The sequence below is a fragment of the Pseudomonas sp. MONT-RG-20F-20-E-7-02 genome (assembly GCF_022662395.1).
GTDB lineage: Bacteria > Pseudomonadota > Gammaproteobacteria > Pseudomonadales > Pseudomonadaceae > Aquipseudomonas.
Genome location: NZ_JAKNQN010000003.1, coordinates 282,016 through 506,125 on the forward strand (window position 1 = coordinate 282,016; position 224,110 = coordinate 506,125).

Consider the following 224,110-nt stretch of genomic DNA (forward strand, 5'->3'; position numbering starts at 1 on the left):
GGCTGATGATGTTGCTGTTGGCGTTGTTGCTCGGTGGGTTGGGCGCCAGCACCCAACACCCGCTGGCTTCCTCAATGATCACCGACGCTTATGAGGACGGCGGCGGAGTCAAGCAGGCCTTGTCCCAGTACAACTTCTGCGGCGATATCGGCAAAACCCTGATTCCAGGGTTGGTCGGCTTGCTACTCACCGTCATCAGCTGGCGCGCCAGTGCGACGTTGCTGGGGCTGCTTGGCTTGGTGGCAGCGGGGTTGTTGTGGTGGTTGGTGCCTGCGCCGGTTGCCGAATCCGGGGTCACAAAAAAAGCCAGGGCGCGCAGTGGGACGGGGTCAGTTACAGGGTTACGCGCCCTGATCCTCACCGGCACCCTCGACAGCGCTGTGCGCATGGGCTTTCTGACCTTTCTGCCATTTTTGCTGCAAGCCAAAGGCGCAGGAACAGCCGGCATCGGCCTGGCGCTGACGATGCTGTTCATTGGCGGCGCGTTCGGCAAATTGCTCTGCGGCTACCTCGGTGCCCGCATCGGCATGATGAAAACCGTCTGGCTGACGGAAACCAGCACGGCGCTGCTGATCGTCGCCGCCGTGTACCTGCCGTTGAGTGGCTTGATGGTGATGTTGCCGCTGCTGGGCTTGGCGCTGAACGGCACGTCTTCGGTGCTGTACGGCGCAGTGCCCGACTTGGCAGGCGCAGGCAAGCGCGAACAAGCCTTCGCGGTGTTCTACACCGGCACGATTGGCGGCGGCGCGCTGGCACCGGTGGTGTTTGGCGGCGTGGGGGATGCGCTGGGTGTGCCGGTGGCGGTAATGGTGCTGGCGGGGATGTTGTTGGTGACGTTGCCGTTGGCGTGGGTGGTGCGGCGGGGGACGAATGAGTCGAGTTGACCCTGGCAATTACATGATGCGCAATCTATCCATTCGATTGTGCAGGACACGCACGACCTTTATTCCATACGTGCTGATCTGAAAATAAATTGTGTGCCTCTCAATGATTTGGTGGCGGTAGCCTGGGCTGATGTCGTCGCAGGCTGGGGCAGCTTTTGGCTGTTGCGTCAGTTGCTCGAACGCCTTCGTCATGATGTCTATGTAACGGTCGGCCTGTTCGACTCCCCACGTCTGAGCGCTGTAAAACCAGATGCCTTCAAGGTCTCGCTCTGCTGCGGGTGTAAGTCGGTATTCAGCCATGGGTTTTTAACATTCTTCTCTTGAACTCATCGGGGTTGAATGGGCGAGGTTCGCCGCTGGACTCGCCTTCCCTCAACGCAGCTCGGATGGATTCAATTTCAGCGCTACGTTCTTGTTCACGCCTGATCAAATCACGGATGTATTCGCTGTCGTTGGTGTAATGGCCTGCTTCAATCTGCGCCTTGATCCAGCCGTCTTGCTGGTCGGTAACGGTGATGGTTTTACGTACGGTTCCCATTGGGAAATCTTCCTGCCATTAATTGATAGCGTAAAATCTATCATACTATTGGTGCAAAATCGTACGCTTGGGATGATTGGTCGTGTCAGCAGGCCGATATCAAAATGCTCTTTCTTAAAGCATCGTTACGATTAAGTTCGGGAGAATGACGCGAATGAAGAATTGATTTCAAACGATCTTTATGGGGTTTTATTACTTGGAATTGCCGGTGTCTCTTTGCGGCCCCTTCAGAACGATGTGCTCAACGTAAACGGAACACGCAACGCACCAATCGGCCCTTCCCGAACACCGCACATTTCATCGTGCACACAGTGCTGCACCAGCACGCACGGAAACGGCGGAACCCGTTGCAACAGGTTGCGCAAATGCGTGGTGGAGCCTATGCGCATTGGCTCGCCAACATCGTCCAAAAGCGTCATCTCGGCATGATCCAGCCTGACACGCGCGATGTAGAAGCCACCCTCCAGCGACAGCAACTCCAGCTCGCGTACCTCGCCGTTAACGGCCAATTCGGTCAGCATTTTCAAGTTCATGATTCAGCCTCACTGTGAGCCATTCATTGGCGCCGGAAGAACAACGTGACCTGGCCAAATTCGACGCCGAACTTGGTCATGCTGGAACGGTTGATCAAGGTGTCGTCGTCCATCAAGTACATCCAGTCATCAAAGCTGACCTCGTAGACCGAGCCGTCCACGGGTAGGTTGAGTCGATAGCGCCAACGCAGTGCGTTGCCTGCCACCTCTCCGATCGCCTCGCCGACCACATCGCCCGCCCGACCGCGCCAGCGTCCCGGGCCATCCGGTGTCAGCGTCCATACTCGCTGTTGGCGCGTGCCATCGCTGTAGAGGAAGCGCTCGTCGAGAATCAAGGCGTTGCCCTCGCGTCGGCTGGCGATATTGACCTCAAAGCGCTTGGCCACTTCCCCCGAGCGCTTCTGGAAAATCCCCCAGGCCTTGACGGGCTTGCTGAAGAAGCGCTCCAGGTCCAGTTGCGGCTTCTGGTCGGCGTAATGATCGACGCCTACGTTGCCGCAACTGCTCACACTCAACACCAGCAACAATGAAACCAATAGACGTGTCATGGCCAGATTCCGTGAACGTGATGGTGCGCGGCGAAGCGCCAACGCTTGTCACTGATACTTGTACATTAATATTGATTTGTACAGGTTTGCGCGAGACGAATGGCGAATTCTTCAAATCGCGCCCATAAAAAAACCGGCCACCAAGGGCCGGTTTTTTTATGCATCCTGCGCCAGAACTTTCCTGACGCAAGCGCTGAATCTGAGTGGAGCGGGTAGAGGGAATCGAACCCTCGTCGGAAGCTTGGGAAGCTACTGTTCTACCATTAAACTATACCCGCTCAGAGCGGCTGACTTTGTACCAGATGTTCGTCGAGATTTGAAGTTTTTCTTCGAAAAATGTGCGAGTTGCATCCACCAGGCGCCTGCGGGAGCTGGCTTGCCTGCGATAGCATCGCCGGGCCGTGACTGACCGACCACGGCACCTGCATCGCGGGCAAGCCCGGCTCCCACATGAGTGGTTAGTTCAGATTGCAAAGGCATGCTGACTCTGGCCCTGGTGATAACGCAACCGACTCACCTGCCGCTGGGGTTGCAAAAAGCCCACCACTGCATCACGGCTGTCGCGGCAGGCCGCCTTGTGCTCCATGTCCAGAAAGTGCCCGGTGGCCTGGACAGTGCTGAAGCTGCTGTTCGCCACGTGCTGGCCAAACAGCTTGGCATCCTCGGCGCTGGTGTATTCGTCCCATTCGCCATTTAAAAACAGCACTGGAATATTGATCTGCCGGGCGGCCTTGAGGTAGCACAAGCGGTCGCTGTTAAGCACATGGCTGATGTGAAAGTGCATCTGCCCATATTCGTGTTCGGCCAGGCTGCTCACGTGTTTGTAGTTGAAACGTTTGAACAGCGACGGCAGGTGCTTGCCGATGGTGCTGTTGACCAGGTGGCCGACGCGGTCGCGGTCGAGGTTGCCGAGGTAGTCGACGCCGCGCTCAAGGTAGTCGCGCATCGGTGCGTTGATCACCGGCGAGAACGAGCTGATCACCGCCTTTTCCACGCGGCGGGGCCGATGGGCCAGGGCAACCAGCGTGGCGGCACCGCCCCAGGAAAACGACAGCACGTGTTCGGCGGCGAAGTGGTCGATAAGCTCCAGCAGAATCTGGCCTTCGACTTCTTTCGTCAGCATCTGCTCATGGCGGTTATGGATTTTGGAGCGGCCAGCGTAGGGCTGGTCGTACAAAACCACGTTGAATTGCGGGTACAGGCTTTTCACGGTTTGGGCGAAAGAGGCCGTGGTGGCCATGGAGCCGTTGACCAGGATGATGGTCTTTTCAGCAGCATCCGCGCGATAGAACTCCGTGTAAACCCGATACTGACCCTGTATATCCAACACAGCGATTTCTGGCCTCATGTCGTAAGACTCCTGGCAAGCGGGTAGGGCGCGCAGATCACTCTGCACGAGCTTTATGACAGGTAGGCATACGCCTGGAAGATGAGCGCCCATGCCGGTCCGATGACGGTTGGCCGACGGCTGTTGTTATGGCGGGCTGTTTGCCTGAGAGGCCCGTGGATCAAGCGCGGGCGCGGCAAGGTGTTTCTTGGAGGTTATAGGCGACTCGCCAGTCATAATTTGGCTGACGTCTTGATTCAAGCAGTAGAGGTGCTACCTCGCAAGGCGCCGAACTGGTTTTTTGCCATCACCGGCCGAACGGTCGTCAGACTTGCGCGATTTCGTCGTCGGTCAACGCCCGATATTCGCCCGGCGCCAGCCAATCATCCAGTACCAAAGCCCCCATGCGCTCGCGGTGCAAGCCGATCACCTTGTTATCGAAATGCCCGAACATGCGCTTCACCTGGTGGTAACGGCCTTCGACGATGCTCAGCCGCGCCGTCTTCGGGCCCAACAGTTCCAGCTCGGCGGGTTGGGTGGTGAGGTCTTCGAACGCGAAATACACACCGGCTGCAAACGTCACCGCGTACTCCGGGGTGATGGCCTGCTCGGTTTCCACGCGGTAAACCTTGGGCAGCTTGGTTTGCGGCTGGGTCAGGCGTCGCGACCATTGGCCGTCGTTGGTGATCAGCATCAGCCCGGTGGTATTGAAATCCAGACGACCGGCGATATGCAGCTCGCCCTTGTCCGGTTCATCCAGCAAGTCGAGCACCGTCGGGTGCTGCGGGTCGGTGGTGGCGCTCACACAGCCTTGAGGTTTGTGCAGCATGAAATAGCGCGCCGGTTTGCCGACTTGCAGCACCTCATCGTCCACACACACGCGGCTGAACTCGCGCACTTCATGGTGCGGATCGCTGACGGCCACGCCATCGACCGTCACGCGTCGCTCAACCAGCAGCAGGCGTACTTGCTGACGGTTGAAACGCGGCAGGTTGCTGAGGAAACGATCAACGCGCATTACTTAGGCGTAGCCCCACGCAATTGCGCCTCCACCTGGGCACACCGTGGGCACAGGCAAGCGGTGTTGCGCAGTTCATCCGGCAGGGCTGCAAGCACCGCCGGGTCGATGGTGACGCTGTAGCACCAGCAGGCTTGATCGGCGGTGCGCGGATCGGCCAGGGTGCAGTCGTTGCGGGCACCGCAGGCGGGGCAGAGGGTTGGTGTGGTCATGTCGGTTCGTGCTGTATCGCGCAGTTCCCCGCACGATACAGCGCCGCCGCGCTATTGCAAGCTGCGCAGGTAGCCGCGCCAGCCGCCGAAGTGGCTGATGTCCACGGCGCCCGCCAGGCCGTAGGGTTCGCAGATGAAGCCGGTTTCCCAGCGCCCGTCCGCCAGTTGCACCTTGCCAAGCCCCAATGGCGCGGGGATGCCGGTGAGGAATGAGCCGAGTTCGCCGCTCGGCAGCTCCCACACTTCCACCTCGATGGCCACGCCGCCTTCGCTGACGCGCAGCATGCCAGGCCGATAGGGCGGCCCTCCGGCCAGGGCGAACAGTTGATAGTCCGACGAACTATGGGTGCACTCGAGCAAGCACGCCCCACGGCGCAGCAATTGCCCGTTAAGCGCCAGCCCTTGCAGGTGCGCGCCGCACACCACCAACCGCGTGCGGTCATGGCTGGCAGGGCATGGCGGCGCGCTGAGCGAAGCATCCTGCAGGCGCTGCAACGCGTCGGCCACGCCCAGCAGGTATTGATCGGTAAACGCCCGGCCAAACAACGTCACACCCCATGGCAACCCGTTTTCCATGAAACCGCTGGGCACGGCGACGGCGGCGTAGTCCAGCAGGTTCATGAAGTTGGTGTAGTAGCCCAGTTCGGCATTGCGCAGCACCGGTTCGGCACGCAGTTCTTCAAGCGTCACTGGGCGACCGATGGTTGGTGTCAGCACGCAATCGAGCCCGTCCAGCAAGCGGTCGCAGTGCGCTTTTAACGTTTGCAGACGGTATTGCGCGCGGAAGGTATCAACGCCGCTCACCGCAGGCGCCTTGGCCAGCACGGCACGAATCACCGGCAGCACCGCCTCGGGCTCACGTGCCATCAGTTCACCGGCGACGCTGTAGCGCTCGGCCACCCACGGCCCTTCATAGAGCAGGCGCGCGGCTTCGAGGAAGGGCGACAGGTCCAGCGTGACGGGTTCGCCGCCCAGCGCAATCAGGCGCTCGATGGCCTGCTGGAACAGCTGTGGGCCTTGCTCGCAGCCAAAGAACTCCAGGTCCTGAGTGCGTGGCACACCAAAGCGAAACGGCCGCGGCGCACCAAACGCCGAGGCGTCATTCCACGCCGGGTTCTGGCGGCTGTAGGCGTCCAGCGGGTCGAGCGTGGCGGTCAACGCCAGCAATTGGCTGGCCTCGCGCGCGGTGCGGGTAAAGGTGGTGACGCAATCCAGCGTGCGGCACGCCGGCACCACACCCGCCGTGGAGATCAGCCCTTTGCTCGCCTTGAGCCCCACCAGGTTATTCAGCGCGGCGGGCACACGCCCGGAACCGGCGGTGTCGGTGCCCAGGGCGAAACTCGCGACGCCCAGGGCGACGGCCAGCGACGACCCGGCACTGGAGCCGCCCGACGGGTACTCGGGCAGCACGCTGTTAGGGCAAGCGCCATACGGCGAACGGCTGCCATTGAGCCCGGTGGCGAACTGATCGAGGTTGGTCTTGCCCAACGGCACCGCGCCCAAGGCGATCAACTGCTCGACAATCGTCGCGCTGCGCGGCGGCACATAGGCAAACGCCGGGCACGCCGCCGTGGTGGGAATGCCCGCCAGGTCGATGTTGTCCTTGATCGCAAACGGCACGCCGAACAGCGGCAGTTCAGACGGCTCACGGGCGTCAAGTGCGGCCAGGTACGGCTCCAGTTCCGCCACGCTGAGCAGGTGAATAAACAGGTGATAATCGGGGTTCAACTGCGCGGCTTTTTCGCGCAGCTGCAGCAGTAATTCGCGCGGCGTGGTGTCGCCGCTGAGGTAGGCATTGCGCAGGTTGTCCAGTTGCAGATTCATGGCTTGTCCGCCTGTGTAAAAAGAAAAGTCAGTCACGTTCCAGCACCACCACCCGTTGCCCGGCGCCAATGCCGCTGCCGGGTTGCACCGGGATCTCGCGCACGGTGCCGGCGAAGGGCGCCACTACCGGAATTTCCATCTTCATGGACTCAAGAATCACCAGCACATCGCCCGCCGCAACCCGGTCCCCGGTCGTCACCTGAACCTGCCAGAGGTTGCCGGCGATCGGGCTGTCGACGCTGACCTCGTTGGCCAGCAGCGGCGTGGCTTCCCCCTGCGGCGCGGCCAGTTCTTCACTGTCGTAATGCGCCTGGCCACTGGCGATCCAGCGCTCGCGCTCGGCATTGAACGCGTGCTGTTGATGCTCACGAAACGCGCCGATGCTCGACGCTTCCCGCGCCAGAAACGCCTGGTAATCGGCCAGGTTCAATTGGCTGTGTTCGATGCTCAACGCGAAGCGTCCCAACGGGAAATCACGGCGGATCTGCACCAGTTCATCCGCACTCACCGGATAGAAGCGAATCTGGTCAAAGAACCGCAGCAACCACGGCTTGCCGTCAAACGCCGCGACTTCGCGATAGCGGTTCCACATCTGCAACGTGCGCCCCACAAACTGATAACCGCCCGGGCCTTCCATGCCGTAGACACACAGGTAGGCGCCGCCGATGCCCACCGAGTTTTCAGCGGTCCAGGTGCGCGCCGGGTTGTATTTGGTGGTGACCAGGCGGTGACGCGGGTCCAGCGGCGTGGCCACCGGCGCGCCGAGGTAGACGTCGCCCAGGCCCATCACCAGGTAGCTGGCGTCGAACACGGTGTGGCGCACTTCATCGAGGTTGGCCAGGTCGTTGATACGCCGGATGAACTCCAGGTTGCTCGGGCACCACGGCGCGTCCTTGCGCACGGTGGTCATGTATTTGTCGATCGCCAACTGGCACGCCGGGTCGTCCCACGACAACGGCAAGTGCACGACGCGCGAGGGCACTTGCAGGTTTTGCGTGGCGCACACGGCGGCCCACTCCTTGGTGATCAGCGGCAGCAAATCGGCCAGGGGCAGTTGTTCGGGCAGGTAGTGGATTTGCAGCGAGCGGATGCCGGGGGTCAGGTCGATCACGCCCTGCAAGGCACGGGTTTGCAGGGCTTGCATTAGCGCGTGGGCACGAAAGCGCAGCACCAGGTCGAGTTCGGGGGCGCCGATTTCCAATAGCAAATGGGTGTCGCCGGCGAGGCGCGCGACGAGGCGGATGTCGTCTTGCCCAATGTCCAACACCACCGGCGACTCAATCTTGTGTGGGCCTCGGTCAGTGTGGGAGCCGGGCTTGCCCGCGATGGCATCCATGCGGTCTGCCTGCAGTACCGAGTTGTCTGCATCGCCGGCAAACCAGCTCCCACATTGATCCCATTGCAAGGCGAGGTCGCGGGCGGTTTTGAGGTCCACGGGCTGGAAACGAATCTTGTCACCTGCCTTGAGTTGCCCGAGCTGCCACAAGTCCGCCTCAATCACCGTCACCGGGCACACAAACCCACCCAGGCTCGGCCCGTCCGGCCCCAGGATCACCGGCATGTCCCCGGTAAAATCCACTGCCCCAATTGCATAGGGATTGTCATGAATGTTCGACGGATGCAGCCCCGCTTCGCCGCCGTCCGTGCGTGCCCACGCTGGTTTGGGGCCGATCAGCCGCACGCCGGTGCGGCTGGAGTTGAAATGCACTTCCCACTGGGTGGCGAAGAAGGTGTCGATGTACTCCGGCAGGAAATATTCCGGCGCGCCGTGCGGGCCGTAAATGACCCGCAGCGTGCGCACGTCCGTCAGCGGTTCGGCGATCAACTGCTGCCCGGCGCTGGCGTCTGCCAATGGCAAAACATGCAACACATCACCCGCGCGTAAAGCCCGCCCGCCGTGCCCGCCAAACTGGCCGAGGGTGAAGGTGCTTTTGCTGCCCAGGTAGTCCGGCACTTGCAGCCCGCCACGCAGGCACAGGTAACTGCGCGCACCCGAACCTGCGAGTGTGCCAAGGCTCAATACCGCGCCCGGTTCTATCAGCAGCGCGGTGTTCATTGGCACCGCTTGGTCATTCAATAACAGCGGGATTTCTGCCCCGGTAACGGCGATCACCGCTGCACAATTGAAGCGCAACAATGGCCCGTTCATGGTGATTTCCAGCGCCGCCGCGCCGTCGCTGTTGCCCAGCAGGCGATTGCCCAGGCGCAGCGCGCGGCTGTCCATCGGCCCTGAGGGCGGCACGCCGACGGCCCAGTAGCCGAGGCGCCCAGGATAATCCTGCACACTGGTTTGCGTGCCGGCACTGAGCACTTCAAAGGTGTTTGCGCGGTAGACCAGGTCTTCCAGGCAGCGCGTCCATGGGCGGCCGCTGGCGAAGGGCGGGGCGAGCAGGATCTGGCGCAGGTAATCGCGGTTGGTTTCCACGCCGTAGAGCTGGCTGTCGCTCAATGCCTGATGCAAACCCAGGCGCGCCTGTTCGCGGGTCGGCGCCCAACGGATGAGCTTGGCGATCATCGGGTCGAAGTACGGCGCAATCTCGCAGCCGGCTTCGACCCACGTGTCGATGCGCAGCCCATCGGCAATCGGGAAGTCCACGCGGGTCAACAGGCCTGGGCTCGGTTGGAAATCCTTGCCCGGGTCTTCCGCATACAGCCGCGCCTGAATCGCATGGCCGTGGGGGTTCAATTCCAGGGTGTGCAACGGCGGCATTTCACCCGCCGCCAGCAGCACCATCCAGCGCACCAGGTCGACGCCCCAGACTTGCTCGGTCACGCCGTGTTCCACCTGCAGCCGCGTGTTCACTTCGAGGAAGTAGAAGCGGCCGTCGGCGCTGTCAAAGATGAATTCCACGGTGCCGGCGCTGCGGTAATTCACCGCCTTGGCCAGGGTGATGGCGGCCGCGCACAAGGCCTCGGCCATGCCGTCGGGCAGGTTCGGCGCGGGGGTTTCCTCGAGGACTTTCTGGTTACGCCGCTGCACGGAACAGTCGCGCACACCGAGGGCGACGACTTCACCCGCGCCGTCGCCGAACACCTGCACTTCGAGGTGGCGAGCGTGCTCGATGTACTTCTCGATAAACACACCGGCGTCGCTGAAATTGTTCTGCCCCAGGCGTTTGACCGCCTCGAACGACTCGCTCAATTCGGCCGCGCTGCGGCACACGCGCATGCCGATGCCGCCACCGCCGGCAGTGCTTTTGAGCATCACCGGGTAGCCCAGCGTGTCGGCGGCCAACAGCGCAGTGTCGAGGCTGTCGAGCAGTTCGGTGCCTTCCAGTAATGGAATGTGGTGGTGCTTGGCCAAGGCGCGCGCGGTGTGTTTGAGGCCGAACACCCGCAGCTGTTCGGGCGTGGGCCCGACGAAGGCGATACCGGCGCTTTCACAGGCTTGCGCGAAGGCGGCGTTTTCCGAGAGAAAGCCATAGCCGGGGTGTATGGCCGTGGCGCCACAGGCCTTGGCGGTGGCGAGGATCTTTTCCACCGCCAGGTAGGTGCCGGCTGCCGCGCCTTCACCGAGGCTGTAGGCTTCGTCGGCTTGCTGGATATGCAGGCTGGCCGCGTCGGCTTCGGCGTACACGGCGACGCCCTTGACGTGCAGCTCACGCAACGTGCGCAGGATGCGGCAGGCGATGGCGCCACGGTTGGCGATCAACAGTTTTTCGAACATGGCAAAACCCTGCGGGCCGTCCCGCAAAAGGATAAACACTGCGGTCGTCCGGAGTGCATGCGGTCAGTGTGGGAGCCGGGCTTGCCCGCGATGGCGGTGAGTCAGTTAACCCACTTTTAGCTGCTAGGCCGCAATCGCAGGCAAGCCAGCTCCCACAATTGATCTCTATTGTTTGTGCAGGCACTGCCCGGCTCGGGCTTGGCACAGGGCGAACAACCACTTACGCAACCGTTTCATTTTCAGTTCCATACCAGTAACTCCGCAGGGGTCGGGTTGTAGGCGTTGCACGGGTTGTTCAGTTGCGGGCAGTTGGAAATCAGCACGATCACGTCCATCTCGGCGCGTAAATCGACGTATTTGCCAGGGGCGGAAATGCCGTCTTCAAAGGTCAGCCCGCCATCGGCGGTGACCGGCACGTTCATGAAGAAATTGATGTTCGGCCCGATGTCGCCTTTGCCCAGGCGCCCATCGTGGGCGCAGGCGCGCAGGTAGTTGTCGCGGCAGCTGTGCATGTAGCGTTTTTCCAGGGCGTAGCGCACGGTGTTGCTCTCTTGGGCGCAGGCGCCGCCGAGGGTGTCGTGGCGCCCGCAGGTGTCTTCCACGATGGTCAGCATCGGTTGGCCGAGGTTGGAATACAGCACGCTGCCGGTGCTCAGGTACACGCGGTTTTGCCGACGCAAGGTGCGCTGCACGTCGTAGCGTTCCTTGGGGTTTTGGCGGCTGTAGAACAAGGTGTCGACGGCCTGGTTGCCCTCCAGGTCGAGGATGCGCAGGGTCTGGCCGGCCTTGACCTCCATCAGCCACGGCTCGCCCGCGGGAATGGTCGCGCGGTACACCGCGGCGTCGGGTTGTTTCAGTGCGATAGACATGGCAGCTCCTCAGGCGAACAGGCGGTCGGTGTTGATAAAGCCGCGCTCGTTTTCCGGGCGCGACGTGCGGCAGTGTTCGGCGACGCTGGGGTCGGCGTTCATCCAGCTCAGTTTCAGCGGTTGCGGGGCGTAGTTCGGGTTGGGGTCCATCGGGTGTTGCAGGGCGGTGAGCACCACCAACGTGTCCATCGGCGCGTAGAGTTCGATGTAGTCACCGGCCTTGGAATTGCCTGGTTCAAAGTGCAAACCACCGTCGCCATCAACGCTGACCCGGCTGAACAGGTTGAGGGGCATCAGCAGGTCGGAGAGCCCCAGGCCCCACTTGCCGAGTTCCACCAGCAGGTTGTCGGTGCCGTTGCGGAAAAAGCCGTTGCGCAGTTCCTGATAGCGCCCCTGGCCGTACTTCTCGGCCACCTCGGCGGCACACAACACGCCGCCGATGCTGTCGCTCCAGCCGCAGGTGTCGGCGGTGATGGCGGCCAGCACGCGGCCCATGTCCGAGTACAGGCAATGGCCGCGGGTGAGCTTGGCGGTGTGTTGGCATTTGAGGCTGTCGGGCAGGTTCAGGCGCTCGGTTTTTTCATTGGCATTGAGCAAGGTCAGGCTGACATTGGCGCCGCCGCGAATGTCGGTGAGGCGCAGCAGTTGGCCGCGCTTGAGCACGAAGGAACGGTGGCCGCCGCCGGGCAGCATTTCTTCGGCGAATGGCGGGAACAGTTGAGTCGAATCGTTCATTGGGCAGTGGCTCCAAGTTCGGCGGCGAGCGCTTTGCGGCGCGCGCTGTTCAAAGGGATGTCGTAGGTGATACGGGCGCCATAGGCGCCGGGGGCGTGGGGATCGACGCGGACTTTGTCGAAGACCAGCAAGCGCGTGCCGAGGCTGAAACCTTCGCTGAGGTCGTGGGTGACCATGAACACCGTCAGCCGGGTTTCGCGCCATAGCTCGAGCAACAGCTGGTGCATGTCTTTGCGAATGCCCGGGTCGAGGGCGCCGAAGGGTTCGTCCAGCAGCAATACGCGCGGTTTCATGATCAGCGCCTGGGCGATGGCCAGGCGTTGTTGCATGCCGCCCGAAAGCTGCGCCGGGTATTTGTCCAGGGCGTGGCCGAGGCCGACCTTGAGCAGCAACGCCGCCGCCTGTTCCCGGGCCTGCTGTTTGGCCTTGCCGAACAGCCGGCCGAGCAAGGGCGCGCGTGGCAACTCCAGCCCCAGGGCGACGTTGTCGAGCACGGTCAAATGCGGGAACACTGAGTAGCGCTGGAACACCACGCCACGGCTGGCATCCGGCTCGGCGGCGAGCGCTTGGCCGTCCAGCAGGATTTGGCCTTTGCTCGCGGTTTCCTGGCCCAGCAGCAGGCGCAGGAAGGTGGATTTACCGCAACCGGAGGTGCCGACCAGCGTGCAAAACTCGCCCTCGTCGACGCGCAGGTTAAGGCCTTCCAACACCACTTGGTCGCCGTAGCGCTGCCACACATTGTTGACGCTGATAAAGCTCATGCGCGCGCTCCTTCGTACCAGGGGAACGCACGGCGGGTGAGGGATTTCAGGCCCCAATCCATCAGCCAGGCGAGCAGGGTGATCCACACCACGTAGGGCAAGATCACATCCATCGCCAGGTAGCGGCGCACCAGGAAAATCCGGTAGCCCAAGCCGTCGGTGGAGGCGATTGCTTCGGCGGCGATCAGGAACAACCACGCCGAGCCGAGCATCAGCCGCAGCGAGATCAGCAGGCGTGGCAGCAATTGCGGCAGCACCACACGCAGCATCAGCGTCCAGGTGGAGGCGCCGAGGGTCTGTGCCTTGACCAGCAGCTCGACGGGAATTTCCCGCGCGCGCTGCTCCAGATCGCGGGCCAGGGCCGGGGTTATGCCGATGACGATGAGCATCACCTTGGACAATTCTCCCAGCCCGAACACGATGAACAGAATCGGCAGGACCGCCAGCGGCGGCACCATCGACAGCACGGTCAGCAGCGGCGACAGCGGCGCGCCAAACAGCGGCAGCGTGCCGGCGGCAATCCCCAGGCACAGGCCGGCGAGGGCGCTGATGCTTAAGCCCATGGCCAGGCGGCGCAGGCTGGAAGCGCTGTCTTGCCAGAGCACGTATTCGCCGGTGCGGGTGTCGGCGCTGAACGCCAGGCGCTTTATGGCGTCGCCCATTTGCATGGCGCTGGGCAGCAGCTTGTCGTTGGGGTTTTCCGCCAGGCGCTCCGCCGAGCCTACAAAGTAGGCGAACAGCAGCAACGCGAACGGCAGGATCACCAATAACAGGCGGCTGGAGCGTTCCGGGTGACGGTTGATCAGGCGCATGGCCGGGTCCTCTTACAGCGTGCCGTCGGCGGCCATCTGCACGTAGCGGGGGTCGAAGTGCAGCTTGAGGTTGGCGGTGTCGCCGCTGGTCACGCCATTGGCGAAGCTCATGCCGACGGCGCTGGTGTCCTTGGCGCCTTCGCCGAGCAGGCCGTGTTCAAACGAGAACTCGGCGACTTTGCGCATGGTCGCCGGCAACTGCGCACTGGTGGCGAAGGCCAGGGCTTCCTTGGGCGTGGCGAACAGCTTGGTGGTGTCCAGTTGCGCCTGGAAACCCTTGAGGTCGGTGCCGGAAGCCTTGGCCATGTGTTCCAGGGCGTCGGTGCTGGCGGCGTTTTTTGCGTTCATCAGCGCCACCACTTCAAACCAGGCGCCGGTGAGGGCTTTGCCCAGCGCCGGGTTGTCTTTGAGGACCTGGGTGTTGACCACCATCATGTCCATGATTTCGCCGGGCACTTTGCTCGAGTCGAAGACTTGCGTGACGCCAGGCTTGGCCTTGATCTCCGAGAGCATCGGGTTCCAGGTGGTGACGGCCTGCACTTGATTGGTGTTGAAGGCGGCGGCGATATCGGCGTCGGAGGTGTTGACCACTTTCAGGTCTTTTTCAGTCAGGTCGGCGGACTCCAGCGCGCGGGCCAGCAGGTAGTGGGAGACGGAGAGCTCCACCAGGTTGACGTTCATGCCCTTGAGGTCGGCCACGGTCTTGCCGGTGCCCTTGATCACCACACCGTCGTTGCCGTTGGAAAAGTCGCTGACCACCAGCGCGGTGCTGTCCACGCCACCGGCGGCCGGGATGGTCAGGGCGTCCATGTTGGTCATGGTGCAGCCGTCGAACTGGCCGGCGGTGTATTGGTTGATCGATTCGACATAGTCATTGAGCTGTACCATGTCGATCTTGATGCCGTACTTCTTCGCCCATTTGTCGAGGATGCCTTGGCTGCCGGCATACTCCCACGGCATCCAGCCGGCGTAGATGGTCCAGCACACACTGAAGTGGTCTTTGACGGCGGCGGCTTGGGTCTGGACGCTCAACACGGCGGCGAAGGCGGCGGCGAGCAAGGCGGGTAAACGCGGTAGTTGCATGGGGTTTCTCCAGTTGATCGTGGGCGGGCAGGGAGCAACGCGGCACCGTGAACGGTGGCTTGTCTCCCGGGCTTTTATCCCGCCGTGTAACCTCAACTGGAGGTCGCCAACTCTCGGACCAGCCACTCGCGTCAAGCGAGCCGGAACCCTAGTCAGCCATTGCAAATTGTGGTGCCGCGAACCTGTGATGAATCCTGCACGGGTTAGGCAAAGCGAGAGTCGTGCCAAGTGCGCACAGGCCCGGTTTTCAGCCGGGCAGGCGGGTGGTGAGGGCGGATATCGAGGGGCGAGTGCGCCAAGCGGGTGCGCTGGCGCACTGCGATGAGGCGGTTACAGCTTGAACTTGCTGACCAGCACGTTGAACGAGGTCGCCAGGCGTGACAGGTCCTGGCTTGAGGCATTGGTCTGGTGGGCGCCGGCGGCGGTCTGGGTCGACAGGTCCTGGATGTTGAGCAGGTTTCTGTCCACTTCGCGGGCAACCTGAGCTTGTTCTTCGGACGCGGAGGCGATCACCAGGTTGCGCTCGTTGATCTTCGTCACGCTGGCGGTGATGCGCTGCAACGCTTGCCCGGCGTTTTGCGCCAAGGCCTGTGTGTCGTTAGCCCAACTCAAGCTTTTGTTCATGGCGGCAACGGCGTCATCGGCGCCGACTTGAACATCACCAATCATTTTTTCAATGTCGACTGTGGAGGTTTGGGTACGATGGGCCAAGGCCCGGACCTCGTCGGCGACCACAGCGAAACCTCGACCTTGCTCGCCCGCGCGGGCAGCTTCGATAGCCGCATTGAGTGCCAACAGGTTGGTCTGGTCGGCGATGCTGCGGATGACATCAATCACCTTGCCGATTTCGCGCACCTGGTTGGCGAGGTCCGCGACCGATTGCGTCGAATCGTTGATCTCGACCACCATCGACTCCATGCCCGACACGGCTTGCTCCACTTGCTGGCGGCCTTCCTCGGCTTCGGTGGTGGCCTGACGGGACGCTTCGGAGGTCGACACGGCGTTGCTCGCCACTTCGTCGACGGCCGTGGTCATCTGGTTCACGGCGGTGGCGGCCTGCTGGATTTCGTCATTCTGGCGGGTCAGACCACGGGTGCTTTCATCGGTCACCGCGCTCAGCTCTTCGGCGGCTGACGCGAGCTGGTCAGCGGCGTTGGCGATTTCCATCAGGGTGCTTTTCAAGCTGCCTTGCATATCCGCCAGAGCCATCAGCAATTGCCCGGCTTCGTCGGTGCGTTCCGTGACGATGGCGTGGGTCAGATCACCATCGGCGATGCGCTGGGCGCTCTGGACTGCTTGGGCGATAGGGCGGGTGATCAAGCGAGTGATCAACAGGCCAATGATGATCGCAATGATGAAGGCCAGCACAATGCCGCTGATCATCCAGGTCAATGCGCTGTCACGCAGTTCCTCGGCTCCGGCTGCGCCTTCCTTGATCTGGCGGTTATTGGATTCGATTATCACGCGGATCAGCTCGCGGGCCTGACGGAACAGTTCATTGTTGCTGGTGTTGAGCTGGGTGCGGGCCTGTTCTGTTTGGCCGCTGTCGAGCATCGCGATGATGCGTTCGGAGTTGCTGACGTAGCTTGGCCAGAGCAGGTCGAGCTTGTCGCCTGCAGCGCGTTCGTCATCCTCCAGAGGTGTTGTGCGGTAGGTGGCGTAAGCCGTTTGGCTGCGCTTGAGTTCGTTGGTGATGTCCTGACGCACGCGGTCACGGTCTTGCTGGCTGACGTCGCCCTTGCTGGCGTCCAGCAGTCGGTACAGGCCACGGTTGTGGGCGACCAAGCCATTGAGCGTGGCTGATGTGGTGCTCACGGAGACCAGGTTATTGGAGAAGGTCAGCTCCAAGGCGTTAGCCAGCCTGACGACACCTTTGATCCCCAATAAGCCAACGCCGAGGGTGACAAATGCACACAGGACGAACGAGAGGAGCAGTTTGGTAGAGATTTTCATGACGTGGATCCGACGAAGGTAAGTGGGGGCTCGTGCTAGAGCCTCCATGCTCACGATCGATATCACAATGACATCATCGCAATTGCAGAAGTTTCAGGGCAACTGAAATTACTTAATCGATTAAGCCAGTGTTTCGGCGGCGTTCAATGCCTGCGTGGTTGACACGGGCGCACCTGCCGTCGGTACAGGTGTATCAAGCTGTTACAAATACGCACCAGATTCGGTTTTTGATGTCAGATATTTCGTCATTCAATGAAAGATGAATGCCGCCCTTCAGCGTCGCTGAAGGTGCTCTCCAGCGGTCCAGGAGGCCGCCATGTATCGACGATTGCTTCTTAGCGCTTTGCTCGGCCTGACGCTCTCAGCCTGTGTGCCCTATTACGACGGAGGCGGCGCCACTTACTATCGCTCCGAGGTCTACACCGCTCCCGCGCCGGCCTATTACTACGGCGGCCCGGCTTATTATCAGTACGGGCGCAGCTACTATGCGCCGCCACCGCGTTACTACCCGGCGCCGCGGTATTACCGGCCAGCGCCCGGTTATTACCCACGGCCCGGTTACCGGCCCTATCCGAACCAGGGCTGGGGCGGCAACCGTTGGGGCAATGGTGGCGGTGGGCATAACCAGGGCGGCAACCGGGGCGGTGGCCATGGTGGCGGGCACCGTTAGACGTCGGACAAATCCGCCAGCGGATGACGGCCTTCCCAGGCTTTGTGGAAGTGCGCCTCTACCACAGCGTCCGGAATCGCATTGATGTCCGGCCAGTGCCAATGCGGCGTCTGGTCCTTGTCAATCAACCGCGCGCGCACGCCTTCGGCAAATTCCGGGTGACGGCAGCAGTTCAGGCTCAAGGTGTATTCCATCTGGAACACCTGGGCCAGGGACAGGTGCCGCGCTCGCTGGATCTGCTCCCACACCAGGTGCGCGGTGAGCGGGCAACCTTCGCTGAGGGTCTTGCCGGCGCGATTGAAGAGCGGGTCGGCGTGGTCGCGCAAGGGGCTCAAGGCCCGCCAGGCGCAACGCACATCGCCCACATCCAACCATTCATCGATCTGCGCACGGCGCGGTAGCCATTGCGCCTCGGGTTGCTGGCCGACGGCTTCCTGGGCCAGCGCCTTGAGCAGGCTGTTGAGCTGCATCGCGGTTTGTTCCTGCCAGTTCAGTTGCAGCAGGCCTTCAATCAGTTCGTCCTGTTGGTCATCGCGCAAGAAACGGTCGGCCAGGCCAAGGTCCAGGGCATCGCGGCCGTTGATATGCGCGCCGGTGAGGCCGAGGAACAACCCCAGCTTGCCCGGCAGACGCGATAGGAACCAACTGGCGCCCACATCCGGGTACAAGCCGATGCTGATCTCGGGCATGGCCAAGCGGCTGCTGGGTGTGACGATGCGCACCGCTGCGCTTTGCAGCAGGCCCATGCCACCGCCCAGCACGTAGCCGTGGCCCCAGCAGATCAGCGGTTTGGGATAGGTGTGCAGGCGATAGTCGAGGCGGTATTCAGCGGCAAAGAACTGCGCGGCCAGTGCGGGCACCTCGCCGGGGAGTTCACGGCAGGCCTGGGCCAGGCTGCGCACTTCGCCGCCGGCGCAAAAGGCTTTTGCGCCGTTGCCGCGCAGCAGCACGCAAGCGATGTTCGGGTCTTTGGCCCAGCTATCCAGGCGTTCGCTCAAGGCCAGGATCATCGGCAAGGACAGTGCGTTGAGGGACTTTTCAGCGTCCAGGCTGGCGATGCCAAGGCGGGCACCGTCGCTGCCGGTCAGCTCTTCGAAGTGCAGGTTCATCGTGACCTCAATCGAGAAAGTGAACGATCAGTATGATCGCTGCGTGGGAAAGTGCCGGTTGTGTGTCAGATCAATTGACAAGCGGGGTCGGCTTTCCTAGGGTTCGCCCATTCTTTTTTTACACGACGAACACACCATGACCGAAGGCGACCGTATCAAACTCGAACCCAGCTGGAAACACGCCCTGCGGGATGAGTTCGACAAGCCCTACATGGCTGAGCTGCGCGAGTTCCTGCGCCAGGAACACGCCGCCGGCAAAGAGATTTACCCGCCTGGCCCGCTGATTTTCAATGCACTCAACTCAACGCCGTTGGACAAGGTCAAGGTGGTGATCCTTGGCCAAGACCCGTACCACGGCCCGGGCCAGGCCCACGGTTTGTGCTTCTCGGTGCAACCGGGCGTGCCGACGCCACCCTCCTTGGTGAATATTTACAAAGAGCTCAAGCGCGACTTGAACATCGACATCCCCAACCACGGTTGCCTGCAAAGCTGGGCCGACCAGGGCGTGCTGATGCTCAACACCACCATGACCGTGGAACGCGCGAATGCCAACGCGCACGCGGGCAAGGGCTGGCAGTTCTTTACTGATCGGATCATCGAAGTGGTCAGCGAGCATCAGCCGCACTTGGTGTTTTTGCTGTGGGGTGCCCATGCGCAAGGCAAGCAAAAGCTGGTGGATGCGACCAAGCACCTGGTGCTGACGTCGGTGCACCCCTCGCCACTGTCGGCGTATCGCGGGTTCCTGGGCTGCGGGCATTTCAGCCGCACCAACAAGTTTCTTGAGCAGAATGGCGAGACGCCGATTGAGTGGCGGTTGCCGCCACTCTAAAGGTTAACCGCGACCCAATGCGGGAGCTGGCTTGCCTGCGATGACGATCTGTCAGCCGATATATTTATTGACTGAAGCACCGCTATCGCAGGCAAGCCAGCTCCCACATTGAAGTTTTGTGAAGGCTTAGATTTTTTCCGGCTGACGGTTCCAATGCCGGAACAACGGCTCCGCCAGAAACAGCACAAACAACAAGCGCATCACCTGCATCGCCGTCACCAACGGCACCGACAGTTGCAGGGTTTCGGCCGTCAGGCTCATTTCAGCAATACCGCCCGGCATCATGCCCAGGGTGAGTGAGCGCAAGTCCAGGTGTGTCAATGCACTCAAGCCCACCGCCGCCAACGTCGCCAGCGCCATGGTCAACGCCGTGCCTAGCAGCGTACGCGCCATGAACGACGGTGCCCGGCGAAAGAACTGACGGTTGAAGTGGCAGCCCAAACCGCTGCCGATCAGCCATTGGCCGATCTGACTGCCACCATCGGGCAGGCCGATGTGCAAATCCCACACAACACTGGCGGTCGCACTGACCAACAGCGGGCCGAACAGCCACGGGTTGGGCTGACGCAAACGCTGCCAGCCCCAGGCCACCAGCGCCCCAAGCGGAAACAGCAGCGCCAGCCACGCCAAGCTCACCGGTGCCGGATGAAACTGCGGCGCGCCGCCTTCCAGCACATACTTGAAGATCGCCGGCACACACAACACCACCACCAGCACACGCAGACTCTGCCCGGCCGCTACACGGCTGAGCACCGCGCCATTGCGCGCGCCGAGGTTGACCATCTCACCGGAACCGCCCGGCATGCTCGAGAAGAATGCGGTGGCGCGGTCTTCCCCACTGCGGCGCATCAACCACACGCCGACAATGCTCGACAGGCTGGTGACCAGCGCGCCGAAAAAGATCAGGCCAAAGTGGCTCATCACCTGCTCGATCACCACCGGGGTGAAGTGCAACCCGATGCCGATGCCCACCACCCATTGGCCGCATTTGCGCCCGCCGGGAATCTCGGCCAACTGCCACGGTGTGAGGCAACGCACCAGAATGATCGCCAGCAATGAGCCGACCATGTACGGCAAAGGCCAGCCGACTAGGCTGGCCAGGTAACCGCCGGCCAGGCCGACCAGCGGTGTTGCCCACCATTGTTTAAAGGTGACCTCAGACATCGGCCAGGGCACGACGCTGCAGGGCACGTTTGCGGTAGATGCGGATCAGCGGGAAAGCCAGCATCAGCGCGGTCAGTACCCAAACCCCAAAGGTGATCGGGCTGGACCAGAGAATCTGCAGGTCACCGTTGGAAATCGACAGCGCGCGGCGCAGGTTCTGTTCCATCAGGCCACCGAGGATAAAGCCCAGCAGCACGGGCGACAGCGGGAAGTCCAGCTTGCGCAGGATGTAGCCGAAGATGCCGATGCCGACCATCAGGAACAGGTCGAAGGTGGTGGCGTGAACCGCGTACACACCAATCGCGGTGATGATCGCGATCACCGGCACCAGCGCCCAGTTCGGCACGGCGAGGATGCGCGTGAAGATGCGGATCATCGGGATGTTGAGGATCACCAGCATGATGTTGGCGATAAACAACGAGGCGATCAGGCCCCAGACGATGTCCGGTTGCTGTTGGAACAGCAACGGGCCAGGCGTGATGTTGTACAGCGACAGGGCGCCGATCATCACCGCTGTGGTGCCCGAACCGGGTACGCCGAGGGTCAGCATCGGCACCAGGGCGCCGCAGGCGGAAGCGCCGATGGCGGTTTCCGGCGCGGCCAGGCCACGCATGTCGCCCTGGCCGAATTTACCGCTGGCACCGGCCAGGCGTTTTTCGGTCATGTAGGCAACCGCCGAAGCGAGTGTGGCGCCGGCACCCGGCAACACGCCCATGATGAAACCCAACAGGCCGCAGCGGATGTTGACCACGAAAACTGCGGACGCTTCCTTCAGGTTGAACATCATGCGTCCGGTAGCTTTTACCGCTTCCTGGCCACGGTGGGTTTTTTCCAGCAGCAGCAGGATTTCGCTGATGGAGAACAGGCCCAACACCAAGACGACAAACTGAATGCCGTCGGTGAGGTGGATGTTGTCGCCGGTAAAGCGGTACACGCCGCTGTTGGCATCGATACCGACGGCTGAGAGGAACAGGCCGATCAGCGCTGCGACAAAAGTCTTCAGCGGTTTATCACCCGCCATGCCGCCCAGGCAGACAATGGCGAACACCATCAGGACGAAATATTCCGCCGGGCCGAAGGCAATCGCCCACTTGGCCAACAGCGGCGCAAACAGCACCATGCCGCAGGTGGCGATAAACGCACCGATGAACGAGCTCCACGCCGACAACGACAGCGCCACACCGGCCAAGCCTTTGCGGGCCATCGGGTAGCCGTCGAGGGTGGTCATTACGGTGGAGGCTTCACCGGGGATGTTCAACAGGATCGAGCTGATACGCCCGCCGTATTCGCAGCCCAGGTACACGGCGGCGAGCAGGATCAAGGCCGACTCGGGCGGCAGGCCCAGGGCGAACGCGATAGGGATCAACAGCGCCACGCCGTTGATCGGGCCCAGGCCCGGCAACAGGCCGACCACGGTGCCGATCAGGGTGCCGCACAGGGCGGTCACCAGGTTGTAAGGGGTCAGTGCAACGCCGAAGCCCTGGCCCAAGTAGCTGAAAGTATCCATATCAGTTCTCCAGAACTTCAAGCAGGCCGAGGGGCAGCGGTACATCCATGGCTTTATCGAACAGCAGGTAAAGACCAATGGCCATTAGCGTGACGATCACCACGCTCGGTAACCAGCGGCCGCCATACAGGCGCGCCATCGGGATGCCGATCAGCATGCTGCTGAGGATGAAACCCAGGGGCTCGAAGGTGCCGGCAAACACGATCAGCAGCGCGACGCAGACGCCGATCTTGATCAGCGTGTCGCGGTCCAGCGCCGGTTCTTCTTCGGTGTGTTTGGTCGGCTGTGGGCGAAACAGCATGTAGATCAGGCCCAGGCTCATCAGCCCGAGCATCAGCAGCGGGTAGGCGCGTGGCCCGACCGGCTCGTAGGAAAATGCCGCCTGATACGGCCAGGCCATCAGTGCGAGGCCGGCGCAGACCAGCAGCATCACGGAGGCGAAAATGCGTTGTAAGAGCATGTGAAACTCCTGGGCCGCGCCGCCCGTCGAGGAGGGCGCGGCCGAGCAAAAGAGGGGCGATTACTGGATCAGGCCGAACTCTTTGGCCAGCACTTTGTAGTCAGCCACCTGTTTCTTCACGTAGGTGTCCAGCTCCGGGCCGGTCAGGGCGAACGGGAACAGCTCGCGCTGGTCACGCAGCTTGGCGAACTCGTCGGAGGCCAGCAGTTTGTCGAACGCGTCTTTCCACCACGCGTAGTCGGCATCGCTGACTTTTGGCCCGAGGTAGAAGCCGCGAACCACTGGCCAGACAATGTCGTAGCCTTGCTCTTTGGCGGTCGGAATGTTCTTCATTTCCGGCTCGTCCAGGCGCTCTTCAGCAAAGACGGCGAGCAGACGCATGTCACCGCTGAGGATGTGCGGCATGGAGTCGGAGATGTCGGTACTGCCGACCTGGATATGGCCGCCGAGCAGGGCCGTGGCGATTTCACCGCCGCCTTCGAGGGCGACATAACGCAGCTCGCGCGGGTTGATGCCGGCGGCCTTGGCGATCAGCGCGGTTTGCATCCAGTCCTGGCTGCCGACAGTACCGCCGGAACCGATCACGACGCTGCCCGGATCTTTCTTCAGGGCTTTAACCAGATCGTCGAGGTTTTTGTAGGGCGAATCGCTTTTCACCGCGATGGCGCCGTAGCTGGTGCCGACGGCGGCGAGCCAGCGCACGGCGTTTTCATCGAAGCGGCCAAACTTGCCTTGGGCCAGGTTCAACAGCGAACCACTGGACCACGCCACCAGCGTGCCAGCGTCTGCCGGGCGTTGAGCCACCACTGCGTTGTACGCCACCGCGCCCACGCCACCGGGCATGTAGGTCACGCGCATCGGCTTGCTCAGCAGCTTCTCGTTGACCAGCGCGCTTTGCGCCAGTTTGCAGGTCAGGTCGAAACCACCGCCAGGCGAGGCCGGGGCGATGCATTCCGGGCGCTTGGGTTCGTCGGCGGCCAGCAGTTGGCCGGCGAACAGCATGCAGCCGGCCGCGAGGGCCAATTTACGCAGTGAATAGGTCATCTTTAACTCCGTCTTTGTTGTTATGAGTTGTGGCTACCCGGCACGTGTTACCAAAGTGCGATGCTGTAACTGACCAGCACGCGCACTTCATCCGCATCACGAGCCGAATAGTTGGACCGGTACGTGGCATTACGCAGGCGCAGGGCGACATCCTTGAACGTGCCGCTTTGCACGATGTAGCGGATCTCGCTGTTGCGTTCCCACTCCTTGCCGGTCTCGCCGTTCCTGAGCTTGATGTTGTCACCCGACAGGTAACGGCTCATGAAGCTCAGGCCGGGAATCCCCAGCTTGGCGAAGTCGTAGTCGTAGCGCGCCTGCCAGGAGCGCTCTTGCGCGCCGGCAAAGTCGTTGATCTGCACGAAGTTGACCAGGTACGGATCGCTGCCATCCACATAGGGAAAGGCGCTGTCGCCGGACATGTGCTGGTAACCGGCGCTGAGCTTATGGCCGTTGAGGGCATAGCTGAAGAGGCCGTTGAGGGATTTGTTGTCGATCTTGCCGCCATGGGCTGCGCCTGCGTCATCACTGATAGCCAGGCGCAGGTCGGTGCCGAAGGTGCCGGGGCCCATCGGGCGCGAGGCCACAAGGCCGAGGAAGTGCTGGCGGTAGACGTCGTCGAGCTGGGCGAAGTGGTAGCTGCCGGTGACCTTGTCGGCGAACTTGTAGTCCACGCCGCCAAAATTGAAGTGCTTGCCGGTGGCGCCGCTGACGAAGCGGCTGTTGCGGTTGTTAAGGGTAATGTCTTCGTAGTTGGTGTCGTCGCGGTCTTTGGCTTTATCCAGGCGGCCACCGGTGAACACCAGGTTCTTGAATTCTTTGGAAGTCAGCAGGCCGCCGTTGAAGGTCTGCGGCAGGATACGCCCGTCGTTGGGCTTGAGAATCGGCAGCTCGGGGATCAGTGACCCGACTTTCAGCTCAGTGGCGGAGATCTTCACTTTGCCGGTCAGGCCCAGCTTGGAGTACTCATTGGCAGCGCGGCCGTCGTCGTGGGTCGGCAAAAGGCCGGTGCCGGTGCGGTCGGGGCTGGAGTCGAGCTTGACCCCGAGCATGCCCAGCGCATCCACGCCAAAGCCGACGGTACCGTCGGTGTAGCCCGATTGCAGGTTGAGCATGAACCCCTGGGCCCATTCGTCGCGCTTGGATTGCTGGGCGCTGGTGCCGTCGCGAAAGTCGCGGTTGAAGTACATGTTGCGGGTTTCAAGGGTGGCGCTGCTGTCTTCGAAGAAGGCTGCCTGGCTCAGCGGCGAAAAGCCGGCAAGGGCAGTGGCACTGGCAAGGGCGGTCTGGGCAAGGCGAGAAAAACGAACAGGCGGGCAAGCCTGGGGCTGTGTCGACAGCATCGTTGTGTACTCCGTTATTGTTCTTATTTTGGCGAAAACGCTTCGAGGCGTTTTTCTGGCGCTACGGATCAGGTAGCTCGGTGGGCATTACCCACCGTCGCTGGATGCTAAAGGGCGAAGCTTTCACTAACCTTTCAGTTGCCTTTCAATGTTTTCGGGCTTCACAGGGCAGTGGGCGCCTGTAAACTGCCCGCCAAAGCGTGGCGTCGACCATGCCCGAATGAGGTGAAAATCCATGCGTGTCCTCCTGGTTGAAGACCATTTGCAACTCGCCGAAAGTGTCGCCCAGGCGCTCAAGAGCACGGGTTTGACCGTTGACGTTCTGCACGATGGCGTGGCCGCGGACCTGGCCTTGAACAGCGAGGAATATGCGGTGGTGATCCTCGATGTCGGGCTGCCACGCATGGATGGTTTCGAGGTATTGGCGCGTCTGCGGGCGCGTGGGAAAAATTTGCCTGTGTTGATGCTCACCGCGCGCAGTGATGTGAAGGACCGCGTGCATGGCCTGAACCTGGGAGCCGACGACTACCTGGCCAAGCCATTCGAGTTGACCGAGTTGGAAGCGCGGGTCAAGGCGTTGCTGCGCCGCAGTGTGTTGGGCGGCGAACGCCAGCAGGCGTGCGGTGTGCTGGTCTATGACCTGGATACTCGGCGGTTCACGGTAGGCGGCGAACTGCTGACGCTGACCTCTCGCGAGCAAGCGGTGCTTGAAGCGCTGATCGCCCGTCCTGGCCGCGTGATGAGCAAAGAGCAGTTAGCCTCTCAAGTATTTGGCCTGGATGAAGAGGCCAGCCCCGATGCGATTGAAATCTACGTGCACCGCCTGCGTAAGAAACTCGACGGCCAGCCTATCGCCATTGTGACCTTCCGCGGCCTCGGCTACCTGCTGGAAGCCCGCGATGCATAAGCCCAGCAGCCTGCGCTGGCGCCTGCTGTGGAACCTGGCGCTGTTGCTGGTGGTGTTGATGCTCGCCAGTGGCATGAGCGCCTACTGGAATGGCCGCGAAGCCGCCGACACTGCCTATGACCGCACGTTGCTGGCGTCGGCGCGCACCATCGCGGCCGGCTTGACCCAGGTGGACGGCACCTTGAGTGCCAATGTGCCTTACGTGGCGTTGGACACCTTTGCCTACGACAGCGCCGGGCGTATTTATTATCAGGTCAATGACATCGATCAAAAGCTGATATCCGGCTACGAAAACCTTCCTGGCCCGCCGCCCGGCACGCCCCGCACCGATGATTACCCGGCATTGGCAAGGTTCTACAACGCGACTTACCAGGGCCAGCATGTGCGCGTGGTCAGCCTGCTCAAGGCGGTCTCCGAACCGAACATGAATGGCATGGCGGAAATTCGCGTCGCCGAAACCGATGAAGCCCGCGAAAGCATGGCCCGTAGCCTGCTGGCCGACACGTTGTTGCGCCTTGGGATGTTGGCGGTCGGTGCATTGTTGCTGGTGTGGTTTGCTGTGAGCGCTGCGCTGCGCCCATTGGAGCGCCTGCGCACGGCGGTGGAAGAGCGCCAGCCCGACGATTTGCGGCCATTGCCGCTGGTAGAAGTGCAGCATGAGTTCGGCCCGCTGGTGCGTTCCCTCAATCACTTTACCGAGCGCCTGCGTGGCCAGTTCGAGCGCCAGGCGCAGTTTATTGCTGACGCCGCCCACGAACTGCGCACCCCGCTGGCGGCGCTCAAGGCGCGCCTGGAGTTGGGCTTGCGCAGTGACGCTCCGGACACATGGCGCAGCACGCTGGAAACCGCCGCCCAGGGCACCGACCGCCTGACTCACCTGGCCAATCAATTGCTCTCGCTGGCACGCATCGAAAACGGCGCGCGGGCGATTGCCGAAGGCGGCGCGCAATTGCTTGACCTCAGCCAGTTGGCCCGCGAGTTGGGCATGGCCATGGCGCCGCTGGCCCATGCGCGTGGTGTGGCGCTGGCGTTGGAGGCGGATGAGCCGGTGTGGTTGCGCGGCGAGCCGACGTTGTTGAACGAGTTGCTGAGTAACTTGGTGGATAACGCACTGGCCCATACACCAGCGGGTGGCAATGTGATTTTACGGGTTATGGCGCCGGCCATCCTGGAAGTGGAAGACGATGGCCCGGGCATCCCGCTGGATGAGCGGGACCGAGTGTTTGAGCGTTTTTACCGCCGTAGCCAGCAGGGCATGGGCTCAGGCCTGGGGCTGGCAATTGTCGGTGAGATCTGCCGCGCGCATCTGGCGCAGATCAGCCTGCATGATGGTGATTTGGCGGGGTTGAAGGTGCGGGTGAGTTTTATCGCTGGGTGATCAGTCAAACATCGAGCGCGCTTCATCCAGTTCGGCACGCAGGGCATCGCTGTAAGGGTCGACCCGTAATTTCTTGATCGCCGGCAGGCTGGAAACCGGCACATTCGCCAGCGGGTGGTCAGTACCACGATGGCAATACAGTACGGCTACCTGCACCAGGTCGATGTAGTCCAGGCTCGGAGAGTCGCGCTGCAGGTCCAGGTATTGCCCTGGCAGTTTCGCCAGCATTTCCGGGAAGTCCCAGCCACCCAGCAGTTTGTCTCCCAGCAACGGGTGGATGCTGTCGATCACATGATTGAGGCTGACCGGGTCGGAGAGCAGCTCGTAGTGGTCTTCGGCGTAAGTGAGAATCGGCAGCACGCCAATTTGATGCACCAGACCGCCGAGGGCCGCCTGGTCCGGCTTGAGCTGGCTGTGGCTGCGGCACAAGGCATAACTCACGCCTGCCACTTCCAGGCTGCGGCGCCACACTTCGCGCATTTTCAGTTCGACGACTTCGGAGCGGGCGTGGAAGATTTGTTCCATCACCAGCCCGATCGCCAGGTTGCTGCTGTAGTTGGTGCCCAGCCGAGTGATGGCGGTGTGCAGGTCGGTGACTTCCTGGGTCGCGCGCAGCAGTGGGCTGTTGACCACTTTGATCAGGCGTGCCGACAGGGCGGTATCGCGACCGATCATTTTGCTCAAGTGGCTGATGCTGATATCCGGGTCTTCAGCGGCCTGACGAATGTTCAGGGCCACTTCCGGTAATGTCGGCAGAACCAGGTCATCGTTGTCGATGGCCGTCACTAAAGCCTGTTGGACTTTTTCCGCCAGCTTGTTCATTCATGCTCTCTAGGGTGTTGCAAAAAGGTACGGCAATTAACGCTGGATCTCTTTATCGCGATCCAGTGGGTAAGGCAGGTCGAGCAGGTGCAAGCCGGGACCTTCCAGGGTGCCCAAGTGCACATCGCCACTGTCGGCAGCTTCGGCTTGCAGCACGGCGAGAAGTTCAACGGTTTGGTCGGTTTTTGCTGCGATGACGACTTCGCCGATCGCGCTGTTATGGCTGGGGGAAAACAGCGGCGTGCCTGGCTCGGGCAATTCGGTTGCATCAAGGCTGAGGCGATACAGGCGACGCTTGAGCTTGCCGAGGTATTGCATGCGCGCGACGATTTCCTGGCCGGTGTAGCAGCCTTTCTTGAAGCTGACACCGCCGACGGCTTGCAGGTTGAGCATCTGCGGGATGAACAGTTCGCGGGTTTGCGGCATGACCTGGCCGATGCCGGCGCGAATCTGACCCAATAGCCAGTCATTTAAGTCAGCTTGTTGCAGCTGTGCGGCCAATTGAGTGCGCACAGCATCGGCTTGCTCGGCAGGTACCCAGAGTTCGGCGCGGCCGGGGGAGACGCGAATGACGATCAACGCCTCGGTGCGCGCTACGCTGTCGGTCTCGGCGGGGAGTTCAAGGCCCAGCGCCGACAGCGCCTGATCGGCATTGGCCAGGCCGAAACGCGCCCAGGCGGCGCTTTCGTCGGTGAGCTTGGACTTGGAGAACACTGCGTATTTTTTCAGGTCGGCAAGTTGCGGCTCGAGCAGCTCGGTGGCCATGGCCAGGAGCACGCCATCACCTTGCAGCAGGATGCGAAAACTTGACTGCATACGGCCTTTTTGCGTGCAACGCGCGCCTAGGCTTGCCTGGGTGTCGCTCAGGTAATTGAGGTTGCAGGTCAGTTGCCCTTGCAGGAATTTGGCAGCGTCGGAGCCGCGGACGGCGAGAACGCCTTCGTGGGTCAAGGGGCAGAAAAAAGCAGAGTCGGCCATGGGTCATCGCAGGTCAAAAAGTCATGAGTGCATCATAGAGGGGCGCCCGGCAAATGGATAGTTTCCGTATGGGGCGACCAAAGCCGACTGGTCCGGTGCCATCGGGCCTGTATACTTGCGCACTATTTGAGGAGCGCTCCATGGTCGAAGAAGTAGAAATCAATCGCCTCTACTGGCACAGCCGTCGCGGCATGCTGGAGTTGGATGTGTTGTTGGTGCCTTTCACCAGAGAAGTGTACAAGACGCTCAATGAGGTCGATCGCAAACTCTATGAGCGGCTGCTGACGTGCGAAGATCAGGACATGTTCGGCTGGTTCATGGAGCGCGCCGAATCTGAGGATCCGGAGCTGCAACGCATGGTTCGCAAGATTCTGGACCGTGTCCAGCCCAAGTAATCGCTTCGAATGCCGCTGGCAGGCCTCACGGCTGTTGCTGGCGGCGTATCTGCTTGCCCAGCTGTTCGCGCTGGGTGCCTTGCTCGTTATCGATTTGCCGCTCGCACGCCTTGGCATTCTGTTGTGCCTGGCTCATGCCGCCTGGGTATTACCCCGGCATATTCTGTTGACCCACCGTTCGTCGATTTGTGGCCTGCGCCGCGATGAAGACGGCTGGCATCTGTTGAGCAAAGAGCGTGGTTGGCACAGCGTGCAACTGCGCCCCGACAGCCTGGCATTACCGTTGGTCGTGGTGCTGCGCTACCGTGTGGCCGGAGAGTGGTGGACGCGTTCGATCTGTGTGCCAAGTGATTCGCAGGCCGCCGATGTGCATCGGCGCCTGCGGGTACGCTTGAAGTTCAGCCGCCGTAGGTGGTTGGCACCAGAATAGTGTCGCGGGCCTCGGGCAGCATCTGCGGGTAGTCGAGAGTGTAATGCAGGCCGCGGCTTTCCTTGCGTTCCATGGCTGAGCGGATCATCAGCTCCGCGACTTGGGCCAGGTTGCGCAATTCGATGAGGTCGCGGCTGACTTTATAGTTGCTGTAGAACTCGTCGATCTCATCCAGCAGCAAGCGCACGCGGTGTTGAGCGCGTTGCAGGCGCTTGTTGGTGCGCACAATCCCCACGTAGTCCCACATGAAGCGGCGCAGCTCGTCCCAGTTGTGGGCGATGATCACGTCTTCGTCCGAATCGGTCACTTGGCTGGCGTCCCAGCGCGGCAGGGCGGCCGGGACCGGGATGCGTGGCAGTTGTTCAAGGATATCGGCGGCCGCTGAGCGGGCGTAGACGAAACATTCGAGCAGTGAGTTGCTGGCCATGCGGTTGGCGCCATGCAGGCCGGTGAAGCTGGTTTCGCCGATCGCATACAGGCCGGGCACGTCGGTGCGGCCGTGTTGGTCGACCATCACGCCGCCGCAGGTGTAATGCGCGGCCGGCACCACCGGGATCGGGCCTTTGGTGATATCGATGTTGAACGTCAGGCATCGCTCGTAGACGGTGGGGAAGTGCGTCTTGATGAACGCTTCGGGCTTGTGGCTGATGTCCAGGTAGACGCAATCGATGCCCAGGCGCTTCATTTCGTGGTCGATGGCACGGGCGACGATATCCCGTGGGGCCAGTTCGGCGCGTGGGTCGAAGCGTTGCATGAAGCGCTCGCCATTCGGCAGTTTGAGGTGTGCGCCTTCACCGCGCAGGGCTTCGGTGATCAGGAAGCTCTTGGCCTGCGGGTGATACAGGCAGGTGGGGTGGAACTGGTTGAATTCCAGGTTCGCCACCCGGCAACCCGAGCGCCAAGCCATGGCAATGCCGTCGCCGCACGCGCCGTCAGGGTTGCTGGTATAGAGGTAGACTTTGGCTGCGCCGCCTGAGGCGAGAATGGTGAAGCGTGCGCCGTAGGTGTCGACTTCGCCGCTGGCGCGGTTCAGCACGTAGGCGCCGAGGCAGCGCTCGCCGTCCAGGCCCAGGCGTTTTTCGGTGATCAGGTCGACGGCTACCCGTTGCTCCAGCAATTCGATGTTGGGGCGTTGGCGGGCCTGCTCGAGCAGGGTTCTGAAGATAGCGGCGCCGGTGGCATCGGCCGCGTGGATGATGCGGCGATGGCTGTGGCCTCCTTCACGCGTCAGGTGGAACTCGAATCCGCCGTCGTCGCTGCCGGCATGTTCGTCGCGGGTGAACGGCACACCCTGGTCGATCAGCCATTGGATGGCTTCGCGACTATGCTCGACGGTGAAGCGCACGGCGTCTTCATTGCACAGGCCACCGCCAGCGTTGAGCGTATCTTCGACGTGGGACTGCACCGTGTCGGTGTCGTCCAGTACCGCAGCGACGCCGCCTTGGGCCCAGAACGTCGAGCCGTTCGCCAGGTCGCCTTTGCTCAGGACGGCAATGCGCAAGTGGCTGGGAAGGGTCAGTGCCAGGCTCAAGCCGGCGGCGCCACTACCGATCACCAGGACATCGTGTTGAAACTGTTGGCTCATTTGAAGGATTCCGCAAAAAGCGATCCGAAGGGTTGGCGCAAACAGGACGCCTGGATCGGCGAATCAAAGGGTCACACGGGCCACTAGTATATAGAGGGGGGGAGCGGCACAATAGCCGGGCATTCGTGGCAATGTGAGATTACGGTGCACGGCTTGGGTAAAATCGGCTGGTTATTGGGATGGGAACTTTTTGCATAAGCCCTGACTCAATAGCAGGTTGCCCGAAAGCTGGGAAAACGTTGAGTTTATTGGCCCGTCGGGTGCATTGGACGCGTCAGAAAACCGGCGACAAGATTATTCGCGCAGCCGGCAATGCCCGTGCTGCGTTTTTCGTGTGTGCCAAATCAGTGCGCGCCGGAAACTTGCTTGGAGGGGGAGAACTTTTGCGAAAAGTCCTAGTCTATGTTTGCAAGCCTGATCGTTTAGTTATGCAAGCCTCCTCCAAGTACAACGAGGAGTGTTCATGCTAACCCAGGAAGAGGATCAGCAGCTGGTCGAGCGCGTTCAACGCGGCGATAAGCGAGCATTTGATCTGCTAGTGCTGAAATACCAGCACAAAATTCTCGGGTTGATCGTGCGTTTTGTGCACGACACCCATGAAGCGCAGGACGTTGCACAGGAAGCCTTTATCAAGGCATACCGTGCACTGGGCAATTTTCGCGGTGACAGTGCGTTTTACACGTGGCTGTACCGCATCGCCATCAACACGGCGAAGAACTATCTGGTGTCTCGCGGGCGCCGCCCACCGGATAGCGATGTAAGTTCAGAAGATGCGGAATTTTACGATGGTGATCACGGCCTCAAAGATCTCGAGTCGCCGGAGCGTGCATTGCTGCGCGACGAGATCGAAGGCACCGTTCATCGCACAATTCAGCAACTGCCAGAAGATTTGCGTACGGCGTTAACTTTACGTGAATTCGATGGTCTGAGTTACGAAGACATTGCGAGCGTCATGCAGTGTCCGGTGGGGACTGTAAGGTCACGGATTTTCCGGGCCCGGGAAGCCATCGATAAAGCCTTGCAACCGTTGTTGCAGGAAAACTAAAGACAGCGGCGACAGCCAAGAGAGGAACCGCCATGAGTCGTGATGCCCTGCAGGAATCGCTGTCCGCAGTGATGGATAACGAAGCGGATGAACTGGAACTTCGTCGAGTGCTTAACGCATTTGATGATGCCGAAACCCGTGATACCTGGTCTCGTTACCAAGTCGCTCGGGCGGTGATGCACAAGGATCTTCTAATCCCTCGTCTGGATATTGCTGCGGCCGTTTCTGCTGCGCTGGCTGATGAAGCCGTTCCGGCAAAAGCTGCTCGCGGTCCATGGCGTAGCCTGGGTCGTTTGGCAGTAGCTGCCTCGGTGACCGTTGCTGTGTTGGCCGGTGTTCGCCTGTATAACCAGGACGAAATCGCCGGTGCCGAACTGGCCCAACAGACTCAGCAACCGGTAATGGCCGGTCCGCAAGTCAAAGGCCCAGCTGTACTGGCCGGCTACAAGGAAAGCTCTGACACTACCGGCCCTATGGCTAATGGTGTACTTCAAGGGCAATCCGGCTGGCAGGATCAGCGTCTTCCAGGCTACCTGCGCCAACACGCACAGGAATCGGCTTTGAAAGGCACTGAAAGCGCGCTGCCATACGCTCGTGCAGCAAGTCTGGAAAACCGCTAAACCGTTAAGGAGCCCTATGCGCGCCATACCGCTCCTTACGCTTTTGCTCAGTGGTTGTTTTGCACTATCCGCCCATGCCGACGAAGCCCAAGACTGGCTGACTCGACTTGGGCGTGCAGAGCAGCAGCAAAGCTTTCAAGGTACGTTCGTCTACGAACGCAACGGCAGTTTTTCTACCCATGACATCTGGCATCGTGTCCAGGACGGTCAAGTCCGAGAGCGGCTTTTGCAGCTCGATGGCTCGGCGCAAGAGGTTGTGCGCGTAAATGGCCGGACGCAATGCGTCAGTGGCACTTTGGTCGCTGGCCTGGGTAATTCCCCTGATGCGCCGTCGCGCGCACTTGATCCGCAAAAACTAACTCAATTCTACGAACTGGCCGTCATTGGCAAATCGCGCGTGGCCGGTCGTAATGCGGTGATTGTGTCGATCACGCCGCGCGATCAATATCGATATGGCTTTGAGTTGCACGTAGATCGTGAAACCGCGCTGCCGCTGAAATCTTTGTTACTCAACGACCAAGGCCAGTTGCTGGAGCGTTTTCAGTTCACTCGACTGACCACTTCGCCAGCGCCCTCCGATCGCGACTTGCAGCCCAGCAGCGAATGCACGCCTGTCGCCGTTTCGCAGAGTAAAGCGCCAGAAGTGCCCGCCACCCATGCTTGGCACCTGGATTGGTTGCCTCCTGGTTTCCAACTCACCAGTAGCATTGCGCGTAAAGATACCCAGACCAAGTCCACCGTCGACAGCTTGATGTATGACGATGGCCTTGCACGTTTCTCGGTGTTCCTTGAGTCAACCGACGGCGCGAGCGTAAGTGAAACCCGCACACAGCTGGGCCCAACCGTCGCCGTTTCGCGCCGTTTGAACACCGTCGATGGCGAAGTTATGGTGACGGTGGTCGGCGAAATTCCCATCGGCACCGCCGAGCGCATTGCGCTCTCCGTACGCGGCGAAAAGACAGCCGCCAAGCCGTGAGTTGTTAATCCTATGTTCATCCTGACCTTTCAATCTGCGCTTATCCGGGTCGGGTGCTGAGAGTATGAAATCTCTGGATCATTATTTTCACTTGCAAAAAATCCCCATGTTTTTTATAGGTCAGGGCTTGTCGGCTCTGGCCTTGTTTTGTTCGCGGAACAAAGATGTCGGTCGCAGTTTTCGGCGTTTCTTGAACCCTGTCGCTCAACCCTGCTCGTCGTAACGGGAGCTGTATGTCGATACCACGTTTGAAGTCTTACCTATCCATAGTCGCCACGGTATTGGTGCTGGGTCAGGCCGTGTCCGCGCAAGCGGCCGAGCTGCCTGACTTCACCCAACTGGTGGAGCAGGCCTCGCCTGCCGTGGTGAACATCAGTACCACGCAGAAACTGCCGGATCGCAAAGTCTCGAACCAGCAGATGCCGGACCTGGAAGGCTTGCCGCCGATGTTGCGCGAGTTCTTCGAGCGTGGCATGCCGCAACAGCGTTCCCCGCGTGGTGGCGGTGGGCAGCGTGAAGCGCAGTCCCTGGGCTCGGGCTTCATCATTTCCCCCGATGGCTACATCCTCACCAACAACCACGTCATTGCCGACGCTGACGAAATCCTCGTGCGCCTGGCTGACCGCAGTGAACTGAAAGCCAAGCTCGTCGGCACCGACCCGCGTTCCGATGTGGCCTTGCTGAAAATCGAAGGCAAAGATCTGCCGGTTTTGAAGCTGGGCAAATCCCAGGACCTGAAAGCCGGACAGTGGGTAGTCGCGATCGGTTCACCGTTCGGTTTCGACCATACCGTCACCCAAGGCATCGTCAGCGCCATCGGCCGCAGCCTGCCAAACGAAAACTACGTACCGTTCATCCAGACCGACGTGCCGATTAACCCGGGTAACTCCGGTGGTCCGTTGTTCAACCTGGCGGGCGAAGTGGTCGGTATCAACTCGCAGATCTATACCCGTTCCGGTGGCTTCATGGGCGTGTCCTTCGCCATCCCGATCGACGTGGCCATGGACGTTTCCAACCAGCTGAAAAGCGGTGGCAAGGTCAGCCGTGGCTGGTTGGGTGTAGTGATCCAGGAAGTGAACAAGGACCTGGCTGAGTCCTTCGGCCTCGATAAACCGGCCGGTGCCCTGGTCGCGCAGATCCAGGACGACGGTCCGGCTGCCAAAGGTGGCCTGCAAGTAGGTGACGTGATCCTGAGCATGAATGGCCAGCCGATCATCATGTCGGCGGACCTTCCACACCTGGTAGGCGCACTCAAGGCAGGCAGCAAAGCCAAGCTGGAAGTGATTCGTGAAGGCAAGCGCCAGACCGTTGAGCTGACCGTGGGTGCGATCCCGGAAGAAGGCGCCACCCTGGATGCCCTGGGTAACGCCAAGCCGGGCGCCGAGCGCAGCAGCAACCGCCTGGGCATCGCTGTGGCCGAGCTGACTGATGAGCAGAAGAAGAGCTTCGACCTTAAAAGCGGCGTAGTAATCAAGGAAGTGCAGGACGGTCCTGCCTCTTTGATTGGCCTGCAGCCAGGTGACGTGATCACCCACCTGAACAATCAGGCCATCGACACCACCAAGCAGTTCACCGACATCGCCAAGGCGCTGCCGAAGAACCGTTCGGTATCGATGCGCGTGTTGCGTCAAGGGCGTGCGAGCTTCATCACCTTCAAGCTGGCCGAGTAATCTGCTGGAACAATAAAAAGCCCCGCGAAAGCGGGGCTTTTTTGTGGGCGATGGGTTTAGCTCATCATCCCTTTTACCAGCCGTTCCTGTTCGATCAACTCACGTTGGCGCGCGTCGATACGTGAGGACAGTGGGAAGTTGTTGCCCGCACGGCGCTTGGCAAAATCCAGTTGCTGAATGGCCTGCTGGAAGTCGCCCACCAATGCAAAGTACTCGGCGCGCGCTTGATGCAAGCCGATGATATTGCCGGACAGCCCGCGCGTTTCGGCGACCTGATACCAGACGTCGGGGTCATCAGGGCGGGATTTGAGCAGCGCATCCAGGGCCTTTTCCGCATCGGCGGTGCGGTTCTGCTTGAGCAGCAAGTCCACCCGCACCTGATTCAGCGGATAGTTGCCGGGGTACTGGGTGAGCATTCGGTCGGTACGTTGCTGGGCATCCGGCAAGCGGTTGCTGGTGATGTCCAGTTCGATCTGCGCCAGGTTGTAAGTGATGTCGTTGGGCGCTTTGGCCAGCAGCGGCGCAAGGCTTTCCCGCGCTTCCTTGAGTTGCGTGCCTTTGATCTGGGCGATGGCCAAGCCGTAGCGCGCCACATCGTTTTTCGGGTTCTCGTCCAGCTGCGCCTGGAAACGTTTGGCGGCGAGGCCCGGTGTGTCTTCGTATTGCAACTGTACCCGCGCGCGAATCAGTTGATAACGCAGGCTGTCTTCCTTGCCACCCGGTTTGGCTTGCTCGGCGCGGTTACGCGTATCGGCGATCCGTGATTCGGTAACCGGGTGAGTCAGTAAAAATTCCGGTGGCTTGGCGTCGAAACGGTATTGGCGCATCAGGCGCTCGAACATGGTCGGCATGGAGCGCGGGTCGTACCCGGCCTTTTCCAGGTTGAGGATGCCGATACGGTCAGCCTCCTGTTCGTTCTGGCGGGAGAAGCGACGTTGTTCCTGGATCGCTGCTGCCTGGCTGCCGGCAATTGCGGCGATACCGGCATCACCCGCACCCGCCGCCGCCGCGATAATGCCGCCGAGCAAAGCGGCCATCATCGGGATTTGCATGCGCGACTGCGCTTCCACGCCCCGGGCAAAGTGGCGCTGGGACAAGTGCGCCAATTCGTGGGCGAGCACCGAGGCGTATTCGCCTTCGGTCTGGGCATTGAGAAACAGGCCGCCGTTGACCCCGACAATCCCGCCAGGGGCGGCAAAGGCGTTGAGCTGCGGGCTGTTGATCAGGATGAACTCCAGGCGCCGGTCATTGACCTGGCTGGTTTCCACCAGTTTGTACACGCTGGTTTCGACGTAATCCTTAAGCTGCGGGTCATTGAGCTGCGAGACCTGGCCGCGCAGGTACGCCAGCCACGCGCGGCCGAGTTGGTATTCCTGTTGTGGCGAGACAATGGCAGAACTGGCGTCGCCGAGTGACGGCAGGTCGTCAGCAAAGGCCGGAGAGGCCAGCAGGCAAGCCAGCGTCAGCAGGGTAGGGCGCAAAAAAGTCATGCACAAAGCCTTTCGACAAAGAGCTTACTGTAGCCGGACACTGAGCTTCGGACCAGATATTCTAAGCACCCGAAACGCTTGCCCGGAGTAAAACCATGACCGACGCTGTAGCCTTTGATGCCGAACTCGACGCCAGCGGCCTCAATTGCCCATTGCCGCTGCTCAAGGCCAAGCTGGAGCTCAACCGGTTGGCCAGCGGTTCCGTGCTCAAGGTGATCGCCACGGACGCAGGCTCGCAGCGCGATTTCCGCACATTCGCCAAGTTGGCCGGGCATACCCTGTTACACGAAGAAGACGCTGCCGGTGTGTACCGTTACTGGTTGCGCAAGGCCTGAACCGTTTGCCCCCACCACTTGAGGTTGATTGATGTTCAAAGTGTTACGAGACTGGATTCAGCGCTACTTCTCCGACGAAGAAGCTGTGGTGCTGGCCGTCCTGCTGTTCCTGGCATTTACCGCCGTGCTCACCTTGGGCGGCATGTTGGCACCCGTGTTGGCGGGGATGGTGTTGGCGTACCTGATGCAGGGCCTGGTCACCACGCTGGAGCGGTTGCGTTTGCCGGGCGCAGTGGCGGTGGGGCTGGTGTTTGCCCTGTTCATGGGCCTGTTGGTGGTGTTCATCGTGGTGGTGTTGCCGTTGTTGTGGCATCAGCTGATCACCCTGTTTAACGAGCTGCCGGGCATGCTCGCCAAGTGGCAATCGCTGTTGCTGTTGCTGCCGGAACGCTATCCGCACCTGGTTTCGGACGAGCAGGTATTGCAGGCCATCGAAGTGGCGCGCGGTGAGATCGGAAAGTTCGGGCAATGGGCGCTGACTTTTTCCCTGTCCAGTTTGCCACTGTTGGTCAATATCATGATCTACCTGGTACTGGTGCCGATCCTGGTGTTCTTCTTCCTCAAAGACCGCGCAATGATTGGCCGCTGGGTCAGCGGTTACCTGCCACGCGAGCGGGCACTGATCACCCGTGTGGCTGAGGAAATGAACCGGCAGATCGCTAATTACATCCGTGGCAAGGTCATTGAGATTGTTATCTGCGGGGGCGTTACCTACATCGCGTTTGTCGCGCTCGGTCTGAACTACGCAGCGCTGCTGGCGTTGCTGGTGGGTGTGTCGGTGGTGGTGCCGTATGTCGGTGCGGTAGTGGTGACGGTGCCGGTGATGTTGATCGCGTTGTTCCAGTGGGGCTGGAGTGATCAGTTCATCTATCTGATGGCGGTGTACGGCATTATCCAGACCCTGGACGGCAACGTGCTGGTGCCGCTGCTGTTCTCGGAGGCGGTCAATCTGCACCCGGTAGCGATCATCTGTGCGGTGTTGTTGTTTGGTGGGCTATGGGGGTTTTGGGGTGTGTTCTTTGCCATCCCCCTGGCGACGCTGTTCAAGGCGGTGCTGGATGCGTGGCCGCGACAAGAACCCGTGGTGGCGCCTTTGTTGTAACACTTGGGGCGAGCCCACCAGGCTCGCCCCCAATTTGATTCAAGCCTTGTTCAACGCCTGCGCCGCTGCCAACACGGCATCCACATGGCCCGGCACTTTCACACCACGCCATTCCTGGCGCAGCACACCCTTTTTGTCGATCAAAAAGGTGCTGCGATCCACACCCAGGTATTCCTTGCCATACAGCTTCTTCAGCTTGATCACATCAAACAGCTGGCAAACGGCTTCGTCCTTGTCGCTGATCAGCTCGAAGGGGAATTCCTGCTTGGCCTTGAAGTTTTCGTGGGACTTCACGCTGTCGCGGGACACGCCAAACACTTCGGTATCGGCGGCCTTGAACGCTGCGTATTGGTCACGAAAACCCTGGCCTTCGGTGGTGCAGCCCGGGGTGCTGTCCTTGGGGTAGAAGTAGATCACCACTTGCTTGTCCTTGAGGGCAGCGAGGCTGAAGGTCTGGCCGCTGGTGGCCTGGGCTTCGAAATCGGCTACGGGTTTGTCGAGGGCTACCGGCATGAGTGCTTCCTTCTTACATTGGGTTCTGTGGGCGCCATGGCTCGATCAGTGCGTCGAGGTTCAGGGCATCGGCGAAATCCAGGAACTGGTCACGCAGCCAACTGATCTGTACGCCGGCCGGCAAGGTCACGGTGAACGTGGCGTTGAGCATGGTGCCGCCGGTTTGTGGCGCCTGGTAGGTGTCGCAGGTCAGGTTTTCCAGCTCGACGTTGTGGTCGATAAAGAACTGGCACAGCTCATTGACGATGTCCGAGCGGTAGGCCGAGCTGACATACGCCACATACGGCAGCGCCTGTGGGCGGTTCTCCAGCGCGGCGCTGCGCACCACGTTGACGGTGAAATCGTGCTTCTTGGCCAGGCCGGGCAGGCCAGTCTCCAGGCGCGCCAAGGCGTCCCAGGTGCCGGAAATCTGCAGCACCAGCGCGCTGCATTCGCCGTGGCGAGTGAGGCGGGAGGTCACAACGGCGCAGCGGTTTTCATGGCTGGCGCGGCACAGGACGTTAGTCAGCTCCATGGGGTTGGCGCCGAGGGCACTGATAACAAGGAATTGTTCGCGAACTGTGGGGGTGGACATGCAGCCTTCCTAAAACGATGAGCGGTCGATACGGTGAGGGCTGTATCGATCAAAGGATGAAGGGTAGCGAAAACCGTCGCCAAGGGATAGGAGGTGGCGTTTTCATTGCGTGATCGGTCTGATTTCAGCGTGCTTCAAGGCACGCTTTGGCCCAATGATGGCATTGCCCGTCGTTTAGTTGGCTCAGAACGCATCCTCAGGCGGTACTTCGCTTGTACAAGCATCTTGGCGCCAGTACCATTACGGCTCTCTTTTTCCGGCAGGAGCGGTTGCATGATTGCGGGCAGTATGGTGGCACTGGTCACACCCATGGATGCACAAGGTCATCTCGACTGGGATAGCCTGGGCAAACTGGTGGACTTCCACCTGCAAGAGGGCACCAACGCCATTGTGGCGGTCGGCACCACGGGTGAGTCGGCCACACTTGATGTGGAAGAACACATCCAGGTGATCGAATTCGTCGTCAAGCGCGTCGCAGGCCGTATTGCCGTGATCGCCGGTACGGGCGCCAACTCGACGCGTGAAGCGATCGAGCTGACCAAAAACGCCAAGAAAGCCGGCGCCGATGCCTGCCTGCTGGTGACCCCGTACTACAACAAGCCGACCCAGGAAGGCCTGTTCCAGCACTTTCGCACCATTGCCGAAGCCGTCGATATCCCGCAGATCCTCTACAACGTGCCCGGCCGTACTGCCTGCGACATGAAGGCCGAGACCGTGATCCGCCTGTCCACCGTGCCGAACATCATCGGCATCAAGGAAGCCACTGGCGACCTGCAGCGCGCCAGGGACATCCTGGCCGGCGTGAGCAGTGACTTCCTGGTGTATTCCGGTGACGACGCAACGGCGGTCGAGCTGATCCTGCTGGGTGGCAAAGGCAACATCTCCGTGACCGCCAACGTCGCCCCGCGCGCCATGAGCGAGCTGTGCGCCGCCGCCATCGCCGGCGATGCGGTGACTGCCCGCGCGATCCACGAGAAGCTGATGCCGCTCAACAAAACACTGTTTATCGAATCCAACCCTATTCCCGTGAAATGGGCGCTGTTTGAGATGGGCCTGATGCCGGACGGTATCCGTCTGCCGCTCACCCGGCTCAGCGAAGCCTGTCACGAACCGCTGCGACAGGCCCTGCGCCAGTCCGGCGTCCTGGTTTAATTGAGGAAGCACTACGCATGAAGCGATTGGCCGGACTTTCCGCACTTGCCTTGATTATCTCCAGCACCAGTGGCTGCGGTTGGATTTGGGGCCCGGATGGTTACTTCCGTGACCGCGGCAGCGATTACCTGGAAGCACAAGCAACCAAACCGATGCAACTGCCGCCGGACGTCAATGTCGCCAAGCGCCTTGACCCGTTGCTGCCTATCCCGCGCAACGTCGCCGACGACACCACCAAGGGTGAGTACGTGGTGCCGCGTCCGCAGCCGATCTCGGCAGTGGCGGACGCCAGCGACTACAGCCTGCAGAAGAGCGGCGACAACCGCTGGATCATCGCCCAGCGTCCACCTGCCGAAGTCTGGCCAGTGGCGCTGCAGTTCTTCCAGGACAACGGTTTCCGCATCGACCAGCAACGCCCGCAGACCGGTGAGTTCACCACTGCATGGCAGCGCGGTAGCGAATTGTCCGCCAACATGGCTCAGCGTCTGCAGGCCGGTGGTGTAGCCGCCGATAACGAAGCTCGTGTGCGTGTGCGCATCGAGCCAGGCGTGCAGCGCAACACCAGTGAAGTCTATGTGGTCAGCGCCGAGCGTCCTGCCGGCAGCACCGCCAACGTCGACTTCACCCCGCGTTCGGTCAACATGGGCGTAGACGCCGCGTTGGTCGACGAGATGCTGGCCAGCATGAGCCGGATCTCCGAGAAGGGCGGTTCGGTTTCCCTGCTCGCCGCGCGTGATTACGACACGCCTAACCGCGTCAGCCTCACCGAAGACGGCAGCGGCAACGTCGTGCTGAACCTGGGTGAAGACCTCGACCGCGCCTGGGCCAGTGTTGGCCGCGCGTTGGAGAAGGGCCCTTGGCGAGTTGAAGACATCAACCGCAGCCTGGGCCTGTACTACATCAACGTGGCTGAAAAGGCTGAGAAAAAAGACGACGAGCCAGGTTTCTTCGGCAAATTGTTCGGCAGCAAGCCGACCAAGGAAGAGATCGAAACCCGTGCCGAGCGTTACCAGGTTCGTTTGAGCAAGGTTGGCGAAAGCGTACAAGTCACCGTCGAGAAAAACATCAACACCGTTGCGCCAGCTGAAACAGCGCGCAAAGTGTTGGGCGTGATTCAGGACAACCTGGGCTGATCCGATGCGTTTTGCCGTTCTCGGCAGCGGTAGCCAAGGGAACGGCACGCTGGTCGCCCACGACGACACGTACGTGCTGGTGGATTGTGGTTTCTCCTTAAAAGAAACCGAGCGGCGCCTGCTGCGCCTGGGGGTTCACCCCACGCAGCTGAGCGCGATTCTAGTGACCCACGAACATGCCGACCACGTGCATGGCGTGGGTTTGCTGTCTCGGCGCTACAATCTTCCGGTGTACCTGAGTCGCGGCACATTGCGCGGGATGCGCAAACCCATAGAACCCGCAGGTTTCCTGGCCGGTGGCGAACAGCTGCAGATTGGTGCGTTGAGCATCGATGTGATTGCCGTGGCGCACGATGCCCAGGAGCCTACGCAGTACGTTTTCAGTGACGGTGAGCGGCGTTTCGGCGTGCTCACCGACCTGGGTTCCTACTGCTCCAGGGTGCTGGACGGTTACCGCGACCTCGATGCATTGATGATCGAGTCCAACCACTGTCGAGACCTGCTGGCGCGTGGTCATTACCCGTACTTTCTCAAGCAGCGGGTAGGCGGCGAGCTCGGACATTTGAACAACCACCAGGCGGCGTACCTGGTGTATGAGTTGGGCTGGCAAGACTTGCAACACTTGGTCCTGGCCCACCTGAGCAGCAAGAACAACCTGCCGCAGCTGGCCCGGCAATGTTTTGTCGATACCCTCGGGTGCGACCCGGACTGGCTGCAACTGGCCGATCAAGATTCAGGGCTAGATTGGCGACACATCGCCTAGCCCACCCTTTAGCAAGCGGAGCCCATCATGGAAAAACGTGAAGAACTCTACCGCGGCAAAGCCAAGTCGGTATACAAGACCGACGACGCCAACCGCCTGATCCTGCTGTTTCGCAACGACACGTCGGCGTTCGACGGCAAGCGCATCGAACAACTTGATCGCAAAGGCATGGTGAACAACAAGTTCAACGCCTTCATCATGCAGAAACTCGAAGCGGCCGGCATCCCGACCCAATTCGACAAACTGCTGGGCGACAACGAGTGCCTGGTCAAGAAGCTCGAAATGATCCCGGTTGAGTGCGTCGTGCGTAACTACGCCGCCGGCAGCCTGGTCAAGCGCCTGGGCGTGGAAGAGGGCCTCAAGCTCAACCCTTACACGTTTGAACTGTTCCTGAAGGACGACGCCAAGGGCGACCCGTTCATCAACGAATCCCACGTCGTGGCATTCGGCTGGGGCACCGCTGAGCAACTGGCACGCATGAAGGAGTTGTCCCTCAAGGTCAACGACGTGCTGACCAAGCTGTTCGACGACGCCGGCCTGCTGCTGGTCGACTTCAAGCTGGAATTCGGCGTGTTCCACGACGGCTCCATCGTCCTGGGCGACGAATTCAGCCCGGACGGCTGCCGCCTGTGGGACAAAGACACCAAGAAGAAGATGGACAAAGACCGCTTCCGCCAGGGCCTCGGTGACGTCATCGAAGCCTACGAAGAAGTCGCCAATCGTCTCGGCGTACCGCTTTAATCGACGCAAGCATCTGATAGCACGGAAAAAAATCGCGTTTGGGGTTTGCTTCCGCGAAACACACTGTTATGATGCGCGCCGTTGGAGAGATGCCAGAGTGGCCGAATGGGACGGATTCGAAATCCGTTGTACCTTCACCGGTACCTAGGGTTCGAATCCCTATCTCTCCGCCATTATTTTCATTAAAGCCCTGTTAATTCAGGGCTTTTTTGTTTGTGTAGTTTGTAGACCATTCTAATGAACGCCGTGGCTTGGATTGGCGATTGCCACCAAAGCACTGTGGATCTGCGGATCCAGCCATATTTTTGTGGGCTGTGCGATCCCGATGGTAGCGTCTGACATCATCCGTTCTTGCCTTGAGCATCCACATTCTAGTCGAGCTCTTGAGTGGAGCGGCTCTGCTTTGAGGGATCGAAACGTGGCAAAAGTCAAAAATGAGCGCAATACCGAAAACCTTGTCCGGGATGCTCTACGTGAGCTCGACTACTACGATGCTGATAACTCGATAAGCGTCGAGGAGCAGAAAAGTGTAATCGAAGCGGTTAGAAAGCGTCTGCGCACAGGGAGTAAGTCAGCCGGAGGTGGTATCGGCTATCCAGAATTTTTGATAAGCAATTCTGATACGCCCGATTTTCTTATCGTCTTTGAATGCAAAGCGGCTGTCGGAGATCATCTGAGCCCGTCAGTGCAAAAATTGCTTAGTGGGGCGATCCTTGACGAATCAGATGAGGAACGGGTAAAGAGGGTTAAGCGCTACGCTGTGGATGGGGCGCTCCACTACGCCAACGAGCTTGCCAAGGATTTCAACGTCATCGCAGTGGCAGTTAGCGGTGAGACGAAAAAGGGCGCCCTAGTCTCCGTGTACCTGCACCCCAAAGGGGGGAAAGGCCCTCGACCTTTGCTGGGCAAGACTGATGAGCAACCTATTAGGTCAATACTCCCTTGGAAAGATTTTATCGATCACGCGATTTTTGATCCGGCTGTTCGACAAGCGCGGATTGAAGACTTGATGGCATTTGCACGCGAGCTGCATGTTTTCATGCGTGATCATGCGAAGCTGACGGAAAGTGAAAAGCCATTGCTTGTAAGCGGGACATTGATAGCACTTAGTAACAAGGCATTCGCCGCGTCTTATGGACTTCACTCGGTAAAGGAACTTCCAGATAAGTGGATAAATACGATCCGGGATGAGATACATCATGCCCAGATTCCCCAAGCGAAGCAGGACAACATGGCTCAGCCTTATGCTTCTATCGCTATCCATCCCGAGCTTGGAAAAAAGACCAAGGACTACCCCAAAGGGGTGCTGCACGAGTTGATACAAAGAATCCACGAGAAGGCTGCGCCTCTTCTCACGGCGGAAGAAGGCACTGACATCCTTGGGCAGTTTTACGGCGAATTTTTGAAGTATACCGGTGGTGACAAAAAAGCTCTGGGCATAGTTTTAACTCCGCGGCATATAACAGAGCTTTTTTCTCTGCTCGCAAATGTTAACAAAAAATCAACTGTGCTGGATATCTGCGCTGGTACCGGTGGCTTTCTTATATCTGCTATGAGTCAGATGATGAGAGGTGCGAATACTGAGGCAGAGAGACTTCGGATCAAACAGCATGGCCTAGTAGGTGTCGAGCAGCAACCAAATATGTTCGCGCTTGCTGCAAGCAATATGATTCTGAGAGGTGATGGCAAGGCGAATTTGTATCAAGGAAGCTGTTTTGATGAGGCGATAGCACCAGCGATTAAGGTGCATCAGGCCAATGTCGGTATGCTAAATCCACCTTTTGCCCAAGGAACTGCGGATCTGCATGAGCTCCGCTTCATTCAGCAGATGTTGGATAGCCTTGCCCCGGGAGGGAAAGGCATAGCTATTGTTCCGATGTCATGTGCGATCTCACCGAACCCGTTGAGAAAAGAGCTTATGGATGCCCACACGCTAGATGCAGTCATGTCGATGCCTACTGAGCTTTTTTATCCGGTCGGTGTCGTTTGCTGCATTATGGTTTGGACTGCTCATGAACCGCATGCGGACTCTAATCGTGCGACATGGTTCGGTTACTGGAAAGAGGATGGTTTCAGTAAAACCAAAAATAAAGGACGTGTTGATCTTGACGGAACCTGGGAATCCACGCGTGACAAGTGGGTCAAGATGTTCCGGAATCGGACAGTCCACGCGGGAGAAAGCGTATTACAAGAGGTCGATGATAAAGCAGAGTGGTGTGCTGAGGCATACATGGAAACTGACTATTCCGCGCTCAGTCGATCTGATTACGAATTGGCTTTGCAGAAATATTTAATGTTTCAGCTAGTGAATGAGGCTGTTGCAAAGGCGCAGATAGGAAAAACGGCTGCTGACGAGGAAGACGGTCAATGATAATTAAACATCAGCTTGTTCCCGTTTCTTCAATTTTTGAGGTGCGTTATGGCCTGAATATGGAGTTGAACGCCCTTGTGCTAGACGCGTCAGGAGTAAATTTTGTCTCGCGGACTGCTCGAAATAATGGAGTCTCTGCACGGGTTAGGCGCCAGCCTGGGGTTGAGCCGCTCCCCGCTGGACTTCTCACTGTTGCGGGTGGTGGTAGCGTGCTTGAGACGTTTGTCCAGCCTGAATCTTTTTACAGTGGCCGAGATCTGTATTATCTGGTCCCTCCTGAAGACATGAGTTTAGAAGAGAAGCTGTATTACTGCGTCGTAATCAGATCGAATCGGTACCGTTTTAACTATGGTCGGCAGGCGAACCGTACACTTCGTGAAATAATGGTTCCGGCCCGTAGTACTGTGCCACAGTGGGTTCATAGTTCGTTCGTCGAAGTAGTAGACGGCTGGCGTGAGAAGCTGTTGTCGTTAAAATAACGTTGACCGACGTTCCCCGCCGTTTAAACCTTTTTTGATAAGAGGTAGTCACGCTGGATCATTTATTCAATACGGCTCATACAGTTCTGTAGGAGCTGTGGCGAGGAGCTTTGCAGTAATTAGGCTGTGCGTCGGCCTTCATGCCAGCGGCGTGCTTCACGCCTCAGTTGAGATGATATGAAGGTCTGACGTCCAGGAGGCAGGTCATAGTTCTCTTCCAGCAACTGGTTCAGTGCTACGTACAGACCATTTTTTGCCAGAATAGAAGCACCACCCGAGCACGGATGGTTTCTGATCACGTTCGATGCTCGCTCCGGGTGTGTCGAACCTCAGATTGGCGTCAGCTTCGCCCTTGATAGCCTGAAGCTTAGTTCGCAGCGCAGTTTTTCCACGGCCTGCAAAACCTACTGGACCGATCATTACACCATTCAGGTGCCAGCGTATCCGACTGGTTTTATCGGACAGCGCCTCCGTAGCTTTTTCGACACCGTGCATAAACTCAGCACTTGGATGTACCGTCTTGCGAATCAGACAAGTCAGGTTGTCTCTAACGTATTCAAGCGCGGCGGCATCGCCACTGTCGAGTCGGTCACCACAGTGATTTCCTGAACCAGCCTATAACCGTTGCTACGCAGCTTGATTTTGTAGCAGTCGGGCAGGTAATGCAGGCGATTAGCTCAATGCCCGCGCATCGAAATCAAGGCTATAGCTCATCTATAGAAACCTTTACCAGTTGAGGAGATGCCAATCGTTCCCGAACGGTGGCCATCAACGCTTCATCTTCCTCGGTCATCAGAACGGGCTTGAACGGTAGTTGGCCACGATCCGCCACGTATTGCAGGGCCTGGCGCATCAGTTCTGAAGGCGTAACGCCGAGCTTTTCCAATTCGAGATAGGCGCGCGCTTTTAGGTCGTCATCGATACGGATGCTTATAGATGCCATGGAATAGACTCTCATGTAATGACATTTGTCATTACGTTGGATCAAGTGAGGACTATTGGCAAGCCTGGCGGGACGTATGGCGTTCGTATACTCCCTTGTCACCGCATGACAATTTCCATTTGTCATATCGTGATTACCGTCGCACAGGCTGTGCAGCTCCCGCACGGGCTTGCACTGGCGGAGGCAGGACGCTAACCTTCCGCCGTCGCCCTCATGGCGACCGGTTTTGACAGACCGATTTACAGGTGTACGACCTCCATACGATTACAGGCTTCTTGCGCTGTGACGTTGTTTTATGGCGGCTGTGCGTGGGGCATCTTCGGGTGCGCCGGGTCCTGTATACCGGTCTGTCAACCCGCGCATAGCTGCCACCTGTTCCTGTTTGACAGCAGGATGTGACAGCTCCCATTGCATACAGGAGCTACACAATGAACATGACCAACCTCGATTCAGATTCCGAGTTTCATCCGCGCAAAATCTTCCACGTAGGCGCCGACGTCGGCACCGAAGAAGCCCTGGCCAACGCCTCCGAAATCCTCTCATCCGCACTTCAAACCGCCTACCAATGCGCCGAAGATCCGGACAGCACGCAGTCACCCGTAATCATGGGGCTGGCGCAGTTGATCGAGAATGCACAGGTGCTGGTGGACGCGGTGCTGGAGCGTAATTTCCCGGCGGATAAACCAGTCAAGTAATCACCTGCATCTGAAACTGAAAAAGCCTGCTGAACTTAATGCTCAGCAGGCTTTTTAGTCGATAAGGTGTCAGAGAAAATGACGGTTTGTGTAATCGCGCAGAGGTTGCAGGTCATGCAAAACCGTACGCTCCGCATGGCTTAAGTGGCCAAAGCGTTCAGAACATGCACCGGGTCGTTATGAATGGCCTTCAATAATGCCTTTGCTGGCCCTGTTGGATCGCGACGGCCCTGTTCCCAATTGCGTAGTGTGCCGAGTTGAACGTCAATCAAGGCTGCGAATTTGGCCTGGGTCAACCCTGTTGCTTTACGGATTTCTTTAACCTGCATCGCATCAACATGGAATTCGCGGGAAGGTTCACGTTCCCCGCGCAGGACTTCGTTCATCTCTTGAACGCTTTCCATCAGCTCATCAAAAAACTTGCTCATAGCTATCTCCAGTGCTCGATCGCAGCTTTCAACGATTTACGCTCGTCAGCGGTAAGGTCTTGCTGTTCATTTTTGGGGTAGATCATCAACAAAACAATCTGTGAAGCCGAGACGAAGTGGTAGTAGATCACTCGTGCTCCGCCACGCTTGCCATGGCCTCTGGCGGCAATCCGTATCTTACGAACGCCGCCTGTACCTTCGATGACATCACCGGCTGAAGGGTTCACGATCAGCGTGCTCTGAAACGCGAGATAAGCATCGTCGTCGATAAGCTCTTTGACGCGACGGGTGAAGCCCGAAGTCTCGATGAAAATCATAGCTAATGTACGCCAGTGGCTTAGTAGTCGGCAATGCTAAATCTGCGCAGGCCAACCTGCATCCGATGAGTTGTAACTACTTTTTTTCAAGCCTGGGTTCATTGATGTACCCGCTCGAGGTTCTCGGCCGAAGACGCCCACGGCCGCTTCAAACGAGTAAAATTTCCACATAGAAAAAGCCCCGTAGCTGAACGAGCTACGGGGCTTTTTCGTTTCTGTAGTTTTGGATTCAGCCAGCCTGCACCACCAAGCTATTACTCACATTCCTCCCCAACACCAGCACCGTCACAAACCCAGCCCCCACCAGCGCCGTAGCCAAACTCAACAACACCGCGCTACCCATCTGATCGACAATCCGCCCGCCAAAGAACGAGCCCAGGGCAATAATCACCTGAAACAACGCGACAAACAGCGGCATGCCGCGCTCCACATCCTTGGGCGCGACGACAAACATCCAGATACTCGCGCAGGCCGGGAAGGCGCCGAAGGCGAAGCCCCAGAGTGCGATCAGCATCACGGCGCCGGTCATTTCGGTGGCGAAGTAGGGGAACAGGGCGGTGCTGGTGCCGATCATCAGCGCGACCAACAGCAGGGTGTGGCGCACGCTGCGGTTGGCGGCGAAACCGGCGAAGACATTGCCCATCACCCCGGCCACACCATAAAGCAACAGCAGTGAGCCAATCGTCGGGCCGTCGAAGCCGGAGCTGTTTTTGAAAAACGGTGCGACATAGGTGTACGCCGCAAAGTGCGCCAGGCCGATCAGCAACACGGCGATCAAGCCGACCCGCGCTTGTGGGTTGATGAACAACGCCGGCAGGTCACGGATCTGAATGGCCTTTTCCGGTGTGAGCCGCGGCAGCAGGAACACCTGCGCCAGCAACACCGGCACGCCCACCAGCGCGGTGACCAGGAAGGTCATGCGCCAGCCCATCAGGCCACTGAGCCAGGTGCCTACGGGCACGCCGAGCACGGTGGCCAGGGTCACGCCCATCATGATGATCGAGGTGGCCTTCGCTACGCCCACGCCCTTGGGGGCCAGGCGCCCGCTGAGCGCAATGGCTGTCGCCCAGAAGCCGCCGATGCTGATGCCCAGCAGGACACGGCCGAACAGCAGCAGGCTGAAGTCGCTGGCGTAGGCCACCACCGAGTTGGCGATGATCATGATCAGCGTCAAGCCGATCAGCAGGTAGCGGCGGTCCATCGCCCCAATGCTCACAGACAGCAGTGGGGCGGCGAGGGCGGCCATGATGCCGGGCAGTGTGACCATCAGGCCGGCATGCCCGGCGCTGATGCCGAGGTCGCTGGCGACGTCGTTGAGTACGCCCACTGGCAGAAACTCGCTGGTCACCAGGGCGAAGGCACCCACCGCGACTGAGAGAATCGCCAGCCACTGCTGTTTGACGCTCTGTTGATTATGTTCAGGGCGGCCACTGGGGGCCTGGCTGACGCTTGGCATGGTGTTGGGTTCCATAGGGGAATGTCGCTTGAAATCAAGCGAGGCGAGGGCAGGGAAAGTGGAGGCGATTATATGAACCGGTTCTGGCAATCACACAGGCGACCGTTTCGATAATAACCATCAGTGCAATCGATTCGACGCCCCTATGGGATAATTTCGTCTTTCGTACATCCTTTCCGTACGTTACCTACAGGCAGCGTGTTGCGGCTCTCGCGCTGGCTGCCTATCTTGGTTTCGAGGAATTTTCAGGTAGGAAATCCCACACCGCAAAGGACATGCATCATGAGCAAAAACACGAAAAAAACTTCCGGCACCATGGCTACGTTGGCCGCTGAAACCCTGAATGATCCAAATGCCTGCGCGATCGCCAAAAGCCTTGCCGCCTCAGCGTTGGCACAGAGCAGAACGGATAAGCAGACCAGCGCCGAGATGGAGGAAAAGGCCGGCAAAGCGCTTCAAAGCGATAAATACAGTGAGCAGACCAAATCCCTGGCCGCTTCGGTGCTCTCCCAAGCCAATAAAGAACGCGCAAACTGAGCGCCTGACTCGGCGATGACATAGAACGGCCCCGTAGCTGAACCCGCTACGGGGCTTTTGCGTTTGCCGATTTGCAAAAAAATTAATGTCTCACCGAATAACTTCCCCCGCTGCGGTGTTCACCCCACAGACCACCCAGGGAACGCCCATGAACACACCTTCCGATCGCTATGACCGCCTGACCCGCACCTTCCACTGGCTGACCGCTGCCGTGGTGATCTTCATGTTTGCCAGTGCACATATCTGGGAAAACCTCGAAAAGGGCACACCGCTGCGCAAGGGCCTGCAATCGGTGCATATTTCGCTCGGTATCGCGATGGCGCTGTTGATCATCCTGCGCATTGTGTGGCGTGTGTTTGGCGGCAATCGCCTGAAGGCCGACAGTCACCCGGCGCTTAACCTGCTGGCGAAAATGGCGCATGGTTGCCTGTACCTGTTGCTGGTGTCGCAAATCGTATTGGGGTTCCTGTTTCGCTGGGCTCAAGGTGAACCCTTCAATTTCGGACTGTTCCCCATTCCCGCGCCCTTTGTGATTGACCACGAATGGCGCGGCACCTTGGGTGGCCTGCATAACAATGTGGCCTGGGCGATCGTTCTCCTGGCGGGCCTGCATGCTGGCGCTGCGCTCTGGCATCACTATGTGCTGCGCGACGGCACGTTGCGCCGCATGCTGGCGGGTTCACGCAATGCGTTTCAAAAATGATGTTTCCTCCCTGACGTTACGGAGCATGACAACCATGAAGAATCGCCACGAACACCCCATGACTTACCGCGCCGCGCTGTTCTTCGGTGCATGCCTGGCCGCCGCTTTGCTCGCAGGCCAAGCCCACGCCTCCGGGGATGAATCGGCACCGCCCAAGCCAAACTGCCCCAAAGGCCAGGTCTGGGACACCAAGACCGGCAAATGCGTGCTGCAAACCAGCAAAGCCACCTCCGATGCCGACCGCACCGAATACGCCTACCGCCTGGCAAAAGATGGGCGCTACGACGAGGCGCTGGCCCTGCTCGACACCCTGCAAAACCCGAACACCGCCAAGGCCCTCAACTACCGTGGTTACGCCACGCGCAAACTGGGGCGTACGGACGAAGGCATCGGTTACTACCTGCAGTCAGTCGCGCTCGACCCCAATTACGCCCAAGTTCGCGAGTACCTGGGTGAGGCCTACGTGATCAAGGGCCGCGTCGACCTGGCGCAAGAGCAACTGGTGAAAATCAAAGCCTTGTGCAGCACCACCTGCGAAGAATACGAAGACCTGGCCGAAGCCATCGCCGCTGCGCCCCAGGCGTGAAACCGATGAGTGAACCAGCAGGGGGCGGCTATCACCACAGAGGCTGAGTTTCGGCGCGAGTTGGGCCTGTTATTGCCGCGTTTATGGCGATATGGGTGGGTGTTGTCGCGGCACAAGCATGTGGCTGAAGATCTGGTGCAGGCCACCTGTGTACGCGCACTGGAGCGTGCCGGGCAATTCACAGCCGGCACGCGGTTGGATCGCTGGCTGCTGTCGATCATGCATTCCATCTGGCTCAACGAACTGCGCTCGCAACGGGTGCGCCAGGGGCAAGGGTTTGTCGATGCGGAGCAGGCGTTGTCATTCGATGGCGAGCGCCAGGCGCAGGATCAGGTATTGGTTGCGCAAGTGATCAAGCGGGTTAACGGGTTGCCCGAAGCGCAGCGGGAAACGGTGTTTCTGGCGTATGTCGAAGGGCTTTCCTACAAGGAAATTGCCGAGGTACTGCATATCCCGGTGGGGACCGTGATGAGCCGGTTGGCGGCCGCTCGCGTGAAACTTGCAGAGACCGCGCCTGCAAAAGCCCAGCCGGAAAAATCCAGTGGAGAACGGCGATGATTCAGACTAACGCACCGTCCGATGAGCTATTGGTGGCTTATCTGGATGGCGAACTGGATGCTGAACAGCGTCAGCTTATTGCCGATCAGCTAAAGGCAAACCCCTCTGTGGCCGCGCGCCTGGATGAATTGCAGTGCGCTGATTTGCCTTTCAAGGCCGCATTTGACGCGATGTTGGACGAAGCACCCACCGAACGCTTGAACGCGATGCTCAAAGCCTTGCCACCTGCGCACGCGCCAGCCATGAGTCGACGGCGTTTCCTGGCTGTGGCGGCGAGTTTTGCTGTGGCGGGTGTGGTCGCCGACCGCCTGTATATGAGCTGGCCACGAGCAGAGTCCGGCCAAGGTTGGCGTGCCTCGGTGGCTGAGTACATGGCGCTGTACACGCCTGAAACTCTGGAAAACCTTAATGCTGATCCAGTCTCTCATGCCGCCCAACTCAGCTCAGTGGGCGCGCAATTGGGCCTGCCGTTATCCCCTGACGCCGTGAACTTGCCCGGTGCCGAGTTCCGGCGCGCGCAAATTCTCGACTATGACGGCGTCTTGATTGGCCAACTGACTTACCTGGACCCGCGCCACGGCCCCTTGGCGCTGTGCATCACCGCCAGCAAAAGGGGCACGCAGCCCGCCGCTACCGAGCAGCGCCGAGGCATGAACGTGGTCTATTGGGCCAACCCGTCCCATGGTTTCATGCTGATTGGTCGAAACTCTTTCGAGGCATTGCAGGTCATGGCCAGCAGTGTCGAGCGCAGGCTGCCCGCCTGATCTTAGTAGGTTGTTACCGCTTGCAACGCTCGCTCATGCCCATTTCGCGCGCCACCTCGACCATCTCCGGGCGACCGCTGGCGAGAATGCGCTTGAGGGTGCTTTTGACCTGGTGGCTGATCGTGGCCGGCGCAGTCGCTTCGGCCAATGCCGCGATCAGTGCCGGGCTCAGCATTTCCAGCAGCTCGGGGTTGTGACTGGAAAAGGGCCGTTCTAAATCGGCAGCGTCGAACACCAGCGCGTTACGCTGGGCGCCGAACCGTACGGCACAGCCGAAAAAGTCCGCCAGCACAGTATTGCCGCTTTGTGGACGGGCCAATTCAACACTGCGCGGCATGATATGCACCCCGGAGCCGCGGCGTCCCAACTCAGTAAACGTCGCAAATGCCGCGTCGATCAATAACGTTGGCGGGTGCTGCTGGAGCCGTGCCGATGGAGGGACGTTCACCGCACACTTTATAGTTGTAAAAGTGCGCAGCGAAATTTTCCCAATGGTTGATCTGTTGGAACACTGGGGAGATTTTGACCGCGGGCATTCAATCCTACTTGGAGATTGGATGACTGATCAAACCGCGCCTCATAGCACGGGTTCACAGGACTCTATGGGTTGCCTCGATACACGTTCAAGGGCTTCGCTGAAAGAGCCGTCTGGTAGCTACGTAAGACGAATCTCTAAGTGCATCAGCACGTGCTTTTACTCTGCCAACCGCCCGGACAACCGCTCGATAAACACCGTTTCCGCCCGACTCATCTTCTGCTCCCGATTCCACAGCAGATGGATATCCACATCGGCAATCCCTTCATCCGGCGGTAGCCGCCACAGCAGCCCATTCTTCACATCCTCGGCCACCACGTGAATCGGCAGGCAGCCCAAACCGTAGCCGGCAATCACCAGCCGGCGTACTTCCTCCAGGCTCGATGACGACGCCACGATCCGTCCGCTGAAGCCTTGCTGGTCACGAAAGATCGTCAGCGGCGACAGCATCCCGCCAATCTGGTCGCTGGTAAAACTGACGAAATTTTCCGACTGCAAATCGCCCTCGGCCAGGCCGCTGCGGCCGAACAGCGCGTGGTGTTTTCCACAAAAAAAAGCATAACGCTGGCGCAGGAACAGGTGCTGTTCCAGGCGCGGTTGCGGCCGGCGATTCAGGCTCAGGCCCAGGGTTGCGGTTTTTTCCAGCAGGGCGGCGACGATGTCGGAGCTGCGCATCACCTCAACCTCCAGATCCACCCGCGGGTGCTCGCGGTGGAAGTCGGCGAGGAAGTCGTCGAAGGTGTCCGAGTTGATGCGGCTGATCATCAGCAGGCGCACTTTGCCGAGCACTTCATCGCCGGGTTTTTGCAGGGCGTTGCTCATCTGCGACACCTGCCCGTACATCTCGCCGGCGATGGCGAAGATCTGTTCGCCGGCTTCAGTCAGCACGAAGCGCGGGCCACGGCGGGCGATGAGTTGGCAGCCGAGCTGTTCTTCCAGGCGCTTGAGCGCCTGGCTGATCGCCGGTTGGGTCAGGTGCAGCCGAGCGGCGGCGCGGCTGATGCTCAGTTCCTGGCCGATAACACGGAAAGTCCGCAGCAGATTCCAGTCCAATCGGTCGTTGAGCAGTGGGTGAACATCGCGGCGGAATTCGGGCATGGCGCAGCTCGATAATAAGCAGGATTTATAATCGGAATAATAAATAGAAAATTGACTAATCATAGCCCCAGGACGATAAATCACCCTTAACAAGCGCCATCAGAGCGCATGCGTTTGACTTTCTCCTGCCAAAAAAATAACCAAAGGAGCCCGCCCCATGAAGCCTTCCGCTTCGCCGCAGCCGCGCCGTGCTGCGGCCGCCGCTTTTATCGGCACCATGATCGAGTGGTACGACTTTTACATCTACGCCACCGCCGCCGCGCTGGTGTTCGGCCAACTGTTTTTCCCTTCCGACGACAAGCTGTTCAGCACCATGGCCGCGTTCGGCACCTTCGCCGTGGGCTTTTTCGCGCGACCGTTGGGCGGCATCGTGTTCGGGCATATCGGTGACCGCATCGGCCGCAAGAAATCCCTGGTGATCACCTTGGTGATGATGGGCGTGGTCACCGTGTGCATCGGCCTGTTGCCCACTTACGCGCAGATCGGCGTTGCGGCGCCGGTGCTGTTGGTCTTGCTGCGTGTGGTGCAAGGCATTGCCGTTGGCGGCGAGTGGGGCGGGGCGGTGTTGATGGCCGGCGAGCATGCGCCGAAGGGCCGTCGCAACTTCTTTGCGTCGTTCGCGCAATTGGGCAGCCCGGCCGGTTTGATCCTCTCGCTGCTGGCGTTCAGCGCGGTCACGCGGTTGCCGGAAGAGGACCTGCTCAGTTGGGGCTGGCGCCTGCCGTTCCTGGCCAGCGCTTTGTTGTTGATCGTCGGCTTGGCGATTCGCCTGGGCGTCAATGAATCACCTGAGTTCCTCGAAGACAAAGCCATCGCCGAGAAGGCACGGGCGATCAAGAAAGACCAGGCGCCGGTGATCGAAGTGCTGAGAACCGCCTGGCGCCCACTGTTGTTGTGCATCGGCGCCAACACGCTGGGCATTGCTGGCGTGTATTTCACCAACACCTTCATGATTGCCTACAGCACTCAGCAACTGGGCCTGCCGCGCTCGCTGATTCTGGAATGCCTGTTCTTCGTCGCCATCATTCAATTCTGCGTGCAGCCACTGGCTGCCTGGGTCGCCGAAAAAGTCGGGGCCACGCGTTTTCTGTGCGCCATGACCGTACTGGCGATGGTCTCGCCTTATCCGATGTTCGTGCTGGTCAGCAGCGGCCAGGCGCCGTTGATTGTCCTCGGTATCGCGCTGGCGGTGGTGTGCATGGCCTCGTTTTATGCGGTGATCGCCGGGTTTGTCAGCGGCCTGTTTGAAACCCGCGTGCGCTACACCGCGATCTCCCTGGCCTACCAGGTGTGCGGTGCGCTGGCCGGTGGCCTGACGCCGTTGATCGGCACCTGGCTGGCCCACGAATACCAGGGCCAATGGTGGCCGATGGCAGTGTTTTACAGCCTGATCGCGGCGACCTCGCTGGTGTGCGTAATGGCGTTGTCACGCCGCCACGCCACGGCCCACCGCCTTGAAATGGCCCATAGCGTTTGATGGAGACTGCGTAATGTTGAAAATTAATGGCCAACGCCTGTGGGCCAGCCTGATGGCCATGGCGGAGATCGGCGCCACATCCCGTGGCGGCAGTTGCCGCCTGGCCTTGAGTGCCGAAGACAAGGCAGGTCGCGAACTGTTCAGCCATTGGTGCAAGGCTGCCGGGCTGACCCTGAGCGTGGATGCCATCGGCAACCTGTTTGCCCGGCGTGCCGGCACCGATAGCGACGCCGCGCCCGTCATGATGGGCAGCCACCTCGACACCCAGCCGGAAGGCGGGCGCTTTGATGGTGTCTACGGTGTATTGGCCGGCCTAGAAGTGATCCGCAGCCTCGACGACCAAGGCATTCAAACCCGTAAACCGTTGGAAATTGCCGTGTGGACCAACGAGGAGGGCGCGCGTTTCACCCCGGCCATGCTCGGCTCGGCGGTGTTCACCGCCAGCCTGGCGCTGGACAAGGCGCTCGCGACTGTCGATGTCGACGGTATCAGTGTGGCCGAGGCGTTGCGCACCACGGGCTATAACGGCGAACGCCCGTTGGGTGGCACGGTGGATGCGTATTTCGAAGCCCATATCGAGCAAGGCCCGATTCTGGAAGACAACGCCAACAGCATCGGCGTGGTCACCGGCGGCCAGGCGATTCGCTGGCTCGACGTGCAGGTCGAAGGCATGGCTGCACATGCCGGCACCACACCGATGCCACTGCGCAAAGATGCCCTGTATGGCGCGGCAAAAATGATCCAGGCGCTGGAAAACCTCGCCACCGATTTCGCCCCCGAAGGCCTGACCACCGTCGGTGAGCTGAGCATCACCAAGTCGTCGCGCAACACCATTCCGGGGTTGCTGGCGTTCACCGTCGACCTGCGTCATCACCGCGACGCCGACATCGAAGCCATGGAGCAACAAGTGCGCGCGCGGCTGCAGGCCATCGCTGAAAACCGCGGCCTGACGGTCAGCATCAGCCCGCATTGGGTCAGCCCGGCTACGCCGTTCGATGCCGAGTGTGTCGCTTGCGTGCAGGCCTCGGTGGATGCCTTGGGTTACAGCCAGCAACGCATTGTCAGCGGTGCCGGTCACGATGCCATCCACCTGGCGCGGTACTGCCCGACCGCGATGATTTTCATCCCGTGTGTAGGTGGCCTCAGCCATAACGAAGCCGAAGACGTATTGCCCGAGGATGTGCGCCAAGGCACCGATGTCTTGCTTAACGCTGTGCTCAATCGCGCCGGTCAAGCCGACTAACAACTCATCGTTACAGCCTGCCCGGATTCAGTGTGGGAGCTGGCTTGCCTGCGATGGCGGTCCTTCAGACAGACCGCTATCGCAGGCAAGCCAGCTCCCACAGGTTCGGTGTTTACCCAGGAGTCATTCATGCGTACGTTTTTCCACCCAGAACAACTGTTGCATCACCCGCGCAGCTACTACTCCCGCGGCCAGATGCGCACGCCGCAGGAAGTCCCCGAGCGCGCGCGCAACTTGCTCTTAGCCGCGCAGACCTTGGGCTTCGAGATTCAGCAACCTGCTGACTACGGCCTCGAGCCATTGCTTGCAGTACATGGCGCGCCCTACCTGGCGTTTCTTGAGGAAGCGCACCAACGCTGGAAGGAAATCCCCGAAGACTGGGGCGACGAAGTCATGTCGAACATCTTCGTGCGCGAGCCCAATGCCCTGCGCGGCATCCTCGCCCAGGCTGCACGCTACCTGGCGGATGGCAGTTGCCCAGTGGGCGAACTGACCTGGCGTTCAGCCTATTGGTCGGCGCAAAGTGCCGTGGCCGCCGCCCAAGACATCCTCGCTGGCGCGCCTGCCGCCTACGCGCTGTGCCGCCCGCCGGGCCATCACGCCCGTCACGAGGCGGCAGGCGGTTTTTGCTACCTCAACAATGCGGCGGTGGCGGCGCAGGTATTGCGCGAAGGTTTCCAGCGTGTCGCCGTTCTCGACACCGACATGCACCACGGCCAGGGCATCCAGGAGATTTTCTACGCCCGTGACGACGTGCTGTATGTGTCGATCCATGGTGACCCGACCAACTTCTACCCCGGCGTGGCAGGCTTTGCCGACGAACGCGGCGTGGCTGCCGGTGAAGGCTTTAACCTCAACCTGCCGATGGCCCACGGCGCCAGCGAAGCGGTGTTCTTCGAAAAACTCGAGCTGGCCTTGTCGGCGGTGAAGGACTTTTCGGCGGATGTGCTGGTGTTGTCCTTGGGGTTCGACATCTACGAGCTCGACCCGCAAAGCAAAGTGGCGGTGACGCGCGAAGGGTTCGCGCGCTTGGGCGAATGCATCCGGCAATTGGGATTGCCCTGTGTGATCGTGCAGGAGGGCGGGTATCACCTGGAGACACTGGACAGCAATGCGCAGGCGTTTTTTGACGGTCCCAAGGCGTGGGCACGATAGGCGGGTGCCAACCTCAGCTGTTCGGCCCTTCTGCGTGCCGGGTCAATGCTTCACGTCGTCGCTGGCAATTGCCAGCGACTTACCCACCAGTTTCAGCACTCGGTCACGGCCACCTTCTGCCAGTAAGTAAGTACCGTCTCCCGTGCGCACAATCGACTGCGGCGCCTTCAAGAACGACAAGATCGTTTGTTGCTGCCCGTGTTTATCAATCAACAGCAACCGCGCCCGATGCGTCGAGTCTTCATTGACCCACAACCCACGTTCATCACACATCAAGAATGTGGGCTTGTTCAGGCCCGACAGCACCACCGGATCGCTGCCGTCATCCGTCAGCTCACGCACCACACCCTTTTTCTTTTCCGTGTAGAGCATTCGTCCATCGGTGCAGCGTGTGATGGACTCGCCTTCGTGCAGTTGGTCACGCAGTACCGTGAGTGACTGGTCGCTCCAGCGATAGCGCAGCAGGCGTCCAGCATGGCTGCGGTCTTCGATGGCATAGAGGTAGTCGCCTTCATCCCACAGGCCTTGCACGTTTTCGCCTTTGAACAATTCGGTGACCACGCCGTCCTTGAGAAAGCTGACGGGGGCGTTGCCGGTTTCCTGGCTGAACACCCAGCCGCCCCGCGTGGCCAACATCCCGTCGGGTTTGGACAGGTTGCCGAGCACGACGTCGCGCGTTCCATCCAGCCGGATGTGCACGATGCTGCCCAGCCCGTCCTTGAGTTCCTCGGTGACCATCAACGAGCCGTCAGCCATGGGCATCAACGATGCGGCCTTGGCCACATCGGTATGCAAAACCTGATAACTCCACGAATCGGCGGCGCGCACCGGGTAAAAACTTTGCCAGGCAAAAAAGCCCAGGGTGGCGGTGCACAGCAGGCCGAGCGCCCACGATGCGAGGCGCAGGGGCCGATAGTGCTTATTGGGTTGAGTCATTGTTCGGTGCCGGTGGCGGATTGCAAGGCCGGTCACGGTACCAAGCCTGGCACCGCACGGCATCCTGCAATTTAGCCGGGGTGGCCTGCGTGTCCCCCTTACTGGGTGCCTGGCAGGCCGTCCAGCCCGCGGCGGATCTTCTCCAGCAACTCGTCGATATGGAACGGTTTGGAGATCAGGTCCATGCCTTCCCCCAGGAAGCTTTGGCGATTCGCCGCATTTTCCGCATACCCGGTCATGAACAGAATCGGCAGCGTGGGGCGCAGGCCTCGGGCGACATCGGCCAATTCCCGCCCGGTCATGTACGGCAGGCCCACGTCGGTAAGCATCAGGTCGATGCTGGTGTCCTGGCGCAGGGTGGCGATCGCCTCATCACCGTCGGCCGCCACGCTGCAGCGGTAACCGGCGTCGACCAGCACCTCGGCGACGAAGCTGCGCACCGAGGGCATGTCCTCGACGATCAGCACGTGTTCGCCGCTGCTGAGCCCCGGCGCTGCCACGGGCTTGGTGGTGATGCTCGCCGGGCCCGAGGCAGCGGGCAGCATGATGGTGACCTCGGTGCCCTGGCGGGTGACGCTGCGGATCTGTGCGTCGCCGCCGGACTGGCGCGCAAAGCCGTAGATGGTCGACAGCCCCAGCCCGGTGCCCTGGCCCAGCGGCTTGGTGGTGAAGAAAGGGTCGAACACCTTGTCGATCACACTGTGTTCGATGCCCACGCCGTTATCGCGCACGCAGAGCGCGATGTAGGCGCCGTTTTCCAGTTTAAGGTTGCCGTTGGAGTAAGCCGGGTAGGTGGTCACCCAGATATCGCCGCCCTTGGGCAGCGCATCGCGGGCATTGATGACCAGGTTCAGCACTGCGCTTTCCAGTTGGATCGGATCAACCAGCGCCACGGCCGGGTGGGTCGTCAGCTCGAGTTTGAGCGCAATGTGTTCACCGATCGTGCGCACCAGCAGCTCTTCCAGTGAGCGGATGTGCGCGTTGATATCCACCGGGCGCGTGTCCAGAGGCTGCTGGCGGGCAAACGCGAGCAGGCGGTTGGTCAGGCCGGCGGCGCTCAGGGCCGAGCTCAACGCGGCGTCGGCATAAGCCTTGACCTTCTCGGTTTGCTGAGTGTCGAGGCGTTTTTTGATCAGCTCAAGGCTGGTGATGATCCCGGTCAGCAGGTTGTTGAAGTCGTGGGCGATGCCGCCGGTGAGTTTGCCCAGCGCGTCCATCTTCTGTGCCTGCAGCAACTGCGCCTCGGTGTGCGCCAGCTGCGTGGTGGCGTTGGTCAGCTCGGCCAACTGATGGCGCTCGCGATGGCGATGCTCGGTGACGTCTTCGACAAACACCAGGCTCAGTTCGGCCCGGCGATAAGGCGAGATTTGCCACTCGGTTTCGCGCACCTGGCCGTCCACTTGCATTTGCAAGTTGCCTTTCCAGCGCTCTCCCGCGGCGAGACGCAGGCACAACTCCTGGATGACGGCATGCTGATCGCTGGCAAAGCATTCGAGCAAGGCGTCAGGGTTCAGGTTGTCCTGGATCAGTTGGGCGAACGCGTGGTTGCATTCATGCACCTTCAACTGCGGGTCCATGACGGCTATCGGCGCGCTGATGTTGAAGAAGATTTCGCGAAAGCGCGCCTCGCTCTCGCGCAGGGCGTATTCGGTATCACGCACGCGCAGCAAGGTGCGCAGGGTCGCCAGTAGCACGTCCGGGTCCACCGGGTGGATCAGGTAGGCATCGGCGCCGGCGTCCAGGCCGGTGATGATGTCGCCCGTCTCGATGGACGCAGCCGAGACATGCACCACCGGTAGCAGGGCGGTCGCCGGGTCGGCGCGCAGCGCGCGCACGATGTCGAAGCCACTCATGTCCGGCAGATTGACGTCGAGGATCAGCCCGTCGATCTTTTTACTCGCGATCAGGTCCAGGCCCTCTTGGCCGGTGCCGGCTTCGAGCACGCGGTAGTGATGGCTTTCCAGGCGCCGGCGCAGGGCATAGCGAGTGGCGGCGTTGTCGTCGACGATCAGCAGTTGGATGTCACGACTCATCGACAGGCCCGCCCGCGATAGACAGAGGAATGATCACAAAGAACATCGACCCAACACCTGGGGCGCTTTGCACCCCGACCCGGCCCCCGAGCAGCTCGGCAAAGCGCTTGCACAGCGAGAGCCCCAGGCCGGTGCCGCGCAGGCGCTTTTGCAGCGGTGAGTCGATCTGGGAAAAGTCTTCGAACAGGTTGTTGTGCAGCTCGGCAGGAATGCCCAGGCCAGTGTCCTGCACCGCAAAGCGGATCTCGTGCGCGCTTTCCATGCGTGCCGACACGCGCACCTCACCTTGCAAGGTGAACTTCAAGGCATTGGAGATAAAGTTACGCAGGATCTGCGCCAGCTTCTTGTCATCGGTGTAGAGCTTGGGCAAGCCCGAGGGCTCTTCAAAGATGAGGTCCACCGACGATGCGTCGACGATCGGGCGGAACATCCCGCGCAATGCCGAGAACAGGTCGAACATGTCAAACCAGGCAGGCGAGATGGTAATGCGCCCGGCCTCGATCTTGGCCAGGTCCAGCAGGTCGTCGACCATCTCCCGCAGCTCGCGCGCCGAGCTGCGGATAAAGCCTACCTGGGTCTGCTGCTCGGGGCTCAAAGGGCCGTCGAGTTCATCGGCAAGCAAGCTGGTGATGCTCAGGATCGAGCCCAGGGGCGTGCGGAATTCATGACTCATGTACGACAGGAAGCGGCTTTTCAGGTCTGATGCCTGACGCAACTGATCGGCCTGCATATCCAGTTCCGCATACAGTGCCAGCACACCCTGGTTGGTCTCATCCAACTCGGTACGCAAGGCGTCGGCTTCCTGGTGCAGGCGTTGCACTTGCTCAGTGAGCGAAGCAATGGTGTCAGCCATCAATGGCCTCCAGGGCAATCACGAAGACGGTAACGTCATCCCGGCCGCGACAGAAATCACGGTGAAGGATGGCGGCGATCAGGGCGGGGTGGCGGTGGCAAAGCCCGGGATAGTCCGCAAGGTTCCAGCGTGACTGCAGCCCGTCGCTGTAAAGGATCAGCAGTTGGCCGCTGACCTGAGCGTAGTCGAAGGGTTGTGCCTTGCGAAACTGCACGCCGACGATGCCCGGGTGGGAAGCCAGCCCGCGCGACTTGCCGAAGGCAATCAGGCTGGCGCCGATATTGCCCACGCCGGTGAAACGCAGCCGGTCAGCCACGGCGTCGTATTGCGCCACGGCCACTGCGCCGCCCCGGGTGCCGTTCATGCCGATATGCATGTCGTTGAGCAGCGTGGCCGAGTCCTGGAAGGGGTCTTGGGCAAACATCTCTTCACCCGCGCGCGCCGCGCGTTCGGCTTCGCTGCCATGGCCCAGGCCGTCGGCAACCATCACGCTGAACCGGCCCGCTTCGATTGCCAGGTGCCAGGCGTCGCCACATGCCGGATCGTTGTGCAAGGAATGCTGGCTGACGCCATAGCGGATATCCCGCGCGTTCGAGGTGCGTGGGTAGAGCCGCGCCAACATCGCCGTGCCCCGCTGATCGGCATGCACATCAAAGACCTGGGCCACGCGCGCGATGGCGCCCATGCCGATGCCTTGCGTACCGCCCGTGGAGAACCCATCCACCAGGCAGCTTTCCAGGTCGAAGCCCTGGCCACGGTCGACGGCGATCATTTCGACGCCCTGGTTGCCCGTGGCGCGCAGGTGCAGCTCGCCATGGGCGGCATGCTTGAGGATGTTGCTGGCAAGTTCGGTCGCCACCAGGGCAACGCGCCCGGCGTCGGTTTCATCAAAACCCAGCAGCTCGGCAAGCTGCTGGGCACTGCGCCGGGCATAGCCGATTTGGCTGACATCTTCGATCAAAAGCACTTGGGTCAAGGCGCTGGGAATATTCAGGTCCATCGGGTGATCGTCACGCGTGTGCCCTTGCCGGGTGCGGTGTCCAGTTCAAACTCGTCCACCAGGCGCCTGGCGCCGGTCAGGCCCAGGCCCAGGCCGCTGCCGGAGGTCCAGCCGTCGGTCAGGGCCAGCTTGAGGTCAGGGATGCCGGGGCCTTCATCGCGAAAGGTCAGGCGCAGGCCGGGGCGATGGTCTTTTTCGACAACGCTCCAATCCATGTACCCGCCGCCGCCGTAGACCACGGTGTTGCGCGCCAGCTCACTGACGGCCGTGACCAGCTTGGTCAGGTCGATCAGGCGCATGCCGCAGTCCTGGGCCAGCCTGCGTACTAATTGTCTGGCCAGCACAACGTCCTGTTCGATCAGCACGGGATGCGTGCCGCTGCTGGCTTGGCTCATAAGTGTTCTACCCGATCACGCAGCAGTTTCATGCCGCGCTCGACGTTCAATGCGGTCGCCACGCCGGGCAGGGTCATGCCCAGTTCCACCAGGGTAATGGCCACCGCCGGTTGCATGCCCACCAGCACGGTCTGCGCGTCCATGATGCGCGACAGGCCGGAAATGGTGCCGATCATGCGCCCGATAAACGAATCCACCATGTCCAGCGCCGAAATATCGATCAGCACGCCGCGCGCCGACGTGCGGCTGATGCGTTCGGAAAGGTCGTCCTGCAGCGTCATGGCCAACTGGTCGTGCATGTCGACCTGAATGGTCACGAGCAAAAACTCGCCCATCTGCAAAATAGGGATGCGTTCCATGCTTAGACAGCCTTGCTGATGGTGACGCCCAGGCGTTTGAGCGCCAGCGCCAGGGCATCCGCCAGGTTGGCTTTGGTCACCACGCCTTGCAGGTCCAGACCCAGGTGCACGATGGTCTGGGCAATTTGTGGGCGCACGCCGCTGATGATGCAGTCGGCACCCATCAGGCGGATGGCGGTGACCGTTTTCAGCAAGTGCTGGGCCACCAGAGTGTCGACGGTCGGCACGCCGGTGATGTCGATAATGGCGATTTCCGAGCCGGTGTCGACGATGCGTTGCAGCAGCGACTCCATGACCACCTGGGTGCGTTGCGAGTCCAGGGTGCCAATCATCGGCAGGGCCAGCACGCCGTCCCACAGCTTCACCACGGGGGTGGACAACTCCAGCAATTCTTCCTGCTGGCGTTTGATGACCGACTCACGGGACTTCTGGAAGGTGCGGATGGTGTGCATGCCCAGCGAATCCAGCAGTTCGGAAACTTCCCAGAGTTGCTCGGCCAGTTGCGCCGGTTGTTCGGCGTACTCACGTTGCAGCAAGGTGAACACTGGGCCTTTAAGGGCGAAAATGAAGCTGGCGGTTTGTTGCGAGTCCTGGCCGATCAAGGCGCGGCTGTGCGACAGCTTTTCCAGGAAGACCCGGGTTTCGGCCCAGTTTTCATGGCTTATTTGCTGTGAGCCGCCTTGCAGGAGCGCGTCGATCAGCAGATTAAGAAAGTCGCCAGCTTGCTGTTTGACGTCATCCCCCTTGACGTTTCGTGTGGCTCCCGAAGCCTCGAGGCTCGTAATCCATTCGGTCAGCAGGGCAGGGCGTTGGGCTTGCAGCGCCTGGATTGTATGAGCTTGAAGAGTTGCCACGAGAGTCTCCTTGAACGGCTTTGGTTGTTCGCGTGCAATTTATACTAAGTTGGGTTGTTTTAAATTGTTTCGTGGATTTTTCGTGTTAACGCGCTTATATCACTGGCTTCATCGTTGTAGCCGGGCTATCAATTCAAACCCGTGCAGGCACACATGGCGCACCCTCACCACCCGTACGATAATGCCCCCCAAATCGACCACACTGGCCTCTTCCCGTGATCATCAAATTCGACCTCAACGACCTCCAAGCCTTCCGCGCCTTGGTAGACAAGGGCAGTTTTCGCGGCGCCGCCGAGGCCATCCGTATCTCGCAACCGGCCCTGAGCCGGCGTATCGAAAAGCTCGAGTCGGCGCTGGATGTGAAGCTGTTCGAGCGCACCACGCGCCGCGTCAGCCTGACCATGGTCGGGCGGGCGTTTCTGCCACAGGTGGAGCGCATGCTCGACGACCTCGACGTCGCCTTGATGGGCATCAGTAACGTCGCGTCCACGCGCATGGGCAACGTCACGATTGCCTGCGTGCCGTCCACCGCTTACTACTTCATGCCCCACGTAATCTCCGAGTTTCACAAGCTGTACCCGAAGATTCGCCTGCGGGTGCTGGACGCCAGCGCCGGTGAGGTGTGCAACGCAGTGGAAAGTGGCGAGGCGGATTTCGGCGTGAGTTTCAGCGGCAGCCTGGCCGATGAGGTGGAGTTCGAATTGCTGTTGCAGGAGCGCTACGTGCTGGCCTGTCGCCGCGACCATCCGTTGGCCGAGCGTGAGAGCGTGACCTGGGCCGAGGCCTATGAGCACGACTACATCACCGTGGACAAAACCTCGGGCAACCGTTTTTTGCTGGACCAGGCGTTGCGCGGCGTGCGGGTAAAAAAACCAAGTATCTGCGAGACCCACCACGTGACCACCATGATCGGGCTGGTGGAGGCGGGGTTGGGCGTGGCGATGGTGCCGTCGATTGCGATGCCGGCGTGCACGCACCCGATTCTGGTGAGTGTGCCGCTGGTGGAGCCGCAGGTGATGCGCAATGTGGGCTTGATCAAGCGCCGCGGGCGGACGTTGCCGCCGGCGGCGCTGGAGTTGGAGCGGTTGGTGCGGGAGATGCCGTTTCGGTCAGTGTGACACCGAGTCCAAGCCGGTGGATTGCACCACCGGTTGCGCCTCTGGCGAGGCCAGGAACTGCAACAGCGCCTTGGCCTGGGCCGGGTGTTCGGCGTTGACCGGAATGCCCGCCGCAAAGCGAGTGACCGATTGCACGTCTTCCGGGATCTTGCCGACGTAAGTCACCCCCGGCACCGGCAACAATTCCGCCACCTGCTGCAGGCCCACTTCGTAGTGACCCTTGGCGACCTGTTCGGCGACCGGGATGCGTTCGATCATCGTGCCCTTGGCCGGCATGCCGAGCTTCTTGAACAGCTCTTTCTCGACATACACGCCGCTGGCACTGTCCGAATACGCCACGGACTTGGCCTGGCTCAGCACCGCCTTCAACTCGGCATCGGTGCCGATGGCCGGTTTGGCTGCGCCTTCTTTCACCACCAGGCCGATCCGTGAATCCGCCAGTTCTACCCGCGAGGCCTTGTCGACCTTGCCCTGTTTGATCAAGTCATCCAGGGCGTAGCCGACCATGATCACCACGTCGGCGTGTTCGCCACGGGCGAGGCGGTTGGGAATGGCTTCCGGCGCCTTGCCCATCGACGGGCCGAGGATGGTCTCGAGGGTGTCGCCGCTCTGCTTGGCGTACTGTGGGCCAAGCAATTTATAAGCGGCGGTGAAGCCTCCGGAAGTCATCACTTTGAGCTCTTCGGCCTGGGCCGTCAGCGCCAGGGCGCCGAGGGCCAGGGCCGTCAGGGTTTTGTACAGGTGCTTCATCACACAGCCCCCTGCATTACCTGCCCACGGGTGTTGGCGCGACGGTACAGCGCCAGTGTCGAGCACAGCGCACACAGCGCGGCAAACATCATCCAGTAGGCCGGCGAGGCCTTGTCTTCGGTGATGTGAATGAACCACGTGGAGATCGCCGGGGTGAAACCGCCGAAGATCGCGGTCGCCAGGCTATACGCCAGCGAGAAGCCTGCCACACGTACTTCCACCGGCATGATTTCGGTCAGCGCCGGGATCATCGCGCCGTTGTACATGCCGTAGAGGAAGGAGAACCACAGCAGGGTTTCCAGCATATGGCCGAAGCTCGGCGCGTTGACCACGAACGACAGCGCCGGGTAGGCGGTGATCACGGTCAGGGCGGTCATCACCACCAGCACCGGTTTGCGGCCAAAACGGTCGCTCAGGGTGCCGCCGATCGGCAGCCAGATAAAGTTCGACACGGCCACCAGCAACGTCACCAGCAAGGCGTCCGAGGTGCTCAGTTGCAGCACGGTTTTGCCGAAGGTCGGTGCGTACACGGTAATCAGGTAGAACGCGGTGGTGGTCATGGCCACCATCAACATGCCGCCGATCACCACGGTCCAGTTTTTCACCAGGGTCGCCAGCACTTCGCGCATGGTTGGGCGATGCTTGCGGTTGGCGAACTCTTCGGTTTCCTGCAGGTTACGTCGCAGTACGAAGATGAACGGGATGATGATGCAACCAATGGCGAACGGAATGCGCCAGCCCCAATCGGCAACCACGGCCGGTTGCATCCACACGTTCAAGCCATAACCCAGCGCGGCGGCAACCACGATGGAGATCTGTTGGCTGCCCGACTGCCAGCTGGTGTAGAAGCCTTTGCGGCCCGGTGTGGCCATTTCGGACAGGTAAACCGACACACCGCCCAGTTCCGCACCGGCCGAGAAGCCTTGCAGCAAGCGGCCCAGCAGTACGAGCAGAGGTGCCCACAGGCCGATGGTCTGGTAACCCGGCACCAGCACGATCAGCAGCGTGCCGCTGGCCATGATCGACAGGGTCACGATCAACCCTTTGCGGCGACCGACGTCATCGATGTAGGCACCCAAAATGATCGCGCCCAGCGGTCGCATCAGGAAGCCTGCACCGAACACGGCGAAGGTCATCATTAATGACGCAAACTCATTAGCGGCGGGGAAGAACGCGGCGGCAATATAGGTGGCGTAGAAGCCGAACAGAAAGAAGTCGAACTGTTCGAGGAAGTTGCCCGAAGTAACGCGGAATACCGCACCAATTTTCGAGCGGGCAGAATCGGGCCGGGAAGGGCTAGTCATGGTTTTGTGTCTCCAGCGTTCTTTTTAAAGTGCTTGTTTCGCTTAAGACCGCGGATAGTGGCTGACACATTTAGAAATGATAAGTGAGTAATTTGGATGTATTGATGCGTCGTGGCTATCAATCGCCAGGCGCGGCCAAAATCCCGACCCTGTTCTATGCTTGAAGGTGTGACCAATTCTTACGGATGGGAGGTGGCAATGGCTGAAGAACACAAGCACTCGGATGAGCGCGATCGCGAGCTGGCTCGGCGGCGAGAAGAGGAAAAGCCGCAGACCTGGAAACATCCGGACGACGGCACGGAGCTTTCCGAGCGAGATCAGGAGCGACCGCTCAAACCCTGATTACCAAGGCTTACTCGGTTCAAATGTGGGAGCGGGCTTGCTCGCGAAAGCGGTGTGTCAGCTAACAAATGTTTCGACTGAAACTCCGCATTCGCGAGCAAGCCCGCTCCCACATTAACTCTGTGTTCAGCCCACTATCGGCGTGCACAACTCCACCAATGTCCCATCCGGGCAACGCACATAAGACACCACTTGCCCCCACGGCTTGGTACTTGGCGGCGCCAGCTCTGTCGCGCCCAGTGCGAGCGCCTTGGCATGGGCAACAAGCACATCCTCTGTGACGAACCCCACCTCCATGCCCAGCGGTTTCCTGGAGGCATGCGCCTGCACGTGCCCACCGTCGAAATTCAGCTCGCCCAGCTCATGCGCGGCAAACGAGAGGGTGGTGTCGCCGGTTTCCAACTCGCCGTAGGTGCCGGATTCATGCAGGAAACGGCGACTGAAGCCAAAGGCTTTTTCGAAGAAGGCCAGGGAGGCGGCCACGTCCGGTACATAGATGATGGTGTAGGCGAATTTCATGATTAAGCAGTCCTTGCTGAAAAAGTAAGTGGTTTAAAAACAGCTCATGAAAGCAGCACGGAAATGGGAAAACCCTGCGCCAGTATCCAATAAGCCAAGGCCGCAGCCAGGCACAAGCCGATAAACACCCGCGTCAGTGTCCTGACGGTGGCATTGGCGATGAACCGGACAACCCAGAGACACAACCCGGCCACCACGATGGCCAAGGCGATAATGACCAGCACGATGGTGTTCCTGCGACCTTAAAGAGCTGATTTATAGTCCCAAAGCCGAGCGATGAACAGTGTTCACATAGACGCAGCCCCCTGGGCTTTCTAAACTGCGGCTTGTCTTGGGGAAAGGGGCAGGCGCCGATGAATCGCAATGAATTACGCAAGGCCGACATCAACCTGATGGTGGTCTTCGAAGCACTGATGCTCGAGCGCAACGTGACGCGGGTGGCGGAGAAGCTGTTTCTCGGCCAACCGACGATCAGTTCTGCCCTCAACCGTTTGCGTACCTTGTTCAATGACCCACTGTTTATTCGCGTTGGGCACCGCATGGAGCCGACTGCACGGGCCGAGGAGATCATCCAGCACCTGTCGCCGGCCTTGGATTCCCTGTCGTCGGCCCTGAGCCTGACCCACGATTTCGACCCGACCCAAAGCACCATGACCTTCCGCATCGGTTTGTCCGATGACGTCGAGTTCGGCCTGCTGCCGCCCTTGCTGCGTGCCCTGCGCCAGGAAGCGCCGCTGGTGGTGTTTGTGGTGCAGCACGTGGATTACTGGCGCATCCCCGACCTGCTGGCGTCCGGCGATATCACCGTTGGCATCACCCAGACCCGCGGCCTGCCGGCGAATGCCAAGCGCAAACTATTGCGGCATATCCTCCCCTGCCTGTTACGTGCCGACGCCTCGGACAAACCGCTGACCCTCGACGAATATTGCGCACGCCCCCATGTGCTGGTGTCCCACACCGCCAACGTGTCCGGGTTTGCCGATGAATGGCTGGCCGAGATTGGCCGCAAGCGTCATGTGGTGCTGTCGGTGCCGCAATACAGTGCGCTGCCGGCCTTGCTCGCCGGCACCGACATGATCGCCAGCCTGCCGGACTACACCGCCCAGGCCATGGCGGCTGGCGGCAACCTGTTCTGCGAGCCGTTTCCGTTTGAAACGCCGACTCTTGACCTGTCCATGGTCTGGCTCAGCCACGTCGACACCGACCCTGCGGAACGCTGGATGCGTTCGCGGCTGGAGGCGTTCATGAGCGAACGCGACAGGCTGCCGGTGCTGGCGGCAAAGTCTTGAGATAACCGTTCAAACCGAACCGCCTGAACGAAGTTTCACCTTCAAAGCGCTCTGATTCAGTGCGGCTGCGTGCTATACGTATGTCTCTTTTCCTACAACAACTCGGAGCCTTTCATGCCGCATCTGCACCTGGAATACACCGCCAACCTGAAAGACCTGGCCGTCGAGAAAACCCTGTTGCGGCTCAACAATGTGCTGATGGCATCCGGGCAGTTCGGTTCCGAGTTCGATATCAAAAGCCGCGCCGTGAAGGTCGAGAGTTTCCAGGTCGGCACGTCCCTGAACCCACGCGGCTTCATCGCCGTGAAGCTGTCGCTGCTCAGCGGGCGCTCACCGCAGGTCAAGCAGCAGTTGTCGGAAAGCCTGTTGGCGGCGTTGCAGGACATGGGCGAATGGCCGGCGGATATACAGGTTCAGCTCAGCGTCCTGCTGGTCGACATGGATCGCGAGTCCTACAGTAAAGTCGCCATCGGCTGAGGGTTACAACAACCCTTGATCCGCGCACACTTTCACCACCTGCTCACGAAACCAGGTATTGGCGCTGTCCTGGCCGCTGGTTTCGTTCCACTGCATGTCCAGGGTAAACCCCGGTAAACCGTTGGGCGCTTCGCAATGGCCGAACACGCTGGCGGGCGCCAGCAGCTTCTGCACGCGGCGGGGCAGGGTGACGATAAAGTCGGTGCCGGTGATCATCTTCAAGGCTGCGCTGTAACTGTTGGCCCGGGCGACCACCTGGCGCTTGTGGGCCTGACGCGCCAGCCAGCCGTCGATCATATTGGTGTCCGAGGACCACGGCGTCGGAAAAACGTGGCGCCGTTCGACGAAGGATTGCAGGCTGAACGCCGACTCCCGCGGCGCCGCGCGTTTATCGAACACACAGACCAAATCGTCTTCCAGCAGCATCTGGGTCTTGAAGTCTTTATGGGCGCGGTGAAAGTGCGGGCCGAAGCAAATCACCAGGTCGAGACGGCCTTCGCGCAGGTCGTCGGCCGGGATCTCGGTTTCCAGCTTCTGCACATTGACGTTCACCGGCAGGTCGGCGCGGTCGAAGTTCTTCAGCAGGCGCGGCAGTATCAGCTGTTCGAAGTATTCGGGCGCGCAGACCGTGAAGGTCACCGCCTTCTGTGTCGGGTCGAAGGCCTGGCCACCGGCGTGGCACAGGTTGATGCTGTCGAGGATCTTCTGCACATGCCCGTACATGGTGGTCGCCTTGTACGTAGGCCGCATGCCCGCCCGCGTGTTGATAAACAGTTCATCCTCGAAACTGGTGCGCAGTTTCTTCAGGCTGTAACTCACCGTGGACTGGCTGACGAACAGCGTTTCAGACACCTCGGTAACGCTGCTCTGGTCGTAGACGGCGATAAACACCATCAAGTCCTGCATATCGAGCTTTCTGAGCAAATTACTGTTTAGCATCCGTTCCATCCGGTAAGCCTTGGCACTGAGGCAGCGCGCGACAAGGGCAAAAGCTTAACGGAACGGTCGTGCCAATAGAAAGCGCTGTAGGGCGTTTCTATGTTTTGCGTGGGACAAATAATGTTGGCAACACGACGTCAGTGGATATGTCGTGCGTAATGCTTTGGATTAAAGCGCGTGACGATCAGCAGCATCACCACGATCACGGCGGTCAGCGACCACCAGGCCCATTCGAAGCTGCCGAGTTGGTCGCGAATCATCCCGGCAATAAGTGGCGACAGGCCAGCAATCAGGTAGCCGATGCCTTGCACAAACGCGGTCAGGCCACCGGCGCGGCGCGGGTTGTCGAGGTGGTCGAGGGACAGGATCAGGCTCATCGGAAACAGGCCGCCGATGCCCAGGCCCAACAGGCAAGGCCACAACAGGCTCAGGTGTTGCGGGCTAAGAATCAGGCCGCAGAAACCCAGGATGATCAACACCAGCAGCACCGCGACCACGCCGCGTTTATCCTGGCGGCGGTTGGCGATAGCGGGCGTGATCAGGCCGGACACCACTTCCATGGCGGTCAAGAACCCCAGCAGCAGACCGGCGTTCTGCTCGCTCCAGCCTTGCTCCACGTAATACGGCGCCAGCCACGCGAGTACGCAGGTGTAGGACGCTGTACCGAGGCCGAAGAAGATCGCCAGTAACCAGGCGCGACGATTACCGAAAAATGATTCCTGCGGGCCGGAACCGGCCTGGGGCAGCGGCGGCATTGCCGAGCGCTGGGCGTACCAGAACACCAATGCCAATAACGCGAGTGCCGCCCAGATCGCCAGGCCGATGCGCCAGCTGCCGGTCTGCACCTGCACGAACGGCGCGAACGACGCCGCCAACGCTGCACCGCCCATGATGGCGGTGACGTACAGGCCCATGAACAGCGAAACGTTGTCGCTGAAGCGGGTCTTGATCAATGCCGGCATCAACGCCTGGATCATCGCGATACCGACGCCGGCAGCGATGGCGCTGACGATCAACTCCAGCGCCGAATCCACAAACAACCGCGACAGCGTGGCCACGCCAATCACCAGCAGCGACAGCACAATGCTGCGGTGCTCGCCAACGCGTTTGCCCAGGCCCATGCCAAAGAACATCGCCAGGCCCATCGCCATGACCGGCAACATGGTCAGCAAGGCCGCGCTGCTGAAACTCAACGGTACATCGCCGCGAATCGACGACAACAGCGGGCCGACGGCTGCCATCGATGGGCGCAGGTTAAGGGCGACCAGTACCACGCTGATCATCAGCCAAACGGCGGTGGTGGGTTTTGTGCGGACGTTTTCCATGGGTGGGCCTTGAAGAGACAAGGGCGAATCAGGCCACGCAGGGGCGAGCGGGGCAAATCAGAAAGTCGTTGGCACTATCTAAAAATCAGGGACTAAAGCAAGACGCGCAAAACTGTGGGAGCTGGCTTGCCTGCGATGGCGGTGTATCAGGCACTGAATCAGGGGCTGACCCGCCGCTATCGCAGGCAAGCCAGCTCCCACAAGGATCTGCGTTGCTAGACGGCGCGGATCACATGCTTGATCTCCTGAAACGCCGCCAGCCCCCACGGCCCCAGCTCGCGGCCGATGCTGCTTTGTTTGTAACCGCCCCACGCCGTTTGCGGGAAGATCACTTGCGGCGCGTTGATCCACACCAGCCCGGCCTGCAAGGCGTTGGCCACGCGTTCGGCGGTTTCGGCGTGGGCACTCACCACACTGGCGACCAGGCCGAAATCGCTGTCATTGGCCAAGTCGATGGCCTGCGCTTCAGTGGTAAAGCGTCTTACACACAGCACCGGGCCGAAGATCTCTTCGTTCCACAATGCACTGTCCAGCGGCACATCGGTAAACACCGTCGGGCGAAGGAAATAGCCCTTCGCCAGGTCCGCCGGTCGATCACCGCCGCACAGCAGGCGCGCGCCATCCTCGAGGCCACGCTGGATATGCCCGAGCACCCGCTGATACTGCGCACGGTTGATCAGCGCGCCCATTTCCACATCCTCGGTAAACGGGTCAGCCACGCGAATCCCTTCAGCCCGCGCCTGCAAACGCTGCAGGAATTCGTCCGTCAAGCTGTCCGCCACCAGCACACGGCTGGTGGCCGAGCAGATCTGCCCGGCGTTGAAAAAACCACCGCCACACGCCAGTTCAACCGCCAGGTCGAGGTCGGCGTCCGCCAATACCAGCAGCGAGGATTTGCCGCCCAGTTCCAGGCTCACGCCCTTGACCGTTTCCGCCGCGCGCTGCATCACCTGTACGCCAACGGCGTTACTGCCGGTGAAGGAAATCTTCGCCACGCGACGGTCGGCTGCCAGCGGTGCGCCGACGGCCAGGCCGGTGCCGCAGACCAGGTTGAACACACCCGCCGGGAACCCGGCTTCAGCAATAATTTGCGCCAATTGCAGCTCCGCCAATGGCGTGACTTCCGATGGCTTGAGCACCACGCAGCAGCCGGCGGCCAGGGCCGGGGCGAGTTTCCAGGCGGTGGTCACCATCGGGAAGTTCCAGGGTACGATCAAGCCGACCACGCCGCACGGTTCACGGCGCAGACGTGCACTGAAATCCTCGCTGGGCAACGCCACCGGGCGGTCCTGCGCGGCGTCCATGGCGTCGCAGAGGCCGGCGTAGTAGTCGAAGGTGGCGACCACGTCGTCCACATCGATGCCGGCTTCAAACAGCGGCTTGCCGTTGTTGCTCGACTGCAACTGCATCAGTTGTTCACGTTGTTCACGCACACCTTGGGCAACCTTGCGCAGCAGGGCGCCACGATCACGGCCGGTGCTTTTCGACCAGTCGTTGAAGGCCGCGCTGGCGGCCTCGACGGCCTGGGCCACGGCGCTCGCATCACCCACGCTGACGTGGGCCAAGGTGGCCTCGGTCGCCGGGTTGATCACTTCAAGAACCCCATGGCCTGCGCGCCACTCGCCACCGATAAACACACCGTTCAGTACCGCGCTCATACCGCTACCTCCTGCATCCAAAGTGCCTGGTCGATTTCAATCAGCGTCGGCCCCTGGCGATCAGCCGCAGCGCGCAATGCCGTGCGCAGGTGCGCAATCCCCTGGATGCGTTCGGCGGCGCAGCCCAAGGCCTTGGCGACACCGATAAAGTCCGGGGTGTAAATGTCCACACCGACCGGCTCGATAGCGCGGTTGAGCATGTATTTCTTGATCTCTTCGTAGCCCTTGTTATTCCACAGCAGCACGATAACCGGCACGTGTGCCTCGACCGCGCTGGCCAGTTCCGGCAGGCTGAATTGCAGGCCGCCATCGCCGATCAGGCACACCACCGGCTGGCCGTCGCCACGTCCCAACCACGCGCCAATCGCAGCGGGCAGGGCATAGCCCAAGGTGCCGTAGCCGGTGGAGGAGTTGAACCAGCGACGCGGGTGGTCGAGGTTCAGGGTCAGGTTGCCGCTGTACACCGGCTGGGTGGAATCGCCCACCAGCACGGCGTCGGGCAATTCCTCCAGCACTGTGTTGAGAAACAGGGTTTGCGCGCGGGTTGCGGCGTCCCAGCCTGGCGTCAATTCGGCCCACAAGCGGGCGACGCGTTGAGCGCCCCAGTGTGGATCGCGCGTGGGCAAGGTCTGGGTGTTCAGCTCGGCCAGCAAGGCCTCGGCTGCAATCTGCGCATCCGCCACCAGCGCGACCTGCGGCGGGTAGTTGCGCACGGTCTGGTCGGGGTCGATGTCGATGCGCAACAACGCGCCGGGAATCTCGAAACCACCGGCGAAGGTCACGTCGTAGTCGGTTTCCGCCAGTTCGGTGCCGATGGCCAGCACCACATCGGCTTCGGCAACCAGGGCGCGGGTGGCGACCAGCGTCTGGGTCGAGCCGATCAGCAACGGGTGCGTGGACGCCAACATGCCCTTGGCGTTGATGGTCAGGGCCACCGGCGCGCCGAGGGTTTCGGCCAGGCGTGTCAGTTCGGGGGCCGCCTCGATGGCGCCGCCACCGGCGAGGATCAGCGGGCGTTTCGCCGCCGCCAGCAGCCGGCTCATTTGCTTGACCGCCGACGGCGCAGCACCGGCACGCGCGACGCTGACCGGCTCGCTGCCGAGCAGGGCGTCGGCGTTTTCGACCAACACATCCAGTGGAATCTCGATATGCACCGGGCGCGGCCGCCCGGCCTGGAACAGCGCAAACGCGCGCGCCAGCACGCCCGGTAATTCCGCTGCCGACATCAAGGTATGCGAGAACGCCGCCACGCCTGCAATCATCGCGCCCTGGTTCGGCAGCTCATGCAACTTGCCGCGCCCGCCGCCCAATTGGCTGCGCGACTGCACGCTGGAAATCACCAGCATCGGGATCGAGTCGGCATACGCCTGGCCCATGGCGGTGGTGATGTTGGTCATGCCGGGGCCGGTGATGATGAAACACACGCCGGGTTTACCGCTGGTGCGCGCGTAGCCGTCGGCCATGAACCCGGCGCCTTGCTCGTGGCGCGGGGTGACGTGGCGGATATTCGAACGCGCCAGGCCACGGTACAGCTCCACGGTGTGCACGCCGGGAATGCCGAACACCTGGTCCACGCCGTAGCTTTCCAGGAGGTTGACCAATACTTCGCCGCAGGTCGCCATACATGTCGCTCTTGTTATTGATTCGAGGCGCTATTGGAGCGGCTGGCCCGTAGCGGCAACAATCGATAAAAAGTCATACTAGCCATGTCTTCACGTCATGGCTGTGCCCCAATGAAACGCCTGCCACCGCTGCCCGCGCTGCACACCTTTTGGGTCACGGCCCAGTGCTGCAACTTCACCCGCGCCGCCGAGCAACTGCACATCACCCAAGGCGCGGTGAGCCGGCAGATTGCCGGGCTGGAAAGCCATTTGGGCTACGCCTTGTTCCAGCGCCAGGCGCGGGGCTTGAGCCTGACCGAAAAGGGCCGCGAATGGTCGCTGCGTGCGCAGCAAGTCTTTGGCCTGATCGCTGACGCGGTGGAACAGATCGGCAGTCGCCGCGAAACCCTGCAACTCAAGGCCTCCACCTGCGTGATGCGCTGGCTGCTGCCGCGTTTGCTGCAATGGCAAAAGGAGCGCCCGGACGTGCCGGTGGAACTCACCACCACCGTCGCCTACACCGTGGATTTTCGCCGCGAGCAATTCGATGCGGCGGTGATCTATGCGCCCATCGCCGAGCAGTCGGCGCAGGCGCGGCATTTATTCGATGAACAACTCACGCCGGTCTGTGCGCCGGGGCTTCTTGCAGGTGTGCACACACCGGCGGACCTGCAGCAACAGGTGCTGCTGCACCCCACGCGGGATGAACGCGACTGGGCGTTGTGGCTAAAGGCGGCGAATACGCGGTTGAGCAACCTGGCCCAGGGGCATCATTTCGAGACGCTGGATTTGGCCATGACGGTGGCGTCCCAAGGCTCCGGGGTGGCGATTGGCGACAGTGCATTGATTGGCGAGGATGTGAAGGCGGGGCGGTTGGCGACGCCGTTTGAACTGCGGGTGCCGACGGGGATGGGGTATTACCTGGTGTATCCGCCGGGGACAGAGCCGTCTGCCGGATTAGTCGCCTTGATGGAGTGGTTGGTAAGCCAGGCACAACAGTCTTCACACTGAAGACTCAAATGTGGGAGCTGGCTCCCACATAAGCCAGCCCCCACAGGGATCAGTAGCCGACGGTGAAACGCTGGCGCGAGTGCTTCGGCGACTCAACCTCGTCAATCAACGCAATCGCGTAATCAGCAAAGCTGATCCAGCTGCGCCCTTCAGCGCTCACCAGCAAGTCATCCTGGCCGACGCGGAATTTACCGGTGCGTTCAGTCTCAACGAACTCCGCCGACGGCGACAAAAAGGTCCAATCCAGTTCCTTTTCCTGACGCAGCGTTTCCAGAAAATCAGCCCCGGCGCTGGCTTCGGCCTTGTACTCGGCCGGGAAGCCCGGGCTGTCGATCACACGCCCGCCACCCGGCAACAACAACGAACCCGCGCCGCCGACCACCAACAGGCGCTTCACACCGGCTTTTTTCACCGGGCCGATCACGGCACTGGCCGGCAGCGTGGCGAAGTGCGCCGCACTGATCACCACATCGTTGCCGCTGACAGCCTGTTGCAACGCGTTGGCATCCAGGGCGTCGACTTGCTTGACGGTGACGCCCGGGCGCGCCGCCAGTTTGTCGGTATTACGTGCGATGGCGGTGACGCTGTGCCCACGACGCAGCGCTTCTTCCAGCAGTTGGCTGCCGGCACGGCCGGTGGCACCAATGATTGCGATCTTGCTCATGACGTTCTCCAGTACGTTAAGGTTTAAAACCATTCACCACTTCATTTCGCCCTTGGCCACTTTGGCGCCCAACTCCAGGCTGCTCTCGTCGGCAAGGTTCGGGTAACGCTTCTTCATGGCGGCGATCAGTGCCGTCGAGTCTTTGGCTTTGGCGGTCTCGGTATCGAAGGCTTTGATGTAGTCGGCGGTGAAGGCCACGGACTGCACCGTCGGTGTGCCCAGGTAATGGCCCGGAATCACGGTATGGGGTTTCAGCGCTTCAATGCGTTTAAGCGTCGTCAGCCAGTCGGCGTGCGACTTGGCGGTTTGCGTGTCGGCCATCCAGACGTGGGTGTTTTCAAAGACCACCACACCACCGACGACCGCTTTGATCGAGGGGATCCACACAAAGGTGCGGTCCGGCTGTGCGCCGTCCAGGCCGATCACTTCCAGCGTCTTGCCTTCCAGGGTCAGGGTATGGCCTGGCAGCACCTGCGGGACGATGGTTTTGCTCGGTGCGTCGGCGCCCAGTTTCGGGCCCCAGAACGCGAGTTTCTGCTCGGCGGTCGCCTTGATGTGGTCGACCACCGGCTGCGACGCCAGTACCTTCGCGTCTGGGAACGCCTTCGTCAGCACCTCAAGGCCGAAGTAGTAATCCGGGTCGCCGTCGCTGACGTAGATAGTGGTCAGGTGTTTGCCGCTGGCGCGAATTTTTGTCACCAGTTGCTCAGCCTGAGCATTGCCGAATTGCGCGTTTACCAGGATGACGTCGTGCTCGCCGCTGACCAGCACCGAGCTGACGGGCATCATCGCCGACTCACCGGGGTTGTAGGCGTCGAGCTTCAGGTCGGCGGCAGCCGCATGGGCGGCGAATGCCAGGGCGGCCGTTGCGGTGGCCAATCGTTTGAGCATCGAGATCATGTGCAGCTCCAGCAGGCGATAAGTGATGCACAGAGCTTAGTTGCACCAAACGTCACAAAAAATGCCATGCTTGAACATAGTTTGTTTCTAAAAGCGTGCAAATCATGGATCGTCTTCAAGCAATGCGGGTGTTTGTCACGGTAGTCGACCTGGGCAGCCAGTCAGCCGCCGCTGATCAGCTGGACCTGTCGCGGCCGGTGGTGTCGCGTTATCTGGCGGAGCTTGAGGATTGGGTCGGCGCTCGCCTGATGCACCGCACCACGCGCAAGCTCAGCCTCACCGCGGCCGGTGTCGAAATGCTGCCGCGCTGTCGGCAAATGCTCGAGTTGTGCAACGACATGCAGTCGGCCGTCAGTGAGCCGGACGAAGCGCCGCGCGGCCAGTTGCGGCTGAGTGTCAGCAGCTCATTCGGCCAGGCGCAGCTGGCGGATGCCGTGGCCGAGTTCGTCAAGCGCTACCCGCTGGTCAGTATCGATATGCAGATGCTCGACCGTACGGTGAACCTGGTGGATGAGCGTATCGACCTGGCGATCCGCACCAGTTTTGAGCTGGACCCCAACCTGATCGCGCGCAAGCTCACGCTGTGCCGCTCGGTGATTTGCGCCTCGCCGGCGTACCTGCTGGAGCATGCGCAGCCGCAGCAGGTGCACGACCTGGTGGAGCACAACTGCCTCACGCATTCCTACTTCGGCAAAAGTCTGTGGCACTTCACCGAACACGGCGAGCCGGTGTCGGTGGCGGTACAGGGGAATATCAGCGCTAACGAGGCGACCACGCTGTTACGGGTGACGCTGGCCGGGGCGGGCGTGTCGCGACTGCCCAGTTATCAGGCGGGGGATTACATTCGCCGCGGCGAACTGATCCGTTTACTGCCCGAGGCCGAACCGCAACAGATGAATGTCTACGCGGTGTACGCCTCGCGCAAACACATGCCGTTGGCGCTGCGCAGCCTATTGGATTTTCTGGTGCTGCGCTTCCCTGAAGAACCGGTCTGGGACATCGGGCTCTGAACCCGACATAAAGATGTTGAATGGCGCCCCATAATGGCAACTCGCCCTGACTGACCTATGCTTTAAACAGCACCGAGTCGATGTGTTCAGAGGTGTGCCATGACCTTAAAAATTAGAAAGTACCTGATGATTTTCATCCTGTCCGCCGTAGCGACCGCGCTGTACGGCACGGCCGCCTACCGGGTTGAACAGACTCGCATGCAGCCGACCTTTGCGGTCAGCTGCCATCAGGACCTGTGCGTGCCACGCACCGGCAGTTTCAGCGCGCTCAGATGATCGTTATCGCGCTCTGCTGATCGTTCCCACGCTCCGCGTGGGAATGCCGCCCCGGACGCTCCGCGTCCCCTAATCAGCCTTCAGCTGCTCGCGAAACGCCTTGGGCGAAAACCCGACCCGCCGACGAAACAGCCGGGAGAAGTTGGTCGGGTCGGAAAACCCCAACACCTCCGACATCTCATTGATGGTCATGCTGGTGTAGGTCAGCAGGCGCTTGGCTTCCAGCAACTGGCGGTCATGCATGATCTGCAACGCAGGCTGCCCGCCCAATTCCCGACACGTCCCGTTCAGGTGTGAGACCGAGATGCCCAATTTGTGGGCCAAATCCTCAATCTTTGGGTGTTCGCGGTAATGCTGTTCAACCAACTGGGTAAAGCGGCGGAAATATTCACGCCCGCGCGGTGCGCGCGGGTGGCGACGCTGGATCGCCTGGCGGCTGATCCACACGAGCAGCACGCTGACCAGCGCGTGCATCATCATGTCGCGCGCCGGCTGCTCATCGGCGTATTCGTCCTGCAGGCGTGCGAACAGGCCGTTGAGGTAATCGCTGTCCTTGCCGGCCGGGTAATTACCCAGCACTTGCAGGCCATCTACCGTGGTGCCCAACTGAGCGTGCAAATGGCTGACCAGCGGCGCCGACAGCGTCACGATGAAACCTTCTACATCCTCGGCAAACCGAAACCCATGCACACACAAAGGCGGCAGCACCTGCAAGGTCGCCTCGTTAAGCGTGGTGCGCTGGCCTTCGATTTCCAGCTGCGCCTGGCCTTTGTGGACATACAACAACTGGCACAGATCCGCGTGCCGGTGGGGCTGGATTTCCCACTGGTATTCTCGGCTGCGCCGGGAAATGGTTTCGCAGTGCAACAAATCGGGCGTTGGCCATTGCTGGCTTTCCCCGTAAAGCTTGAAGACCGGAATCGCGGTACTGGCAGTTTTGGTCATGGTTTCAATCCGATACTCAGGATAGTGGTGCGGTAATCGCCCCGATTGGCAAAAAGTACAGGCTTTGTCTCAGTTTTCACCTTCTTATGATGCTCACTCAAGTGAAAAATGATCAGTAACAAGATGAATGACAACTCTTTCACCTGATCCGTTCGGGTGACGCTTGCGAGCCATAAAAATAATGAAAACGCTGAAAACCCAAGTCGCCATTATTGGCGCCGGTCCGTCCGGATTGCTGCTCGGCCAACTGCTGCACAACGCCGGTATCCAGACCCTGATTCTAGAGCGCCAGAGCGCCGATTACGTGCAAGGCCGCATCCGTGCCGGGGTGCTGGAACAAGGCATGGTCGACCTGCTGCGCGAGGCGGGTGTGAGCCGGCGCATGGACGCCGAAGGCCTGGTGCATGACGGGTTTGAACTGGCGCTGAACGGCCAGCTCAGCCACATCGACCTCAAGGCACTGACCGGCGGCCAGACGGTGATGATCTACGGCCAGACCGAAGTCACCCGCGACTTGATGCAGGCGCGCGAAGCGGCTGGCGCCATCACCTTGTATGAAGCGCACGACGTGCAGCCCCATGACCTCAAAAGTGATCGACCCTGGCTGACGTTCGAGCATCAGGGCGAGGCCTTTCGCCTGGAGTGCGACTACGTCGCCGGTTGTGATGGTTTCCATGGCGTGGCGCGCCAATCGATCCCGGCTGATTCGTTAAAGGTTTTCGAGCGCGTCTATCCGTTTGGCTGGCTGGGCATTCTGGCCGACACACCGCCGGTGCATGCCGAATTGGTCTACGCCAAGCACCCGCGCGGCTTCGCCCTGTGCAGCATGCGTTCGCCGACCCGCAGCCGCTATTACCTGCAAGTGCCGGTTGATGAGCCGCTGGATGAATGGTCGGATGAGCGTTTCTGGGACGAGCTGAAAACCCGTCTGCCCGGCCACCTGGCAGAGCAGCTGGTCACCGGCCCGTCCATCGAGAAAAGCATCGCGCCGCTGCGCAGCTTTGTGGTGGAACCCATGCAGTACGGGCGCCTGTTCCTGCTCGGGGATGCTGCGCATATCGTGCCGCCCACCGGCGCCAAGGGCTTGAACCTGGCAGCCAGCGACGTGAGCACGCTGTTTCGCATCCTGCTCAAGGTGTACCGCGAGGGGCGTGTGGACTTGCTGCAAAAGTACTCGGCGATTTGCCTGCGCCGCGTGTGGAAGGCCGAGCGGTTTTCCTGGTGGATGACCTCGATGCTGCACCAGTTTCCCGAGGCGGATGGCTTCAGCCAGCGCATTGCCGAGAGCGAACTGGCGTACTTCATCAGTTCGGAGGCGGGGCGCAAAACCATCGCAGAAAATTACGTCGGGCTTCCTTACGAAGCTATCGAGTAGCCTGCTATCGTATCGAGCATTCCCGCGGGCCTTTCCTTTCCTGCGGGCCTTGCTCGAAGGTTCTGCCGTGACCAACCTGAATCAGCCTACCCAACCCGTTCCCGCCGTGCGCAGTGTGCTGGTCGCCTTGATGCTGGCGATCTTCCTCGGTGCCCTCGACCAGACCATCGTCGCCGTGTCGATGCCGGCCATCTCCGCGCAGTTCCATGACGTCAACCTGCTGGCCTGGGTGATCTCCGGCTACATGGTGGCGATGACGGTGGCGGTGCCGATCTACGGCAAGCTCGGCGACCTGTACGGGCGCCGGCCGATGATGCTGATCGGCATGGGCGTGTTTACCTTGGCGTCGATGTTCTGCGGGATGGCGCAGAGCATGGAGCAGTTGGTGCTGGCGCGGATTCTCCAGGGCATTGGCGCCGGCGGGATGATCTCGGTGAGCCAGGCGATCATTGGCGACATCATCCCGCCCCGTGAACGTGGGCGCTATCAGGGCTATTTCAGCAGCATGTACGCGGTGGCCAGCGTGGCCGGGCCGGTGCTCGGCGGCTACATGACCGAGTACTTGTCGTGGCGTTGGGTGTTTTTGATCAACCTGCCGCTGGGCGCCGGCGCCTGGTACGTGGCGCATCGCACCCTGGTCGGGCTGCCGGTGCCGCAGCGCAAGCCGATCATTGATTATCTCGGCACGGTGCTGATGATCATCGGCCTGACCGCCTTGCTGCTGGGCATCACTGAAATCGGCCAGGGCCATCATTGGCGTGATCAGCAAGTGCTGGGGCTACTGGCGTGTGCGCTGGTGGCGTTGACGGTGTTTGTCTGGCATGAGCGCCGCGCGCGTGAGCCGCTGCTGCCGATGCACCTGTTTGCCAACCGCGGTGCGGTGTTGTGCTGGTGCACGATTTTTTTCACCAGCTTCCAGGCGATTTCCCTGACGGTGTTAATGCCGCTGCGGTATCAGACGGTGACCGGCTCCGGGGCTGACAGTGCCGCGCTGCACTTGCTGCCGCTGGCGTTTGGCCTGCCGGTGGGGGCGTATTGTGCCGGGCGTCTGACCTCGGTGACGGGGCGTTATAAACCGATGATTCTGACCGGGGCGTTGCTCAGCCCGTTTGCGATTCTGGGCATGGCCTACAGCGCGCCCCAAGCGGTCGGGATGACCGCGGTGTTCATGTTGCTGTGCGGGATTGCGGCGGGGATGCAGTTTCCGACGTCGCTGGTGGGGACGCAGAATTCGGTGGAACAGCGGGATATCGGCGTGGCGACCAGCACCACCAACCTGTTCCGCTCCCTCGGCGGCGCGGTGGGCGTGGCGTGCATGTCGGCGTTGCTGCTGGCGTTGTTGCAGGATTCGAGCTTTGCGCACTTGGCCAGCGGCGCGCTGGTGGCCGAGGGCAGTTCCGGCAACGTGCTGCTCGACGGCCTCAACGCCGCCCCCGGCCCGGCGCAGGATGCGTTACGCGGGGAATTGGCGGTGACGTTCCGGCATTTGCTGATGGTCAGTGCGGCGGTGTCGCTGCTGGGGCTGGCGGCAGCAATAGCAATGCCAAACCGCGTGCTGCGCGGGCGCGAAGACAAGGCCAAGTAACCGTGTGGGAGCTGGCTTGCCTGCGATAGCGGTATATCAGTGCCGGCTGTGCAAACTGACCCACCGCTTTCGCAGGCAAGCCAGCTCCCACAGGTGATTGCATTCCAATTCTGATCCGGGGGGTTAGTACCCAGGGGCTGCGCGGGCGCGAAGACAAGGCCAAGTAACTGACCCGATGATGATCAAACTGTGGGAGCTGGCTTGCCTGCGATAGCGGTATATCAGTGCCAGCTGTGCAAACTGACCCACCGCTTTCGCAGGCAAGCCAGCTCCCACAGTTGATTGCATTCCAATCTGGTTCAGGGGCTGTAATACCCGACCGCCACCATGAAATGCCCGATCTTGCGCAAGTAGGCGTGCTTGTTCTCGACCTTGTCGGTTACCGGGTTTTTCCAGCGGTACTTGTATTCACCCTGATCCTGCTCGGCCATCAGCTTGAGGATCGGCTCGCCTACCGGCCTGCCGTCCGGGTCTTTGATCTTGCGAAAGTCAGTATTCACCAGGCGCAAGTTGGTGCCATGGGCCACATACCGCCCGGTATTCAGGTCCACCACAAACACATACAAGTCATCCTGCAGAAACCCGCCCTGCAACGCGTTGATCGCCTTGAGCGTGCCAGCTTCATCCTTGACCAGCGCTTTCACCGCCTTGTCGCGCAATCCGCGAGCCTGTTCTGGCGTGGCGCGTGGCAGGTAATAGCCGACTGCCAGAATCCGCTCGCCGACCCGCTGGTAAAACACATGCTTGCGCTCAACCTTGCCGTCGTTCCAGTTCTGCCAGCGATATTCCGCCTGCTGGATGCCTTGGCCCTCGGGCACTGCCAGCGCTTGTTTGAACGAGGCTTGCAGGTCCGGCCCCAGCTGTTCGGACACATCGCGGCCGATCAACGCGGCGGAGGGGCCGCCACTGGCCAGCAACACGCCCTGGGTATCGACCACAAACACATAACGGTCGTGGTCGATAAATTCACCCTGGCGACTGAACGCGGCAAAGGCCTTGTCGCCGTTGGCCTGGTAGTAGGCCAGCGCCTTTTCCAGCAGCGTCTTGGCAGCCTGGGCGTCCTCATCCTGAGTGGCCGCGTGCACCTGGCTGAAACACAGCAACAGCAGCCACGTGAGTCGGAGCAGTCCTTTCATTACCCGTCCCTCATTGTTATTGATGTGAGCACAGCGTAGACGCCTGCGGCTCAGGGCGCCGCCAGCCATTGATTGACGATACCGTCGTACACGCCGGTGGCGACGCTCAAGTGCAACCACTGGTCGACATAGCTTTTCCAGGCCACGTCATCGCGGGGCAGCAGGAAGGCCTTTTCGCTGTACTGCATTTGCCGTTCCGGGTTGACCGCGCACAGCCCTGGCTTGAGCTTCTGCTGGTAGCGCGCCTCGCTGGCGTCAGTAATCATCACGTCGGCCTTGCCCGCCAGCAGCTCATCGAAGATGGTCACGTTATCGTGTAAACGAATCTGCGCCTGGCCCAAGTGGGCGCGGGCGAACACTTCGTTGGTGCCGCCCGCCGGCTCGATCACGCGCACCTGCGGCTGGTTGATCTGCTCGACGGTCTGGTAGCGCTGCACATCGGCGCAGCGCACCAGCGGGATCTTGCCGTCCACGCCCAAGGCCTGGCTGAAGAAGGCTTTTTTCTGCCGCTCCAGCGACACCGAAATACCGCCCACGGCGATGTCGCAACGTTGGGCGAGGAAGTCCGGCATCAGGGTTTTCCAGGTGGTCGGCACCCAGGTGATTTTCGCGTTCAGGCTCTTGGCCAGCGACTCGGCCATGGCAATGTCGATGCCTTCATAGCTGCCGTCGGCGCGCAGCGAGGTGTAGGGCTTGTAGTCGCCGGTGGTGCACACGGTGAGCGTGCCGCGCTGCAGCACCGCGTCGAGGCGCGATTCGGCCACGGCGTGGGTGGCCAGGCCTGCCAACAGGCAGAAGGTGAGGGGAGCTTTCATGCAGTCGAATCCTTTGGGGGCATGATCGGGGGCGGTCATTATTTCCAGCGGGGCGGCCCGGTAGCAAGGCCTATGCAATGTTTAGCCAACGTGCAACCAAACTCCATCAACCCTGAATTTAACCCCCCTATGCAGGCGTGTGACGCTGCCGGGCATCTACCTCACTGTGAATCCCCCATGGACGGTTCCCCCGACACTCACCCCGCGATACCGCCTGGCACCCTGGTGCCAAGCTGTCCGTCGACTGTCGAGGCACTGCCCTCCGAGCTGGCCTTCTGGGCCCTGTTCCACTGCCGCCACGCACGCCCACCAGATACCTCTTTTCTACGTTGATTTGCCCCATGGATGACGCGCACCTGTGCGCATCTGCCCGGCGGCGCCTGTGCGCCTGCCTGACGCAAACGTATGAGAATTGTCATGAGTGTTTTTGCCAGCCTGCACGAAGCCCAATCCTTTCTTGAGCAGCACCCGGACATCGAGATGTTCGAGCTGTTTATCCTCGACAACAACGGCGTGCCGCGTGGCAAGTTGTTGCACCGCGATGAACTGCTGGCGGTGTACGAAAGTGGCCGGCCATTGCCCAGCACCATCCTCGGACTGACCATTAATGGCGATGACGTGGAAAACTCCGGGCTGGTCTGGGAAGTCGGCGATATCGACTGCCGCGCCTACCCGGTCAGCGGCAGTTTGCAGCGCATGCCGTGGCGGCTGATCCCGACTGCGGCGGTGCAAGTCAGCATGCACCCCACTGAAGGCCTGCCCGCCACCGTGGCCGACCCTCGGCACCTGCTGGCCAAGGTGATCGACGGGCTGAAAGCTGACGGTTACTACCCGGTGATGGCGGCGGAGCTGGAGTTTTACCTGCTCGACCAGAAATCCGACAGCAACGGCCGACCGCAACCGGCGCGGGATGTGGACGGCAATCGCCCGCGCTCGACCCAGGTCTATGGCTTGCGCGAGTTGGAGCAGATCGAGCCGTTCCTGGCGGACCTCTACAGCGCCTGCAAACTGCAAGGTATTCCGGCGCGCACGGCGATTTCCGAATACGCCCCGGGCCAGGTGGAAATCACCCTGGAACATCGCGCTGACGCGCTGCAAGCGATGGACGAAGCCGTGCGTTACAAACGCCTGGTCAAGGGCGTGGCGCACAAACACGGAATGACCGCGTGTTTCATGGCCAAGCCGTTCGATGACCTGGCGGGCACCGGCATGCACATGCACGTCAGCCTCGCCGATGCCCACGGCAATAACCTGTTCGCCAGCGAGGCCGCCGATGGCACGCCTTTATTGCGCCACGCGGTGGGCGGCATGCTCAGCACCTTGCTGGATTCGTTACTGCTGTTTTGTCCCAATGCCAACTCCTACCGCCGCTTCCAGACCAACAGTTATGCACCGCTGGCGGCCACTTGGGGCGTCGACAACCGTACTGTCAGCCTGCGCGTACCCGGCGGGCCGGCCAACTCCCGGCACATCGAGCACCGTATCTGCGGCGCCGACGCCAACCCTTACCTGGCCGCTGCGGCGATCCTCGCCGGCATTCATCGTGGTATCCGCGAACAACTCGACCCCGGCGCCCCGGTGGAAGGCAATGGCTACGCGCAAGCCAAGGAATTGCTGCCCACCGACTGGCTCACCACCTTGCGTGCCCTGGAAGGTTCCAGCTGGGCGCGGGATGCGTTCGGCAGTGAGTTCCTGGGTGTGTACCTGGCGGTGAAGCGTGCCGAATATCGCCAGTTCATGGGCGAGGTGGGCGAGCAGGACTGGCGCTGGTATCTGCACCAGGCGTAATCCACTGTGGGAGCCAGTGATGGGTTGCCTGACCCGCCGCCATCGTAGCCTCGCTACAGCTCGACAACTCCCACACTGGATCTTGAGTGTTTGGTGGCCGTGGCGGTTTCGACCTTTTTTTCACGTTGCAGTGGTTAAGCTGCGGTTCAAGGTCGTTCACTACCGTTCTACACACATGAGCCCGTGATGTCGTCACAACCACCTTCCTCTATCGAGATTGAATTCACCGAGCGCTGCGACCGTGAGCACGCCAGGGTCTGTGGCGACACGCGCCCGCCACGGCTGCGCCAGCGCATGGCGGCGTGGCGCGATGAGCGGTTGGTGCGCCAGGCGTTGAAAGTCGCCGGCGAACCGGGGCTGATCCTCGACCTGGCCTGTGGCTCGGGTCGGTTCTGGCCAGTGTTGGCCGAACACATCAACCGCGTGATCCTGGCCTCGGACAACTCCCAGGCCATGCTCGACCATGCGCGCACTCATCATCCGGCGGCGTTGCTCAAACGGGTCAAAACGTTCCAGGGCTCGGCATTTTCCATCGGCCTGTCGGCGAATGCGGTGGATTGCATTTTCTGCCTGGAACTGTTTCGCCATGTACCGAGCAGCGAAGGGCGTTTGGCGCTGCTGAGTGAGTTTCATCGGGTCAGTCGCGACACGGTGATCGTCTCTGTTAATGCGCAGACGGCTGTCGAGGATGAATTTCGTCAAGCCGGATTCAAAGTCTTGTACCAGCAAGAGTTCCTGCCGGGCTCCAAGCGTTGGCGGGTTTACGTTCTGCGTAAGAGAGGCTAATTGCCGCCTGTCGGACTATTCTTTGTCTCTTGTCGGAGTTTTCATGATGGTGTGTGCACTGCGGATGCTCGCAAGGGTCTTTCGCGATATATACTGCGCGCCATTCTTCAAGGGAGAGCCGTGTGGCCATCGATATTCACTGGATCTGCGACAACGATAGCCTCGGCAAGCATTGCGCCGAATGGCAGCAGTTGCCATTCGTCGCCCTCGACACCGAATTCATGCGGGTCGACACCTTTTATCCCATTGCCGGGCTGATCCAGATCGGCGATGGCGTGCGCGCTTACCTGATCGACCCCCTGACCATCGACAACTGGCAACCCTTGGCCGCCTTGCTGGAGAACCCGGCGGTGATCAAGGTGGTGCACGCCTGCAGTGAAGACCTGGAAGTCTTGCTGCGCCTGACCGGCAGCCTGCCGGTGCCGTTGTTCGACACCCAATTGGCGGCGGCTTACCTGAACCTCGGTTTCTCCATGGGCTACTCGCGCCTGGTGCAAGCCGTACTCGATATCGAGCTGCCCAAGGGTGAAACCCGTTCGGACTGGCTGCAGCGGCCATTGTCCGAGACGCAAGTGAGCTACGCCGCCGAAGACGCGGTGCACCTGGCCGAGGTCTACATTCGCCTGCGCCCGCAACTGTCTGACGACAAATACGCCTGGGTACTGGAAGACGGCGCCGAACTGGTGGCCAACCTGCGCCGCGAAGTCGACCCGTACGAGGTGTACCGCGACGCCAAGCTGGCGTGGAAACTGTCCCGCGCCCAGCTCGCCGTGCTGCGTGAACTGTGCGCCTGGCGCGAGCAGCAAGCCCGCGCCCGTGACCTGCCGCGCAACCGCATTATCCGCGAGCACTCATTGTGGCCCCTGGCCAAATCCCAGCCGGATAACCTCGCTGCGCTGGGCAAAATTGAAGACATGCACCCGCGCACCGTGCGCCAGGACGGCCAGTTCCTGCTGGACCTGATCAAACGTGCCGGCAGTGTGCCGATGGACCAATGGCCGCCGGCCGTGGCTGAACCGCTGCCGGTGGACGCCGCCACGCTGATCAAGCACCTGCGCGCGCTGGGCCAGGCCGAAGCCGAACGCCTGGACATGGCGCCGGAACTGATGCTGCGCAAGAAAACCCTCGAAGCCCTGGTTAAAAGTGGCTACCCCGATGGGCCTTATACATTGCCAGACTCGCTGCGTGGCTGGCGCCGCGAGTTGATGGGCCAGGCGCTGCTCGACAGCCTGGCCACTGCCGGAGAACAGCCTTGAAACGTATTTGCTCCATCTATCGCAGTTTGAAAAAAGACGGGATGTACCTCTACGTGCTCAAAAGCGATGCGCTGGAGCGTGTGCCGGAGCCGTTGATGCAAGCCTTCGGCAAGGCCCATCTGGCCTTCGAAATGATCCTGACGCCGGAGCGCAAGCTGTCCCGCGAGGACATCAGCGTGGTCCTGGAAAACCTCGACAAGCAGGGCTACCACCTGCAAATGCCGCCGGCCGAAGACGAGTACATCGAGCACTTGCCCGAAGAGCTGCTGCGCCGCAACGACCCGATGTGATCAGTCAGTGCCCGGATGCGGGCACATTCTTCAATGCAAACGTATTCGTTGGCGGTGGCCGTAAGGATGCGGGCGGCCGTCTGCAGTGTTTTTGAAAGGTTTGAACCATGCGTGTTCTGATTGCTGAACAGGATTACCCGCTCTACGCCCAATTGCTCAGTGAGGCGGCGCCCGACGTCGAGGTGCTGACCAGCGGCGACTCCGCCGAACTCTCGCGCCTGGCCGCCGATTGCCCGGTATGGCTGGGCCAGCCGGACCTGTTGGCGACCTTGTTGCGCCAGGGTCACCAACCGCAATGGCTGCAATCGACCTGGGCCGGTATCACGCCGCTGCTGGCCGACGGTTTGCCCCGCGACTACCGCCTGACCCGCGCGGTCGGCATCTTTGGCCAGGTCATGGCCGAGTTTGTGCTTACCTACATGTTGGGCCATGAGCGTGAAGTGCTTGCGCGGCTGGTCAGCCAGGTCGAGCGCAAGTGGGACAACCGCATGGGCCAGAGCCTGGCCGGGCGCAAGGCGCTGATCGTCGGCACCGGCGATATCGGCCAGCGTGTGGCTGACTTCCTGCTGCCGTTTGGCGTCAAGTTGTATGGCATCGCCAGCTCCGCACGCGAGCAGGCACCGTTTATCGAAGTGGCCGGGCTGGATCAATTGGGCCGCCTGGTGGGCGAGGTGGATTATGTGATCAACCTGCTGCCCAATACGCCCAATACCCATGACCTGTACAACGCGGCGCTGTTCAAGCAATTCAAGCCGACCGGGTTGTTCATCAACGTCGGGCGCGGCGTGGCCGTGGTCGATGCTGACCTGGTTGAGGCGCTGAAGGAAGGGCATCTGGCCGGCGCGGTGATCGACGTGTGCCGCCAGGAACCGCTGCCGCAACGGCATCCGTTCTGGACCGCCTGGGGCTTGCTGTTGACCGGGCACAGCTCGGCCCCGACGTCGCCGGGGATGATGGTGGACTTGTTTGTACAGAACCTGCGGGCGTATGACGCCAAGCAAGCGTTGCGCGGGGAAGTCAGCTTCGAGCGCGGTTATTAATGTGGGAGCGGGCTTGCCCGCGATGACGGTGTGTCAGCCAGCAATGCAGCGATTGACCCACCGCTATCGCGGGCAAGCCCGCTCCCACAGGAATATCAGTATGGCTTACAGGCTGAAATCGCCTTCGGACACCAGCTCGCTCAGCGGTTTACGCGGGCTTGGCGCTTCACGCTCCTGCAAATATTCAGGCAGGCTCGACTTGTCACCCAGCTTGCCCACGGCCACAGCCGCGTGCAGTGCATAGCCTGCGGGGATCTTCAGCTCTTTGCGGGTCAGTTCCTGATCGAAACCGGCCATGCCGTGGGTGTGCCAGCCGCTGAGGCTGGCTTGCAGCGCCAGGTGGCCCCAGGCTGAACCGGTGTCGAAGGTGTGCCACAGCGCCGGGGTTTCTTCGCTGGCGCCGGGGGCGGTGAAGTCGGTTTTCGAAGCGATGATCACCAGGGCCGACGCATGCTGCGCCCAATTGCGGTTGAATTCATTCAGCAGGCCCAGGAAACGTTCCCAGTTCGGCGTGTCACGGCGCGCGTAGAGAAACCGCCAAGGCTGTGAGTTGTAGGCCGACGGTGCCCAGCGTGCCGCTTCGAAGAAGCTCAGCAGCGTGTCCTGCGGGATGCTCTCGCCGGTGAAGGCGCGGGGCGACCAGCGTTCGGTGAACTGGGAGTGGATCGGGTAATCGGCAACGCGTGTCATGGGCAATTCCTGAGGTTCAATTCGGCGTTCAAAGCTACTGCGCGCCCACTAGACTGACAAGTGTTGTTACACCGCCAGTCGTAAGCGCTTGGCCCCAAGGGCCTTGGGCACTAGACTGGCGGCCTTTTCACCTACCGATACTGATGTAGAGCCATGGCCGCCAAAGTCGAACCTTTCTGGATACGCAAAACCCTTGAACACCTCGACCAGGAGGAATGGGAGTCGTTGTGCGACGGCTGTGGCCTGTGCTGCCTGCAAAAGCTTGAGGATGAGGAAGACAACAGCGTCTATTACACGCGTATCGCCTGCAAACTCCTCGATCTGAAAACCTGCCAGTGCACCGACTACCCCAACCGCCGCGCCTCGGTGCCTGACTGCATCCAGCTCACGCCGGGCCAGGCCGACCAGTTCAAGTGGCTGCCGCCGACCTGCGGCTATCGCCTGGTCAGCGAGCGCAAGGACTTGCCGCTGTGGCATCACTTGGTCTGCGGCGACCGCGACGCCGTGCACCATGAACGCATTTCCCAGTCCGGGCGCATGCTCGCCGAAGGCAGCGTGCCCGAAGACGACTGGGAGGATTACCTGATCTTCCGCGCGGGCTGAAAAAAGGAGTGTGTATGACGGTGGCAACCAAGCTGGCGGCATCGTTCGTGCTGTTGGCGCTGAGCCTGCCCGCGTGGTGCGCAAAGAAAGTCGACCTCGACTATCACGTCAAACTGCTGCCCCAGAGCGATCAAGCCGAGGTGCGTGTGAGCCTGTCCCAAGGCTCGGCGGTGCGTAGCCTGAACTTCGACCTGGGCCGCGACGGTGACTACAGCGACTTCAAGGCTGACGGCCAGTGGAAGGTCAGCGGCACCCGTGGCCTGTGGCAGCCGTCTGCCGACAAGGCCAGCCTGACCTACCGTGTACGCCTCAGCCATGCGCGTAAAGCGGGTGTCTATGAGGCGCGGATGACCCCGAGCTGGGCGCTGTTTCGCGGCGAAGACCTGGTGCCGGCTGCCCGGCTCGACCAGCAGGACGGCGTCGAACTGGTCTCGCGCCTGATGTTCGAGTTGCCCAGCGGCTGGAAAAGCATCGAAACCGCCTGGCCGCGTATCGGCAAGAACAAATTTCGCATCGACAACGTTTCCCGGCTGTTCGACCGGCCCACCGGCTGGATGCTCGCCGGCACCCTTGGCAGCCGCCGCGTGCGCCTGGGCGAAACCGAAGTCACCGTGGCCTCGCCCAAAGGCCAGGCCATGCGCCGTATGGATGTGCTGACGCTGCTGACGTTCGTCTGGCCGCAGGTCGAGGCGGCGTTCCCGCGTCACCCGGCCAAGCTGCTGGTGGTGGGCGCCAGTGACCCGCTGCGCCGTGGCGTATTCGCGGCGCGCGACTCGATCTACCTCAACAGCCGCACGCCGTTGGTCAGCGAGAACGGCAGCAGCCCGTTGATTCGCGAAGTGGTGCAGGCGATTGGGCGCTTCAACGATCACGACACCAGTGATTGGATCAGCGAAGGCCTTGGCGAGTATTACGCCATCGAACTGCTGCGTCGCGCGGGGGGCATCACCGATGAGCGCTATGCCGCGATTCAGGCGCGCTTGAGCAAAGAGGGCAAGGACGTGACCACGCTGCGTGGCGATCACGTCAACGGTGCGACGGTCGCGCGGGCGGTGGTGGTGTTGCAGGAACTGGACCGCGAGATTCGCGTGAAGACCCATAACAAGCGTTCGCTGGATGACCTCGCGCAGGCGGTGATGCGCGCGAACAGCATTACCACGGTGGAGTTTGTGCAGCTGGCCGAAAGTGTGATCGGCGAGTCGTCGGTGGTGCTGGATAGCAAACTATTGCGCTGAGCTTAGGCCATACACAAAGCAAAAATGTGGGAGCGGGCTTGTGTGGGATTTGGCTTGTGTGGGACCTGGCTTGCCTGCGATAGCATCACCGCAGTGGATCAGATACACCTAAGTGCCTGCATCGCAGGCAAGCCAGCTCCCACAAAGGCCAGCTCCCACATTTAGATCTCCAATGGGTTGGAGAGTAAGGTCAGCCTGTGGTTTTGGTGGCCTTCTCCGCCGCCACTTCAGCCTTGGTCTTCAAGTTCTTCAACTCTTCGCCTGCGCGCTCGATTTTGGTACGTACGCTGTTCATTTCCTGGCGGCCCTGTTCCAGCTTGTCTTTGAGCGAGCTGTGCCCGGTCACGCCGCGCACCAGCGCCACACCGCCAATCGCCACCTGGATCAAGCCGAAGATGCCGCCACGGCGCAGGCCTTTGCCGACCATCATCACGCCACCGGCCACCGAGCCGATGCGTTCCCAGCCGTGCACGTTCTGGGTGGGCTGGGTTTCAAACGGGGTGTGTTCAATGATAGGTCGCAGGATTTTGCTGTCGCTCATGATCTGTCTCCAACAAGGGCAAGTGTAAGTAGCTGACTGTTTGCGGTCGCCGGATGTTCCCGAAAAATCAATACTTGGGGCCCGAACGGGTGTTGTTGCCCTTGGCCAGGCGGTCGTAGAGCACCACATTGACGGTGGCGGCGAGGTTCATGCAGCCGGTGGTCGGGATGTACACCACGTCTTCACACCAGTCGCGGATCTCTTTGTCCAGCGAGCCGTCTTCGGGGCCGAAGATGTACAGCGCGCGGTCCGGGTGAGTGTATTCGGGCAGCGGGCGGGCGCCCTCGACCAGTTCCACTGCGACCGGGATGCAGCCCAGCGGCAGGATCTTTTTCAGGTCGTCGATGCCGATCAGCGGAATGTCGTGGTGGACTTTCTTGGTGTCGGTAATGAAGTCCCGGGCGCGCTCGTAGCGCACGCCGGTGTAGAACACCGAGGCCACGCCGTAGCAGCCGGCGGCACGCATCACCGAACCAACGTTTTCGGGGGATTTGGGGTTATACAGACCGATGCAGCTGTAGCGTTTATTGCCCACGGGGAAGGGTGCCTTGGAGAAAAACCGCGATTATACGGCCTTGGAGGCATGTGTTGCTTAGGCGATCGCTATCGCGGGCAAGCCCGGCTCCCACACTTGGAATGCATTCCCCTGTGGGAGCTGGCTTGCCGGCGATGAGGCCCGCACAGACAAAGAAGGGCTTCAGTCGTCCTTCTTCATCAACCCCGCCAACGCCGCAAACGGGTTGTGCGTGGCCTTGGCAATCGTCGGGCTGCTGGTGGAGCCTTCGCCGAAATACTGCTGGTCGGTATAGCGCGAGTGTTCGTTGTCGTGGCAGTACAGGCAGAGCAACTCCCAGTTGGAGCCGTCCTGGGGGTTGTCATCATGGTTGTGGTTGCGATGGTGTACGGTCAGCTCGCTCAAGCGTTTGCCGGCAAATTCACGGGCGCAGCGGCCACACACGTGCGGGTACATCTTCAAGGCTTTGTCGCGGTAGCCCATTTCCCGGTCGCGCTGGGCATCGGCGAGGATGCGGTCCAGCTTGGCGGTGTGGGAGGGCGGGTTGGTCGAGCTCATCATGGCTCCTGGCTATTTGGGGGTTCACGGATAGGGTTGATTCTAGCCGCTTGCGGGCGAAATGACTGCTGGCTTTTTCAGCTACGGTACAGGCTGACGGTGGCATTCGTTTGTAGTATCGGCTCACTCCATTCACAAGGATCTGAAACCCATGCGTTTATACACCTGGACCGTAGCGCTGCTCTTCAGCGTCCTGGCGGCTCACGCTCAAGCGTTCTCCACCCCCAAACCCGGCCAGGTCATCGAGGTTGCCCTCGAACAACTGCACCCGACCCAGGCCGTGGTGGGCTTCGACCAGATTTATTACAGCCTGGGGCTGTTCGCCGACAAACCCGCCAAGGTCTTCGACGAGTACTGCGAAACCAACGGCCAGGGCGACGCCGACAAGGTGCCCAAAGACGCCGACCTGCTCCGCCCTGCCAGCTTCAGTTGCAAAAGCCCGGTGGGCACCCACCCCGACGAGATGAAAACCGTGGTGGTCGGCCCCGGCGGCCAGTTGTACCTGACCGACGGTCACCACAGCTTCACCACCTTGTGGGAAGTGCCCGGCGGCGGCCCACAGTTGAAAATGTGGGTCAAAGTGACCGATGACTTCAGCAATAGCCCGGACATGGCCACCTTCTGGCAGCGCATGGAGACCGCGCGCAAGGTCTGGCTCAAGGACAATCACGGCAAAACCCTGGCACCGCAGCAACTGCCGGCGCACCTGGGCTTCAAGAACCTGCAGGACGACACCTTCCGCAGCCTGGTGTATTTCACTCGCAAAGCTGCCTACGGCAAGCCGGACGATGGCGCCGTTGCGCCGGAGTTTCTGGAGTTCTACTGGGGTAACTGGCTGCGCTCGCAGATTGACCTGAGCGCCTTCAACCTGAACAAGAAGGGCGGCTACAAGGACGCTATCCAAGCCGTTGCCCAGCGCATGGTCAGCCTGGCGCCGGGCTCGCAGGTGGGTGACAGCGGTTTCACCGCCCATCAGTTGGGCGGCATGAGCCAGTTGGATCAAGCTGAGCTGAAGAAGACGTTTGAGAAAAAAGTGCCGTATGTGATTGATTACCGCAAATCCCGGGATTAACACCGATCAAAAATGTGGGAGCTGGCTTGCCTGCGATAGCGGTATTTCAGTCAACACGTGTGGCGACTGATGCGGCGCAATCGCAGGCAAGCCAGCTCCCACACGGGATTTGTGGTGTCGGCGGGGCTCAGCCCTTGAGCTTCTCGGCAATCCAAATGGTGTGCCGAGTGCCTTTATTGCCATGGGCAAACACCTGCACTTCCTCAGCCTTGAAACCGGCTTTGCGCAGTTTGTCGCTGAACAGCTTGTCGGCACTCGCCGACCATACCGCCAACACGCCCTTGGGCCGCAGGGCCTTGGCGCAGGCGGCCAGGCCACCGGCGGAGTAGAGCCAGCTGTTGGCTTTTTGCGTCAGGCCTTCGGGGCCGTTGTCCACGTCGAGCATGATCGCGTCAAAGCCCTGAGGCTCTGCCTGCAGCACTTTCGCCACGTCTTCCAGGCGAATCACCGTGCGCGGGTCCAGCAGCGGGCGACCGGACTTTTCGCCCAGTGGCCCACGGTTCCACTCCACCACGCCAGGCACCAATTCGGCGACCACCACTTCGGCGGTCTTGCCCAAATGCTTGAGCGCCGAGGCCAGCGTGAAGCCCATGCCCAACCCGCCAATCAGCACCCGCGAACCCGGGCGGCCGGCGACTTTGCGGCAGGGAATTTCCGCCAGCGCGTCTTCGGAACCGTGCATGCGCGTGTTCATCAACTGGCCGCCGTCACCGCCCTGGATCTTGATGACAAAATCCTCGCCGTATTCGAACAGGCACAAGGCACCGCCGTTATCGGGGATCGGAGTAGTGTCGAGCAGAACGAAACGTTTCATGGAAATCTCATTGGGAAGGGCATTCTTGCGCGGTTGGGAGTAGCCTTACGACATTCCGGTCAGGCCATGGAGCCATCGATGAAGTGCAGTATTCTAACGGTCATTGTGCTTGGCGCGTTCACATTGGGTGCGGCTCAGGCTCAGGAGTTGCAAACCGTGCCGGTCGCCCCCGCGCCAACCCCCGGTGCGCCGGGCACGCCGACGCCCACGCCGTACCCGCAAGTCACCCCGCCCGTCGCGCCTAAAGCCACGGCGAACGGCTCACCGGCGCTGGTGCCGATTGTGTTGCCGACGCCGCCGAAGGATCAAGGCGTGCCCGGCCTGCTGCAAAACGACAGCAAACCGAAAACCCCCGGCGGTTAAAACTGTTGCGACAGCAATTGCCCGTCGGCCATGCGCAGGCGCTTGGACAAGGCAATCGCGATAGCGCGGATGATCTTGGCGGCAACCCTGGGCGCTTCGTTGAGCATTTTTTCCAGGGAATCCTTGCCCAGGTTCAACAGCACACAATCACTGGCGGCGATGCAGCTGGCCGAACGCCGCTCGCCATCGAGCACCGCCATTTCGCCGAAGGCCCGGCCACTGCGCAGGGTGGCGATGGTCAGGCGCTGGCCGTCGTGGTTGGTTTTCTGCACCGCCACCTGGCCGCTGTGGATGATGCACATGAAGGTGCCGGCATCGCCCTCGAGGAAAATCACCTCATCGCGGGCAATGCTGCTGATATTGAAGAAACCGGCGGCGACGTGAAAGTCTTCCGGCAACAAGGGATCGAACAGGCCGCAGTCCATGAGCATGTCGCGGATTTCATTGTTCATTAACGTCGGTAATGGCATGGCTGCAATCTTGGTCCATCAATCAAGTAGGCGGTCTGTGTGTTCAGACAGGACCGCCGTCCTAAGTTCCTTAAATCAGCCCCAGCGCCTTGAACACAAATGCATATTCGAGCGCTACGTCACGTAATCCCTGGTAACGACCGCTCATCCCGCCATGGCCGGCGCCCAATTCGGTCTTGAGCAGCAGCAGGTTGTCGTCCGTCTTGGTGTCACGCAGCTTGGCCACCCACTTGGCCGCTTCCCAGTACTGCACGCGGCTGTCGTTATAGCCAGCGATGACCAGCGTGGCCGGGTAGGCCTGGGCGCTGACATTCTCGTATGGCGCGTAGGCCTTGATGCGTTCGTACACCTGGGGCTCTTCAGGGTTACCCCACTCGTCATACTCGGTGATGGTCAGCGGCAGCTCGGGGTCGAGCATGGTGTTGAGCACGTCGACGAACGGCACTTCGGCAATCGCGGCCTGAAACAGGTCCGGGCGCTGGTTGAGCACCGCACCGATCAACAAGCCACCGGCACTGCCACCGCTGATCGCCAGCTGCCTGGAGGTGGTCAGGCCTGCGGCGATCAAGTGCTCGGCGCAGGCGATAAAGTCGCTGAAGGTGTTCTGTTTGTGTTCCTGCTTGCCGTTGCGATACCAGGCTTCACCCAGTTCACCGCCGCCGCGTACATGCGCGATGGCAAACGCCACGCCGCGATCCAGCAGGCTCAAGCGTGCATGCGAGAACCACGGATCGAGGCTATGGCCGTAGGCGCCATAACCGTAGAGGTACAGCGGCGTCGGCTTGCCGAGCTGGTCGCGTTTGACCACCAGGCTGATCGGCACCTGGGTGCCATCGGCGGAGGTGGCCCACAGGCGTTGGCTGACGTAGTCGTCCGCGTTGAACACGCCCAGTACCGGGGTTTCCTTGAGCACCACTTGCGCGCCGCTGGCCAAGTCCAGCTGGCGCACCTGGGCCGGGCGATTGAGGGCTTCGTAGCGCAGGCGAATCTTGTCGCTGGAAAATTCCAGGCTGTTCTGTACGTAAAGGCTATAGGCGGCGTCTGGCAGTTCCACGCGATAGGCTTGTACGTCCTGCGGGTGCACTTCGATCACCGGCAGGCCGCCGATGCGCAGGCTCAAGGTCATCGCGCTGGCGTTGAGGCTCACGCCATCGAGCATCACCTCGTCGCTGTGCGGGATCAGGTTGTGCCATTGATCTTCGGTGGGCACGCTGCCGGTGTCGGCGGCGACGAACAGCGCGTAGTTGATGCCGTCGCGGTTACTGCGGATAAACCAGGTCCACTCGCCGTCAAGCTGGCCGTGGTCCACGTCGTATTCGTGGTTTTCGACCCGTGGCGCCAGGCAGGCGAAGTCGAGGTGTGGCTGGTCGGCGTCGAGTGCCCAGATTTCGCTGGTGGTCTTGCTGCCCAGGGCCAGCAGCAACTGGCGCTCGGAGCTGGAGCGGTAGCAATGCAGGAAGAAACGTCCGTCAGGCTCGTGGAACACTTCCTGCGCCGCCGTGCCATCCAGGCGGTAGCGATAGAGCTTGTGCGGGCGATGGGTGTCGTCCAGCTCAGTGAAGAACAGGGTCAGGCTGTCATTCGCCCAGGTCATGCTGCCGTCGCAGTCCTCGAACTCCAGCTCGCTGACTTTGCCGGTGGCCAATTCCTTCACGAACAGGGTGTAAATCTCTTCACCGCTGGTGTCCAGGCTGTAGGCCAGGCGCTGGTGGTCGGGGCTGATGCTGAACGCGCCCAAGGAGAAAAAGCCACCATTGGCCAGTACGTTGGGGTCGAGCAGCAGTTCTTCGCTGCTGTCGTCCACCGCGTTGCTGTCATCCGCCGGGCGGCGGCAGCGGTAGTGGCGGGCGTATTCGTCACCGGCGGTGGTGCGTGTGTAATACAGGTACGGCCCCCACGGCGAGGGCAGGGACAAGTCGGTTTCGAGAATGCGGCCCTTGATCTCTTCGAACAGGGTTTCACGCAGCGCCTGCTGGTCGGCGAGTTGCGCTTCCTGAAAGGCGTTTTCGGCTTTGAGGTAATCGAGGACTTCAGGCGTGTCACGCTGTTGCAGCCAGGCGTACGGGTCCTGGCCTTCGGCCTTGCGGGCAATCGGGGCGGCAGTGATGTGGGTCGATGAAGGCATGGATCACTCTCTGTCTGGCGGATGGTGGCAGGCATTGCAGCCGAGACACGCAAAAGCCGTTATCATAGCCGCCTGTTTGCCTACCTTGCCATGGACACCATGACCGAGAACGACTATCTGACCGCTTGGGGCCTTTACGCCTTCGCCGCTTTGGGCTGCCTGTTGGTGTGGTGGCGCATGACCCGCTGGATCTGGCGCTGGCTGCGCGAGCCGCTGCAGTTGCTGATGGCGGTGCTGCTGTTCAGCCCGACCATCGTCGACCCGGTCAAGACCCAGTTTGCGCCGGCCGTGGCGATCACAGCGTTGGATCTGGTGCTGCATGTCGGCAATAACGCCTGGCGCGCCATCTCCGATCTGTTCATGTACACGATGATCGCCTTTGGCGTGTACATCGTGTTTGTGTTGATCCGCTGGCCCATCGAGCGCGCCGCCACTGCCCGCCGTGAGCGCAAGGCCGCTGCCGATGCAGCCTTGGCCGCCGAGCCGGTGGACGAAGACGACGAGCCATTCCGTCGCCCGGCGCCCACCAGCGGTATGCGGGTCGAACCGCGCCTTTAACGTTGTCCGCCCTGCAGCGAGAGCCCTGGCATGTGTGAATTATTGGGCATGAGTGCCAACGTCCCCACCGATATCGTGTTCAGCTTTACCGGGCTGATGCAGCGGGGCGGGCGTACCGGCCCTCACCGCGACGGTTGGGGCATTGCCTTCTATGAGGGCCGTGGCCTGCGTCTGTTCCAGGACCCGGCCGCCAGCTGCGAATCGGAAGTCGCGCTGCTGGTGCAGCGTTATCCGATCAAAAGTGAAGTGGTGATTGGCCATATCCGCCAGGCCAATGTGGGCAAGGTCAGCCTGGCCAACACCCACCCGTTCGTGCGCGAACTGTGGGGCCGCAACTGGTGTTTCGCGCACAACGGCCAACTGGCGGACTTCAACCCGCGCGCCACGTTCTACCGGCCGGTGGGCGATACCGACAGCGAAGCGGCGTTCTGCGACCTGCTCAACCGGGTGCGCGAAGCCTTCCCGGAGCCGGTGGACATTGAGCAAGTGCTACCGGACCTGATCGCCGCCTGCGCCGAATACCGCAGCAAAGGCGTGTTCAACTGCTTGCTCAGCGACGGCGACTGGCTGTTTTGCTACTGCTCGACCAAACTCGCGCAGATTACCCGGCGCGCACCGTTTGGCCCGGCGCGCTTGAAAGATGTCGACGTGATCGTCGATTTTCAGGCTGAAACCACGCCAAATGATGTGGTCACGGTGATCGCCACCGAGCCGCTGACCGACAACGAAAACTGGACCCGCTACGAACCGGGCCAATGGAGCCTGTGGCGACGCGGTGAATGCGTCAGCCAGGGCATTACCGAGTAAGGATATCGACCATGCTGCTCAGTTATCTGCGGTTGGTGCTGTTTGCGATTGGCTTGTTGGTCGGTGTGCAAGTGCCGGGGTTTATCAACGACTACGCCAAGCGCGTCGAAGCCCACCTGATCGAGGCCCAGACCGGCCTCAGCGGGTTTGAAACCACCGCGCGGCAGTTCTTCAATGGTGACTTGAAGGCGCTGGTGGCGCATTACCGCGCCAGTGATGACCCGGTGTTCCAGAGCGACGCCAACAGCCTGGGCAGCATGCTTGATCGCCAGGTCGCGTTGGACAAGCAGTTCCAGGCCATGCAAGGCCCGTGGTACATCCGCGCGTTGCAAGTGGCGGTGGCCGCCGACCCGGCGATTCGCCTGGAAACCTGGAATGGCTACAGCTACCAGATTCTGCTGACGCCTGAGGCCATGGGCTGGGGCCTGGGCGGGGCGATGCTGTTGTCGTTCGGCATCGAATGCCTGTTCCGCTTGATCGACTGGGTGGTGTTGGGCGGCAAGCGCCTGCGCCAGAGCCGGCCGATTGAAGAGCGAGACCTCAAAGGCCTTTGATGATGATCGTTCCCACGCTCCGCGTGGGAATGCCTCTTGTGACGCTCCGCGTCACGTTTTGGGACGCGGAGCGTCCTGGCCCGCGTTCCCACGCAGAGCGTGGGAACGATCAATCCGGTTTCGTCAGTAGCATGTGTTCTTCGCCGACCTCTTCGGCATACCTTGCCACCACCTTCTGGCACAGCCCGACAATCTCCTCCACCAACTCCACGCCCACACGCCACGACACCACCACCTGCAAGTTCGGCAGTTTCTGCGCCATCGGCAACATCACCAATTCCCCGCGCGCCAATTCTTCCATCACCAGCACCGGCGGCAGGGCGCCTATGCCGAAGCCATCGCGCAGCAAGCGCGTAATCGCCGACACCGAATTCACACAGTTCATGCGCGGCGCGGCCACGCCGTTAGCCTGCATCAGGCTCAGCACGTCCTGGTGCGGGTGGGAGTTTTTCGAATAGGTGATGATGCGCTCACGGGCCACTTCGGCGAGGGAGGCGTAGTCGCGGTTGTAGATCGAATGGCTGGCGACGATCCAGGCCATCGGGTGGCTGGCCAGTTCCAGGCTGCGCACGGTTTCGAGGCGCAGCAGGTCGGTTTGCAGGATCAGGTCGAGGAAGCCTTTTTGCAGTTGATCGCTCAAGTTCAGCGCGGTATCGGCGACCAACTCGATTTCTACCAGCGGGAAGTGGTCCATCAATTCGGCGACCAGCGGGCTGAGCCAGGTGTGAATCACGGTGTCCATCGCCCCGATGCGAATCCGCCCGACCTTGCTGCTGGTGGTCTCCAGGGACTGCTTCAAACCCTGCATGGTCACCATCATCTGCTCGGCGTAATCGAGCACCTTCAAGCCTTCCGGGGTCAGGCTCACCCCACGTGAGTCGCGCAGAAACAGCTTCACACCCAACTCGCTTTCCAGCACCGCAATGCGGCTGGAAATCGAGGCCTGGGTGGTGAACAGCTTCTCGGCGGTCAGGCGAAAGCTCTTGAGCTTGGCCACCCAGACGAAGGTTTCGAGGAACTTCAAATTCATGGGATCAACTTTTCTTATGCATGGATCGGTTTTTATTAGTTGGACGCCGCACCGGGCAAACGCCAAAAATCGAGGCATTCCACGATAAGCGTCGTTGGGGTGTCAGGACAAGTTGCCAGTTCTGTGCGAAAAATCCCACACTACAAAAAATACAACGCCTGGAGGTACACCGACCGTGAGCCGTCTTCTATTGAATTGCGACATTGGCGAAAGTTTTGGCAATTGGACCATGGGTCTGGACGCCGAGGTTATGCCATTCATTGATTGCGCCAACGTCGCCTGCGGCTTTCATGCCGGTGACCCGAGCATCATGCGCAAGACCGTCACCCTGGCCCTCAAGCACGGCGTGCAAGTGGGCGCACACCCGGCGTACCAGGACCTGCAAGGGTTCGGCCGCCGCTCCATGGCCTACACACCGCAGGAAATCCAGGACCTGTTGCACTACCAGATCGGCGCCCTCGACGGCATCTGCCGCGCCCAAGGCGCGCGGGTCAGCTACGTCAAACCCCATGGCGCGATGTACAACGACATGATGGCCAACCCCACGCAATTGCGCGCGGTGATCCAGGCCGTCGCCGCTTATGGCGACCTGCCGCTGATGCTGCTGGCTACCCGCGACAACAGCGCGGCCCAGGCCTTGGGCGATGAATACGGGGTGACGCTGTGGTTCGAGGCCTTCGCCGACCGTGCCTACGACCACAAAGGGCATTTGGTGTCGCGCCAGTTGCCGGGTGCCGTGCACCATGACTCCGAAACCATCGTGCAACAGGCCCTGACTATTTCCCGTGGTGAAGCCCTGACCGCCAGCGACGGCAGCGCCTTGGTGTTGCAGGCCAACACCCTGTGTGTGCATGGCGACAACGCCAGTTCGATTGCCGCTGTGCAGCGTATCCGCGAGGCGTTGAAGCCAGCATGAAGCCACGCATTGAAGTGGTAGCGATCGACTGCCTGATGGTGCGTCTGTTTGATCTGATTGCCGAAGCCAACATGCCGTGGATGCTCGCCGCCACTCAACGCCTGCGCGAAGGCTTTGGCCCGGCACTGGTGGATTTGGTGCCGTCCTACACCACGCTGATGGTGCACTACGACCTCACCGCGTTGAGCCCGGCCCAGGCCAGGGAGTTGATCGGCCAGGCGCTGGCCGACCTGCAGCCTCAGGCCCAGGGCAGCGGCCAGTGTCACGTGTTGCCGGTGTGGTACGACCTGAGTGTCGGCCCGGAGCTGACGCTGCTCAGCCAGCGCAGCGGCCTGTCGGTAGGCGAAGTGATCCGCCGCCACAGCGCCCACGAATACCAAGTGTTCGCCCTGGGTTTCGCCCCTGGTTTTGCCTTTATGGGGCTGGTGGACGAAATCCTCGCCACGCCACGCCTGAATACCCCGCGCAAACGCGTGGCGGCCGGCAGCGTCGGCATCGCCGAACGGCAAACCGCCGCGTACCCGGTGGTCTCGCCGGGCGGTTGGAACCTGATCGGTCGCACCCCGGCCAAACTGTTCGACCGTGAACGCGACGGCTACAGCCTGATGCAGCCCGGCGATACGGTGCGTTTCGAAGCCGTTGATCACGCTGAATTTATTCACCTGGGTGGCGATGACACGCCGTTGGAGGCGCACGCATGAGCCGCTTGTTGATCGAGGCCAGCACGCCGCTGTGCCTGTTGCAGGATGCCGGTCGCTTTGGCGTGCGGCACCTGGGCGTGACTCAGGGCGGCGCGCTGGATTGGGTGTCGATGTCGTGGGCCAACTGGCTGTTGGACAATGCGCTGGACGCGCCGGTGGTGGAAATCACCTTGGGCGGGTTCACCCTACAGGCTGAAGATTATTGCTTGCTGGCGCTGGCCGGTGCGGATCTGGGCGCGTATATCGATGAACGCGCGATCAGCCCGGGGCGCAGTTTCATCCTGCAAAAGGGCCAGCGGCTGCGCTTTACCCAGCCGTTCAGTGGCGCGCGGGCTTACCTGGCGGCGCCTGGCGGCTTTGATGCGCCGGCGGTGCTGGGCAGTTGTGCCACGGTGGTGCGTGAAGCGTTGGGTGGGCTGGACGGTTTCGGTAAAGCCTTGGTCGAAGGCGGGCGGTTGATGTATTCCGGAAAGGGCGGTGCGATGAAGGTGCTGAGCGCGCCCAACTTGCCTGCCAAGGCTCCCTTGGACGTGATTGTCGGTGCACAGATCGGCCAGTTCAGCGGGCAGAGTTTGTTCGATGCCTTCAACACCGAATGGGCGCTGGACAGCCGCGCCGACCGCATGGGCATGCGCCTGCTGGGCACGCCGTTGCAGTATCAGGGACCGTCGTTGATCTCTGAAGGTATTCCATTGGGAGCGATCCAGGTGCCGCCGGATGGGCAGCCGATTGTGTTGCTCAATGATCGGCAGACCATCGGCGGTTACCCGCGCTTGGGCGCGTTGACGCCCTTGGCGCTGGCGCGGCTGGCGCAGTGTTTGCCGGGAGAGAAGGTCAGGTTGGCGCCGGTGGTGCAGGAAACGGCGCATCGGCAACATATCGACTTTTTGCAGCGGTTCTGATCGTTCCCACGCTCTGCGTGGGAATGCCTCTTGTGACGCTCTGCGTCAAGCTTTGGGACGCAGAGCGTCCTGGGCTGCGTTCCCACGCGGAGCGTGGGAACGATCTATTTACTTGGAGAGAAAGCGCATCCCTTCTTCCAGGCCCCGCAGCGTCAGCGGGTACATCTGGTCTTCCACCAACTCGCGCACGATCCCCGTCGACGCCGTATAGCCCCAGGTGTCCTTCGGGTACGGGTTTATCCAGATCAGCTTCTTGTACTTGGCCATGAAGCGTTGCATCCACACATACCCAGGTTCTTCATTCCAGTGCTCGACGCTGCCGCCGGCCTGGGTGATTTCATACGGCGCCATTGACGCATCGCCGATAAAGATCACTTTGTAGTCGGCGCCGTACTTGTGCAGTAAATCCTGGGTGGAGGTGCGTTCCGAGGTGCGGCGTTGGTTGTTCTTCCACACCGACTCGTACACGAAGTTGTGGAAGTAGAAATACTCCAGGTGCTTGAACTCAGTCTTGCACGCAGAAAACAGCTCTTCGCAGATCTTCACATGGGCGTCCATCGAGCCGCCAATGTCGAACAGCAGCAACAGCTTGATGGTGTTGCGCCGCTCCGGACGCATCTGGATATTCAGCAGCCCGGCATCCCGTGCCGTGTGGTCGATGGTGCCGTCGATGTCCAGCTCTTCCGCCGCACCCTGGCGCGCGAACTTGCGCAGGCGGCGCAGGGCGATCTTGATGTTGCGCGTGCCCAACTCGACCTGATCGTCAAGGTTCTTGTACTCGCGCTGGTCCCACACCTTCACGGCCTTGCCCTGGCGCTTGCCGGCATCGCCCACGCGAATACCTTCCGGGTTATAGCCACCCGAGCCGAACGGGCTGGTGCCGCCGGTGCCGATCCACTTGTTGCCGCCGGCATGGCGTTCTTTTTGTTCTTCCAGACGTTTCTTGAATTCTTCGATGAGCTTGTCCAGGCCGCCGAGGGACTGGATCTGCGCGCGCTCTTCATCGCTCAGCGAACGTTCGAATTCCTTGCGCAGCCACTCTTCGGGGATCAGCGCCTGCAGGTGATCGTCGAGTTTTTCCAGGCCGTTGAAATAGGCACCGAACGCACGGTCGAACTTGTCGAAATGCCGTTCATCCTTGACCAGGATCGCGCGGGCCAAGTAGTAAAACTCGTCCATGTCGGCGAAGACCATGCGCTGTTTCAAGGCGTTGATCAGGTCCAGCAGTTCACGCACCGACACCGGCACCTTGGCGGCGCGCATCTCGTTGAACAGGTTGAGCAACATTATCGATTACCGCGACGGCTCATGAATGCCAGGCGTTCCAGCAACTGAACGTCTTGTTCATTCTTCACCAGAGCGCCGGCCAGCGGCGGGATGGCCTTGGTGGGGTCGCGTTCGCGCAGCACGGCTTCGCCGATGTTGTCGGCCATCAGCAGCTTGAGCCAGTCGACCAGCTCGGACGTGGAGGGCTTTTTCTTCAGGCCCGGCACTTTGCGCACATCGAAGAACACATCCAGCGCTTCGCTGACCAAGTCTTTCTTGATGTCGGGGTAATGCACATCGACGATCTTTTGCAGGGTCGTGCGGTCGGGGAAGGCGATGTAGTGGAAGAAGCAGCGGCGCAGGAACGCGTCCGGCAGCTCTTTTTCGTTGTTGGAGGTAATGATGATGATCGGGCGCTTCTTGGCCTTGATGGTCTCGTCGATTTCGTAGACGTAGAACTCCATCTTGTCGAGTTCTTGCAGCAAGTCGTTGGGGAACTCGATGTCGGCCTTGTCGATTTCATCGATCAGCAGAATCACCCGCTCCTCGGACTCGAAAGCCTCCCAGAGCTTGCCCTTCTTCAGGTAATTGCGCACGTCGTGGACCTTGTCCACGCCCAGCTGCGAGTCGCGCAGGCGGCTGACGGCGTCGTACTCGTAGAGGCCCTGGTGCGCCTTGGTGGTGGACTTGATATGCCAGGTGATCAACTTGGCGCCGAAGGATTCGGCCAGTTGCTCGGCGAGCATGGTCTTGCCGGTGCCGGGCTCGCCCTTGACCAGCAGCGGCCGCTCCAGGGTGATGGCGGCGTTGACGGCCAGTTTCAGGTCATCGGTAGCCACATAGGCCTGGGTGCCTTCGAACTTCATCGGTCATTCCTCGAATTCATCAATGCCAGGACTATACCGCGCAGCCCCGGCGACTGTGAACGCAGACGGGTTATTCAGTCTCTGAATGGCCGGTCACGCGTGACCGCTAGCGGTTTTTTTCCAACGCATACGCCCGCGCATCGGCTTTATCCCTGAGCTTGCTGCCGCCCCACAGGGCGAGTGCTGCTAAAACCAGTGTGCCCAAGCTTATGAGGATCATCTGGCGGGCCATCGGCCCGCCTTCAATGGCGGATATGATCAATCGCATACAGCCCGAAAAGGCCCAAAGATAACCAAGAATTGTCAGTATCCAGCCGCAGATGCGCATTTTAGTGTCCTTACTAGTCGTTGGAGTTTACTCGGCGCTACGATAAACGAGGGCTCAGTGTTTCACCATAGTTGCCCTCGGGCGTGTGACTTAGTCAGCACTTGGCTTGGGCTGCTCATACCGCGCATTGAACGCCTGGATAAACCCATTACGCAAAATCGACAAAAACGCAGAGAACGCGCTGACATTTTGCTGATGCACGCTGCCACTGAGTTCGACGCGGGTGGCAAACTGGTTTTTGTTCTGGTTTTTCAACACCGTCTCGCTGGCGCCGACCACGGCCTCCCAAATCGAGCGGAAAATGTTTTTGTCTTTGTTCTCAACGTCTTGCTTCCAATCAAAGACTTCCACGTCGCGCAACAGCGGCTTGATGTAGCCGCTCAACTGGCCTTTTTCGGCCTGGGCTTCGATCACTACGGCGCCAGTGCCGGCCTTGAAGTCGAATTTGCCGTAGGCGGAGGCGAAGTCGTTCAGGCGCTTGAGTTGAATATCCTTGGCGCGAAAGCGGAATTCGAAATCTTCAAAGTTGCTCAGCGGGTCGAACGCCGCTGTGGCTTCCAGCGGCGCCTGGCCGAGTAACTGCGCCTTGCCTTCAAAGGTGGCGTCGCGTTTGCCTTTGATGTCCACCACGTTAGTCAGGTTATAGAAGCTGGCGTTGACCTGGGTGGCGTAGATATTCACCGGTGGCTTGGAATTGAAGTTGTGGAAGGCGATCTTGCCGTCCTGAATTCGCACTTCGTTGAGGGTGATCGGCAGCAATTTGCTCAGTTGTTCACGCCAGTCGGTGCCCTTACCGGTCTGGGATGCCTGCTGGTTGCCGCCGTCGACGAAATTCAGCTCCGGCTGAAAGAATTGTGCCTCGGCAACCACCGCATGGTCGTACCACAGCGAATGCCAGCTCACCGACAGGTCGATCACCGGCGCCTTGACGAACGGCACAGGCACCTTGCCGTCGACCTTGACGATCTGCAGGCCGTTGATCTTATAGGCGCCACGCCACAGGGCCACGTCCACATCGGTGATTTGGCCACGGTAGTCGCCCATGTCGGCGAGCTTGTCGTTCAGGTAGTTGCGCACCAGGTAGGGCAGGGCGAGGTCCAGGGCGATCAGTACTACCACCAGTACGGCGACGATCCATAGCAGCCCACTGTAGCGACGTTTCATGTGCAGGTTCTCCAACGGTATAGGCGATGGACCGCGCGCGCAGGCGCAACGTTCCTCTGACTGGACGCCCAAAGGCCTGAGGCATACCCTTGGGGCCTTGTTGAAATTGCCTTAAGGACCCGTCATGAGCCGTATCTTTGCAGACAACGCGCACTCCATCGGCAACACGCCCCTGGTGCAGATCAACCGCATCGCACCGCGTGGCGTGACCATTCTGGCCAAGATCGAGGGGCGAAACCCAGGCTATTCGGTGAAGTGCCGCATTGGCGCGAACATGATCTGGGACGCTGAAAGCAGCGGCAAACTCAAGCCGGGCATGACCATTGTAGAACCGACCTCCGGCAACACCGGCATCGGCCTTGCTTTTGTAGCCGCCGCCCGTGGCTACAAGCTGCTGCTGACCATGCCGGCGTCGATGAGCATCGAACGGCGTAAAGTGCTCAAGGCTCTGGGCGCCGAGCTGGTGCTGACCGAGCCGGCCAAGGGCATGCCAGGCGCCATCGCCAAAGCTGCTGAGATCGTTGCCAGCGACTCGGCCACCTACTTTATGCCAGGCCAGTTCGAAAACCCGGCCAACCCGGCGATTCACGAAAAAACCACCGGCCCGGAAATCTGGAACGACACCGATGGCGCCGTGGACGTGCTGGTCGCAGGCGTGGGCACCGGCGGCACCATTACCGGCGTGTCGCGCTATATCAAGAACATTGCCGGCAAGCCGATTCTGTCGGTGGCGGTGGAGCCGATGGTGTCGCCGGTGATCACCCAGGCACTGGCGGGTGAAGAGATCAAGCCGAGCCCGCACAAAATCCAGGGAATTGGCGCCGGGTTTGTGCCGAAAAACCTCGATTTGTCGATGGTTGACCGCGTGGAACTGGTGACCGATGAAGAATCCAAGGCCATGGCCCTGCGCTTGATGCAGGAAGAAGGCATTTTGTGCGGTATTTCCTGCGGTGCGGCCATGGCCGTGGCCGTGCGCCTGGCCGAGAAGCCGGAAATGCAGGGCAAGACCATCGTGGTGATCCTGCCGGACTCCGGCGAGCGCTACCTGTCGAGTATGCTGTTCAGTGATTTGTTTACCGAGCAGGAAAACCAGGCTTGATTGTTCGCCGCAGGGTTTGATGCAGGTCAGCCGGTCGGCCTGGGCCTTCTGCATAATGGCCCAAGTGTTTATCATGGCCGGCTGTTACGTCTGGTTTCCCGTTGATGGGAGGCTGTTGGCCAGGCGCTTATTTCCAGGAGTTGCTGCATGACCTTTTCTTTGGCCGCCAAACTGTCGGTGTTGCTGCTGTTTATCGGCAGCACGCTGTATGTGCACCTGCGTGGCAAGGCCCGTTTGCCGATGCTGCGCCAGTTCGTCAACCATTCGGCGCTGTTCGCCCCGTATAACGCCCTGATGTACCTGTTTTCGGCTGTGCCGTCCAAGCCCTATCTGGACCGCAGCAAGTTCCCGGAACTGGATGTGCTCAAGGACAACTGGGAAGTGATCCGCGAAGAGGCCATGCACCTGTTCGACGAGGGTTACATCCGCGCCGCCGAAAAGAACAACGACGCCGGTTTCGGTTCGTTCTTCAAAAAAGGCTGGAAGCGTTTCTACCTCAAGTGGTACGACAAACCGCTGCCGTCGGCCGAGGCGCTGTGCCCGAAAACCGTGGCGCTGGTCAGCAGCATTCCGAACGTCAAGGGCGCGATGTTCGCGCTGTTGCCGGGTGGCAGCCACCTCAACCCGCACCGTGACCCGTTTGCCGGTTCCCTGCGCTATCACCTGGGCCTGTCCACGCCGAATTCCGACGACTGCCGCATCTTCGTCGACGGCCAGGTCTACGCCTGGCGCGACGGTGAAGACGTGATGTTCGACGAAACCTACGTGCACTGGGTGAAGAACGAAACCGACCAGACCCGCGTGATCCTGTTCTGTGACATTGAACGCCCGTTGAGCAACCGCATCATGACCCGCGTCAACCGCTGGGTCAGCAAGCAACTGGGCCGCGCGACGGCGCCGCAGAACCTGGATGACGAGCGCGTAGGCGGGATCAACCAGGCGTATGCCTGGAGCAAAACCTTCAGCGACAAGTTCAGCGGTGTGGTCAAGCAATGGAAGCGCAAGCATCCCAAGGCCTACCGCATTGCGCGGCCGGTGCTGGCGGTTGTCGTGCTGGTGTTGTTGTGGAAGTGGTTGTTCGCCTAAACCGTACCGCATGAAAAAGGCGCTGCATCGAAAGATGCAGCGCCTTTTTCATGCCTGGAATGTGATCAAAAACTGTGGGAGCAGGCAAGCCAGCTCCCACATTTGATCTCCAGTGTTGCTTAGGACGCGATCAACTGGCGCAGTACATAGTGCAAGATGCCGCCCGCCTTGAAGTATTCCACTTCATTGAGCGTATCAATCCGGCACAGCACCTCGATCTTCTCGCTGCTGCCATCCTCGCGCGTGATCACCAGCGTCAGGTTCATCCGCGGTTCGATCTCGGCATTGGTCAGCCCAAGGATGTCGATTTTCTCTTTGCCGGTGAGTTTGAGCGCCTTGCGGTTCTGATCCAGCTTGAACTGCAGCGGCAGCACGCCCATGCCCACCAGGTTGGAACGGTGAATCCGCTCGAAGCTCTCGGCGATCACCGCCTTGACCCCCAGCAGGTTAGTGCCCTTGGCCGCCCAGTCGCGGCTTGAGCCGGTGCCGTATTCCTGGCCCGCGATCACCACCAGCGGCGTGCCCGACGCCTGGTATTTCATGGCCGCGTCGTAAATCGGCATTTTCTCGCCGGTGGGAATGTACAGCGTGTTGCCGCCTTCTTCGCCGCCGAGCATTTCATTGCGGATACGGATATTGGCGAAGGTGCCGCGCATCATCACTTCATGGTTGCCTCGGCGTGAGCCGTAGGAGTTGAAGTCACGCGGTTCCACGCCCTGCTCGCGCAGGTAGCGGCCAGCAGGGCTGTCGGCCTTGATGTTGCCGGCCGGGGAGATGTGGTCGGTGGTCACCGAGTCGCCCAGCAAGGCCAGCACGTTGGCGCCCTGGACGTCTTTGATCACCGGCAATGGCCCGGCAATGTCGTCGAAGAACGGTGGGTGCTGAATGTAGGTGGAATCCTTCTGCCACACATAAGTCGCCGCCTGGGGCACTTCAATCGCTTGCCACTGCTCGTCACCGGCAAACACCTCGGCGTATTCCTTGTGGAACATGCCGGTGCTCACCTGCGCCACGGCGTCGGCGATTTCCTGGCTGCTTGGCCAGATGTCTTTCAGGTACACCGGCTTGCCGTCTTTGCCTTCGCCCAGCGGCTCGCTGCTGATATCGATGCGCACGGTGCCGGCCAACGCATAGGCGACCACCAGTGGTGGTGAGGCCAGCCAGTTGGTTTTCACCAGCGGGTGCACGCGGCCTTCAAAGTTGCGGTTGCCGGACAGTACCGAGGCCACCGCGAGGTCGGCTTTCTGGATGGCTTTTTCGATGGGCTCCGGCAGTGGGCCGGAGTTGCCGATGCAGGTAGTGCAGCCGTAACCCACCAAGTCGAAGCCGAGCTTGTCCAGGTATTGGGTCAGGCCCGCCGCTTTGTAGTAGTCCGTAACCACTTTGGAGCCGGGCGCCAGCGAGGTTTTTACCCAAGGTTTGCTGGTCAGGCCCTTTTCCACGGCTTTTTTCGCCACCAGACCTGCGGCCATCATCACGCTGGGGTTCGAGGTGTTGGTGCACGAGGTAATGGCGGCGATCACCACCGCGCCGTTTTTCAGGCGATAGGTGTGGCCGTCGTATTCATAATCGGTTTCGCCGACCAGGTCGGCATTGCCCACGGCTACACCGCCGCCGCCTTCGCTTTCCAGGCGGCCTTCTTCTTTGTTGGTCGGTTTGAATTGCAGGTCGAGGAAGTCGCTGAAGGCTTGGCCGACGTTTGGCAGCGAAACACGGTCCTGCGGGCGTTTCGGCCCGGCGAGGCTGGCTTCGACACTGCCCATGTCCAGGGCCAGGGTGTCGGTGAACACCGGTTCCTGGCCGGCATTACGCCACAAACCCTGCGCCTTGGTGTAGGCCTCCACCAGCTTGACGGTTTCTGCCGGGCGACCGGACAGGCGCAGGTAGTCCAGCGTCACCTCATCCACCGGGAAGAATCCGCAGGTGGCGCCGTATTCCGGGGCCATGTTGGCGATGGTGGCACGGTCGGCCAAAGGCAAGTCGGCCAGGCCGTCGCCGTAGAACTCGACGAATTTGCCCACCACGCCTTTCTTACGCAGCATCTGCGTGACGGTCAGCACCAGGTCGGTGGCGGTAATACCTTCTTTCAATTTGCCGGTGAGCTTGAAGCCGATCACTTCCGGGATCAGCATCGACACCGGCTGGCCGAGCATCGCCGCTTCCGCTTCGATCCCGCCCACGCCCCAGCCGAGTACGCCGAGGCCGTTGATCATGGTGGTGTGCGAGTCAGTGCCGACCAAGGTGTCGGGGAAGGCGTAGGTGCGGCCGTCTTCGTCCTTGGTCCACACGGTGCGGCCGAGGTATTCGAGGTTGACCTGGTGGCAGATGCCGGTGCCCGGTGGCACTACGCTGAAGTTGTCGAAGGCACTTTGGCCCCAACGCAGGAAGGCGTAGCGCTCGCCGTTGCGCTGCATTTCGATGTCGACGTTCTGCTCAAAGGCGCTGGTGGTGCCGAACTTGTCGACCATCACCGAGTGGTCGATCACCAAGTCCACGGGGGAGAGTGGGTTGATGCGTTGCGGGTCACCACCGGCCTTGGCCACGGCGGCGCGCATGGCGGCCAGGTCGACCACAGCGGGTACGCCGGTAAAGTCTTGCATCAGCACGCGGGCCGGGCGGTATTGAATCTCGCGGTCGGACTGGCGTTCTTTCAGCCAGGCGGCGATGGCCTTGAGGTCGGTGCCGGTGACGGTCTTGTTGTCTTCCCAGCGCAGCAGGTTTTCCAGCAGCACCTTGAGGGACATCGGCAGCTTGTCCAGGTCACCGAGGCTCTTGGCGGCTTCGGGCAAGCTGAAGTAATGGTAGGTTTTGGCGTCGATTTGCAGGGTTTTAAGGGTTCTCAGGCTATCAAGGGATGACATTACATGACTCCTTATGGTCCGCACGGCTACGGACCTGACGGGACGAACAGAGCTTTCAACTTAGCCCTGTTTTCATTAGCAGGCTAATAACTGGACTCTATCGTTAAGTCCAAGGTTCCGAACTCGGCTATCATGCGCGCGTTTTCATGACAGGTATTGCGCTACAGCAAGCCAGTTGCCAGGAGATTCAATGAACACCCTTTTTATGCACTGCCGCCCGGGTTTTGAAGGTGAAGTCTGTTCCGAGATCGCGGAACACGCCGCGCGCCTGAACGTTTCCGGCTATGCCAAGACCAAGACCGGCAGCGCCTGCGCCGAATTTGTCTGCACCGAAGAAGACGGCGCCCAGCGCCTGATGCACGGCCAGCGCTTTGCCGAGCTGATCTTCCCGCGGCAATGGGCGCGCGGTGTGTTTATCGACCTGCCGGAAACCGACCGTATCAGCGTGATCCTTGCGCACCTGCAAGGCTTCCCGGTGTGCGGCAGCCTGTGGCTGGAAATGGTCGACACCAACGACGGCAAGGAGCTGTCGAACTTTTGCAAGAAATTCGAAGTGCACCTGCGCAAAGCCTTGTTGAACGCCGGCAAGCTGGTCGACGACCCAACCAAGCCGCGCCTGCTGCTGACCTTCAAGAGCGGCCGCGAGGTGTTCATGGGCCTGGCCGAGTCGAACAACTCGGCGATGTGGCCGATGGGCATCCCGCGCCTCAAGTTCCCGCGTGAAGCGCCCAGCCGTTCGACCTTGAAGCTGGAAGAGGCCTGGCACCACTTTATCCCCCGCGACCAGTGGGACGAGCGCCTGCACAGCGACATGACCGGCGTCGATCTCGGCGCAGCGCCGGGCGGCTGGACCTGGCAGCTGGTCAACCGTGGCATGCTGGTGACCGCCATCGACAACGGCCCGATGGCTGAAAGCCTGATGGACACCGGCCTGGTGCAGCACTTGATGGCCGATGGTTTCACCTTCGTGCCCAAGCAGCCGGTGGACTGGATGGTCTGCGACATCGTGGAGAAACCCGCGCGCAACGCGGCGCTGCTGGAAACCTGGATCGGCGAAGGTTATTGCCGTGAAGCGGTGGTGAACCTGAAGTTGCCGATGAAACAGCGTTACGCCGAAGTGAAGCGTTTGCTGGAGCGCATCGAAGACGGCTTCAAGGCGCGCGGTATTCGTGTTGAGATCGGCTGCAAGCAGCTGTATCACGACCGTGAGGAAGTGACCTGCCATTTGCGCCGGTTGGTGGATGTGAAGAAATCGAAATCACGCTGAGCCCAACTGTGGGAGCTGGCTTGCCTGCGATAGCGGTATAACAGTCGAAATCCATAGTGAATGTGCCCCGGTCATCGCGGGCAAGTCGAATCGTCGAACCGCCGCTCCCACATTAGAGCGGGCCAGTTTTAGGAGTGACTATGAGCAATGATCTAGCCGTCGATGGGACGCTCGACGCCACCGGCCTCAACTGCCCCGAGCCCGTGATGATGCTGCACCAGCACATCCGTGACCTGCCGCCCGGCGGCTTGCTCAAGGTGATCGCGACCGATCCGTCGACCCGTCGCGATATTCCCAAGTTCTGCGTGTTCCTCGACCACGAACTGGTGGATCAGCAGGAGCAGGCCGGTACGTACCTGTACTGGATTCGCAAGAACGCCGGTTAAGCCAGCCGAATCCGCCGGCGCGCGCTGCGTGTCAGGCGGATCACCAGCATCGCGGCGGCGCAGCTCAGGCCCACGATCAGCCCCTGCCACAGGCCGCTCGGCCCGCTGGCTGCGCCCAGCCAGTCGGTCAGCCCCAAGGCGTAACCCACCGGCAAGCCCACGCCCCAGTAAGCAAACAAGGTCAGCACCATGGTCACCCGCGTGTCCTGGTAGCCACGCAATGCGCCGGCGGCCGTGACCTGGATCGCGTCGGAAAACTGGAACAGCGCCGCAAACACAATCAGCATCGACGCCACGTGGATCACTGACGGGTCAGGGGTATAGATCGTGGCAATCTGTTCGCGAAACAGCAGCATCAGGCTGCAGGACAAGCAGGCGTACGTCAGTGCCGTGCCCATGCCGACCCCGGCGGCAAAGCGTGCTTCCCGCGGTTCGCCACGGCCCAGGGCCTGGCCGACACGTACGGTGACGGCCATGCTCAGCGAGTAAGGGATCATGAACACCAGCGAGCTGAAGTTCAGCGCAATCTGGTGCCCGGCCACCACGTTGGCGCCCAGGCTGCCGATCAGCAGCGCGATCACCGCAAAAATGCTCGATTCGGCAAACACCGCGATGCCAATCGGCAGGCCGATGCCCAGTACGCGCTTGATCACCGACCATTTTGGCCAGTCGAATCGCTTGAACAACTCGCTGCTCTGGTAGGCCGGTGCCCAGCGGGTCCAGGCGGCCAGGCCGAGCATCATCACCCACATCACAATGGCCGTGGCCCAGCCACAGCCCACACCGCCCATGGCCGGCACGCCGAAATGGCCATAAATGAACACGTAGTTCAGCGGGATATTCAGTGCCAGGCCGCACAGGCCCATGACCATGCTCGGCCGCGTACGGCCCAGGCCATCGCTGAAGCAGCGCAGCACGTAATACAGGGCGATGGCCGGCATGCCCGAGGCGATGCCGTGCAGGTAGGCCATGCACGGCTTGATCAGCTCGGGGTCGACCTTCATCACATGCAGGATCGGCTCGGCGCTGACCAGCATCAGCAGCGCGGTGAGCCCCACCACCACGGCCAGCCACAGGGATTGACGCACCAGCGGGCCGATCTCGGTGTGGTTGCCGGCGCCGAAACGCTGGGCGACTTTAGGCGTGGTGGCCAGCAAGGTGCCGGTCATCAGCAGGTACACCGGAATCCAGATCGAGTTGCCCAGCGCCACCGCCGCCAGGTCTCGCGGGCTCACACGCCCGGCCATCACCGCATCGACAAAGCCCATGGCCGTGGTCGCCAGTTGGCCGATCATGATCGGCAGGGCCAGGGTCAGCAGGCTGCGCACCTCACGGCTGACGCGGGCGGGGCGGGAGAGGGCGGTGGTGGCGGTGTTCACGTGCGGGTGTCCATTTAAAAAGCATCACAAAGGACGGCGCAGTCTACGCGCTGACGCAACGGTCAGGAAAAAACCTGTGTTAGCGTTTTGTAAGCGCTCTTGCGGCAGCCACTTGGCTCCTGTGTGTACAGGCTTATGTGGGAGCTGGCTTGCCTGCGATGCAGACGCCTCGGTCTATCAGTTGTACCGAGGTGATGCTATTGCGGGCAAGCCCGACTCCCACATAAGCCCGCTCCCCAATAAGCACCGCCCACCTGGCATCTGCGGTGTTACACCAGTCGCATCCCTGTACACTGCTGGTCCGCGAAAGGAGCCTGCCATGCTGATTGTTGCCGACGAAAATATCCCGCTGCTCGATGCATTCTTCGAAGGGTTTGGCGAGATTCGCCGGGTGCCCGGCCGTTCCATCGATCGCGCTACGGTCGAGCAGGCCGATGTGCTGCTGGTGCGCTCGGTGACCAACGTCAACCGCGCCTTGCTGGAAGGCACACAGGTACGTTTTGTCGGCACCTGCACCATCGGCACCGATCACCTGGATCTCGACTACTTCAAGCAGGCCGGGATCAGCTGGTCCAGCGCACCCGGCTGCAATGCGCGCGGCGTGGTCGACTATGTGCTGGGCAGCCTGCAGACCCTGGCCGAAATCGAAGGTAACGACCTCAATCAGCGCACCTACGGCGTCGTCGGTGCCGGTGAAGTCGGTGGGCGGCTGGTCAAGGTGCTCAAGGGCCTGGGCTGGAACGTGCTGGTCTGCGACCCGCCACGCCAGATCGCCGAAGACGGTGACTACGTCAGCCTTGAGCAGATCATCCAGCAATGCGATGTGATCAGCCTGCACACGCCGCTGACCAAGTCCGGCAATGGCTCCACCTGGCACCTGTTTGACCGTGAGCGCCTCAATCGCCTCAAGCCCGGCACCTGGCTGATCAACGCCAGCCGGGGGCCGGTGGTGGATAACGCCGCCCTGCGCGAGGTGCTGCTGGAACGCGAGGACCTGCAGGCGGTGTTGGACGTGTGGGAAGGCGAGCCCGAAGTGGACGTCGACCTGGCCGACCTGTGCGTGCTGGCGACCCCGCATATCGCCGGTTACAGCCTCGACGGCAAACAACGCGGCACCGCGCAGATTTACCAGGCGTTCTGCGCCCACCTGGGCCAGGAACCCGGCATCCATTTAAGTGACCTGCTGCCGCAACCGTGGTTGGCCGAGGTGCACTTGAACGCGTCCACCGACCCGGCCTGGGCGCTGGCGACCCTGTGTCGCAGCGTGTACGACCCGCGCCGCGATGACGCGGATTTCCGCCGCAGCCTGGTAGGCACCGTGCAAGAGCAGCGCAAGGCATTCGACCTGCTGCGCAAGCACTATCCGGAGCGCCGTGAGATTGATGGCTTGAAGGTGCGCATCAATGGCGAGTCGGCGGTGTTGTCGAATATTGTCTCGGCATTGGGCGCGGTCAGCCTTTAAACCGGCATAAAAAAACCGGCCATCAAGGCCGGTTTTGAACGAGCTTAGGCGCTTCAGCCTTGCTTGGCAGGCTTGACCAGTCGCTGTTCCAGTTCGCTGCACGCTTGCTGGATCATCTCTTCGGTAATCTGCACTTCGCGGCCCTTTGCATCGAAGTACGAGCAAGGCAACTGCTGCGGCTGGCGAATTACTTCAATCTTGGCTTCGCTGCTATGTTGCAAGGTCATGGCCTGTCTCCTCATCAGGTTGTGTACCTACTATTCTTTCTACTCTAAGCCGCCCGCGTGACCGAGCTATTACAACTCCTTACAAAGTCACCGGTTCGAACACCCAGTCCACCAGAAACCGATACAAATTTCCAGCCGGGGGTTAGACCGATAGCCTCTAGGGGTCAGCATCGGCGGGCATAATTAACCTGACTCATTGTTATTTACCCAAGTTCCCCCAATGTTGGGTGTAGATATCTATCTTCCCCCACCTATCTTCCCCTGCGCAGGTGATGCCCTCCATGTTCTCAGTCCGACAACGCCGTGCGATTCGCCTGGCCAGCCGCTTCATCGCGCCCTACCGGTGGCAGGCGCTGGGCGCCCTGTTGGCGTTGATCGTCACGGCGGGCATCACCTTGTCCATGGGGCAGGGCATTCGCCTGTTGGTCGATCAGGGTTTCATGACCCAGTCGCCGCACCTGCTCAACCAGTCCATCGGCCTGTTCATGATTCTGGTGCTGGGCCTGGCGGTGGGTACATTTGCGCGGTTTTACCTGGTGTCGTGGATCGGCGAACGGGTAGTGGCGGACATCCGCCGGCAAGTGTTCAACCACCTGATCTACCTGCACCCCGGCTTTTACGAAAACAACCGCAGCTCGGAAATCCAGTCACGCCTGACCACCGACACCACCTTGCTGCAATCGGTGATCGGCTCGTCGCTGTCGCTGTTCCTGCGCAACGCCTTGATGGTCATCGGCGGCATCGTGTTGCTGTTTGTCACCAACCCCAAACTCACCAGCATCGTGGTGATTGCGCTGCCGCTGGTGCTGGCGCCGATCCTGATCTTCGGGCGTCGCGTACGCAGCCTGTCGCGCCTGAGCCAGGACCGTATCGCCGACGTCGGCAGTTACGTGTCCGAGACCCTCGGCCAGATCAAGACCGTACAGGCCTACAACCATCAGGTGCAGGACGAACAGCGTTTCGCTGTCACCGTGGAAGAAGCCTTTGCCACCGCGCGCAAACGGATCGTGCAGCGCGCCTGGCTGATTACCCTGGTGATCATGCTGGTGCTCGGCGCTGTCGGCGTGATGCTGTGGGTTGGTGGGATGGACGTGATCGGCGGGCGCATTTCCGGTGGTGAGCTGGCTGCGTTCGTGTTTTACAGCTTGATCGTCGGCAGCGCCGTCGGCACCTTGAGCGAAGTGCTCGGCGAACTGCAGCGTGCCGCCGGCGCCGCCGAACGGATTGGCGAGTTGCTGCAGTCGAGCAACGAAATCCAGGCGCCCGCTGCCGGCACCGTGCAGTTGCCGGCGCGGGTCAGTGGTCGCATGGAACTGCAAGACCTGCGCTTTTCCTACCCTTCGCGGCCGGACAGCTACGCCATCGACGGCCTGAGCCTGACCATCAATCCCGGCGAAACCCTGGCATTGGTCGGCCCGTCCGGCGCAGGTAAATCGACAATCTTTGACCTGCTGCTGCGTTTCTACGACCCCCAGCAAGGCCGCATCCTGTTGGAAGGCCACGCGCTGACCGATCTCGACCCCATGGACCTGCGCCGCCACTTCGCTCTGGTGTCCCAAAGCCCGGCGCTGTTTTTTGGCAGTGTTGAAGAGAACATCCGCTACGGCAACCCGTCCGCCACGCGCGAACAGGTAGAAGCCGCCGCGCGTATCGCCCACGCCCACGACTTCATCCTGCAAATGCCCGACGGCTACCAAACCCACCTGGGAGACGGCGGCATGGGCCTTTCCGGTGGCCAGCGCCAACGCCTGGCCATCGCCCGCGCGTTGCTGGTGGACGCGCCGATCCTGCTGCTGGACGAAGCCACCAGCGCCCTCGATGCCCAGAGCGAACACTTGATCCAGCAGGCGTTGCCGCAGTTGATGCTGGGCCGTACCACGCTAGTGATTGCGCACAGGTTGGCGACGGTCAAGAACGCCGACCGCATTGCGGTGATGGACCAAGGCAAGCTGGTGGCGGTGGGCACGCACCAGCAGTTGATTGCGAGCAACCCGCTGTATGCGCGGTTGGCGGCGTTGCAGTTCAGTGATGGAGTGGACATTGAATGAAGCTGCGGTATGCCTGCTCCTTAAGGCATTATGTGATCTTTCGTTATTGATCTGGATGAGGACATGAGCCGTTATCAACCCCCGTTGACGCTGACTACAAAAATGCTGGCTTTGGTCGCTGACATTAGTGAGCAGATCGGTCAGCTTTCAGTCGGTGGCGATAATCGGCAAACGCCCCAGCTAAGGCGCGGCAATCGTATCCGTACAATCCAGGCTTCGCTGGCTATTGAGAGCAATACCCTAAGCGTCGAGCAAGTGACCGCCGTTCTAGAGGGTAAGCGAGTGTTAGGTTTGCCTCGGGAAATCCAGGAAGTGCGTAATGCATTTACGGCTTACGAGGCGATGCCGCAATGGGCGCCGGGTGATCGGGCGGACTTGGTGAAAGCACACGACCTCCTGATGTTCGGTTTGATTGATGATGCAGGACGGTTTCGCCAGGCGGGCGTCGGAATTTATCGTGGTGAGCAGTTGGTCCATATGGCTCCTCCTGCAAGTCGCGTGACGCATCTGGTGGATGACTTGCTGCAATGGCTTTCGGCTTCTGATTGGCACCCGCTGATCGCCAGCTGTGTATTTCATTACGAATTTGAATTTATCCACCCCTTCGCAGACGGCAATGGGCGGATGGGGCGCCTTTGGCAAACCTTGATCCTTAGCCAATGGCGCCCTGTGTTGGCTTATCTACCGGTAGAAGCGGTGATACGCGAACAACAGGATGCCTATTACGCGGCGCTGTCGGCTGCTGACAAGCAGGCGGAGGCGACGCCCTTCGTCGAGTTCATGTTGCAAGCCTTGAGTCTGGCCTTGGCTGAGGCTGTGCAAAGCGAGCGCCCGAGCGCCCCATAAAAAATGCCCGCATCTCTCAATGCGGGCATTTTCATCTCTGCTTCAAACCTTACTGATCATCAAAATACCGCTCATGCCAATCCACCAGCGGCTGCGGTGAATTGAGCTTCTGCCCGTAGATCACCGAATAAGACAGCACGTTCTGCACGTACTGACGGGTTTCGTCGAACGGGATGCTTTCTACCCACACGTCGAAACTCAGGTGGTCGGCACCGCGCAGCCACTGGCGTACGCGGCCGGGGCCGGCGTTGTAGGCGGCCGAGGCGAGTACGCGGTTGCCGTTGAACTGGCTGTGCACCTGGCTCAGGTAGGCGGCGCCGAGCTGGATGTTTTTGTCCGGGTCCAGCACCTGGGCCGGGGAGGCCAGTGGGATGCTGAATTTGCGCGCGGTTTCCCTGGCGGTGCCGGGCATTAATTGCATCAGGCCACTGGCGCCAACGCCGGAGCGGGCGTCGTCCATGAACGCGCTTTCCTGGCGAGTAATAGCGAATACCCAGCTCGAATGCAGGCCACGAACCTTGGCTTCGCGCACCAGGGTGTCGCGGTGCGCCATCGGGAAGCGGATATCCAAGTCATCCCAATACTGCGCCTGGCTGATAGTGCGGATCGCCGGGAAGTACCACTTCATGTCATAGGCCAGTTTGGCCTGGGCGACCATTTCATCGCGGTTGAAGTGGCGGCTGACGTGATACCACTCGCGCCGGCCATCGACGATCTGGCCACGGGCATAGAACTCCAGCGCACGGCGTACACCGGGGGTGTTGCGGACCTTGTTGACCAGCGCCTGGCTCATCACCAGCGGTTTGTTTTTCAACTGATACGGCGCTTTGGAGCGATCCGCCGCCAGGAAGCCGTAGAAATCACGTTCCTGGGCGAGGTTTTTGTACAGCACCAGCGGTTGCGGGTTCTTCGGCTCAGCCAGTTCCAGGCTGCGCGCCTGCCAGTAACGCCAGCGGTTGGTGGTCGCCAGGTCTTGTGGGAGTTTGCGGGTCAACTGGTAGGCATCTTCCCAGCGCGCCAGGCGCAACAGCAGGCGCAGGCGCCATTCTGAAACGGTGTTGTCACGCAGCTCAGGATCGTATTGGGTCATTACGTCCAATGCGCGCGGGTCATAGCGGCGAGCCAGGGTCAGGCCGATTTCACGGGCGATCGACACTTTTTCGTCACGGGAGAAGTGCATGCTGCTGGCGTAACCGTCGAGCAGCGCCATGGCCTTGTCCGGGTCCTGGCGTGCCAGGCGGCGCAGGCCCAGGCCTACGGCGTCGGACATGGCCTCGTTGGCCGGCAGGAAGCGCGACGGGTCGCTGAGCATGTCGGGCTTTTGCGCCACGTCAACCATCAGGCGACCTTGGGCGCCGAGGGTTGGCAGGGTTTTTACCAGGCTGTTGGCCAGCGCGTAGTTGCGCGCTTCGGCGGCGAGTTTGGCGCGATCCCAGATTTTCTGTTCGGTGAGTTGGCCATCGGCGGCCCACTGGCCGAAGGTGGCGTCACACGCGGCAGGCTGGGATTTGCCGGTCAGCCAGAGTTTTTCGGTGGTCTTGTAGCCTTCGGCTTTGAGGTTGTGGGTGAGCTGGTACTGGCCATGCAGGCAGTCCAGTTCGACGAAATTGAGTTTGGCATCGTAGTACTTTTCAAACGTCTGCCAGTCGCCACGGTCGGCCAGCCAGCGCAGCCAACGCAGTTTCATCCAGTTGGCCTGGGGCAGGTCGCCGTTTTTGGCGAGGAACTGTTCGATTTCCTCGTTGCTTGCGGTTTTCAGGCGCGCGGTCAGTTCGTCATAGGCCAGGTAGGGCGTCAGCGGGTAGTCGGCCAAGGCCTGGCTGTATTGCATGTACGGGCCGCTGTCGCCTTTGGCGAGGGCGCGTTTGGCTTCATCGTAATATTGACGTTGGGTGGTGAGGTCCACGGCCTGGGCGGATTGAACGGCGGTGGCGGAAAGAAGCAGGCAAGATAAAAAGTTGAAAAGGCGACTGCGCATGAGACGTCCGTGCAGAGAAATCACGACTAGCACCGGCTCTGCCGACACTGATTGCCCCTAGCTTAGCCTTTTGCCAGCGACTGGTGAAAGGTTTGCCGGCCGGTTGGTCCAAGTCTGTTGGAAATCTCCTTCAGAACGTGTCCATGGCGAAAATGCCGACCGCATCCCACCCTCAAGTCAGGTAGAATGCGCGCCCAGTTTTTGGAGAAGCGTATGACCCTGCTCAAATTCAGCGATGTGTCCCTTGCTTTCGGCGCTATGCCGTTGTTGGACAAGGTGTCCTGGCAGATCGCCCGTGGTGAGCGGGTGTGCATCATCGGCCGCAACGGCACCGGCAAGTCCAGCATGATGAAGCTGGTCAAGGGCGACCAGAAGCCCGATGACGGCTCTGTTTGGCGCGCCCCGGGCCTGAAGATCGGCGAATTGCCGCAAGAATTGCCGGTGGCCGACGGACGGACAGTGTTCGACGTGGTCGCCGAAGGCCTCGACGGCGTTGGTGAGTTGCTCGCGCAATACCATCACCTGGCGCAGAACTGCGTCACCGAGGAAGACCTGGACAAGCTGATGCACGTCCAGCAAGACCTCGAAGCCCGTGATGGCTGGCGCTTGCAGCAACTGGTCGACAGCACCCTGAGCCGCCTGCAACTGCCGGCCGACAAGACCCTCGCCGAGTTGTCCGGCGGCTGGCGTCGCCGCGTGCTGCTGGCCCAGGCGCTGGTGTCCGAGCCGGACCTGCTGCTGCTCGACGAACCAACCAACCACCTGGACATCGGCGCAATCGCCTGGCTTGAAGAAGCCCTCAAGGATTTCCAGGGCGCCGTGCTGTTCATCACGCACGACCGTTCCTTCCTGCAGAACCTGGCCACGCGCATCCTTGAACTGGACCGTGGCGGCCTGATCGACTGGAACGGCGACTACGCCAGCTTCCTGGTGCACAAAGAGGCCACGCTGGCCGCTGAAGAAACCGCCAACGCGCTGTTCGACAAAAAGCTGGCCCAGGAAGAAGTCTGGATCCGTCAGGGCATCAAGGCCCGTCGCACCCGTAACGAAGGTCGTGTACGCGCGCTGAAAGCCCTGCGGGTTGAGCGCAGCGAACGTCGCGAGCGCACCGGCAAGGCCAATATCCAGTTGGATACCGCCGATAAGTCGGGCAAGCAGGTGATGGTGCTGAAGAACGTCAGCTTCCATCACCCGGATGGCCCGTTCCTGATCAAGGACTTCTCGATGGTCCTGCAGCGCGGCGACCGTATCGGCCTGCTGGGCGCCAACGGCACCGGCAAGACCACCTTGCTCAAGCTGATGCTCAATGGCCTGCAACCGACCAGCGGCACTGTGGAAGAGGGCACGCGCATCGACGTGGCGTACTTCGACCAGTTGCGCCACCAGTTGGACCTGGAAAAAACCGTGATCGACAACGTCGCCGAAGGTCGCGACTTTATCGACATCGACGGCCAGAGCCGCCACGTGCTGAGCTACCTGGGCGACTTCCTGTTCAGCCCGCAGCGTGCGCGGACGCCGGTCAAAGCCTTGTCTGGTGGTGAGCGTGCGCGCCTGCTGCTGGCCAAGCTGTTCAGCAAACCAGCCAACCTGCTGGTACTCGACGAACCGACCAACGACCTCGACGTGGAAACCCTCGAGCTGCTGGAAGAGGTCTTGCTGACCTTCAACGGCACCGTGCTGATGGTCAGCCACGACCGGGCATTCCTCGACAACGTGGTCACCAGCACCCTGGTCTTCGAAGGCGAAGGCAAAGTGCGTGAATACGTCGGTGGTTATCAGGACTGGCTGCGCCAGGGCGGCTCGCCGCGCCTGCTGGGCGTGACCGAGAGCAAGTCCGGCAAGGCCGACCTGACCTCGGCAGTGGTGGCGCCGGTTGCCGCTGCGGCGGCACCGGTCCAGGACGCTGCGCCGTCTGCGAAGAAGAAGCTCAGCTACAAACTGCAGCGTGAACTGGAAGCCTTGCCGGGTGATATCGACGCCAAGGAACAGCAGATCGCGGCAGTAGAAGCAGAAATGGCTGACGCGGGTTTCTACCTGCGTCCGGCGGCGGAAACCGCCAAGGTCATCGCTTCCCTGGAAACGTTGAACCAGGAGCTGGAAGTGTTGGTTGAGCGTTGGGCTGAGCTGGATGCCTGAGTGATTCAAGCGCATTAAAAAACCCGGTGTTCATTTGATGAATACCGGGTTTTTTATATGAAATGCGATTCAAAATGTGGGATGGCCCATGTGGGAGCCGGGCTTGCCCGCGATGCGGGCACCGCGGTGTGTCTGTTGGCCTGCGGTGATGCTATCGCAGGCAAGCCAGCTCCCACATAAGCCAGCTCGCACAGTTGATATTCGTCAGTCTTACTTGTTGGTGTCTTTGACCAGCTTCACCGCCAGCACATCACACGGTGCGCCGTGCAGCACATCATTGGCGGTAGAACCCAGCAGCAGCGCGAGGCCGTGTCGGCCATGGCTGCCAACCACGATCAGGTCGCAAGCCTTTTCCTTGGCAAGATGGTGGATTTCCTGGCGCGGTTGGCCGTACGTGAGGTGGCAGTCGTCTTTTTGCAGATGCGGGTACTTGAGGATCAAGCGATCCAGGCGCTCTTTGGCCTGGTCAAATTGTTGTTGCTGCAACTGGGAAAGGTCCATGGGCACGTCGCCACCAAAGGCCATCGCCATAGGCTCGACGATATGCACGAGTGACAGCTTGGCGCCGTTGGCGATTGCTGAAGCCTGCGCGCGCTTGATCACTGGGTCGCACTCTTCGGTCAGATCGACAGCGACCAGGATATGTTTGTAGGAATGTTCGTTGGGCATGGCGCGTTCCTCCAGGGGACTGCAATAGGTTCAGTATGGCTGGTTTCAAGCGGATGGGGTTGCGTCAGCTCAAACCCGCTCATCTAGAAAATCGGGAGTACACATATGACGGTCTGGATAGTGGTGTCAATCCTTCTGGTGGTTCTGAGCCCTCTGGCCTGGCTGCGCCCGTCGCGCCATCAGAGCGGGCGCATGGCCCTGCGGATGGAGGCGCGCCGCATCGGCCTGGCCATGCAACTGGCGCCGCAGGAGTGGCCGCACTGGCTCAAGCAGGAGCCGCCAAGCCCGTGCGCGCAGTATTGTCGGCCGCGACGCGGGAGTGCGCCGGCCCTCTGGTGTTACTGGCAGTCGGAACCGGGGGTTTGGCTCAATCAGTGGCGTGAAGTGTGCGTCGATGAAAAGTTGTTGCCGCATTTTGCGACGCTGCCGGACAACGTCTACAAGGTCGAGGCCGACAAGCAAATGATCGCCCTGTACTGGGGCGAGAAGGGCGAGGCGAGCGTCTTGCAAGCCATCGATAAATTACTCAAAGCCCTGGCCTGACGCCGGGTGGTAAAAGCCAGGCAATAAAAAGCCCGATATCATCATCGGGCTGGAGTTGGCCAGGCAGGCCGGTAATTCTGTGATTCACGCGTCGGATGTTCATCCAGGCGCATCTAGCTTGTCGCTAGCCTAGCGGCATATCCCGTTCTGTACAGTCTTTTCCCACAAAATTTCCATTATTGATTTCGTGAATAGTTGAATATTGACGAATCACGGGCAATGGGTGGGGGTTCTGAAATGACTGGAAAGTCGCGTTTTCCCTAGCCTTTCGAGCGATTGACAATTGCCCGGAATTGGATGAAGGTGGCGTACCCAAATCAAACGGGCGTATGAATTGAGCGTTTGTCTGTCAGACCGCTCATACAGAACCCCGACTAGCGCATTGGCGGGTGTGCCTGGCGGATTGGCGTGAACATTGAGCAAATCATCAATGTCCAACCAGAGGCCAGCGTCCAGTGTGTACTGTTCAGCTTCCATATCGTGGAGATCAGTTGATGATTTACGAAGGTAAAGCCATCACGGTTAAGGCTCTTGAAAGTGGCATCGTCGAATTGAAATTCGACCTCAAGGGTGAGTCCGTCAACAAGTTCAACCGTCTAACCCTGAACGAACTGCGTCAGGCCGTAGACACCATCAAAGCAGATGCATCGGTCAAGGGCGTGATCGTCTCCAGCGGCAAGGACGTGTTTATCGTCGGCGCTGACATCACCGAATTCGTCGACAACTTCAAGCTGCCCGATGCCGAGCTGGTGGCTGGCAACCTCGAAGCCAACAAGATCTTCAGCGATTTCGAAGACCTCAACGTGCCGACCGTTGCCGCGATCAATGGCATCGCGTTGGGCGGCGGCCTGGAAATGTGCCTGGCCGCAGACTTCCGTGTGATGTCTGCCACCGCCAAAATCGGCTTGCCTGAAGTCAAACTGGGCATCTACCCAGGCTTCGGCGGCACCGTGCGCCTGCCGCGCATCATCGGGGCCGACAACGCCATCGAGTGGATTGCCGCCGGCAAGGAAAACAAAGCCGAAGACGCGCTGAAAGTCGGCGCCGTCGATGCTGTGGTTGCCCCGGACAAACTCGCCGAAGCCGCACTGAACCTGATCAAGGGCGCCATCAGCGGCGAATTTGACTACAAGGCCAAGCGTCAGCCGAAGCTGGAAAAACTCAAGCTCAACGCCATCGAACAAATGATGTCGTTCGAAACAGCCAAAGGTTTCGTGGCTGGCCAAGCCGGCCCGAACTACCCGGCGCCGGTTGAAGCGATCAAGACTATCCAGAAGGCCGCGAACTTCGGTCGCGACAAAGCCCTGGAAGTGGAAGCTGCAGGCTTCGTCAAACTGGCGAAAACCTCGGCAGCACAGAGCCTGATCGGTCTGTTCCTGAACGATCAGGAACTGAAGAAAAAGGCCAAGGCCTACGACGAAATCGCCAAAGACGTGAAACAGGCTGCCGTACTCGGTGCCGGTATCATGGGCGGCGGTATCGCCTATCAGTCGGCGTCCAAAGGCACGCCTATCCTGATGAAGGACATCAACGAGCACGGCATCGAGCAAGGCTTGGCGGAAGCCGCCAAGCTGCTGGTGAGTCGCGTTGATAAAGGCCGCATGACCGCTGCTAAAATGGCTGAAGTGCTTAACGGCATTCGTCCTACGCTGTCCTACGGCGATTTCGGCCACGTCGACCTGGTGGTCGAAGCGGTTGTCGAGAACCCGAAGGTCAAGCAAGCCGTACTGGCTGAAGTGGAAGCACAGGTTAAAGAAGACACCATCCTGGCCTCGAACACCTCGACCATTTCCATCAGCTTGCTGGCCAAAGCCCTCAAGCGTCCGGAAAACTTCGTCGGCATGCACTTCTTCAACCCGGTGCACATGATGCCGCTGGTGGAAGTCATCCGTGGCGAGAAGTCCAGCGAGCTGGCCGTTGCCACTACCGTTGCCTACGCCAAGAAAATGGGCAAGAACCCGATCGTCGTTAACGACTGCCCGGGCTTCCTGGTCAACCGCGTGCTGTTCCCGTACTTCGGCGGTTTCGCCAAGTTGGTCAGCGCCGGTGTGGATTTTGTGCGTATCGACAAAGTCATGGAAAAATTCGGCTGGCCAATGGGCCCGGCGTACCTGATGGATGTGGTCGGCATCGACACCGGCCACCACGGTCGCGACGTGATGGCTGAAGGCTTCCCGGACCGCATGAAAGACGACCGCCGTTCGGCGATCGACGCGCTGTACGAGGCCAAGCGCCTGGGCCAGAAGAATGGCAAAGGCTTTTACGCCTACGAGGCCGACAAGAAGGGCAAGCAGAAGAAAGTGGCCGACCCGTCGGTTCACGAAGTACTCGCGCCGGTCATCTATGAACAGCGTGAGGTGTCCGACGAGGACATCATCAACTGGATGATGATCGCCCTGTGCCTGGAAACCGTACGTTGCCTGGAAGACGGCATCGTTGAAACCGCCGCCGAAGCCGATATGGGCCTGGTGTACGGTATTGGTTTCCCTCCATTCCGTGGTGGTGCGCTGCGTTACATCGACTCGATCGGTGTGGCCGAGTTCGTTGCCCTGGCTGACAAATACGCTGATCTGGGCCCGCTGTACCACCCGACCGCGAAGCTGCGTGAGATGGCCAAGAATGGCCAGAGCTTCTTCGGTTAAGCGCCCCTGACACTTGAGCGAGAATATTTATGAGCTTGAATCCAAGAGACGTGGTGATTGTCGACTTCGGTCGCACACCAATGGGCCGCTCCAAGGGCGGCATGCACCGCAACACCCGTGCCGAAGACATGTCCGCGCACCTGATCAGCAAGCTGCTGGAGCGCAACGTCAAGGTCGACCCGAACGAAGTCGAAGACGTGATCTGGGGCTGCGTCAACCAGACCCTGGAGCAGGGCTGGAACATCGCGCGCATGGCGTCGTTGATGACCCAGATCCCGCACACGGCCGCCGGCCAGACCGTCAGCCGCTTGTGTGGCTCGTCGATGAGCGCGCTGCACACCGCTGCGCAAGCGATCATGACCGGTAACGGTGATGTGTTCGTAGTCGGCGGCGTGGAGCACATGGGCCACGTCAGCATGATGCACGGCGTAGATCCTAACCCGCACATGTCGCTGTACGCGGCAAAAGCCTCGGGCATGATGGGCCTGACCGCAGAAATGCTCGGCAAAATGCACGGCATTACCCGCGAAGCCCAGGACGCGTTCGGCCTGCGCTCCCACCAGTTGGCCCACAAGGCGACCGTGGAAGGCAAGTTCAAGGATGAGATCATCCCGATGAATGGCTACGACGAGAACGGTTTCCTGAAACTGTTCGACTACGACGAAACCATTCGTCCGGACACCACCCTGGAAAGCCTGGCGGCCCTCAAGCCTGCTTTCAATCCAAAGGGCGGCACCGTGACAGCCGGTACTTCGTCGCAAATCACCGACGGTGCCTCGTGCATGATCGTGATGTCGGCGCAGCGTGCCCAGGACCTGGGCATCCAGCCACTGGCCGTGATCCGTTCGATGGCCGTGGCGGGTGTGGACCCGGCAATCATGGGCTATGGTCCAGTACCGGCCACACAAAAAGCCTTGAAGCGCGCGGGCCTGACCATCTCCGATATCGACTTCTTCGAGCTCAACGAAGCTTTCGCCGCACAGGCCCTGCCAGTGCTGAAAGATTTGAAAGTACTCGACAAGATGAACGAGAAGGTTAACCTGCACGGCGGTGCGATTGCCCTGGGCCACCCATTTGGTTGCTCCGGTGCACGTATCTCCGGCACTTTGCTTAACGTGATGAAGCAAAATGGCGGCAACCTTGGGGTTGCAACCATGTGCATTGGCCTCGGCCAAGGCATTTCCACCGTCTTCGAACGCGTCTAAGCGTTGAGTTGACGGAAGCCGGGGCCCAGTGCCCCGGTTTTTGTTTTTTGGAATTTTTAATATTTTTTTTTAACAAATTTTGTAAGAGGGCCAGAGCATGAAAGTCGAACCAGGGCTCTACCAACATTATAAGGGGCCGCAGTACCGCGTTTTTAACGTGGCACGGCACTCTGAAACGGAAGAAGAAGTGGTGTTTTACCAAGCACTGTATGGCGATTACGGCTTTTGGGTGCGCCCTTTGAGCATGTTCCTGGAGACCGTCGAAGTTGACGGCGAGCAGGTCCCGCGCTTTGCTTTGATCCAGGTCGAACCCAGTCTTTTTTCAGGGCAATAACGGCGGGCCGCGCAGAATGCTGCGCTTGACCTCACCTTGTTGCCACTATATATAGCGTTGCCGCGACAGGCGCCAACTGCCTTTCACTTCTCGAATTCAGGAATTTTCCGATCCATGGGCAAATCGCTGGTCATTGTGGAATCCCCGGCTAAGGCCAAGACCATCAACAAGTACTTGGGTAACGAGTACGTGGTGAAGTCGAGTATCGGCCATATCCGAGACCTGCCCACCAGCGGTTCGGCTAGCGCCAGCAAGGAGCCTGCCGCCAAGCGCGGCAAGGCGGCTGCGGGCGAAGGTCCGGTGCTCACCCCTAAAGAGAAAGCGCGCAAGCAGCTGGTCTCGCGTATGGGTGTGGACCCGGAACATGGCTGGAAGGCCAAGTACGAAATCCTTCCCGGCAAGGAAAAGGTCATTGAAGAGCTGCGTCGGCTCGCCAAAGATGCTGACACCATCTATCTCGCGACGGACTTGGACCGCGAAGGGGAAGCCATTGCCTGGCACCTGCGGGAAGCCATCGGCGGCGATGACAGCCGCTACAAGCGCGTGGTGTTCAACGAAATCACCAAGAAAGCCATCCAGGAAGCCTTCTCCAAGCCGGGCGAACTGGACATCGACCGTGTAAACGCCCAGCAGGCCCGTCGTTTCCTCGACCGCGTCGTGGGTTACATGGTTTCGCCACTGCTGTGGGCGAAGATCGCCCGTGGCCTGTCCGCCGGCCGTGTGCAATCGGTTGCGGTAAAACTGGTGGTCGAGCGTGAGCGCGAGATTCGTGCGTTCAACCCCGAAGAGTACTGGGAAGTCCACGCTGACCTCGGTACTGCCAAAGGCGCCAACGTGCGCTTTGAAGTGGCCCGCGAAAAAGGCGAGGCCTTCAAGCCGCTGAACGAAGCCCAGGCCATGGCCGCGCTGGAAAAGCTCAAGGCTTCCAGCTACAGCATCGTCAAGCGCGAAGACAAACCGACCAGCAGCAAGCCGTCGGCACCGTTCATCACCTCCACCCTGCAGCAGGCCGCGAGTAACCGCCTGGGCTTCGGGGTGAAGAAAACCATGATGATGGCCCAGCGTCTGTACGAAGCCGGCTACATCACTTATATGCGTACCGACTCCACCAACCTGTCGCAAGACGCGGTGGCGATGGCGCGGACTTATATTGAAAGCGAATTCGGCAAGAAGTACCTGCCGGAGAAGCCGAACGTCTACAGCAGCAAAGAAGGCGCGCAGGAGGCTCACGAAGCGATTCGTCCTTCCGACGCCAACACCGAGCCAAGCAAGCTGAGCGGCATGGAACGCGACGCTGAGCGCCTCTACGAGCTGATCTGGCGCCAATTCCTGGCCTGCCAGATGCTGCCGGCGCAATACCTGTCTACCACCGTCAGTGTGGGCGCTGGCGACTTCGAGCTGCGTGCCAAGGGCCGTATCCTCAAGTTCGACGGCTACACCCGCGTGATGCCGCAAATCGCCAAGCCTGGCGATGACGATGTGCTGCCGGACATGGCCCAGGGCGACACGCTGAAACTGATCAAGCTCGACCCGTCCCAGCACTTCACCAAGCCTCCGGCGCGTTATTCGGAAGCGAGCCTGGTCAAAGAGATGGAAAAACGCGGTATCGGTCGTCCTTCGACCTACGCGGCGATCATTTCCACCATCCAGGACCGCGGCTACGTTGCGCTGCACAACCGTCGTTTCTACTCGGAAAAGATGGGCGACATCGTCACCGAGCGTCTGTCCGAGAGCTTCTCCAACCTGATGGACTACGGCTTCACCGCCGGCATGGAAGAGAACCTCGATGACGTAGCCCAGGGCGAGCGCGACTGGAAAAACGTGCTGGATGAGTTCTACGGCGACTTCAAAAAGAAACTCGAGGTGGCCGAAAGCCCTGAGAGCGGCATGCGTGCCAACCAGCCGGTGATGACTGACATCCCGTGCCTGACCTGCGGCCGCCCGATGCAGATCCGTACTGCATCCACCGGCGTGTTCCTGGGTTGCTCGGGCTACAGCCTGCCGCCGAAAGAGCGCTGCAAGGCCACCGTCAACCTGGTGCCGGGCGACGAAATCGCTGCTGACGACGAGGGTGAATCCGAGTCGCTGGTACTGCGTGGCAAGCACCGTTGCCCGATCTGCAGCACGGCGATGGACGCTTACCTGCTCGACGAGAAGCACAAGTTGCACATCTGCGGTAACAACCCGGATTGCGACGGCTACGAGATCGAAGAGGGCAGCTACCGCATCAAGGGCTATGAAGGCCCGAGCCTGGAGTGCGACAAGTGCGGCAGCGAGATGCAGCTCAAGACCGGCCGCTTCGGCAAGTTCTTCGGTTGCACCAATCCGACGTGCAAGAACACCCGCAAACTGCTGAAAAGCGGTGACGCGGCGCCGCCGAAGATGGACCCGGTGAAGATGCCTGAGCTCAAGTGCGAGAAGGTCAACGACACCTACATCCTGCGTGACGGCGCTTCGGGGTTGTTCCTGGCAGCCAGCCAGTTCCCGAAAAACCGCGAGACCCGTGCGCCGTTGGTGCTGGAAATCGTGCCGCACAAGGACGAGATCGATCCGAAGTACCACTTCCTGTGTGAAGCGCCGAAGAAGGACCCTGACGGTCGCCCGGCCGTGATCCGCTACAGCCGCAAAACCAAGGAGCAGTACGTGCAGACCGAAGTGGACGGCAAGCCTACGGGCTGGAAAGCCTTCTACGACGGCGGCAAGTGGAAGGTCGAGGACAAGCGCCAGGGCGCTTGATCGACTACGCTGCGAAATACAAAGGCCGCCTGTTCAGGCGGCCTTTTTTTGCGCTTGCAGGAAACTTGGCTGATCCGTGACACTGTTCAGCCAGCATCACGCTTATTTCGTTGTGGAGACTGCCGTTATGGCCAACGAACTCTATACCCGTACCAACCAGAAAATTTACTTCGCGGGTTTGTCCCTGGAAGCCCTTGGCCGCGCCGAGGAAGGGAAAGAGATGAATGCCATCGCGCTGGTGCAGGCGGGGCGTGAGGCTGCATTGTTCCATCTCTATGGCGCCCTGTTGGGGCTGTGCCATGAAATCGCCGGGTTCTACCGTTTACCCCAGGCTGGCTCGCCGCGTGCGGAAATGATCATGAACCGCGAAGTGCTCGACAGCATGGCGATTCCCGAGTTGGCTGAGCTGGTGGAAATGGCCCAGAGCCCCGACAGCTGGGTCGCCCGCTTGCTCAAGGCGCATGCCGATATGTTCCAGCCGCCACGCGTGCCGCATGTGCCCAAGGGTGATGTGACACAGCCGCTGATCGTCGCTGTTGCACTGGAAGAGGATGAGCCCAAGCCCTTGAGCCGCGAAGAGCTGGAGAGCTGGCGCCAGGAGCTGAAGAAGATGGCGTTGCGGTTTCGGGAAGGCTTGAACGAGTGTTGAGGCGGTGTCGCTGAACAAATGTGGGAGCTGGCTTGCCTGCGATAGCGGTGGGTCAGCTTGCTGGTGATTGACTGATACACCGCCATCGCAGGCAAGCCAGCTCCCACACTGATAGCTGCATTCCCGACAGCACCATTCATCAAGCCGTAAAGAAACCCGTGCAGATCCTCAACGAGGTTGGGTGGATGACTGATATAATCCCGGCCTTTCGTGGAGAACAGACTTTTATGCCAACGTCCTTTCTGGAAATTGTTGAATTGCCTGACGGCCGAATCGAGCTACGCCGGGCTGAGGACGAGGGTTCTCTGGTTATCCTGGATTTTTCCGAAGACGCAAAAGCGTTCCTGCAAGGCCAGCACGTGGAAGTGGCAAAAGCCATGTTGAGCGTCGGTGTGCAGATGGCGGGTCGCCTGGCAGAAGGCGAGCCGGAGAAGGACGAGGGGCCGCGGGTTCTTCACTGATTTATTTCGCTAAGCGCGCTTTTTCGTAGTGAGCGTGCTTACTGTGGTGAGCGGGCTTGCCCCGCGTTGGGCTGCGAAGCGGCCCTAAATAGATTTAATGCGGTGTATCAGGTACTCCACGGTGCCTGGTTTTGGGGCTGCTTCGCAGCCCAACGCGGGGCAAGCCCGCTCGCCACAACAGCCTGCTACATTTCATTACCCCAAACGAATATTCAAACTCTGCGCATCGCCCGTACGTGCCGCGCTGATCAACTGTTGCTTGGCCGTAGCATTCAACGGATTCAACCAGCTCACCACCGTATGGCTACGCCCCAGGCGCAGCGCTTCGCAGGTCAACTGCTGAGCGCTTTGGGTGCCGCGTGGTTGCAGCAGCAGAATACGCTCGCGGTTGAGGCCGGCATCCCGCAACCAGGCCTGGGTCAGGCTGGCGGGCGGGGCGATCAGCGTCAGCCAGCGCGCATCCTGTTCTTCGCTCAATTCGCGCAGGATCGGCGCCAGCAGGCTCAGGCAGCTCCCCGCTGCACCGCGCAACGACAGTTCACTGAACGCCTCAGGTTCGGAGCCCCAAGGGGCCTCGACCGTTTCCTTGAGGATGGGCGCGAGGGGTTGGGCCATAAAGGCCTCGAACAGCGACAGTTGTGTGTGTTGTGGGGTGTGCACGAGCTGCATGGTGCCTCCTTTAGCGGCGAATGACGCCGACGCTCAAGCCTTCGATCACCAGGTCCTGATCTTTCAGGTTCACTTCAATCGGGGCGAACTCAGGGTTTTCGGCCATCAGCCAAACCTTGCTGCCTTCACGCTTGAAGCGTTTTACGGTGACTTCATCGCCGATACGGGCGACGACGATCTGGCCATTACGGGCTTCACGAGTGGTATGGACGGCCAGCAGGTCGCCATCAAAGATGCCCACGTCCTTCATGCTCATGCCGTGTACGCGCAACAGGTAGTCGGCACGGGGATGGAAGAAGGTCGGGTTGATGTTGCAGGACTCTTCGACGTGCTGCTGCGCCAGGATCGGCGCACCGGCGGCGACGCGGCCGATGATCGGCAGGGTCGATTCGTCGGCCTTGGCTTCGAAACCAGGGATGCGAATACCGCGTGAGGCACCGGGGGTCATTTCGATCGCGCCTTTGCGAGCGAGGGCCTTGAGGTGTTCTTCAGCGGCGTTGGGGGATTTGAACCCCAGTTCCAGCGCAATTTCCGCTCGCGTCGGCGGGTAGCCGTTGTCATCGAGGCAGCGCTTGATAAAAGCCAGAATCTCAGCTTGGCGTGGCGTCAGTTTTAGCATGTTGATCGCTCTGTCTTTTTATACAGTGACTGGGATTATATACAGTGAACTGCGCTTGGCAATCATCCTTTTCCGGCACTCCGCTGGACGGTCATTCGTCACCCGTCCCACGAGGCAGAGACAGCGCTGCCTACAGACCCGTAAGGATGTGATTAAATAGCGATGAAATAGATGACTGCCCGGCCGGAAAACGGACTCGCAGGCTTGACAAGACACACCCTGAAACGTATGTTTCAAACAAGTGTTTGTCAGGCGGAGTAGCCATGGCCCAGTCGGAAACCGTTGAACGCATTCTCGATGCTGCCGAGCAATTGTTCGCGGAAAAAGGATTTGCTGAAACTTCATTGCGGCTGATCACCAGCAAGGCTGGGGTCAACCTCGCTGCCGTGAACTACCATTTCGGCTCGAAAAAAGCCCTGATCCAGGCGGTGTTCTCGCGCTTCCTGGGGCCGTTCTGCGCCAGCCTCGACCGTGAGCTGGAGCGTCGCCAGACCAAGCCGGAAAACAAGCCAAGCCTGGAAGACCTGCTGGAAATCCTGGTTGAGCAAGCCCTGGTGGTTCAACCACGCAGCGGCAACGACCTGTCGATTTTCATGCGTTTGCTGGGCTTGGCCTTCAGCCAGAGCCAGGGCCACCTGCGACGTTACCTGGAAGACATGTACGGCAAGGTTTTCCGTCGCTACATGTTGCTGGTCAACGAAGCTGCCCCGCGTATTCCACCGATCGAACTGTTCTGGCGCGTGCACTTCATGCTCGGCGCTGCGGCATTCAGCATGTCCGGCATCAAGGCATTGCGTGCGATTGCCGAGACCGATTTCGGTGTCAACACCTCGATCGAACAGGTCATGCGCCTGATGGTGCCGTTCCTCGCCGCCGGCATGCGTGCCGAAACCGGCGTGACCGACCCGGCCATGGCGGCCGCGCAATTGCGCCCACGCAGCAAATCCACGCCGGCCGTCGCCAAGGCGTGACCGCCCTGGGTGTGCGCGGCCGCTTGCATCCGCTAAGCTAGCCGCCATGCCGATTTCAGCTATTTACTCGCAACCCGTTGTGCTCACTGCGCTTATTGCGCCAGGTGAGGGCAACGGGTTGTGTGCGTTATTTAAGGAAGGTTTATGACTGCTGCCCTGCAAGGTTCGTTAATGGTCGATGTGGCCGGTACTTGGCTGACGGCCGAGGATCGCCACCTGTTGCGCCAGCCTGAAGTGGGCGGCCTGATCATTTTTGCGCGCAATATCGAGCATCCACGCCAAGTGCGTGAATTGAGCGCCGCGATCCGCGCCGTGCGCCCGGACTTGCTGTTGGCCGTCGACCAGGAAGGCGGGCGTGTGCAGCGTTTGCGCCAGGGCTTTGTGCGCCTGCCGGCCATGCGCTTGTTGGCGGATAAGCCGAACGCCGAATACCTTGCCGAACAGTGCGGCTGGATCATGGCCACTGAAGTGCTGGCGGTCGGCCTGGACCTGAGCTTCGCCCCGGTGCTGGACCTGGATTACCAGCGCAGCGCGGTGGTCGGCACCCGCTCGTTCGAAGGCGACCCCGAGCGCGCCGCTGTGCTCGCCGGCGCCTTCATTCGCGGCATGAACAGCGCCGGCATGGCCGCTACGGGTAAACACTTCCCAGGCCACGGTTGGGCCGAGGCGGATTCCCACGTGGCGATTCCCAATGATGAACGCAGCCTGGAACAGATTCACGCCAATGACCTGGTGCCTTTCGCACGCCTGAGCAAGCAGTTGGCGGCGGTAATGCCTGCACACGTCATTTACCCGCAGGTGGACACCCAGCCGGCCGGCTTTTCGCGCCGCTGGCTGCAGGAGATTTTGCGTGGCGAGTTGCAGTTCGATGGGGTGATTTTCAGTGATGACCTGTCCATGGCCGGGGCGCATGTGGTCGGTGATGCGGCCAGCCGGATTGAAGCGGCGCTGACGGCCGGTTGCGATATGGGGCTGGTGTGTAACGATCGTGCGGCTGCTGAGCTGGCTCTTACAGCAGCGCAGCGCATGAAGGTCACACCGTCGGCGCGGATTGCGCGGATGCATGGGCAGGCGATTGCGTCTACGGACTACAAGCAGGATCCGCGCTGGCTGACGGCACTTACCGCCTTGCGGGATGCTCAGTTGATCGACTGATAACCGGGTAGCGCCCATCGCAGGCAAGCCAGCTCCCACATTTTGATGTGTGAACACATTCAAAGGTGGGAGCGGGCTTGCCCGCGATAGCGATCTGAAGGTCAGCGCTTCTCTTGCTTATTCGGCAACGGCGCAAACAACGCCTCGATATCCTCATTGCCCAACTGCCAATCCCCGGTCGTACGCCCATCCAGCACGCCCGCCGCCAGGTCGGATTTTTCCTTTTGCAGGTGCTGGATTTTCTCCTCCACTGTGCCCCGCGCAATCATCTTGTAGACGAACACCGGCTTCTCCTGCCCGATGCGATACGCGCGGTCAGTGGCCTGGTTTTCCGTGGCCGGGTTCCACCACGGGTCATAGTGAATCACCGTGTCGGCTTCGGTCAGGTTCAGGCCCACGCCGCCAGCCTTCAGGCTGATCAGAAAAATCTGCAGCTTGCCGCTCTGGAAGTCCTTCACCGGCGTGCGCCGGTCGCGGGTCTGGCCGGTCAGCAGCGCGTAGGCGACCCCGCGCTTCTGCAGTTCGGCTTCAATCAGGCTCAGCATCGAGGTGAACTGCGAGAACAGCAAAATCCGCCGCCCTTCGGCAAACAGCTCTTCGAGCATTTCCATCAGGCTGTCGAGTTTGCCCGAGCTGCTGCCGCGCGCGGGCAGGGTGGCGTCGTTGACCAGGCGCAGGTCGCAGCACACCTGGCGCAGCTTGAGCAGCGCTTCAAGAATAATGATCTGGCTGCGCGCCACGCCTTTGCGGGTGATTTCGTCGCGAACTTTTTTGTCCATGGCCAGGCGCATGGTTTCGTACACATCACGCTGGGCCTCGTTGAGGTCGACCCAATGGATGATCTCGGTCTTGGGCGGTAGCTCCGTCGCCACCTGCTCTTTGGTGCGGCGCAGCAGGAAGGGTTTGATCCGACCGTTGAGGTGCTGCAAGCGCACATCACTGGCGCGCTTTTCGATGGGCACGCGGTAATCGCGGTTGAAGCTTTTCACGTCGCCCAACCAGCCCGGCAGCAGGAAGTGGAACAGCGACCACAACTCGCCCAGGTGGTTTTCCAACGGTGTGCCACTCAGGCACAGGCGCTGGCGCGCATTCAGCTCGCGCGCGGCCTGGGCTGCCTTGCTGTTGGGGTTTTTGATGTACTGGGCTTCATCGAGGATCAGCACATGCAAGGGCAGGGCGGCGAGTTGCTCGATGTCTTTGGGCAGTAGCGCATACGTCGTCAGCAGCAGGTCGTAGTCCTGCAAATGGGCGAAGTGCTTTTTGCGTGTCGCACCATACAGCGCCAGCACCTTGAGCTGCGGGGTGAAGTGCGCCGCTTCGTCGAGCCAATTGGGAATCAGGCTGGTGGGCATCACCACCATGCACGGCCGATCCAGGCGCCCGGCGATTTTTTCGCTGAGAATATGCGCCAGGGTCTGCAGGGTTTTGCCCAGGCCCATGTCATCCGCAAGAATCCCGCCGACGTCGAGTTGGCGCAGCGACTGCATCCAGCTCAAGCCTTCCAGTTGGTACGGGCGCAAGGTCGCGTTCAAGCCCTCGGGCGCCACACAGCTGAAGTCCTTGATGTCACGCAGGCGCTGGGCGAAGTTGCGGATCTTCTCGCCGCCTTCCCATTGCAGCGGCAGGTCTTCCAGCGGGTTGAGGCGAATCGCGTCGGCCTTGGCCAGGCGCAACGTGGTGGTGCCGGATTCCTGCAGGTAAAACTCGCCAAGGGTGGCCAGCACCGGTTTCAATCGCCCATAAGGCAGCGCCACTTGCAGCGGGCCGTGGCCGTTGGGCAGGCCGGGGATGTTCACCAGGATCAGCTCTTCATCGCGGCGCCGGGCGAGTTTTTCCGGGTTGAGGATTTCGGTGTGGGAACGCATCAGGTTAAGCAGGATCGGCAACAGGCTCAGCCGCTCACCGTTGACGATGATCCCCAGTTCCAGGTCAAACCAATCGCGTTCCGGCCCTTCATCGACGGTGGCGTACCAGTCATCGACGGCGCTCAGGTCAAAGCCGAAATCCTCATCGATCTGCAGCTCCCAACCCTCGGCGCGCAAGGTCGGCGAGGCGTTGAGCGTGAAGTTCAGCCAGGCGCTGTCATTGACCATCTCGAACAATTCACCGGCACTCTCCGGCAGCGCCTTGCTCTGGCGCGTGGCGATCTTGAAGCCGAGCAGGCGCAGTTGCTCGCGGTACGGCTGCTCCAGCTCCGGGTGACGCTTGATGCGCAGGCTCTGGGTTTCCTGGCGCACGATGATGTCGGCGTTCTTTTGCCCGCTGACATAGTTGCCCAGGTAATTAAACGACAGTGCGGCGCGGTGCTGGATATAGCGCTGCATCTTGCCATTGCGCGGTTCAAACGCGCTGAACTCGACACTCGCCAGCCACAGGCGCGGCACTGGCCGCACATCCTCCATCACCACTTGTGGCAACACCACGCGGTTATCCAGCACGGCCTGGAGCTTCTCCAGCAGCTCGGCATCCTGCGCGGCTGCCGGGTAGGCCAGGGTTTCCTGGACCTTGAGCAGCACTGCCGCGATGTGTTTGCAGTTGGTGTGCACCGGGCAGGTACAGCGGCTGTCCACCAGGATCAGCGTGCCCTTGGCCGATTCGCGTAGCGAGATGGTCTGGCGGTAAACGTTGCCGCCCGAGCCTTCGCAGCTGGCAACAATGGTGCTGTCGCCGGACTCGACGATGCGCACACGGTTTTCCAGGGCATAGCGCCGCCCGCGCTCAAGGCTTTGCTCTTTGAAGCGATTGGCCCACGAAGGGGCCAGGGGTTTGGTCAACGACGACGTCAGGGGCATGGCGCTGGATCAGTCCTGAATGTCGGGCGGTGGTGCGCTGGGAGGTTTGGCGGTCAGCGAAGTGATCTTGATCAGCAGCGCCAGGTGGCCGCCGTCCAGGTAGTTGAGCTGGTTGTTCTTGGTGCGCACATCCTGCTGGCTCAGGTGTTCGCTGGCAACGACGCTGCCGTTGGCGTCGAACTGGTTGATGTAGAAGTCCGCGTCGATATCGGTAAAGCGCCCCAGTTGCAGGTTCAGCGTGCCTTCGATGGGGAATTGGCCAAATTGCTCCTGGCCGTCGCTGATGGCCAGCTTCACTGGCTGGTCGCCCAGGTTCTGGTCCCAGGCCCGGTGCAGCAGCACGGTGTAGCTGTTGTCGGCCTTGAGTTTGTCGACGATGTTGCCCAAGCGCGGCGGGCTCATTTTGTCGGTTGGCAGGCGTAAAGCGCCGGCGTCCCAGTTTTCCGGCGCCGCGCGGCTGTTGATCACCGGCTCGGCGTTCTGACGCACCAGGATCATTTCGATCAAGTACGGGCTGTCGGCAAACGCCGAAGGGGCAACGACCACCAACAACAAGCTCAAAATGCGGAACAGGCGCATTGGGGCGTCCTTCAAGCTGATTTCGGGATGAGGCGCTCAAACAGCGCCTCTAATGTATTAAAGCGTTCTTCGGCGCGTTCCATCGGCACCATGAATTTGAACAGCGTAGCCCCTTCGAACTTGTAGCGGTTGGGTTGGCCCTGAATCAGCTTGATCAGCACCAGTGGGTCCACCGGCGTTTGCGCTTCGAACTCGATGCGCCCGCCCTGCGGCCCGGCGTCGACCTTCTTGATGCCCAGCTGCTCGGCCTGCAATTTGAGCAGGGTCAGGCGCACCAGGTTCTTGGTCGGTTCGGGCAACAGGCCGAAGCGGTCGATCATCTCGACTTGCAGGTCCTTGAGGCCTTCTTCGTCGGTGGCCGAGGCGATGCGCTTGTACAGGATCAGCCGCGCATGCACATCCGGCAGGTAGTCTTCGGGAATCAACGCCGGCAAGCGCAGGTTGATTTCCGGGCCGCCGCCCAAGGGTTGATCGAGGTTCGGTTGTTCGCCTTTGCGGATGGCTTTGACCGCGCGCTCGAGCATCTCCATATACAGGGTGAAACCCACCGCCTGGATCTGCCCGCTCTGGCCATCGCCGAGCAGTTCGCCGGCGCCACGGATTTCCAGGTCGTTGGTGGCCAGTACAAAACCGGCACCGAGGTCCTGGGTGTTGGCGATGGCTTCCAGGCGCTTTTCAGCATCGCCGGTAATCTGCTGGCGCGGTGGCGTCAGCAAGTAGGCATAGGCCTGGTGGTGACTGCGCCCGACCCGGCCGCGCAATTGGTGCAGTTGCGCCAGGCCGAACTTGTCGGCGCGCTCGATAATAATGGTGTTGGCGCTCGGCACGTCGATGCCGGTCTCGATGATGGTCGAGGCGATCAGCACGTTGAAGCGCTTGTGGTAGAAGTCGCTCATCACCTGTTCGAGTTCGCGCTCGCGCATCTGCCCGTGGCCGATGGCGATACGCGCTTCCGGCACCAGCTCGGCGAGGTCGGCGGCGCATTTCTCGATGGTCTTCACGTCGTTGTGCAGGTAATACACCTGGCCGCCGCGCAGCAGTTCGCGCAGCAATGCCTCTTTGACCGTGCTTTTGTTCTGCTCCATCACGAAGGTGCGCACCGACAAGCGCCGCGCTGGGGGCGTGGCGATGATCGACAGATCGCGCATGCCCGACACGGCCATGTTCAACGTCCGCGGAATCGGCGTGGCGGTGAGCGTGAGGATATCGACCTCGCTGCGCAGCGCTTTGAGCTGTTCTTTCTGGCGCACGCCAAAGCGGTGTTCTTCGTCGATGATCACCAGGCCCAGGTTCTTGATCTTCACGTCGTCCGACAGCAGCTTGTGCGTGCCGATCACGATGTCGATCTTGCCTTCGGCCAGGTCGGCCACGGCGGCATTCACTTCCTTGGCGGACTTGAAGCGGCTCATCACCTCCACAGTCACCGGCCAGTCGGCGAAGCGGTCGCGGAAGCTGTTGTAGTGCTGCTGGGCGAGCAGGGTGGTGGGCACCAGAATCGCCACTTGCTTGCCACCGTGCACGGCAATGAAGGCGGCGCGCATGGCCACTTCGGTTTTGCCGAAGCCCACGTCGCCGCACACCAGACGGTCCATCGGCTTGGGCGCGAGCATGTCGGCGCGCACGGCTTCGATGGTAGTTTGCTGGTCCGGGGTTTCCTCAAAGGCAAAACCGGCGCTGAAGGTGGCGTAGTCGGCTTTCGGGTCGGCGAAGGCATAACCCTCGCGGGCTGCGCGACGGGCATAGATGTCGAGCAATTCGGCGGCCACATCGCGCACCTGTTCGGCGGCTTTGCGCTTGGCCTTCTGCCAGGTCTCGGAGCCCAGGCGGTGCAACGGCGCCAGGGCGTCGTCGCTGCCGGTGTAGCGCGCGATCAGGTGCAGGCTGGCCACGGGCACGTAAAGTTTGGCGCCCTCGGCGTATTCCATGGTGAGGAATTCGGCGGCCTGGTTGTCGATTTCCAGGGTTTGCAGGCCGAGGTAGCGGCCCACACCGTGGTCGATATGCACCACCGGCGCACCTTCGCGCAGCTCGGTGAGGTTTTTGATCACCGCGTCGTTATTGGCGTCGGCACGTTTTTCACGGCGACGGCGCTGCATCACGCGCTGGCCGAACAGCGGGCTCTCGGCGATCAGCGCCAAGGCCGGGTCATCCAGCAGCAAGCCTTCGTCGAGCGGCGCGATGGTGATCGCCAAGCGCTCTTTGCTCTTCACGAAATCCGGCCAGCTGTCGACGGTTTTCGGGCGCAGCTTCAGGCGTTCCAGCAACTCCAGCAGTACTTCGCGGCGGCCGGCGGATTCGGCGGTAAACAGCACGCGGCCGGGGAAGTCGCCGAGGAAGTTGGACAACGCTTCCAGCGGCTGCGTGGCTTTGGCCTGGATCGCCAGGTCGGGCAGCGTGCCCGCCGGGAAGCGCTCGCGGCCGCTGCCGGCGTCCACGTCCTGTTGGCTGGCGACCACGCGCGGCCAGTTTTTCAGGCGGGCGAAGCAGTCTTCCACCGGCAGGAACAGCTCGGCAGGCGGCAATAACGGCCGGGAGGGATCGACGCGGCGCTCTTCATAGCGGTTGCGCACGTCGTTCCAGAAGTTTTCCGCCGCTTGCTCGATGCCTGGCAGCGAGAACACTTGGGTGTCTTGCGGCAGGTAGTCGAACAGCGTGGAGGTTTCGTCGAAGAACAACGGCAGGTAGTACTCGATACCCGCCGGTGTAATCCCGCTGCTCAAATCCTGAAAGATCGGGCAGCGGCGGAAGTCGACGTCGAAGCGTTCGCGAAAGCGTGCCTTGAAGCGTGTGACGGCGTCTTTTTGCAGCGGGAATTCCCGCGCCGGCAGCAGCTTGATCGACTCGACTTTATCAATCGAGCGCTGGTTCTCCGGGTCGAAGGTGCGCAGGGTTTCGATTTCGTCGTCGAACAGGTCGATGCGGTACGGCAACTTGCTGCCCATCGGGAACAGGTCGATCAACGCCCCGCGCACGGCGAACTCGCCGTGTTCGTACACCGTGTCGACGCAGCGGTAGCCACTGGCTTCCAGGCGCGTGCGCATCTGTTCCACATCGAGCTTCTGGCCGATATCCAGCACCAGGCTGCTGCCCAGCAGGAACTTGGTCGGCGCCAGGCGATGCAAGGCCGTGGTGATCGGCACCACCAGCACGCCATGAGCCAGTTCCGGCAAGCGGTAGAGGCTGGCGATGCGCTGGGAAATGATGTCCTGGTGCGGCGAGAACAAGTCGTAGGGCAGGGTTTCCCAGTCGGGAAAATGCAGCACCGGCAAATCGGGGGCGAAGAAGCTCAGCTCCTGCTCCAGCCGCTCGGCGCTTTGGCTGTCGGCGGTGAGCAGCAGGGTAAAGCGCTTGGCTGCGCTGGCAGCCTCGGCAATCGCCAGGCTGAGGGCGGCACCGGGCAGGTTGCCCCAGTGCTGTTTACCTGCCGCAGCAGGGAGAAGCGGTAGACGCAGAACGGGCACGGAAGGTTGAGCTCCAAGCGTTGCGACAAAGTCGGTAATTGTAACGGCCCGAGGTGCCGCCTGTCAGTTGCTGACTGAGCCTATTACGGTTTGTAGGAAATGTAGTGGCTAAGACAAACAATGGCGTGTTTTGACTCAATATGTAGTGCCATTTTGTGCGGATGTTTCGGAGGGTTACGGACAAGTCGGCGTCGTCGCTCAACTAGTGGCCTTCTGGAACCCGCGTGTTTCCTGGCCTGTAGCGGGGTGGTATTTTTTTGCAAGTGCTTTTTGTTGGGGTTGGCGCATTGCTCAACGTGCGGTCGGACGACATAATGTAGCCCCTTTTTTCTGCCCCTACATGTGGAAGGTTCCCGTGACTCAGAAGCCCGACCAGTGTCTTGGTGAATGGATCGACCGTGAAGCACTCGCTGAAGCGATGATTCCGCTTATCGGTCAGCTGTACCGCAATAACAATGTGGTGAGCTCGATCTATGGCCGCAGCCTGATCAACCAATCAGTCATCGCGATTCTCAAAGCCCACCGCTTTGCTCGCCATCGCTCCGCCGACGACAGCGAACTCTCCGTCCACGAAACATTCCCTCTGCTTAAAGCCATGAGCGAGCTCAAGCTCGGCGCGGCCTCGGTAGACCTGGGCAAGCTGGCTTACAAATTCCGCAAAGAAGGTGCCGGCCGCAGCGCCGAGCAGTTCGTGCGTGAAGAGATGGCCGATGTGGTTGGCCAGCAAAACGCCGCTGCCCGCAAAGGCACCGACGTTGTGCTCTACGGCTTCGGTCGTATCGGCCGCCTGCTGGCGCGCATCCTGATCGAAAAAACCGGTGGCGGCGACGGCCTGCGCCTGCGTGCCATCGTGGTGCGCAAAGGCGCCGAAAACGACCTGACCAAACGCGCCAGCCTGCTGCGCCGCGACTCGGTACACGGCCCGTTCAACGGCACCATCGTCATCGACGAAGAAAACAACACCATCACCGCCAACGGTAACCTGATCCAGGTGATCTACGCGAAGAACCCGACTGAGGTGGATTACACCCAGTACGGCATCAAGGACGCCCTGCTGGTGGACAACACCGGCGTATGGCGTGATGCCGAAGGCCTGGGCCAGCACCTGGCCTGCCCAGGTATCGACCGCGTTGTGCTGACTGCGCCTGGCAAAGGCAAGCTGAAGAACATCGTTCACGGCATCAACCACGGCGAAATCACCGCTGACGACAAGATCGTGTCGGCCGCGTCCTGCACCACCAACGCCATCGTGCCGGTGCTGAAGGCTGTGAATGACAAGTTCGGCATTGTTAACGGTCACGTTGAAACCGTTCACTCGTACACCAACGACCAGAACCTGATCGACAACTTCCACAAGGGCGATCGCCGTGGCCGTAGCGCCGCGTTGAACATGGTCATCACCGAGACCGGTGCTGCCACTGCTGCTGCCAAGGCCCTGCCTGAGCTGGCCGGCAAGCTGACCGGTAACGCGATCCGCGTTCCTACGCCAAACGTGTCGATGGCCATTCTCAACCTGAACCTTGAGAAAGCCGCCACTCGCGAAGAAATGAACGAGTACCTGCGCTACATGGCGCTGCACTCCGACCTGCATAAGCAGATCGACTTCGTTAACTCGCAGGAAGTGGTGTCCACTGACTTCGTGGGCTCGCGCCACGCCGGTGTGGTGGACGCCGAGGCGACCATCACCCAGGACAACCGCGTTGTACTCTACGTTTGGTACGACAACGAGTTCGGTTACAGCTGCCAGGTGGTTCGTGTGATGGAAGACATGGCCGGGGTTAACCCGCCTGCGTTCCCGCGCTAAGCCTTTGCGGTAAATGAAAAGCCCCGACTGGTTCGGGGCTTTTTTATGGCTGCTGTTTTTGTGGTGAATGATCGGGCCTCATCGCGGGCAAGCCCGGCTCCCACAGTTTTGATGTGTGAATACAGTCAAATGTGGGAGCTGGCTTGCCTGCGATAGCAATCTATAAGGCACCCCCAACCACTGAGGCCTGCGCCGTGCGCAGTTCATGCCGATTGCCCTTGAACAGCACCAAAGTAGCAATCAACCCCAGAATCGCCGCCCCGCTGAGCCAAATGCCCGGCGCCGCCTTGTTATCCAGCACATGAATCAGATAGGTACAGGCCGCCGGCGTAAACCCGCCAAACGTCGCCGTCGCCAGGCTGTAGGCCAGTGAGAAACCGGTAGTACGCACTTCCACCGGCATGATCTCGGTGAGCGCCACCACCATCGCGCCGTTGTACGAGCCGTAGAGGAACGACAGCCACAACAGCACCATCAGCAAATGGCTGAAGCTCGGGTTCGCCACCAGCCACGACAACGCCGGATACGCGGTAAGAATCGCCAGAATCGTCGCACCGAGCAGTAGCGGTTTACGCCCGATCTTGTCGGACACCGCGCCCATCACCGGCAGCCAGATGAAGTTGGAGATGCCTACGCACACGGTCACCAGCAGCGCGTCGAAGTCGGACAGGTGCAGTTCGGCTTTGCCGAAGGTCGGGGTGTAGGCGGTGATCAGGTAGAAGGACACGGTGGTCATCACCACCAGCGCCATGCCGGCGATGACGATGCCGAAGTTCTGACCGATCGAGCGTACGATTTCCTGCAGGGTAGGGCGATGTTTACGCGCCTGGAACTCAGGGGTTTCTTCGAGCGAGCGGCGAATCACGAAGATCACCGGCACGATCAGGCAACCGATCAGGAACGGCACGCGCCAGCCCCAGTCACCCATTTCTTCCGGGCTGAGCCAGTGGTTCAGGCCCACGCCGAGCAAACCGGCGAACACCACGGCGGCCTGTTGGCTGGCGGACTGCCAACTGACGAAGAAGCCCTTGCGGCCGGGCGTGGCGATTTCCGCCAGGTACACCGACACGCCGCCAAGCTCGACGCCCGCGGAGAAACCTTGCAACAGACGACCCAAAAGCACCAGCAGCGGCGCCGCGACGCCCAAGGTCGCGTAACCGGGCACGCAGGCGATCAAGACCGTGCCGGCAGCCATCAAGGCGAGGGTGATGACCAGGCCTTTCTTACGGCCATGACGGTCGATGTAGGCACCGAGGAAAATCGCGCCCAGTGGACGCATCAGGAAGCCGGCGCCGAAGGTCGCCAGGGACAGCATCAAGGAAGCAAAGGCACTGTCGGTGGGAAAGAAGGTTTTGGCGATGGCCGTGGCGTAGAAGCCATAGACCATGAAGTCGAACATCTCGAGGAAGTTACCGCTGACAACGCGAAAAATCGCCCTGCCTTTGCCCGTAGAAGTGGACATGTCATTCACTCATTTTGGCTATCTTATTAGTGATCCCTGGTCATCACTCGTCCTTGCTGCGCTTTTGTAACCATATGTGTATTGGCCACTACCCGCAATAGGAACTGATAGCTAGCTGACTAAATGCGCAGGTGCTGAGAACGATGAAAATCCAATGTGGGAGCAGGCAAGCCAGCTCCCACAGGATTTTGTGTTGATCATTTAAGGAGGGAGTTGCGCAAGCTATCGGACAAGCCCTTCGGCGCCAGCCAGATACCGAGATAGGCTTTCGCCAATTCCTCATCGCGGCTGCTGAACACCACCTTGTCGTTGATCTCCAGGTTCAAGCCGCGCCCAGGGCGAACGTCGAGGGCATAGCGATCGCCGCTGCGGATATCGCGGAAACTGGCATGCAGCCGATCCAGTTCCGGCTTCAAGCGGGCGAGGGCGGCGCTGGTTTGCTGGCGCTCCAGGGCGGTGGTGGCGGCCTTGATCACATCGCTACGGTCGATGTCGCGAAAGTAATACAGCGACAGGCGCAAATCCTTCTGCTGGTCCCACGCCTGTTTCGCGCGCATGTCAGCCGGTGCGTACAGCGCGGCGGCATACACATCGGCCCAGAGATAGACCAGCACCGCCTGGTTTTTCAGCACCAGTTGATGAGACTGCGCGGGGAAACCGGCCTGCTTGAGCCGATCAGCCTCACTGGCCAGCACCGCAACGGAAAAAATCATCATTAAACAGAAAACCACATGCCGCATAATGGCTCGTCCTGCAAAGGTGCGTGTCAGTAGTGTAATGCCAGTTTCCTGCTTCTGTAGTAAAGGCAAGACTGGCCTACGACGCGACCAAGGGTTAATGTTCGCGGCGTTGAGCCTTATATAGACTGTGCCCCGGCTCACACACTTGAGCCAAATTGTCCTTCATGCCCGCTGGCCGCGGCATGATTTAGCCAGGCGTCCAACCGTACGCCTGGCCTGTTCTGAGGAGTACGCATGGCTGTCTACAACTACGACGTGGTGGTACTGGGTTCCGGCCCGGCTGGAGAAGGTGCGGCGATGAACGCCGCCAAAGCGGGGCGCAAGGTGGCGATGGTCGATAGCCGTCGCCAAGTCGGCGGTAACTGCACCCACCTGGGGACCATCCCGTCCAAGGCCTTGCGTCACTCGGTGCGCCAGATCATGCAGTTCAACACCAACCCGATGTTCCGGGCCATTGGTGAGCCGCGCTGGTTCTCGTTCCCGGACGTGTTGAAAAGCGCCGAAAAAGTTATCTCCAAGCAAGTCGCCTCGCGTACCGGCTACTACGCCCGTAACCGCGTCGACCTGTTCTTCGGCACCGGCAGCTTCGCCGACGAGCAAACCGTCGAAGTGGTCTGCGCCAACGGCGTGGTCGAGAAGCTGGTGGCCAAGCACATCATCATCGCCACCGGTTCGCGCCCGTATCGCCCGGCGGATATCGATTTCCACCACCCGCGTATCTACGATAGCGACACCATCCTGAGCCTGGGCCACACCCCGCGCAAACTGATCATCTACGGCGCCGGCGTGATCGGCTGTGAATACGCCTCGATCTTCAGCGGCCTGGGTGTATTGGTGGAGCTGGTGGATAACCGTGACCAGTTGCTGAGCTTCCTCGACTCGGAAATTTCCCAGGCGTTGAGCTACCACTTCAGCAACAACAACATCACCGTGCGCCACAATGAAGAGTACGAGCGCGTCGAAGGCCTGGACAACGGTGTGATCCTGCACCTCAAGTCCGGCAAGAAGATCAAGGCCGACGCCTTGCTGTGGTGCAACGGCCGTACCGGCAACACCGACAAGCTGGGCATGGAAAACATCGGCGTCAAGGTCAACAGCCGTGGCCAGATCGAAGTCGACGAGAACTACCGCACCTGCGTGACCAACATCTACGGCGCCGGTGACGTGATCGGCTGGCCAAGCCTGGCCAGTGCCGCGCATGACCAGGGCCGTTCGGCGGCAGGCAGCATTGTCGACAACGGCAGCTGGCGTTATGTGAACGACGTGCCGACCGGCATCTACACGATTCCGGAGATCAGCTCGATCGGCAAGAACGAGCACGAACTGACCAAGGCCAAGGTGCCTTACGAAGTCGGCAAGGCGTTCTTCAAGAGCATGGCGCGTGCGCAGATCGCCGGTGAGCCGCAAGGCATGCTGAAGATTCTGTTCCACCGCGAGACCCTGGAAGTCCTCGGCGTGCATTGCTTCGGCTACCAGGCCTCGGAGATCGTGCACATCGGCCAGGCGATCATGAACCAGCCGGGCGAGCAAAATACCCTCAAGTATTTTGTGAACACCACGTTCAACTACCCGACCATGGCCGAAGCCTATCGGGTCGCGGCCTACGACGGCCTCAACCGGCTTTTTTGAGCGGCTCCGGCCGGTGGCCTGAGCCGGCCGGGGAGACCGATTTCAGTAATTCTCGAGGGTGGCAGTGGCCAAACCGGGAAAGTCTGTAATCAGGCTATCTACGCCGAAGTCGGCGAGCCTGCGCATCAGCGCGGGTTCGTTGACTGTCCACACGGACACGTGCAAACCCTGGCGCTGGGCTTTTTCCAGACGCTCGGGGGTGCACAGCGTCCAGTTCAATGCCAGGTATTCACAGCCGTAGTTCTGCGCGACCTTCAGCGGGTCGAGCCAGGCGTATTCGGCAACCAGGCCGCGTGACAGGTCCGGGGTGAGTTCCACCGCCGCTTTCAAGACTTCCCGCGAACTTGAGGTCACGGTGACCTTGTCCATCAGGCCATGACGCACAGCCATTTCACGAATTGCCAGTACGGTCGTCGCGGCGCGGGTGCGCGAAGCGCTTTTGACTTCCAGTTGCCAGTGGTCGAAATCGCATTTTTCGAACAGCTCTTCCAGGCGTGGGATCGGGCATGGCTGTACCCAACCTGGGCCGCCTTTGCGTGCGTCCATCTTCACCAGGTCGGCCGCCGAGTATTCGACGACTTTGCCGCGCCGGTCGGTGGTGCGTTTCAGGGTCGGGTCGTGGATCACCATCAACTCGCCGTCCATCGACAGGTGCAAATCCAGTTCGCAGCGGCGTACGCCGTGCTTGAGGCATTCCTGGAAGCTGGTCAGGGTGTTTTCCGGTGCTTCGCCTTTGGCACCGCGGTGGCCGTAAATCAGGGTCACAGTTGCTCCTTTGCGCCAGATAGCCCGGCGGGGTCATACGAAATTCAGGTGTCTTGGGCGTCGCTCTGTTCCCGCGCCAGGCGTCGTTCCTGGGCTTGTTTCTGCAGGATGTAGCGCGCCAGCAATTGGCGCTGGGCATCGGTCATGGACTCGAATTCCGTGCCCACATCAAAGCCGTCGCCCTTGGCATCGCAATGCGTCACGCGGGCACGCAGCAGCAAGCCGAGCGCCTGGGGCATCAATACCAGCTTGACTGCCAGGTGTGTGTCGGGCGCCAGCGGCGTTGGGTGCTGGAAGTCGATACCGCCTTCGGACAGGATTACCGGCTGCGGCGCACCCACCTCATCGAGCAGGCCGCGCGCCATGATCTGGCTGAGCAGGTCCACGCGTTTGTTCTGGACTTTGAGGAAGGCGGCCAGGCTGCGATCCTTCTCGTTGATCTGGCGCAGCAGGTGCTGGGCTTCGAATTCGCTGAGGTGCAATTCGCTGAGTAGATTGAATAGCGGCGAATCATCCAGCAACACTTCCTTGCTCGCCGCTTCGGGGGCGGAGAGGGTGCTGATTTGAAGTGCGATCATGTCGTCGATACGGTAGTATTCGCGGCGTTCTTCTTCATCTAATGTCGACATGGCGAACCCAAAGTAGCGGTAATGGTCTGAGTGTAAAGCTGCTTACCTGACCCCGCCACCGGGACGTCTTCTTTTCCTCCGAACAAGCCCCGACATGTTCAGACCTCTCTTCGTATTTATCGGCACGCGTTATACCCGTGCAAAGCGTCGCAATCATTTTGTGTCGTTCATTTCCTTGACCTCGATTATCGGGCTCGCCTTGGGCGTGGTCGTGATGATCGTGGTGCTGTCGGTGATGAATGGCTTCGATCATGAGATGCGCACCCGCGTGCTGGGCATGGTGCCCCACGCGACCATCGAGGGCGATTCGCCCATCAGCGACTGGCCTAGCCTGGCCGACAAGGTCAAGCAGAACCCCAAGGTGGTGGCCGTTGCGCCGTTTACCCAGATGCAGGGGCTGCTGACCAACGACGGCAAGGTGCAGAAAATCCTGCTCAATGGCATCGACCCGGCCCAGGAACGCAACGTCTCGATCATCGACAAGTTCATGCTGCAGGGCAAACTCGACGATCTGGCGCCCGGCAGCTTCGGCATCGTGATCGGCGACAAGGCTGCGGCCAAGCTCGGCGTGGGCGTCGGCGACAAGCTGACCTTCGTCGCGCCGGAAGTCACCGTGACCCCGGCCGGCATGTTCCCGCGCATGAAGCGCTTTACCGTGGTCGGCACCTTCCATGTCGGCGCCGGCGAGATCGACGGCTACCTCGGCCTGACCAACCTCACCGACCTGGCCCGCCTGCATCGCTGGAAGCCGGATCAGGTGCAGGGCCTGCGCCTCAAGTTCAGCGACCTGTTTGACGCACCGCGTACCGCGTGGGAAATCGCCCAGCACCTGGGTGAATCGCAGTACTACGCCCGCGACTGGACCCGCACCCACGGCAACCTCTACCAGGCCATCCGCATGGAAAAAGCCATGATCGGCCTGCTGTTGCTGCTGATTGTCGCCGTCGCCGCCTTCAACATCATTTCCACGCTGGTGATGGTGGTGAACGACAAGAAGGGCGATATCGCCATCCTGCGTACCCTGGGCGCCACGCCGGGGCAGATCATGGCGATCTTCATGGTGCAGGGCACCGTGATCGGCGTGGTCGGCACCTTGATCGGCACCGCGGTCGGCATTCTCGCCGCGCTGAATGTCAGCGCCGCCATTGCCGCGCTGGAAAAAGTCATCGGCCACAAATTTCTCAACGCCGACGTCTACTTCATCGACTACTTGCCGTCCCAGGTTCAGGCCCAGGACGTGTTGATGGTGGGCGGCGCTGCGTTGCTCCTGAGTTTCCTTGCCACCCTGTATCCAGCCTGGCGCGCGGCACGTACCCAGCCAGCACAGGCCTTACGTTATGAGTGAATCGGGCATGAGTGAAAAAGCAATCTTGAGCTGCCGCAACCTGGGCAAATCCTACGAGGAAGGCCCGGAATCCGTGGTGGTGCTGTCCAACCTGCAGCTTGAACTTCATCCCGGCGAGCGCGTGGCGATCGTCGGCAGTTCCGGTTCCGGCAAAAGTACCTTGCTCAACCTGTTGGGCGGCCTGGATACGCCGTCCCAGGGCAGCGTGTGGCTGGCCGGTGAAGAGCTTTCGGCCCTCGGTGAGAAGGCACGTGGCCAACTGCGTAACCGCTCGCTGGGCTTTGTGTACCAGTTCCACCACTTGCTGCCGGAATTCACCGCGCTGGAAAACGTGTGCATGCCGCTGCTGATCGGCAAAACCGCGATCCCGGAAGCGCGCCAGCGTGCCAAGGCGTTGCTGGAACGCGTCGGCCTCGGCCATCGCCTGGAGCACAAACCGGCCGAACTGTCCGGCGGCGAGCGCCAGCGTGTGGCCATCGCCCGTGCCCTGGTCAACAACCCAGGCCTGGTGATGCTCGACGAGCCCACCGGCAACCTCGACTCCCACACCGCCCAGGGCATCAAGGACTTGATGCTGGAACTGAGCACCCAGATGCGCACCGCGTTCCTGGTGGTCACCCATGACATGAGCATGGCCCGCCAGATGGACCGTGTGTTGCACCTGCAGGAAGGTCACTTGGTCGCCATCTGACCCGTTTCAAGCCCGGCGCCTGGCGCTGGGCTTTTTCATTTTTTTAAACGGTGCCCGCGAATGTTCAGACCGTTATCGATTTTCATCGGCACGCGCTATACCCGCGCCAAGCGCCGCAACCGTTTTGTTTCGTTTATCTCGATGACCTCGATGATCGGCCTCGCCCTGGGCGTGTTGGCTATGATCGTGGTGCTGTCGGTGATGAACGGCTTTCAGCGTGAGATGAGCTCGCGCATCCTCGGCATGGTGCCTCACGCCACCATCGTCGGCGTGAACCCGATTGACGACTGGCAGCCCGTGGCCGCTGCGGCGATGAAGAACCCGCAAGTCACCGCTGCAGTGCCGTTCACGCAGATGGACGGCATGTTCTCCTACAAGGGCGCGATGCAGCCGATCGAAATCAGTGGCGTTGACCCGTCCCAGGAAGGCAAGGTCTCGATCGTGGCCCAGCACATCGTACGCGGCAAACTGGAAGACCTGAAAGCCGGCGAATTCGGCGTGGTCATCGGCGACATCACCGCACGGCGTTTCCGCCTGAACGTGGGCGACAAGCTGACCCTGATCGTGCCGGAAATCAGCAGCGCACCGGGCGGCATCACCCCACGCATGCAGCGTTTGAACGTGGTCGGTATCTTCAAGGTTGGCGCCGAGCTGGATGGCTCCATGGCCCTGATCAACATGGCCGACGCCGCTGAAATACAGCATTGGCAGCCGAACCAAGTGCAAAGCGTGCGCCTGGCGGTGAAAGACCTGTACGCAGCGCCCAAGGTCTCGGCGGATATCGCCGCCAGCCTGGGCACGGCCTACAAGCCGGACGACTGGACCCACACCCAGGGCAGCCTGTTCAGCGCGATGAAGATGGAAAAGACCATGATCGGCCTGCTGTTGCTGATGATCGTCGCCGTCGCCGCGTTCAACATCATCGCCACCTTGATCATGGTGGTGAACGACAAGGGCGCTGACATCGCGATCCTGCGCACTATCGGCGCTACGCCGCGGCAGATCATGGCGATCTTCATGGTGCAGGGCACGGTAATCGGCGTTGTTGGCACCCTGATCGGCGGCGTGCTGGGCGTGATCGCGGCGCTGAACGTGAGTGAACTGGTGGGCTGGCTGGAGCGCGTGAGCGGGCAGCATATCTTCAGTTCGGACGTGTATTTCGTCAGCAACCTGCCTTCGGAACTGCAGGGCGGCGATGTGCTGCTGATTTGCACGGCCGGGTTTGTGTTGAGCTTTTTGGCGACGATCTACCCGGCGTATCGGGCGGCGAAGATTGAGCCGGCGCATGCCCTCAGGTATTCGTAAGGTCTGAGACCGCTATCGCAGGCAAGCCAGCTCCCACATTTGAATGTGTTCACAGATCAAAATGTGGGAGCGGGCTTGCCCGCGATAGGGCCGGCCCAGCTTGCATCAAGCTCCCTTTGATCGTTCCCACGCTCTGCGTGGGAACGCCTCACTGGACGCTTTGCGTCCGCTTTTGGTGACGCGGAGCGTCACGGGCTGCATTCCCACGCGGAGCGTGGGGACGATCAGCGATCAGGCGGGTAACTCAATCACAAACCGGGTCCAGCCCGCCCCAGACTCACAATAAATCCTTCCTCCATGCGCCCGCACAATCGACTGGGTAATCGCCAACCCCAGCCCCGCATGCTCGCTGCTGCCTTCTCGGCGCGCCGGGTCGGCCCGGTAGAACCGATCAAACAGCCGGGGTAGCAACGCCGCCGGGATACCTTCCCCGGTGTTTTCCACTGAAAGTTTCACACCGTCTTCCAGTCGCACCCGCACTTCACCTCCTGGGGGGGTAAACCTCAGCGCATTATCGAGCAAATTCGACAGCGCCCGGCGCAACATGCCGCGATCGCCCGTGGTAAGCGCCGTGCCCTCGCGCACCAGGCTGACCTGGGCGTCTTCCGCCAGCAAGGTGAAGAACTCCAGCAGCGCGTCCACATCATTTTCCAGCGCCAAGGCTTCGCGCTTAGGCATCAGCAAACCGTGGTCGGCCTTGGCCAGGTACAACATGTCGTTCACCAACTGCGCCATCCATTGCAGCTCTTCGAGGTTGCTGTGCAGCGCCTCGCGGTAATCCTCCAGCGGGCGCGGCTGGGTGAGGATCACCTGAGTGTGGGTCAGCAGGTTCGACAGCGGCGTGCGCAGTTCGTGGGCAATGTCGGCGGAGAAGGCCGAGAGACGCTGGAACGCGTCGTCCAGGCGCCCGAGCATGGCGTTGAAGGCCTGGGCCAGTTCGGCCAGTTCCACCGGCATGTGCTGCTGGGGCAGGCGTTGAGTCAGGGAATGCGCCGACACGCTGGCGGCCACTTCACCCATGCGCCGCAACGGCCGCAAACCACTGCGCGCCGCCCAGGCGCCGAGCAGCGCGGTGGCCAGGGCCGAGAGGCCGACGGTCAGCCAGATCAAATGCTGCATGCGTTGCAGGAAATGTTGGTGATGGGTGATGTCGAGCATCAGCGTCAGCTGGGGCGAGTCGGGTTGGCCTTCGACCAACGGCGCGTTGTACACGCGGTAGTCGGTGCCGGCGTTTTGCAGGCTGTGCAGGCCCGGCGCTTCGGGCAGGTTGATGCCCGGCGCAGCGTCAAACCAGCGCTGGCTGTTGGCGGTGATGCGCAGCGCCAATTCGGGTTGGCGAATGAGCTCGGCGCGCAGTTGCGCTTCACGTTGCGCGAACAGTTGCGGCGAGTCGACACCCTGCAACGTGCTGCGCAGCGCCATCAGTTGGCCGTCGAGTTGCTGCTGGTCCAGCTCGATAAAGTGCGCCTCGCTGGCATGGTTGAACAGCACCCCGGCAAGCAGCGAAACCACTGCCGTACACGCGGCAAACAATAGCGCCAGACGGCTGGCCAGGGACAGGCGCTTGATCAATTCAGGCGTTCCTCCAGCACATAACCCATGCCGCGCACGGTGTGGATCAGTTTGTTGGGGAAGTTGTCGTCGACTTTGAGGCGCAAACGGCGGATCGCCACTTCGATGATGTTGGTGTCACTGTCGAAGTTCATGTCCCACACTTGTGAGGCGATCAGCGACTTGGGCAGCACCTCGCCCTGGCGGCGCAGCAGCAGTTCGAGCAGGGAAAACTCCTTGGCGGTGAGGTCGATGCGCTGGCCGTCGCGTTCGACGCGGCGGCGGATCAGGTCCAGGCGCAGGTCGGCCAGTTGCAGCGCGGTTTCTTGCGGTGTGCTGCTGCCACGGCGCAACAGGCTGCGCACCCGGGCCAACAGTTCGGAAAAGGCGAAGGGCTTGACCAGGTAATCATCGGCGCCCAGCTCCAGGCCGTGTACACGGTCTTCCACAGCATCGCGGGCAGTCAGGAACAGCACCGGGATGTCGAGGCCGGCGCTGCGCACGGCTTGCAGGATCTGCCAGCCGTCGCGGCCGGGCAGCATCACGTCGAGAATCAGCAGGTCGTAATCACCGGTCAGCGCCAAGTGCTGCCCGGTGGTGCCGTCGGCCACCAGTTCGGTGGTAAAGCCCGCCTCGGTCAAGCCCTGGCGCAGGTAATGGCCGGTTTTCGGTTGGTCTTCGACGATCAGCAGTTTCATGGGCGACTCTTGGCAGCGGGGAGCAACAGGCTTTATACCGTGGGTGCCAGGGCAGGGGCGCGACCTGACAAAGTTGTAATCTAGCAGTCAGCTGGCTGGCAGCGGCGCCATCTTAGAGTGCTGGCCAAGCTGTTCACAGACTTTTGGAGAATCGAGATGGCGTTGCGTACACCTCTGATATTGGCGGGTTGCCTGTTGGCGCTGAGCTTTGATGCGCTGGCTGATGCGGCCCACACGTTCGCCTTCGGCCAGCCGGCAGCGGCTGATAAAGCCACGCGTACCGTGGAAGTGGTACTGCAGGACATTTCCTTTTCGCCCAAGTCGTTGGACGTAAAGGCCGGTGAGACGGTGCGCTTTGTACTGGTCAACAAGGGACAGTTGCTGCATGAATTCAACCTGGGCGATGCGGCGATGCACGCTGAACACCAGAAAGAAATGCTCAAGATGCAGGCCAGCGGCATGCTCACCGCAACCGGCATGGGCAACATGGACCACAGCGCCATGGGCCATGGCGCGATGAAGCATGATGACCCCAACAGCGTATTGGTCGAGCCCGGCAAGACTGCCGAGCTGACCTGGACCTTCGCCAAGGCCACGGGCCTTGAGTTTGCCTGCAATATTCCGGGGCATTATCAGGCGGGCATGGTCGGCAAGCTGACCATTGAGTGAGGCGATTCTTAAGGGCGGGGGCAAAGGCTGGTAGACTGGCGCGGTTTATTTAGCCAGGTTTCCGCCATGCATCCCGCAGCCGAACATTCGCCGCTGGGCAAGTCCAGTGAATACATCTCCACCTACACGCCATCGTTGCTGTTCCCGATCCCTCGCGCCGCCAAGTGGGCCGAACTGGGCCTGAGCGCCGAAACCCTGCCTTACCAGGGTGTGGATTTCTGGAACTGCTTCGAACTGTCCTGGCTGCTGCCGTCGGGCAAGCCAGTGGTGGCCATCGGTGAGTTCAGCATCCCGGCCGACTCGCCGAACATCATCGAGTCCAAGTCCTTCAAGCTCTACCTCAACTCGCTGAACCAGACCGCGTTTGCCGACACGGCAAGCCTGGAAGCGACGTTGCGCACCGACCTCAGTGCCGCCGCCGGCAAGCCGGTGAGCGTGCGCATCCGCAGCCTCGCCGAGGTTGAGGCCGAAGGTGTGCAGGCCCTGCCGGGCGTGTGCATTGACGACCTGGACATCAGCGTCAGCAACTACGAACACCCGCGCCCGGAACTGCTGCGCTGCGATGACTCGCGCATTGTTGAGGAGAGCGTGCACAGCCACCTGCTCAAATCCAACTGCCCGGTCACCAGCCAGCCGGATTGGGGCAGCGTGGCCGTGGAGTACCGTGGTTCGGCGCTGGATCACGCCAGCCTGCTGGAATACCTGGTGAGCTTTCGCCAGCACTCGGACTTCCATGAGCAGTGTGTAGAGCGGATCTTTCTTGACCTGCAACGTTTGCTCAAGCCTGAGAAATTGACCGTGTATGCGCGGTATGTGCGCCGGGGTGGGTTGGATATCAACCCGTATCGCAGCACTGAGGCTGTGCAGTTCCAGAACCTGCGCCTGGCCCGCCAGTAGCCTTTACACCAAACAACTGTGGGAGCGGGCTTGCCTGCGATAGCGGTCTTTCAGTCATGCATCTTGTGACTGATACACCGTCATCGCAGGCAAGCCAGCTCCCACATTTTGTTTCTGTGTTGGGGTCCGGATTCGGGTTAGATCCCGATATTGCCCAGGGTCACCACAATATTGCGCAAGGTCCCGGCAATGCCTGGGTGGTCCAGTTCGAAGCGCTCCACCGCCAGGTTCACGCCATCGGCAATGCTGGGGTCCTGAATCGCGCCTTCCAGGGGTTCTTGAACTTCAAGTTCGGCAATCAGGGTTTCCAGCTGGTCGCGTTTCTCTGCGGACATCAGCGGGTCGCTGTTCAATTGCTCGCGCAATTCTCTGACTTGGTCTTTCAGCTGTTCGCGGGCAGGCATGACGTTCTTCCTTTTATCGATAGGCACTGGCATAGACCGCGGCACGCCGGGAAAGGTCTACGGGCTGACCTGTAGATTAATCCACCGGCAGCCTCAGTGCATGATCTCTATCAGGGCTTCTCGCCTTTAAGCCGGCGCAGGCTGATGTCCGCAAGGCACGTACCCAGCTCGCCAAGGTGATCGATCACCGAATGCACGCCCAGCCCATACAGCGCAACCGTGGCTTTGCCGCGTTTGTGCTCGCGTTGCTGCTCGGTCAGCGCCTGCCATTGCTCGGGCGCCAGGCCGCACAGTGAACCGCAGGAGGCCAGGCCAATCGTCCACAACCCGGCATTCAGGCCCGCTTGCAGCAAACGCGGCTCGCCGCTGACCAGCACGCAGCCTTCCAGGCGTTCGATGTTCAATTCCATCAAGGCTTGCCAGCACGCATGCGGCGCCGGCCAGCGGATGGAGGAGGGCGACGCCGCCTTGACCCAGTCGGGCAGCACGGCGGCCAGCGGGGTAGTCACTGAGGGCGGCAACTCGTCCAGCCAGGCGCAAGGCACGCCCTGGTCCTTGAGGCTGCGCAGGATTTTCAACGCGCCCGGCGTGGCGTGGGAGTCGGGGGAGGGCGAATCGGTGCGCGCCTGGGAACCAAAATCCACCAGGCAGCCACTTAGGCCAAACAGCACGGCAGTTAAAGAGGGGGCGCTGGCGACGGCAATCTCGGCGTGAGGCATTTCGACATCCCTGAAATAGCCATGACGCTATCGAGGCTGGATGACAAGCAAATGACATAGGCGGTAATTGTAGGAATTTTGTGCATTTTACGTATGTCGATTCCCCATAGCTGCCTAATTCAACACTTCCGTCATATACTGACGATCTTATTCAGGGCATAGCGCCCATGACAGACCATTCAAGGAGCCAAAGCTATGCGCTGGAGCCAGTACTTCGCTCAGCTATCTGTGTGTGCCACCATTCTGTTGGCGCCGTTCGCCGCCCAGGCGGCGTCGGAAGACGACCCATGGGAAAGCGTCAACCGCCCAATTTTCACCTTCAACGACACCGTTGATACCTACGCCCTCAAGCCCATCGCCCAGGGCTATCAGTTTGTCACTCCGCAATTTGTGCAAACGGGCATCCACAACTTCTTCCGCAATATCGGCGATGTCGGCAACTTGGCCAACAACGTGCTGCAACTCAAGCCGCACGCTGCCGGTGTGGACACCGCCCGTCTGTTGATGAACACCACCTTCGGCGTGCTGGGTTTTGTGGATGTCGGCACCAAAATGGGGCTGCAGCGCAGCGATGAAGACTTCGGCCAGACCCTCGGCTACTGGGGCGTCGGCAGTGGCCCTTACGTGATGCTGCCATTGCTCGGCCCAAGCACCCTGCGTGATGCGCCGTCCAAATACGTCGACAGCTACACCCAACCGTACCGCTACATGAACGACATCGGCTGGCGTAACAGCACCTTCGGCCTGAACATCGTCGATACCCGTGCCAGCTTGCTCGACAGCGAGAAGCTGATCACCGGCGACAAGTACACCTTTATCCGTAACGCTTACCTGCAGAACCGCGAGTTCAAGGTCAAGGACGGCAAGGTTGTCGACGACTTTTAAGCCGTGACGTTTTGAAATGAAAAAGGCGACCCCAGTGGTCGCCTTTTTTGTGCGCGTTTTCAGCGCATTTTCAGGATCTTGAGGCCTAGGTGCTGATCTTCACCCGTGGCCTTGGTCCATACCACTTCGGTATCTGCCTCCAGTCCCGAAAGGGAGGCATGCTCCGAGTCGATGCGCACGGTCAGCCGGTCGCCCACCTCAAACTGGCGCGGCGCCTGCACTTGCATGCCAGAGCTGGATAGGTCCACGCAGACCCCGGCAATCTCCTGCCCGGCGTGGATCAACGACACATCGGCATCCACTCGCATGCGGATGAAATCGCGTTTTTCGGCGTAGTCGCGCTCGTGTTCGCTCACGGGTTCCATCCTTACTTTGTGTTGTGGTCGTGGGTGTTCTTATAACTCCCGGTGATTTGCGGTGTAAAGACGCCCGGCGACCATCGGCATGAGCTTGAAACCCCTGACGGATGGGAGTACCGTCTGCGCCTTAGAAGGGCACCTCTGCTTTACCTTTGTGCATGGGCAAAATACCCACGCTTTGTAGGACAGAGTGGCTAGAAAGCGAATCCAGTACGTGAGCCCGGCCATTGCCGAGCCGCCTACGCCAACCTAATTCTGGCGCCGTTTGCCCACATGCAAAAAACCAGTGCCACGCTGCTGATAATCGATGACGACGAAGTAGTGCGCGCGAGCCTCGCGGCCTATTTGGAAGACAGTGGCTTCAGCGTCCTGCAGGCCAGCAATGGCCAACAGGGTCTCCAGGTATTCGAGCGCGACAAGCCCGACCTCGTGATCTGCGACCTGCGCATGCCCCAAATGGGCGGCCTCGAGCTGATTCGCCAGGTGACCGAGCTTGCGCCGCAGACGCCGGTGATTGTCGTGTCCGGTGCCGGCGTGATGAACGACGCCGTCGAGGCCTTGCGCCTGGGCGCCGCCGACTACCTGATCAAGCCCCTGGAAGACCTGGCCGTGCTGGAGCACTCGGTGCGCCGCGCACTCGACCGTGCCCGCCTGTTGCTGGAAAACCAGCGCTACCGCGAAAAGCTCGAAACCGCCAACCGCGAACTCGAAGCCAGCCTCAACCTGCTCCAGGAAGACCAGAACGCCGGTCGCCAGGTGCAGATGAACATGCTGCCGGTGAGCCCGTGGACCATCGATGAGTTCAAGTTCGCGCACCAGATCATCCCGTCGTTGTACCTGTCGGGTGATTTTGTCGACTATTTCCGCGTCGACGAGCGCCGCGTGGCGTTCTACCTGGCCGACGTCTCCGGCCACGGTGCTTCCTCTGCTTTTGTCACCGTGTTGTTGAAGTTCATGACCACACGGCTGTTGTTCGAATCCAAGCGCAATGGCACCTTGCCGGAGTTCACCCCCTCCGAAGTGCTGGGCCACATCAACCGAGGCCTGATCAGCTGTAAGCTGGGCAAGCACGTGACGATGGTCGGCGGCGTGATTGATGAAGAAACAGGTCTGTTGACCTACAGCATCGGCGGTCACCTGCCGATGCCGGTTTTATACACTCCAGACAGTGTGCGTTACCTGGAAGGGCGTGGTTTGCCGGTGGGCTTGTTCAATGAAGCCACCTACGAAGACCACATCCTGGAACTGCCGCCGACCTTCAGCCTGACGCTGATGTCCGACGGCATCCTGGACCTTCTTCCAGAGCCTACACTCAAAGAGAAAGAAGCCGCCTTGCCCCAAAAGGTCAAGTCGGCGGGCGGCAGCCTGGATGGCCTGCGGCAGGTTTTTGGATTGGCCACGCTAGGGGAGATGCCGGATGATATCGCCCTATTGGTGTTGAGCAGGAATCTTTGATGAGTACCGGAAGAATCCAATTCGCCGAGCAAGACGGGACCTTCGTCCTGAAGTTTGTCGGTGAAGTGCGCCTGACCTTGTGTTCGGCGCTGGATGCAACGATTGAGCGGATTTTCACAGCCCTGAATTTCTCGGCGATCGTGATCGATCTGACCGAAACCCGCAGCATCGACAGCACCACCCTGGGCCTCTTGGCCAAGTTGTCCATTCTGTCTCGGCAGAAGGTCGGCCTGTTGCCGACTGTGGTCACCACCCACGAAGACATCACCCGTCTGCTGCAGTCCATGGGCTTCGACCAGGTGTTCAACATCGTTGACCGCCCGATCCCGTGCCCGGAATGCCTGACCGACCTGCCGTCGCAAGACCAGTCTGAAGAAGTGGTACGGGTCAAGGTGCTGGAAGCGCACAAGATCCTGATGGGCTTGAACGAGTCCAACCGCGAAGCCTTCCACGACCTTGTGAACGCCCTAGAGCGCCACTAAGCCCCCGCTGCTGAGAACAACACAGTCAAATGTGGGAGCTGGCTTGCCTGCGATAGCGGTGTGTCAGCCACCTATTCATCACTGACCCACCGCCATCGCAGGCAAGCCAGCTCCCACAGTGGAACTGCGTTAGTTTTGAGGTTGGCGAAGGACACAAAAAAAGGGCGGCACCCTCACAGGTGCCGCCCTTTTTGTCGCCGACTGCCTTACAGCTTGGCAGTCAACAATGCCTCCAGCTTCTCCTGGTCCCGAGCAAACTGACGAATCCCCTCGGCCAGCTTCTCAGTCGCCATCGCATCCTCGTTGGACTCCCAACGGAACTGCGCTTCAGTCAAATGCACCCGCGCTTCACCGGCATGGCCTGGCGCCAACTTGCGCTCCAGCTTGCCTTCATCCGCCGCCAGCTTCTCCAGCAGGTCCGGGCTGATGGTCAGGCGATCACAGCCGGCCAGCTCTTCAATCTGGCTCAGATTACGGAAGCTCGCACCCATCACCACGGTCTTGTAGCCATTGGCCTTGTAGTAGTTGTAGATGCGCGTCACCGACTGCACGCCCGGATCATCCGAGCCGGTGTAGTCGTTGCCGTTGGCCTTCTTGTACCAGTCGTAGATACGGCCCACGAACGGCGAAATCAAGAACACACCGGCCTCGGCGCAGGCCACGGCCTGGGCAAACGAGAACAGCAGCGTCAGGTTGGTCTGAATGCCTTCTTTTTCCAGCTTCTCCGCCGCGCGGATGCCTTCCCAGGTGGAGGCGATCTTGATCAGCACGCGGTCACGGCCAACGCCGGCTTTGTCGTACAGGTCGATCAGACGGTGCGCACGCTTGAGAATGGCCGCTTCGTCGAACGACAGGCGGGCATCCACCTCAGTGGAAATACGGCCCGGCACTACTTTGAGAATCTCTTGGCCTACCGCCACCGCAAAACGGTCGCTGGCCAGGCCCACGTCGCCGTTGCAGTCCTTCACGCACTCATCCAGCAGCTTGGCATAGCCTGCGATCGAAGCGGCCTTGAGCAGCAGGGAAGGGTTGGTAGTGGCGTCTTGCGGCTTGAGCTTGGCGAGGGTAGAAAAATCGCCGGTATCGGCTACGACGGTGGTGAATTGCTTGAGTTGTTCCAGCTTGGAAGTCATGGGCGTGCTCTGTCCTGTGGGTCTGATGACATTACCCGAGCGCCGACAAGCGCTCAAGGGCGCAAATGCGTTCGATCGTTTGCGAGGGCAACAACCTGAAAACAGCCGTTTGAATCACCGGCTGCACTGCTAACTAGGAGACCAAAACCGCCGACAGGTTCAACCCAACTGCCCGATGACCACCCCGGTCAAAATGTGGGAGCTGGCTTGCCTGTGATAACGCCAGGCCAGCCACCAAACATCCCCCTGACACCCATCACTCAAAACTGTGGGAGCGGGCTTGCTCGCGAAAGCGGCCTATCAGCCAGCAACTAAACCCACTGACACCCAACCCCTCACCGCCCCTCCAACAACTCCCCAGCCTGATCCAACAACGCCAACGGATCACTCGCCTTATGAATATCCACCGACAACAACTGCCGAAACTTACGCGCCCCCGGAAACCCAGTCCCCAACCCCAACACATGCCGCGTAATGTGATGCATCACGCCACCACTGGCCAAATGCTCGGCAATATAAGGCCGCAACTGCGCCAACGCCTGCGCCCGACTAATCACCGGCGCCGCACTGCCAAACAACCGCTGATCCACTTCCGCCAGCAAATACGGATTGTGATAAGCCTCCCGCCCCAACATCACCCCATCAAACACCTGCAAATGCTCCTGGCACTGCTCCAGCGTCTTAATCCCACCGTTCAGCACAATCTCCAACTCGGGGAAATCCTGCTTCAACTGCGCCGCCACGTCATACCGCAACGGCGGAATGTCGCGATTCTCCTTCGGCGACAACCCCTCCAGAATCGCAATCCGCGCATGCACGGTAAAACTGGTGCACCCCGCATCCCTCACCGTCCCAACGAAATCACACAACTCGGCATAACTGTCGCGCCCATTGATCCCGATACGATGCTTCACCGTCACCGGAATCGACACCGCATCACGCATCGCCTTCACGCAATCCGCCACCAGCGCCGGGTGCGCCATCAGAATCGCGCCGATCATATTGTTCTGCACCCGATCACTCGGGCAGCCGACGTTCAAGTTCACTTCGTCATAACCGGCAGCCTCAGCCATACGAGCGCACGCGGCGAGGTCAGCGGGGACACTGCCGCCCAACTGCAACGCAAGCGGGTGCTCGGCCTCGTTGTGACGCAGGAAGCGGTCGTGGTCGCCATGCAGGATCGCGCCGGTGGTGACCATCTCTGTGTAGAGCAAGGCGTGCTTGGAGAGCAGGCGCAGGAAGTACCGGCAGTGGCGGTCGGTCCAATCCATCATGGGGGCGACGGAGAAGCGGCGGGAGAGGGGAGCGGTTTGTAGGGGCATGGGGGAATCTGAGTTAGCGAGGCGAATGGGGCGCAGTTTATCAGGGATGGGTGTTGGGTGTCGGAGAGGTGTTTTCAGTGCCATTCAGCACTTTGTGCGGTATGAAGTGCGTCGGGGATCTAATCGCGATCATCACGTGGGATTTCGTGGTTTGACCCCGGAATCCCTCGACCTTTACGCACTCACACTTTCACCCACACAGCGTCAGATGCTCACAAGTGCAGGAGGCCGCAGCATTGGAGCGGCGGACATCCCCTACAGATTTGGGCTCAGCGGGCATCAACTACAGCGGCTCGCATATGAAAACCTGCAAACTCACGTTACCCGCAAATAACCAGAGTTCACTTACCAATCCGATTACATTTCAGTGGTAATAGCAAATAGGAATCACTACCACTTGTCGGTTTAAATATGCACAAATGCATTTTTTGTTGCTGCTGTAGCTGTATGTGCATACAGTGTTTGTGCGACGTGATGAAGGTCGCTGAAGACGGGTTTTTTTGTTCGTTGAGCTTCTCAGAAACAGAAAACTTGGAGCCGAAGCCGTTTGTCAGAGCCTAGTAAGGTGATGAGATAACCAGTCGTTCATTTTACTGAGATATGAAAATTTTTGTACTGAATATAGCGAAAAGGAAATTCACTATGGCTAATGGTGACACAATTTATCTCCCACCAATTGTAATCAGCGACGTTAATAAATATGAACCTCAGACGTTCGGAGGAGGTGGTGGTGACAGTGATTTTTCACATAGTCACACAGGACAGCTCATTAACGTTGCAACGCGTAATCATGTACTTAACACATATCCCCCTATGATTGCCCGGAATGTTAAGGACCAAGAGGCGACTTTTGCAACGAAACTTCAGTCGATGCCCGAATCTATTGCTAAAAGCATTACTGCAATAGAGAAAAATGAAGGTAGTCCTGCGAGCGAAGTCGATAAAATCGAACAGCATATTCGTTCGGTAGATGCGCTAATCGCTCAAAAAACACAGGCGGTCGCCGCCCAAAAAGTGATTGCTGATAAGTACTACTATGGAGACTTCTTTGGTTTTCCGACTATGCAGTTTATTAAAGATGCAATCAGCGGAAGCAAGACAAATTATCCTCCGGATAAAAACTATAAAGAATGGTACGCCTCACTTGAGGCTGCGTATGCTGCAAAATATAGCAACCGCGAGATCAATTATTTGAATGCCCTGAAGCCGCACCTTCAGGCACAGGCTAATCAAGCCCGCGCAGACGCCGAGGCCAAACGTATTGCGGATGAGGCGGCAGCGGTAGAGGCTGCTAGGGTAGCAGCTGAAGCCGCAGCAGCTGAGGCTGCCAGGCTAGCCGCTGAAGCTGCAGCAGCTCAGGCTGCCAGGCTAGCCGCTGAAGCTGCAGCAGCTCAGGCTGCCAGGCTAGCTGCTGAAGCCGCAGCAGCTCAGGCTGCTAGGCTAGCCGCTGAAGCCGCAGCATTTAAAGCAGCTCACACGTTCAGGCTTACCGCAGCCGGTGCTACGCAACTGAGTACGGCAGCAGGCTCTATTGCCGTCACGGCAGGTTCAGGCATTACGTTGGAGGCGGCGATTCAAGCGGCTAAGGTAGCGCTGGGTACAGTTGTAAGTGCGGCCACGGCAGTCGGTATTGGAGCTTTGACATATTCAGAGTCCCTTGGCAACGGGGAGTTGCCCGCGACGATGCTGGACCTGCCAGCTAAGCAACTTGCGCCTGACCTGCCTGGTAATCTTCTCGAGGTAGCGGCGGCTGGTGGGACGGTTGATGTGCCATATCGGATTTATGGTGATCAATCGAAGTATTCGGTAGTGGCCACCCAGGTCACTGAGGGACTGGCCCCTACTGTTCCGGTAAGGGCGTTGGTGCTTGACCCTGTGGCCAACGCCTATACGTTTTCTACAACCGATACACCGCCGATCACCCTGATATTTCCAATCGCGGCACCAGGTGATAGTTCAACGGCGTCCCCAGCGCAACCAGTGGAAAATCCGGTATATACCGGCATCACACTGACGCCAATTGAGGTCAAAGCTGAGCCGTTTCCGATTGCCAGTCAGTTGACCATCCGAGATGGTATCTACGTGTACCCCGCAGATTCGGGTTTGCCGCCGATTTATGTGGTATTTAGTAATCCGTACGAAGGAGCTACCACGAAAGGTGAACACAGCGGACGGATGTACAATCCTGATAAAGCCGGAGGGCCAACCCAAGATCTTGATTGGACAACGGCAACGGTGACTCAGGAAGGTATTGATCTGGTTAAGTTGCATACGTCAAGATTCGATACATCAGACGCTAATAAAATTATGCTTGACCGACTTGAGAAAATTTTGAGTGGTCAGATATCTATTACTGATATTGATAAACGTTTTTACACACATGAAATTCGAGAGCTTGAGCGGTATAGGGCATTGGGAATCGCAGATGGTGTGAAACCGAATGATGATACCATCTGGAATAGTGCCCATACTGCTACCTTAGAGGACTATAGGCTTAAAGATGGATTTGATTTATTTTACACGCCGGAAGCGATAGAAGCTGATGATGCGCAAGTAGAGAGAGAAGCAAAATGAGTGTTATTACTAAGATAGTGCAATTAGAAACTCCCGAGGATGTCATTCTTTTCGCAACTCGAAGTGAAAGTGGCATCTCATACCCAAGATTAGATGGGCTGTACAGTCGAAACGGCTGGGTCAATATTGGCAACAATCTTGAGCTTATGAAATTGGTTCACAATATGGCGCTAGAGGGGTTGGTTGTTTATAAGGACTTAACCCTGACAAAAGGGCCAAACTGGAGAAGTCCAGCATTCTTGTCTGAGAATAAATACATGTTTGAGTAATATATAGACTTGTAAGAGAAAACCCAGCGTAAGCTGGGTTTTTTTTGCCTGGGCATTGAAAAGTTATTCTTCTCCGAATTTTGGATGCTCTTAAATTCTGTGCTTTTCAGGTACACCCAAATGGACGATGGTCATGAGGCATTAGTTTTGTATTACAAGGATCTAATTACTTTTTTTGAGACGCGTCACGCCAAACTTCTATAACTTAATCGGACAAACAGGACTGTGGAGTCCATTGACTGATTGTAGTTAATATGTGCCGGAAATGCTGCTGAATACGAACCCGGATGTTTTCAATTGTATTGAAGACGCTGCGGCAGAGTAATTTGCTCTGCCCTGGTGATTGATGAGGCCGACGATGTCGATTCCGCCCTTGCTCACCAGGCCGGCGCGGTCGTCGTTGGCCGGGATGTGGTCGCTTGGCAAACCGGTAATGACGACGCCGTTGGCGAACTGGCCGGATGGACTGAGCAGGATCACCTGTTCGTCGAGGGTCGGCGGATCCCACTCACGATCAGCCCCTGCGCTCGGGGCCAGCCATGGTAGGCAGACGTGGTCAGTTCTCCGGTTTACCTTCACGCGCGGGGGGGGGGGGGGCACCATCTGCACGCGATCTCATCTTTTCCCGCTTGTGGATGGAGGGAATACCAATAGACATTTGAAAAGGACGCCTGAAAGTTTGAAGTTTTTGTAATGGCCTCTATCGCTATTTTTTATTAAAAACTGTCAATTTTCACAGGTTTTTCTTTTTTGGATTGCTCTCACCATGCCGGTGTGTGCAATTTTTATGTCATTTTGATCGTGAGGCTTATTATGAAAAGGTGGGCGTTTGTAGGGTTGGCTGAACCGGGAGGAGAATTCTTGTATATTGGTGGTGTTGGCATTTATAGGATTTATGAGATTGTAGAGTCTGAAAATAAGCCTGGAGGTTATGCTAAGCCATATAGGGAGATGATTGAATTGCGGGAGCGGATAGATGCAATATTGCCTACCATTCCTCCGGGATATGAGCCGCATTGGGAGGAGTGTCCGGCTCATGTTTTGACAGATTGGTATTTTGCTGGTGGCCGTTTTTTAACTGGGAAAGATGTGGAGCGCTGTCAGCGAATGGGAAAGCTTGATTTTCCACAATAACCGTGAGTAAAGACGTTCAAGGTGTTCAGTTTATTTTGGTGTGGGTAATTGTCGTATTGGTGATGTAAAGCTCGATATCGATAATCTCACTTTAGACGATCTTAAAAGATTTGCCTCATTACAATGGGTGATTCAATTTAGGGGTTGCAGCGGGGGCAAGTGACGAGTGTGGGCCTTTGCGCTGTTATTGATCCATTACTCATCTGGCTTATACCACTATTTTATCGTCTTCTCATGTTTCTACATTGCTTGTCAATAAAACGGGTGACTGGGATCACTTTAAAAATCTGATTTACGAGCTTTTAAGGCCTTGTACAGTGTCTGGTCGGTTTCGATGAAACGGGTGAAGGCGTTGAGCTACTGGTATTCGCCGGCACGCATCGCCGCCACTTGGTCATCGGTGGCGAAGTTGCCCTGGTCGGCCTCCTTTGCTGCCAGCTCGATCTGGGCGGTCAGAGCTTTTTCGTGCTCGATGTAGTCGCGGAGAACGTCTATCACCAGGTTGCTTGCAGTCTGGTCGTTGGTTTTGGCCAGGTCGGCGAGGGAGTTGGACAGGTCTTCCGGCAGGTTTAGGGAGATTCCAGTCATGGCGACCTCGATGATGGATGGTTATGGCGCATCTTACACAGTGGAGTAGGTTTTGATCCGTCTTTATGTTGCAATATTCTTATGTCGAATCAGTCCGAATCCGGTCTCTATACCGACACAATCTTTTATGATAGCTGTTTCTAATATGCTAAATGATAGTATGTGAAAAGCTGGCATTGGTTGAGGTGTAATGAGCTCATTATTGTAGTGAATTGTTTTTTTAACGAGCTCTCGTGCAAGTATCTGCGTGGCGCTGGAGGGTAAAGCTGAATTCAAGGTCGAACAGACGGCGCGCATCCTTCTCTTCGTGAGGTAGAGTATGTAAACGGTTAATAGTGCCGCAATGCCTATAGTTGCTATGACTAATTCTATGAGCGCCTTTGCCGAGTTGAAGCTTTCAATATAGTAAGTATAAAATGCTGGCGCAGCGAATAATACTATAATCAATCCGCAAGCCTTAAGAGTGCGCCGTAAACGGTGCATATGCGATCTAATGTAATAGATTGAAGTCGCATCTACGCAATCACGGTCCGAGAAAACCCAGCTCTTCAATATAAAGTCGTATTGAGCGTTAAATTTTGTAATGGTGTTAATGGTTGTGATTATTTGATTTGTGACGGTGCGGCGTTTTTTAGTGAAGTTTTTATCCACATGAAAACTTATTACATAATTTGAAATTTCGAAAGCCAAGCTTGGGGCTTTGTCTACAGTCATCATCAGGCCATCCCCTAGTGGAATTCCAAATCCCTGATGGCCCATAATAAATCGAAGTCCTGTGCCTATGAGAATAGAATAAAAAATAATTTTTATTTCATTGATGTAATGAAGTTCATTCGGCAAAAAATGGCGCCATGGCAAATATACTGCGCTAACAAAAACTAGGCATATAATGCCTCTGTGTGCCAATAATTTGAGCGCCTTGATTAGTACGGGTGAAAGCATTTTATTCAGGTTCTTGTTTGAGTGTTTAAATAATATGGAGATAATTAGGAGGGCCCAGGCAAATATGCCAAAAGATTGTAAAATGCTAGATGTGTAGTTTAAGGTAGATAAGAGTGTTTCGCCAATGTCCACAGCTGTCCTTATATTTTAGACTAGTAGGAGTGAAATGATATCACGTTGACATTATCTGGGTGTGCGATGGAGTTATCTGTTTGAGTCCATCGATCAGGTGTTGGATTTATCGAGTTGAGTCGAGTGAAATTCCCTACATTTCTCCCGGCTTGCGCGTCAAACTTTGTGATATCGGTGTCTGACCACGATATACCTAGGAACCTTCCCACGCTCGTCTCAGCTTGCCCGTCAGACCACCCATCGCTAACCTCCTCAAGCCGCTGCAAACCCAGTGGCCGGAGGTGGAAGTCCGTATTGCTAAGGCGTTTTAACTCCCGAAAATATTTGGAGCTTCGCCCATGCCTAACAAATCACGCAAACCTTATGTCGATCAAAACACTACGCCCGACGATGCCAAGCTACAAACGGCTGCCCAAAGAGCAATTCACCATTACCTGCCACCATCTGACGACAAAGCCGCCCCCGCCGACCATCCAGCCACCAATCTATTCCACGTCAGCCCCAACATCGACACCGAAACCCTCCTAGCCAACGCCGCCGAAAACCTCGATTCCGCCAACCAAATGGCCGCCACCCTGGCCTTCGACCTCGAAGACCCGCACCGCGCCATCCTCCTCGGCATCCAACAACTCATCGACCTAAGCGCGCTACTCGTCAGCCGAGCCCAAGAGCAAGTCGCACCTGCCGCCAGCCCAGCCACCGCCTGACACCAACCCCGCCGCCTCACCCCAAGGCGGCAACCTGAACCCCTGCTGTCACCCCGCAAAGTTTCATAATTCCCCGCACCGTTGAGGACTACGCTCCCACTTAAGAGAGGCCCCCCGCACCTCCAGCCCATAGGGAACTGAAAACATGATCTCGAACCTGGTTAAAGTCGCGCTGATTGCTGGCACGTTGCTGTTGGGAGCTTGTTCGACGGGGTCGTCGGGCGGTAGCAGTGACCCTTGTTTCTCTGGCGGATGCCAGGCGTTTGGGGACCATAGCCCGAGCAAGGCGGCCAAGATGAATTTTGGCGGGAGTGGGTTGGGGAGTAGTTATGGGGAGTATGGGTCGGGGTTGTTGCATGATGATTGATGAGGTGGTGGGGCAGTCATTTGTTGATTGACTGACCCACCGCTATCGCGGGCAAGCCCGCTCCCACATTAGAGTTTCCACATTGGGTTGTGGTGGTGTGGAAAATGTCAGTGACCGCCTTTCATGCGGCGGGCGATCAGGTAGATGCCCAGGCCTACCAACGCCGTCGCAGCGCCGATGTAGCCGGTGCTGGTCCAGCCGTAACCCGCCGTAATCGCCATCCCGCCAAACCACGGTCCCAGCGCGTTCGCCAGGTTGAACGCCGCGTGGTTGGACGCCGCCGCCAAACTCGGCGCTTCATGCGCAATATCCATCAAGCGAATCTGAAGCGGCGCCGCCATGGCGATCATGGTGCCGACCAAGCCGATGCCCAGCAGTACGCTCCACAGCGAACTGGCGGCGAAGGTGAAGAAGATCAGCACGGCCATCGACCACACCATAATCCAGCCCACGGCGCGGAACTGCATGCGGTCGAACAGTTTGCCGCCGGCGATGTTGCCGATGATGCCGCCGACGCCAAACGCGGCGAGGCCGAAGGGGATCCACTGGGGGGACACTTTGGTCACTTCAAGCATGGTCGGGGCGAGGTAGCTGAACACACAGAACATGCCGGCAAAGCCAATCGCGCCGATGGACAGGGCCATCCACACTTGGGGTTTGGTGAAGGCGCGTAGTTCTTTGCGCGGGTCGCTGCGTGGTTCGTCGCGGCGATCGGGGACGAATTGCCAGACGAGGAAGAGGGTGCACACGGCGATGGCGCTGACCAGGGCGAACGCCGAGCGCCAGCCCAGGTGTTGGCCCAGGAAGGTGGCGATGGGGTTGCCGAGCAGCATGGCCAGGGTCAGGCCCATCATCACGCGGGCCACGGCGCCGGCGCGTTTGTCGTTGGGCACCATGCTGGAGGCGACGACGGCGGCGATGCCGAAGTAGGCGCCGTGGGGCAGGCCGCTGATAAAGCGGAAGGCCACCAGCGAGCCGAAGGTCGGGGTGAAGGCGGTGGCGAGGTTGCCCAGCGCGTACAGGCCCATCAGCAATAAGAGCATGTGTTTGCGCAGCAGCTTGGCGCCGAGGATGGCCAGCAATGGCGCGCCGACCATGACGCCGAGGGCATAGGCGCTGATGGCGTGGCCGACTTGCGGTTCGCTCAAGTTCAAATTGTGGGCGATGTCGGGCATCAAGCCCATGATGGCGAATTCGCCGGTGCCGATCGCGAAGGCGCCCACGGCCATGGCAGCTTCCATTTTGGCGGCGCTGCGCGCGGGCAGTACGTGCCCGGGTGTTTGCTGGATAGTCATGGGTAACTCTGTTTGGAAGGATTGCACGAAGGACTGCCGCCGATGCTACGCAAGCAACGGCGAAGGTGTCTAGAACAGCCGTTTGCCGCGGAGTTCAGTTTCATCCAGGCGCCTGTGACGCCACGTCGCGCCTGTCAGGCTTGACACCTGCGCGTTAAAACCCGTGATTTAGAGCTGTCAATTGGCCAAAGGACGCATAAACGCCGTTTAGCGTGATATTCTGCGCGCCGTCTTGGTCTAGTCTTTCCCCGGTGCGTACACCCGTATACGTCCCGGCGGTTGGCTGTCGCCCAGGTAGCTGAAGCCAATAATGATAAAAAGTCAGCGCAGAAGGGACATAAACAGTGAGGTCGATACGTCGGCCTTGTGTGCCCACCCTGCGGTTCTCATGTGAATGTGCAAACCCCGCGGCGCGCTGCCTGGCGCGGCGTGATTGAGGGTTGCCCATGATCAGGGGCGGTGGGGCGGATGGCGTTTTATCATAGGTGCTACTGATGTTTAAAAAAGTAAACACTGCCCTGCTGGGGCTGGCTTTGTCGATGGGGATCACGTCCGTTCAGGCGGAAGAGGCAAAGAAAGTCGATGTGCTGCTGATCGGCGGCGGCATCATGAGTGCGACCCTGGGTGTTTGGCTCAACGAGCTGCAGCCGGACTGGTCGATGGAGATGGTCGAGCGTCTTGATGGCGTGGCCGAAGAAAGCTCCAACGGCTGGAACAACGCCGGTACCGGTCACTCGGCCCTGGCTGAGTTGAACTACACCCCGGAAGACAAGAACGGCAACGTTGAGATCCCGAAAGCGGTCGAGATCAACGAAGCGTTCCAGATCTCCCGTCAGTTCTGGTCCTGGCAGGTCCAGCAGGGCGTGCTGAAGAACCCGCGTTCGTTCATCAACTCCACACCGCACATGAGCTTTGTGTGGGGCGATGACAACATCAAGTTCCTGAAAAAACGCTACGAAGCCCTGCAGGCGAGCCCGCTGTTCGCCGGCATGCAGTACTCCGAAGACCCGGCGCAAATCGCCAAGTGGGTTCCGCTGATGATGGAAGGGCGTGACCCGAACCAGAAAATCGCGGCCACCTGGACCCCGATCGGCACCGACGTGAACTTCGGCGAGATCACCCGCCAGTTCGTTGCCCACCTGCAAACCACGCCGAAGTTTGACTTGAAACTGTCGAGCGAAGTGCAGGACATCACCAAGAACGCCGACGGTTCGTGGCGTGTGAGCTACAAAAACCTGAAAGACGGCACCAAGACTGAAACCGACGCCAAGTTCGTGTTCATCGGCGCCGGCGGCGGTGCCCTGCACCTGCTGCAGAAGTCGGGCATTCCTGAAGCCAAGGAATACGCAGGCTTCCCGGTTGGCGGTTCGTTCCTGGTGACCGATAACCCGGCCATCGCCGAGCAGCACCTGGCCAAGGCCTACGGTAAGGCTTCGGTTGGCGCACCACCGATGTCGGTTCCGCACCTGGACACCCGCGTGCTGGATGGCAAGCGTGTAATCCTGTTTGGCCCATTCGCGACCTTCTCGACCAAGTTCCTCAAAGAAGGCTCGTACCTGGACCTGCTGACCAGCACCACCACCCACAACATCTGGCCAATGACCAAAGTCGGTATTCGTGAATACCCGCTGGTCGAGTACCTCGCCGGCCAACTGATGCTGTCGGATGACGACCGCTTCAAGGCGCTGCAAGAGTACTTCCCGAACGCCAAGCAGTCCGACTGGCGCCTGTGGCAAGCCGGTCAGCGCGTGCAGATCATCAAGCGTGACGAAGAGCAGGGCGGCGTCCTGAAACTCGGCACCGAAGTGGTCAGCTCCGCCGACAACACCATCGCAGGCCTGTTGGGTGCATCGCCAGGCGCGTCCACCGCGGCTCCGATTATGCTGACCGTGCTGCAAAAAGTGTTCAAGGACAAGGTGGCAACTCCTGAGTGGCAAGCCAAGCTGCATCAGATCGTACCGAGCTACGGCACCAAGCTGAACGACAGCCCTGAAGCTGTTGCCAAGGAATGGGCCTACACCGCCGGTATCCTGCAACTGACGCCACCGCCTGCGATTCCGCAGTTGAACGCGCCTAAGGCGAACCCGGCCACCGAGGCTGCCAAGCCTGCGGCTGAGCCGAGCAAGCCGGCGTCTGACCTGGCGCTGTAAGCCAAAGGTTAAACCGCTGTAAGAAGCCCGCTGAACCGGAAACGGTCAGCGGGCTTTTTTGTGCCCAGTGTTTACACCTTTAAGTGCCTGACTTGCTCATGCAGGCGCAAGGCCAGTGCATTGCCGGTATCGCACAGCAGGTACAGCCGCCATCATCGCGGTACTGCAGCCCTTGATGACGGCGGCGTTATCGACCGGCAGCAGCGCCGAGCGCAGCGGTGGCTGGGAGTGGGCCGGGCTGATCATCAGCTTTGCTGGGGGCTGTATCGTGATCGCCGGGCAGTACAGCAATAGCGGCCAAAGCGTCGGGCTGGTCATGTATTTGCTGCCACTGGCCGCCGCGTTGGGGCTTACGCTGGCCACCCTGTATGAGCGCCGCAGTGGGCAACGCCAGGACGCAGGCTTGGTGCTGCCACTGTTCTCCAGTTGCTGCTGACCTTGATCGGCTTCACCTTTGCAGTAACCGACCGTCGCGTGCGCTTCCTGAGGCCTGCCAGTTCAGCAAGCTGACAGACATCACCTGTTACAAAGAACCCAGGCCTCAGCAGGAGCGTGGCTGAAACATGGGGGCATTTTTTACTGGTGCAGGTGTTGGGCGGTAACGCCCGAGGATTTTTGTATGTTGCTACGTTATGCAGCAATGGCGGCAGTGGTCGTCGCGGCATCCGGGTGTGTGCAAGAACGCGTTGTGCATGACCGCAGGCCGGTACAGCGTGAATATGTCGAAGTGGTTGCGCCACAGCCGCCACCGGTCCAGGTGATCGAAGTCGAACCCGCGGCACGTTACGGCTATGTGTGGTCGCGCGGTTACTGGCGCTGGGAAGGCGGGCGATACGTCGCGGTACACGGCCATTGGGAGCAAGTGCGCGAAGGCTATCGTTATGTGCATCCGCACTGGGTGCAGCGCAATGACGGTTACCACTGGCAGGGCGGCGGCTGGGTGCGCTGACTGATCATATTTCGGGCGCGCTGCTGATCAATCAGTGGTGTCCTGCACGTCCGATGGCGTTACTTAGGCTGTTAGGGCGTTTGGCGGCAGTCGCAAGTTTTTCATTGGCGAACGCGCTTCGGCTCGCTGCGTTCAGCGGCGTGCCGTTTGCCTGGCACCAGGCTAGCAGCTCTTCAGGCGTGGAGTAGACTCTGTGGGTGACGAAGCCTCGTCGCTCATACTGCTTTACCGCTTTGGCCGCCTGTTTATGCCACAGCGCGTATGTATCGTGCATTGTGTCGCGATCTTCGTAGATCGACAGAAACCGCGCATATTGTTCTGCATCGCGGTACCAGAAAAAACCAACGTTGGTTACCTGGCTCTTGTGCAAGGCTTTGATCTGTTCAGTCACCGTTTTTTTGGGATACATGATATTCGTTAGCCTCTTTTAGCGAGGAGCGGATGGCATCTCATATAGGTTTTTCAGTTCCGAGCAAGCGCACCTCCCGCAACAACGCAGCACCGAGTTGATCGGTGCCCAGTTCCTTGTAGCCCACTGCCTTGATCTCGCCGTTCTCTTCGGCCTGGATGATGATCACCGGCGTTTCTTTGCCCGTGGCTTCGTCCACATGCACGGCATATTGGGGAATATCCAGCTTGATCGGCGTACCCGCCGCTTTGCCTTGCACATTGATCAAGAACGCTGCACAGCCGGTGTCGACATCTTCGCTGGTGGCAGAGCGACCACTGACGAAACAGCTTTTCGGCAGGTCGGGCCAGGCGATGGTGTCGGCGGCGGCCAGGGTGGAGGCCAAGCTCAAAGTAGCGAGTAGCAGGATGCGCACGTGAGTCTGTCTCTTGATCAAGGTTGAACGCGGTTTTACCAAAGCCTGAACAGCGTCGCAATGGTGTGGCTCAGCCCAGCCGTTTCATGCCTGTGGCCTTGGCCGCGTGTTGATCAAAGGTGGCGGTGTATTCACAGCCGGCTGCATGGGCGCAGCGCTCTATCAGGTAGTCGGCGAAGTCGGCTTTGCCTGCGGTGAATCGGCGCAGGGCCTGCCAGATGATCTCGGCATGTTCGACGGTCAATTCACGTGTGCGCAACAGCGTTTCCAGCACGGTCACCACCTCACTCTTGGCCGATTCGTAGCAGCTTTGTAACACCCAGACCAGTTCCACCACCGACACCAGGCTGACGAAGCCTGGCGACAATGTGGTGAGTGATTCGATCAGCTCCGAGGCCTTGGGTGATTGGACCGGGTCATCCTGGGTGACATAACGCACCAGCACATTGGTATCCAGGCCGATCATCGCGCTTTTGCTCCCTGGGTGGCGATGGCGTGGTTCATGGCATCGATCGACACGGCCTGGGCGGGCTTGCGGATCAACCCCTTGAGGTCCTGCACGGTTTTGCTCGCGGCAATGATGGAAAACTTTCCGTCTTCCGTTTCGACAAATTCAACCCGGTCGCCGGTTTCCAGGCCCAATGCGGTGCGCACTTGGATAGGAATGGTGATTTGCCCTTTTGAGGTAAGTGTTGCGGTGGCCATAGCTAATAACTCCATCGTGATATTCCTTACCATGAGGTAAGGATTTATGAAGGGCAAGATCCGTTGGTCCATAGGTCGCTCTGCTGGTGTGAGTAAATGGGAACAGGTAAAACCCTAGTTCGAACTGTTCGCACTCACACGCTTTCCTGCACCCCAAAGAGATACAAGCTATGACCGACCGCCACCTCATCATCCCGCCCGCCATGCAACCCATTGTTGAGCGCGCGGGCTACGTGCCAGCCGTTAAAGTTGGAAACACTTTGTACTGCGCAGGCCAGGTCGGCCGCACGCCGGAACTGGCCGTGATTGAAGACCCCGAGGCGCAATTCATGGCTGCCTGGGGCAACCTGCGGCAGGTATTGGAGGAGGGCGGTTGCAGCTTTGATGACGTGGTCGACATGACCACCTATCACGTGAACATGAGCCAGCACATGGCGGTTTTTCGCGAGGTGAAAAACCGCCTGTTTCCACGCGGGCATTGCGCCTGGACGACCATCGGCGTGTCAGAACTGGCGCATCCCGGGTTGCTGGTGGAAATCAAATGTGTGGCGGTGCAACGCTAGTTATTGCACCACGCGATAACACGGCACATACGCCGCACCGCCTGGCAACTTCATACGGTGCTGGGCAACAAACGCCTGTAGCAGCTCATCCAGCGGCTTCATGATCGCCGGGTCGCCGTGAATCTCATACGGCCCATGCTGCTCGATCAAGCGAATGCCTTTGTCCTTGACGTTACCCGCCACAATCCCCGAAAACGCGCGGCGCAGGTTGGCCGCGAGTTCGTGGGGCGCCAGCGCGTGGCTGAGTTGCAGGCTGGCCATGTTTTCGTGGGTCGGGTCGAACGGACGCTGGAAGCCTTCGTCGATCTTCAGCAGCCAGTTGAAGTGGAACGCGTCGTTGCGCTCACGGCGGAACTGCTTCACTGCCTTGAGCCCGGCAGTCATCTGGCGCGCCACTTCGGCGGGGTCGTCGATGATGATCTGGTAGTGCGCCTGCGCCGCTTCGCCCAGGGTGGCACCGACAAAGGCGTGCAGCTGTTGCAGGTACGGCGCCGCGTGTTTCGGCCCGGTGAGGATGACCGGAAACGGCACGTCGCGGTTATCCGGGTGCATCAGGATGCCCAGCAGGTACAGGAACTCTTCGGCCGTGCCCGCGCCGCCCGGGAAGATGATGATGCCGTGGCCGACGCGCACGAAGGCTTCCAGGCGTTTTTCGATGTCCGGCAAAATCACCAGTTCGTTAACGATGGGGTTCGGCGCTTCGGCGGCGATGATGCCCGGCTCGGTCAGGCCCAGGTAGCGCCCGCCGGTGATGCGTTGTTTGGCGTGGGAAATGGTCGCGCCCTTCATCGGCCCTTTCATCACGCCGGGGCCGCAGCCGGTGCACACGTCGAGGCTGCGCAGGCCCAGTTCGTGGCCGACTTTCTTGGTGTATTTGTATTCTTCGGTGTTGATCGAGTGCCCGCCCCAGCACACCACGATTTTCGGTTCCACGCCCGGGCGCAGCGTACGGGCGTTGCGCAGCAGGTGGAACACGTAGTCGGTGATGCCTTGGGAGTTGCTCAGGTCGATGCGCTGGCTGTCCAGCTCGTTCTCGGTGTAGACGATGTCGCGCAGGGCGCTGAACAGCATTTCGCGGGTGCTGGCGATCATTTCGCCATCGACGAAGGCGTCGGCCGGTGCGTTCAACAGTTCCAGGCGCACACCGCGGTCCTGCTGATGGATACGCACTTCAAAATCTTGATAGGCGTCGAGGATGGTCTTGGCGTTGTCGATATGCGCGCCGGTGTTGAGGATGGCCAGGGCGCACTGGCGAAACAACGTATAGATGCTGCCGGTGCCGGCTTCACTCAGTTGTTGGACTTCACGTTGGGACAGGGTTTCGAGGCTGCCCTTGGGGCTGACGGAGGCGTTGATGACTTGACGTTGGGGCATTCTGATTCCTTGAAGGCGCAGCCATCGCACCCGTCTAGGGCAGCGATGGCCTGAAAATGGTGAGCGCCGAATTCGGTCGCACGAGACTGTAGTTTGGCCGCCTCTCGGGCAGGGCGCAAACACCGTCCAGCACCATCATGCCGCAGAACTTACTGAATCAGCTTCCAGTTTTTGTAGAAAACCCGACGCAGGGTAAACACCAGCCCGGCAAAGCCTGCGATCACGGCGTTGAGCACTGACGGCAGCAAGGTCGGCCGCACGATATCAATGAACAGGCAGTAACGTTTTGCGTCGTTCTTGTTGAAGGACGCGTGCATCAGCGTGTCATCGAAGATAAACAGCGGGTCGTCGTGCCAGTAGTGCTTGTGCTTGCCCACCTGGATATAGACACCGTCGTGGTGCGGCGCCGGCGCCATGTTGTAGAGCACGCGGAACATCATGCGCAGCGGGCCGAAGTGGAAGGACGTCGAGCGGTTTTCGTTGAACACCGAGACGCCGATGGTCTTCACATACGGCAATTTTTTGCGCAGTTGCGGAATGTCCAAAGTGGTTTCAATCGGGCGGCCGTACCATTGGAAAAACAACATGCCGCGCTTCTTCTCCGCCATGCGTTCATCCAGGTAGCTGATGATCTCATCCTTGTTGGCCATGGCATCGTCGATCACTTGCTGCAGGTCTTCACGCCAGGCTGGCGGCAGGTCGCGCATGGTGTAGACATGGCGGTTGCGCAGGCTCAGCAGGTCGAACAGGGTGTTGAACGGCGCCAATATCCAGGTATTACGACCGCTGCCGATGAAATATTTTTTGATCGTGTCGGCGTCATACAGGCCGTTGCGCAGGAAGTCGTAGACCCCGCACACCAGCACCAGGCCGAGAAATACCGCAGTGGTCATGGGAAACAGGCAAATAATCAGCAGGACGCCGATTGCCCAGGCGACCGACACTGCATTTTTGCGTAAGGCAGACTTGCTCATGAAACTCAGCTCCAGCTGGACGCCATTCGACAGGTCCGGATCCGTGGCTGCGAGTGGTGGGGGTGTCGAAACATGTTGATACATCCCTCTTATGATAAGGCGTTCAGCGACGAATAGGCGTTTTAAATATTGCGAAATTGTGAAGGAATTGAACAAATCTTCACGGTTATGGTCAGGCGCAGAGTTTAGGCCGCAAACCCGTAGGAGGGTGAACGGTAGCAGGCATACGCCAAAAAGCGCTGCGCCGATTGAATTTTGTAAACAGAAGATTTGCGACTATCGTGACGCTTCGGTTTTTTGGACGTCATAGACCGGTACGATTAAGTTGAATGGCCACCATTGGCCTTCGGCACCTTGGAAGAGGCAGAAATTTTATGATCATCAAACCGCGGGTTCGTGGCTTTATCTGTGTGACCGCTCACCCTGTTGGCTGTGAAGCGAACGTCAAGGAACAGATCGACTACGTGACCCAACACGGCGTCATCGAAGGCGGCCCTAAAAAGGTGCTGGTCCTCGGCGCTTCCACCGGTTACGGCCTGGCCGCGCGCATCAGTGCCGCGTTTGGCTGCGGCGCCGACACCTTGGGTGTGTTTTTTGAGAAAGAAGGCGAAGAAGGCAAGCTGAGCTCCGCCGGTTGGTACAACAGTGCTGCGTTCGAGAAGTTTGCGGTTGAAAAAGGCCTGTACGCCAAGAGCATCAACGGCGACGCGTTCTCCGACGAGATCAAGCGCCTGACCATCGAAACCATCAAGAAAGACCTGGGCAAGATCGACCTGGTGGTCTACAGCCTGGCCGCGCCACGCCGTACCGACCCGCAAGGCGTGGTGCACAACTCCACCCTCAAGCCAATCGGCAAGGCCGTGACCCTGCGCGGTATCAACACCGACAAAGGCGTTGTGGTCGACACCACGCTTGAGCCTGCGACCCAGGAAGAAATCGACGGCACCGTGAAAGTCATGGGCGGCGAAGACTGGCAGCTGTGGATCGACGCCCTGCGTGACGCCGATGTATTGGCCGAAGGCGCCAAGACCACCGCGTTCACCTACCTCGGCGAAAAGCTGACCCAGGACATCTACTGGAACGGCTCCATCGGCGAAGCCAAGAAAGACCTGGACAAAAAAGTCCTGACCCTGCGCGACAACCTCGCCGCGCTGAAGGGCGACGCCCGTGTGTCGGTGCTCAAGGCCGTGGTCACCCAGGCCAGCTCGGCGATCCCGATCATGCCGCTGTACCTGTCGCTGCTGTTCAAAGTAATGAAAGAGCAGGGCACCCACGAAGGCTGCATCGAGCAGGTCTACGGCCTGTTCAAAGACAGCCTGTACGGCAGCGAGCCGAAGCTGGACGCCGACGGCCGTCTGCGCGCCGACCTGGCCGAGCTGGAGCCGAAAGTCCAGGACGCCGTGGCCGCGTTGTGGAACCAGGTCACCGACGACAACGTCAACGAGATCAGCGATTTTGCCGGCTACAAGGCTGAGTTCCTGCGCTTGTTCGGCTTTGAAATCGACGGCGTCGATTACGAAGCCGATGTGAACCCGACCGTGAAAATCAATGGCTTAGTCCAAGCCTAAGACGCGGTCAAAAATGTGGGAGCGGGCTTGTGTGGGAGCTGGCTTGCCTGCGATGCAGCCGCCTCGGTGTTTCAGTTACACCGCGGTGATGCTATCGCAGGCAAGCCAGCTCCCACACATGCCTGCTCCACACATGCCTGCTCCACACATGTCTACTCCCACACATGTCCACTCCCACACATATCTGCTCCTGCACTTCATCGCGCTCCCGCGCACCCTCACAATCTGCCAGACTCCTAGCGCTATCAAGCCACGCTAACGGAGGATCTGATGACGATTCGTGCAGTAGTTTTTGATTTCGGCGGTGTCCTGTTCGACTGGAACCCGCACCACCTGTACCGCCAGCTGATCACCGACGATCACGAGCGGCAGCACTTTCTTGACACCATTTGCACCCAAGCCTGGAACACCGAGCAAGACGCCGGCCGCAGCCTGGCCGAAGGCACGCGCCACTTGATCGAGCAGTACCCGCAGCACGAAAGCCTGATCCAGGCGTACTACGACCGTTGGCACGAGATGCTGCGTGGCGCGTTGCCGGAAGGCGTGGCGATCCTTGAGGCGCTGCATAAGGCCAATATGCCGCTGTTCGGGCTCACCAACTGGTCGGCTGAAACCTTCCCCTATGCGCGCGCCAACTATCCGTTCCTGCAGCATTTGCGCGATATCGTGGTCTCGGGCGAGTTGAAGCTGATCAAGCCGGACCCTGCGATCTATCACGCCAGCCTCAATCAGGTGCGCGCCCATCTGCCGGATATTCAGCCCGGTGAAGTGGTGTTTATCGATGATGTCGCCGGCAATATCGAGGCGGCCGTGGCCCTCGGTTGGCAGGGCATTCACCACGTGTCGGCCGAGCGCACGGCGGCGCGCCTGCGGGAGTTGGGCGTGGCCTTTTAGAGCGCCCACTTTTCCATGGCGAAATCCACAAAGGCGCGCAGCTTGGGCAGGCGGTAACGGTCCTGGCGGTAGAGCAGGTGCATGGGGCGGCTGGACAGTTGATAGGTGGTCAGCAAGGCCACCAGCTTGCCGCTCTCCAGGTCCGGTTGCACCAGGGCATCGGCGAGCATGATGACGCCCATGCCGTTGACGGCCGCCTGGCGCAAGCCTTGCGAGCTGTTGATGGTCAATGAGCCCGACACCGGGACTTCCACCTCGCCTTCTTCGCCGGTCATGCGCCAGAGCTTGTCGGTGTCGCGCCAGTTGTCGGTCGCCGGGTAGGCGAACGCCAGGCAGTCGTGCTGGCGCAGGTCATCGGGTGTGTGCGGCGTGCCACGTCGCGCCAGGTACGCAGGTGACGCGCAGAGGGTGAGGGTGTAGGCCTGCATGGGCCTGGCGATCAGGCTGGAGGTTTCCAGTTCGCCGAGACGGATCGCCACGTCGAAGCCGCTGTCGACCAAGTCCATTCGCTCGTTGCTCAACTCCACGTGCAGGTTGATCAGCGGGTAGCGCTGGGAGAATTCGCTCAAGGCCGGTGCCAGGCGCTCGGTGCCGAACACCGGTGGCGCGGTGATGCGCAGGCTGCCTTTGGGGGTTTCGCTGTGGGCCTGCTCTGCCAGCAACTCGGAGTCGGCGACCAGTCCCAGCACTTCCAGGCAGCGCTGATAGTACTGCCCGCCAAATTCGGTGAGGCTTTGTTTACGCGTGGTGCGCTTGAGCAGGCTGACGCCCAGGCGCTGTTCCAGGGCGCGCAAGTGATTGCCGACCATGGTGGTCGACATCCCGCATTCTTGCGCGGCGGCCGTCATGCTGCCGGTCTCGACCACTTTCACATACACCGACATTGCCTGGAACAAATCCATTATCAAGCCCTGGTTTAAAGTCATTGCAGGAATACGCAGTTTATCCAGCTCAAGTGGCTAACGATACTGCGCGCATCCCAACGATGCACTGGAGCTTGCCACCATGACCGCCGCCTGCCTGATGACCACGTATCAACCCCTGGCCCTGAGCTTTACCCGTGGCCTGGGCACGCGCCTGTGGGACCAGCAGGGCCGTGAATACCTCGACGCGGTGGCCGGTGTGGCGGTGACCAACGTCGGGCATTCCCATCCCAGGTTGGTGACGGCGATCAGTGAGCAGGCGGGCTTGTTGCTGCACACCTCCAACCTCTACAGCATCGACTGGCAACAGCGCCTGGCCCAGCGGCTGGCACAGCTGTCCGGCCTGGACCGTGCGTTCTTCAACAACTCCGGCGCCGAAGCCAACGAGACGGCGCTGAAACTCGCTCGGCTGCATGGCTGGAAAAAAGGCATCGAAGAACCGCTGGTGGTGGTGATGGAAAACGCCTTTCACGGGCGCACCCTCGGCACCATGGCGGCCAGCGACGGGCCGTCGGTGCGCCTGGGCTTCCAGCGCTTGCCGGGGGATTTTCTCAAGGTGGCGTTTGGCGACTTGGCGGCGCTGGAAGCCATCACTCAACAGTTCAGCACGCGCATCGCGGCCGTGTTGCTGGAGCCGATCCAGGGCGAAAGTGGCGTGCTGCTGGCGCCGCCCGGCTACTTGAAAGCCCTGCGCGATCACTGCACGCGCCACGGCTGGCTGATGATGCTGGATGAAATCCAGACCGGCATTGGCCGCACCGGCGCCTGGTTTGCATTCCAGCATGAAGGCATTACCCCGGACGTGATGACCCTGGCCAAAGGCCTCGGCAACGGCGTGCCCATCGGCGCCTGCCTGGCCCGGTCCGCTGTGGCGCAGCTGTTCACCCCCGGCAGCCACGGCAGCACCTTCGGCGGCAACCCGCTGGCCTGCCGCGTCGGCTGCACGGTGCTGGATATTATTGAGGAGCAAGGCTTGCTGCAGAACGCTGCGCAACAGGGCGAGCGGCTGCTGGCACGGTTGCGGGTGGAATTGAGCGAGCATCCACAGGTGCTGGCGATTCGCGGGCAAGGGTTGATGATTGGCATCGAACTGGCTCGCCCTTATCGCGACCTGGCCTACCGCGCAGCGCAGGAACACGGCCTGCTGATTAACGTGACGCGCGGCACGATCATCCGCCTGCTGCCGCCGCTGACGCTGGATGCAAAAGAGGTGGAGATGATCGTAAGGGCCATCACCCGCTTATTGGACTGAAACCGGATAAAAGTGTTGGAGCAGGCTTGTGTGGGAGCTGGCTTGCCTGCGATAGCATCACCTCGGTCCCACATTAAGACCGAGGCGCTTGCATCGCAGGCAAGCCAGCTCCCACATATGCCCACTCAATTGGCTGGGCCATTCAACCATTCCTGATTCATGGTTTCGGTATCGCCCAGGTACTCCAGCAACCAACTCATCGCCGGCGACAGCTTGTTCTGCGCCCACGCCACGCACGACGGGCTGGCCGGGAACGGCCGGCTCAATTGCAGCGCCACCAGCTCGCCGCGTTCAATCCACGGCAGCACTTGATGCGCCGGTGCCATGCCGACGCACAGGCCATCGCGCAGGCAATCCAGCGCCGAGGCCCAGTTGGGCACCACCAGCCGGCGCTGGTTATCCAGGGTCCAGGTGTCGCGCTTGGGCAAGTTGCGCGAGGTGTCGGTCATGCACAGCGACGCGAACGGGCGCAGTTGGTCGTCGCTGAGCAAGCCGTCCATCGCCGCCAGCGGGTGCTTGGCGCTGACCACGCACAGCCAGTTCAGCAGCCCCATGTCACGAAAGGTGAAGTGGCTGGCCACCGGCACGGCGCTGGTGGCGCCGATCACGATGTCGGTGCGCTCATCGGCCAAGGCGTCCCACACGCCGTTGTACACCTCATATTCCAGCAACAGTTCCACCTCGGGGAACTGCCGGTAGAAGTCCAGCACCAACTGCCGACAGCGCTGGGGTTTGACGATGGAGTCCACGGCCACCTTCAATTGCCCGCTCCAGCCATTCGCCACCTGTTGGCACAAACGCCGGGTGCCGAGCATTTTTTTCATCACGCCGCGGGCTTCGTCTATAAATAAACGGCCGGCGGGCGTCAGCTCTACATCGCGATGCCTGCGCACAAACAGCGGCACCGCCAGCCATTCTTCAAGCTGGCGCACGGTGTAGCTGATGGCGGACGGCACGCGATGCAGCTCCTGGGCGGCGGCGCTGAAGCTGCCGTGGCGTGCCACTGCATCGACGACGTCCAGTGAGTATTCGGACCACATGGCGGCTGCCTTCAAAATATTTGATAAGAGTGTCCAATTATTATCGCTTCACACACTCACTGTCAGCTTCATAATAGGCGCCAGTCAGCAAATAGTTTGATGGCAGGTTCAGCAAGGCTTCAATGAAAAATTCTTTTGGTTTCACCTGGTATCTGGCGGGGCTGAGCATGCTCGGTTATCTCGCCATGGACATGTACTTGCCGGCGTTCGGCGCCATGGGCGAGCAATTGCACATCAGCGCGGGGGCCGTGGGCGCGAGCTTGAGTATTTTCCTCGCCGGTTTTGCGGTGGGGCAGTTGTTGTGGGGGCCGTTGTCCGACCGTTTGGGACGCAAGCCGATCCTGCTGACGGGCCTGAGCCTGTTCGTGCTGGGTTGCGCCGGCATGTTCTGGGTCGAAACTGCGCCTCAGCTGCTGGCGTTGCGGTTTATGCAGGCGATTGGCGTGTGTTCCGCCGCCGTGAGTTGGCAGGCACTGGTGATCGACCGTTACCCGGCTGAAAAGGCGCACCGCGTGTTCGCCAGCATCATGCCGCTGATGTCGCTGTCACCGGCACTGGCGCCGTTGCTGGGTGCGATGGTGTTGAATCACTTCGGCTGGCAGGCGATCTTCGCGGTGTTGCTGGGCGTGTCGCTGCTGTTGCTGCTGCCGACCCTGTTCCTGCGCAAGATGCCGAAACGTCGCGCAGAGCAGGGCGAACCTTCGCGCCTCGGTTATGGGCAGTTGCTGACCTCGCGCGTGTTCACCGGCAACGTGATGATCTTCGCCGCCTGTTCCGCCAGTTTCTTTGCCTGGCTGACCGCGTCGCCGTTCATCCTCGGCGATATGGGTTACAGCCCGAATGACATCGGCCTGAGCTACGTGCTGCCGACCTTGGCTTTTCTGATCGGTGGTTACAGCTGCCGCAGCGCGTTGCAGCATTACCAGGGCAAAACCCTGTTGCCCTGGTTGCTGGTGGCGTATTGCATCAGCATGGTGGTGTTGTACCTGGTCGCCACGTTGACGGTGCCGACCCTGACCACTTTGCTGATTCCGTTCTGCCTGATGGCGCTGGTCAACGGTGCGAGCTACCCGATTGTGGTGGCGAATGCGCTGATGCCGTTTGCGGAAAATTCCGGCAAGGCGGCAGCGCTGCAAAACACCCTGCAACTGGGGCTGTGCTTTCTCAGCAGCCTGTTGGTGTCGTCGATGATTGATCAGCCGTTGTTGATCACTGTGATTGTGATGTTGGCGACCGCGCCGTTGGCGGTGTTGGGTTACTGGCTGGCGCGGCCAAAGGCGGACAAATCCGAGCTCGCCAACGCCTAAAGCTGAAATGGGATCAAAACTGTGGGAGCTGGCTTGCCTGCGATAGCATCGACTCGGTGATTCTGAAGTACCGAGGTGTCTGCATCGCAGGCAAGCCAGCTCCCACAGTTGATTGGGTTTCTTCAGTGGTTAGAAGGTGACTTCCATATTCAGCGTCGGCGTGGAGGTCCGAGTACCCCGCCCGCCATCCACGCCGAATTTGTTGTGCCAGTACTCATACCCCACGCCGAGATACAGGTTCGGCTTCACGCTTTTACCCGGCCGCACCGCCACCATCAGCGCGCTGCGCATCAGTGTTTCCGGTGCGGTGTCACGGCCATGGTAGTCCTCGCCTTTTTCCCCGACGTAATTGATAAACCCCTGAAACTTCGCCGCGTGGTTGGCGATGTCGAACGGGCGCATCCACGTCAGGTTGAGCATGTAGGTGTCGTCGAACGTGTGGTTCGACTCCTGCGCGCCGGGGATGCCGGTGTGGTTCCTTTCCTTGTAGTACATCAGGCTCAAATCCAGCACGCCGACGGTGTTGAACTTCAACGTCGGGCCGATCACCAGTGCGCGTTTTTTGGCTGAGGCGGCGTTGTTGTTGCGGTTGGCGTCGAAACCCAGGGTCAGCGCGTAGTCCTTTATCAGCCCGGTGCCGAGCGGCATATCAAATACCCGCGACGCGTACAGCTGGTGCCGGTACACGGCGTAGACCTCACTGCCGCCATGGTCGGTGCCCTTGCGCGGGTCGTGGCTGTCGGACAGGAACACATCCAGGTTCAGGTAGTTGCTGCCGTATTGGTAGCCGCTGGCGTGGGTAAAGCTGTAGATGCGCTTGCTGAAATCATCCGGGTTATTCGGATTGGTGAAGTGCTGGCCGTAGCGAAATCCTACGCTGTTGTTCATCCATTCCACCGCGACAGCCTCCCCGCCGCCGAGAAGGGTGAGTGCAACGGTTGCGCCCTGTAATGCCTTTTTCATTGTTATAGGTCCTTTGGCGTTCTGGCTCATGACGGCCGGATTATTTTTGTAACGCCGATGGAGGGTATCTTGTTCGCTTGATTGTATACAACTCTATGGACATCCAGTCCAAACATTGCATACAGTGTTCGCACAACAAAAACAGAGAACCCCTCACCATGACTATCCCGAAGGCGTCACCGCAGCGGCCAGAAGATGAGAATCTCGGCGTCGCGGCCAACATGGCTTACGGCCTGCAGCATGTGCTCACCATGTACGGCGGCATTGTTGCCGTGCCGTTGATCGTTGGCCAGGCGGCCGGTTTGTCGCCGGCGGACATCGGCCTGTTGATTGCCGCGTCATTGTTTGCCGGTGGCTTGGCCACGCTGTTGCAGACGCTCGGCCTGCCGTTTTTTGGCTGCCAGCTGCCGCTGGTGCAGGGCGTGTCGTTTGCCGGTGTGGCAACCATGGTGGCGATTGTCGGCAGTGATGGCGCGGGCGGGGTGCCGGCGATTCTCGGGGCGGTGATGGCCGCGTCGTTTATCGGGCTGTTGATCACGCCGGTGTTCTCACGGATCACCAAGTTTTTCCCGCCATTGGTCACCGGCATTGTGATCACTACGATTGGCCTGACGCTGATGCCGGTGGCAGCGCGCTGGGCCATGGGCGGCAACAGCCGCGCGGCGGATTTCGGCAGCATGGCCAATATCGGCCTGGCGGCGCTGACCCTGGTGCTGGTGTTGTTGCTGAGCAAGATCGGCAGCGCGACCATCTCGCGCCTGTCGATCCTGCTGGCCATGGTGATCGGCACCGTGATCGCGGTGTTCCTCGGCATGGCCGACTTCTCCGGCGTCGCCCAAGGGCCGATGTTTGGTTTCCCCACACCTTTCCATTTCGGCATGCCGACCTTTCACCTGGCGGCGATCATTTCCATGTGCATCGTGGTCATGGTGACCTTGGTGGAAACCTCGGCGGACATCCTCGCGGTGGGCGAGATCATCGACACCAAGGTCGACTCCAAGCGCCTGGGTAACGGTTTGCGCGCCGACATGCTGTCGAGCATGTTCGCGCCGATCTTTGGCTCATTCACCCAAAGTGCGTTCGCCCAGAACGTCGGTTTGGTGGCGGTAACCGGGGTGAAAAGTCGCTTTGTGGTGGCGACGGGCGGGGTGTTCCTGGTGGTGCTGGGCCTGCTGCCCTTTATGGGCCGAGTGATTGCCGCCGTGCCCACCTCGGTGCTGGGCGGCGCCGGTATCGTGCTGTTCGGCACCGTGGCGGCGAGTGGTATTCGCACCTTGTCGAAGGTGGATTACCGCAACAACATGAACCTGATCATCGTTGCCACCTCCATCGGTTTCGGCATGATCCCCATCGCCGCGCCGAACTTTTACGATCACTTCCCCACCTGGTTCGCGACCATTTTCCACTCGGGCATCAGCTCGTCGGCGATCATGGCGATCTTGCTGAACCTGGCGTTCAACCACTTCACCGCCGGTAACTCGGACCAGCAATCGGTGTTCGTCGCCGGGACTGAGCGCAGCTTGTGTTTCCACGATGTGGCGGCATTGCGCGATGGGGATTACTTCAGTGGCGGCAAGTTGTTTGATGCTGAAGGGAAGGAGATTCCGGTGGTGGCGGATGTGCCAAGAAAGGCCGCAAAGCCTGAAACCACCGAAGTCTAAATGATCGCTCCCACGCTCTGCGTGGGCGTGCATCCTGTGACGCTCCGCGTCACGACCTTGAAAGCGGACGCAGAGCGTCCAAAGGGGCATTCCCACGCGGAGCGTGGGAACGATCACTTAGCCAGCCTTGAGGACTTATGATCGCTCCCACGCTCTGCGTGGGCGTGCATCCTGTGACGCTCCGCGTCACGACCTTGAGAGCGGACGCAGAGCGTCCAAAGGGGCATTCCCACGCGGAGCGTGGGAACGATCAATTAGCCGGCCTTGAGGACTTTGTGCGGCATTGAACATGCCTCATCCAAAAACTTCACCACTGTGCCCATGCACGCCTGGCGTTCTTCCACATGGGGCATGTGGCTGGAGTCTTCAAACAGCGCCCAGCGCACGTCCGCGATTTCATCCAGGAACGGCTTGACCACCAACGGCGTGGCCTCGTCGTGCCGGCCGGAGATCACCAGGGTCGGCACATTGATCGCCGACAGCCGGCCAATCACATTCCAATCCTTCAAGCTGCCGATCACGTGAAACTCGGTCGGGCCACTCATGGCGTGGTACACGGTCGGGTCGGCATCCACGGCGGCAAACGTGCGCGCCACTTCTTCCGGCCACGGGATGACGCGGCACACGTGCTGGTCATAAAAAATCCGCGAGGCGACGAGGTATTCCGGGTCCTGGTAGGTGCCGGCCTGTTCGTGTTTAAGCAGGGTTTCATGCACGCCTTCCGGCAACAGTTTGCGCAGACGGTTGGCTTCGCTGACCCAAGTGCGCATGCAGGTGGGCGAGTTCGCCGGGATAAACGCGCGCAGGCCTTTGGGCTGCAAAATCGCGTGTTCGCTGCCGAGCATGCCGCCCCAGGATTGCCCGAGGATCGCGTAGTTATCGCTGATTTGCAGATGGTCGAGCAGGTTGTTCAGCTCGGCGAGGAACAGATCGATGGTCCAGAACGACGCGTCTTTATCCGGCAAGTGGGTGGAGCGCCCATTGCCCAGTTGGTCGTAGTGAATCACCGCATGGCCGCTGGCCGCCACGTCTTTGAAGGCGTCGACGTAGTCGTGCGTGCAGCCGGGGCCGCCGTGGATGATCACCAACGGTGTACGGCCGGTGGTCAGGTCGCCGGTCACGCGATACCAGGTCTGGTAGGCGCCGAAGGCCGCATAGCCTTCGCGGACTTTGTCGAAGAATTCCATTTCGTACCCTGCTCTGAAAAAAAGGATCAGGGCTACGATAATCGTCACGCGACGTTTAAGTAACTAGCAAAACAGCTAGGTTTTGCTGACGGATCAATCCTCCAGCAAGCGGTAATGGGTGGCCCGCACCACCGCCTGCACGCGGTTCTTGGCCCCCAGTTTGTGCATCGCCGAGGCCAGGTGCAGGGTCACCACCGCTAATGAGCGGCTCAACTGCGTGGCGATTTCAGCGGCCGTAAGGCCATCGGCGGCCCATTTCAGGCATTCGCGCTCGCGTTTGGTCAGGTGAATATGCGGGTACGTGCGTAGTTCTTTGCTGAACAGCGGGTAGGCCGCTTCCTGCAGGGCATGGGTGATCAGGCTGAAGTCCGCCAGGGTCTGCTGCGCGTCCTTCAATACCGTACGCGCCTTGCCGGTGCGCAGGCCGGTCAATGACGCGAAGCCGCCGCGCGGCAGGTGGATGGGCACGCTGACACCGCAGGTCAGTTGGCGGTCATGCAGGTAGGAGGACACCGGCGCGTGGCACGGGTCGATGATCTTTTGCAGTGCGGTATCGGCTTTCGCCTCGTAGGACCACACGAACGGCGACACCGTGCTCAGGGCCAGATGTTGCACCGGGTCGATCTGGTAGAAGCCTTCGCTGCACCATAACGCGTGCCAGTCGGGCGGCGTATTGCGCAGTTCCAGCACCGAAGGGGTGATCAGTGAGCCGTCCTGGTCAATCGGCACTGGCGTGTAGTCGTACACCAGCGCATCGAAGCCCAACTGCTGGGCGAGGATAAACGTATTGTCCATCTGTTCATCCAGGCTCCTGCCTGGCATGAGACGGTTATTGAAGGCAGTAAGCTTGGCCAGCATCCGTTCTGCTCCCGAATTCATTTGAATCTCGACTTGCGGCAAGTAGAATGCCACGCCCCGGCGAAGGACTGCCAGGCCAAACCTATAAGAAATACTAGGTTATGGACGCGCGGCATCCTCGGTAGTGTTGGCCCATAAACGGCCGCTACCTGCCAGGCCGATACAACACAAGGAATGTATGCATGTGGCGTGAAATTGCCCCCGACCAGCAGTACAACGTGCAAGTCGATGGCCATAACCTCGTGGTCTACAGCTTTGGTGACGGCGATGAGGTGCTCTTGTGTCTCAACGGCGGCCCAGGCCTGCCGTGTGACTACTTGCGCGACGCCCATGGCTGGCTCAAAGAGCATAACCTGCGAGTGGTTGCATTCGACCAGCTTGGCACCGGCGCATCAGCCAGACCCACCGATGTTGCCTTGTGGGAAATCGGCCGTTATGTCGAAGAAGTCGAAACCGTGCGCCAGGCCCTCGGCTTGGGCCGCGTGCACTTGCTCGGGCATTCCTGGGGCGGCTGGTTGGGCATCGAATACGCCATCCACTATCCCCATGCGCTGAAAAGCCTGATCCTTTCAAATACCGTCGGCGACATTCCGCACCTGTCCCAGGAGCTTGAACGCCTGCGCGGCGCCCTCGGCAGCGAAACCGTGGCCATGATGCAGCGCCACGAAGCCATGGGCACCCTCGATCACCCGCAATACCAGGCCGCCATCACCTTGCTCAACTACCGCCACGTCTGCCGTCTGGACGAATGGCCCGAGCCGGTCAAACGTTCGTTAGGCGACTGGAACATGGGCCCCTACGAAACCATGCAAGGCCCCAACGAATTCCTCTACATCGGCAACCTCAAGGACTGGAACCGCATCCCCGAGATGGCCGAGTTCAGCATGCCGATCCTGATCACCACCGGCCAGCACGATGAGCTCACGCCCGCCTGTGCCCAGCGCATGAAACTGGCCGCCAGGCATGCCGAACTGCACGTGTTTCCCAACAGCAGCCACATGCCTTTTTATGAGGAGCCCCACGCGTACTTCCCGGTGCTGCTGGACTTCCTCGCGCGTCACCGGGGCTGACGGATGAACCTGGCGCGTTACCGTTTTGTGCTGTCCCGGCCGCTGCAACTGCTGCCGGTGCTGTTTGGCATCAGCCTGATCACCTTTGTGCTGGTGCGTTCGATTCCCGGCGACCCGGCGCGGGCCTTGCTTGGCTCGCGCAGCACGCCGGATGCCTTGCTGAAAATCCGTGCCCAATACGGCCTCGATCAGCCGTTGTGGCTGCAATATTTCTACTTCCTCAAGAACCTGCTCAAGGGCGATCTCGGCCAATCCCTGCTGTATAAGGTCGACGCGTTGAAGCTGATCGTCACCCGTATCGAGCCGACGCTGGTGCTGGTGCTCGGCAGTGTGGTGCTGGCGCTGTTGATTGCGCTGCCGTTGGCGACCTGGGCGGCGCGCAATAAAGGCGGCTGGGCAGACAACCTGATCCGGGTGTTCACCACCGTCGGCCTGGGCATGCCCGCGTTCTGGCTGGGCTTGATGTTGATTCTGTTGCTGAGTGTGAAGTGGGGCCTGTTCCCGGTGTCCGGCTATGGGCGCACCTGGCTGGACAAAGCCCACCATATGCTGCTGCCGTGTCTGACCATCGCCCTGGCGCTGTCAGCGGTACTGGTGCGCAACCTGCGGGCGAGCATGTTGATGGAGTTGCAGGCCGATCACGTCACCGCCGCCCGCGCGCGTGGGCTGTCGGAGGCCGCCGTGTTCCGCCGGCATGTGTTGCCCAATTCGCTGGTGCCGGCGGTCAACCTGCTGGCGGTGAATATCGGCTGGCTGATCAGCGGCACGGTGGTGATCGAGAGCCTGTTCGCGATTCCCGGTATTGGCCAATTGCTGGTGCGCGGCATCTTCACTCGCGATTACATGGTGGTGCAGGGCGTGGCGATGGTGCTGGCGTGTGCGACGGTGGTGGTCAACTTCCTCGCCGACGTGGTGACAGTCACCCTCGACCCACGGGTGAAGATGCAATGAGCAGCCGCCCACTGATTGCCCCGTGGCGCTTGCGCCTGCGGTTTGGTTTTCGCAACGGTCGGCTCACCGCCGTGTGGGGGCTGTTGATTCTGCTGCTGTGGTTGGCCCTGGCGCTGTTTGCGCCGTGGATCGCGCCTTTTGACCCGATTGCGCAAAACACCGAAATCAGTTTGCTCGGGCCCAGCCTGGCCCATCCGTTTGGCACGGATAACTACGGGCGCGACATTCTTTCGCGGGTGATCTGGGGCGCGCGCATCGATCTGCAACTGGCGATTGTCGGGGTGATTTTCCCGTTCATGATCGGCACCTTCATTGGCGCGGTGTCCGGCTATATCGGCGGGCGCTTCGACAGCTTCTGCATGCGTGTGATCGACGTGATCCTGGCCTTCCCGTTCCTGGTGTTGATGCTGGCGATCATGGCCATCCTCGGCCCCGGCTTGCAGAGCTTCTATATCGCCATGGCGCTGGTGGGCTGGGTCTCGTACGCGCGGCTGATTCGCTCGCAAATCCTGGTGCTCAAGGAAAGCGAGTTCGCCCTGGCCGCCAAGAGCCTGGGCTTTGGCCATGGGCGCATTCTGTTTCGGCATTTGCTGCCCAACGCGATGTTCGGTTCGATTGTGTTTTCCATGTCTGACGCGGTGCTGGTGCTGCTCAACGGCGCCGCCGTGAGCTACTTGGGCCTGGGCGTGCAACCGCCGACCGCCGAGTGGGGCACGATGGTCGCCGAAGGGCAGGCGTTTATCACCACGGCCTGGTGGATCTGCACGTTTCCGGGGCTGGCCATCGTCACCTTGGCCATGGGGTTCAGCCTGCTCGCCGATGGCGTGGCGCACGTGTTGGGGGAGCGCACATGAGCCTGCTTCAAGTGCGGGACCTCAGCGTGATCGCCAACAATACCGGGCGCGATGTCACCTTGGTCGACCGCGTGTCCTTTGACCTGGCCGAAGGTGAAATCCTCGGGCTGGTGGGCGAGAGCGGCTCGGGCAAGACCATGGCCTGTCGCGGGCTGATGCGCCTGTTGCCGTCGCCCAACCTGCGCGTGCAAGGCGGTGCTGTGCGCCTGGCCGGGCAAGACTTGTTGGCGTTGGATGACGCCGGCATGCGCGCCATACGCGGCGGGCAATTGGGCATGATCTTCCAGAACCCCAGCAGCCACCTCGACCCGTTGATGCGCATCGGCGAGCAGATCGCCGAGGGCATCCGCCTGCACCAGGGCGCGTCGAAAAAAGACGCGCGCCTGCAGGCCATCGAGGTGCTGCGTCAGGTCGGCATTCCCGATCCCAAGGCGCGGGTCGACAATTACCCACACGAGTTTTCCGGTGGCATGCGCCAGCGCGCGATGATCGCCGTGGCGCTGGGTTGCAACCCGAAAGTGCTGATCGCCGACGAGCCGACCACCGCCCTCGATGTGACGGTGCAAGCGCAAATCCTGCGCCTGTTACTGGACCTGCGCGACAGGCGCGGCCTGTCGATCATCATGATCACCCACGACCTCGGTGTGGTGGCGCAGACCTGCGACTCCATCGCGGTGATGTACGCCGGGCGCCTGTGCGAGCACGGCAGCAAGTACGACCTGCTGGCCCATCCGCAACACCCGTACACCGCTGGCCTGATCGATTGCCAACCGGCCCATAGCAGCGGCCACGCCTTGCTGCGCACGATTCCCGGGCAGCCGCCGTTGCTGGATGCATTGCCCGACGGTTGCCGCTTCAACCCGCGCTGCCCGCAGGCGCGCGCGTTGTGTTCCGAATTGCTGCCGCAAGGCACGCGGGTGGCGTGTCACTATCCGTTGGGAGATCGCCCGTGAGCCTGTTGCAGATCAAGGACCTTGAGGTGCGTTTTGCCGCGTCCGGCACGGGCCTGTTCGGCCTCAATAAACAGTGGGTGAGGGCGGTCAACGGCGTGTCGCTGAACCTGGCCGCAGGCGAAACCCTGGGGCTGGTCGGCGAGTCCGGCAGCGGCAAGAGCACGCTCGGGCGGGCGATCCTGCACCTCAACCCGATCAGCGCCGGCCAAGTGCTGTTTGACGGCATCGACATGGCCCACGGCAGCGCCATCGATATCGCCCGCCTGCGGCATGAAACCGCGATGATCTTCCAGGACCCGTACGCCGCGCTGAACCCCCGCCACACCATCGGTGAAACCATCGCCGAAGTGTTACGCGTGCAGCGCAAAGTCGCCCCGCAACAGATCGCGGCGCGCGTCGATGAACTGCTCGACCTGGTCGGCCTGCGCCCCGAACTGGCCAGTCGCAAACCCGCTTCCCTCAGCGGCGGCCAGTGCCAGCGCGTCGGTATCGCGCGTGCCCTGGCGGTGGAGCCGCGTTTGATCATTGCCGATGAATGCGTGGCGGCGCTGGATGTGTCGATCCAGGGCCAGATCATCAACCTGCTGTTGGAACTGCAACAGCGCATGAACCTGGCGATTCTGTTTATCGCCCACGACCTGGCCATTGTGCGTCGCCTGTGTGACCGCGTGGCGGTGATGTACTTGGGCAAGATCGTCGAAGAAGGGCCGGTGGAAGCGGTGTTTACCGCGCCGCGCCATCCGTACACGGCGGCGTTGATCGAGGCGATCCCCGAGATCGATCCGCATCGGCCATTGCCTGCAGAACCACTGCCGGGTGAGCCACCGAGTCCACTGAATTCGCCTACAGGCTGCGCCTTTCACCCGCGTTGCCGACATGCCCGGACGATGTGTTCCGTGGTGTTGCCGCCAACGCATTTCCTGCACGAGCATCGATACAGTTGCGTGCTTGAACAGCCATTGACCCTTTCTGCCGTCCTAAACAAGGAGTTATGACATGCAATCCCGTCACTTGAAGTTGCTCGCCGCCGCTACATTAACGGCGTGGTCTCTTACCGCTGGCTTGGCGCAAGCCGCCGGCGTACTGACCATCGGCTGCCGTGAAGACAGCACCACCTTCGACCCGATCAAAAGCGCGCAAAACCGCGACACCTGGGTGTTCGCCAACGTCTACGACACGCTGGTGCGCGTGGATAACCTGGGTACCAAGATGGAACCGGGCCTGGCGCAAAGCTGGGAGATTTCCAAGGACGGCCTGACCTACACCTTCAAATTGCGCGATGCGAAGTTCTCCGACGGCTCGCCGATCACCGCCGATGATGCGGCGTTCAGCTTGCTGCGTATCCGCGACAACAAGGCCTCGCTGTGGAGCGACCCGTTCAGCCTGATCAACACCGCCAAGGCGTCGGACCCGCAAACGCTGGTGGTCACCCTGAAAACCCCGGCGGTAGCCTTCCTCTCGCAATTGGCGTCGCCGACGGTGTCGATCCTGTCGGAAAAGGCCATGACCAAAATGGGCGAAGACGCCTACTCGGAAAACCCGGTGACCTCCGGCGCGTTTACCGTGGAAGAGTGGCGCAAGGGCGATCGGGTCATTCTCAAGAAGAACCCGAACTTCTGGCAGGCCAAGAACGTCAGCCTGGATGGCGTGGAGTGGGTGTCGGTCACCGATGACAACACGCGCATGCGCATGGTGCAGAACAACGAACTCGACACGGCGATCTTCGTACCGTTCTCACGCGTCGAAGAGCTGAAGAAAGACAAAAACGTTGTGATCCACGCCGACCCGTCCACCCGTGAAGATCACCTGCTGATCAACCACGCCCACGGCCTGCTCGCCAAGCAGCAGGTGCGCGAGGCGCTGGACATGGCCATCGATAAACAATCGCTGGTCAAGACTGCCACTTACGGTCAAGGCACCGTGGCCTATTCCTACATCCCAAAAGGCTCGCTGTACCACTACGCCAACAATCTGCAACGCCCGTATGACCCGACCGCCGCCAAGAAACTGCTGGAAGAGGCTGGCGCCAAGGACTTGAAGCTCAATTACGTGGTCAACGCCGGCAACGAAGCCGACGAGCAGATTGCGGTGATCATCAAGGACCAGTTGGCCAAGGTCGGTGTGACCGCCAACCTGCAGAAAGTCGACCCGACCCAAAGCTGGCAGATGCTGGTAGACGGTGAGTACGATATTTCGGTGATGTACTGGACCAACGACATCCTCGACCCGGACCAGAAGACCACTTTCGTGCTGGGCCACGACACCAACCAGAACTACATGACCCGCTACAAGAACGACAAGGTCAAGGCACTGGTGGCGGCGGCGCGGATCGAGGCCGACCCGGTCAAGCGTGAGCAGATGTATGTGGAATTGCAGAAGCTGGCGAAACAGGATGTGAACTGGATCGACTTGTACTACAGCCCGTACATCAACATCTCACGCAAGAATGTGAGCAACTTCCTGCAGAACCCGTTGGGGCGTTTTACCCTGGAAGAAGTGGTGAAAAACTAAAGCACACCGCTTGCTCGTTCCCACGCTCTGCGTGGGAATGAATCCTATGACGCTCCGCGGCACCCTTGCATAAGCGGGACGCGGAGCGTCCTTGGCGGCATTCCTACGCGGAGCGTGGGAACGATCAGCGGAGTGTGGGAACGATCAGGGCGGGTTACTGCGCATCAAACGCCTGCCCATTGATGCCGGCACTGTCCGGCCCCATCAGGTACAGGTACACCGGCATGATTTCTTCCGGCGCCGGCCGTTCCATCGGGTTTTCACCGGGGTAGGCCTGGGCGCGCATGCTGGTGCGTGTACCGCCTGGGTTGATGCTGTTGGCGCGTACCGAGGCGACGTCTTCCAGCTCATCGGCCAGGGTTTGCATCAAGCCTTCGGTGGCAAATTTCGACACGCCATACGCGCCCCAGTACGCCCGGCCTTTGCGCCCGACGCTGCTGGAGGTGAACACCACCGACGCGTCCTGGGACAGCTTGAGCAGCGGCAGCAAGGTGCTGGTCAGCATGAACATTGCGTTGACGTTGACGTGCATCACCCGCATGAAGTTTTCACCGGACAACTGCTCGATCGGCGTGCGTGGGCCGATGATCGAGGCGTTGTGCAGCAGGCCGTCGAGGTGGCCGAACTCCTTTTCGATCATCGCGGCCAGCTCATCGTATTGATGGGGCAGGGCGGTTTCCAGGTTGAACGGAATCACCACCGGCTGCGGTTGGCCCGCGGCTTCGATCTCGTCATACACCTGGGCCAGGTTGGCTTCGGTCTTGCCCAGCAACAGCACGGTGGCGCCATGGGCGGCGTAGGTTTTTGCCGCTGCGGCGCCAATCCCGCGACCGGCGCCGGTCACCAGGATTACCCGGCCTTTGAGCAGTTCTGGGCGTGCAGAGTAATCAAACATAAATAGCCTCGACAGAATTCAAGGTGATACAGCTCTTGAAGTGGAATCCATTTCAGGTGGGAGCTCAGTGTGGGTGAGATCTTCGAACAATCAGCAACTGCACAGTGCGTTATCCAGCACCTTGCGCAGTTCCAGCGGGTGATCCACCACCACATCGGCGCCCCAGTTGCGCGGGTTGTCGTCCGGGTGGATGTAGCCGAACGTGACCGCGGCGGTGCGGGTGCCGGCGTCGCGGCCGGACTCGATGTCACGCAGGTCATCGCCCACGAACAGCACGCTGGCCGGGTCCAGGTCGAGCATCTTGCACGCCAGGATCAGTGGCTCCGGGTCTGGCTTGCTGTTCTTCACGTGGTCCGGGCAGATCAGCAGCGCCGAGCGCTCGGCCAGGCCCAACTGCTGCATGATCGGTTCGGCAAAGCGCAGCGGCTTGTTGGTGACCACGCCCCACACCAGCTTGGATTTTTCGATGTCCTGCAGCAGTTCTTCCATGCCGTCGAACAGTTTGCTGTGGATCGCGCAGCCCTTGAGGTAGCGCTCCAGGAACTCCAGGCGCAGTTCTTCAAAGCCTGGGGATTCGGGGTCCATCGAGAAGGTCACGGCGACCATCGCCCGCGCGCCACCGGAGATTTCATCGCGGATGTGCTGGTCGTTGATCGGCGCCAGGCCGCGATCGGCGCGCATCGCCTGGCAGATCGCGATGAAGTCCGGCGCGGTGTCCAGTAACGTACCGTCCATATCGAAGAGAACCGCTCGCAACTTCACAGGCTTACTCCTCGCGCAGGGTCTGGATCATGTAGTTGACGTCAACGTCGCTGGCCAGCTTGTAGTGCTTGGTCAGCGGGTTGTAGGTCAGGCCGATGATGTCTTTGACGGTCAGCCCGGCCTGACGGCTCCAGGCGCCCAGCTCGGAGGGGCGGATGAATTTCTTGAAGTCATGGGTGCCGCGTGGCAGCAGCTTCATGATGTATTCAGCGCCGATGATCGCGAACAGGTAGGCCTTGGGGTTGCGGTTGATGGTGGAGAAGAACACCTGGCCGCCCGGCTTGACCATGCGAAAGCACGCGCGGATCACCGAGGACGGGTCGGGCACGTGCTCAAGCATCTCAAGGCAGGTGACCACGTCGAACTGCTCGGGCATTTCCTCGGCCAGGGCTTCGGCGGTGATCTGGCGGTATTCCACGCTCACGCCGGATTCCAGCTGGTGCAGTTGGGCCACGGCCAGTGGCGCTTCGCCCATGTCGATGCCCATTACGGTGGCGCCACGCTGGGCCATGGCTTCGCTGAGGATGCCGCCGCCGCAACCGACGTCGAGCACCTTCTTGCCGGCCAGGTTGACGCGTTCATCAATCCAGTTGACCCGCAGCGGGTTGATGTCGTGCAGGGGTTTGAACTCGCTTTCGCGGTCCCACCAGCGGTGGGCCAGGGCTTCAAATTTGGCGATTTCGGCGTGGTCGACGTTGCTCATGGTGAATCCTCTAAATCTGATAAATCGGTTTGCCTGCCCTGAACGCCAGGGTTCAAGATCGGCGTTATTCGCTGTGCCCGCTGATGCGTTGGCCCCAGGCAATGGCCGTGGCGGTCAACTGTTGTTCATCCATGCGGGTCAATTGCCGGTCGTCGAGCAACTGCTTGCCGGCGACCCAAAGGTGTTTCACACAATCGCGTCCGGTGGCATATATAAGCTGTGAGACCGGATCGTAGATCGGTTGTTGCGCCAGCCCTGAAAGATCAAAGGCCACGATATCGGCAGCCTTGCCGACTTCCAGCGAGCCAATCTCGCTTTCCAGGCCCATGGCGCGGGCGCCGTTGAGCGTGGCCATGCGCAGGGCGCGGTGCGCATCCAGGGCGGTGGCCGAGCCGGCGACGGCCTTGGCCAGCAGCGCGGCGGTACGGGTTTCGCCCAACAGGTCAAGGTCATTGTTGCTGGCGGCGCCATCGGTGCCGATCGCCACGTTGACGCCAGCCTGCCACAGACGCTCCACCGGGCAAAAGCCGCTGGCCAGTTTCAGGTTCGATTCCGGGCAATGGATGATGCTGGTGTTGCTTTCTACCAGCAAAGCCAGTTCATCCTCGCTGATTTGGGTCATATGAACGGCCTGGAAGCGTGGGCCGAGCAGGCCGAGGCGGCCCAGGCGCGCCAAGGGGCGTTCACCGGTCTTCTCGACGGCTTGCTGCACTTCGAAGGCGGTTTCGTGCACGTGCATATGGATGGACGCGTCCAGCTCTTCGGCGATGATGCGGATTTTCTCCAGGTTTTCGTCGCACACGGTGTACGGCGCGTGGGGCCCGAAGGTGATCTTGATGCGCGGGTGGTGCTTGAGGTCGCCGAACAGCTCGACGCCCTGGCGAATCGCCTCATCGGGTGTGCTGGCGCCGGGAATCGGGAAGTCGAGGATCGGAATCGCGATTTGTGCGCGCATGCCGCTGTTATGCACGCAGTCGCTGGCGACCTTGGGGTAGAAGTACATGTCGGAGAAGCAGGTGATGCCACCCTTGAGCTGTTCGGCGATAGCCAGGTCGGTGCCGTCGCGCACGAAGGCTTCATCGACCCATTTGGCCTCGGCGGGCCAGATGTGCTTTTCCAGCCAGGTCATCAACGGCAGGTCATCGGCCAGGCCGCGAAACAGGCTCATCGCCGCGTGCCCGTGGGCGTTGATCAGGCCGGGGCTGAGCAGCATGCCCGGCAGCTCGCGTACTTCACTGGCCGCCAGCTTCAAGGCCGCAGCCCGCGGCCCGATAAAGGCAATGCGCCCATCACGGATGCCCAGGCCATGTTCCTTGAGCACCACGCCGGCAGGTTCGACAGGCACCAGCCAAGTGGGCAGCAGCAGCAGGTCGAGCGGGGCGGCAGTGGAGGTCATCGCAGGCTTCTTCCCAGGCAGCTATAAAAGAAGGGCGAAGTATACCCGAGCGTCCTGGCTGGCGGATCGCTATAATCGGCGGCTTTTGTTCATGAGTGCGGGGTAAGGGATGCGCGACCGACTGTTAGCGGCAGACAACGTGAGGGCCATCGAGTGGCGTGATGGCGCACTGCACCTGCTCGATCAGCGTGCCTTGCCGTCCCGGGAAGCCTGGGTTGCCTGCACTACCGCGGCTGAAGTCGCCGACGCGATTCGCACGATGGTGGTGCGCGGCGCCCCGGCGATTGGTATCAGCGCCGCCTATGGGCTGGTGCTCGCCGCCCGTGAACGCATCGCTGAAGGCGGTGATTGGCAGGCTGCGTGGGAAGAAGACTACGCGCACCTGGCCGATAGCCGTCCGACCGCGTCGAACCTGTTCTGGGCCTTGAAGCGCATGCGCGATCGCCTCGATCGCGTCAAGAAGCACGCCGACCCGCTGGCGGTGCTGGAAGCCGAAGCCATCGCGATTCATGAAAGTGATCGGGAGGCCAATGTGGTCATGGCCCAATTGGGCCTCGATCGGATTCGCAAACACCAAGGCAACGCTCAGGCGATCCTGACCCACGGCAATGCCGGTGCGCTGGCCACGGGCGGCGTCGGCACGGCCCTCGGGGTGGTGCGCGCGGCCTTCCTGGAGGATTTGGTTGAGCATGTCTACGTCAATGAAACGCGGCCCTGGCTGCAAGGTTCGCGGCTGACGGCGTGGGAGCTGGCGGGCGAGGGCATCCCGGTCACGGTCAATGCTGACTCGGCCGGCGCGCATATCCTCAAGACCAAGGGCGTGACCTGGGTGATCGTCGGCGCCGACTGCATTGCCGCCAACGGTGATGTGATCAGCACCATCGGCACCTATCAGTTGGCCGTGTGCGCGATGCACCATGGCGTGCGCTTCATGGTCGTGGCGCCGAGTTCGACACTCGATTTGATGATGGCCACCGGCGAAGACGTCAGCCTGGAAGAGCGTGAGGCGGCTGAGTTGCTGGATGTGATGGGTCAGCGCTTGGAGGTTGCGGCGTTTAACCCGGTGTTTGATGTGACGCCGGCCGACCTGATTGATGTAATCGTGACTGAAAAAGGCATTGTTGAACGGCCGGATACGGCGAAGTTGGCCAAGTTGATGTGCCGTAAGCGGCTGCATTGAGGGCTTTGCTGTCTGTGGAGTCGTCATCGCAGCGGTGCGACGATTCGACAAGCCAGCTCCCACACTTACTGTGCCCACAGATCAAAATGTGGGAGCGCGCTTGCCCGCGATTGGCCTTAAAAGTCAATAAACCCATCGGATCTGCCCTGGAAAAATAGCACCACCCTACCTCTGAGCCTCTCTCGTCCCCCTCAAGCCTGTCATCCGTCAACTAACTATGCTCCATGCGCATCAGGGGGATAGGTGCGTGGCGGCGATTGTGATAACATCCGGCGGTTTCCAGGGTCGCCCCGAGGGGCTGCCTATAACGTGCAGATCCGTGTCATAACTCGTTGATTTGTCGTAAGTCGTTGTCAGGCACTCTGCCGGCAGCGGCGAGCTTCGTTCGTCCCATAGGATGTGACGAGGTTTCACCCGAAAAAGGAATCAGGCTTCTCATGGGCGAACTGGCCAAAGAAATCCTCCCGGTCAATATCGAAGACGAGCTGAAACAGTCCTACCTCGACTACGCGATGAGCGTAATTGTCGGTCGGGCACTGCCTGATGCGCGCGATGGCTTGAAGCCCGTGCACCGGCGTGTGCTGTTCGCGATGAGCGAGCTGGGTAACGACTGGAACAAGCCGTACAAGAAATCTGCCCGTGTTGTCGGTGACGTGATCGGTAAGTATCACCCTCACGGCGACACTGCGGTGTACGACACCATCGTTCGGATGGCCCAGCCGTTTTCCCTGCGCTACCTGCTGGTAGACGGCCAGGGTAACTTCGGTTCGGTCGACGGCGACAACGCCGCGGCCATGCGATACACCGAAGTGCGCATGACCAAGCTGGCGCACGAGCTGCTGGCCGACCTGCATAAAGAAACCGTGGACTGGGTGCCGAACTACGACGGCACCGAAATGATCCCGGCGGTCATGCCAACCCGTATTCCCAACCTGCTGGTCAACGGCTCCAGCGGTATCGCCGTGGGCATGGCCACCAACATCCCGCCACACAACCTCGGTGAAGTCATCGACGGTTGCCTGGCCCTCATCGACAACCCTGAGCTGACCGTCGATGAGCTGATGCAATACATCCCCGGCCCGGACTTCCCGACCGCCGCGATCATCAACGGTCGCGCCGGCATCATCGAAGCCTACCGCACCGGTCGCGGGCGCATTTACATGCGCGCCCGCTCGATCATCGAAGACATCGACAAGGTCGGTGGCCGCCAGCAGATCGTCATCACCGAGCTGCCTTACCAGCTGAACAAGGCGCGTCTGATCGAGAAGATCGCCGAGCTGGTTAAAGAGAAGAAGCTCGAAGGCATCACCGAGCTGCGCGACGAGTCCGACAAAGACGGTATGCGCGTAGTGATCGAGCTGCGTCGCGGTGAAGTGCCTGAGGTGATCCTCAACAACCTCTACGCCCAGACCCAGCTGCAAAGCGTGTTTGGTATCAACGTGGTTGCACTGATCGACGGTCGCCCGCGCATCCTGAACCTCAAGGATCTGCTGGAAGCCTTCGTGCGTCACCGCCGCGAAGTCGTCACCCGCCGTACCGTGTTCGAACTGCGTAAAGCGCGCGAGCGTGGGCACATCCTCGAAGGCCAGGCGGTTGCCCTGTCGAACATCGACCCGGTTATCGCCCTAATCAAGGCTTCGCCGACGCCGTCGGAAGCTAAAGAAGCCCTGATCAAGATGCCGTGGGAATCCAGCGCCGTTGTGGCGATGGTTGAACGTGCCGGTGCCGATTCGTGCCGCCCGGAGACCCTCGACCCGCAATACGGTCTGCGTGACGGCAAGTACTTCCTGTCGCCGGAACAGGCCCAGGCCATCCTGGAACTGCGCCTGCACCGCCTGACCGGCCTGGAGCACGAGAAGCTGCTGGCCGAGTACCAGGAGATCCTCAATCAGATCGGCGAGTTGATCCGCATCCTCAGCAGCGCCGTGCGCCTGATGGAAGTGATCCGCGAAGAACTGGAAGTGATCCGCGCCGAATACGGCGACGTGCGCCGCACCGAAATCCTCGATGCGCGCCTCGACCTGACCCTGGGTGACATGATCCCGGAAGAAGAGCGTGTGGTGACCATCTCCCACGGTGGTTATGCCAAGACCCAGCCGCTGGCTGCGTACCAGGCCCAGCGTCGTGGCGGTAAAGGTAAATCGGCTACCGGCGTGAAGGATGAGGACTACATCGCTCACCTGCTGGTTGCCAACAGCCATACCACGCTTCTGCTGTTCTCCAGCAAAGGCAAAGTGTACTGGCTGAAAACCTACGAAATCCCTGAAGCCTCGCGTGCCGCCCGTGGTCGCCCGCTGGTCAACCTGCTGCCGCTGGACAGTGATGAATACATCACCACCATGCTGCCGGTCGAGGAATACACCGAAGGTCACTTCATCTTCATGGCGACCGCCAAAGGCACCGTGAAGAAGACCCCGCTGGAATCATTCAGCCGTCAACGCAGCGTGGGCCTGATCGCCCTGGAGCTGGATGAAGGCGACGTACTGATCTCCGCCGCCATCACCGATGGCGAGCGTGAAGTCATGCTGTTCTCCGACGGCGGCAAGGTGACGCGCTTCAAGGAATCCGACGTTCGCGCCATGGGCCGTACCGCCCGCGGTGTGCGCGGCATGCGTCTGCCGGAAGGGCAGAAGCTGATTTCGATGCTGATCCCGGAAGAAGGCAGCCAGATCCTCACCGCTTCCGAGCGTGGGTATGGCAAACGTACTGCCATCAGTGAGTTCCCGGAGTACAAGCGTGGCGGCCAGGGCGTTATTGCCATGGTCAGCAACGATCGCAACGGCCGTCTGGTCGGCGCGGTCCAGGTGCTCGATGGCGAGGAAATCATGCTGATTTCCGACCAGGGCACCCTGGTACGTACCCGTGTGGCTGAAGTGTCGAGCCTGGGCCGTAACACCCAGGGCGTGACGCTGATCAAGCTGGCCAAAGACGAAAAACTGGTCGGCCTGGAGCGTGTACAGGAGCCATCGGAAGTCGAAGGCGAAGAGCTGGAAGGCGAGGAATTTGAAGGCGAGGTGATCGCAGCAGGCGATGACAACGTTGACGAGCCAACCCTCGACGCTGCCGCAGACGAAGAAGAACCGCAGGAATAAGCGGACACACAGGGGGCGGATGAAGATTCGCCCCCTTGTTGTTTGTCCCCTTTGAAACACAAGTTTTTGTCCTGGCTCGGTCCCACAAAGGTCCGCTCCAGAGAAAGCGCGTTACCGAACATGATTGCAGCCCCAACCAGAGCAGAGTGAGATTGGATGTGAGCAAGAGAGCCTATAACTTCTGTGCCGGTCCCGCGGCGCTTCCTGAAGCAGTCCTGCAGCGTGCGCAGGGTGAACTCCTCGACTGGCATGGAAAAGGCCTCTCCGTGATGGAAATGAGCCATCGCAGCGATGAGTTCGTGTCCATTGCCACCAAGGCCGAGCAGGATTTGCGCGACTTGCTGGACATCCCATCCGATTACAAAGTGTTGTTCCTGCAAGGCGGCGCCAGCCAGCAGTTTGCCCAGATTCCGCTGAACCTGCTGCCGGAAGGCGGCACTGCCGACTATATCGACACCGGTATCTGGGGCCAGAAGGCCATTGAAGAGGTCTCGCGCTACGGTCACGTCAATGTGGCTGGCACCGCCAAGCCTTACGACTACTTCGCGATTCCGGGTCAGAACGAGTGGAAGCTGTCTGCGGACGCGGCCTACGTTCACTACGTCGCCAACGAAACCATCGGCGGCCTGGAATTCGACTGGGTGCCGGAAGTGGGTGACGTGCCATTGGTGTGCGACATGTCCTCGGACATCCTCTCGCGCCCGATCGACGTGTCCAGGTACGGCATGATCTACGCCGGTGCACAGAAAAACATCGGCCCGAGCGGCATCCTGGTCAACATCATCCGTGAAGACTTGCTGGGTCGCGCCCGTTCGGTGTGCCCGACCATGCTCAACTACAAGGTCGCGGCTGACAACGGCTCGATGTACAACACGCCGCCGGCATTTGCCTGGTACCTCTCGGGCCTGGTGTTCGAGTGGCTCAAGGAGCAGGGCGGTGTCGCCGCCATGGGCAAGCTGAACGAAGAGAAGAAGCGCACCCTGTACGACTTCATCGACGCCAGCGGCCTGTACAGCAACCCGATCAACCTGACCGACCGCTCGTGGATGAACGTGCCGTTCCGCCTGGCTGATGACCGTCTGGACAAGCCGTTCCTGGCCGGTGCCGACGCGCGTGGCCTGCTGAACCTCAAGGGCCACCGTTCAGTGGGCGGCATGCGCGCCTCCATTTACAACGCTGTCGACATCAACGCCATCAAGGCGCTGGTTGCCTACATGGCAGAGTTCGAAAAGGAACACGGCTAATGTCTGAGCAAGAACTCAAGGCCCTGCGCGTACGCATTGACAGCCTGGACGAGAAAGTCCTGGAGCTGATCAGTGAGCGCGCGCGGTGCGCCCAGGAAGTGGCACGGGTGAAAATGGCTTCCCTGGCGGAAGGCGAAGTGCCGGTGTTCTACCGGCCTGAGCGTGAAGCCCAGGTGCTCAAGCGCGTCATGGAGCGCAACAAGGGCCCGTTGGGCAACGAAGAGATGGCGCGGTTGTTCCGTGAAATCATGTCGTCGTGCCTGGCCCTTGAGCAGCCGTTGAAAGTCGCGTACCTCGGCCCTGAAGGCACCTTCACCCAGGCGGCGGCCATGAAGCACTTCGGCCACGCGGTGATCAGCAAGCCGATGGCGGCGATCGACGAAGTGTTCCGTGAAGTGGCGGCCGGTGCGGTGAACTTTGGGGTGGTGCCGGTGGAAAACTCCACCGAAGGCGCGGTCAACCACACGCTGGACAGCTTCCTCGAGCACGACATGGTGATCTGCGGCGAAGTCGAGCTGCGCATCCACCACCACTTGCTGGTGGGCGAGAGCACCAAGACCGACAGTATCAGCCGTATCTACTCCCACGCTCAGTCGCTGGCCCAGTGCCGCAAGTGGCTGGACGCGCATTACCCGAATGTCGAGCGCGTGGCGGTGTCCAGCAACGCCGAAGCGGCCAAGCGGGTCAAGGGTGAGTGGAATTCGGCGGCGATTGCCGGTGATATGGCCGCGGGCCTCTACGGCCTGACGCGCCTGGCCGAAAAAATCGAGGACCGCCCGGATAACTCCACGCGCTTTTTGATGATCGGCAGCCAGGAAGTGCCGCCGACCGGCGACGACAAGACCTCGATTATTGTCTCCATGAGCAACAAGCCCGGCGCGTTGCATGAGCTGCTGGTGCCGTTCCACGACAACGGGATTGACCTGACGCGAATCGAAACTCGCCCTTCGCGCAGCGGTAAATGGACGTATGTGTTCTTTATCGACTTCATCGGCCACCACCGCGATCCGCTGGTTAAAGGTGTGCTGGAGAAAATCAGTCAGGAAGCCGTAGCACTCAAGGTGCTGGGCTCTTACCCGAAAGCGGTTTTGTGAGGCTTTAACATGAGTGGCAACTTCCTCGCCCTGGCTCAGCCGGGCGTGCAACAACTGTCGCCTTACGTACCAGGCAAGCCTGTGGACGAGCTGGCGCGTGAGTTGAACCTGGACCCGTCGAAGATCGTCAAGCTGGCCAGTAACGAAAACCCGCTGGGTCCAAGCCCGAAGGTATTGGCGGCGATTCGTGAAGAGTTGGCCGAGTTGACGCGCTATCCGGACGGCAACGGTTTTGCCCTCAAATCCCTGCTGGCGGAAAACTGCCGGGTCGAGCTGAACCAGGTGACCTTGGGGAACGGTTCCAACGACATTCTTGAACTGGTCGGCCGCGCGTATCTGGCGCCAGGGCTGAATGCAGTGTTCAGCGAGCACGCATTCGCGGTCTACCCGATCGTCACCCAGGCTGTCGGCGCCGACGCCCGCGTGATTCCCGCCAAGGATTGGGGGCACGACTTGCCGGCCATGTTGGCCGCCATCGACGCCCAGACCCGCGTGGTGTTTATCGCCAACCCGAACAACCCGACCGGCACCTGGTTCGATGCGCAAGCGTTGAACGACTTCCTGCAAGACGTGCCGGAGCACGTGTTGGTGGTGCTGGACGAGGCCTATATCGAGTACGCCGAAGGCAGCGATCTGCCGGATGGCCTGGACTTCCTGGCGGCTTACCCGAACCTGCTGGTGTCGCGCACCTTCTCCAAGGCCTATGGCCTGGCCTCGCTGCGGGTTGGCTACGGCCTGTCCACGGCGGTGGTCGCCGACGTGCTGAACCGCGTGCGCCAGCCGTTCAACGTCAACAGCCTCGCTTTGGCGGCGGCGTGTGCGGCGGTGAAAGATGCCGAGTACCTGGAAGAAGGGCGACGCATCAACGAAAGCGGCATGCTGCAACTGCAGGAAGGCTTCCGTGAGTTGGGCCTGGGCTGGATTCCGTCCAAGGGCAATTTCATTTGTGTCGATCTCGCTCAAGTGGCCGCCCCGGTGTTCCAGGGCCTGCTGCGCGAAGGCGTGATTGTGCGTCCGGTCGCCAACTACGGCATGCCGAACCACCTGCGTATCACCATTGGTTTGCCGGCGGAAAACAGCCGCTTCCTGGAGGCGTTGGCCAAGGTTCTGGCTCGTGGTTGATGTCACTGCATTGCAACCTGCTGTGCCTATGATCGGTCGCCTGGTGGTGGTCGGTCTGGGGTTGATCGGCGGCTCTTTCGCCAAAGGCCTGCGTGAAAGCGGGCTGTGTGGCGAAGTGGTCGGTGTGGACCTGGACCCGCAATCGCGCAAGTTGGCGGTTGAGTTGGGCGTGGTGGATCGCTGTGAAGCAGACCTGGCGCTCGCGTGCCAGGGTGCGGATGTGATTCAGCTCGCGGTGCCGATTCTGGCGATGGAGAAATTGCTGGGCTTGTTGGCGGGTATGGACCTGGGGCAGGCGATCCTGACGGATGTCGGCAGTGCCAAGGGCAATGTGGTGCGCGCGGCGCAAGTGGCGTTTGGCGGCATGCCGGCGCGCTTTGTGCCGGGGCATCCGATTGCCGGTTCCGAGCAGAGTGGGGTGGAGGCGTCCAATGCGCAGCTGTTCCGCCGCCACAAGGTGATTCTGACGCCGCTTGAGCAGACCGATCCGGCCGCCCTGGCGGTAGTGGATCGCCTGTGGCGCGAGTTGGGCGCGGATGTCGAGCATATGCAGGTTGAGCGTCACGACGAAGTGCTGGCGGCAACCAGCCATTTGCCGCATCTGCTGGCTTTTGGCCTGGTGGATTCGCTGGCCAAGCGTAACGAAAATCTGGATATTTTCCGCTACGCCGCCGGTGGCTTCCGCGATTTCACGCGCATTGCCGGCAGTGATCCGGTGATGTGGCACGACATCTTTCTCGCCAATCGCGAGGCGGTGTTGCGCACCCTGGATACCTTCCGCAGTGACCTTGACGCCTTGCGCGATGCGGTCGATGCCGGAGATGGCCATCAATTATTGGGCGTGTTCACCCGTGCGCGGGTGGCGCGCGAGCATTTCAGCAAGATCCTGGCGCGCCGGGCCTATATGGAAACCGCTGTGAACGCCGATGAGCAGACCTTTATCGCCAGCCCCGGTGGCCGCTTGAGCGGGCAGATTCGGGTGCCTGGCGACAAGTCGATCTCCCATCGCTCGATCATGTTGGGTTCGTTGGCCGAGGGCGTGACCGAGGTTGAAGGTTTTCTTGAGGGCGAAGATGCGCTGGCGACCCTGCAGGCGTTTCGCGACATGGGGGTGGTGATTGAAGGGCCGCACCATGGGCGTGTCACCATTCATGGCGTGGGCTTGCATGGCCTGAAGCCCGCGCCAGGCCCGATCTATCTGGGTAATTCCGGTACGTCGATGCGCCTGTTGTCCGGCTTGCTGGCGGCGCAGCGTTTCGACAGCGTGTTGACTGGCGATGCTTCGTTGTCCAAGCGCCCGATGAGCCGCGTGGCCAAGCCGCTGCGGGAGATGGGTGCGGTGATCGAAACCGGGCCGGAAGGGCGTCCGCCGTTGACCATTCGCGGTGGCCAGGCGTTGAAGGGGCTGACCTATACGCTGCCGATGGCCAGTGCTCAGGTCAAATCCTGCCTGTTGCTGGCGGGTTTGTATGCCGAGGGTAAAACCTCGGTGACCGAGCCTGCGCCGACCCGTGACCACACCGAGCGCATGCTGCGCGGCTTCGGGTATCCGGTGCAAGTACAGGGCGCTACGGCGTCGGTCGAGTCGGGCCATGCATTGACCGCTACGCATATTGAAGTGCCGGGGGATATTTCTTCTTCGGCGTTTTTCCTGGTGGCGGCGTCGATTGCCGAAGGCTCCGAGTTGTTGCTGGAGCATGTCGGCATCAACCCGACACGTACTGGGGTGATCGATATCCTGCGGCTGATGGGCGCGGATATCACCCTGGAAAACCTGCGTGAAGTCGGTGGTGAGCCGGTTGCGGATCTGCGCGTGCGGGCTGCAGCGCTGAAGGGCATCGAGATTCCTGAAGCGTTGGTGCCGTTGGCTATCGACGAATTCCCGGTGCTGTTCGTCGCGGCGGCCTGTGCTCAAGGGCGCACGGTATTGCGCGGCGCTGAAGAGCTGCGCGTGAAGGAGTCCGACCGTATCCAGGTCATGGCCGACGGTCTGCTGGCTCTGGGTGTGAAGTGTGAACCGACACCTGATGGGATTATCATTGACGGTGGCCTGATGGGCGGCGGTGAAGTGCATGCCCATGGCGATCACCGGATTGCCATGGCGTTCAGCGTGGCCTCCCTGCGTGCGGCGGCGCCGATTCGTATCCGTGACTGCGCCAATGTTGCTACATCTTTTCCGAATTTTCTTACACTGTGTGCCCAAGTCGGCATCCGTGTTGCCCAAGAGGCTCAATTGTGAATATCAAAGCACCGGTGATTACCATCGACGGGCCAAGCGGCTCGGGCAAAGGCACAATCGCCGGCATCCTGGCCAAGCGCCTGGGCTGGTGCCTGCTGGATTCCGGCGCGCTGTACCGCTTGCTGGCATTTGCCGCACGCAACCATGGCGTCGACCTGACCAACGAAGAATCCTTGAAGCTGTTGGCGGCGCACCTAGACGTGCAGTTCGTCGGCGCGACGGAAGGTCATCCACAGCGCATCATCCTCGAAGGGGACGATGTGACCGATGATCTGCGTAATGAACAAGTCGGCTCGTGGGCTTCCCAGGTTGCCGCGCTGCCGGCCGTGCGCGACGCTTTGCTGCAGCGTCAGCGGGCATTTCAGGAGCCGCCGGGTTTGGTGGCCGACGGTCGTGATATGGGCACCGTGGTGTTTCCGGAGGCCCCATTGAAGATTTTCCTGACCGCCAGCGCCGAGGAGCGGGCTCGCCGCCGCTACTTGCAGTTGAAGGGCAAAGTCGATGGTGTTAGTCTGTCGAGTCTGCTAGATGAGATCCGTGCACGCGATGAGCGTGATACCCAGCGTGCGGTAGCCCCGCTTAAGCCGGCGGCTGACGCTATACAGCTGGATTCCACGGAGTTGTCCATCGAGCAGGTGCTGGAACGCATCTTGAGTGAAATCGCCATTCGCGATATCGCCGGGTGACCAAGAAGGCTGCAGGGGACCAGTCATAGTCCTGTGGTGCTTCTTTTAATTGAAACTGACCCACACCGTCTGGGGTGTGGAGATGGGCGTATTCTTCGCCCTTATCAACAGGAATTAAAATGAGCGAAAGCTTTGCGGAACTCTTTGAAGAAAGCCTAAAAACCCTGAACCTTCAGGCAGGCTCCATCATCACCGGTGTTATCGTTGATATCGATTACCAAGCTCGCTGGGTAACCGTTCACGCTGGTCTGAAGTCTGAAGCTCTGATCCCGCTGGAACAGTTCTACAACGATGCTGGTGACCTGACTATCAATGTCGGTGACGAAGTTCACGTTGCTCTGGACTCGGTTGAAGACGGTTTCGGTGAAACCAAGCTGTCCCGTGAAAAAGCCAAGCGCGCTGAATGCTGGATTGTTCTCGAAGCAGCCTTCGCAGCTGAAGAAGTGGTCAAGGGCGTTATCAACGGTAAGGTTAAAGGCGGCTTCACTGTCGACGTTAACGGCATCCGTGCGTTCCTGCCAGGTTCTTTGGTCGACGTTCGTCCAGTGCGCGACACCACGCACCTGGAAGGCAAAGAACTCGAATTCAAGGTCATCAAGCTCGATCAGAAGCGCAACAACGTTGTCGTTTCCCGTCGCAGCGTCCTGGAAGCAGAGAACTCCGCCGAGCGTGAAGCTCTGCTGGAATCCCTGCAGGAAGGCCAACAAGTCAAAGGTATCGTCAAGAACCTCACCGATTACGGCGCATTCGTCGATCTGGGTGGCGTCGATGGCCTGCTGCACATTACCGACATGGCTTGGAAGCGTATCAAGCATCCTTCCGAAATCGTCAATGTTGGCGACGAGATCGATGTCAAGGTTCTGAAGTACGATCGTGAGCGTAACCGTGTTTCCCTGGGCTTGAAGCAGCTGGGCGAAGATCCATGGGTTGCTATCAAAGCTCGTTACCCAGAAAGCACTCGCGTTACCGCGCGTGTTACCAACCTGACCGACTACGGCTGCTTCGCTGAGCTGGAAGAAGGCGTGGAAGGCCTGGTACACGTTTCCGAAATGGACTGGACCAACAAAAACATCCACCCTTCGAAAGTCGTACAAGTCGGCGACGAAGTGGAAGTTATGGTTCTGGACATCGACGAAGAGCGTCGTCGTATCTCCCTGGGCATCAAGCAGTGCAAATCTAACCCATGGGAAGATTTCTCTGGCCAGTTCAACAAGGGCGATAAAATCTCCGGCACCATCAAGTCGATCACCGATTTCGGTATCTTCATTGGTCTGGACGGCGGCATCGACGGCCTGGTTCACCTGTCCGACATCTCCTGGAACGAAGTGGGCGAAGAAGCTGTTCGTCGTTTCAAGAAGGGCGACGAGCTGGACACCGTTATCCTGTCGGTTGACCCAGAGCGCGAGCGTATCTCCCTGGGTATCAAGCAACTGGAAAGCGACCCGTTCTCTGAATACGTTCAGGACAACGACAAAGGCGCAATCGTTAAAGGCATCGTGAAAGAAGTTGACGCTAAAGGCGCCATCATCACTCTGGCCGACGATATCGAAGCGACTCTGAAAGCCTCCGAAATCAGCCGTGACCGCGTTGAAGACGCGCGCAACGTTCTGAAAGAAGGCCAGGAAGTAGAAGCCAAGATCATCAGCGTTGACCGCAAGAGCCGCGTAATCCAGCTCTCCATCAAGTCGAAAGACGATGCTGAAGAGAAAGAAGCAATCCAGAGCCTGCGCGACAAGCCAGCTACCTCTGAAATTGCTGCTGGTCCTACCACTCTGGGCGACCTGCTGCGTGCACAAATGGAAAAACAGAACTAAGTTCTGTCAGACCATAGAAAAAGGGCGACTTAGGTCGCCCTTTTTTGTGCCTGAAATTTGTTGAATCAACAACTTAGAACCAAGGCGTGCAGTCGGCTGTCAGAACTGACTATAGTTTTAATGCTGGCTATCCCCGTGTTGCTGCTTCAATAAGGATTTGAATGAACAAGTTTATTGTCATCTTCTCAATCGTACTGCTTGCAGGGTGCTCCACCAGTGCCAAGACTCATGCCAGGCATGGCGTCAGCGGCATCGAGATTGACTGTTCGGGGCTTGGTTCCAATTGGGAGAAGTGCGAGAAGCGTGCTGCCCGTGAGTGCAAGATGCAGGGCTACAAGGTTGTAACGCGTTCCAGTGATGCTAAAGACGAAGAGGGCGACTACGTGTTTGGTTGGAACCCGGCAGGTGCAGTGACCCGCACGATGCTGGTGATCTGCAATTGAAGAGCTAAGGTGCTTTTTGAGGGCACTAAACCAACCTGAAGATAAGTTAAAGCGTGGGCTGTTCAAATTCACCAAGTCATGCTAAAACCTTTGGAGCGCTTTTCCTAGCTGCTTGAAAAAGAAGGGAAAAATATGACGAAGTCGGAGTTGATCGAACGAATTGTCACCCATCAAGGGCTGCTTTCATCCAAGGATGTAGAGCTGGCTATCAAGACTATGCTCGAGCAAATGTCCCAATGCCTTGCCACGGGGGATCGAATCGAGATCCGTGGCTTTGGTAGTTTTTCCTTGCACTACCGCGCACCGCGAGTGGGCCGTAACCCGAAAACCGGGCAGTCCGTCAGCCTTGACGGTAAGTTTGTGCCGCATTTCAAGCCGGGCAAGGAATTGCGTGATCGAGTGAACGAAGACGAGGAAGAGGGCGTCTGAGTGGTTTTAGGGTAGGAGTAAGTTATGCGTGGGATTAAACGCGTTTTTCTGGTGTTGGCAGTGCTGGCTGTCGCACTGGTGGTTTTGGCCTTTGTGTTGGAAAACCAACAAGGCGTTTCTCTTTCGTTCTTGGGTTGGACCACCCTGCAACTGCCGGTATCAGTGTATGTTGTGGCTGCGCTGATTGTCGGGCTGTTGATAGGTCCGTTATTTTGTGTTTTGGCCGCAAGTGGTCGTCGTAATAAGCGAGCGCCGGTCGCGCGCGGATAAAGTCCTCCTCACCACTGCTCGCTCATGTGGGTCGGGTGGGGGAGGCTATTTCTTTTCGGTAATCCTCTTGTGAGGCACGCGCTATTTTGGGGGACGCTAAGGTGAATGTGCCCCTCCCTTCTGTCAGTCGGGTCAACCGATACCGCGTTTTTAAGCCATTCTTTCAAAAGAATCAGATAGTTACGGATAGCATTGCCCCGGACGAGCTTCATAAAATAAGCGCGTCAAGGTTCAAAGCTCGCCGGTTATCGGGTAAAATGCTGCCCGATAACGGTAGCGGGTGTCTTGCGTCTTCAATACTCGGCAGGTGAGTGGGTTTTGATCGACCATCTGTTATAGCAAACACCCTCGTATCTGTATGACCCCCCAAGTTTGTGTCCGAGAAAAATGTCAGGGCAGCAACTAGTCGGCTCGCGAGCAACTGTCCTCGCGGGTCTTGTCTTTAAGTAACTATCTGGCCTAAGCCTAGTACGCAAAAAATGTTAGCGGTGCAATACCCGTGAACAGCTTTTTTACAACTAATTATCGCAAGCGAGCGATAGTCAGGGCTATCCGTCTTGAATTTTTGTAGAAAGCAGTTGAGGGAGTGCCCTTAGAAAAAAAATTTTTGCTCGCGGGTCTTGAGGCTAGTGGCGGTGGCGAAATGGCTGCCTTGCTTGAGGCGGCTGTTGCACAGGCGTCGCTGCCAGACTGAAAACGCGCATCCGGGGCCAACCCCACGCGTTCTCGGGGGGATTGTCGACTTATCTCGCTGGTGACTTGCGTTTCGGGCATAAACCAAGTGAAAATTTGTATGATCAATTTCATGCTGTAGAGCCCGCATAAAAAGCTTCTACAGAAAGGCTGCATGAGGTTTGTGGTCGATAATTGGATTTTGGTCAGCTTATATCGAGGTTCATTGGAGAATTGACTGGTAGGTTCAACCAGGCTCCAGCCTTTAAGAAAACGTCTCAAAAAGCATAGTCATATTCAGGGCTTGAGCGCTGTTTTAGGTTATGTGAAGCGGTCAATGAAGGGCTCCTGATCGTACGTGCTATTTGTAGGGAAAAATCATGGCATATTTATCAAGCGAACAGCTGGCCCAAATGGGCTTTAAAGCATTCGGCAAAGAAGTGAAAATCAGCGATCGCGCCAGTATTTATAATGCCGATGAAATTGAGATAGGTGATTACTCTCGAATTGACGATTTCTGTGTGATCTCGGGTAAGGTAAAAATCGGCAAGTTTAATCATATAACCCCTATGTGCCTGGTTGCAGGGGGTATCCCGGGGATCATATTCGAAGACTTTTGTACGCTTGCGTACGGCGTCAAAATATTCTCCCAATCTGATGATTACAGTGGTCAGACGCTGGCAAATTCTCTCATCCCGAAAAAATATAAAAACGAAACGTTCTCTGCTGTGCACGTACACAAGCATGTCATCGTCGGCGCCGGGGCGGTAATTTTCCCTGGCGTAGTATTGGCTGAGGGCTGTGCAGTGGGCGCGATGGCGCTGGTGACTAAAAGTACTGACGCTTGGGGTATTTATGCGGGAGTACCTGCAAAGCGAGTCAAAGATAGGAAGAAAGATTTACTAAAGCTAGAAGAAGAATTCTACGGTGAGCGTGATGAAGATTCCATTTAATAAACCTCCCTATACGGGTAATGAAGATCAATACGTAATGCGCGCTATGCGCAGCGCCAAGATGTCGGGTGACGGTGAGTTCACCATGAGTTGCCAGCGTTGGTTTGAAGAAACATTTTCCTGTGAAAAAGCGTTGCTGACACCCTCGTGCACTCAAGCGCTCGAAATGGCTGCCATCCTGATAGATATACAGCCGGGTGATGAAGTCATCATGCCCAGCTATACCTTTGTAAGTACTGCCAATGCCTTTGTACTTCGAGGCGCAAAGATTGTGTTTGTGGATATTCGTCCAGACACGATGAATATCGATGAAACACTTATCGAAGCGGCGATCACTGAAAGGACCAAGGCGATTGTGCCCGTTCATTATGCCGGTGTTGCCTGTGACATGGACGTGATCATGGACATTGCCCAGCGACACGACTTGTTTGTCGTGGAGGATGCTGCTCAAGGCATGATGTCGACTTATAAAGGGCGCTGGTTAGGCACCATCGGGCATTTGGCTGCCTATAGCTTTCATGAAACAAAGAACTACACCAGTGGCGGTGAGGGTGGCTTGCTGTTAATCAATGACAAGCGGTTCATTGGTCGTGCCGAAATCATCAGGGAAAAGGGGACTAATCGTAGTCAGTTCTTTAGAGGGATGATTGATAAGTATACGTGGGTTGACATCGGCAGTAGTTATTTGCCGGGTGAGCTACAAGCCGCTTACTTATTTGGGCAATTAGAGTGCGCGACGCTTATTAATGACTTCAGACTCAGTATTTGGCAGCGCTACCGTACGGCGTTCGCAGAGTTGGCTGCGACGGGGCTAATTGAAGTTCCTAGCATTCCAAATGACTGTGTCGCGAATGCGCACATGTTTTATATTAAATTAAAAGATATCTCCGCACGCAAGTCAGTGCTCAGTCATCTAAGTGCTGCTGGCGTGGGGGCGGTTTTTCATTATGTTCCGCTTCACAGCGCGCCTGCAGGTGTTTTGCTCGGCCGATTTGCCGGCGAAGACCGTTTTACCACCAAGGAAAGTGAGCGTCTTATTCGTTTGCCTGTCTGGCATGGTATGACAGAGGCTGAGACCCAGCATGTTATCGATTCCGTGATAGGTGCAGTTGATGCCGTCGGCCGGTAAGTTGAAAGCTTCAGGCGGCGGTATGCTGATCGGCGCTTTTTTTACAAGCGCCGCACAAGCATCAAAGATACTGGTCGGCTTCTGTGTACTGAAATTGATCGCCCTGTACCTGGGGGCGGATGGCCTGGGCAAGCTAGGACATTTCATGAGCTTGGTGTCTATCACTGTCCTGCTGGCTGGGGGCGGGATAAGCCACGGGGTAATCAAGTACGTTGCAGAATTTAAAGACAGCCGTTTTAAGTTGTATAAGTTGTTTTCGACGTCGATCTTTTATGCGTTGAGTTTTTGCGTTGTGTCGTTTGTTTTGCTGGTTGTGTTTTCAGCAGAAATCTCGACGCTTGTGTTCGGACAACGTGAAAATTACTGGGTAGTCATAGTGCTGGCTTTTGCTCAGTTTGTATTTGCGTTCAATATTGTGTTCTCCGGTTTTTTTAATGGGCTTGGAAAGTTGAAGGTGAACGCCAGCGTTCAAGTCATTTCTAATATTCTTGTGCTTCCCATTATTTGGTGGCTAATTTCTGCATGGGGTGTGCCAGGGGCATCAATAGCAATGGTGTCAATGTTCACAATGCCCGCGCTCATCGCTTTCTTTTTTCTGAAAAGGATGCCCATTCTCAGAATGGTCACGTGGCGAAAGTTTGATATCACACTGGGCAAGCAGTTCTCCAGATTCGGCTTGATGTTGCTGGTCAGTGCCTTGATGTTTCCAGTGGTGGAGATAATCATCAGGCAATCGCTGATCACGCAGGTAGGCTATGCCCAGGCGGGTATATGGCAGGGGAGTATCAAGCTTTCGAGCGCGTATATTGGTTTTTTCAGTGTTTTTCTAGCGTCTTATTACATGCCGCTGGTGTCTTCGACGCAAGACAAAGCAGTGATCAAAGCCCAGGTAGTGAAATTCATGCTGCTGGTAATGGCGGCCTTTGTGGCTGGCGGCAGCGTTCTGTATTTTGGGCGTGGTTTTTTTATCCCTGTATTATTGTCTTCCGAGTTTCATGAATTGGAAGGTTATATAATTTATCAGTTGATTGGAGACTTCTTTAAAGTCTCCGCTTATGTCGTGGGTTTTGTCGCGGTGGCGAAAGCGGCAACAAAGTTGTATATATTTTCTGAGGTGCTGCAGGCGCTCCTTTTTGTCGGTTTTACATTTACGGTCGGGCGTGAAGTGGGTGGGGTATACGGTGTTATGTATGCTTACATGCTGGCATATATTGTATTTTTTGTGATTTCGATCGCCGGTTTTATTTATTGGGCGCGTAACTGATGGGTATGCAGTTTTACCTTCCGTTGTATCTTGTATTCGGGTTTCTAGTCATCGTCGCCGCGTGGGACATACTCAGTGAGCACGCGCGGCCACGCGCAGTTGTTTCTGCCCTGATGGGTGTGCCGCTGGTCCTATTGGCTACCTTCAGGGTGCCCGGTGTGGGCAATGACGATCTTGCCTACCTGAAAATGCTGCATGAAATCCCCTCAGTGCTGGAGTGCAGTAATATTTACTGCGACTACAGCTATACAACGTTTAACATCGAATTCGGCTTCTTTATGCTCCTCTCAATGCTGGCGGCATTGGCGAGGAATTCTTATATTTTGTTTGGTGTCAGTTCGCTGGTTGCGGTAAGTCTGAATGTCAGGAGTATTCGGTATTTCTCTCCTTACTTTGCCTTGGGCATGCTGGTTTATTTTACGCATTTTTATCTTGCGAAGGACCTGAACGCGATTCGCTTGGGGATGGCATCAGGGTTAGTATTTTTGGCCGCGACGTATCTCCACAAAAAACAATACATGCTGTTAGTATTTTATCTTGCGCTGGCGATGATGGTGCATGTGTCGTCAGCCATTTTTATCATGCCTGTCGTATTGTATTTGCTCAAGCCGACACGCGCTGTGTACTTGGTGCTCAGTGTCGTTCTTGTTTTGACGGCGTCCTTTGTCGACTCAAAATGGTTGTTAGGTCAGATGGCGTTCATTAGTTTTATCAGTGAAAAAATTGACGCCTATCTAACGACCGAAAAGTACGGCTATGCACTGCCGTTCTTTGATTTGGTCAACATCAAAAATTTACTCCTGGTGGCCGCCGGGTGGGTGTGGTCGAAACAACTGGAGCTGCACTATCCCACCTTCAGGCTGGCTTTCTGCGTCTTTTATTGCGCGACATTCTTACGAATTGTAATGGGCGACTTTGCAATTCTTGCGGGTCGAGGGTATGCGAGCATATCAATGTTTGAATATGTACTGTTACCCATGATCGCAGTGCACTTGTTTGGTAAAAAACGTGGGTTTTTAATTGTTGCTGTTTATGCTCTCGGCGTCCTTTACATGAATTTGACTAGCCATCGGGGGTGGACGGGTGGCTCTGAAGTGTTTTTTGACTTTTTATAATTTATCTCGGTGAGCGTATGAAGAATATTTTGTTTGTGTTGGGTGGCTTGGCCATGGGTGGCGTTGAGACCTATGTTGTCAGATTGGCTAAGTACCTCAGTCAGGCGGGGTGTAATGTAACGGTTACATTACTTTCCAATAAGTGTGATACAGGCCTGTTCAACGAATTATCTCGCTATGCTACCGTCCATGTCGTTGAACGCGTGCCGTTTTTTTCCGCGTCCAGTTGGATAAATGCGTTGTTGCCGGTAAAGAAAGATCCGGTTGTATACGACGTTGTTCATGTCGTTGATGTGTTGACGTTGGCGTATGTTTTTCTGAATAAGGCGCGACTGAAGTTCTCTTTCCTCAGTGTTGGTATCTATCACTCAATGGAAATCAGTTGGTGGCGGGGGCGCAATATCTATTTCAGAAAGAAAATGCTCGAGTTGTACGATAGAAACGTCCAGTTGACGCTGTTCCCCAATGAGCGCACCGCTGAGATGGCCGCGGCGTTTTCTAATGTAGATCTGGCGACGCTGGATGTATTGCCGCTGGGTGTTTCCTTTGAAAGCTATGGCGCGTGTCAGCCGCTTCAATCGTCCCTGCGCATCGTTTCGATCGGTCGTTTAGTCGATTTTAAAGTTTACAATAAGCACGTCATTACACAGCTGCCTGAGCTGCGTAAACGCGCCAATTTTGAATATTTTATCTACGGTGCCGGTCCGGAGCGCGCGGCGCTCGTCGCGTTGGCTGAGGCGCAGGGTGTCAGTGACTACGTGCACTTTATGGGCGAGGTGGAGTATGCCGAACTCCCCAGCATTTTCGACGGTGCGTTTTGTTTTGTAGGCTCTGGTACGACGATCATCGAAGCGTCTGCCGCCGGTATTCCTTCTGTGGTGGGCATTGAATCAATAGCGTTGCCCTTGACCTGTGGGTTGTTTTCGGATGTTTCAGGCTATTCCTACAATGAAGAGTCGGCGACGACGGTGAGAATGGGGATTCTGGAAACCATCGAGAAGCTGCACACTATGAGTCCCGAACAATACAATGAAGTGTCCGATAAGCATCGACAAAAAGCGAGAGCGTTTGATATTGTCGAAACGTCAAAAAGATTTGTAGAACTGTCTAATCGCAGGCCCGTTTTTGACGGTTCGATGAATCGCTGGGTTGCGATATTGTCATTTTTCAAGTCCGTAATTGTGCAAGGGCCCAAGGCGCTTAAATCCCGATTTGATAGTGTGGGATGATATGTCTTTGAATATTGCGATTGTCACTCAGTATTTTTATCCTGAGAGCTTTATTATCAATGATATTGTTGAGGAGCTGGCTTGCCTTG

General features: G+C 59.9%; 217 protein-coding genes, 2 tRNA genes, 3 pseudogenes and 1 riboswitch (2 of these 223 running past the window's edge). Of the genes and pseudogenes, 116 read left to right on the forward strand and 106 right to left on the reverse strand.

Going from position 1 to position 224,110, the window contains the following annotated elements; all coding sequences use genetic code 11:
- Positions 1–884: the 3' portion of an MFS transporter gene (locus L8I05_RS10335; protein WP_242168744.1), read on the forward strand. 310 nt of this gene lie to the left of the window's left edge; only the last 884 of its 1,194 coding nucleotides appear in the window; the start codon falls outside the window, past its left edge; the stop codon is at positions 882–884.
- Positions 885–893: 9 nt separating this feature from the next.
- Here L8I05_RS10335 and L8I05_RS10340 read toward each other — a convergent pair whose 3' ends face one another.
- The 16 genes from L8I05_RS10340 to L8I05_RS10415 form a co-directional block, all read right to left on the reverse strand.
- Positions 894–1,184 (reverse strand): type II toxin-antitoxin system RelE/ParE family toxin, encoded by a 291-nt coding sequence (locus tag L8I05_RS10340; RefSeq protein ID WP_242168746.1) that lies wholly within the window; start codon positions 1,182–1,184, stop codon positions 894–896.
- A complete protein-coding gene (locus L8I05_RS10345; protein WP_242168748.1) occupies positions 1,177–1,422 on the reverse strand; it encodes a type II toxin-antitoxin system ParD family antitoxin in 246 nt (81 codons plus the stop codon). The genes L8I05_RS10340 and L8I05_RS10345 overlap by 8 nt, the downstream gene beginning before the upstream one ends.
- 227 nt (positions 1,423–1,649) lie before the next feature.
- Positions 1,650–1,955 carry a DUF6482 family protein gene (locus L8I05_RS10350; protein ID WP_242168750.1) on the reverse strand — a complete coding sequence of 102 codons (306 nt, stop codon included), beginning with the start codon at positions 1,953–1,955 and terminating at the stop codon, positions 1,650–1,652.
- Between the two features lie 23 nt (positions 1,956–1,978).
- On the reverse strand, positions 1,979–2,503 hold the full coding sequence (locus L8I05_RS10355) for a DUF3833 domain-containing protein (protein ID WP_177016159.1): 525 nt from the start codon (positions 2,501–2,503) through the stop codon (positions 1,979–1,981).
- Positions 2,504–2,707: 204 nt separating this feature from the next.
- Positions 2,708–2,781, reverse strand: a tRNA-Gly gene (locus L8I05_RS10360).
- A gap of 185 nt (positions 2,782–2,966) precedes the next feature.
- Positions 2,967–3,851: an alpha/beta hydrolase gene (locus tag L8I05_RS10365; protein WP_242168752.1), complete on the reverse strand. Its 885-nt coding sequence runs from the start codon at positions 3,849–3,851 to the stop codon at positions 2,967–2,969.
- A gap of 304 nt (positions 3,852–4,155) precedes the next feature.
- A complete protein-coding gene (locus L8I05_RS10370) occupies positions 4,156–4,848 on the reverse strand; it encodes a pseudouridine synthase (RefSeq protein WP_242168754.1) in 693 nt (230 codons plus the stop codon).
- Positions 4,848–5,060 (reverse strand): cysteine-rich CWC family protein, encoded by a 213-nt coding sequence (locus L8I05_RS10375; RefSeq protein WP_159954801.1) that lies wholly within the window; start codon positions 5,058–5,060, stop codon positions 4,848–4,850. Before L8I05_RS10375 ends, L8I05_RS10370 begins: the two co-directional genes overlap by 1 nt.
- Positions 5,061–5,111: 51 nt before the next feature.
- Entirely contained in the window at positions 5,112–6,884 is a 1,773-nt protein-coding gene (gene atzF, locus L8I05_RS10380; RefSeq protein ID WP_242168756.1) for an allophanate hydrolase, read from the reverse strand.
- Positions 6,885–6,912: 28 nt separating this feature from the next.
- Complete coding sequence (gene uca / locus L8I05_RS10385) at positions 6,913–10,551, reverse strand: urea carboxylase (RefSeq protein WP_242168758.1); 3,639 nt, start codon at positions 10,549–10,551, stop codon at positions 6,913–6,915.
- Positions 10,552–10,790: 239 nt separating this feature from the next.
- The gene (locus tag L8I05_RS10390) at positions 10,791–11,420 is read right to left on the reverse strand and encodes an urea amidolyase associated protein UAAP2 (protein WP_159954804.1); all 630 of its coding nucleotides are present in this window, start codon (positions 11,418–11,420) and stop codon (positions 10,791–10,793) included.
- Positions 11,421–11,429: 9 nt separating this feature from the next.
- Positions 11,430–12,155, reverse strand: coding sequence for an urea amidolyase associated protein UAAP1 (locus L8I05_RS10395; protein WP_242168760.1), 726 nt, complete (start codon positions 12,153–12,155; stop codon positions 11,430–11,432).
- A complete protein-coding gene (locus L8I05_RS10400) occupies positions 12,152–12,916 on the reverse strand; it encodes an ABC transporter ATP-binding protein (protein ID WP_242168763.1) in 765 nt (254 codons plus the stop codon). The genes L8I05_RS10395 and L8I05_RS10400 overlap by 4 nt, the downstream gene beginning before the upstream one ends.
- Complete coding sequence (locus tag L8I05_RS10405; protein ID WP_242168765.1) at positions 12,913–13,728, reverse strand: ABC transporter permease; 816 nt, start codon at positions 13,726–13,728, stop codon at positions 12,913–12,915. Before L8I05_RS10405 ends, L8I05_RS10400 begins: the two co-directional genes overlap by 4 nt.
- A gap of 12 nt (positions 13,729–13,740) precedes the next feature.
- Positions 13,741–14,811, reverse strand: coding sequence for a putative urea ABC transporter substrate-binding protein (locus L8I05_RS10410; protein WP_242168768.1), 1,071 nt, complete (start codon positions 14,809–14,811; stop codon positions 13,741–13,743).
- A 61-nt stretch (positions 14,812–14,872) separates the two neighbouring features.
- Positions 14,873–14,974: riboswitch (guanidine-I (ykkC/yxkD leader) on the reverse strand.
- Positions 14,975–15,141: 167 nt separating this feature from the next.
- Entirely contained in the window at positions 15,142–16,764 is a 1,623-nt protein-coding gene (locus tag L8I05_RS10415; RefSeq protein ID WP_242168770.1) for a methyl-accepting chemotaxis protein, read from the reverse strand.
- A gap of 316 nt (positions 16,765–17,080) precedes the next feature.
- Here L8I05_RS10415 and L8I05_RS10420 point away from each other — a divergent pair, with 316 nt between their 5' ends.
- Positions 17,081–17,434 carry a hypothetical protein gene (locus tag L8I05_RS10420; RefSeq protein ID WP_177016148.1) on the forward strand — a complete coding sequence of 118 codons (354 nt, stop codon included), beginning with the start codon at positions 17,081–17,083 and terminating at the stop codon, positions 17,432–17,434.
- Here the strand turns inward: L8I05_RS10420 and L8I05_RS10425 are convergent.
- Entirely contained in the window at positions 17,431–18,543 is a 1,113-nt protein-coding gene (locus L8I05_RS10425) for an enoyl-CoA hydratase/isomerase family protein (RefSeq protein WP_242168772.1), read from the reverse strand. The genes L8I05_RS10420 and L8I05_RS10425 overlap by 4 nt on opposite strands.
- A gap of 136 nt (positions 18,544–18,679) precedes the next feature.
- Here L8I05_RS10425 and ung point away from each other — a divergent pair, with 136 nt between their 5' ends.
- Complete coding sequence (ung, locus tag L8I05_RS10430) at positions 18,680–19,372, forward strand: uracil-DNA glycosylase (protein ID WP_159954812.1); 693 nt, start codon at positions 18,680–18,682, stop codon at positions 19,370–19,372.
- Positions 19,373–19,498: 126 nt separating this feature from the next.
- Here the strand turns inward: ung and L8I05_RS10435 are convergent, their stop codons facing one another.
- The 5 genes from L8I05_RS10435 to L8I05_RS10455 are packed head-to-tail and all read right to left on the reverse strand — an operon-like array spanning position 19,499 to position 24,887.
- On the reverse strand, positions 19,499–20,536 hold the full coding sequence (locus L8I05_RS10435; RefSeq protein WP_242168774.1) for an AbrB family transcriptional regulator: 1,038 nt from the start codon (positions 20,534–20,536) through the stop codon (positions 19,499–19,501).
- The gene (locus L8I05_RS10440) at positions 20,529–22,043 is read right to left on the reverse strand and encodes a tripartite tricarboxylate transporter permease (RefSeq protein ID WP_197624051.1); all 1,515 of its coding nucleotides are present in this window, start codon (positions 22,041–22,043) and stop codon (positions 20,529–20,531) included. Before L8I05_RS10440 ends, L8I05_RS10435 begins: the two co-directional genes overlap by 8 nt.
- Position 22,044: 1 nt before the next feature.
- Complete coding sequence (locus L8I05_RS10445) at positions 22,045–22,503, reverse strand: tripartite tricarboxylate transporter TctB family protein (RefSeq protein WP_242168776.1); 459 nt, start codon at positions 22,501–22,503, stop codon at positions 22,045–22,047.
- 60 nt (positions 22,504–22,563) lie between these two features.
- Positions 22,564–23,547, reverse strand: coding sequence for a tripartite tricarboxylate transporter substrate binding protein (locus tag L8I05_RS10450; RefSeq protein ID WP_177016143.1), 984 nt, complete (start codon positions 23,545–23,547; stop codon positions 22,564–22,566).
- A 47-nt stretch (positions 23,548–23,594) separates the two neighbouring features.
- The gene (locus tag L8I05_RS10455) at positions 23,595–24,887 is read right to left on the reverse strand and encodes an OprD family porin (protein WP_242168777.1); all 1,293 of its coding nucleotides are present in this window, start codon (positions 24,885–24,887) and stop codon (positions 23,595–23,597) included.
- 235 nt (positions 24,888–25,122) lie between these two features.
- Between L8I05_RS10455 and L8I05_RS10460 the strand changes: the two genes are divergently transcribed.
- Both L8I05_RS10460 and L8I05_RS10465 read left to right on the forward strand, forming a co-directional pair.
- Positions 25,123–25,794 (forward strand): response regulator, encoded by a 672-nt coding sequence (locus L8I05_RS10460; protein WP_083359659.1) that lies wholly within the window; start codon positions 25,123–25,125, stop codon positions 25,792–25,794.
- Complete coding sequence (locus L8I05_RS10465) at positions 25,787–27,172, forward strand: sensor histidine kinase (protein WP_242168780.1); 1,386 nt, start codon at positions 25,787–25,789, stop codon at positions 27,170–27,172. The genes L8I05_RS10460 and L8I05_RS10465 overlap by 8 nt, the downstream gene beginning before the upstream one ends.
- Here L8I05_RS10465 and L8I05_RS10470 read toward each other — a convergent pair whose 3' ends face one another.
- Together L8I05_RS10470 and L8I05_RS10475 are read right to left on the reverse strand one after the other, a co-directional pair.
- Complete coding sequence (locus L8I05_RS10470; protein ID WP_242168782.1) at positions 27,173–27,994, reverse strand: HDOD domain-containing protein; 822 nt, start codon at positions 27,992–27,994, stop codon at positions 27,173–27,175. It lies immediately after the preceding gene.
- 36 nt (positions 27,995–28,030) lie between these two features.
- Positions 28,031–28,972, reverse strand: coding sequence for a folate-binding protein YgfZ (locus tag L8I05_RS10475; RefSeq protein ID WP_242168784.1), 942 nt, complete (start codon positions 28,970–28,972; stop codon positions 28,031–28,033).
- A 140-nt stretch (positions 28,973–29,112) separates the two neighbouring features.
- Between L8I05_RS10475 and L8I05_RS10480 the strand changes: the two genes are divergently transcribed.
- Both L8I05_RS10480 and L8I05_RS10485 read left to right on the forward strand, forming a co-directional pair.
- Complete coding sequence (locus tag L8I05_RS10480) at positions 29,113–29,367, forward strand: succinate dehydrogenase assembly factor 2 (protein ID WP_094950996.1); 255 nt, start codon at positions 29,113–29,115, stop codon at positions 29,365–29,367.
- On the forward strand, positions 29,351–29,797 hold the full coding sequence (locus tag L8I05_RS10485; RefSeq protein ID WP_242168786.1) for a protein YgfX: 447 nt from the start codon (positions 29,351–29,353) through the stop codon (positions 29,795–29,797). Before L8I05_RS10480 ends, L8I05_RS10485 begins: the two co-directional genes overlap by 17 nt.
- On the opposite strand, the gene nadB is transcribed toward L8I05_RS10485, so the two are convergent.
- On the reverse strand, positions 29,766–31,382 hold the full coding sequence (nadB, locus tag L8I05_RS10490; RefSeq protein WP_177016139.1) for an L-aspartate oxidase: 1,617 nt from the start codon (positions 31,380–31,382) through the stop codon (positions 29,766–29,768). The two genes, L8I05_RS10485 and nadB, sit on opposite strands and share 32 nt — an antisense overlap.
- 463 nt (positions 31,383–31,845) lie before the next feature.
- On the opposite strand from nadB, the gene rpoE reads away from it, so the two are divergent.
- The 4 genes from rpoE (at position 31,846) to L8I05_RS10510 (ending at position 35,693) form a co-directional block, all read left to right on the forward strand.
- Positions 31,846–32,427 carry an RNA polymerase sigma factor RpoE gene (rpoE, locus tag L8I05_RS10495; RefSeq protein WP_003172477.1) on the forward strand — a complete coding sequence of 194 codons (582 nt, stop codon included), beginning with the start codon at positions 31,846–31,848 and terminating at the stop codon, positions 32,425–32,427.
- 32 nt (positions 32,428–32,459) lie between these two features.
- The gene (locus L8I05_RS10500) at positions 32,460–33,047 is read left to right on the forward strand and encodes an RseA family anti-sigma factor (RefSeq protein WP_003172479.1); all 588 of its coding nucleotides are present in this window, start codon (positions 32,460–32,462) and stop codon (positions 33,045–33,047) included.
- A 16-nt stretch (positions 33,048–33,063) separates the two neighbouring features.
- The gene (locus tag L8I05_RS10505) at positions 33,064–34,023 is read left to right on the forward strand and encodes a MucB/RseB C-terminal domain-containing protein (protein ID WP_159954824.1); all 960 of its coding nucleotides are present in this window, start codon (positions 33,064–33,066) and stop codon (positions 34,021–34,023) included.
- A 233-nt stretch (positions 34,024–34,256) separates the two neighbouring features.
- Positions 34,257–35,693 carry a DegQ family serine endoprotease gene (locus tag L8I05_RS10510; protein ID WP_159954825.1) on the forward strand — a complete coding sequence of 479 codons (1,437 nt, stop codon included), beginning with the start codon at positions 34,257–34,259 and terminating at the stop codon, positions 35,691–35,693.
- Between the two features lie 56 nt (positions 35,694–35,749).
- Here L8I05_RS10510 and L8I05_RS10515 read toward each other — a convergent pair whose 3' ends face one another.
- Positions 35,750–37,183, reverse strand: a complete 1,434-nt coding sequence (locus L8I05_RS10515; protein WP_177016138.1) for a M48 family metalloprotease — start codon at positions 37,181–37,183, stop codon at positions 35,750–35,752.
- A 95-nt stretch (positions 37,184–37,278) separates the two neighbouring features.
- Here L8I05_RS10515 and L8I05_RS10520 point away from each other — a divergent pair, with 95 nt between their 5' ends.
- Together L8I05_RS10520 and L8I05_RS10525 are read left to right on the forward strand one after the other, a co-directional pair.
- A complete protein-coding gene (locus L8I05_RS10520) occupies positions 37,279–37,518 on the forward strand; it encodes a sulfurtransferase TusA family protein (RefSeq protein ID WP_242168788.1) in 240 nt (79 codons plus the stop codon).
- Between the two features lie 31 nt (positions 37,519–37,549).
- Complete coding sequence (locus L8I05_RS10525) at positions 37,550–38,620, forward strand: AI-2E family transporter (protein ID WP_083359648.1); 1,071 nt, start codon at positions 37,550–37,552, stop codon at positions 38,618–38,620.
- A gap of 39 nt (positions 38,621–38,659) precedes the next feature.
- On the opposite strand, the gene L8I05_RS10530 is transcribed toward L8I05_RS10525, so the two are convergent.
- Positions 38,660–39,133 (reverse strand): peroxiredoxin, encoded by a 474-nt coding sequence (locus L8I05_RS10530; RefSeq protein WP_242168790.1) that lies wholly within the window; start codon positions 39,131–39,133, stop codon positions 38,660–38,662.
- 13 nt (positions 39,134–39,146) lie between these two features.
- Complete coding sequence (locus tag L8I05_RS10535) at positions 39,147–39,707, reverse strand: glycine cleavage system protein R (protein ID WP_003172487.1); 561 nt, start codon at positions 39,705–39,707, stop codon at positions 39,147–39,149.
- Between the two features lie 273 nt (positions 39,708–39,980).
- Between L8I05_RS10535 and dapA the strand changes: the two genes are divergently transcribed.
- From dapA to L8I05_RS29545, 6 genes are all read left to right on the forward strand, one after another.
- On the forward strand, positions 39,981–40,859 hold the full coding sequence (gene dapA, locus L8I05_RS10540) for a 4-hydroxy-tetrahydrodipicolinate synthase (RefSeq protein WP_242168792.1): 879 nt from the start codon (positions 39,981–39,983) through the stop codon (positions 40,857–40,859).
- Positions 40,860–40,876: 17 nt separating this feature from the next.
- On the forward strand, positions 40,877–41,992 hold the full coding sequence (bamC, locus tag L8I05_RS10545; protein WP_159954831.1) for an outer membrane protein assembly factor BamC: 1,116 nt from the start codon (positions 40,877–40,879) through the stop codon (positions 41,990–41,992).
- A gap of 4 nt (positions 41,993–41,996) precedes the next feature.
- Complete coding sequence (locus L8I05_RS10550) at positions 41,997–42,755, forward strand: MBL fold metallo-hydrolase (RefSeq protein WP_159954832.1); 759 nt, start codon at positions 41,997–41,999, stop codon at positions 42,753–42,755.
- Positions 42,756–42,782: 27 nt separating this feature from the next.
- Entirely contained in the window at positions 42,783–43,496 is a 714-nt protein-coding gene (gene purC, locus L8I05_RS10555; protein ID WP_242168794.1) for a phosphoribosylaminoimidazolesuccinocarboxamide synthase, read from the forward strand.
- An 83-nt stretch (positions 43,497–43,579) separates the two neighbouring features.
- Positions 43,580–43,669: transfer RNA gene (locus tag L8I05_RS10560), tRNA-Ser, on the forward strand.
- 245 nt (positions 43,670–43,914) lie between these two features.
- Positions 43,915–45,867 carry an N-6 DNA methylase gene (locus tag L8I05_RS29545; protein WP_242168796.1) on the forward strand — a complete coding sequence of 651 codons (1,953 nt, stop codon included), beginning with the start codon at positions 43,915–43,917 and terminating at the stop codon, positions 45,865–45,867.
- Between the two features lie 1,182 nt (positions 45,868–47,049).
- Here the strand turns inward: L8I05_RS29545 and L8I05_RS10570 are convergent.
- Positions 47,050–47,289, reverse strand: coding sequence for a type II toxin-antitoxin system RelB/DinJ family antitoxin (locus L8I05_RS10570; RefSeq protein ID WP_242168798.1), 240 nt, complete (start codon positions 47,287–47,289; stop codon positions 47,050–47,052).
- Positions 47,290–47,717: 428 nt separating this feature from the next.
- Here L8I05_RS10570 and L8I05_RS10575 point away from each other — a divergent pair, with 428 nt between their 5' ends.
- Positions 47,718–47,984: a DUF3077 domain-containing protein gene (locus tag L8I05_RS10575; protein WP_242168801.1), complete on the forward strand. Its 267-nt coding sequence runs from the start codon at positions 47,718–47,720 to the stop codon at positions 47,982–47,984.
- 140 nt (positions 47,985–48,124) lie between these two features.
- Here L8I05_RS10575 and nadS read toward each other — a convergent pair whose 3' ends face one another.
- The 3 genes from nadS to L8I05_RS10590 form a co-directional block, all read right to left on the reverse strand.
- The gene (gene nadS / locus L8I05_RS10580) at positions 48,125–48,412 is read right to left on the reverse strand and encodes a NadS family protein (protein WP_034118626.1); all 288 of its coding nucleotides are present in this window, start codon (positions 48,410–48,412) and stop codon (positions 48,125–48,127) included.
- 2 nt (positions 48,413–48,414) lie between these two features.
- Positions 48,415–48,729, reverse strand: coding sequence for a type II toxin-antitoxin system RelE/ParE family toxin (locus L8I05_RS10585; RefSeq protein WP_242168803.1), 315 nt, complete (start codon positions 48,727–48,729; stop codon positions 48,415–48,417).
- A 229-nt stretch (positions 48,730–48,958) separates the two neighbouring features.
- Complete coding sequence (locus tag L8I05_RS10590; protein ID WP_242168805.1) at positions 48,959–50,185, reverse strand: MFS transporter; 1,227 nt, start codon at positions 50,183–50,185, stop codon at positions 48,959–48,961.
- Positions 50,186–50,467: 282 nt separating this feature from the next.
- Between L8I05_RS10590 and L8I05_RS10595 the strand changes: the two genes are divergently transcribed.
- The 5 genes from L8I05_RS10595 (at position 50,468) to L8I05_RS10615 (ending at position 53,333) form a co-directional block, all read left to right on the forward strand.
- Positions 50,468–50,722, forward strand: a complete 255-nt coding sequence (locus L8I05_RS10595) for a hypothetical protein (RefSeq protein WP_159954836.1) — start codon at positions 50,468–50,470, stop codon at positions 50,720–50,722.
- A gap of 148 nt (positions 50,723–50,870) precedes the next feature.
- Complete coding sequence (locus tag L8I05_RS10600; protein WP_242168807.1) at positions 50,871–51,425, forward strand: cytochrome b; 555 nt, start codon at positions 50,871–50,873, stop codon at positions 51,423–51,425.
- A gap of 58 nt (positions 51,426–51,483) precedes the next feature.
- Positions 51,484–52,011, forward strand: a complete 528-nt coding sequence (locus L8I05_RS10605; protein WP_242169349.1) for a tetratricopeptide repeat protein — start codon at positions 51,484–51,486, stop codon at positions 52,009–52,011.
- Between the two features lie 60 nt (positions 52,012–52,071).
- A complete protein-coding gene (locus tag L8I05_RS10610; protein ID WP_242169351.1) occupies positions 52,072–52,569 on the forward strand; it encodes an RNA polymerase sigma factor in 498 nt (165 codons plus the stop codon).
- Positions 52,566–53,333, forward strand: coding sequence for a transcriptional regulator (locus tag L8I05_RS10615; protein WP_242168809.1), 768 nt, complete (start codon positions 52,566–52,568; stop codon positions 53,331–53,333). Before L8I05_RS10610 ends, L8I05_RS10615 begins: the two co-directional genes overlap by 4 nt.
- Positions 53,334–53,346: 13 nt before the next feature.
- Here the strand turns inward: L8I05_RS10615 and L8I05_RS10620 are convergent, their stop codons facing one another.
- Together L8I05_RS10620 and L8I05_RS10625 are read right to left on the reverse strand one after the other, a co-directional pair.
- Positions 53,347–53,781, reverse strand: coding sequence for an AraC family transcriptional regulator ligand-binding domain-containing protein (locus L8I05_RS10620; protein ID WP_242168811.1), 435 nt, complete (start codon positions 53,779–53,781; stop codon positions 53,347–53,349).
- Between the two features lie 246 nt (positions 53,782–54,027).
- The gene (locus L8I05_RS10625; RefSeq protein WP_197623978.1) at positions 54,028–54,966 is read right to left on the reverse strand and encodes a LysR family transcriptional regulator; all 939 of its coding nucleotides are present in this window, start codon (positions 54,964–54,966) and stop codon (positions 54,028–54,030) included.
- A gap of 157 nt (positions 54,967–55,123) precedes the next feature.
- Between L8I05_RS10625 and L8I05_RS10630 the strand changes: the two genes are divergently transcribed.
- The 3 genes from L8I05_RS10630 to L8I05_RS10640 all read left to right on the forward strand — a co-directional run bounded on the left by L8I05_RS10630 (position 55,124) and on the right by L8I05_RS10640 (position 58,841).
- The gene (locus L8I05_RS10630) at positions 55,124–56,443 is read left to right on the forward strand and encodes an MFS transporter (RefSeq protein ID WP_242168813.1); all 1,320 of its coding nucleotides are present in this window, start codon (positions 55,124–55,126) and stop codon (positions 56,441–56,443) included.
- 13 nt (positions 56,444–56,456) lie between these two features.
- Entirely contained in the window at positions 56,457–57,686 is a 1,230-nt protein-coding gene (locus tag L8I05_RS10635) for a Zn-dependent hydrolase (protein WP_242168815.1), read from the forward strand.
- Between the two features lie 129 nt (positions 57,687–57,815).
- Positions 57,816–58,841 (forward strand): histone deacetylase family protein, encoded by a 1,026-nt coding sequence (locus tag L8I05_RS10640; RefSeq protein ID WP_242168817.1) that lies wholly within the window; start codon positions 57,816–57,818, stop codon positions 58,839–58,841.
- Between the two features lie 42 nt (positions 58,842–58,883).
- On the opposite strand, the gene L8I05_RS10645 is transcribed toward L8I05_RS10640, so the two are convergent.
- From L8I05_RS10645 to L8I05_RS10675, 7 genes are all read right to left on the reverse strand, one after another.
- Positions 58,884–59,777, reverse strand: coding sequence for a hypothetical protein (locus L8I05_RS10645; RefSeq protein ID WP_242168819.1), 894 nt, complete (start codon positions 59,775–59,777; stop codon positions 58,884–58,886).
- A gap of 98 nt (positions 59,778–59,875) precedes the next feature.
- Positions 59,876–61,810, reverse strand: a complete 1,935-nt coding sequence (locus L8I05_RS10650) for a response regulator (RefSeq protein ID WP_242168821.1) — start codon at positions 61,808–61,810, stop codon at positions 59,876–59,878.
- Positions 61,800–62,663: an ATP-binding protein gene (locus L8I05_RS10655; protein ID WP_159954846.1), complete on the reverse strand. Its 864-nt coding sequence runs from the start codon at positions 62,661–62,663 to the stop codon at positions 61,800–61,802. Before L8I05_RS10655 ends, L8I05_RS10650 begins: the two co-directional genes overlap by 11 nt.
- Positions 62,656–63,663 carry an ATP-binding protein gene (locus L8I05_RS10660; protein WP_159954847.1) on the reverse strand — a complete coding sequence of 336 codons (1,008 nt, stop codon included), beginning with the start codon at positions 63,661–63,663 and terminating at the stop codon, positions 62,656–62,658. Before L8I05_RS10660 ends, L8I05_RS10655 begins: the two co-directional genes overlap by 8 nt.
- Positions 63,654–64,058: an ATP-binding protein gene (locus L8I05_RS10665; protein ID WP_177016119.1), complete on the reverse strand. Its 405-nt coding sequence runs from the start codon at positions 64,056–64,058 to the stop codon at positions 63,654–63,656. The genes L8I05_RS10660 and L8I05_RS10665 overlap by 10 nt, the downstream gene beginning before the upstream one ends.
- Positions 64,055–64,417 carry an STAS domain-containing protein gene (locus tag L8I05_RS10670; protein ID WP_106576990.1) on the reverse strand — a complete coding sequence of 121 codons (363 nt, stop codon included), beginning with the start codon at positions 64,415–64,417 and terminating at the stop codon, positions 64,055–64,057. Before L8I05_RS10670 ends, L8I05_RS10665 begins: the two co-directional genes overlap by 4 nt.
- Before the next feature lie 2 nt (positions 64,418–64,419).
- Positions 64,420–65,271: an STAS domain-containing protein gene (locus L8I05_RS10675; protein ID WP_242168823.1), complete on the reverse strand. Its 852-nt coding sequence runs from the start codon at positions 65,269–65,271 to the stop codon at positions 64,420–64,422.
- A 215-nt stretch (positions 65,272–65,486) separates the two neighbouring features.
- Between L8I05_RS10675 and L8I05_RS10680 the strand changes: the two genes are divergently transcribed.
- Positions 65,487–66,389, forward strand: a complete 903-nt coding sequence (locus L8I05_RS10680; RefSeq protein WP_242168825.1) for a LysR family transcriptional regulator — start codon at positions 65,487–65,489, stop codon at positions 66,387–66,389.
- On the opposite strand, the gene L8I05_RS10685 is transcribed toward L8I05_RS10680, so the two are convergent.
- Together L8I05_RS10685 and L8I05_RS10690 are read right to left on the reverse strand one after the other, a co-directional pair.
- Positions 66,381–67,139: a substrate-binding domain-containing protein gene (locus L8I05_RS10685; RefSeq protein WP_242168827.1), complete on the reverse strand. Its 759-nt coding sequence runs from the start codon at positions 67,137–67,139 to the stop codon at positions 66,381–66,383. The genes L8I05_RS10680 and L8I05_RS10685 overlap by 9 nt on opposite strands.
- Positions 67,139–68,443, reverse strand: a complete 1,305-nt coding sequence (locus tag L8I05_RS10690; RefSeq protein ID WP_242168829.1) for an MFS transporter — start codon at positions 68,441–68,443, stop codon at positions 67,139–67,141. The genes L8I05_RS10685 and L8I05_RS10690 overlap by 1 nt, the downstream gene beginning before the upstream one ends.
- Positions 68,444–68,641: 198 nt before the next feature.
- Here L8I05_RS10690 and L8I05_RS10695 point away from each other — a divergent pair, with 198 nt between their 5' ends.
- Positions 68,642–68,785, forward strand: a complete 144-nt coding sequence (locus L8I05_RS10695; RefSeq protein WP_242168832.1) for a hypothetical protein — start codon at positions 68,642–68,644, stop codon at positions 68,783–68,785.
- Positions 68,786–68,911: 126 nt separating this feature from the next.
- Here L8I05_RS10695 and L8I05_RS10700 read toward each other — a convergent pair whose 3' ends face one another.
- Together L8I05_RS10700 and L8I05_RS10705 are read right to left on the reverse strand one after the other, a co-directional pair.
- The gene (locus L8I05_RS10700) at positions 68,912–69,304 is read right to left on the reverse strand and encodes a VOC family protein (RefSeq protein WP_159954853.1); all 393 of its coding nucleotides are present in this window, start codon (positions 69,302–69,304) and stop codon (positions 68,912–68,914) included.
- Positions 69,305–69,348: 44 nt separating this feature from the next.
- Positions 69,349–69,528 (reverse strand): hypothetical protein, encoded by a 180-nt coding sequence (locus L8I05_RS10705; RefSeq protein WP_177016113.1) that lies wholly within the window; start codon positions 69,526–69,528, stop codon positions 69,349–69,351.
- Positions 69,529–69,657: 129 nt separating this feature from the next.
- On the opposite strand from L8I05_RS10705, the gene L8I05_RS10710 reads away from it, so the two are divergent.
- Both L8I05_RS10710 and L8I05_RS10715 read left to right on the forward strand, forming a co-directional pair.
- On the forward strand, positions 69,658–70,593 hold the full coding sequence (locus L8I05_RS10710; protein ID WP_242168834.1) for a LysR substrate-binding domain-containing protein: 936 nt from the start codon (positions 69,658–69,660) through the stop codon (positions 70,591–70,593).
- Positions 70,594–70,707: 114 nt separating this feature from the next.
- A complete protein-coding gene (locus L8I05_RS10715; protein ID WP_242168836.1) occupies positions 70,708–71,070 on the forward strand; it encodes a 5-carboxymethyl-2-hydroxymuconate Delta-isomerase in 363 nt (120 codons plus the stop codon).
- Positions 71,071–71,073: 3 nt separating this feature from the next.
- On the opposite strand, the gene L8I05_RS10720 is transcribed toward L8I05_RS10715, so the two are convergent.
- From L8I05_RS10720 to L8I05_RS10735, 4 genes are all read right to left on the reverse strand, one after another.
- Entirely contained in the window at positions 71,074–72,009 is a 936-nt protein-coding gene (locus L8I05_RS10720; RefSeq protein ID WP_159954858.1) for a LysR family transcriptional regulator, read from the reverse strand.
- Positions 72,010–72,146: 137 nt separating this feature from the next.
- Entirely contained in the window at positions 72,147–73,334 is a 1,188-nt protein-coding gene (locus L8I05_RS10725; RefSeq protein ID WP_242168838.1) for a cyanate transporter, read from the reverse strand.
- 215 nt (positions 73,335–73,549) lie between these two features.
- Positions 73,550–74,992 carry an aldehyde dehydrogenase family protein gene (locus L8I05_RS10730; protein WP_242168839.1) on the reverse strand — a complete coding sequence of 481 codons (1,443 nt, stop codon included), beginning with the start codon at positions 74,990–74,992 and terminating at the stop codon, positions 73,550–73,552.
- Positions 74,989–76,614 (reverse strand): 5-guanidino-2-oxopentanoate decarboxylase, encoded by a 1,626-nt coding sequence (locus tag L8I05_RS10735; RefSeq protein WP_242168841.1) that lies wholly within the window; start codon positions 76,612–76,614, stop codon positions 74,989–74,991. The genes L8I05_RS10730 and L8I05_RS10735 overlap by 4 nt, the downstream gene beginning before the upstream one ends.
- Positions 76,615–76,725: 111 nt before the next feature.
- Between L8I05_RS10735 and L8I05_RS10740 the strand changes: the two genes are divergently transcribed.
- The gene (locus L8I05_RS10740) at positions 76,726–77,604 is read left to right on the forward strand and encodes a LysR substrate-binding domain-containing protein (RefSeq protein WP_242168843.1); all 879 of its coding nucleotides are present in this window, start codon (positions 76,726–76,728) and stop codon (positions 77,602–77,604) included.
- 49 nt (positions 77,605–77,653) lie between these two features.
- Here the strand turns inward: L8I05_RS10740 and L8I05_RS10745 are convergent, their stop codons facing one another.
- Both L8I05_RS10745 and L8I05_RS10750 read right to left on the reverse strand, forming a co-directional pair.
- Complete coding sequence (locus L8I05_RS10745; RefSeq protein WP_242168845.1) at positions 77,654–78,268, reverse strand: NAD(P)-dependent oxidoreductase; 615 nt, start codon at positions 78,266–78,268, stop codon at positions 77,654–77,656.
- 33 nt (positions 78,269–78,301) lie between these two features.
- Positions 78,302–79,168: an MBL fold metallo-hydrolase gene (locus tag L8I05_RS10750; protein WP_242168847.1), complete on the reverse strand. Its 867-nt coding sequence runs from the start codon at positions 79,166–79,168 to the stop codon at positions 78,302–78,304.
- Positions 79,169–79,272: 104 nt separating this feature from the next.
- Between L8I05_RS10750 and L8I05_RS10755 the strand changes: the two genes are divergently transcribed.
- Positions 79,273–80,178 (forward strand): LysR family transcriptional regulator, encoded by a 906-nt coding sequence (locus L8I05_RS10755; RefSeq protein WP_242168849.1) that lies wholly within the window; start codon positions 79,273–79,275, stop codon positions 80,176–80,178.
- Positions 80,179–80,277: 99 nt separating this feature from the next.
- Positions 80,278–80,454 carry a hypothetical protein gene (locus L8I05_RS10760; protein ID WP_242168851.1) on the forward strand — a complete coding sequence of 59 codons (177 nt, stop codon included), beginning with the start codon at positions 80,278–80,280 and terminating at the stop codon, positions 80,452–80,454.
- A 69-nt stretch (positions 80,455–80,523) separates the two neighbouring features.
- Here the strand turns inward: L8I05_RS10760 and L8I05_RS10765 are convergent, their stop codons facing one another.
- Positions 80,524–81,399: a helix-turn-helix domain-containing protein gene (locus L8I05_RS10765; RefSeq protein WP_159954866.1), complete on the reverse strand. Its 876-nt coding sequence runs from the start codon at positions 81,397–81,399 to the stop codon at positions 80,524–80,526.
- Between the two features lie 190 nt (positions 81,400–81,589).
- Between L8I05_RS10765 and pobA the strand changes: the two genes are divergently transcribed.
- Together pobA and L8I05_RS10775 are read left to right on the forward strand one after the other, a co-directional pair.
- Positions 81,590–82,774 (forward strand): 4-hydroxybenzoate 3-monooxygenase, encoded by a 1,185-nt coding sequence (gene pobA / locus L8I05_RS10770; protein ID WP_242169353.1) that lies wholly within the window; start codon positions 81,590–81,592, stop codon positions 82,772–82,774.
- A gap of 67 nt (positions 82,775–82,841) precedes the next feature.
- Complete coding sequence (locus tag L8I05_RS10775) at positions 82,842–84,359, forward strand: MDR family MFS transporter (protein WP_242168853.1); 1,518 nt, start codon at positions 82,842–82,844, stop codon at positions 84,357–84,359.
- A 299-nt stretch (positions 84,360–84,658) separates the two neighbouring features.
- On the opposite strand, the gene L8I05_RS10780 is transcribed toward L8I05_RS10775, so the two are convergent.
- Positions 84,659–85,495, reverse strand: a complete 837-nt coding sequence (locus tag L8I05_RS10780; protein ID WP_242168855.1) for a cache domain-containing protein — start codon at positions 85,493–85,495, stop codon at positions 84,659–84,661.
- Positions 85,496–85,545: 50 nt separating this feature from the next.
- A complete protein-coding gene (locus L8I05_RS10785) occupies positions 85,546–86,310 on the reverse strand; it encodes a transporter substrate-binding domain-containing protein (RefSeq protein WP_177016102.1) in 765 nt (254 codons plus the stop codon).
- A gap of 417 nt (positions 86,311–86,727) precedes the next feature.
- Between L8I05_RS10785 and L8I05_RS10790 the strand changes: the two genes are divergently transcribed.
- The 5 genes from L8I05_RS10790 to L8I05_RS10810 all read left to right on the forward strand — a co-directional run bounded on the left by L8I05_RS10790 (position 86,728) and on the right by L8I05_RS10810 (position 91,470).
- Positions 86,728–88,098, forward strand: coding sequence for a glutamine synthetase family protein (locus L8I05_RS10790; protein WP_242168857.1), 1,371 nt, complete (start codon positions 86,728–86,730; stop codon positions 88,096–88,098).
- A gap of 186 nt (positions 88,099–88,284) precedes the next feature.
- Positions 88,285–88,884: a class I SAM-dependent methyltransferase gene (locus tag L8I05_RS10795; RefSeq protein ID WP_242168859.1), complete on the forward strand. Its 600-nt coding sequence runs from the start codon at positions 88,285–88,287 to the stop codon at positions 88,882–88,884.
- Between the two features lie 122 nt (positions 88,885–89,006).
- On the forward strand, positions 89,007–90,140 hold the full coding sequence (rnd, locus tag L8I05_RS10800) for a ribonuclease D (RefSeq protein WP_242168861.1): 1,134 nt from the start codon (positions 89,007–89,009) through the stop codon (positions 90,138–90,140).
- Complete coding sequence (locus tag L8I05_RS10805) at positions 90,137–90,430, forward strand: YcgL domain-containing protein (RefSeq protein WP_159954873.1); 294 nt, start codon at positions 90,137–90,139, stop codon at positions 90,428–90,430. The genes rnd and L8I05_RS10805 overlap by 4 nt, the downstream gene beginning before the upstream one ends.
- A 107-nt stretch (positions 90,431–90,537) precedes the next feature.
- On the forward strand, positions 90,538–91,470 hold the full coding sequence (locus tag L8I05_RS10810; protein WP_242168863.1) for a D-2-hydroxyacid dehydrogenase: 933 nt from the start codon (positions 90,538–90,540) through the stop codon (positions 91,468–91,470).
- 105 nt (positions 91,471–91,575) lie between these two features.
- Here the strand turns inward: L8I05_RS10810 and L8I05_RS10815 are convergent, their stop codons facing one another.
- Complete coding sequence (locus L8I05_RS10815; protein ID WP_242168865.1) at positions 91,576–92,160, reverse strand: nitroreductase family protein; 585 nt, start codon at positions 92,158–92,160, stop codon at positions 91,576–91,578.
- A 153-nt stretch (positions 92,161–92,313) separates the two neighbouring features.
- Between L8I05_RS10815 and L8I05_RS10820 the strand changes: the two genes are divergently transcribed.
- Both L8I05_RS10820 and L8I05_RS10825 read left to right on the forward strand, forming a co-directional pair.
- The gene (locus tag L8I05_RS10820; RefSeq protein ID WP_159954876.1) at positions 92,314–92,763 is read left to right on the forward strand and encodes a YcgN family cysteine cluster protein; all 450 of its coding nucleotides are present in this window, start codon (positions 92,314–92,316) and stop codon (positions 92,761–92,763) included.
- Between the two features lie 14 nt (positions 92,764–92,777).
- Entirely contained in the window at positions 92,778–93,998 is a 1,221-nt protein-coding gene (locus tag L8I05_RS10825; RefSeq protein WP_242168867.1) for a hypothetical protein, read from the forward strand.
- 190 nt (positions 93,999–94,188) lie between these two features.
- On the opposite strand, the gene L8I05_RS10830 is transcribed toward L8I05_RS10825, so the two are convergent.
- The 3 genes from L8I05_RS10830 to L8I05_RS10840 form a co-directional block, all read right to left on the reverse strand.
- Positions 94,189–94,539, reverse strand: a complete 351-nt coding sequence (locus tag L8I05_RS10830; protein WP_242168869.1) for a DUF2892 domain-containing protein — start codon at positions 94,537–94,539, stop codon at positions 94,189–94,191.
- A 67-nt stretch (positions 94,540–94,606) separates the two neighbouring features.
- Positions 94,607–95,074, reverse strand: coding sequence for an RNA methyltransferase (locus L8I05_RS10835; protein ID WP_003189607.1), 468 nt, complete (start codon positions 95,072–95,074; stop codon positions 94,607–94,609).
- A 162-nt stretch (positions 95,075–95,236) separates the two neighbouring features.
- Positions 95,237–95,611 carry a YajD family HNH nuclease gene (locus L8I05_RS10840; protein WP_003210675.1) on the reverse strand — a complete coding sequence of 125 codons (375 nt, stop codon included), beginning with the start codon at positions 95,609–95,611 and terminating at the stop codon, positions 95,237–95,239.
- A gap of 151 nt (positions 95,612–95,762) precedes the next feature.
- Between L8I05_RS10840 and L8I05_RS10845 the strand changes: the two genes are divergently transcribed.
- Entirely contained in the window at positions 95,763–96,683 is a 921-nt protein-coding gene (locus L8I05_RS10845) for a ParB/Srx family N-terminal domain-containing protein (protein WP_242168871.1), read from the forward strand.
- Between the two features lie 127 nt (positions 96,684–96,810).
- Here L8I05_RS10845 and L8I05_RS10850 read toward each other — a convergent pair whose 3' ends face one another.
- Entirely contained in the window at positions 96,811–97,497 is a 687-nt protein-coding gene (locus L8I05_RS10850; RefSeq protein ID WP_046035159.1) for a hypothetical protein, read from the reverse strand.
- Positions 97,498–97,575: 78 nt separating this feature from the next.
- Between L8I05_RS10850 and L8I05_RS10855 the strand changes: the two genes are divergently transcribed.
- Positions 97,576–97,860, forward strand: coding sequence for a hypothetical protein (locus L8I05_RS10855; RefSeq protein ID WP_242168873.1), 285 nt, complete (start codon positions 97,576–97,578; stop codon positions 97,858–97,860).
- Here the strand turns inward: L8I05_RS10855 and L8I05_RS10860 are convergent.
- Both L8I05_RS10860 and L8I05_RS10865 read right to left on the reverse strand, forming a co-directional pair.
- Entirely contained in the window at positions 97,857–98,330 is a 474-nt protein-coding gene (locus L8I05_RS10860; RefSeq protein ID WP_159954882.1) for a cyclic nucleotide-binding domain-containing protein, read from the reverse strand. The genes L8I05_RS10855 and L8I05_RS10860 overlap by 4 nt on opposite strands.
- Positions 98,331–98,400: 70 nt before the next feature.
- Complete coding sequence (locus L8I05_RS10865) at positions 98,401–100,455, reverse strand: S9 family peptidase (protein ID WP_242168875.1); 2,055 nt, start codon at positions 100,453–100,455, stop codon at positions 98,401–98,403.
- A gap of 21 nt (positions 100,456–100,476) precedes the next feature.
- Between L8I05_RS10865 and L8I05_RS10870 the strand changes: the two genes are divergently transcribed.
- From L8I05_RS10870 to L8I05_RS10880, 3 genes are read left to right on the forward strand one after another with little or no spacing between them, the layout of a single operon-like run.
- The gene (locus L8I05_RS10870) at positions 100,477–101,013 is read left to right on the forward strand and encodes an MFS transporter (RefSeq protein WP_159954884.1); all 537 of its coding nucleotides are present in this window, start codon (positions 100,477–100,479) and stop codon (positions 101,011–101,013) included.
- A gap of 30 nt (positions 101,014–101,043) precedes the next feature.
- Entirely contained in the window at positions 101,044–101,820 is a 777-nt protein-coding gene (locus L8I05_RS10875; RefSeq protein WP_242168877.1) for a class II glutamine amidotransferase, read from the forward strand.
- Between the two features lie 11 nt (positions 101,821–101,831).
- Positions 101,832–102,374, forward strand: a complete 543-nt coding sequence (locus tag L8I05_RS10880; RefSeq protein ID WP_159954885.1) for a DUF2937 family protein — start codon at positions 101,832–101,834, stop codon at positions 102,372–102,374.
- Positions 102,375–102,483: 109 nt separating this feature from the next.
- On the opposite strand, the gene L8I05_RS10885 is transcribed toward L8I05_RS10880, so the two are convergent.
- Positions 102,484–103,404 carry a LysR family transcriptional regulator gene (locus tag L8I05_RS10885; protein ID WP_159954886.1) on the reverse strand — a complete coding sequence of 307 codons (921 nt, stop codon included), beginning with the start codon at positions 103,402–103,404 and terminating at the stop codon, positions 102,484–102,486.
- 175 nt (positions 103,405–103,579) lie between these two features.
- Between L8I05_RS10885 and L8I05_RS10890 the strand changes: the two genes are divergently transcribed.
- Genes L8I05_RS10890 through L8I05_RS10900 form a run of 3 tightly spaced genes read left to right on the forward strand, consistent with a single transcriptional unit; the run spans position 103,580 to position 105,923 of the window.
- Entirely contained in the window at positions 103,580–104,320 is a 741-nt protein-coding gene (locus tag L8I05_RS10890; RefSeq protein ID WP_159954887.1) for a 5-oxoprolinase subunit PxpA, read from the forward strand.
- A complete protein-coding gene (gene pxpB / locus L8I05_RS10895) occupies positions 104,317–105,021 on the forward strand; it encodes a 5-oxoprolinase subunit PxpB (protein WP_242168879.1) in 705 nt (234 codons plus the stop codon). Before L8I05_RS10890 ends, pxpB begins: the two co-directional genes overlap by 4 nt.
- Positions 105,018–105,923, forward strand: coding sequence for a biotin-dependent carboxyltransferase family protein (locus tag L8I05_RS10900; protein ID WP_242168881.1), 906 nt, complete (start codon positions 105,018–105,020; stop codon positions 105,921–105,923). Before pxpB ends, L8I05_RS10900 begins: the two co-directional genes overlap by 4 nt.
- A gap of 108 nt (positions 105,924–106,031) precedes the next feature.
- Here the strand turns inward: L8I05_RS10900 and L8I05_RS10905 are convergent, their stop codons facing one another.
- The 4 genes from L8I05_RS10905 to L8I05_RS10920 all read right to left on the reverse strand — a co-directional run bounded on the left by L8I05_RS10905 (position 106,032) and on the right by L8I05_RS10920 (position 109,547).
- Complete coding sequence (locus tag L8I05_RS10905; RefSeq protein ID WP_242168883.1) at positions 106,032–107,210, reverse strand: VWA domain-containing protein; 1,179 nt, start codon at positions 107,208–107,210, stop codon at positions 106,032–106,034.
- Positions 107,210–108,055 carry a MoxR family ATPase gene (locus L8I05_RS10910; protein ID WP_003210690.1) on the reverse strand — a complete coding sequence of 282 codons (846 nt, stop codon included), beginning with the start codon at positions 108,053–108,055 and terminating at the stop codon, positions 107,210–107,212. The genes L8I05_RS10905 and L8I05_RS10910 overlap by 1 nt, the downstream gene beginning before the upstream one ends.
- 106 nt (positions 108,056–108,161) lie before the next feature.
- Positions 108,162–108,383: a hypothetical protein gene (locus tag L8I05_RS10915; RefSeq protein ID WP_242168885.1), complete on the reverse strand. Its 222-nt coding sequence runs from the start codon at positions 108,381–108,383 to the stop codon at positions 108,162–108,164.
- A gap of 90 nt (positions 108,384–108,473) precedes the next feature.
- Positions 108,474–109,547 carry a DUF748 domain-containing protein gene (locus L8I05_RS10920; RefSeq protein WP_242168887.1) on the reverse strand — a complete coding sequence of 358 codons (1,074 nt, stop codon included), beginning with the start codon at positions 109,545–109,547 and terminating at the stop codon, positions 108,474–108,476.
- A gap of 124 nt (positions 109,548–109,671) precedes the next feature.
- Between L8I05_RS10920 and cysK the strand changes: the two genes are divergently transcribed.
- Together cysK and L8I05_RS10930 are read left to right on the forward strand one after the other, a co-directional pair.
- Entirely contained in the window at positions 109,672–110,646 is a 975-nt protein-coding gene (cysK, locus tag L8I05_RS10925) for a cysteine synthase A (protein ID WP_242168889.1), read from the forward strand.
- A gap of 147 nt (positions 110,647–110,793) precedes the next feature.
- Positions 110,794–111,732, forward strand: a complete 939-nt coding sequence (locus tag L8I05_RS10930; RefSeq protein ID WP_159954893.1) for an aspartyl/asparaginyl beta-hydroxylase domain-containing protein — start codon at positions 110,794–110,796, stop codon at positions 111,730–111,732.
- A gap of 119 nt (positions 111,733–111,851) precedes the next feature.
- Here the strand turns inward: L8I05_RS10930 and acnA are convergent, their stop codons facing one another.
- Complete coding sequence (gene acnA, locus L8I05_RS10935; RefSeq protein WP_242168892.1) at positions 111,852–114,593, reverse strand: aconitate hydratase AcnA; 2,742 nt, start codon at positions 114,591–114,593, stop codon at positions 111,852–111,854.
- 190 nt (positions 114,594–114,783) lie between these two features.
- On the opposite strand from acnA, the gene rlmM reads away from it, so the two are divergent.
- Both rlmM and tusA read left to right on the forward strand, forming a co-directional pair.
- Entirely contained in the window at positions 114,784–115,860 is a 1,077-nt protein-coding gene (gene rlmM, locus L8I05_RS10940; RefSeq protein WP_242168894.1) for a 23S rRNA (cytidine(2498)-2'-O)-methyltransferase RlmM, read from the forward strand.
- Positions 115,861–116,000: 140 nt separating this feature from the next.
- The gene (tusA, locus tag L8I05_RS10945; RefSeq protein WP_197623837.1) at positions 116,001–116,246 is read left to right on the forward strand and encodes a sulfurtransferase TusA; all 246 of its coding nucleotides are present in this window, start codon (positions 116,001–116,003) and stop codon (positions 116,244–116,246) included.
- Here tusA and L8I05_RS10950 read toward each other — a convergent pair.
- Positions 116,243–117,625: an MATE family efflux transporter gene (locus L8I05_RS10950; RefSeq protein WP_242168895.1), complete on the reverse strand. Its 1,383-nt coding sequence runs from the start codon at positions 117,623–117,625 to the stop codon at positions 116,243–116,245. The two genes, tusA and L8I05_RS10950, sit on opposite strands and share 4 nt — an antisense overlap.
- 319 nt (positions 117,626–117,944) lie before the next feature.
- Between L8I05_RS10950 and pdxB the strand changes: the two genes are divergently transcribed.
- Positions 117,945–119,087 carry a 4-phosphoerythronate dehydrogenase PdxB gene (pdxB, locus tag L8I05_RS10955; protein ID WP_242168897.1) on the forward strand — a complete coding sequence of 381 codons (1,143 nt, stop codon included), beginning with the start codon at positions 117,945–117,947 and terminating at the stop codon, positions 119,085–119,087.
- A gap of 53 nt (positions 119,088–119,140) precedes the next feature.
- Here the strand turns inward: pdxB and L8I05_RS10960 are convergent, their stop codons facing one another.
- A complete protein-coding gene (locus L8I05_RS10960; RefSeq protein ID WP_174245603.1) occupies positions 119,141–119,314 on the reverse strand; it encodes a PA1571 family protein in 174 nt (57 codons plus the stop codon).
- Between the two features lie 272 nt (positions 119,315–119,586).
- Here L8I05_RS10960 and L8I05_RS10965 point away from each other — a divergent pair, with 272 nt between their 5' ends.
- Both L8I05_RS10965 and L8I05_RS10970 read left to right on the forward strand, forming a co-directional pair.
- Positions 119,587–121,362: an ABC transporter transmembrane domain-containing protein gene (locus tag L8I05_RS10965; RefSeq protein WP_242168899.1), complete on the forward strand. Its 1,776-nt coding sequence runs from the start codon at positions 119,587–119,589 to the stop codon at positions 121,360–121,362.
- Between the two features lie 63 nt (positions 121,363–121,425).
- A pseudogene (locus L8I05_RS10970) lies at positions 121,426–122,190 on the forward strand (Fic family protein); the annotation flags it as partial.
- Between the two features lie 67 nt (positions 122,191–122,257).
- Here L8I05_RS10970 and L8I05_RS10975 read toward each other — a convergent pair.
- Positions 122,258–124,186 (reverse strand): transglycosylase SLT domain-containing protein, encoded by a 1,929-nt coding sequence (locus tag L8I05_RS10975; protein ID WP_242168901.1) that lies wholly within the window; start codon positions 124,184–124,186, stop codon positions 122,258–122,260.
- A 213-nt stretch (positions 124,187–124,399) separates the two neighbouring features.
- Here L8I05_RS10975 and L8I05_RS10980 point away from each other — a divergent pair, with 213 nt between their 5' ends.
- Positions 124,400–126,322 carry an ATP-binding cassette domain-containing protein gene (locus tag L8I05_RS10980; protein WP_242168904.1) on the forward strand — a complete coding sequence of 641 codons (1,923 nt, stop codon included), beginning with the start codon at positions 124,400–124,402 and terminating at the stop codon, positions 126,320–126,322.
- Positions 126,323–126,532: 210 nt separating this feature from the next.
- Here L8I05_RS10980 and L8I05_RS10985 read toward each other — a convergent pair whose 3' ends face one another.
- A complete protein-coding gene (locus L8I05_RS10985) occupies positions 126,533–126,991 on the reverse strand; it encodes a universal stress protein (protein ID WP_159954903.1) in 459 nt (152 codons plus the stop codon).
- A 105-nt stretch (positions 126,992–127,096) separates the two neighbouring features.
- Between L8I05_RS10985 and L8I05_RS10990 the strand changes: the two genes are divergently transcribed.
- From L8I05_RS10990 to L8I05_RS11020, 7 genes are all read left to right on the forward strand, one after another.
- On the forward strand, positions 127,097–127,534 hold the full coding sequence (locus tag L8I05_RS10990) for a hypothetical protein (protein WP_159954904.1): 438 nt from the start codon (positions 127,097–127,099) through the stop codon (positions 127,532–127,534).
- A 494-nt stretch (positions 127,535–128,028) separates the two neighbouring features.
- On the forward strand, positions 128,029–130,176 hold the full coding sequence (gene fadB / locus L8I05_RS10995) for a fatty acid oxidation complex subunit alpha FadB (protein ID WP_242168906.1): 2,148 nt from the start codon (positions 128,029–128,031) through the stop codon (positions 130,174–130,176).
- A gap of 29 nt (positions 130,177–130,205) precedes the next feature.
- Positions 130,206–131,381 carry an acetyl-CoA C-acyltransferase FadA gene (gene fadA / locus L8I05_RS11000; RefSeq protein WP_024074080.1) on the forward strand — a complete coding sequence of 392 codons (1,176 nt, stop codon included), beginning with the start codon at positions 130,206–130,208 and terminating at the stop codon, positions 131,379–131,381.
- A 97-nt stretch (positions 131,382–131,478) separates the two neighbouring features.
- The gene (locus L8I05_RS11005) at positions 131,479–131,715 is read left to right on the forward strand and encodes a DUF1653 domain-containing protein (RefSeq protein ID WP_197623783.1); all 237 of its coding nucleotides are present in this window, start codon (positions 131,479–131,481) and stop codon (positions 131,713–131,715) included.
- 114 nt (positions 131,716–131,829) lie between these two features.
- On the forward strand, positions 131,830–134,451 hold the full coding sequence (topA, locus tag L8I05_RS11010) for a type I DNA topoisomerase (RefSeq protein WP_053255039.1): 2,622 nt from the start codon (positions 131,830–131,832) through the stop codon (positions 134,449–134,451).
- Between the two features lie 127 nt (positions 134,452–134,578).
- Positions 134,579–135,100, forward strand: a complete 522-nt coding sequence (locus L8I05_RS11015) for a DUF6586 family protein (protein WP_159954906.1) — start codon at positions 134,579–134,581, stop codon at positions 135,098–135,100.
- A gap of 227 nt (positions 135,101–135,327) precedes the next feature.
- Entirely contained in the window at positions 135,328–135,561 is a 234-nt protein-coding gene (locus tag L8I05_RS11020; protein ID WP_159954907.1) for a hypothetical protein, read from the forward strand.
- Positions 135,562–135,756: 195 nt separating this feature from the next.
- Here L8I05_RS11020 and sulA read toward each other — a convergent pair whose 3' ends face one another.
- Complete coding sequence (gene sulA / locus L8I05_RS11025) at positions 135,757–136,230, reverse strand: SOS-induced cell division inhibitor SulA (protein WP_064451387.1); 474 nt, start codon at positions 136,228–136,230, stop codon at positions 135,757–135,759.
- A gap of 10 nt (positions 136,231–136,240) precedes the next feature.
- Complete coding sequence (gene lexA / locus L8I05_RS11030; protein ID WP_017137423.1) at positions 136,241–136,849, reverse strand: transcriptional repressor LexA; 609 nt, start codon at positions 136,847–136,849, stop codon at positions 136,241–136,243.
- 263 nt (positions 136,850–137,112) lie between these two features.
- Here lexA and psrA point away from each other — a divergent pair, with 263 nt between their 5' ends.
- Positions 137,113–137,820 (forward strand): transcriptional regulator PsrA, encoded by a 708-nt coding sequence (gene psrA, locus L8I05_RS11035; protein ID WP_058419618.1) that lies wholly within the window; start codon positions 137,113–137,115, stop codon positions 137,818–137,820.
- A gap of 144 nt (positions 137,821–137,964) precedes the next feature.
- Positions 137,965–138,975 carry a beta-N-acetylhexosaminidase gene (gene nagZ, locus L8I05_RS11040; protein ID WP_242168909.1) on the forward strand — a complete coding sequence of 337 codons (1,011 nt, stop codon included), beginning with the start codon at positions 137,965–137,967 and terminating at the stop codon, positions 138,973–138,975.
- Between the two features lie 101 nt (positions 138,976–139,076).
- Here the strand turns inward: nagZ and L8I05_RS11045 are convergent, their stop codons facing one another.
- Genes L8I05_RS11045 through mfd form a run of 3 tightly spaced genes read right to left on the reverse strand, consistent with a single transcriptional unit; the run spans position 139,077 to position 145,807 of the window.
- Positions 139,077–141,767: a DEAD/DEAH box helicase gene (locus tag L8I05_RS11045; RefSeq protein ID WP_242168911.1), complete on the reverse strand. Its 2,691-nt coding sequence runs from the start codon at positions 141,765–141,767 to the stop codon at positions 139,077–139,079.
- A 9-nt stretch (positions 141,768–141,776) separates the two neighbouring features.
- On the reverse strand, positions 141,777–142,346 hold the full coding sequence (locus L8I05_RS11050) for a CsiV family protein (RefSeq protein WP_159954911.1): 570 nt from the start codon (positions 142,344–142,346) through the stop codon (positions 141,777–141,779).
- Between the two features lie 11 nt (positions 142,347–142,357).
- A complete protein-coding gene (gene mfd, locus L8I05_RS11055; RefSeq protein WP_177016077.1) occupies positions 142,358–145,807 on the reverse strand; it encodes a transcription-repair coupling factor in 3,450 nt (1,149 codons plus the stop codon).
- Positions 145,808–146,147: 340 nt separating this feature from the next.
- Here mfd and L8I05_RS11060 point away from each other — a divergent pair, with 340 nt between their 5' ends.
- Complete coding sequence (locus L8I05_RS11060) at positions 146,148–147,611, forward strand: glyceraldehyde-3-phosphate dehydrogenase (protein ID WP_159954913.1); 1,464 nt, start codon at positions 146,148–146,150, stop codon at positions 147,609–147,611.
- A gap of 160 nt (positions 147,612–147,771) precedes the next feature.
- On the opposite strand, the gene L8I05_RS11065 is transcribed toward L8I05_RS11060, so the two are convergent.
- Together L8I05_RS11065 and L8I05_RS11070 are read right to left on the reverse strand one after the other, a co-directional pair.
- The gene (locus L8I05_RS11065) at positions 147,772–149,073 is read right to left on the reverse strand and encodes an MFS transporter (protein ID WP_242168913.1); all 1,302 of its coding nucleotides are present in this window, start codon (positions 149,071–149,073) and stop codon (positions 147,772–147,774) included.
- A gap of 197 nt (positions 149,074–149,270) precedes the next feature.
- A complete protein-coding gene (locus tag L8I05_RS11070) occupies positions 149,271–149,813 on the reverse strand; it encodes a chalcone isomerase family protein (protein ID WP_242168915.1) in 543 nt (180 codons plus the stop codon).
- A gap of 234 nt (positions 149,814–150,047) precedes the next feature.
- Between L8I05_RS11070 and sthA the strand changes: the two genes are divergently transcribed.
- Positions 150,048–151,442 carry a Si-specific NAD(P)(+) transhydrogenase gene (gene sthA, locus L8I05_RS11075; RefSeq protein WP_005786183.1) on the forward strand — a complete coding sequence of 465 codons (1,395 nt, stop codon included), beginning with the start codon at positions 150,048–150,050 and terminating at the stop codon, positions 151,440–151,442.
- 42 nt (positions 151,443–151,484) lie between these two features.
- On the opposite strand, the gene L8I05_RS11080 is transcribed toward sthA, so the two are convergent.
- Both L8I05_RS11080 and L8I05_RS11085 read right to left on the reverse strand, forming a co-directional pair.
- Positions 151,485–152,207 (reverse strand): glycerophosphodiester phosphodiesterase family protein, encoded by a 723-nt coding sequence (locus L8I05_RS11080; RefSeq protein WP_159954916.1) that lies wholly within the window; start codon positions 152,205–152,207, stop codon positions 151,485–151,487.
- A gap of 44 nt (positions 152,208–152,251) precedes the next feature.
- Positions 152,252–152,836 carry a PilZ domain-containing protein gene (locus tag L8I05_RS11085; RefSeq protein ID WP_159954917.1) on the reverse strand — a complete coding sequence of 195 codons (585 nt, stop codon included), beginning with the start codon at positions 152,834–152,836 and terminating at the stop codon, positions 152,252–152,254.
- Between the two features lie 94 nt (positions 152,837–152,930).
- Here L8I05_RS11085 and L8I05_RS11090 point away from each other — a divergent pair, with 94 nt between their 5' ends.
- The 3 genes from L8I05_RS11090 to L8I05_RS11100 are packed head-to-tail and all read left to right on the forward strand — an operon-like array spanning position 152,931 to position 156,177.
- Entirely contained in the window at positions 152,931–154,181 is a 1,251-nt protein-coding gene (locus tag L8I05_RS11090; protein ID WP_159954918.1) for a lipoprotein-releasing ABC transporter permease subunit, read from the forward strand.
- Between the two features lie 7 nt (positions 154,182–154,188).
- Entirely contained in the window at positions 154,189–154,872 is a 684-nt protein-coding gene (lolD, locus tag L8I05_RS11095) for a lipoprotein-releasing ABC transporter ATP-binding protein LolD (protein WP_017477213.1), read from the forward strand.
- Between the two features lie 60 nt (positions 154,873–154,932).
- A complete protein-coding gene (locus L8I05_RS11100) occupies positions 154,933–156,177 on the forward strand; it encodes a lipoprotein-releasing ABC transporter permease subunit (RefSeq protein WP_242168918.1) in 1,245 nt (414 codons plus the stop codon).
- A gap of 231 nt (positions 156,178–156,408) precedes the next feature.
- Here L8I05_RS11100 and L8I05_RS11105 read toward each other — a convergent pair whose 3' ends face one another.
- Together L8I05_RS11105 and L8I05_RS11110 are read right to left on the reverse strand one after the other, a co-directional pair.
- Positions 156,409–157,749: a heavy metal sensor histidine kinase gene (locus tag L8I05_RS11105; RefSeq protein WP_242168920.1), complete on the reverse strand. Its 1,341-nt coding sequence runs from the start codon at positions 157,747–157,749 to the stop codon at positions 156,409–156,411.
- On the reverse strand, positions 157,746–158,426 hold the full coding sequence (locus L8I05_RS11110) for a heavy metal response regulator transcription factor (protein WP_159954921.1): 681 nt from the start codon (positions 158,424–158,426) through the stop codon (positions 157,746–157,748). Before L8I05_RS11110 ends, L8I05_RS11105 begins: the two co-directional genes overlap by 4 nt.
- A 156-nt stretch (positions 158,427–158,582) precedes the next feature.
- On the opposite strand from L8I05_RS11110, the gene L8I05_RS11115 reads away from it, so the two are divergent.
- Positions 158,583–159,095, forward strand: coding sequence for a cupredoxin family protein (locus L8I05_RS11115; protein WP_242168923.1), 513 nt, complete (start codon positions 158,583–158,585; stop codon positions 159,093–159,095).
- Positions 159,096–159,161: 66 nt separating this feature from the next.
- Entirely contained in the window at positions 159,162–159,992 is an 831-nt protein-coding gene (gene queF / locus L8I05_RS11120) for an NADPH-dependent 7-cyano-7-deazaguanine reductase QueF (RefSeq protein WP_159954923.1), read from the forward strand.
- 137 nt (positions 159,993–160,129) lie between these two features.
- On the opposite strand, the gene L8I05_RS11125 is transcribed toward queF, so the two are convergent.
- Both L8I05_RS11125 and L8I05_RS11130 read right to left on the reverse strand, forming a co-directional pair.
- Entirely contained in the window at positions 160,130–160,396 is a 267-nt protein-coding gene (locus L8I05_RS11125) for a DUF4404 family protein (RefSeq protein ID WP_242168925.1), read from the reverse strand.
- A 110-nt stretch (positions 160,397–160,506) separates the two neighbouring features.
- Positions 160,507–161,115 carry an HAD family phosphatase gene (locus L8I05_RS11130; RefSeq protein WP_242168927.1) on the reverse strand — a complete coding sequence of 203 codons (609 nt, stop codon included), beginning with the start codon at positions 161,113–161,115 and terminating at the stop codon, positions 160,507–160,509.
- 195 nt (positions 161,116–161,310) lie between these two features.
- Here L8I05_RS11130 and L8I05_RS11135 point away from each other — a divergent pair, with 195 nt between their 5' ends.
- Positions 161,311–162,000 carry a VacJ family lipoprotein gene (locus tag L8I05_RS11135; protein WP_159954926.1) on the forward strand — a complete coding sequence of 230 codons (690 nt, stop codon included), beginning with the start codon at positions 161,311–161,313 and terminating at the stop codon, positions 161,998–162,000.
- 59 nt (positions 162,001–162,059) lie between these two features.
- Here L8I05_RS11135 and L8I05_RS11140 read toward each other — a convergent pair whose 3' ends face one another.
- Positions 162,060–162,356 (reverse strand): PilZ domain-containing protein, encoded by a 297-nt coding sequence (locus L8I05_RS11140; RefSeq protein WP_159954927.1) that lies wholly within the window; start codon positions 162,354–162,356, stop codon positions 162,060–162,062.
- 276 nt (positions 162,357–162,632) lie between these two features.
- Here L8I05_RS11140 and rssB point away from each other — a divergent pair, with 276 nt between their 5' ends.
- Both rssB and rssC read left to right on the forward strand, forming a co-directional pair.
- Positions 162,633–163,814, forward strand: coding sequence for a two-component system response regulator RssB (rssB, locus tag L8I05_RS11145; RefSeq protein ID WP_159954928.1), 1,182 nt, complete (start codon positions 162,633–162,635; stop codon positions 163,812–163,814).
- Positions 163,814–164,296, forward strand: a complete 483-nt coding sequence (gene rssC, locus L8I05_RS11150) for an anti-sigma factor antagonist RssC (RefSeq protein WP_003172602.1) — start codon at positions 163,814–163,816, stop codon at positions 164,294–164,296. Before rssB ends, rssC begins: the two co-directional genes overlap by 1 nt.
- Before the next feature lie 206 nt (positions 164,297–164,502).
- Here the strand turns inward: rssC and tal are convergent, their stop codons facing one another.
- Positions 164,503–165,429: a transaldolase gene (gene tal, locus L8I05_RS11155; protein WP_242168929.1), complete on the reverse strand. Its 927-nt coding sequence runs from the start codon at positions 165,427–165,429 to the stop codon at positions 164,503–164,505.
- Between the two features lie 335 nt (positions 165,430–165,764).
- Positions 165,765–166,751, reverse strand: a complete 987-nt coding sequence (gene dusA / locus L8I05_RS11160) for a tRNA dihydrouridine(20/20a) synthase DusA (protein WP_242168931.1) — start codon at positions 166,749–166,751, stop codon at positions 165,765–165,767.
- Between the two features lie 870 nt (positions 166,752–167,621).
- Here dusA and L8I05_RS11165 point away from each other — a divergent pair.
- Together L8I05_RS11165 and L8I05_RS11170 are read left to right on the forward strand one after the other, a co-directional pair.
- Positions 167,622–169,325 (forward strand): S-type pyocin domain-containing protein, encoded by a 1,704-nt coding sequence (locus L8I05_RS11165; protein ID WP_242169354.1) that lies wholly within the window; start codon positions 167,622–167,624, stop codon positions 169,323–169,325.
- Positions 169,322–169,594, forward strand: a complete 273-nt coding sequence (locus tag L8I05_RS11170; RefSeq protein WP_242168933.1) for a hypothetical protein — start codon at positions 169,322–169,324, stop codon at positions 169,592–169,594. The genes L8I05_RS11165 and L8I05_RS11170 overlap by 4 nt, the downstream gene beginning before the upstream one ends.
- A 333-nt stretch (positions 169,595–169,927) precedes the next feature.
- Here L8I05_RS11170 and L8I05_RS11175 read toward each other — a convergent pair.
- Positions 169,928–170,203 (reverse strand): annotated as a pseudogene (locus L8I05_RS11175) (phage baseplate assembly protein V); the annotation flags it as partial.
- Positions 170,204–170,407: 204 nt separating this feature from the next.
- On the opposite strand from L8I05_RS11175, the gene L8I05_RS11180 reads away from it, so the two are divergent.
- Positions 170,408–170,728, forward strand: a complete 321-nt coding sequence (locus L8I05_RS11180) for a hypothetical protein (protein ID WP_242168935.1) — start codon at positions 170,408–170,410, stop codon at positions 170,726–170,728.
- 357 nt (positions 170,729–171,085) lie between these two features.
- Here L8I05_RS11180 and L8I05_RS11185 read toward each other — a convergent pair whose 3' ends face one another.
- Together L8I05_RS11185 and L8I05_RS11190 are read right to left on the reverse strand one after the other, a co-directional pair.
- Complete coding sequence (locus tag L8I05_RS11185; protein ID WP_242168937.1) at positions 171,086–171,316, reverse strand: CopG family transcriptional regulator; 231 nt, start codon at positions 171,314–171,316, stop codon at positions 171,086–171,088.
- A 63-nt stretch (positions 171,317–171,379) separates the two neighbouring features.
- Positions 171,380–172,258, reverse strand: coding sequence for a hypothetical protein (locus L8I05_RS11190; RefSeq protein WP_242168939.1), 879 nt, complete (start codon positions 172,256–172,258; stop codon positions 171,380–171,382).
- A gap of 470 nt (positions 172,259–172,728) precedes the next feature.
- On the opposite strand from L8I05_RS11190, the gene L8I05_RS11195 reads away from it, so the two are divergent.
- Positions 172,729–173,097 (forward strand): DUF6124 family protein, encoded by a 369-nt coding sequence (locus L8I05_RS11195; protein WP_242168941.1) that lies wholly within the window; start codon positions 172,729–172,731, stop codon positions 173,095–173,097.
- 145 nt (positions 173,098–173,242) lie between these two features.
- Complete coding sequence (locus L8I05_RS11200) at positions 173,243–173,464, forward strand: hypothetical protein (protein WP_242168943.1); 222 nt, start codon at positions 173,243–173,245, stop codon at positions 173,462–173,464.
- 107 nt (positions 173,465–173,571) lie between these two features.
- On the opposite strand, the gene L8I05_RS11205 is transcribed toward L8I05_RS11200, so the two are convergent.
- Entirely contained in the window at positions 173,572–174,759 is a 1,188-nt protein-coding gene (locus L8I05_RS11205; RefSeq protein ID WP_242168945.1) for an MFS transporter, read from the reverse strand.
- A 494-nt stretch (positions 174,760–175,253) separates the two neighbouring features.
- Here L8I05_RS11205 and mqo point away from each other — a divergent pair, with 494 nt between their 5' ends.
- The 3 genes and pseudogenes from mqo (at position 175,254) to L8I05_RS11220 (ending at position 177,858) form a co-directional block, all read left to right on the forward strand.
- The gene (mqo, locus tag L8I05_RS11210; RefSeq protein ID WP_242168947.1) at positions 175,254–176,909 is read left to right on the forward strand and encodes a malate dehydrogenase (quinone); all 1,656 of its coding nucleotides are present in this window, start codon (positions 175,254–175,256) and stop codon (positions 176,907–176,909) included.
- Between the two features lie 139 nt (positions 176,910–177,048).
- Positions 177,049–177,371, forward strand: a pseudogene (locus L8I05_RS11215) (EamA/RhaT family transporter); the annotation flags it as partial.
- 157 nt (positions 177,372–177,528) lie between these two features.
- Positions 177,529–177,858 (forward strand): YXWGXW repeat-containing protein, encoded by a 330-nt coding sequence (locus L8I05_RS11220; RefSeq protein WP_159954939.1) that lies wholly within the window; start codon positions 177,529–177,531, stop codon positions 177,856–177,858.
- Positions 177,859–177,889: 31 nt separating this feature from the next.
- Here the strand turns inward: L8I05_RS11220 and L8I05_RS11225 are convergent, their stop codons facing one another.
- From L8I05_RS11225 to L8I05_RS11240, 4 genes are all read right to left on the reverse strand, one after another.
- Positions 177,890–178,267 (reverse strand): hypothetical protein, encoded by a 378-nt coding sequence (locus tag L8I05_RS11225; protein WP_177016056.1) that lies wholly within the window; start codon positions 178,265–178,267, stop codon positions 177,890–177,892.
- A 40-nt stretch (positions 178,268–178,307) separates the two neighbouring features.
- The gene (locus L8I05_RS11230; RefSeq protein ID WP_242168949.1) at positions 178,308–178,682 is read right to left on the reverse strand and encodes a hypothetical protein; all 375 of its coding nucleotides are present in this window, start codon (positions 178,680–178,682) and stop codon (positions 178,308–178,310) included.
- A 70-nt stretch (positions 178,683–178,752) separates the two neighbouring features.
- Complete coding sequence (locus tag L8I05_RS11235) at positions 178,753–179,148, reverse strand: type II toxin-antitoxin system VapC family toxin (RefSeq protein ID WP_242168951.1); 396 nt, start codon at positions 179,146–179,148, stop codon at positions 178,753–178,755.
- Positions 179,145–179,459, reverse strand: a complete 315-nt coding sequence (locus L8I05_RS11240; protein ID WP_242168953.1) for an AbrB/MazE/SpoVT family DNA-binding domain-containing protein — start codon at positions 179,457–179,459, stop codon at positions 179,145–179,147. Before L8I05_RS11240 ends, L8I05_RS11235 begins: the two co-directional genes overlap by 4 nt.
- A gap of 98 nt (positions 179,460–179,557) precedes the next feature.
- On the opposite strand from L8I05_RS11240, the gene L8I05_RS11245 reads away from it, so the two are divergent.
- Positions 179,558–179,950: a RidA family protein gene (locus tag L8I05_RS11245; RefSeq protein ID WP_197623683.1), complete on the forward strand. Its 393-nt coding sequence runs from the start codon at positions 179,558–179,560 to the stop codon at positions 179,948–179,950.
- Here the strand turns inward: L8I05_RS11245 and ppnN are convergent, their stop codons facing one another.
- Positions 179,951–181,324 carry a nucleotide 5'-monophosphate nucleosidase PpnN gene (gene ppnN / locus L8I05_RS11250; RefSeq protein ID WP_159954942.1) on the reverse strand — a complete coding sequence of 458 codons (1,374 nt, stop codon included), beginning with the start codon at positions 181,322–181,324 and terminating at the stop codon, positions 179,951–179,953.
- 149 nt (positions 181,325–181,473) lie between these two features.
- Entirely contained in the window at positions 181,474–182,298 is an 825-nt protein-coding gene (locus L8I05_RS11255; protein ID WP_242168955.1) for an aspartyl/asparaginyl beta-hydroxylase domain-containing protein, read from the reverse strand.
- A gap of 374 nt (positions 182,299–182,672) precedes the next feature.
- Here L8I05_RS11255 and fabV point away from each other — a divergent pair, with 374 nt between their 5' ends.
- Both fabV and L8I05_RS11265 read left to right on the forward strand, forming a co-directional pair.
- Complete coding sequence (gene fabV, locus L8I05_RS11260; protein WP_242168957.1) at positions 182,673–183,866, forward strand: enoyl-ACP reductase FabV; 1,194 nt, start codon at positions 182,673–182,675, stop codon at positions 183,864–183,866.
- A gap of 270 nt (positions 183,867–184,136) precedes the next feature.
- Complete coding sequence (locus tag L8I05_RS11265) at positions 184,137–184,760, forward strand: HAD family phosphatase (RefSeq protein WP_242168959.1); 624 nt, start codon at positions 184,137–184,139, stop codon at positions 184,758–184,760.
- Here the strand turns inward: L8I05_RS11265 and L8I05_RS11270 are convergent.
- On the reverse strand, positions 184,757–185,662 hold the full coding sequence (locus L8I05_RS11270; RefSeq protein WP_242168961.1) for a LysR family transcriptional regulator: 906 nt from the start codon (positions 185,660–185,662) through the stop codon (positions 184,757–184,759). The genes L8I05_RS11265 and L8I05_RS11270 overlap by 4 nt on opposite strands.
- 103 nt (positions 185,663–185,765) lie before the next feature.
- Here L8I05_RS11270 and L8I05_RS11275 point away from each other — a divergent pair, with 103 nt between their 5' ends.
- The gene (locus L8I05_RS11275) at positions 185,766–186,935 is read left to right on the forward strand and encodes an aspartate aminotransferase family protein (RefSeq protein WP_242168963.1); all 1,170 of its coding nucleotides are present in this window, start codon (positions 185,766–185,768) and stop codon (positions 186,933–186,935) included.
- Between the two features lie 125 nt (positions 186,936–187,060).
- Here L8I05_RS11275 and punR read toward each other — a convergent pair whose 3' ends face one another.
- On the reverse strand, positions 187,061–187,975 hold the full coding sequence (punR, locus tag L8I05_RS11280; protein ID WP_242168965.1) for a DNA-binding transcriptional activator PunR: 915 nt from the start codon (positions 187,973–187,975) through the stop codon (positions 187,061–187,063).
- Between the two features lie 122 nt (positions 187,976–188,097).
- Between punR and punC the strand changes: the two genes are divergently transcribed.
- Positions 188,098–189,282 (forward strand): purine nucleoside transporter PunC, encoded by a 1,185-nt coding sequence (gene punC / locus L8I05_RS11285; RefSeq protein WP_242168968.1) that lies wholly within the window; start codon positions 188,098–188,100, stop codon positions 189,280–189,282.
- 129 nt (positions 189,283–189,411) lie between these two features.
- On the opposite strand, the gene L8I05_RS11290 is transcribed toward punC, so the two are convergent.
- A complete protein-coding gene (locus L8I05_RS11290; RefSeq protein WP_242168970.1) occupies positions 189,412–190,245 on the reverse strand; it encodes a nucleoside-binding protein in 834 nt (277 codons plus the stop codon).
- A 158-nt stretch (positions 190,246–190,403) separates the two neighbouring features.
- Between L8I05_RS11290 and L8I05_RS11295 the strand changes: the two genes are divergently transcribed.
- Complete coding sequence (locus tag L8I05_RS11295) at positions 190,404–191,906, forward strand: nucleobase:cation symporter-2 family protein (protein WP_242168972.1); 1,503 nt, start codon at positions 190,404–190,406, stop codon at positions 191,904–191,906.
- 254 nt (positions 191,907–192,160) lie between these two features.
- Here L8I05_RS11295 and L8I05_RS11300 read toward each other — a convergent pair whose 3' ends face one another.
- Together L8I05_RS11300 and L8I05_RS11305 are read right to left on the reverse strand one after the other, a co-directional pair.
- Positions 192,161–193,093: a proline iminopeptidase-family hydrolase gene (locus tag L8I05_RS11300; protein WP_242168974.1), complete on the reverse strand. Its 933-nt coding sequence runs from the start codon at positions 193,091–193,093 to the stop codon at positions 192,161–192,163.
- 93 nt (positions 193,094–193,186) lie between these two features.
- Positions 193,187–193,951 carry a LuxR family transcriptional regulator gene (locus L8I05_RS11305; protein WP_242168975.1) on the reverse strand — a complete coding sequence of 255 codons (765 nt, stop codon included), beginning with the start codon at positions 193,949–193,951 and terminating at the stop codon, positions 193,187–193,189.
- Between the two features lie 182 nt (positions 193,952–194,133).
- Here L8I05_RS11305 and L8I05_RS11310 point away from each other — a divergent pair, with 182 nt between their 5' ends.
- The 6 genes from L8I05_RS11310 to L8I05_RS11335 are packed head-to-tail and all read left to right on the forward strand — an operon-like array spanning position 194,134 to position 200,290.
- Positions 194,134–195,021, forward strand: coding sequence for a proline iminopeptidase-family hydrolase (locus L8I05_RS11310; RefSeq protein WP_242168977.1), 888 nt, complete (start codon positions 194,134–194,136; stop codon positions 195,019–195,021).
- A gap of 3 nt (positions 195,022–195,024) precedes the next feature.
- A complete protein-coding gene (locus L8I05_RS11315; RefSeq protein ID WP_242168979.1) occupies positions 195,025–195,972 on the forward strand; it encodes an ABC transporter permease in 948 nt (315 codons plus the stop codon).
- Complete coding sequence (locus tag L8I05_RS11320; RefSeq protein WP_242168981.1) at positions 195,969–196,826, forward strand: ABC transporter permease; 858 nt, start codon at positions 195,969–195,971, stop codon at positions 196,824–196,826. The genes L8I05_RS11315 and L8I05_RS11320 overlap by 4 nt, the downstream gene beginning before the upstream one ends.
- The gene (locus L8I05_RS11325) at positions 196,823–197,779 is read left to right on the forward strand and encodes an ABC transporter ATP-binding protein (RefSeq protein ID WP_242168983.1); all 957 of its coding nucleotides are present in this window, start codon (positions 196,823–196,825) and stop codon (positions 197,777–197,779) included. The genes L8I05_RS11320 and L8I05_RS11325 overlap by 4 nt, the downstream gene beginning before the upstream one ends.
- Complete coding sequence (locus L8I05_RS11330; RefSeq protein WP_242168984.1) at positions 197,776–198,774, forward strand: ABC transporter ATP-binding protein; 999 nt, start codon at positions 197,776–197,778, stop codon at positions 198,772–198,774. Before L8I05_RS11325 ends, L8I05_RS11330 begins: the two co-directional genes overlap by 4 nt.
- A 1-nt stretch (position 198,775) precedes the next feature.
- A complete protein-coding gene (locus tag L8I05_RS11335) occupies positions 198,776–200,290 on the forward strand; it encodes an ABC transporter substrate-binding protein (protein WP_242168986.1) in 1,515 nt (504 codons plus the stop codon).
- A 154-nt stretch (positions 200,291–200,444) separates the two neighbouring features.
- On the opposite strand, the gene L8I05_RS11340 is transcribed toward L8I05_RS11335, so the two are convergent.
- The 4 genes from L8I05_RS11340 to L8I05_RS11355 all read right to left on the reverse strand — a co-directional run bounded on the left by L8I05_RS11340 (position 200,445) and on the right by L8I05_RS11355 (position 204,046).
- Positions 200,445–201,185: a YciK family oxidoreductase gene (locus tag L8I05_RS11340; RefSeq protein WP_159954958.1), complete on the reverse strand. Its 741-nt coding sequence runs from the start codon at positions 201,183–201,185 to the stop codon at positions 200,445–200,447.
- Positions 201,186–201,275: 90 nt separating this feature from the next.
- A complete protein-coding gene (gene mupP, locus L8I05_RS11345; protein ID WP_159954959.1) occupies positions 201,276–201,947 on the reverse strand; it encodes an N-acetylmuramic acid 6-phosphate phosphatase MupP in 672 nt (223 codons plus the stop codon).
- Positions 201,948–201,951: 4 nt separating this feature from the next.
- The gene (ubiG, locus tag L8I05_RS11350; protein ID WP_003172645.1) at positions 201,952–202,650 is read right to left on the reverse strand and encodes a bifunctional 2-polyprenyl-6-hydroxyphenol methylase/3-demethylubiquinol 3-O-methyltransferase UbiG; all 699 of its coding nucleotides are present in this window, start codon (positions 202,648–202,650) and stop codon (positions 201,952–201,954) included.
- A gap of 64 nt (positions 202,651–202,714) precedes the next feature.
- Positions 202,715–204,046: a TRZ/ATZ family hydrolase gene (locus tag L8I05_RS11355; protein WP_242168988.1), complete on the reverse strand. Its 1,332-nt coding sequence runs from the start codon at positions 204,044–204,046 to the stop codon at positions 202,715–202,717.
- A gap of 109 nt (positions 204,047–204,155) precedes the next feature.
- On the opposite strand from L8I05_RS11355, the gene mtnA reads away from it, so the two are divergent.
- The 17 genes from mtnA to L8I05_RS11440 form a co-directional block, all read left to right on the forward strand.
- On the forward strand, positions 204,156–205,226 hold the full coding sequence (gene mtnA / locus L8I05_RS11360; protein WP_242168991.1) for an S-methyl-5-thioribose-1-phosphate isomerase: 1,071 nt from the start codon (positions 204,156–204,158) through the stop codon (positions 205,224–205,226).
- 437 nt (positions 205,227–205,663) lie between these two features.
- Positions 205,664–208,318: a DNA gyrase subunit A gene (gene gyrA / locus L8I05_RS11365; RefSeq protein WP_159954962.1), complete on the forward strand. Its 2,655-nt coding sequence runs from the start codon at positions 205,664–205,666 to the stop codon at positions 208,316–208,318.
- A 158-nt stretch (positions 208,319–208,476) separates the two neighbouring features.
- On the forward strand, positions 208,477–209,562 hold the full coding sequence (gene serC, locus L8I05_RS11370; protein ID WP_242168993.1) for a 3-phosphoserine/phosphohydroxythreonine transaminase: 1,086 nt from the start codon (positions 208,477–208,479) through the stop codon (positions 209,560–209,562).
- Positions 209,562–210,656 carry a prephenate dehydratase gene (gene pheA, locus L8I05_RS11375; protein ID WP_053132458.1) on the forward strand — a complete coding sequence of 365 codons (1,095 nt, stop codon included), beginning with the start codon at positions 209,562–209,564 and terminating at the stop codon, positions 210,654–210,656. Before serC ends, pheA begins: the two co-directional genes overlap by 1 nt.
- 9 nt (positions 210,657–210,665) lie before the next feature.
- The gene (hisC, locus tag L8I05_RS11380) at positions 210,666–211,778 is read left to right on the forward strand and encodes a histidinol-phosphate transaminase (protein ID WP_119739277.1); all 1,113 of its coding nucleotides are present in this window, start codon (positions 210,666–210,668) and stop codon (positions 211,776–211,778) included.
- Positions 211,779–211,806: 28 nt separating this feature from the next.
- On the forward strand, positions 211,807–214,017 hold the full coding sequence (locus L8I05_RS11385) for a bifunctional prephenate dehydrogenase/3-phosphoshikimate 1-carboxyvinyltransferase (RefSeq protein WP_242169356.1): 2,211 nt from the start codon (positions 211,807–211,809) through the stop codon (positions 214,015–214,017).
- Positions 214,014–214,703, forward strand: coding sequence for a (d)CMP kinase (gene cmk / locus L8I05_RS11390; protein WP_003172653.1), 690 nt, complete (start codon positions 214,014–214,016; stop codon positions 214,701–214,703). The genes L8I05_RS11385 and cmk overlap by 4 nt, the downstream gene beginning before the upstream one ends.
- Positions 214,704–214,822: 119 nt before the next feature.
- Positions 214,823–216,517 (forward strand): 30S ribosomal protein S1, encoded by a 1,695-nt coding sequence (gene rpsA / locus L8I05_RS11395; RefSeq protein ID WP_071483562.1) that lies wholly within the window; start codon positions 214,823–214,825, stop codon positions 216,515–216,517.
- Positions 216,518–216,678: 161 nt separating this feature from the next.
- Entirely contained in the window at positions 216,679–216,960 is a 282-nt protein-coding gene (locus tag L8I05_RS11400) for a hypothetical protein (protein ID WP_242168994.1), read from the forward strand.
- Positions 216,961–217,092: 132 nt separating this feature from the next.
- Positions 217,093–217,389 carry an integration host factor subunit beta gene (gene ihfB / locus L8I05_RS11405; RefSeq protein WP_003218804.1) on the forward strand — a complete coding sequence of 99 codons (297 nt, stop codon included), beginning with the start codon at positions 217,093–217,095 and terminating at the stop codon, positions 217,387–217,389.
- A gap of 24 nt (positions 217,390–217,413) precedes the next feature.
- The gene (locus tag L8I05_RS11410; protein ID WP_242168996.1) at positions 217,414–217,659 is read left to right on the forward strand and encodes a LapA family protein; all 246 of its coding nucleotides are present in this window, start codon (positions 217,414–217,416) and stop codon (positions 217,657–217,659) included.
- A 1,052-nt stretch (positions 217,660–218,711) separates the two neighbouring features.
- The gene (locus L8I05_RS11415; protein WP_242168998.1) at positions 218,712–219,284 is read left to right on the forward strand and encodes an acyltransferase; all 573 of its coding nucleotides are present in this window, start codon (positions 218,712–218,714) and stop codon (positions 219,282–219,284) included.
- Positions 219,268–220,413 carry a dTDP-4-amino-4,6-dideoxygalactose transaminase gene (rffA, locus tag L8I05_RS11420; protein ID WP_242169000.1) on the forward strand — a complete coding sequence of 382 codons (1,146 nt, stop codon included), beginning with the start codon at positions 219,268–219,270 and terminating at the stop codon, positions 220,411–220,413. The genes L8I05_RS11415 and rffA overlap by 17 nt, the downstream gene beginning before the upstream one ends.
- Positions 220,397–221,677, forward strand: a complete 1,281-nt coding sequence (locus L8I05_RS11425) for an O-antigen translocase (RefSeq protein WP_242169003.1) — start codon at positions 220,397–220,399, stop codon at positions 221,675–221,677. The genes rffA and L8I05_RS11425 overlap by 17 nt, the downstream gene beginning before the upstream one ends.
- Positions 221,677–222,792 carry an EpsG family protein gene (locus tag L8I05_RS11430; protein WP_242169004.1) on the forward strand — a complete coding sequence of 372 codons (1,116 nt, stop codon included), beginning with the start codon at positions 221,677–221,679 and terminating at the stop codon, positions 222,790–222,792. Before L8I05_RS11425 ends, L8I05_RS11430 begins: the two co-directional genes overlap by 1 nt.
- Positions 222,793–222,809: 17 nt before the next feature.
- The gene (locus L8I05_RS11435; protein WP_242169006.1) at positions 222,810–224,021 is read left to right on the forward strand and encodes a glycosyltransferase; all 1,212 of its coding nucleotides are present in this window, start codon (positions 222,810–222,812) and stop codon (positions 224,019–224,021) included.
- 1 nt (position 224,022) lies between these two features.
- Positions 224,023–224,110: the 5' portion of a glycosyltransferase family 4 protein gene (locus tag L8I05_RS11440; protein ID WP_242169008.1), read on the forward strand. It continues 1,148 nt past the right edge of the window; the window shows 88 of its 1,236 coding nt (coding positions 1–88); the start codon lies at positions 224,023–224,025; the stop codon falls past the right edge of the window.

What these genes read in the sequence shown, in the direction of transcription:
- L8I05_RS10340 (WP_242168746.1), bottom strand. Translation starts at nt 1,184, where the DNA reads ATGGCTGAATACCGACTTACACCCGCAGCAGAGCGAGACCTTGAAGGC.
- L8I05_RS10345 (WP_242168748.1), bottom strand. Translation starts at nt 1,422, where the DNA reads ATGGGAACCGTACGTAAAACCATCACCGTTACCGACCAGCAAGACGGC.
- L8I05_RS10350 (WP_242168750.1), bottom strand. Translation starts at nt 1,955, where the DNA reads ATGAACTTGAAAATGCTGACCGAATTGGCCGTTAACGGCGAGGTACGC.
- L8I05_RS10355 (WP_177016159.1), bottom strand. Translation starts at nt 2,503, where the DNA reads ATGACACGTCTATTGGTTTCATTGTTGCTGGTGTTGAGTGTGAGCAGT.
- L8I05_RS10365 (WP_242168752.1), bottom strand. Translation starts at nt 3,851, where the DNA reads ATGAGGCCAGAAATCGCTGTGTTGGATATACAGGGTCAGTATCGGGTT.
- L8I05_RS10370 (WP_242168754.1), bottom strand. Translation starts at nt 4,848, where the DNA reads ATGCGCGTTGATCGTTTCCTCAGCAACCTGCCGCGTTTCAACCGTCAG.
- L8I05_RS10375 (WP_159954801.1), bottom strand. Translation starts at nt 5,060, where the DNA reads ATGACCACACCAACCCTCTGCCCCGCCTGCGGTGCCCGCAACGACTGC.
- atzF (WP_242168756.1), bottom strand. Translation starts at nt 6,884, where the DNA reads ATGAATCTGCAACTGGACAACCTGCGCAATGCCTACCTCAGCGGCGAC.
- uca (WP_242168758.1), bottom strand. Translation starts at nt 10,551, where the DNA reads ATGTTCGAAAAACTGTTGATCGCCAACCGTGGCGCCATCGCCTGCCGC.
- L8I05_RS10390 (WP_159954804.1), bottom strand. Translation starts at nt 11,420, where the DNA reads ATGTCTATCGCACTGAAACAACCCGACGCCGCGGTGTACCGCGCGACC.
- L8I05_RS10395 (WP_242168760.1), bottom strand. Translation starts at nt 12,155, where the DNA reads ATGAACGATTCGACTCAACTGTTCCCGCCATTCGCCGAAGAAATGCTG.
- L8I05_RS10400 (WP_242168763.1), bottom strand. Translation starts at nt 12,916, where the DNA reads ATGAGCTTTATCAGCGTCAACAATGTGTGGCAGCGCTACGGCGACCAA.
- L8I05_RS10405 (WP_242168765.1), bottom strand. Translation starts at nt 13,728, where the DNA reads ATGCGCCTGATCAACCGTCACCCGGAACGCTCCAGCCGCCTGTTATTG.
- L8I05_RS10410 (WP_242168768.1), bottom strand. Translation starts at nt 14,811, where the DNA reads ATGCAACTACCGCGTTTACCCGCCTTGCTCGCCGCCGCCTTCGCCGCC.
- L8I05_RS10415 (WP_242168770.1), bottom strand. Translation starts at nt 16,764, where the DNA reads ATGAAAATCTCTACCAAACTGCTCCTCTCGTTCGTCCTGTGTGCATTT.
- L8I05_RS10420 (WP_177016148.1), top strand. Translation starts at nt 17,081, where the DNA reads ATGTATCGACGATTGCTTCTTAGCGCTTTGCTCGGCCTGACGCTCTCA.
- L8I05_RS10425 (WP_242168772.1), bottom strand. Translation starts at nt 18,543, where the DNA reads ATGAACCTGCACTTCGAAGAGCTGACCGGCAGCGACGGTGCCCGCCTT.
- ung (WP_159954812.1), top strand. Translation starts at nt 18,680, where the DNA reads ATGACCGAAGGCGACCGTATCAAACTCGAACCCAGCTGGAAACACGCC.
- L8I05_RS10435 (WP_242168774.1), bottom strand. Translation starts at nt 20,536, where the DNA reads ATGTCTGAGGTCACCTTTAAACAATGGTGGGCAACACCGCTGGTCGGC.
- L8I05_RS10440 (WP_197624051.1), bottom strand. Translation starts at nt 22,043, where the DNA reads ATGGATACTTTCAGCTACTTGGGCCAGGGCTTCGGCGTTGCACTGACC.
- L8I05_RS10445 (WP_242168776.1), bottom strand. Translation starts at nt 22,503, where the DNA reads ATGCTCTTACAACGCATTTTCGCCTCCGTGATGCTGCTGGTCTGCGCC.
- L8I05_RS10450 (WP_177016143.1), bottom strand. Translation starts at nt 23,547, where the DNA reads ATGACCTATTCACTGCGTAAATTGGCCCTCGCGGCCGGCTGCATGCTG.
- L8I05_RS10455 (WP_242168777.1), bottom strand. Translation starts at nt 24,887, where the DNA reads ATGCTGTCGACACAGCCCCAGGCTTGCCCGCCTGTTCGTTTTTCTCGC.
- L8I05_RS10460 (WP_083359659.1), top strand. Translation starts at nt 25,123, where the DNA reads ATGCGTGTCCTCCTGGTTGAAGACCATTTGCAACTCGCCGAAAGTGTC.
- L8I05_RS10465 (WP_242168780.1), top strand. Translation starts at nt 25,787, where the DNA reads ATGCATAAGCCCAGCAGCCTGCGCTGGCGCCTGCTGTGGAACCTGGCG.
- L8I05_RS10470 (WP_242168782.1), bottom strand. Translation starts at nt 27,994, where the DNA reads ATGAACAAGCTGGCGGAAAAAGTCCAACAGGCTTTAGTGACGGCCATC.
- L8I05_RS10475 (WP_242168784.1), bottom strand. Translation starts at nt 28,972, where the DNA reads ATGGCCGACTCTGCTTTTTTCTGCCCCTTGACCCACGAAGGCGTTCTC.
- L8I05_RS10480 (WP_094950996.1), top strand. Translation starts at nt 29,113, where the DNA reads ATGGTCGAAGAAGTAGAAATCAATCGCCTCTACTGGCACAGCCGTCGC.
- nadB (WP_177016139.1), bottom strand. Translation starts at nt 31,382, where the DNA reads ATGAGCCAACAGTTTCAACACGATGTCCTGGTGATCGGTAGTGGCGCC.
- rpoE (WP_003172477.1), top strand. Translation starts at nt 31,846, where the DNA reads ATGCTAACCCAGGAAGAGGATCAGCAGCTGGTCGAGCGCGTTCAACGC.
- L8I05_RS10500 (WP_003172479.1), top strand. Translation starts at nt 32,460, where the DNA reads ATGAGTCGTGATGCCCTGCAGGAATCGCTGTCCGCAGTGATGGATAAC.
- L8I05_RS10505 (WP_159954824.1), top strand. Translation starts at nt 33,064, where the DNA reads ATGCGCGCCATACCGCTCCTTACGCTTTTGCTCAGTGGTTGTTTTGCA.
- L8I05_RS10510 (WP_159954825.1), top strand. Translation starts at nt 34,257, where the DNA reads ATGTCGATACCACGTTTGAAGTCTTACCTATCCATAGTCGCCACGGTA.
- L8I05_RS10515 (WP_177016138.1), bottom strand. Translation starts at nt 37,183, where the DNA reads ATGACTTTTTTGCGCCCTACCCTGCTGACGCTGGCTTGCCTGCTGGCC.
- L8I05_RS10520 (WP_242168788.1), top strand. Translation starts at nt 37,279, where the DNA reads ATGACCGACGCTGTAGCCTTTGATGCCGAACTCGACGCCAGCGGCCTC.
- L8I05_RS10525 (WP_083359648.1), top strand. Translation starts at nt 37,550, where the DNA reads ATGTTCAAAGTGTTACGAGACTGGATTCAGCGCTACTTCTCCGACGAA.
- L8I05_RS10530 (WP_242168790.1), bottom strand. Translation starts at nt 39,133, where the DNA reads ATGCCGGTAGCCCTCGACAAACCCGTAGCCGATTTCGAAGCCCAGGCC.
- L8I05_RS10535 (WP_003172487.1), bottom strand. Translation starts at nt 39,707, where the DNA reads ATGTCCACCCCCACAGTTCGCGAACAATTCCTTGTTATCAGTGCCCTC.
- dapA (WP_242168792.1), top strand. Translation starts at nt 39,981, where the DNA reads ATGATTGCGGGCAGTATGGTGGCACTGGTCACACCCATGGATGCACAA.
- bamC (WP_159954831.1), top strand. Translation starts at nt 40,877, where the DNA reads ATGAAGCGATTGGCCGGACTTTCCGCACTTGCCTTGATTATCTCCAGC.
- L8I05_RS10550 (WP_159954832.1), top strand. Translation starts at nt 41,997, where the DNA reads ATGCGTTTTGCCGTTCTCGGCAGCGGTAGCCAAGGGAACGGCACGCTG.
- purC (WP_242168794.1), top strand. Translation starts at nt 42,783, where the DNA reads ATGGAAAAACGTGAAGAACTCTACCGCGGCAAAGCCAAGTCGGTATAC.
- L8I05_RS10570 (WP_242168798.1), bottom strand. Translation starts at nt 47,289, where the DNA reads ATGGCATCTATAAGCATCCGTATCGATGACGACCTAAAAGCGCGCGCC.
- L8I05_RS10575 (WP_242168801.1), top strand. Translation starts at nt 47,718, where the DNA reads ATGAACATGACCAACCTCGATTCAGATTCCGAGTTTCATCCGCGCAAA.
- nadS (WP_034118626.1), bottom strand. Translation starts at nt 48,412, where the DNA reads ATGAGCAAGTTTTTTGATGAGCTGATGGAAAGCGTTCAAGAGATGAAC.
- L8I05_RS10585 (WP_242168803.1), bottom strand. Translation starts at nt 48,729, where the DNA reads ATGATTTTCATCGAGACTTCGGGCTTCACCCGTCGCGTCAAAGAGCTT.
- L8I05_RS10590 (WP_242168805.1), bottom strand. Translation starts at nt 50,185, where the DNA reads ATGCCAAGCGTCAGCCAGGCCCCCAGTGGCCGCCCTGAACATAATCAA.
- L8I05_RS10595 (WP_159954836.1), top strand. Translation starts at nt 50,468, where the DNA reads ATGAGCAAAAACACGAAAAAAACTTCCGGCACCATGGCTACGTTGGCC.
- L8I05_RS10600 (WP_242168807.1), top strand. Translation starts at nt 50,871, where the DNA reads ATGAACACACCTTCCGATCGCTATGACCGCCTGACCCGCACCTTCCAC.
- L8I05_RS10605 (WP_242169349.1), top strand. Translation starts at nt 51,484, where the DNA reads ATGACTTACCGCGCCGCGCTGTTCTTCGGTGCATGCCTGGCCGCCGCT.
- L8I05_RS10615 (WP_242168809.1), top strand. Translation starts at nt 52,566, where the DNA reads ATGATTCAGACTAACGCACCGTCCGATGAGCTATTGGTGGCTTATCTG.
- L8I05_RS10625 (WP_197623978.1), bottom strand. Translation starts at nt 54,966, where the DNA reads ATGCCCGAATTCCGCCGCGATGTTCACCCACTGCTCAACGACCGATTG.
- L8I05_RS10630 (WP_242168813.1), top strand. Translation starts at nt 55,124, where the DNA reads ATGAAGCCTTCCGCTTCGCCGCAGCCGCGCCGTGCTGCGGCCGCCGCT.
- L8I05_RS10635 (WP_242168815.1), top strand. Translation starts at nt 56,457, where the DNA reads ATGTTGAAAATTAATGGCCAACGCCTGTGGGCCAGCCTGATGGCCATG.
- L8I05_RS10640 (WP_242168817.1), top strand. Translation starts at nt 57,816, where the DNA reads ATGCGTACGTTTTTCCACCCAGAACAACTGTTGCATCACCCGCGCAGC.
- L8I05_RS10645 (WP_242168819.1), bottom strand. Translation starts at nt 59,777, where the DNA reads ATGACTCAACCCAATAAGCACTATCGGCCCCTGCGCCTCGCATCGTGG.
- L8I05_RS10650 (WP_242168821.1), bottom strand. Translation starts at nt 61,810, where the DNA reads ATGAGTCGTGACATCCAACTGCTGATCGTCGACGACAACGCCGCCACT.
- L8I05_RS10655 (WP_159954846.1), bottom strand. Translation starts at nt 62,663, where the DNA reads ATGGCTGACACCATTGCTTCGCTCACTGAGCAAGTGCAACGCCTGCAC.
- L8I05_RS10660 (WP_159954847.1), bottom strand. Translation starts at nt 63,663, where the DNA reads ATGGACCTGAATATTCCCAGCGCCTTGACCCAAGTGCTTTTGATCGAA.
- L8I05_RS10665 (WP_177016119.1), bottom strand. Translation starts at nt 64,058, where the DNA reads ATGAGCCAAGCCAGCAGCGGCACGCATCCCGTGCTGATCGAACAGGAC.
- L8I05_RS10670 (WP_106576990.1), bottom strand. Translation starts at nt 64,417, where the DNA reads ATGGAACGCATCCCTATTTTGCAGATGGGCGAGTTTTTGCTCGTGACC.
- L8I05_RS10685 (WP_242168827.1), bottom strand. Translation starts at nt 67,139, where the DNA reads ATGAAGCACCTGTACAAAACCCTGACGGCCCTGGCCCTCGGCGCCCTG.
- L8I05_RS10690 (WP_242168829.1), bottom strand. Translation starts at nt 68,443, where the DNA reads ATGACTAGCCCTTCCCGGCCCGATTCTGCCCGCTCGAAAATTGGTGCG.
- L8I05_RS10695 (WP_242168832.1), top strand. Translation starts at nt 68,642, where the DNA reads ATGGCTGAAGAACACAAGCACTCGGATGAGCGCGATCGCGAGCTGGCT.
- L8I05_RS10700 (WP_159954853.1), bottom strand. Translation starts at nt 69,304, where the DNA reads ATGAAATTCGCCTACACCATCATCTATGTACCGGACGTGGCCGCCTCC.
- L8I05_RS10710 (WP_242168834.1), top strand. Translation starts at nt 69,658, where the DNA reads ATGAATCGCAATGAATTACGCAAGGCCGACATCAACCTGATGGTGGTC.
- L8I05_RS10715 (WP_242168836.1), top strand. Translation starts at nt 70,708, where the DNA reads ATGCCGCATCTGCACCTGGAATACACCGCCAACCTGAAAGACCTGGCC.
- L8I05_RS10720 (WP_159954858.1), bottom strand. Translation starts at nt 72,009, where the DNA reads ATGCTAAACAGTAATTTGCTCAGAAAGCTCGATATGCAGGACTTGATG.
- L8I05_RS10725 (WP_242168838.1), bottom strand. Translation starts at nt 73,334, where the DNA reads ATGGAAAACGTCCGCACAAAACCCACCACCGCCGTTTGGCTGATGATC.
- L8I05_RS10730 (WP_242168839.1), bottom strand. Translation starts at nt 74,992, where the DNA reads ATGAGCGCGGTACTGAACGGTGTGTTTATCGGTGGCGAGTGGCGCGCA.
- L8I05_RS10735 (WP_242168841.1), bottom strand. Translation starts at nt 76,614, where the DNA reads ATGGCGACCTGCGGCGAAGTATTGGTCAACCTCCTGGAAAGCTACGGC.
- L8I05_RS10740 (WP_242168843.1), top strand. Translation starts at nt 76,726, where the DNA reads ATGAAACGCCTGCCACCGCTGCCCGCGCTGCACACCTTTTGGGTCACG.
- L8I05_RS10745 (WP_242168845.1), bottom strand. Translation starts at nt 78,268, where the DNA reads ATGAGCAAGATCGCAATCATTGGTGCCACCGGCCGTGCCGGCAGCCAA.
- L8I05_RS10750 (WP_242168847.1), bottom strand. Translation starts at nt 79,168, where the DNA reads ATGATCTCGATGCTCAAACGATTGGCCACCGCAACGGCCGCCCTGGCA.
- L8I05_RS10755 (WP_242168849.1), top strand. Translation starts at nt 79,273, where the DNA reads ATGGATCGTCTTCAAGCAATGCGGGTGTTTGTCACGGTAGTCGACCTG.
- L8I05_RS10760 (WP_242168851.1), top strand. Translation starts at nt 80,278, where the DNA reads ATGACCTTAAAAATTAGAAAGTACCTGATGATTTTCATCCTGTCCGCC.
- L8I05_RS10765 (WP_159954866.1), bottom strand. Translation starts at nt 81,399, where the DNA reads ATGACCAAAACTGCCAGTACCGCGATTCCGGTCTTCAAGCTTTACGGG.
- L8I05_RS10780 (WP_242168855.1), bottom strand. Translation starts at nt 85,495, where the DNA reads ATGAAAGGACTGCTCCGACTCACGTGGCTGCTGTTGCTGTGTTTCAGC.
- L8I05_RS10785 (WP_177016102.1), bottom strand. Translation starts at nt 86,310, where the DNA reads ATGAAAGCTCCCCTCACCTTCTGCCTGTTGGCAGGCCTGGCCACCCAC.
- L8I05_RS10790 (WP_242168857.1), top strand. Translation starts at nt 86,728, where the DNA reads ATGAGTGTTTTTGCCAGCCTGCACGAAGCCCAATCCTTTCTTGAGCAG.
- L8I05_RS10795 (WP_242168859.1), top strand. Translation starts at nt 88,285, where the DNA reads ATGTCGTCACAACCACCTTCCTCTATCGAGATTGAATTCACCGAGCGC.
- L8I05_RS10810 (WP_242168863.1), top strand. Translation starts at nt 90,538, where the DNA reads ATGCGTGTTCTGATTGCTGAACAGGATTACCCGCTCTACGCCCAATTG.
- L8I05_RS10815 (WP_242168865.1), bottom strand. Translation starts at nt 92,160, where the DNA reads ATGACACGCGTTGCCGATTACCCGATCCACTCCCAGTTCACCGAACGC.
- L8I05_RS10820 (WP_159954876.1), top strand. Translation starts at nt 92,314, where the DNA reads ATGGCCGCCAAAGTCGAACCTTTCTGGATACGCAAAACCCTTGAACAC.
- L8I05_RS10825 (WP_242168867.1), top strand. Translation starts at nt 92,778, where the DNA reads ATGACGGTGGCAACCAAGCTGGCGGCATCGTTCGTGCTGTTGGCGCTG.
- L8I05_RS10830 (WP_242168869.1), bottom strand. Translation starts at nt 94,539, where the DNA reads ATGAGCGACAGCAAAATCCTGCGACCTATCATTGAACACACCCCGTTT.
- L8I05_RS10840 (WP_003210675.1), bottom strand. Translation starts at nt 95,611, where the DNA reads ATGAGCTCGACCAACCCGCCCTCCCACACCGCCAAGCTGGACCGCATC.
- L8I05_RS10845 (WP_242168871.1), top strand. Translation starts at nt 95,763, where the DNA reads ATGCGTTTATACACCTGGACCGTAGCGCTGCTCTTCAGCGTCCTGGCG.
- L8I05_RS10850 (WP_046035159.1), bottom strand. Translation starts at nt 97,497, where the DNA reads ATGAAACGTTTCGTTCTGCTCGACACTACTCCGATCCCCGATAACGGC.
- L8I05_RS10855 (WP_242168873.1), top strand. Translation starts at nt 97,576, where the DNA reads ATGAAGTGCAGTATTCTAACGGTCATTGTGCTTGGCGCGTTCACATTG.
- L8I05_RS10860 (WP_159954882.1), bottom strand. Translation starts at nt 98,330, where the DNA reads ATGCCATTACCGACGTTAATGAACAATGAAATCCGCGACATGCTCATG.
- L8I05_RS10865 (WP_242168875.1), bottom strand. Translation starts at nt 100,455, where the DNA reads ATGCCTTCATCGACCCACATCACTGCCGCCCCGATTGCCCGCAAGGCC.
- L8I05_RS10870 (WP_159954884.1), top strand. Translation starts at nt 100,477, where the DNA reads ATGGTGGCAGGCATTGCAGCCGAGACACGCAAAAGCCGTTATCATAGC.
- L8I05_RS10875 (WP_242168877.1), top strand. Translation starts at nt 101,044, where the DNA reads ATGTGTGAATTATTGGGCATGAGTGCCAACGTCCCCACCGATATCGTG.
- L8I05_RS10880 (WP_159954885.1), top strand. Translation starts at nt 101,832, where the DNA reads ATGCTGCTCAGTTATCTGCGGTTGGTGCTGTTTGCGATTGGCTTGTTG.
- L8I05_RS10885 (WP_159954886.1), bottom strand. Translation starts at nt 103,404, where the DNA reads ATGAATTTGAAGTTCCTCGAAACCTTCGTCTGGGTGGCCAAGCTCAAG.
- pxpB (WP_242168879.1), top strand. Translation starts at nt 104,317, where the DNA reads ATGAAGCCACGCATTGAAGTGGTAGCGATCGACTGCCTGATGGTGCGT.
- L8I05_RS10900 (WP_242168881.1), top strand. Translation starts at nt 105,018, where the DNA reads ATGAGCCGCTTGTTGATCGAGGCCAGCACGCCGCTGTGCCTGTTGCAG.
- L8I05_RS10905 (WP_242168883.1), bottom strand. Translation starts at nt 107,210, where the DNA reads ATGTTGCTCAACCTGTTCAACGAGATGCGCGCCGCCAAGGTGCCGGTG.
- L8I05_RS10910 (WP_003210690.1), bottom strand. Translation starts at nt 108,055, where the DNA reads ATGAAGTTCGAAGGCACCCAGGCCTATGTGGCTACCGATGACCTGAAA.
- L8I05_RS10915 (WP_242168885.1), bottom strand. Translation starts at nt 108,383, where the DNA reads ATGCGCATCTGCGGCTGGATACTGACAATTCTTGGTTATCTTTGGGCC.
- L8I05_RS10920 (WP_242168887.1), bottom strand. Translation starts at nt 109,547, where the DNA reads ATGAAACGTCGCTACAGTGGGCTGCTATGGATCGTCGCCGTACTGGTG.
- cysK (WP_242168889.1), top strand. Translation starts at nt 109,672, where the DNA reads ATGAGCCGTATCTTTGCAGACAACGCGCACTCCATCGGCAACACGCCC.
- L8I05_RS10930 (WP_159954893.1), top strand. Translation starts at nt 110,794, where the DNA reads ATGACCTTTTCTTTGGCCGCCAAACTGTCGGTGTTGCTGCTGTTTATC.
- acnA (WP_242168892.1), bottom strand. Translation starts at nt 114,593, where the DNA reads ATGTCATCCCTTGATAGCCTGAGAACCCTTAAAACCCTGCAAATCGAC.
- rlmM (WP_242168894.1), top strand. Translation starts at nt 114,784, where the DNA reads ATGAACACCCTTTTTATGCACTGCCGCCCGGGTTTTGAAGGTGAAGTC.
- tusA (WP_197623837.1), top strand. Translation starts at nt 116,001, where the DNA reads ATGAGCAATGATCTAGCCGTCGATGGGACGCTCGACGCCACCGGCCTC.
- pdxB (WP_242168897.1), top strand. Translation starts at nt 117,945, where the DNA reads ATGCTGATTGTTGCCGACGAAAATATCCCGCTGCTCGATGCATTCTTC.
- L8I05_RS10960 (WP_174245603.1), bottom strand. Translation starts at nt 119,314, where the DNA reads ATGACCTTGCAACATAGCAGCGAAGCCAAGATTGAAGTAATTCGCCAG.
- L8I05_RS10965 (WP_242168899.1), top strand. Translation starts at nt 119,587, where the DNA reads ATGCCCTCCATGTTCTCAGTCCGACAACGCCGTGCGATTCGCCTGGCC.
- L8I05_RS10975 (WP_242168901.1), bottom strand. Translation starts at nt 124,186, where the DNA reads ATGCGCAGTCGCCTTTTCAACTTTTTATCTTGCCTGCTTCTTTCCGCC.
- L8I05_RS10980 (WP_242168904.1), top strand. Translation starts at nt 124,400, where the DNA reads ATGACCCTGCTCAAATTCAGCGATGTGTCCCTTGCTTTCGGCGCTATG.
- L8I05_RS10985 (WP_159954903.1), bottom strand. Translation starts at nt 126,991, where the DNA reads ATGCCCAACGAACATTCCTACAAACATATCCTGGTCGCTGTCGATCTG.
- L8I05_RS10990 (WP_159954904.1), top strand. Translation starts at nt 127,097, where the DNA reads ATGACGGTCTGGATAGTGGTGTCAATCCTTCTGGTGGTTCTGAGCCCT.
- fadB (WP_242168906.1), top strand. Translation starts at nt 128,029, where the DNA reads ATGATTTACGAAGGTAAAGCCATCACGGTTAAGGCTCTTGAAAGTGGC.
- fadA (WP_024074080.1), top strand. Translation starts at nt 130,206, where the DNA reads ATGAGCTTGAATCCAAGAGACGTGGTGATTGTCGACTTCGGTCGCACA.
- L8I05_RS11005 (WP_197623783.1), top strand. Translation starts at nt 131,479, where the DNA reads ATGAAAGTCGAACCAGGGCTCTACCAACATTATAAGGGGCCGCAGTAC.
- topA (WP_053255039.1), top strand. Translation starts at nt 131,830, where the DNA reads ATGGGCAAATCGCTGGTCATTGTGGAATCCCCGGCTAAGGCCAAGACC.
- L8I05_RS11015 (WP_159954906.1), top strand. Translation starts at nt 134,579, where the DNA reads ATGGCCAACGAACTCTATACCCGTACCAACCAGAAAATTTACTTCGCG.
- L8I05_RS11020 (WP_159954907.1), top strand. Translation starts at nt 135,328, where the DNA reads ATGCCAACGTCCTTTCTGGAAATTGTTGAATTGCCTGACGGCCGAATC.
- sulA (WP_064451387.1), bottom strand. Translation starts at nt 136,230, where the DNA reads ATGCAGCTCGTGCACACCCCACAACACACACAACTGTCGCTGTTCGAG.
- lexA (WP_017137423.1), bottom strand. Translation starts at nt 136,849, where the DNA reads ATGCTAAAACTGACGCCACGCCAAGCTGAGATTCTGGCTTTTATCAAG.
- psrA (WP_058419618.1), top strand. Translation starts at nt 137,113, where the DNA reads ATGGCCCAGTCGGAAACCGTTGAACGCATTCTCGATGCTGCCGAGCAA.
- nagZ (WP_242168909.1), top strand. Translation starts at nt 137,965, where the DNA reads ATGACTGCTGCCCTGCAAGGTTCGTTAATGGTCGATGTGGCCGGTACT.
- L8I05_RS11045 (WP_242168911.1), bottom strand. Translation starts at nt 141,767, where the DNA reads ATGCCCCTGACGTCGTCGTTGACCAAACCCCTGGCCCCTTCGTGGGCC.
- L8I05_RS11050 (WP_159954911.1), bottom strand. Translation starts at nt 142,346, where the DNA reads ATGCGCCTGTTCCGCATTTTGAGCTTGTTGTTGGTGGTCGTTGCCCCT.
- L8I05_RS11060 (WP_159954913.1), top strand. Translation starts at nt 146,148, where the DNA reads ATGTGGAAGGTTCCCGTGACTCAGAAGCCCGACCAGTGTCTTGGTGAA.
- L8I05_RS11065 (WP_242168913.1), bottom strand. Translation starts at nt 149,073, where the DNA reads ATGTCCACTTCTACGGGCAAAGGCAGGGCGATTTTTCGCGTTGTCAGC.
- L8I05_RS11070 (WP_242168915.1), bottom strand. Translation starts at nt 149,813, where the DNA reads ATGCGGCATGTGGTTTTCTGTTTAATGATGATTTTTTCCGTTGCGGTG.
- sthA (WP_005786183.1), top strand. Translation starts at nt 150,048, where the DNA reads ATGGCTGTCTACAACTACGACGTGGTGGTACTGGGTTCCGGCCCGGCT.
- L8I05_RS11085 (WP_159954917.1), bottom strand. Translation starts at nt 152,836, where the DNA reads ATGTCGACATTAGATGAAGAAGAACGCCGCGAATACTACCGTATCGAC.
- L8I05_RS11090 (WP_159954918.1), top strand. Translation starts at nt 152,931, where the DNA reads ATGTTCAGACCTCTCTTCGTATTTATCGGCACGCGTTATACCCGTGCA.
- lolD (WP_017477213.1), top strand. Translation starts at nt 154,189, where the DNA reads ATGAGTGAAAAAGCAATCTTGAGCTGCCGCAACCTGGGCAAATCCTAC.
- L8I05_RS11100 (WP_242168918.1), top strand. Translation starts at nt 154,933, where the DNA reads ATGTTCAGACCGTTATCGATTTTCATCGGCACGCGCTATACCCGCGCC.
- L8I05_RS11110 (WP_159954921.1), bottom strand. Translation starts at nt 158,426, where the DNA reads ATGAAACTGCTGATCGTCGAAGACCAACCGAAAACCGGCCATTACCTG.
- L8I05_RS11115 (WP_242168923.1), top strand. Translation starts at nt 158,583, where the DNA reads ATGGCGTTGCGTACACCTCTGATATTGGCGGGTTGCCTGTTGGCGCTG.
- queF (WP_159954923.1), top strand. Translation starts at nt 159,162, where the DNA reads ATGCATCCCGCAGCCGAACATTCGCCGCTGGGCAAGTCCAGTGAATAC.
- L8I05_RS11125 (WP_242168925.1), bottom strand. Translation starts at nt 160,396, where the DNA reads ATGCCTGCCCGCGAACAGCTGAAAGACCAAGTCAGAGAATTGCGCGAG.
- L8I05_RS11130 (WP_242168927.1), bottom strand. Translation starts at nt 161,115, where the DNA reads ATGCCTCACGCCGAGATTGCCGTCGCCAGCGCCCCCTCTTTAACTGCC.
- L8I05_RS11135 (WP_159954926.1), top strand. Translation starts at nt 161,311, where the DNA reads ATGCGCTGGAGCCAGTACTTCGCTCAGCTATCTGTGTGTGCCACCATT.
- rssB (WP_159954928.1), top strand. Translation starts at nt 162,633, where the DNA reads ATGCAAAAAACCAGTGCCACGCTGCTGATAATCGATGACGACGAAGTA.
- rssC (WP_003172602.1), top strand. Translation starts at nt 163,814, where the DNA reads ATGAGTACCGGAAGAATCCAATTCGCCGAGCAAGACGGGACCTTCGTC.
- tal (WP_242168929.1), bottom strand. Translation starts at nt 165,429, where the DNA reads ATGACTTCCAAGCTGGAACAACTCAAGCAATTCACCACCGTCGTAGCC.
- dusA (WP_242168931.1), bottom strand. Translation starts at nt 166,751, where the DNA reads ATGCCCCTACAAACCGCTCCCCTCTCCCGCCGCTTCTCCGTCGCCCCC.
- L8I05_RS11165 (WP_242169354.1), top strand. Translation starts at nt 167,622, where the DNA reads ATGCCCGAATCTATTGCTAAAAGCATTACTGCAATAGAGAAAAATGAA.
- L8I05_RS11170 (WP_242168933.1), top strand. Translation starts at nt 169,322, where the DNA reads ATGAGTGTTATTACTAAGATAGTGCAATTAGAAACTCCCGAGGATGTC.
- L8I05_RS11180 (WP_242168935.1), top strand. Translation starts at nt 170,408, where the DNA reads ATGAAAAGGTGGGCGTTTGTAGGGTTGGCTGAACCGGGAGGAGAATTC.
- L8I05_RS11185 (WP_242168937.1), bottom strand. Translation starts at nt 171,316, where the DNA reads ATGACTGGAATCTCCCTAAACCTGCCGGAAGACCTGTCCAACTCCCTC.
- L8I05_RS11190 (WP_242168939.1), bottom strand. Translation starts at nt 172,258, where the DNA reads ATGCTTTCACCCGTACTAATCAAGGCGCTCAAATTATTGGCACACAGA.
- L8I05_RS11195 (WP_242168941.1), top strand. Translation starts at nt 172,729, where the DNA reads ATGCCTAACAAATCACGCAAACCTTATGTCGATCAAAACACTACGCCC.
- L8I05_RS11200 (WP_242168943.1), top strand. Translation starts at nt 173,243, where the DNA reads ATGATCTCGAACCTGGTTAAAGTCGCGCTGATTGCTGGCACGTTGCTG.
- L8I05_RS11205 (WP_242168945.1), bottom strand. Translation starts at nt 174,759, where the DNA reads ATGACTATCCAGCAAACACCCGGGCACGTACTGCCCGCGCGCAGCGCC.
- mqo (WP_242168947.1), top strand. Translation starts at nt 175,254, where the DNA reads ATGTTTAAAAAAGTAAACACTGCCCTGCTGGGGCTGGCTTTGTCGATG.
- L8I05_RS11220 (WP_159954939.1), top strand. Translation starts at nt 177,529, where the DNA reads ATGTTGCTACGTTATGCAGCAATGGCGGCAGTGGTCGTCGCGGCATCC.
- L8I05_RS11225 (WP_177016056.1), bottom strand. Translation starts at nt 178,267, where the DNA reads ATGTATCCCAAAAAAACGGTGACTGAACAGATCAAAGCCTTGCACAAG.
- L8I05_RS11235 (WP_242168951.1), bottom strand. Translation starts at nt 179,148, where the DNA reads ATGATCGGCCTGGATACCAATGTGCTGGTGCGTTATGTCACCCAGGAT.
- L8I05_RS11240 (WP_242168953.1), bottom strand. Translation starts at nt 179,459, where the DNA reads ATGGACCAACGGATCTTGCCCTTCATAAATCCTTACCTCATGGTAAGG.
- L8I05_RS11245 (WP_197623683.1), top strand. Translation starts at nt 179,558, where the DNA reads ATGACCGACCGCCACCTCATCATCCCGCCCGCCATGCAACCCATTGTT.
- ppnN (WP_159954942.1), bottom strand. Translation starts at nt 181,324, where the DNA reads ATGCCCCAACGTCAAGTCATCAACGCCTCCGTCAGCCCCAAGGGCAGC.
- L8I05_RS11255 (WP_242168955.1), bottom strand. Translation starts at nt 182,298, where the DNA reads ATGAGCAAGTCTGCCTTACGCAAAAATGCAGTGTCGGTCGCCTGGGCA.
- fabV (WP_242168957.1), top strand. Translation starts at nt 182,673, where the DNA reads ATGATCATCAAACCGCGGGTTCGTGGCTTTATCTGTGTGACCGCTCAC.
- L8I05_RS11265 (WP_242168959.1), top strand. Translation starts at nt 184,137, where the DNA reads ATGACGATTCGTGCAGTAGTTTTTGATTTCGGCGGTGTCCTGTTCGAC.
- L8I05_RS11270 (WP_242168961.1), bottom strand. Translation starts at nt 185,662, where the DNA reads ATGGATTTGTTCCAGGCAATGTCGGTGTATGTGAAAGTGGTCGAGACC.
- L8I05_RS11275 (WP_242168963.1), top strand. Translation starts at nt 185,766, where the DNA reads ATGACCGCCGCCTGCCTGATGACCACGTATCAACCCCTGGCCCTGAGC.
- punR (WP_242168965.1), bottom strand. Translation starts at nt 187,975, where the DNA reads ATGTGGTCCGAATACTCACTGGACGTCGTCGATGCAGTGGCACGCCAC.
- punC (WP_242168968.1), top strand. Translation starts at nt 188,098, where the DNA reads ATGAAAAATTCTTTTGGTTTCACCTGGTATCTGGCGGGGCTGAGCATG.
- L8I05_RS11290 (WP_242168970.1), bottom strand. Translation starts at nt 190,245, where the DNA reads ATGAAAAAGGCATTACAGGGCGCAACCGTTGCACTCACCCTTCTCGGC.
- L8I05_RS11295 (WP_242168972.1), top strand. Translation starts at nt 190,404, where the DNA reads ATGACTATCCCGAAGGCGTCACCGCAGCGGCCAGAAGATGAGAATCTC.
- L8I05_RS11300 (WP_242168974.1), bottom strand. Translation starts at nt 193,093, where the DNA reads ATGGAATTCTTCGACAAAGTCCGCGAAGGCTATGCGGCCTTCGGCGCC.
- L8I05_RS11305 (WP_242168975.1), bottom strand. Translation starts at nt 193,951, where the DNA reads ATGCTGGCCAAGCTTACTGCCTTCAATAACCGTCTCATGCCAGGCAGG.
- L8I05_RS11310 (WP_242168977.1), top strand. Translation starts at nt 194,134, where the DNA reads ATGTGGCGTGAAATTGCCCCCGACCAGCAGTACAACGTGCAAGTCGAT.
- L8I05_RS11315 (WP_242168979.1), top strand. Translation starts at nt 195,025, where the DNA reads ATGAACCTGGCGCGTTACCGTTTTGTGCTGTCCCGGCCGCTGCAACTG.
- L8I05_RS11320 (WP_242168981.1), top strand. Translation starts at nt 195,969, where the DNA reads ATGAGCAGCCGCCCACTGATTGCCCCGTGGCGCTTGCGCCTGCGGTTT.
- L8I05_RS11325 (WP_242168983.1), top strand. Translation starts at nt 196,823, where the DNA reads ATGAGCCTGCTTCAAGTGCGGGACCTCAGCGTGATCGCCAACAATACC.
- L8I05_RS11335 (WP_242168986.1), top strand. Translation starts at nt 198,776, where the DNA reads ATGCAATCCCGTCACTTGAAGTTGCTCGCCGCCGCTACATTAACGGCG.
- L8I05_RS11340 (WP_159954958.1), bottom strand. Translation starts at nt 201,185, where the DNA reads ATGTTTGATTACTCTGCACGCCCAGAACTGCTCAAAGGCCGGGTAATC.
- ubiG (WP_003172645.1), bottom strand. Translation starts at nt 202,650, where the DNA reads ATGAGCAACGTCGACCACGCCGAAATCGCCAAATTTGAAGCCCTGGCC.
- L8I05_RS11355 (WP_242168988.1), bottom strand. Translation starts at nt 204,046, where the DNA reads ATGACCTCCACTGCCGCCCCGCTCGACCTGCTGCTGCTGCCCACTTGG.
- mtnA (WP_242168991.1), top strand. Translation starts at nt 204,156, where the DNA reads ATGCGCGACCGACTGTTAGCGGCAGACAACGTGAGGGCCATCGAGTGG.
- gyrA (WP_159954962.1), top strand. Translation starts at nt 205,664, where the DNA reads ATGGGCGAACTGGCCAAAGAAATCCTCCCGGTCAATATCGAAGACGAG.
- pheA (WP_053132458.1), top strand. Translation starts at nt 209,562, where the DNA reads ATGTCTGAGCAAGAACTCAAGGCCCTGCGCGTACGCATTGACAGCCTG.
- hisC (WP_119739277.1), top strand. Translation starts at nt 210,666, where the DNA reads ATGAGTGGCAACTTCCTCGCCCTGGCTCAGCCGGGCGTGCAACAACTG.
- L8I05_RS11385 (WP_242169356.1), top strand. Translation starts at nt 211,807, where the DNA reads ATGATCGGTCGCCTGGTGGTGGTCGGTCTGGGGTTGATCGGCGGCTCT.
- rpsA (WP_071483562.1), top strand. Translation starts at nt 214,823, where the DNA reads ATGAGCGAAAGCTTTGCGGAACTCTTTGAAGAAAGCCTAAAAACCCTG.
- L8I05_RS11400 (WP_242168994.1), top strand. Translation starts at nt 216,679, where the DNA reads ATGAACAAGTTTATTGTCATCTTCTCAATCGTACTGCTTGCAGGGTGC.
- ihfB (WP_003218804.1), top strand. Translation starts at nt 217,093, where the DNA reads ATGACGAAGTCGGAGTTGATCGAACGAATTGTCACCCATCAAGGGCTG.
- L8I05_RS11410 (WP_242168996.1), top strand. Translation starts at nt 217,414, where the DNA reads ATGCGTGGGATTAAACGCGTTTTTCTGGTGTTGGCAGTGCTGGCTGTC.
- L8I05_RS11415 (WP_242168998.1), top strand. Translation starts at nt 218,712, where the DNA reads ATGGCATATTTATCAAGCGAACAGCTGGCCCAAATGGGCTTTAAAGCA.
- rffA (WP_242169000.1), top strand. Translation starts at nt 219,268, where the DNA reads ATGAAGATTCCATTTAATAAACCTCCCTATACGGGTAATGAAGATCAA.
- L8I05_RS11425 (WP_242169003.1), top strand. Translation starts at nt 220,397, where the DNA reads ATGCCGTCGGCCGGTAAGTTGAAAGCTTCAGGCGGCGGTATGCTGATC.
- L8I05_RS11430 (WP_242169004.1), top strand. Translation starts at nt 221,677, where the DNA reads ATGGGTATGCAGTTTTACCTTCCGTTGTATCTTGTATTCGGGTTTCTA.
- L8I05_RS11435 (WP_242169006.1), top strand. Translation starts at nt 222,810, where the DNA reads ATGAAGAATATTTTGTTTGTGTTGGGTGGCTTGGCCATGGGTGGCGTT.